The 218,733-nt window shown below is 61.2% G+C and carries 188 protein-coding genes, 1 tRNA gene, 3 pseudogenes and 1 riboswitch (1 of these 193 running past the window's edge); of the genes and pseudogenes, 84 read left to right on the forward strand and 108 right to left on the reverse strand.

Translation table 11 applies throughout. The annotated features are described in order from the left end of the window. Together J9885_RS05170 and J9885_RS05175 are read right to left on the reverse strand one after the other, a co-directional pair. Positions 1 to 107 carry the 5' end (the start) of a hypothetical protein gene (locus J9885_RS05170; RefSeq protein WP_210548318.1) on the reverse strand. Its footprint begins 193 nt before the window's first position, so only the first 107 of its 300 coding nucleotides appear in the window; its start codon is at positions 105 to 107; its stop codon lies off the left edge, out of view. Next, positions 104 to 958 (reverse strand): DMT family transporter, encoded by an 855-nt coding sequence (locus J9885_RS05175; protein WP_210548319.1) that lies wholly within the window; start codon positions 956 to 958, stop codon positions 104 to 106. Before J9885_RS05175 ends, J9885_RS05170 begins: the two co-directional genes overlap by 4 nt. 62 nt (positions 959 to 1,020) lie before the next feature. On the opposite strand from J9885_RS05175, the gene J9885_RS05180 reads away from it, so the two are divergent. Next, positions 1,021 to 1,671 carry a tellurite resistance TerB family protein gene (locus tag J9885_RS05180; RefSeq protein WP_210548320.1) on the forward strand — a complete coding sequence of 217 codons (651 nt, stop codon included), beginning with the start codon at positions 1,021 to 1,023 and terminating at the stop codon, positions 1,669 to 1,671. A gap of 181 nt (positions 1,672 to 1,852) precedes the next feature. Next, complete coding sequence (locus J9885_RS05185; RefSeq protein ID WP_210548321.1) at positions 1,853 to 2,311, forward strand: GNAT family N-acetyltransferase; 459 nt, start codon at positions 1,853 to 1,855, stop codon at positions 2,309 to 2,311. Between the two features lie 42 nt (positions 2,312 to 2,353). Here J9885_RS05185 and J9885_RS05190 read toward each other — a convergent pair whose 3' ends face one another. Continuing rightward, positions 2,354 to 3,793: a PLP-dependent aminotransferase family protein gene (locus J9885_RS05190; protein WP_210548322.1), complete on the reverse strand. Its 1,440-nt coding sequence runs from the start codon at positions 3,791 to 3,793 to the stop codon at positions 2,354 to 2,356. Positions 3,794 to 3,913: 120 nt separating this feature from the next. Here J9885_RS05190 and J9885_RS05195 point away from each other — a divergent pair, with 120 nt between their 5' ends. Genes J9885_RS05195 through J9885_RS05205 form a run of 3 tightly spaced genes read left to right on the forward strand, consistent with a single transcriptional unit; the run spans position 3,914 to position 6,748 of the window. After that, positions 3,914 to 5,485 (forward strand): cytochrome ubiquinol oxidase subunit I, encoded by a 1,572-nt coding sequence (locus J9885_RS05195; RefSeq protein ID WP_210548323.1) that lies wholly within the window; start codon positions 3,914 to 3,916, stop codon positions 5,483 to 5,485. Continuing rightward, the gene (cydB, locus tag J9885_RS05200; protein ID WP_210548324.1) at positions 5,485 to 6,612 is read left to right on the forward strand and encodes a cytochrome d ubiquinol oxidase subunit II; all 1,128 of its coding nucleotides are present in this window, start codon (positions 5,485 to 5,487) and stop codon (positions 6,610 to 6,612) included. The genes J9885_RS05195 and cydB overlap by 1 nt, the downstream gene beginning before the upstream one ends. A 22-nt stretch (positions 6,613 to 6,634) precedes the next feature. Continuing rightward, the gene (locus J9885_RS05205) at positions 6,635 to 6,748 is read left to right on the forward strand and encodes a CydX/CbdX family cytochrome bd oxidase small subunit (RefSeq protein ID WP_043761643.1); all 114 of its coding nucleotides are present in this window, start codon (positions 6,635 to 6,637) and stop codon (positions 6,746 to 6,748) included. 62 nt (positions 6,749 to 6,810) lie between these two features. Here J9885_RS05205 and J9885_RS05210 read toward each other — a convergent pair whose 3' ends face one another. The 5 genes from J9885_RS05210 to J9885_RS05230 all read right to left on the reverse strand — a co-directional run bounded on the left by J9885_RS05210 (position 6,811) and on the right by J9885_RS05230 (position 10,349). Then, positions 6,811 to 7,983, reverse strand: coding sequence for an MFS transporter (locus tag J9885_RS05210; RefSeq protein WP_210548325.1), 1,173 nt, complete (start codon positions 7,981 to 7,983; stop codon positions 6,811 to 6,813). A gap of 217 nt (positions 7,984 to 8,200) precedes the next feature. After that, positions 8,201 to 9,004, reverse strand: coding sequence for a 2,5-didehydrogluconate reductase DkgB (gene dkgB, locus J9885_RS05215; RefSeq protein WP_210548326.1), 804 nt, complete (start codon positions 9,002 to 9,004; stop codon positions 8,201 to 8,203). 81 nt (positions 9,005 to 9,085) lie between these two features. Beyond that, positions 9,086 to 9,376 carry a putative quinol monooxygenase gene (locus J9885_RS05220; protein ID WP_043761636.1) on the reverse strand — a complete coding sequence of 97 codons (291 nt, stop codon included), beginning with the start codon at positions 9,374 to 9,376 and terminating at the stop codon, positions 9,086 to 9,088. Positions 9,377 to 9,559: 183 nt separating this feature from the next. Next, on the reverse strand, positions 9,560 to 9,922 hold the full coding sequence (locus tag J9885_RS05225) for a VOC family protein (RefSeq protein ID WP_210548327.1): 363 nt from the start codon (positions 9,920 to 9,922) through the stop codon (positions 9,560 to 9,562). Positions 9,923 to 9,962: 40 nt separating this feature from the next. Then, on the reverse strand, positions 9,963 to 10,349 hold the full coding sequence (locus tag J9885_RS05230; protein ID WP_210548328.1) for a DUF6404 family protein: 387 nt from the start codon (positions 10,347 to 10,349) through the stop codon (positions 9,963 to 9,965). A 169-nt stretch (positions 10,350 to 10,518) separates the two neighbouring features. Between J9885_RS05230 and J9885_RS05235 the strand changes: the two genes are divergently transcribed. Next, a complete protein-coding gene (locus J9885_RS05235) occupies positions 10,519 to 11,421 on the forward strand; it encodes a LysR family transcriptional regulator (RefSeq protein ID WP_210548329.1) in 903 nt (300 codons plus the stop codon). Positions 11,422 to 11,599: 178 nt separating this feature from the next. Here J9885_RS05235 and glpK read toward each other — a convergent pair whose 3' ends face one another. Together glpK and J9885_RS05245 are read right to left on the reverse strand one after the other, a co-directional pair. Beyond that, positions 11,600 to 13,102 (reverse strand): glycerol kinase GlpK, encoded by a 1,503-nt coding sequence (gene glpK / locus J9885_RS05240; RefSeq protein WP_043761721.1) that lies wholly within the window; start codon positions 13,100 to 13,102, stop codon positions 11,600 to 11,602. Between the two features lie 43 nt (positions 13,103 to 13,145). After that, complete coding sequence (locus tag J9885_RS05245) at positions 13,146 to 13,994, reverse strand: MIP/aquaporin family protein (protein ID WP_210548330.1); 849 nt, start codon at positions 13,992 to 13,994, stop codon at positions 13,146 to 13,148. Between the two features lie 486 nt (positions 13,995 to 14,480). Here J9885_RS05245 and glpT point away from each other — a divergent pair, with 486 nt between their 5' ends. The 6 genes from glpT (at position 14,481) to tyrA (ending at position 22,450) form a co-directional block, all read left to right on the forward strand. Continuing rightward, positions 14,481 to 15,836, forward strand: coding sequence for a glycerol-3-phosphate transporter (gene glpT, locus J9885_RS05250; RefSeq protein WP_043761624.1), 1,356 nt, complete (start codon positions 14,481 to 14,483; stop codon positions 15,834 to 15,836). Between the two features lie 101 nt (positions 15,837 to 15,937). Then, on the forward strand, positions 15,938 to 16,696 hold the full coding sequence (locus tag J9885_RS05255) for a DeoR/GlpR family transcriptional regulator (RefSeq protein WP_210548331.1): 759 nt from the start codon (positions 15,938 to 15,940) through the stop codon (positions 16,694 to 16,696). 438 nt (positions 16,697 to 17,134) lie between these two features. Next, positions 17,135 to 18,622, forward strand: coding sequence for a glycerol-3-phosphate dehydrogenase (gene glpD / locus J9885_RS05260; RefSeq protein ID WP_210548332.1), 1,488 nt, complete (start codon positions 17,135 to 17,137; stop codon positions 18,620 to 18,622). A 102-nt stretch (positions 18,623 to 18,724) separates the two neighbouring features. Continuing rightward, a complete protein-coding gene (glpQ, locus tag J9885_RS05265) occupies positions 18,725 to 19,804 on the forward strand; it encodes a glycerophosphodiester phosphodiesterase (RefSeq protein ID WP_210548333.1) in 1,080 nt (359 codons plus the stop codon). 362 nt (positions 19,805 to 20,166) lie between these two features. Further along, positions 20,167 to 21,240: a 3-deoxy-7-phosphoheptulonate synthase gene (locus J9885_RS05270; protein ID WP_043761614.1), complete on the forward strand. Its 1,074-nt coding sequence runs from the start codon at positions 20,167 to 20,169 to the stop codon at positions 21,238 to 21,240. A gap of 70 nt (positions 21,241 to 21,310) precedes the next feature. Beyond that, entirely contained in the window at positions 21,311 to 22,450 is a 1,140-nt protein-coding gene (gene tyrA / locus J9885_RS05275; protein ID WP_210548334.1) for a bifunctional chorismate mutase/prephenate dehydrogenase, read from the forward strand. An 86-nt stretch (positions 22,451 to 22,536) separates the two neighbouring features. Here tyrA and hdfR read toward each other — a convergent pair whose 3' ends face one another. From hdfR to J9885_RS05325, 10 genes are all read right to left on the reverse strand, one after another. After that, positions 22,537 to 23,427 carry an HTH-type transcriptional regulator HdfR gene (gene hdfR / locus J9885_RS05280; protein WP_210548335.1) on the reverse strand — a complete coding sequence of 297 codons (891 nt, stop codon included), beginning with the start codon at positions 23,425 to 23,427 and terminating at the stop codon, positions 22,537 to 22,539. After that, on the reverse strand, positions 23,427 to 23,786 hold the full coding sequence (locus tag J9885_RS05285; RefSeq protein ID WP_167576842.1) for a DUF413 domain-containing protein: 360 nt from the start codon (positions 23,784 to 23,786) through the stop codon (positions 23,427 to 23,429). Before J9885_RS05285 ends, hdfR begins: the two co-directional genes overlap by 1 nt. A 293-nt stretch (positions 23,787 to 24,079) precedes the next feature. Next, positions 24,080 to 24,562, reverse strand: coding sequence for a serine protease inhibitor ecotin (gene eco / locus J9885_RS05290; protein WP_005328180.1), 483 nt, complete (start codon positions 24,560 to 24,562; stop codon positions 24,080 to 24,082). Between the two features lie 192 nt (positions 24,563 to 24,754). After that, a complete protein-coding gene (locus tag J9885_RS05295) occupies positions 24,755 to 25,312 on the reverse strand; it encodes a DUF1566 domain-containing protein (RefSeq protein WP_210548336.1) in 558 nt (185 codons plus the stop codon). Then, entirely contained in the window at positions 25,309 to 26,676 is a 1,368-nt protein-coding gene (locus tag J9885_RS05300) for a DUF1566 domain-containing protein (protein ID WP_210548337.1), read from the reverse strand. The genes J9885_RS05295 and J9885_RS05300 overlap by 4 nt, the downstream gene beginning before the upstream one ends. A gap of 36 nt (positions 26,677 to 26,712) precedes the next feature. Then, complete coding sequence (locus J9885_RS05305) at positions 26,713 to 29,139, reverse strand: proprotein convertase P-domain-containing protein (protein ID WP_210548338.1); 2,427 nt, start codon at positions 29,137 to 29,139, stop codon at positions 26,713 to 26,715. Between the two features lie 35 nt (positions 29,140 to 29,174). Next, positions 29,175 to 31,196 carry a prolyl oligopeptidase family serine peptidase gene (locus tag J9885_RS05310; protein WP_210548339.1) on the reverse strand — a complete coding sequence of 674 codons (2,022 nt, stop codon included), beginning with the start codon at positions 31,194 to 31,196 and terminating at the stop codon, positions 29,175 to 29,177. After that, positions 31,196 to 33,364 carry a TonB-dependent hemoglobin/transferrin/lactoferrin family receptor gene (locus J9885_RS05315; protein ID WP_210548340.1) on the reverse strand — a complete coding sequence of 723 codons (2,169 nt, stop codon included), beginning with the start codon at positions 33,362 to 33,364 and terminating at the stop codon, positions 31,196 to 31,198. Before J9885_RS05315 ends, J9885_RS05310 begins: the two co-directional genes overlap by 1 nt. Positions 33,365 to 33,622: 258 nt before the next feature. Next, a complete protein-coding gene (locus J9885_RS05320; RefSeq protein ID WP_210548341.1) occupies positions 33,623 to 35,470 on the reverse strand; it encodes a DUF3413 domain-containing protein in 1,848 nt (615 codons plus the stop codon). A 43-nt stretch (positions 35,471 to 35,513) separates the two neighbouring features. Further along, positions 35,514 to 35,741, reverse strand: coding sequence for a YejL family protein (locus J9885_RS05325; protein ID WP_210548342.1), 228 nt, complete (start codon positions 35,739 to 35,741; stop codon positions 35,514 to 35,516). 73 nt (positions 35,742 to 35,814) lie between these two features. Here J9885_RS05325 and yejK point away from each other — a divergent pair, with 73 nt between their 5' ends. The 5 genes from yejK (at position 35,815) to ugpC (ending at position 42,293) form a co-directional block, all read left to right on the forward strand. Further along, complete coding sequence (gene yejK / locus J9885_RS05330) at positions 35,815 to 36,876, forward strand: nucleoid-associated protein YejK (RefSeq protein ID WP_043761592.1); 1,062 nt, start codon at positions 35,815 to 35,817, stop codon at positions 36,874 to 36,876. A gap of 395 nt (positions 36,877 to 37,271) precedes the next feature. Next, the gene (malE, locus tag J9885_RS05335; RefSeq protein ID WP_043761590.1) at positions 37,272 to 38,453 is read left to right on the forward strand and encodes a maltose/maltodextrin ABC transporter substrate-binding protein MalE; all 1,182 of its coding nucleotides are present in this window, start codon (positions 37,272 to 37,274) and stop codon (positions 38,451 to 38,453) included. Positions 38,454 to 38,528: 75 nt separating this feature from the next. Further along, a complete protein-coding gene (gene malF, locus J9885_RS05340; RefSeq protein WP_134696568.1) occupies positions 38,529 to 40,184 on the forward strand; it encodes a maltose ABC transporter permease MalF in 1,656 nt (551 codons plus the stop codon). A 12-nt stretch (positions 40,185 to 40,196) separates the two neighbouring features. Continuing rightward, complete coding sequence (gene malG, locus J9885_RS05345) at positions 40,197 to 41,087, forward strand: maltose ABC transporter permease MalG (protein ID WP_043761586.1); 891 nt, start codon at positions 40,197 to 40,199, stop codon at positions 41,085 to 41,087. Positions 41,088 to 41,156: 69 nt separating this feature from the next. Beyond that, positions 41,157 to 42,293, forward strand: a complete 1,137-nt coding sequence (ugpC, locus tag J9885_RS05350) for a sn-glycerol-3-phosphate ABC transporter ATP-binding protein UgpC (protein ID WP_210548343.1) — start codon at positions 41,157 to 41,159, stop codon at positions 42,291 to 42,293. 111 nt (positions 42,294 to 42,404) lie between these two features. On the opposite strand, the gene J9885_RS05355 is transcribed toward ugpC, so the two are convergent. Beyond that, positions 42,405 to 43,799, reverse strand: coding sequence for a PLP-dependent aminotransferase family protein (locus tag J9885_RS05355; RefSeq protein WP_210548344.1), 1,395 nt, complete (start codon positions 43,797 to 43,799; stop codon positions 42,405 to 42,407). 111 nt (positions 43,800 to 43,910) lie between these two features. Between J9885_RS05355 and J9885_RS05360 the strand changes: the two genes are divergently transcribed. Continuing rightward, the gene (locus J9885_RS05360) at positions 43,911 to 44,672 is read left to right on the forward strand and encodes a transporter substrate-binding domain-containing protein (RefSeq protein ID WP_210548345.1); all 762 of its coding nucleotides are present in this window, start codon (positions 43,911 to 43,913) and stop codon (positions 44,670 to 44,672) included. 9 nt (positions 44,673 to 44,681) lie between these two features. Beyond that, positions 44,682 to 45,755, forward strand: a complete 1,074-nt coding sequence (locus tag J9885_RS05365; protein ID WP_210548346.1) for a succinylglutamate desuccinylase/aspartoacylase family protein — start codon at positions 44,682 to 44,684, stop codon at positions 45,753 to 45,755. Between the two features lie 66 nt (positions 45,756 to 45,821). On the opposite strand, the gene ppk2 is transcribed toward J9885_RS05365, so the two are convergent. Beyond that, on the reverse strand, positions 45,822 to 46,649 hold the full coding sequence (gene ppk2 / locus J9885_RS05370; protein WP_210548347.1) for a polyphosphate kinase 2: 828 nt from the start codon (positions 46,647 to 46,649) through the stop codon (positions 45,822 to 45,824). A 176-nt stretch (positions 46,650 to 46,825) separates the two neighbouring features. Here ppk2 and J9885_RS05375 point away from each other — a divergent pair, with 176 nt between their 5' ends. Continuing rightward, on the forward strand, positions 46,826 to 47,626 hold the full coding sequence (locus tag J9885_RS05375; RefSeq protein WP_210548348.1) for an alpha/beta fold hydrolase: 801 nt from the start codon (positions 46,826 to 46,828) through the stop codon (positions 47,624 to 47,626). An 81-nt stretch (positions 47,627 to 47,707) separates the two neighbouring features. Here J9885_RS05375 and J9885_RS05380 read toward each other — a convergent pair whose 3' ends face one another. The 3 genes from J9885_RS05380 to J9885_RS05390 form a co-directional block, all read right to left on the reverse strand. Next, positions 47,708 to 48,517 (reverse strand): MipA/OmpV family protein, encoded by an 810-nt coding sequence (locus J9885_RS05380; protein ID WP_210548349.1) that lies wholly within the window; start codon positions 48,515 to 48,517, stop codon positions 47,708 to 47,710. Between the two features lie 231 nt (positions 48,518 to 48,748). After that, positions 48,749 to 49,819: an AI-2E family transporter gene (locus tag J9885_RS05385; RefSeq protein WP_134696556.1), complete on the reverse strand. Its 1,071-nt coding sequence runs from the start codon at positions 49,817 to 49,819 to the stop codon at positions 48,749 to 48,751. Positions 49,820 to 49,840: 21 nt separating this feature from the next. Then, on the reverse strand, positions 49,841 to 50,077 hold the full coding sequence (locus J9885_RS05390) for a sulfurtransferase TusA family protein (RefSeq protein ID WP_043761567.1): 237 nt from the start codon (positions 50,075 to 50,077) through the stop codon (positions 49,841 to 49,843). A 127-nt stretch (positions 50,078 to 50,204) separates the two neighbouring features. Between J9885_RS05390 and J9885_RS05395 the strand changes: the two genes are divergently transcribed. Continuing rightward, complete coding sequence (locus tag J9885_RS05395) at positions 50,205 to 51,659, forward strand: M48 family metalloprotease (RefSeq protein WP_231557897.1); 1,455 nt, start codon at positions 50,205 to 50,207, stop codon at positions 51,657 to 51,659. Positions 51,660 to 51,731: 72 nt separating this feature from the next. Here the strand turns inward: J9885_RS05395 and J9885_RS05400 are convergent, their stop codons facing one another. Beyond that, positions 51,732 to 52,220: a TlpA disulfide reductase family protein gene (locus J9885_RS05400; protein WP_210548350.1), complete on the reverse strand. Its 489-nt coding sequence runs from the start codon at positions 52,218 to 52,220 to the stop codon at positions 51,732 to 51,734. 58 nt (positions 52,221 to 52,278) lie between these two features. On the opposite strand from J9885_RS05400, the gene arsC reads away from it, so the two are divergent. The 3 genes from arsC to J9885_RS05415 all read left to right on the forward strand — a co-directional run bounded on the left by arsC (position 52,279) and on the right by J9885_RS05415 (position 54,330). Continuing rightward, entirely contained in the window at positions 52,279 to 52,629 is a 351-nt protein-coding gene (arsC, locus tag J9885_RS05405; protein WP_043761564.1) for an arsenate reductase (glutaredoxin), read from the forward strand. Further along, a complete protein-coding gene (locus J9885_RS05410; RefSeq protein ID WP_134696550.1) occupies positions 52,626 to 53,000 on the forward strand; it encodes a DUF2069 domain-containing protein in 375 nt (124 codons plus the stop codon). The genes arsC and J9885_RS05410 overlap by 4 nt, the downstream gene beginning before the upstream one ends. 226 nt (positions 53,001 to 53,226) lie before the next feature. Next, on the forward strand, positions 53,227 to 54,330 hold the full coding sequence (locus J9885_RS05415; RefSeq protein WP_210548351.1) for a linear amide C-N hydrolase: 1,104 nt from the start codon (positions 53,227 to 53,229) through the stop codon (positions 54,328 to 54,330). Positions 54,331 to 54,369: 39 nt separating this feature from the next. Here the strand turns inward: J9885_RS05415 and J9885_RS05420 are convergent, their stop codons facing one another. Then, positions 54,370 to 54,969, reverse strand: coding sequence for an ACP phosphodiesterase (locus J9885_RS05420; RefSeq protein WP_210548352.1), 600 nt, complete (start codon positions 54,967 to 54,969; stop codon positions 54,370 to 54,372). Between the two features lie 405 nt (positions 54,970 to 55,374). Between J9885_RS05420 and J9885_RS05425 the strand changes: the two genes are divergently transcribed. Both J9885_RS05425 and iadA read left to right on the forward strand, forming a co-directional pair. Beyond that, complete coding sequence (locus J9885_RS05425; RefSeq protein ID WP_210548353.1) at positions 55,375 to 56,157, forward strand: ABC transporter substrate-binding protein; 783 nt, start codon at positions 55,375 to 55,377, stop codon at positions 56,155 to 56,157. A 58-nt stretch (positions 56,158 to 56,215) separates the two neighbouring features. After that, a complete protein-coding gene (gene iadA, locus J9885_RS05430; RefSeq protein WP_210548354.1) occupies positions 56,216 to 57,346 on the forward strand; it encodes a beta-aspartyl-peptidase in 1,131 nt (376 codons plus the stop codon). Between the two features lie 92 nt (positions 57,347 to 57,438). Here the strand turns inward: iadA and J9885_RS05435 are convergent, their stop codons facing one another. Continuing rightward, positions 57,439 to 58,341, reverse strand: coding sequence for a lysine exporter LysO family protein (locus J9885_RS05435; protein WP_210548355.1), 903 nt, complete (start codon positions 58,339 to 58,341; stop codon positions 57,439 to 57,441). A 532-nt stretch (positions 58,342 to 58,873) separates the two neighbouring features. Here J9885_RS05435 and J9885_RS05440 point away from each other — a divergent pair. From J9885_RS05440 to J9885_RS05455, 4 genes are all read left to right on the forward strand, one after another. After that, positions 58,874 to 59,644, forward strand: coding sequence for an ABC transporter ATP-binding protein (locus J9885_RS05440; RefSeq protein ID WP_043761558.1), 771 nt, complete (start codon positions 58,874 to 58,876; stop codon positions 59,642 to 59,644). A 64-nt stretch (positions 59,645 to 59,708) separates the two neighbouring features. Next, positions 59,709 to 60,482 carry an ABC transporter substrate-binding protein gene (locus tag J9885_RS05445; RefSeq protein WP_043808824.1) on the forward strand — a complete coding sequence of 258 codons (774 nt, stop codon included), beginning with the start codon at positions 59,709 to 59,711 and terminating at the stop codon, positions 60,480 to 60,482. Positions 60,483 to 60,591: 109 nt separating this feature from the next. Continuing rightward, the gene (locus J9885_RS05450) at positions 60,592 to 61,332 is read left to right on the forward strand and encodes an ABC transporter permease (protein ID WP_043761556.1); all 741 of its coding nucleotides are present in this window, start codon (positions 60,592 to 60,594) and stop codon (positions 61,330 to 61,332) included. Between the two features lie 3 nt (positions 61,333 to 61,335). Next, positions 61,336 to 62,028, forward strand: a complete 693-nt coding sequence (locus J9885_RS05455; RefSeq protein ID WP_043761554.1) for an ABC transporter permease — start codon at positions 61,336 to 61,338, stop codon at positions 62,026 to 62,028. Positions 62,029 to 62,090: 62 nt separating this feature from the next. Here J9885_RS05455 and J9885_RS05460 read toward each other — a convergent pair whose 3' ends face one another. From J9885_RS05460 to J9885_RS05545, 18 genes are all read right to left on the reverse strand, one after another. Further along, a complete protein-coding gene (locus tag J9885_RS05460) occupies positions 62,091 to 63,404 on the reverse strand; it encodes a capsular biosynthesis protein (RefSeq protein WP_210548356.1) in 1,314 nt (437 codons plus the stop codon). A gap of 7 nt (positions 63,405 to 63,411) precedes the next feature. Beyond that, complete coding sequence (locus J9885_RS05465; RefSeq protein ID WP_246876858.1) at positions 63,412 to 65,439, reverse strand: capsular polysaccharide biosynthesis protein; 2,028 nt, start codon at positions 65,437 to 65,439, stop codon at positions 63,412 to 63,414. Positions 65,440 to 65,546: 107 nt separating this feature from the next. Beyond that, the gene (gene rfbC, locus J9885_RS05470) at positions 65,547 to 66,098 is read right to left on the reverse strand and encodes a dTDP-4-dehydrorhamnose 3,5-epimerase (RefSeq protein ID WP_210548909.1); all 552 of its coding nucleotides are present in this window, start codon (positions 66,096 to 66,098) and stop codon (positions 65,547 to 65,549) included. Between the two features lie 49 nt (positions 66,099 to 66,147). After that, on the reverse strand, positions 66,148 to 67,020 hold the full coding sequence (rfbA, locus tag J9885_RS05475; protein ID WP_210548358.1) for a glucose-1-phosphate thymidylyltransferase RfbA: 873 nt from the start codon (positions 67,018 to 67,020) through the stop codon (positions 66,148 to 66,150). A gap of 123 nt (positions 67,021 to 67,143) precedes the next feature. After that, the gene (rfbD, locus tag J9885_RS05480; RefSeq protein WP_210548359.1) at positions 67,144 to 68,031 is read right to left on the reverse strand and encodes a dTDP-4-dehydrorhamnose reductase; all 888 of its coding nucleotides are present in this window, start codon (positions 68,029 to 68,031) and stop codon (positions 67,144 to 67,146) included. Beyond that, positions 68,031 to 69,116: a dTDP-glucose 4,6-dehydratase gene (gene rfbB / locus J9885_RS05485; protein ID WP_210548360.1), complete on the reverse strand. Its 1,086-nt coding sequence runs from the start codon at positions 69,114 to 69,116 to the stop codon at positions 68,031 to 68,033. Before rfbB ends, rfbD begins: the two co-directional genes overlap by 1 nt. A gap of 1 nt (position 69,117) precedes the next feature. After that, positions 69,118 to 70,032, reverse strand: a complete 915-nt coding sequence (gene galU / locus J9885_RS05490; protein WP_210548361.1) for a UTP--glucose-1-phosphate uridylyltransferase GalU — start codon at positions 70,030 to 70,032, stop codon at positions 69,118 to 69,120. A gap of 41 nt (positions 70,033 to 70,073) precedes the next feature. Further along, positions 70,074 to 71,102 (reverse strand): glycosyltransferase family 1 protein, encoded by a 1,029-nt coding sequence (locus tag J9885_RS05495; RefSeq protein WP_210548362.1) that lies wholly within the window; start codon positions 71,100 to 71,102, stop codon positions 70,074 to 70,076. Beyond that, entirely contained in the window at positions 71,090 to 73,105 is a 2,016-nt protein-coding gene (locus J9885_RS05500; protein ID WP_210548363.1) for a glycosyltransferase family 2 protein, read from the reverse strand. Before J9885_RS05500 ends, J9885_RS05495 begins: the two co-directional genes overlap by 13 nt. Positions 73,106 to 73,194: 89 nt before the next feature. Next, the gene (locus J9885_RS05505; protein WP_210548364.1) at positions 73,195 to 74,097 is read right to left on the reverse strand and encodes a glycosyltransferase family 2 protein; all 903 of its coding nucleotides are present in this window, start codon (positions 74,095 to 74,097) and stop codon (positions 73,195 to 73,197) included. An 85-nt stretch (positions 74,098 to 74,182) separates the two neighbouring features. After that, the gene (locus J9885_RS05510) at positions 74,183 to 75,349 is read right to left on the reverse strand and encodes a nucleotide sugar dehydrogenase (RefSeq protein ID WP_210548911.1); all 1,167 of its coding nucleotides are present in this window, start codon (positions 75,347 to 75,349) and stop codon (positions 74,183 to 74,185) included. A gap of 38 nt (positions 75,350 to 75,387) precedes the next feature. Further along, entirely contained in the window at positions 75,388 to 77,052 is a 1,665-nt protein-coding gene (locus J9885_RS05515) for a hypothetical protein (protein ID WP_210548365.1), read from the reverse strand. Beyond that, positions 77,052 to 79,877 (reverse strand): glycosyltransferase, encoded by a 2,826-nt coding sequence (locus J9885_RS05520; RefSeq protein WP_210548366.1) that lies wholly within the window; start codon positions 79,875 to 79,877, stop codon positions 77,052 to 77,054. Before J9885_RS05520 ends, J9885_RS05515 begins: the two co-directional genes overlap by 1 nt. A gap of 141 nt (positions 79,878 to 80,018) precedes the next feature. Next, positions 80,019 to 81,221, reverse strand: coding sequence for a sugar transporter (locus J9885_RS05525; protein ID WP_210548367.1), 1,203 nt, complete (start codon positions 81,219 to 81,221; stop codon positions 80,019 to 80,021). A 15-nt stretch (positions 81,222 to 81,236) separates the two neighbouring features. Continuing rightward, positions 81,237 to 81,887 carry an ABC transporter ATP-binding protein gene (locus tag J9885_RS05530; protein ID WP_210548368.1) on the reverse strand — a complete coding sequence of 217 codons (651 nt, stop codon included), beginning with the start codon at positions 81,885 to 81,887 and terminating at the stop codon, positions 81,237 to 81,239. Positions 81,888 to 81,898: 11 nt separating this feature from the next. Further along, positions 81,899 to 82,699 (reverse strand): ABC transporter permease, encoded by an 801-nt coding sequence (locus J9885_RS05535; RefSeq protein ID WP_210548369.1) that lies wholly within the window; start codon positions 82,697 to 82,699, stop codon positions 81,899 to 81,901. A gap of 63 nt (positions 82,700 to 82,762) precedes the next feature. Further along, positions 82,763 to 84,532 carry a polysaccharide biosynthesis/export family protein gene (locus tag J9885_RS05540; protein ID WP_210548913.1) on the reverse strand — a complete coding sequence of 590 codons (1,770 nt, stop codon included), beginning with the start codon at positions 84,530 to 84,532 and terminating at the stop codon, positions 82,763 to 82,765. Positions 84,533 to 84,558: 26 nt separating this feature from the next. Further along, the gene (locus J9885_RS05545; protein WP_210548370.1) at positions 84,559 to 84,933 is read right to left on the reverse strand and encodes a hypothetical protein; all 375 of its coding nucleotides are present in this window, start codon (positions 84,931 to 84,933) and stop codon (positions 84,559 to 84,561) included. A gap of 800 nt (positions 84,934 to 85,733) precedes the next feature. Between J9885_RS05545 and J9885_RS05550 the strand changes: the two genes are divergently transcribed. After that, positions 85,734 to 86,258: an acyloxyacyl hydrolase gene (locus J9885_RS05550; RefSeq protein ID WP_210548371.1), complete on the forward strand. Its 525-nt coding sequence runs from the start codon at positions 85,734 to 85,736 to the stop codon at positions 86,256 to 86,258. Positions 86,259 to 86,332: 74 nt separating this feature from the next. Here the strand turns inward: J9885_RS05550 and J9885_RS05555 are convergent, their stop codons facing one another. The 3 genes from J9885_RS05555 to J9885_RS05565 all read right to left on the reverse strand — a co-directional run bounded on the left by J9885_RS05555 (position 86,333) and on the right by J9885_RS05565 (position 90,929). Beyond that, a complete protein-coding gene (locus tag J9885_RS05555) occupies positions 86,333 to 86,974 on the reverse strand; it encodes an energy-coupling factor ABC transporter permease (protein ID WP_210548372.1) in 642 nt (213 codons plus the stop codon). A 97-nt stretch (positions 86,975 to 87,071) separates the two neighbouring features. Then, positions 87,072 to 87,914, reverse strand: a complete 843-nt coding sequence (pflA, locus tag J9885_RS05560; protein WP_081843780.1) for a pyruvate formate lyase 1-activating protein — start codon at positions 87,912 to 87,914, stop codon at positions 87,072 to 87,074. A gap of 75 nt (positions 87,915 to 87,989) precedes the next feature. Beyond that, positions 87,990 to 90,929 (reverse strand): EAL domain-containing protein, encoded by a 2,940-nt coding sequence (locus J9885_RS05565; protein ID WP_210548373.1) that lies wholly within the window; start codon positions 90,927 to 90,929, stop codon positions 87,990 to 87,992. A gap of 134 nt (positions 90,930 to 91,063) precedes the next feature. Between J9885_RS05565 and J9885_RS05570 the strand changes: the two genes are divergently transcribed. Then, positions 91,064 to 92,749: an FAD-dependent oxidoreductase gene (locus tag J9885_RS05570; RefSeq protein ID WP_210548374.1), complete on the forward strand. Its 1,686-nt coding sequence runs from the start codon at positions 91,064 to 91,066 to the stop codon at positions 92,747 to 92,749. A gap of 88 nt (positions 92,750 to 92,837) precedes the next feature. Here J9885_RS05570 and J9885_RS05575 read toward each other — a convergent pair whose 3' ends face one another. The 5 genes from J9885_RS05575 to J9885_RS05595 are packed head-to-tail and all read right to left on the reverse strand — an operon-like array spanning position 92,838 to position 97,960. Continuing rightward, positions 92,838 to 93,266, reverse strand: a complete 429-nt coding sequence (locus J9885_RS05575; RefSeq protein WP_210548375.1) for an ion channel — start codon at positions 93,264 to 93,266, stop codon at positions 92,838 to 92,840. A gap of 1 nt (position 93,267) precedes the next feature. Further along, positions 93,268 to 94,296 (reverse strand): DUF2955 domain-containing protein, encoded by a 1,029-nt coding sequence (locus J9885_RS05580; RefSeq protein WP_210548376.1) that lies wholly within the window; start codon positions 94,294 to 94,296, stop codon positions 93,268 to 93,270. A 23-nt stretch (positions 94,297 to 94,319) separates the two neighbouring features. Beyond that, complete coding sequence (locus J9885_RS05585) at positions 94,320 to 95,414, reverse strand: HlyD family secretion protein (RefSeq protein ID WP_210548377.1); 1,095 nt, start codon at positions 95,412 to 95,414, stop codon at positions 94,320 to 94,322. Continuing rightward, positions 95,407 to 96,918, reverse strand: a complete 1,512-nt coding sequence (locus J9885_RS05590; RefSeq protein ID WP_210548378.1) for an efflux transporter outer membrane subunit — start codon at positions 96,916 to 96,918, stop codon at positions 95,407 to 95,409. The genes J9885_RS05585 and J9885_RS05590 overlap by 8 nt, the downstream gene beginning before the upstream one ends. 4 nt (positions 96,919 to 96,922) lie before the next feature. Then, positions 96,923 to 97,960, reverse strand: coding sequence for an AI-2E family transporter (locus J9885_RS05595; protein WP_245155488.1), 1,038 nt, complete (start codon positions 97,958 to 97,960; stop codon positions 96,923 to 96,925). Between the two features lie 541 nt (positions 97,961 to 98,501). Between J9885_RS05595 and J9885_RS05600 the strand changes: the two genes are divergently transcribed. Together J9885_RS05600 and pbpC are read left to right on the forward strand one after the other, a co-directional pair. Further along, positions 98,502 to 103,358, forward strand: coding sequence for an alpha-2-macroglobulin (locus tag J9885_RS05600; RefSeq protein ID WP_246876797.1), 4,857 nt, complete (start codon positions 98,502 to 98,504; stop codon positions 103,356 to 103,358). 10 nt (positions 103,359 to 103,368) lie between these two features. Further along, positions 103,369 to 105,768, forward strand: a complete 2,400-nt coding sequence (gene pbpC, locus J9885_RS05605) for a penicillin-binding protein 1C (RefSeq protein ID WP_210548380.1) — start codon at positions 103,369 to 103,371, stop codon at positions 105,766 to 105,768. A gap of 93 nt (positions 105,769 to 105,861) precedes the next feature. On the opposite strand, the gene J9885_RS05610 is transcribed toward pbpC, so the two are convergent. Then, complete coding sequence (locus J9885_RS05610) at positions 105,862 to 106,821, reverse strand: hypothetical protein (protein ID WP_210548381.1); 960 nt, start codon at positions 106,819 to 106,821, stop codon at positions 105,862 to 105,864. Between the two features lie 164 nt (positions 106,822 to 106,985). On the opposite strand from J9885_RS05610, the gene thiI reads away from it, so the two are divergent. After that, positions 106,986 to 108,434, forward strand: coding sequence for a tRNA uracil 4-sulfurtransferase ThiI (thiI, locus tag J9885_RS05615; protein WP_210548382.1), 1,449 nt, complete (start codon positions 106,986 to 106,988; stop codon positions 108,432 to 108,434). A 68-nt stretch (positions 108,435 to 108,502) separates the two neighbouring features. On the opposite strand, the gene J9885_RS05620 is transcribed toward thiI, so the two are convergent. Both J9885_RS05620 and J9885_RS05625 read right to left on the reverse strand, forming a co-directional pair. After that, complete coding sequence (locus J9885_RS05620) at positions 108,503 to 108,895, reverse strand: hypothetical protein (protein ID WP_043761519.1); 393 nt, start codon at positions 108,893 to 108,895, stop codon at positions 108,503 to 108,505. A gap of 113 nt (positions 108,896 to 109,008) precedes the next feature. Beyond that, positions 109,009 to 109,641, reverse strand: a complete 633-nt coding sequence (locus J9885_RS05625) for a trimeric intracellular cation channel family protein (protein WP_210548383.1) — start codon at positions 109,639 to 109,641, stop codon at positions 109,009 to 109,011. On the opposite strand from J9885_RS05625, the gene J9885_RS05630 reads away from it, so the two are divergent. The 8 genes from J9885_RS05630 to J9885_RS05665 all read left to right on the forward strand — a co-directional run bounded on the left by J9885_RS05630 (position 109,640) and on the right by J9885_RS05665 (position 117,231). Beyond that, positions 109,640 to 110,026 carry a hypothetical protein gene (locus J9885_RS05630; RefSeq protein ID WP_210548384.1) on the forward strand — a complete coding sequence of 129 codons (387 nt, stop codon included), beginning with the start codon at positions 109,640 to 109,642 and terminating at the stop codon, positions 110,024 to 110,026. The genes J9885_RS05625 and J9885_RS05630 overlap by 2 nt on opposite strands. After that, complete coding sequence (locus tag J9885_RS05635; RefSeq protein WP_210548385.1) at positions 110,023 to 110,961, forward strand: flagellin; 939 nt, start codon at positions 110,023 to 110,025, stop codon at positions 110,959 to 110,961. The genes J9885_RS05630 and J9885_RS05635 overlap by 4 nt, the downstream gene beginning before the upstream one ends. 623 nt (positions 110,962 to 111,584) lie before the next feature. Further along, positions 111,585 to 112,520, forward strand: a complete 936-nt coding sequence (gene flaB / locus J9885_RS05640; protein ID WP_210548386.1) for a flagellin — start codon at positions 111,585 to 111,587, stop codon at positions 112,518 to 112,520. Between the two features lie 38 nt (positions 112,521 to 112,558). Then, entirely contained in the window at positions 112,559 to 112,975 is a 417-nt protein-coding gene (locus tag J9885_RS05645; protein WP_210548387.1) for a flagellar protein FlaG, read from the forward strand. Between the two features lie 30 nt (positions 112,976 to 113,005). Beyond that, entirely contained in the window at positions 113,006 to 114,394 is a 1,389-nt protein-coding gene (fliD, locus tag J9885_RS05650) for a flagellar filament capping protein FliD (protein ID WP_210548388.1), read from the forward strand. Positions 114,395 to 114,431: 37 nt separating this feature from the next. Further along, on the forward strand, positions 114,432 to 114,845 hold the full coding sequence (fliS, locus tag J9885_RS05655; protein ID WP_128343407.1) for a flagellar export chaperone FliS: 414 nt from the start codon (positions 114,432 to 114,434) through the stop codon (positions 114,843 to 114,845). Further along, positions 114,842 to 115,135 (forward strand): hypothetical protein, encoded by a 294-nt coding sequence (locus J9885_RS05660; protein ID WP_210548389.1) that lies wholly within the window; start codon positions 114,842 to 114,844, stop codon positions 115,133 to 115,135. The genes fliS and J9885_RS05660 overlap by 4 nt, the downstream gene beginning before the upstream one ends. 11 nt (positions 115,136 to 115,146) lie before the next feature. After that, the gene (locus J9885_RS05665; protein ID WP_210548390.1) at positions 115,147 to 117,231 is read left to right on the forward strand and encodes a 6-hydroxymethylpterin diphosphokinase MptE-like protein; all 2,085 of its coding nucleotides are present in this window, start codon (positions 115,147 to 115,149) and stop codon (positions 117,229 to 117,231) included. Between the two features lie 183 nt (positions 117,232 to 117,414). Here the strand turns inward: J9885_RS05665 and J9885_RS05670 are convergent. The 12 genes and pseudogenes from J9885_RS05670 to J9885_RS05725 form a co-directional block, all read right to left on the reverse strand. Further along, a pseudogene (locus J9885_RS05670) lies at positions 117,415 to 118,530 on the reverse strand (IS3 family transposase). A gap of 127 nt (positions 118,531 to 118,657) precedes the next feature. Next, positions 118,658 to 119,698: a pseudaminic acid synthase gene (pseI, locus tag J9885_RS05675; protein WP_210548391.1), complete on the reverse strand. Its 1,041-nt coding sequence runs from the start codon at positions 119,696 to 119,698 to the stop codon at positions 118,658 to 118,660. After that, entirely contained in the window at positions 119,695 to 120,258 is a 564-nt protein-coding gene (gene pseH, locus J9885_RS05680) for a UDP-4-amino-4,6-dideoxy-N-acetyl-beta-L-altrosamine N-acetyltransferase (RefSeq protein WP_210548392.1), read from the reverse strand. The genes pseI and pseH overlap by 4 nt, the downstream gene beginning before the upstream one ends. Then, entirely contained in the window at positions 120,240 to 121,184 is a 945-nt protein-coding gene (locus J9885_RS05685; RefSeq protein ID WP_210548393.1) for a hypothetical protein, read from the reverse strand. Before J9885_RS05685 ends, pseH begins: the two co-directional genes overlap by 19 nt. After that, positions 121,185 to 121,460, reverse strand: coding sequence for a hypothetical protein (locus J9885_RS05690; protein ID WP_210548394.1), 276 nt, complete (start codon positions 121,458 to 121,460; stop codon positions 121,185 to 121,187). Between the two features lie 113 nt (positions 121,461 to 121,573). Beyond that, positions 121,574 to 122,281, reverse strand: coding sequence for a pseudaminic acid cytidylyltransferase (pseF, locus tag J9885_RS05695; RefSeq protein ID WP_210548395.1), 708 nt, complete (start codon positions 122,279 to 122,281; stop codon positions 121,574 to 121,576). Between the two features lie 57 nt (positions 122,282 to 122,338). Further along, positions 122,339 to 123,484 (reverse strand): UDP-4-amino-4,6-dideoxy-N-acetyl-beta-L-altrosamine transaminase, encoded by a 1,146-nt coding sequence (gene pseC, locus J9885_RS05700; protein WP_210548396.1) that lies wholly within the window; start codon positions 123,482 to 123,484, stop codon positions 122,339 to 122,341. Continuing rightward, positions 123,481 to 124,485: a UDP-N-acetylglucosamine 4,6-dehydratase (inverting) gene (gene pseB / locus J9885_RS05705; RefSeq protein WP_210548397.1), complete on the reverse strand. Its 1,005-nt coding sequence runs from the start codon at positions 124,483 to 124,485 to the stop codon at positions 123,481 to 123,483. The genes pseC and pseB overlap by 4 nt, the downstream gene beginning before the upstream one ends. Positions 124,486 to 124,588: 103 nt before the next feature. Continuing rightward, positions 124,589 to 125,431, reverse strand: coding sequence for a cobalamin-binding protein (locus tag J9885_RS05710; RefSeq protein ID WP_210548398.1), 843 nt, complete (start codon positions 125,429 to 125,431; stop codon positions 124,589 to 124,591). Then, positions 125,424 to 126,323 (reverse strand): cobalamin biosynthesis protein, encoded by a 900-nt coding sequence (locus tag J9885_RS05715; RefSeq protein WP_210548915.1) that lies wholly within the window; start codon positions 126,321 to 126,323, stop codon positions 125,424 to 125,426. Before J9885_RS05715 ends, J9885_RS05710 begins: the two co-directional genes overlap by 8 nt. Positions 126,324 to 126,382: 59 nt before the next feature. Continuing rightward, positions 126,383 to 127,075: a 5'-methylthioadenosine/S-adenosylhomocysteine nucleosidase gene (gene mtnN, locus J9885_RS05720; protein WP_043156394.1), complete on the reverse strand. Its 693-nt coding sequence runs from the start codon at positions 127,073 to 127,075 to the stop codon at positions 126,383 to 126,385. Between the two features lie 229 nt (positions 127,076 to 127,304). After that, a complete protein-coding gene (locus J9885_RS05725; protein ID WP_210548399.1) occupies positions 127,305 to 128,234 on the reverse strand; it encodes a ZIP family metal transporter in 930 nt (309 codons plus the stop codon). A gap of 165 nt (positions 128,235 to 128,399) precedes the next feature. On the opposite strand from J9885_RS05725, the pseudogene J9885_RS05730 reads away from it, so the two are divergent. Then, positions 128,400 to 128,978: pseudogene (locus J9885_RS05730) on the forward strand (methyl-accepting chemotaxis protein); the annotation flags it as partial. A 73-nt stretch (positions 128,979 to 129,051) separates the two neighbouring features. Here J9885_RS05730 and gloA read toward each other — a convergent pair. The 8 genes from gloA to rsxA all read right to left on the reverse strand — a co-directional run bounded on the left by gloA (position 129,052) and on the right by rsxA (position 136,353). After that, complete coding sequence (gene gloA / locus J9885_RS05735; protein WP_210548400.1) at positions 129,052 to 129,465, reverse strand: lactoylglutathione lyase; 414 nt, start codon at positions 129,463 to 129,465, stop codon at positions 129,052 to 129,054. A 95-nt stretch (positions 129,466 to 129,560) separates the two neighbouring features. Next, positions 129,561 to 130,202 carry an endonuclease III gene (nth, locus tag J9885_RS05740; protein ID WP_043761462.1) on the reverse strand — a complete coding sequence of 214 codons (642 nt, stop codon included), beginning with the start codon at positions 130,200 to 130,202 and terminating at the stop codon, positions 129,561 to 129,563. A gap of 14 nt (positions 130,203 to 130,216) precedes the next feature. Further along, a complete protein-coding gene (locus J9885_RS05745) occupies positions 130,217 to 130,975 on the reverse strand; it encodes an electron transport complex subunit E (protein WP_210548401.1) in 759 nt (252 codons plus the stop codon). A gap of 16 nt (positions 130,976 to 130,991) precedes the next feature. Continuing rightward, the gene (rsxG, locus tag J9885_RS05750; protein ID WP_210548402.1) at positions 130,992 to 131,624 is read right to left on the reverse strand and encodes an electron transport complex subunit RsxG; all 633 of its coding nucleotides are present in this window, start codon (positions 131,622 to 131,624) and stop codon (positions 130,992 to 130,994) included. Positions 131,625 to 131,658: 34 nt separating this feature from the next. Next, complete coding sequence (gene rsxD, locus J9885_RS05755; protein ID WP_134696081.1) at positions 131,659 to 132,711, reverse strand: electron transport complex subunit RsxD; 1,053 nt, start codon at positions 132,709 to 132,711, stop codon at positions 131,659 to 131,661. 3 nt (positions 132,712 to 132,714) lie between these two features. Continuing rightward, entirely contained in the window at positions 132,715 to 135,186 is a 2,472-nt protein-coding gene (gene rsxC, locus J9885_RS05760) for an electron transport complex subunit RsxC (protein WP_210548403.1), read from the reverse strand. A gap of 14 nt (positions 135,187 to 135,200) precedes the next feature. After that, positions 135,201 to 135,767 carry an electron transport complex subunit RsxB gene (gene rsxB / locus J9885_RS05765; protein WP_043761413.1) on the reverse strand — a complete coding sequence of 189 codons (567 nt, stop codon included), beginning with the start codon at positions 135,765 to 135,767 and terminating at the stop codon, positions 135,201 to 135,203. A 4-nt stretch (positions 135,768 to 135,771) separates the two neighbouring features. Then, a complete protein-coding gene (gene rsxA / locus J9885_RS05770) occupies positions 135,772 to 136,353 on the reverse strand; it encodes an electron transport complex subunit RsxA (RefSeq protein ID WP_043761412.1) in 582 nt (193 codons plus the stop codon). Positions 136,354 to 136,464: 111 nt separating this feature from the next. Between rsxA and J9885_RS05775 the strand changes: the two genes are divergently transcribed. Both J9885_RS05775 and J9885_RS05780 read left to right on the forward strand, forming a co-directional pair. Then, positions 136,465 to 137,361 carry a DMT family transporter gene (locus J9885_RS05775; protein WP_134696079.1) on the forward strand — a complete coding sequence of 299 codons (897 nt, stop codon included), beginning with the start codon at positions 136,465 to 136,467 and terminating at the stop codon, positions 137,359 to 137,361. A gap of 57 nt (positions 137,362 to 137,418) precedes the next feature. Beyond that, entirely contained in the window at positions 137,419 to 137,616 is a 198-nt protein-coding gene (locus J9885_RS05780; protein WP_210548404.1) for a hypothetical protein, read from the forward strand. A gap of 81 nt (positions 137,617 to 137,697) precedes the next feature. Here the strand turns inward: J9885_RS05780 and J9885_RS20065 are convergent, their stop codons facing one another. The 3 genes and pseudogenes from J9885_RS20065 to J9885_RS05790 all read right to left on the reverse strand — a co-directional run bounded on the left by J9885_RS20065 (position 137,698) and on the right by J9885_RS05790 (position 139,779). Next, positions 137,698 to 138,231 carry a methyl-accepting chemotaxis protein gene (locus tag J9885_RS20065; RefSeq protein ID WP_269429548.1) on the reverse strand — a complete coding sequence of 178 codons (534 nt, stop codon included), beginning with the start codon at positions 138,229 to 138,231 and terminating at the stop codon, positions 137,698 to 137,700. Positions 138,232 to 138,237: 6 nt separating this feature from the next. Beyond that, positions 138,238 to 139,041: pseudogene (locus tag J9885_RS20070) on the reverse strand (PAS domain S-box protein); the annotation flags it as partial. A gap of 441 nt (positions 139,042 to 139,482) precedes the next feature. Further along, on the reverse strand, positions 139,483 to 139,779 hold the full coding sequence (locus tag J9885_RS05790) for a DUF4124 domain-containing protein (RefSeq protein WP_210548405.1): 297 nt from the start codon (positions 139,777 to 139,779) through the stop codon (positions 139,483 to 139,485). Between the two features lie 271 nt (positions 139,780 to 140,050). On the opposite strand from J9885_RS05790, the gene fabV reads away from it, so the two are divergent. Together fabV and J9885_RS05800 are read left to right on the forward strand one after the other, a co-directional pair. Beyond that, positions 140,051 to 141,244 carry an enoyl-ACP reductase FabV gene (gene fabV / locus J9885_RS05795; RefSeq protein WP_043761402.1) on the forward strand — a complete coding sequence of 398 codons (1,194 nt, stop codon included), beginning with the start codon at positions 140,051 to 140,053 and terminating at the stop codon, positions 141,242 to 141,244. 163 nt (positions 141,245 to 141,407) lie between these two features. Continuing rightward, the gene (locus tag J9885_RS05800; RefSeq protein ID WP_210548406.1) at positions 141,408 to 142,883 is read left to right on the forward strand and encodes a YfcC family protein; all 1,476 of its coding nucleotides are present in this window, start codon (positions 141,408 to 141,410) and stop codon (positions 142,881 to 142,883) included. Between the two features lie 61 nt (positions 142,884 to 142,944). Here J9885_RS05800 and J9885_RS05805 read toward each other — a convergent pair whose 3' ends face one another. Further along, on the reverse strand, positions 142,945 to 144,159 hold the full coding sequence (locus J9885_RS05805) for a pyridoxal phosphate-dependent aminotransferase (protein WP_201873008.1): 1,215 nt from the start codon (positions 144,157 to 144,159) through the stop codon (positions 142,945 to 142,947). A gap of 345 nt (positions 144,160 to 144,504) precedes the next feature. Between J9885_RS05805 and J9885_RS05810 the strand changes: the two genes are divergently transcribed. Next, the gene (locus tag J9885_RS05810) at positions 144,505 to 144,714 is read left to right on the forward strand and encodes a DUF1653 domain-containing protein (protein ID WP_202040974.1); all 210 of its coding nucleotides are present in this window, start codon (positions 144,505 to 144,507) and stop codon (positions 144,712 to 144,714) included. A 57-nt stretch (positions 144,715 to 144,771) separates the two neighbouring features. On the opposite strand, the gene J9885_RS05815 is transcribed toward J9885_RS05810, so the two are convergent. From J9885_RS05815 to J9885_RS05835, 5 genes are all read right to left on the reverse strand, one after another. After that, entirely contained in the window at positions 144,772 to 145,029 is a 258-nt protein-coding gene (locus J9885_RS05815; protein ID WP_043761394.1) for a GrxA family glutaredoxin, read from the reverse strand. A gap of 177 nt (positions 145,030 to 145,206) precedes the next feature. After that, positions 145,207 to 146,640, reverse strand: a complete 1,434-nt coding sequence (gene dacB / locus J9885_RS05820) for a D-alanyl-D-alanine carboxypeptidase/D-alanyl-D-alanine-endopeptidase (RefSeq protein ID WP_202040972.1) — start codon at positions 146,638 to 146,640, stop codon at positions 145,207 to 145,209. Positions 146,641 to 146,728: 88 nt separating this feature from the next. Beyond that, on the reverse strand, positions 146,729 to 148,489 hold the full coding sequence (locus J9885_RS05825; RefSeq protein WP_210548407.1) for a DEAD/DEAH box helicase: 1,761 nt from the start codon (positions 148,487 to 148,489) through the stop codon (positions 146,729 to 146,731). A 115-nt stretch (positions 148,490 to 148,604) separates the two neighbouring features. Beyond that, positions 148,605 to 149,642 (reverse strand): HlyD family secretion protein, encoded by a 1,038-nt coding sequence (locus J9885_RS05830; protein WP_043761388.1) that lies wholly within the window; start codon positions 149,640 to 149,642, stop codon positions 148,605 to 148,607. A gap of 10 nt (positions 149,643 to 149,652) precedes the next feature. Further along, entirely contained in the window at positions 149,653 to 149,985 is a 333-nt protein-coding gene (locus tag J9885_RS05835) for a DUF3302 domain-containing protein (protein WP_043761386.1), read from the reverse strand. A gap of 245 nt (positions 149,986 to 150,230) precedes the next feature. Between J9885_RS05835 and J9885_RS05840 the strand changes: the two genes are divergently transcribed. Then, positions 150,231 to 151,856, forward strand: a complete 1,626-nt coding sequence (locus J9885_RS05840; RefSeq protein WP_210548408.1) for a mechanosensitive ion channel domain-containing protein — start codon at positions 150,231 to 150,233, stop codon at positions 151,854 to 151,856. A 62-nt stretch (positions 151,857 to 151,918) separates the two neighbouring features. Here the strand turns inward: J9885_RS05840 and J9885_RS05845 are convergent, their stop codons facing one another. From J9885_RS05845 to adhE, 5 genes are all read right to left on the reverse strand, one after another. Then, positions 151,919 to 153,340 (reverse strand): carbon starvation protein A, encoded by a 1,422-nt coding sequence (locus J9885_RS05845; RefSeq protein WP_134696018.1) that lies wholly within the window; start codon positions 153,338 to 153,340, stop codon positions 151,919 to 151,921. Positions 153,341 to 153,480: 140 nt separating this feature from the next. Continuing rightward, positions 153,481 to 154,185, reverse strand: a complete 705-nt coding sequence (gene btsR, locus J9885_RS05850) for a two-component system response regulator BtsR (RefSeq protein ID WP_210548409.1) — start codon at positions 154,183 to 154,185, stop codon at positions 153,481 to 153,483. Further along, on the reverse strand, positions 154,182 to 155,873 hold the full coding sequence (locus J9885_RS05855) for a sensor histidine kinase (RefSeq protein ID WP_210548410.1): 1,692 nt from the start codon (positions 155,871 to 155,873) through the stop codon (positions 154,182 to 154,184). Before J9885_RS05855 ends, btsR begins: the two co-directional genes overlap by 4 nt. A gap of 353 nt (positions 155,874 to 156,226) precedes the next feature. Continuing rightward, positions 156,227 to 157,459, reverse strand: coding sequence for an HD-GYP domain-containing protein (locus J9885_RS05860; protein WP_210548411.1), 1,233 nt, complete (start codon positions 157,457 to 157,459; stop codon positions 156,227 to 156,229). Positions 157,460 to 157,569: 110 nt separating this feature from the next. After that, the gene (gene adhE / locus J9885_RS05865) at positions 157,570 to 160,245 is read right to left on the reverse strand and encodes a bifunctional acetaldehyde-CoA/alcohol dehydrogenase (RefSeq protein WP_210548412.1); all 2,676 of its coding nucleotides are present in this window, start codon (positions 160,243 to 160,245) and stop codon (positions 157,570 to 157,572) included. 839 nt (positions 160,246 to 161,084) lie between these two features. Here adhE and J9885_RS05870 point away from each other — a divergent pair. The 7 genes from J9885_RS05870 (at position 161,085) to J9885_RS05900 (ending at position 168,889) form a co-directional block, all read left to right on the forward strand. Next, a complete protein-coding gene (locus J9885_RS05870; protein ID WP_043761370.1) occupies positions 161,085 to 161,720 on the forward strand; it encodes a YchE family NAAT transporter in 636 nt (211 codons plus the stop codon). Between the two features lie 281 nt (positions 161,721 to 162,001). Further along, positions 162,002 to 163,621 carry an ABC transporter substrate-binding protein gene (locus J9885_RS05875; RefSeq protein WP_210548413.1) on the forward strand — a complete coding sequence of 540 codons (1,620 nt, stop codon included), beginning with the start codon at positions 162,002 to 162,004 and terminating at the stop codon, positions 163,619 to 163,621. 97 nt (positions 163,622 to 163,718) lie between these two features. After that, positions 163,719 to 164,639 carry an oligopeptide ABC transporter permease OppB gene (oppB, locus tag J9885_RS05880; protein WP_010674330.1) on the forward strand — a complete coding sequence of 307 codons (921 nt, stop codon included), beginning with the start codon at positions 163,719 to 163,721 and terminating at the stop codon, positions 164,637 to 164,639. Between the two features lie 14 nt (positions 164,640 to 164,653). Then, a complete protein-coding gene (gene oppC / locus J9885_RS05885; protein ID WP_010674331.1) occupies positions 164,654 to 165,565 on the forward strand; it encodes an oligopeptide ABC transporter permease OppC in 912 nt (303 codons plus the stop codon). 94 nt (positions 165,566 to 165,659) lie between these two features. Further along, positions 165,660 to 166,640 carry an ABC transporter ATP-binding protein gene (locus J9885_RS05890; RefSeq protein WP_042863654.1) on the forward strand — a complete coding sequence of 327 codons (981 nt, stop codon included), beginning with the start codon at positions 165,660 to 165,662 and terminating at the stop codon, positions 166,638 to 166,640. Further along, positions 166,641 to 167,636, forward strand: coding sequence for a murein tripeptide/oligopeptide ABC transporter ATP binding protein OppF (oppF, locus tag J9885_RS05895; RefSeq protein ID WP_043761358.1), 996 nt, complete (start codon positions 166,641 to 166,643; stop codon positions 167,634 to 167,636). A gap of 296 nt (positions 167,637 to 167,932) precedes the next feature. After that, positions 167,933 to 168,889 carry a TerC family protein gene (locus J9885_RS05900; protein ID WP_134696011.1) on the forward strand — a complete coding sequence of 319 codons (957 nt, stop codon included), beginning with the start codon at positions 167,933 to 167,935 and terminating at the stop codon, positions 168,887 to 168,889. A gap of 57 nt (positions 168,890 to 168,946) precedes the next feature. On the opposite strand, the gene alr is transcribed toward J9885_RS05900, so the two are convergent. Further along, complete coding sequence (gene alr, locus J9885_RS05905; protein WP_210548414.1) at positions 168,947 to 170,173, reverse strand: alanine racemase; 1,227 nt, start codon at positions 170,171 to 170,173, stop codon at positions 168,947 to 168,949. Positions 170,174 to 170,345: 172 nt separating this feature from the next. Between alr and J9885_RS05910 the strand changes: the two genes are divergently transcribed. Beyond that, positions 170,346 to 170,792: an isoprenylcysteine carboxylmethyltransferase family protein gene (locus J9885_RS05910; protein WP_210548415.1), complete on the forward strand. Its 447-nt coding sequence runs from the start codon at positions 170,346 to 170,348 to the stop codon at positions 170,790 to 170,792. An 87-nt stretch (positions 170,793 to 170,879) separates the two neighbouring features. Here the strand turns inward: J9885_RS05910 and J9885_RS05915 are convergent, their stop codons facing one another. The 4 genes from J9885_RS05915 to J9885_RS05930 all read right to left on the reverse strand — a co-directional run bounded on the left by J9885_RS05915 (position 170,880) and on the right by J9885_RS05930 (position 174,589). Beyond that, positions 170,880 to 172,139, reverse strand: a complete 1,260-nt coding sequence (locus J9885_RS05915) for a dicarboxylate/amino acid:cation symporter (RefSeq protein WP_210548416.1) — start codon at positions 172,137 to 172,139, stop codon at positions 170,880 to 170,882. 205 nt (positions 172,140 to 172,344) lie between these two features. Beyond that, a complete protein-coding gene (locus J9885_RS05920; protein ID WP_210548917.1) occupies positions 172,345 to 172,770 on the reverse strand; it encodes a hypothetical protein in 426 nt (141 codons plus the stop codon). A gap of 176 nt (positions 172,771 to 172,946) precedes the next feature. Next, a tRNA-Pro gene (locus tag J9885_RS05925) sits at positions 172,947 to 173,023 on the reverse strand. Between the two features lie 222 nt (positions 173,024 to 173,245). Next, positions 173,246 to 174,589 carry a dihydroorotase gene (locus J9885_RS05930; protein ID WP_134696008.1) on the reverse strand — a complete coding sequence of 448 codons (1,344 nt, stop codon included), beginning with the start codon at positions 174,587 to 174,589 and terminating at the stop codon, positions 173,246 to 173,248. 79 nt (positions 174,590 to 174,668) lie between these two features. Here J9885_RS05930 and J9885_RS05935 point away from each other — a divergent pair, with 79 nt between their 5' ends. Further along, entirely contained in the window at positions 174,669 to 175,544 is an 876-nt protein-coding gene (locus J9885_RS05935) for a 6-carboxytetrahydropterin synthase (protein WP_210548417.1), read from the forward strand. Between the two features lie 67 nt (positions 175,545 to 175,611). On the opposite strand, the gene J9885_RS05940 is transcribed toward J9885_RS05935, so the two are convergent. Beyond that, the gene (locus J9885_RS05940) at positions 175,612 to 177,624 is read right to left on the reverse strand and encodes a methyl-accepting chemotaxis protein (protein ID WP_210548418.1); all 2,013 of its coding nucleotides are present in this window, start codon (positions 177,622 to 177,624) and stop codon (positions 175,612 to 175,614) included. Positions 177,625 to 177,881: 257 nt separating this feature from the next. Between J9885_RS05940 and hinT the strand changes: the two genes are divergently transcribed. The 10 genes from hinT to J9885_RS05990 all read left to right on the forward strand — a co-directional run bounded on the left by hinT (position 177,882) and on the right by J9885_RS05990 (position 187,962). Then, positions 177,882 to 178,232, forward strand: a complete 351-nt coding sequence (gene hinT, locus J9885_RS05945; protein WP_210548419.1) for a purine nucleoside phosphoramidase — start codon at positions 177,882 to 177,884, stop codon at positions 178,230 to 178,232. Continuing rightward, entirely contained in the window at positions 178,232 to 179,656 is a 1,425-nt protein-coding gene (locus J9885_RS05950) for a hypothetical protein (protein WP_210548420.1), read from the forward strand. The genes hinT and J9885_RS05950 overlap by 1 nt, the downstream gene beginning before the upstream one ends. Before the next feature lie 69 nt (positions 179,657 to 179,725). Then, the gene (locus tag J9885_RS05955; protein ID WP_210548421.1) at positions 179,726 to 180,124 is read left to right on the forward strand and encodes a YcfL family protein; all 399 of its coding nucleotides are present in this window, start codon (positions 179,726 to 179,728) and stop codon (positions 180,122 to 180,124) included. Beyond that, a complete protein-coding gene (lpoB, locus tag J9885_RS05960; RefSeq protein ID WP_210548422.1) occupies positions 180,124 to 180,720 on the forward strand; it encodes a penicillin-binding protein activator LpoB in 597 nt (198 codons plus the stop codon). Before J9885_RS05955 ends, lpoB begins: the two co-directional genes overlap by 1 nt. Continuing rightward, entirely contained in the window at positions 180,710 to 181,570 is an 861-nt protein-coding gene (locus J9885_RS05965; RefSeq protein WP_246876798.1) for a phosphotransferase, read from the forward strand. The genes lpoB and J9885_RS05965 overlap by 11 nt, the downstream gene beginning before the upstream one ends. Positions 181,571 to 181,621: 51 nt before the next feature. Then, a complete protein-coding gene (locus J9885_RS05970; protein ID WP_210548424.1) occupies positions 181,622 to 182,482 on the forward strand; it encodes a DUF6279 family lipoprotein in 861 nt (286 codons plus the stop codon). Between the two features lie 109 nt (positions 182,483 to 182,591). Next, the gene (locus J9885_RS05975) at positions 182,592 to 183,068 is read left to right on the forward strand and encodes a hypothetical protein (RefSeq protein WP_210548425.1); all 477 of its coding nucleotides are present in this window, start codon (positions 182,592 to 182,594) and stop codon (positions 183,066 to 183,068) included. A 147-nt stretch (positions 183,069 to 183,215) separates the two neighbouring features. Further along, positions 183,216 to 185,018, forward strand: coding sequence for a protein translocase subunit SecD (gene secD / locus J9885_RS05980; RefSeq protein WP_210548426.1), 1,803 nt, complete (start codon positions 183,216 to 183,218; stop codon positions 185,016 to 185,018). Between the two features lie 109 nt (positions 185,019 to 185,127). After that, positions 185,128 to 186,042 carry a protein translocase subunit SecF gene (gene secF, locus J9885_RS05985; protein ID WP_210548427.1) on the forward strand — a complete coding sequence of 305 codons (915 nt, stop codon included), beginning with the start codon at positions 185,128 to 185,130 and terminating at the stop codon, positions 186,040 to 186,042. Between the two features lie 300 nt (positions 186,043 to 186,342). Then, positions 186,343 to 187,962 carry a methyl-accepting chemotaxis protein gene (locus J9885_RS05990; protein ID WP_210548428.1) on the forward strand — a complete coding sequence of 540 codons (1,620 nt, stop codon included), beginning with the start codon at positions 186,343 to 186,345 and terminating at the stop codon, positions 187,960 to 187,962. A gap of 49 nt (positions 187,963 to 188,011) precedes the next feature. On the opposite strand, the gene J9885_RS05995 is transcribed toward J9885_RS05990, so the two are convergent. Continuing rightward, positions 188,012 to 188,614 (reverse strand): DUF924 family protein, encoded by a 603-nt coding sequence (locus J9885_RS05995; RefSeq protein ID WP_210548429.1) that lies wholly within the window; start codon positions 188,612 to 188,614, stop codon positions 188,012 to 188,014. 191 nt (positions 188,615 to 188,805) lie between these two features. Between J9885_RS05995 and J9885_RS06000 the strand changes: the two genes are divergently transcribed. From J9885_RS06000 to J9885_RS06020, 5 genes are all read left to right on the forward strand, one after another. After that, entirely contained in the window at positions 188,806 to 189,720 is a 915-nt protein-coding gene (locus tag J9885_RS06000; protein WP_210548430.1) for a DUF808 domain-containing protein, read from the forward strand. 162 nt (positions 189,721 to 189,882) lie between these two features. Next, positions 189,883 to 191,661, forward strand: coding sequence for a M3 family oligoendopeptidase (locus J9885_RS06005; protein ID WP_210548431.1), 1,779 nt, complete (start codon positions 189,883 to 189,885; stop codon positions 191,659 to 191,661). A gap of 118 nt (positions 191,662 to 191,779) precedes the next feature. Then, on the forward strand, positions 191,780 to 193,588 hold the full coding sequence (locus J9885_RS06010) for a M3 family oligoendopeptidase (RefSeq protein ID WP_210548432.1): 1,809 nt from the start codon (positions 191,780 to 191,782) through the stop codon (positions 193,586 to 193,588). Between the two features lie 171 nt (positions 193,589 to 193,759). Then, the gene (gene ycfP / locus J9885_RS06015) at positions 193,760 to 194,299 is read left to right on the forward strand and encodes an alpha/beta hydrolase YcfP (protein ID WP_010674358.1); all 540 of its coding nucleotides are present in this window, start codon (positions 193,760 to 193,762) and stop codon (positions 194,297 to 194,299) included. A gap of 74 nt (positions 194,300 to 194,373) precedes the next feature. Beyond that, on the forward strand, positions 194,374 to 195,666 hold the full coding sequence (locus J9885_RS06020) for an NAD(P)/FAD-dependent oxidoreductase (RefSeq protein ID WP_043761317.1): 1,293 nt from the start codon (positions 194,374 to 194,376) through the stop codon (positions 195,664 to 195,666). Between the two features lie 88 nt (positions 195,667 to 195,754). Here the strand turns inward: J9885_RS06020 and J9885_RS06025 are convergent, their stop codons facing one another. Further along, complete coding sequence (locus J9885_RS06025) at positions 195,755 to 196,945, reverse strand: outer membrane protein transport protein (protein ID WP_210548433.1); 1,191 nt, start codon at positions 196,943 to 196,945, stop codon at positions 195,755 to 195,757. 254 nt (positions 196,946 to 197,199) lie between these two features. Between J9885_RS06025 and J9885_RS06030 the strand changes: the two genes are divergently transcribed. Both J9885_RS06030 and J9885_RS06035 read left to right on the forward strand, forming a co-directional pair. Beyond that, on the forward strand, positions 197,200 to 197,517 hold the full coding sequence (locus J9885_RS06030; RefSeq protein ID WP_043761315.1) for a heavy metal-binding domain-containing protein: 318 nt from the start codon (positions 197,200 to 197,202) through the stop codon (positions 197,515 to 197,517). Between the two features lie 232 nt (positions 197,518 to 197,749). Next, positions 197,750 to 198,763, forward strand: coding sequence for a S66 peptidase family protein (locus J9885_RS06035; RefSeq protein ID WP_210548434.1), 1,014 nt, complete (start codon positions 197,750 to 197,752; stop codon positions 198,761 to 198,763). 75 nt (positions 198,764 to 198,838) lie between these two features. Here the strand turns inward: J9885_RS06035 and J9885_RS06040 are convergent, their stop codons facing one another. Further along, complete coding sequence (locus J9885_RS06040) at positions 198,839 to 201,100, reverse strand: LTA synthase family protein (protein WP_210548435.1); 2,262 nt, start codon at positions 201,098 to 201,100, stop codon at positions 198,839 to 198,841. Positions 201,101 to 201,350: 250 nt separating this feature from the next. Here J9885_RS06040 and J9885_RS06045 point away from each other — a divergent pair, with 250 nt between their 5' ends. Then, entirely contained in the window at positions 201,351 to 202,433 is a 1,083-nt protein-coding gene (locus J9885_RS06045) for a hypothetical protein (protein ID WP_210548436.1), read from the forward strand. 71 nt (positions 202,434 to 202,504) lie between these two features. On the opposite strand, the gene lysC is transcribed toward J9885_RS06045, so the two are convergent. Both lysC and argA read right to left on the reverse strand, forming a co-directional pair. Beyond that, positions 202,505 to 203,857 carry a lysine-sensitive aspartokinase 3 gene (gene lysC / locus J9885_RS06050; RefSeq protein WP_210548437.1) on the reverse strand — a complete coding sequence of 451 codons (1,353 nt, stop codon included), beginning with the start codon at positions 203,855 to 203,857 and terminating at the stop codon, positions 202,505 to 202,507. Positions 203,858 to 203,943: 86 nt separating this feature from the next. Then, positions 203,944 to 204,166, reverse strand: a riboswitch (Lysine riboswitch). 111 nt (positions 204,167 to 204,277) lie between these two features. Then, positions 204,278 to 205,606, reverse strand: coding sequence for an amino-acid N-acetyltransferase (gene argA / locus J9885_RS06055; RefSeq protein WP_210548438.1), 1,329 nt, complete (start codon positions 205,604 to 205,606; stop codon positions 204,278 to 204,280). 253 nt (positions 205,607 to 205,859) lie between these two features. Here argA and msrA point away from each other — a divergent pair, with 253 nt between their 5' ends. Continuing rightward, positions 205,860 to 206,492, forward strand: a complete 633-nt coding sequence (gene msrA / locus J9885_RS06060) for a peptide-methionine (S)-S-oxide reductase MsrA (RefSeq protein WP_210548439.1) — start codon at positions 205,860 to 205,862, stop codon at positions 206,490 to 206,492. Positions 206,493 to 206,796: 304 nt separating this feature from the next. Here the strand turns inward: msrA and J9885_RS06065 are convergent, their stop codons facing one another. From J9885_RS06065 to J9885_RS06075, 3 genes are read right to left on the reverse strand one after another with little or no spacing between them, the layout of a single operon-like run. Further along, positions 206,797 to 207,132 carry a DUF3802 family protein gene (locus J9885_RS06065; RefSeq protein WP_043761304.1) on the reverse strand — a complete coding sequence of 112 codons (336 nt, stop codon included), beginning with the start codon at positions 207,130 to 207,132 and terminating at the stop codon, positions 206,797 to 206,799. 12 nt (positions 207,133 to 207,144) lie between these two features. After that, entirely contained in the window at positions 207,145 to 207,684 is a 540-nt protein-coding gene (locus tag J9885_RS06070) for a GNAT family N-acetyltransferase (protein ID WP_210548440.1), read from the reverse strand. Positions 207,685 to 207,688: 4 nt separating this feature from the next. Continuing rightward, positions 207,689 to 208,060 (reverse strand): MmcQ/YjbR family DNA-binding protein, encoded by a 372-nt coding sequence (locus tag J9885_RS06075; RefSeq protein ID WP_210548441.1) that lies wholly within the window; start codon positions 208,058 to 208,060, stop codon positions 207,689 to 207,691. Between the two features lie 107 nt (positions 208,061 to 208,167). Between J9885_RS06075 and J9885_RS06080 the strand changes: the two genes are divergently transcribed. Further along, a complete protein-coding gene (locus J9885_RS06080) occupies positions 208,168 to 208,965 on the forward strand; it encodes an alpha/beta fold hydrolase (RefSeq protein WP_210548442.1) in 798 nt (265 codons plus the stop codon). 24 nt (positions 208,966 to 208,989) lie between these two features. Here the strand turns inward: J9885_RS06080 and J9885_RS06085 are convergent, their stop codons facing one another. Continuing rightward, positions 208,990 to 209,967 carry a LysR family transcriptional regulator gene (locus J9885_RS06085; RefSeq protein ID WP_210548443.1) on the reverse strand — a complete coding sequence of 326 codons (978 nt, stop codon included), beginning with the start codon at positions 209,965 to 209,967 and terminating at the stop codon, positions 208,990 to 208,992. 63 nt (positions 209,968 to 210,030) lie between these two features. Between J9885_RS06085 and J9885_RS06090 the strand changes: the two genes are divergently transcribed. The 5 genes from J9885_RS06090 to J9885_RS06110 are packed head-to-tail and all read left to right on the forward strand — an operon-like array spanning position 210,031 to position 217,400. Next, the gene (locus J9885_RS06090; protein ID WP_210548444.1) at positions 210,031 to 211,728 is read left to right on the forward strand and encodes an L-lactate permease; all 1,698 of its coding nucleotides are present in this window, start codon (positions 210,031 to 210,033) and stop codon (positions 211,726 to 211,728) included. Between the two features lie 13 nt (positions 211,729 to 211,741). Continuing rightward, entirely contained in the window at positions 211,742 to 212,533 is a 792-nt protein-coding gene (locus J9885_RS06095; RefSeq protein ID WP_210548919.1) for a (Fe-S)-binding protein, read from the forward strand. Next, on the forward strand, positions 212,526 to 213,962 hold the full coding sequence (locus J9885_RS06100; protein ID WP_210548445.1) for a LutB/LldF family L-lactate oxidation iron-sulfur protein: 1,437 nt from the start codon (positions 212,526 to 212,528) through the stop codon (positions 213,960 to 213,962). The genes J9885_RS06095 and J9885_RS06100 overlap by 8 nt, the downstream gene beginning before the upstream one ends. Position 213,963: 1 nt before the next feature. Continuing rightward, a complete protein-coding gene (locus tag J9885_RS06105; RefSeq protein WP_210548446.1) occupies positions 213,964 to 214,608 on the forward strand; it encodes an LUD domain-containing protein in 645 nt (214 codons plus the stop codon). Next, entirely contained in the window at positions 214,608 to 217,400 is a 2,793-nt protein-coding gene (locus J9885_RS06110) for an FAD-binding and (Fe-S)-binding domain-containing protein (RefSeq protein WP_210548447.1), read from the forward strand. The genes J9885_RS06105 and J9885_RS06110 overlap by 1 nt, the downstream gene beginning before the upstream one ends. A gap of 77 nt (positions 217,401 to 217,477) precedes the next feature. Here J9885_RS06110 and J9885_RS06115 read toward each other — a convergent pair whose 3' ends face one another. Together J9885_RS06115 and J9885_RS06120 are read right to left on the reverse strand one after the other, a co-directional pair. Then, positions 217,478 to 218,038: a hypothetical protein gene (locus tag J9885_RS06115; RefSeq protein ID WP_210548448.1), complete on the reverse strand. Its 561-nt coding sequence runs from the start codon at positions 218,036 to 218,038 to the stop codon at positions 217,478 to 217,480. Then, positions 218,035 to 218,733 (reverse strand): hypothetical protein (locus tag J9885_RS06120; RefSeq protein ID WP_210548449.1); only part of this gene is annotated, 699 nt, incomplete at its 5' end. The genes J9885_RS06120 and J9885_RS06115, both read right to left, overlap by 4 nt.

Raw genomic sequence — 218,733 nt, forward strand, 5'->3', positions numbered from 1 at the left:
TTGAGGCAGGCGCGATCCAGTCCGGCCTGGTGGGTTTCCCTGTCCTGTTCGGCGGCGAGCAGGCCGCCCGACAGGCCGCAGGCGAGTAGCAGTATGACAATCTTCATGATGGTTTGTCTCCCGTTGGGGGGCGTCCCGCGATGACCAGGGCTATTCCCCCCAGGATGCCCAGCGATGACAGTGACAGCCGCCAGGACCAGGACTCATTCAGCAAGAGGAGGCCGGCCATGGCGGCGAGCAGTGGCACCAGCAGTTGTACGCTGGCGGCCAGGGTACGCCCCAGCTGGGGCAATACCCGATACCAGAGCGCATAGCCAAGGCCTGAGGCCAGCGCCCCCGAGGCCAGGGCGTAGCCGATGGCGGTCGGGCTGGCCTCGAGCCGGCCCAGCAGCAGGTAGATCAGGGCTGCAGGCAGGCTGGCCCGCAGGAAGTGGCCGGCGTTGGCGGCGAGGGCGTCGGCAAAGCGCGGTGCGCGCAGGGTATAGCAGGCCCAGGCGATGCCGGCGGCGATCATCAGGACGGCCCCCAGGGGGTCGGGGGCCGTGATGCCGGGCAGCAGCAGCAGGATCAACCCGGCGGCGGCGATGAGCATGCCTGTCCACTGGAGAGGAGGCAGTCGCTCCCCGCGCAGCAGGGGCGGGGCCAGCATGCTGAGCTGGACGGCGGCGAACAACAGCAGAGCTCCCGTGCCTGCGGTCAGGGTCAGGTAGGCAAAGGAGAAGGCTGCGCCATAGGTGACGAGGGCCAGGGCGCCGCCCCAGTCCCCTTGGCGGGGCGGTTGGGGGCGGCGGGCCGAGCAGAGCAGGATCAGCACCAGGGCGCCGCTGGTCAGGCGCAGCAGGGTGAACAGCGCCGGATCCATCTGCTCTTCAAACAGCGCCAGGCGGCAGAGCACCGAGTTGGCGGCGAAGGCCACCAGCGTCAGCAGGGTCAGGAAGAGCAGGCGTGGCAGTGGCATTTATTCACCTTGAGTTCAGTGGCCGCGCACCAGCATGAGGCAACATGCAACGAGGAGGGCCTATGAAACAAATACTTGATCAACTGCTGAGTAGCGGCAAGGGCTGGCTCAACGACGGTGGCGACACGCGCAAGGCCCAGATGAAGGGCATGGCCCAGGGCGGGCTGGCGGCCGGGGCCATGGCGCTGCTGCTTGGCAACAAGAAGATGCGCAAGTATGGCACCAAGGTAGCGGCGGTGGGCGGGGCGGCCGCCCTCGGCGGGCTCGCCTACAAACTCTATCAGGACTGGCAGGCCCAGCAGTCCACCCCGGCGCAGCCGACCCAGCCCCTCGGCACCCTGGAGGGCAACGCCCTGGATGCCCGCGCCAACCTGCTGGTGCGTGCCATGGTGGCGGCGGCCCGGGCCGACGGTCACATCGATGCCGCCGAGCGCCAGAAAATCCAGCAGTACCTGACCAAACAGGGTCAGGGGGACGCGGCCCGCTGGATTGACGGCGAGCTGTCCCGCCCGCTGGATCCCCAGGCACTGGCGCGGGAAGTGACCGACATGGAGCTGGCGACCGAGGTCTACCTCGCCTCCCTGCTCGCCATCGAGGTGGACCACTTCATGGAGCGCGGCTATCTGGACGAGCTGGCACGGGCCCTCAAGCTCGATGACAACCTCAAAGGCAGCATAGAGCGCCAGGTGGCCCAGCTGGAGGGGCCGGGTTGATCCCGGGTTAATCCATGGAATGTCGACAAGGCCCCGCTATGGGGTCTTGTCGTCTTCGGCCGCCCGCTGTCATGGGGCGCTCCTTCTCCCCGGGCAGGGGAGACTCTATGATGTTCACTTCAGACCAAAGGTGGCAGATGAGGCTGTCTCATCCCCCGGGCGCACAGGCAAGGAGCATTCGTTGGAAATACGCAAGGCAAGCGAGCTGGACATAGACGCCATCCTCGAGTTGAACCGGCAGATAGGGGAGATCCACTACGCGCAGGCGCCGCAGGTGTTCTGCGCGCCATCTCCCGAGGAGAGGGCCTTCCTGCTGGCCGCCATCACCGCCGAAGGACGCCTGTTTTGCGTTGCCGAGCAGGATGGGGCCGTGGCGGGCTTTCTGACCGCACGCATCGACATCAACGAGACCATTCCGTTTCTCAGCAAAGAGCCCATCTGCCGCATCGGCACTGTGGTGGTCGATGAGGGGCACCGCTCCCGGGGGATAGGCCGTGCGCTGATCGCCCATTGCGACCATTGGGCCAAGGCCCGAGGGGCGAGCCAGATCCGGCTGGAGGTGATGGCATTCAACGCGCGGGCCAGGGAGCTCTACGAATCCCTGGGGTTCACGCGCCAGTCCGAGATCTACGCCAGATAACCGCGCGTCAGCCAGATAACTCCGCAAGACGACAAGGCCCCGCTATGGGGCCTTGTCGTTTCTTGAGGGAATGGCGTCCAGCTGCTGCCGGATAAGCTCCGCCAGCCGGGTGAGGGCCGCCTCCAGCGGCTCGCTCCAGGGATGGGAGCTGTTGAGGCGCAGGCAGTGGTTATGCAGCCCCTGGCTGGAGAAGAGGGCCCCCGGCGCCAGTGAAAAACCGCTTGCCAGCGCCCGGGCGTGCAGGGCGCGGCTGTCGAGGCCGGGGTCAAACTCGAGCCAGAGAAAATAGCCGCCATCGGGGGAGGAGATGCTCACTTCCCCCGGCAGCAGGCGCAGCAGGGCCGCCCGCATCTGCTGCTGGCGCTGGGCCAGGGTGTGGCGCAGCCGGCGAAAATGGGCGTCCACTCCACCCTGGCGCAGCATGTCGGCCAGTGCGAGCTGGCTTGGCACATTGGTGGAGAGGGTCGACATCAGCTGCAACCGCTGGATGCGCTCGGCATGGGGCCCTGCCACCACCCAGCCGACCCGAAAGCCCGGCGCCAGGCACTTTGAAAAGGAGCTGCACAGCAGACTGTCCCCCCTCGTATCCCAGTACTTGATGGGCCTGGGCCGCTCGCGCCCGACATAGAGCTCGGCATAGACGTCGTCCTCCACCAGCGCCACCTCGCGCCGGTTGAGCAGCGCCATCAGCCCCTGCTTGTGCTCATCCGGCATGGTATGGCCGAGGGGATGCTGGACATTGCCCATCAGCCAGCACGCCTTGACGGGGCGCTCGGCGAGGGCCTCTTCCAGCAGGGCGAGATCGATGCCCACCCCCGGGATCACCGGGATCTCCACCGCGTTCAGCTTGAGCCGCTCGATGGCCTGCAGGGCACCGTAGAAGGTGGGGGATTCCACCACCACCCAGTCACCGGGCTCGGTCAGCACCTGCAGGCTGAGGGAGAGCGCCTCCATGGCACCTGTGGTGATGATGATCTCCCCGGGATCCACCGCCAGCCCCTCACCGGCGTAGCGCTGGGCGATGGCGCGGCGCAGCGCCTCGTTGCCGGGGGGCAGATCTGCCACCGTGCTGAAGGGGTCGAGCCGGCGCATGCTGCTGGCCAGCGCCCGGCCGAGCTGGGGGTGAGGGAACAGGGTGGGATCGGCCACCGCCATGCCGAGCGGCACCAGTTCCCGGGACTTGCTCGCCTGCAATACCTCGAACACCAGGTCGTTGATGTCCACCGAACCGCTGTAACTGGCCTGCAGGGGAGTGCTGATGCGCTGGGGGGAGGCGGCGGCCTTGACGTAGTAGCCGGACTGGGGCCGGGCCAGGATGAGGCCGCGGCTTTCGAGCAGCTGATAGGCCTGCAGCACCGTCATGGGGCTGAGGCCGTGGGTCTTGCAGCTCTGGCGGATGGAGGGGATGCGCTCCCCCGGTTGCCAGAGGCCGCTCTCTATCTGTTGTTGAAGCTGATCTGCCAGCTGGCCGTAGCGGGACATGGTGCGCTCAAACTGTTATAGGTATTTTTCAATATAACTGCATCTGTTATAGGTGTCATGGCACGTGATGTACTTAACGGGCGAAAACCTGTCCGTTAAATGCAACATAGAGAGTCATGCATGATAAGCCTGGATGATGTGGTCAGCCTCTCCCGAATGCAGTTCGGGGCGACGGCGATGTTCCACTTTCTGTTTGTGCCCCTCACCCTGGGGCTGTCCTGGATCCTGGTGATCGCCGAGTCGGCCTACGTGATGACCGGCAAGGTGATCTACAAGGACATCACCCGCTTCTGGGGCAAGCTGTTTGGCATCAACTTCGTGATGGGGGTGACCACCGGCATCACCCTGGAGTTCCAGTTCGGGACCAACTGGGCCTATTACTCCCACTACGTCGGCGACATCTTCGGCACGCCGCTGGCGGTGGAGGGGCTGATGGCCTTCTTCCTCGAGTCCACCCTGGTGGGTCTGTTCTTCTTCGGCTGGGACAAGCTCTCCCGGGGTCAGCACCTGCTGGTGACCATGCTGGTGGCGCTCGGCTCCAACCTCTCCGCCCTCTGGATCCTCATCGCCAACGGCTGGATGCAGAACCCGGTCGGCGCCGAGTTCAACCCCATGACCATGCGCATGGAGCTGGTGGACGTGGCCGCGGTGATCTTCAACCCGGTGGCCCAGGTCAAGTTCGTCCACACGGTGGCGGCGGGTTATGTGGCGGCCTCTCTGTTCGTGATGGGGGTGAGCAGCTGGTATCTGCTGCGCCGCATGGAGGTGCGCTTCGCCCTGCGATCCTTTGCCATCGCCTCGGGCTTCGGTCTGGCGGCCATTCTTTCGGTCATCGTGCTCGGTGACGAGTCGGGCTACCGCACCGGCGAGGTGCAGCAGGTGAAACTGGCCGCCATCGAGGCGGAATGGCACACCGAGCCGGCGCCCGCCTCCTTCACCCTGTTAGGCTTCCCGGATCAGGCCGCCGAGACCACCCATGCGGCCATCAAGATCCCTTATCTGATGGGCCTCATCGCCACCCGCTCCCTCGACGAGCAGGTGACGGGCTTAAAAGATCTGAAAGCGCTGCACGAGAAACGCATCCGCAGCGGCATGTTGGCCCACGAGGCGCTTGAAGCGATGCGGGCCGATGGCAGCAACCAGGCGGCGCGGGCCACCTTCGAGCGTCATCGCGCCGATCTGGGCTACGGTCTCTTGCTCACCCCCTATGCCAAGGAGATCGGCAAGGCGGACGAGACGGCCATCGCCCGGGCGGTCGATGACTCCATCCCCCAGGTGGCGCCGCTCTTCTGGAGCTTTCGCCTGATGGTGGGCATCGGCGTGGTGCTGCTGGCGCTCTTTGCCGCCGCCTTCCTGCAGCTGTGTCGGGGCAAGCTGGTGCAATCCCCGCGCCTGCTCAAGGCCTTGTTCTGGTCTATTCCGCTGCCCTGGATAGCCATCGAGGCGGGCTGGTTTGTGGCCGAGTTCGGTCGTCAGCCCTGGACCATCAGCGACGTGCTGCCGGTGTCGGCCTCGGTGTCGTTGCTGCAACCGGGCCAGCTCTGGTTCAGCCTCATCGCCATCTTCCTCATCTACACCAGCCTGCTGGTGGTGGAGCTGTTCTTGTTGCGCCATGTGATCCGCAAAGGGCCTGCCAGCCTGCAGACGGGTCGCTATCAAGGTGAAGTGTTGCAAAACGGGAGTCCTGCCTGATGGATTATGAAACCCTGAAATTGATCTGGTGGGGGCTGGTGCTCTTCATGCTCGTCGGCTTCGTGGTGATGGACGGCTTCGATCTCGGCGTGGCCATGCTGCTGCCAGTGGTGGCCAGGAACGACGAGGAGCGGCGGGTGCTGCTCAACAGCGTGGGGCCGGTGTGGGAGGGCAACCAGGTGTGGCTCATCGCCGGGGCCGGCGCCCTGTTCGCCGCCTGGCCCCTGGTCTATGCCGCCGCCTTCTCGGCGCTCTACGTCCCCTTCATGTTCCTGTTGTTCGGTCTCTTCCTGCGCCCGGTGGGCTTTGACTATCGCAGCAAGCTGGCGGACCCGGTCTGGCGCCGCTGGTGGGACCGCGCCCTGGTGGTGGGGGCCCTGCTGCCGACCCTGGTGTTTGGCGCCACCCTGGGCTTGTTGCTGCAGGGGCTGCCGTTTCGCTTCGATGCGGCCCTTCGCATCCACTATGGCGCCTTTGCGTTCCACTGGCCGCTGCTGTTGACCGCCATGGGGACGGCGCTGGCGCTGCTCTTGCTGCACGGTGCCAGCTTCCTGCAGTGCAAGACCCAAGGGGAGATCGCCCGGCGCAGTGCCCGTCACAGCCTCTGGCTCGGCCCCCTGGCGACCTTTCTTTTTGCCCTTGGTGGCGTCTGGCTTGGGGAGATGGCGGGGTATCGCATCACGGCCATCGGCGATCTCAACGGGGCCCTCACCCCGCTGATGAAAGAGGTGGTGGTGCTGCCTGCTGGCTGGCTTGGCAACTTCGCCGCCCACCCTGTGCTCTGGGCCGTGCCGGCCTCGGGTCTCTTGCTGCCCCTGGTGTGCGCCCTGGCAAGCGCCTCTGGCAGGCCGCGCCTGGCGATCACCGCGAGCGGCGGAGCCTGCGCCGCCATGATGCTGACCGTGGCCATCGCGCTCTTCCCCTTCGTGCTGCCCTCGTCCCTGGATCCGGCGAGCAGCCTGACCCTGTGGGACGGCACCTCGAGCGAGCGCACCCTCTTCATCATGCTGGGGATCGTCGCCGTGCTGATGCCGGTCAACATCGGCTATACCCTCTGGGTCTACCGGGTGGTGCGCGGCAAGGTGAGCACCGAGCAGGTGCGCCAGCACGGCCATAGCCTCTACTGACACGAACTTGGGAGCCTTCGATATGTGGTATTTCACCTGGATGCTGGGACTGGGCTTCGCCCTGCTGTGCGGCCTGGTCAACCTGCTCTGGCTGGAGGCCCGCTGGGCCGCCGATGAGGATCTCAAGGAGTCTTGAGCCCCGCCGCTGGATATGACAAAGGCCGACACCCAGTGTCGGCCTTTTTGTTGCGTTCTTTCCTAGATCGCAGGGGCTAGGCGGGTGGCCTGGCGTTCGCTCAGATGGGTCAGACCATAAGCCAAGAGCACGATGAGGGCGCCAATCCAGGGGGTGTGCATCAGGCCGAGGTGTTCCACCACCAGGCCGCCGACCACGGAGCCCAGGGCAATGCCGACGTTGAAGGCGGCGATGTTGAGGCCGGAGGCCACGTCTACCGCGTTCGGGGCATGGTGCTCCGCCTGTTTCACCACCAGCACCTGCAGACCGGGCACGTTGCCAAAGGCGAAGGCACCCCACACCAGCACGGTGAGTACCGCCAGCACCGGATGGGGCGCGGTGAAGGTGAGCACCAGCAGCACCATGGCGAGGCCGGCGAACAGCAGCTTCAGCGCGGGCAATGGGCCCATCTTGTCGGCCAGCTTGCCGCCCCAGATATTGCCGACGGCGACCGACACTCCGTACACCAGCAGAATGAGGCTCACGGCACCGGCACTGAAGCCACTCACCTGCTGCAGGATGGGGGCGAGGAAGGTAAAGGCCGTGAAGGCGCCGCCGTAACCGAGCGCCGTCTTGGCGTAGACCAGCAGCAGCGGCTTCTTGGTGAGCACGGAGAGCTGCTCGCGGAGGGTAGAGGCGGCCCCCTGGGGCAGGTTATTTGGGATCAGCAGCAGGCTGCCCACCATGGCGACGACCCCGAGCAGGCTCACCACCAGGAAGGTGTCGCGCCAGCCGAACTCCTGGCCAATCCAGGTACCGAGCGGCACGCCGGTCACCAGGGCCACGGTGAGGCCGCTGAACATGATGGCGATGGCGCTGGCCGCCTTCTCTTTGGCCACGAGACCCGTGGCGATGGTGCTGCCCACCGAGAAGAAGACCCCGTGGGCCAGCCCGGTGAGGATGCGGGCGACGATCAGGCTCTCGTAACCGGGGGCCTGCCAGGCGAGCAGGTTGCCGGCGGTGAAGAGCGCCATCAGCCCCACCAGCAGCCACTTGCGCGGCACCTTGCCGGTGAGTGCCGTGAGCACGGGGGCGCCGATGGCCACCCCCAGGGCATAGAGGCTGACCAGGAGGCCCGCCGAGGGGAGCGAGACATTGAGCTGCTCCGCGATGGTGGGGATGAGCCCCACGATCACGAATTCGGTGGTGCCGATAGCAAAGGCACTTAAGGTAAGGGCAAATAACGCCAGTGGCATAACAACTCCTTGGATGGTGACTCCCGGCGGGAGAATGGCGCCAGTATGCCGAGACAGTTTGTTGGCAAAAATGACGGCGATATCAAATGACTTTTGCCAAATCAGCATCAATCGCAACGGAGGGATAGGACGAATGATGCATGGCGCCAAATAAAAAAGCGGGAGGCCCAGTGCCTCCCGCTTGTCGTTATGTGTGGTGTTGCGTGTTCGCCCCGGATCAGTCCCAAGCCGGTGCAAAGTCCGGGTTGGCGCAGCGCTCGCCTCTGTCCAGGGTGGCGATGGCCGCCATCTCCTCGGAGCTGAGTTGTACCTTGAGGGCGGCCAGGTTGGCGGCCAGGTTCTCCCGCTTGGTGGAGCTCGGGATCACCGTCATGCCCTGGGCCAGCAGCCAGGCGAGCGACACCTGGGCCGCAGAGACGCCGTGGCGCTTGCCGATCTCCATCAGCAGCGGTTCGCTCAGCACCTTGCCATAGGCGAGCGGCATATAGGCGGTGATGGCGATGCCATGGGCCTGGCAGAACTCCACCACCTTGCGGTTTTGCAGCAGGGGGTGGATCTCCACCTGCTGGTGGGCGATGGCGCCCGGCCCCAGGATCTCGATGGCCTGTTCAAGCTGGGCCACGGTGAAGTTGGAAACTCCGATCTCCCGGGTCAGGCCCCGGGCCTTGGCCTCGGCCAGCTGCGCCAGATAGACCGCCATCGGCACCTCATCCTGGGGGGAGGGCCAGTGAATGAGCGCCAGATCCAGGTAGTCGGTGCCGAGTTTTTCGAGGCTCACCTCCAGGCTCGGGATCACCTTGCCCGGGCCGAACTCGCTGGTCCACACCTTGGTGGTCAGGTAGATATCCTGGCGGGGCACGCCGCTTTCGCTCATGAGCTGGCCCACTTCAGCCTCGTTGTCATAGATCTGGGCGGTGTCGATATGGCGATAGCCAAGTTCAAGGCCCTGGAGCAGGGAGTCGCGCAGGGGCTGATCTTTCAGGCGGAAGGTTCCAAGACCCAGGTTGGGCATCTTCATCATTCAATTCCTCAGGTTATTGTTTTTACGCTCAATCTTGTGCCGACCCGCCCCTAGGCGGACAGGGGGTGGGCCGCAGGGATATCAGACTCGCCGGTAGCGGCTCACGACCCGGTTGGCAAACCAGGGGGCGGCGAGGCTGGCGAAGGCGATAAAGTGGGGCTGCTGCTGGTGGGCGTCGAGGGCGGCCTCGCTCTCCCACTCCTCGTGCAGCATCCAGCCATGGGGGCTCTCCAGGCTCTGGTGCAGCTGGTAGCGAAGGCACCCCGGCTCTTGCAGGGTAGCGGCAATCAAGGGGTTCAAGGCAGCGCGAAACCGGTCGGCAAATTCGGGTTTGGCGTCAAGCCGGGCAATCACTGTGATGGGGGATGGCATCTGGACCTCCTTGCAATGTCGAAGGCCAGTATGCCCGCCCTAGACTGGGGGATACAGGGCAGCAGTTGCAAAACACTATTGGGATAAGCGCAGCAATCAGGGGGGCGACGCCAGCCAATGCAGGAAGGTGGCACGCTAAGTGAAGGTGACTTTAAGCCGGGGACAGCCGGGCTGCCCTCGTCATCAGATCTGGGCCGGCTCCGACCAGACGGCAAACTCGTTGCCGCTGGGCTCGACAAAGTGGAAACGGCGGCCACCGGGGAAGTCGAACAGGGGGCGGACTATGGTGCCGCCTGCATTGGTCACCTTGGCCTGGGTTGCCTCGATATCGGCGCTGTAAAACACCAGGAGAGCGCCGCCTTGCGCGCTCTGGTTGCACAGTTCGGCGCGATAGAAGCCGCCATCCAGCCCTTCTCCCTCGAAAGCGCAATAATCGGGGCCGTAGTCGGCGAACTGCCAGCCAAAGGCGGCGGTGAAGAAGGCCTGGGTGGCGGCGAGATCCCTGGCCGCAAACTCCACATAGTTCAGTTTTTCATGGGCTTTCATAAGGTACCGCTCCCTGCTGATAAGTGAGGCCGGGTGTCATCTATCTGGGCTGCCAGCGCTTTTGCGTGCGGATCGTGGAGTGGGGCAAGGCGTCCCAGGGGGTCAGCTTGAGCTGCTTGCGCCGAAACCAGAGCCAGGTCGCCATCAGCAGACCGACCCCTATGCCAAACAGCAGGCTCTGGCTCAGGGCAAACCCCAGGCTCACCTCATGCTGCCAACCGAAGAACCACATCAACACCCCCCAGATAGCGCCGATGGGCAGACCCAGAGCAAGGATGTTGACCAGAAAGCGCTCGTAGTGGGGCGGCCTGACGGTGAGTCCCGCCTGGCGCAGCAGCCAGATGATCGGCGGGTTGTAGTTGAGTTCCTGCACGCCCTTGTCGGCCAGCTCTCTATGGGCGGCGGCCAGCCTGTATTCGAATGTCATATGATCGTCCCTGTCATGGTGCGGCGCCATACGGTGCCATCAGGCAGCATTGTACAGACATGGGAGAAGATAAAACAGGCGGAGTGTCACGATACGAAGTGACGCCTGCCTTGCCAACTCCCGGCCATTGCGCCTATAAAGGCCCATCACTCTTGCCAGGATGACAGCAATGAAGACCCATTCCGATGAACTGACCCTGTTCGTGGCCGTGGTGGAGGCGGGCAGCTTTCGCCAGGCGGCGGAGAACCTCGGCATGGACAACTCGGTGGTGAGCCGGGGCATCAAGCGCCTCGAAGAAAAGCTCGCCACCGTGCTGCTCAATCGCACCACCCGCCGGGTCAGCCTGACGGAGGAGGGGAGCTGGTTCTATCAGCGGGCGGTGAAGATCCTGACCGAGATGAGCGAGGCGGAGGGGCTGCTGCTGATGCGTCGGGAGCAGCCGGAGGGCGTGCTGCGGGTCGATGCCGCCACCCCCTTCATCCTGCACCGGCTGGTGCCCATCATCGGGGAGTTTCGCCGCCGTTATCCGGGGATCGAGCTGCAACTGCACAGCTCGGAGGGCTTTATCAATCTGATGGAGCGGCGGGTGGACATGGCCATTCGCATCGGCGAGCTGACCGACTCTTCCCTGCGGGCCCTGCCGCTCGGGCGATCCAAGCTGCGGCTGCTGGCATCCCCGGCCTATCTGGAGGCGCGCGGCACCCCGCGCCAGCCGGCGGATCTGCTGACGGGCCACGAGCTGCTCGGTTTTTTGCACCCCGATCACCTGAACCACTGGCCGCTGCTGAGCACGGAGCAGGGGGACAGGTTCGCCATCACCCCGACCCTGCGGGCCAGCAGCGGCGAGACCCTGCGTCAGCTGGCGCTGTCGGGGCAGGGGATCGTCTGCCTGTCGGACTTCATGACGGGGGAGGACAGGGCGAGCGGCGCTCTGGTGGAGGTGCTGGCTCGCAGCAACAGCGGTGCCTCGCGCCCCATCAATGCGGTCTTCTATTCCGATGCCCAGCGGGACATCCGGCTGCGGGTCTGGCTCGACTTCCTGAAAGAGCAGCTCGGCGCTGAGGCGTTATAGAGGACATGCCGACAGTTCCAACCCCCTCCCGGCCTCCCCCTCCACGAGGGGGAGGGGTCATTTTCTCCCACCCCTTGGCAAGGGGAGGGAGCCTAGGGGGCTTGCGAGCGCCAATAAAAAGAGGCCGACATCGCTGTCGGCCTCTTCTGTTTTCATTTCAAGGATATCGGTGACCCGATCACTCCTCTTCTGCCCAGCGGCGTGAACGCTCGACCGCCTTCTTCCAGCCGTTGTAGCGCTTGGCGCGATCGTCGCGGTCCATCTGGGGGATGAATTCGCGGTCCACGCTGAACTTGTCTTCCAGCTCTTCCGAGCTCTTCCAGAAGCCGACGGCGAGGCCGGCCAGGAAGGCGGCGCCCATGGCGGTGGTCTCGATCCGGGTCGGACGCACCACAGGGGTGTGCATCATGTCGGCCTGGAACTGCATCAGGAAGTCGTTGGCCACGGCGCCGCCATCCACCTTCAGGGCCGCCAGCTTGATGCCGGAGTCCTGCTGCATCGCATCCAGCACGTCGCGGCTCTGGTAAGCGATGGATTCGAGCGCCGCACGGATGATGTGGTTGCGGTTGGCGCCCCGGGTCAGGCCGACCATGGTGCCGCGAGCATACGGATCCCAGTAGGGGGCGCCCAGGCCCACGAAGGCCGGCACCAGGTAGACGCCGTTGGTGTCGCCCACCTTGGAGGCGAAGTAGTCGGTGTCGCGGGCATCGTGGATGATCTTGAGCTCGTCACGCAGCCACTGGATGGTGGCGCCGCCCATAAACACGGCCCCTTCCAGGGCGTAGTTCACTTCCCCTTTCGGGCCGATGGCGACCGTGGTCAGCAGGCCGTTGCTGGAGCGAACCGGCTCGGTGCCGGTGTTCATCAGCATGAAGCAGCCGGTGCCGTAGGTGTTCTTGGCCATGCCTTTCTCGAAGCAGAGCTGGCCGAACAGGGCGGACTGCTGGTCACCGGCGATGCCGGCGATGGGGATGCGGGAGCCGCCGCCACGGGTGGTGTAGCCATAGACCTCGGAGGAGGGTTTGACTTGTGGCAGCATGGACATGGGGATACCCAGCTCGTCCAGCATGCGCTCATCCCACTTCAGGTCGCGGATGTTGTAGAGCATGGTGCGGGAGGCGTTGGTCGGGTCGGTGACGTGCACCTCGCCGTTGGTCATCTTCCACACCAGCCAGGTGTCGATAGTGCCGAACAGCAGCTCGCCGTTCATCGCCTTCTCGCGGGCCCCTTCCACGTTGTCCAGGATCCACTTCACCTTGGTGCCGGAGAAGTAGGCGTCCAGCACCAGGCCGGTGTTTTCACGCACGTACTCTTCCAGGCCGCGGGCCTTGAGCTCCTCGCAGATGGCGGCGGTGCGACGGCACTGCCAGACGATGGCGTTGTAGATGGGCTTGCCGGTGGCCTTCTCCCAGACAACGGTGGTTTCACGCTGGTTGGTGATGCCGATGGCGGCGATCTGCTCGCTGTGCAGGCCGCTCTTGGCCAGCACTTCGGTGAAGACGGAGGACTGGGTCGCCCAGATCTCCATGGGGTCGTGCTCAACCCAGCCCGCCTTCGGGTAGTGCTGGGTGAATTCGCGCTGGGAGGTCGCGACTATGTTGGCATCCTGATCGAAGACGATGGCACGGGAGGAGGTGGTACCTTGATCCAGCGCGACGACATATTTTTTATCAGCAGACATGATGTTCTCCACGTTCTTGTTTTCCACGTTGGGGGGACCGCTTTCAGGCGGCGGCCTCTTCTTTGTTAGACAGCTTGGCGGCTTCTTCGGTGGCGACGCGGTTGCCCGGGACGCAGGGAGCCAGCACTTTCACATAGAGGGCGGTACCGATCTGGGCGCCGACGATGGGGCCGAGGATGGGAACCCAGAAGTAGGGGTTGTCGCGACCACCGGTCAGGGCGACATCACCCCAGCCTGCGACGAAGGCGAACAGCTTGGGACCGAAATCACGGGCCGGATTCATGGCAAAGCCGGTCAAGGGGCCGAGGGAGGCACCGATCACCGCGATCAGGATACCGATCAGCAGGGCAGCGGCGAAGCCTTTGGGGGCGCCGTTGTTGTTGTCACCCAGCGCCATGATGCCCAGCATCAGTACGGCGGTGATCACCATCTCGACCGCAAAGGCCTGCATGTTGGAGAGCAGGGCATTGGGGTAGGTGGAGAAGATGCCGGCGGTGCCGAGGCTCTCGATGCTGCCGCGCACCACGTTGTGGGTCAGTTCCCACTGGGTGAACAGGTTGCTGTAGAGGGCATAGACCAGGGCGGCGGAGGCGAAGGCACCGGCGATCTGGGCGATGATGAAGGGCACCACCTTGCGCTTGTCGAAGCCGCAGAAGGTCATCAGGGCCAAGGTCACGGCAGGGTTGAGGTGGGCACCGGAGATGCCACCGGTCACATAGATGGCGATGGCGACGCCCAGGCCCCAGGTAATGGAAATTTCCCATTGCCCGAAGTTGGCGCCAGCCAGCACCAGGGCGGCCACGCAGCCGACGCCGAAGAAGATCAGCAGGCCGGTGCCGATGAACTCGGCGAGGCACTCGCCAAGCAGGGTATTGGGTCTTTGTATGCTCATAGTTGTTATTCCTTATATCCACCCACAGTAGGTTTGATGTTCCGTTTCGTTATCTTGCAGTCCCATTTATTGCGTCCGAAAACGTTTCTTCTTGTTGTTTGAGCCTGCGCAAACGTTATGCTCGTTTGCGCTCGTTCTTGGACGAGAGAGAAAATAAACCTTCTGTGCCAATTCACCAGATCCCCGCCACCGGAAATGTGGGCAAGATCCCATTCATTGCTAAGAAAATGTGACGAAAAGCAACTGACATCGCACCAAATACTACTTAGGGAGTAGTCAAGTCCCTTGATCGACGCGGGCTGGCACGCAATGAGCGATCACTCATTTAGTGATTTATTTTGTAATAAAACTGCAATAATTCCGTTCCCATCACAGATTAAATGCTCATATGTGAGCACAATTGGCTCGCTTGCGAATGGGGACTCATCTGATCGCAGCGTGACCGGGGCACCCTCTACGCCCATAACAACAACAAGGAAGCAGAACATGCTTAGTCTCTTCAAGCCTGCACCCCACATAGACAGGCTACCGGCAGACAAGATAGATCCCTTCTACAAGCGCCTGCGCTGGCAGGTGTTCTTCGGGATCTTCTTCGGCTATGCCGGTTACTATCTGGTACGGAAAAACTTCAGTCTGGCGATGCCCTATCTCATCGAGCAGGGCTTCTCCCGTGGCGATCTGGGTCTGGCCCTCTCCGGGGTTTCCATCGCCTACGGTCTCTCCAAGTTCCTGATGGGGAACGTGTCGGACAGATCCAACGCGCGCTACTTCCTCTCCGCCGGCCTGCTGCTCTCGGCCGGCATCATGTTCATGATGGGCACCATGCACTGGGCCACCTCCAGCATCGCCATCATGTTCGTGCTCCTGTTCCTGAACGGCTGGGTACAGGGCATGGGCTGGCCCCCCTGTGGTCGCACCATGGTGCACTGGTGGTCACAGAAGGAGCGGGGCGAAATCGTCTCGGTCTGGAACGTGGCCCACAATGTGGGTGGCGGCATGATAGGCCCGCTGTTCATCCTCGGCATGGGCTGGTTCAACGACTGGCGCAGCGCCTTCTATGTGCCGGCCGCCGCCGCTGCCGCCATCGCGGTGATCGCCTTCTTCGTGATGCGCGACACCCCGCAATCCGTCGGTCTGCCCCCCATCGAGGAGTACAAGAACGACTACCCGAAGGACTATGACGCCAGCCACGAGCAGGAGTTCTCCGCCAAGGAGATCTTCATGAAGTACGTGCTGCACAACAAGCTGCTCTGGTACATCGCCATCGCCAACGCCTTCGTCTACCTCATCCGTTACGGCGTGCTGGACTGGGCCCCGACCTACCTGAAAGAGGCCAAGGACTTCAGCGTGGATCACTCCTCCTGGGCCTACTTCCTCTATGAGTGGGCGGGCATCCCGGGCACCCTGCTGTGCGGCTGGATCTCGGACAAGATGTTCAAGGGCCGCCGCGCCCCGGCCGGCATCCTGTTCATGGTGCTGGTGACCCTGGCCGTGCTGGTCTACTGGTTCAACCCGGCGGGCAACCCGACCATCGACATGATGGCCCTGGTCGCCATCGGCTTCCTCATCTACGGTCCCGTCATGCTGATCGGCCTCTATGCCCTGGAGCTGGCGCCGAAGAAGGCGGCCGGTACCGCGGCAGGCTTCACCGGGCTGTTCGGTTACCTGGGGGGCGCCGTTGCCGCCAACGCCATGCTGGGCTACACCGTGGACCACTTCGGCTGGGACGGCGGCTTCATGGTCTTGACCGTCTCCTGCGTGCTTTCCATCGTGCTGCTGGCCATGACCCTCAAGCACGAGAACCTCTCGATCGCGCACAAGGCCGCTGCCGATAAGGCATAAAACGTGATCCTGCCCTTATCGATTGGAAAAGGGATCAGGTAAACTGCCAAGGGCCCCGCACCTGCCGGGGCCTTTTTTCGTCTCATCTGCGGAGTGCAAGCGTGAAGCAAACCCAACGACACCTGGAGATCCTGGACGTGCTGACCCGACAGGGTTTTGTCTCGACCGACGATCTGGTGACCCATTTTGACGTCAGCCCCCAGACCATTCGTCGTGATCTGAACGATCTCGCCGAGCAGAACAAGATCCGGCGTCATCACGGCGGGGCCTCCCTCCATTCGAGTACCGTCAACACCGCCTACAGCGCTCGCAAGGTGATGCAGCTCAAGGAGAAGGAGCGCATCGCCCGCGAGGTGGCCGCCAACATCCCGGACGGCTCGTCCCTCTTCATCGACATCGGCACCACCACGGAGGCCATCGCCCGCGCCCTGCTGGACCATCGGGATCTGCGCATCGTGACCAACAACCTCAACGTCGCCAGCATCCTGACCGCCAAGGATGATTTCACCGTCATCATCGCCGGCGGCGAGATCCGCAACCGGGATGGCGGCATCGTCGGGGAGGCGACCCGCGACTTCATCGGCCAGTTCCGCATGGACTATGGCGTCATCGGTATTTCGGGCATCGACAGCGACGGCTCCCTGCTCGATTTCGACTACCACGAGGTGAAGATCGCCCAGGCCATCATCGCCCACTCCCGTCAGGTATTCCTGGCCGCGGACCACACCAAGTTCGGCCGCAACGCCATGGTCAACCTCGGCAACCTCAGCCAGATCCACGCCCTGTTCACGGATCAGGAGCCGCCGGAGAAGCTGATGCGGCTGATGTCCCAGCACCAGATCGCCTGTCATATCTGCTGATTTTTCCACTGCTCTAGCATCAGGCCGCCCTGTGGCGGCCGCTTTTTCCTCCCCATTGCACGCCTCGCCGCCGTTTCACGGCTGACTGATGGCCGCTCGCGGCGCTGAACGCCCGATCCCCCCCGCGCACCGGCTCCCGCTACCAGGCCCGACTGACGGACTGCCGCTCATCGAGTTGCGGCTGCCACCCGCAGCGTTGAACGCTCCACTTTCCCCACGACTTCCCCCATGCACCGAGCCGCACGCCAGACCCCGGCTTCCCGTGGACCCGGCCCGGCACGGAGTTTCGTCACCGACTGGCAGCATTTTTAGCATTGCCAAAACAATCGCGATCACATTTCTCTCATGAAATGTTCGTTTAATGTTTTTTCATGCTCTAATATGAGCGAAATCAAACATTGCTGTCATAGCAAACACAAAATAAGAAAGTAGGTGAACATGAGCGAACATTATGATCTGGTCGTCGTCGGCGGCGGCATCAACGGGGTCGGCATTGCGGCAGATGCGGCGGGGCGGGGGCTGAAGGTGGCGCTGTTCGAGGCGAGCGATCTCGCCTCTGCCACCTCGTCCAACTCCAGCAAGCTGATCCACGGCGGCCTGCGCTACCTCGAACACTACGAATTCCGGCTGGTGAAAGAGGCGCTGGCGGAGCGGGAGGTGCTGCTCGGCATGGCGCCTCACATCGCCCGTCCCATGCGCTTTCGCCTGCCTCATCGCCCGCACCTGCGCCCGGCCTGGATGATCCGCGCCGGCCTCTTCCTCTATGACAACCTGGCCAAGCGCGACAAGCTCAAGGGGAGCTGCGGCGTGCGCTTCCTGCCGCAAGACGGCCTCAAGAACGGCATCAGCAAGGGGTTCGAATACTCGGACGCCTGGGTCGACGACGCCCGCCTGGTGGTGCTCAACGCCATGCTGGCCCGGGACAAGGGCGCCGAGGTACAGACCCGCACTCGCTGTGTGAAGGCGGTGCGCGGCTCCAAACATTGGACCCTGACGCTGGAGCGGGAAGGGGGGGAGCAGTTCACCGTCAGCTGCCGCGGTCTGGTCAATGCGGCCGGCCCCTGGGTCAAGACCTTCTATGACGAGAGCCTGCACGAGAAATCCCCGCGCGGTATTCGCCTCATCAAGGGGAGCCACATGATAGTGCCGCGCATCCACGAGCGCGAAGAGGCCTACATCCTGCAAAACGAGGACAACCGCATCGTCTTCGTCATCCCCTATCAGCAGGACTACTCCCTCATCGGCACCACGGACGTGGAGCACAAGGGGAGCCCGCGGGAGGCCAAGATCAGCGACGCCGAGATCGACTACCTGTGCAAGGTGGTCAACGCCCACTTCACCCGCCAGATCGCCCCCAAGGACGTGATCTGGACCTATGCCGGCGTGCGCCCCCTGTGCGATGACGAGTCCGACTCCCCCCAAGCGGTGACCCGGGACTACACCCTAGAACTGTCTGGCGAGTCCGACGGCGCGCCGCTGCTGTCGGTCTTTGGCGGCAAGCTCACCACCTACCGCAAGCTGGCCCAGGCCGCCTGCCACAAGCTCAAGCCCTGGTTCAGCCAGATGGGGGAGGACTGGACCGCCAGCTGCCGGCTGCCGGGGGGCGAGTTTGACTGCTCCACCACCGAGCTGGCCCGGGCCTACATGCTCGAATTCGAGTGGCTGGATGAGCGCAGCGCCCGCCGCATCGCCGAAGCCTACGGCAGCCATGCCCGGCTCTGGCTGAAGGAGGAGCTTGGCCAGCACTTCGGCGCCGGTCTGTACGAATCCGAGGTGCGCTACCTCATCGCGCGGGAGTGGGCCCACTCCCTGGAAGACATCCTGTGGCGCCGCAGCAAGCTGGGGCTGCGCCTCTCCGAGGCCGAGCAACAGCAGCTCGCCGCCTGGCTGGCGGAGCACCACAACGCCCTGCCCAAGGCCAGCTGATGAATGACGGCGGGCGGCCTTTGCCGCCCGCCGTAAAACTGCAATAAACCTCTGCTATAACAATCACCTACACCAAATAAAAAATAACAAAGAGAACCCTTGATGAAACAAACTCACCGTACCCTGGTGGCCCTTGGCCTCGGGATCGCCCTCGCATTGCCCGCACTTGCCGCCGATGAAGGCAAGATTGTCATCGCCCACCGTGGCGCCTCCGGTTACCTGCCCGAACACACCCTGGAGTCCAAGGCCATGGCCTACGCCATGGGGGTGGACTATCTGGAGCAGGATCTGGTGATGACCAAGGATGACCAGCTGGTGGTGATGCACGATCACTTCCTCGACGGCATCACCGACGTGGCCGAGCGCTTCCCCGGCCGGGCTCGCCCGGACGGCCGCTACTATGTGGTGGACTTCACCCTGGACGAGGTGCGCTCCCTGCGCATGACCGAGCCGTTCCAGCTGGTGGACGGCAAGCAGGTGCCCGTCTATCCCGCCCGCTTCCCGCTCTGGAAGTCCAGCTTCAAGATCCACACCTTCCAGGAAGAGATCGAGATGATCCAGGGGCTCAACAAGAGTACCGGCAAGAACATCGGCATCTACCCGGAGATCAAGGCCCCCTGGCTGTTCCGCCACGAAGGCAAGGACATCTCCAGGGCGGTGCTCAAGGTATTGAAGGAGTACGGCTACACCGGCAAGGACGACAAGGTCTACCTGCAGTGCTTCGATGCCGACGAGCTCAAGCGCATCAACAGCGAGCTGATGCCTGCCATGGGGATGGATCTCAAGCTGGTGCAGCTGATGGCCGAGACCGACTGGAACGAGACCATGGTCTACGACGCCAAGGGCAAGGCGACCCCCTATGACTACGACTGGATGTTCAAGCCGGGCGCCATGAAGACCATCGCCACCTACGCCGAGGGGATTGGTCCCTGGAAGCCCATGGTGGTGACCGAGCCGGGTACTCCTGGCAAGCCTGTCTTCACCAACATGGTGAAAGAGGCCCACGCAGTGGGCCTCAAGGTACACCCCTACACCTTCCGTCAGGACGAGGGGCAGATCCCGGCCTATGCGAAAGACTTCACCGACCTGCTCAACATCTTCCTCTACCAGGCGGATGTGGACGGGGTATTCAGCGATTTCCCCGACAAGGCGGTCGAGGTGATCAAGGCACACGGCAAATAATAAAAGAAGAGCAACACGGGAATACAAGCGGGGCCAGGTGCCCCGCTTTTTTATGCCCTGCCGTTGTCATGGGGGGCTCATCGGCAGGAGGTGCGGCCGTTGAGTGAGGCCTTGCTGCAGACGACTGGAAACAAATATTTACGAATCCTGGTTGAGAGAGGACTCCGGGACGCTATTTTCTGGCATTTGCGCGCGCCGTAGTGGTCATTTATCCATCTGTCGGTACATGCCGCCGCTGGTTTCACTTGATTGTTTGTTTTTCCTTGGTAAGGTGGGGGCGGTTGCGTAACAAAGCGCTGACTTGTGTAAACTAAAGTGTACGGTCGGTGCCCTTGGCTTAATACAGTAGAGAGAATGAGAAAATGCAAAGAGATCCCCTGAACAACATCCATATCCAGTCCGAACAAGTGATGATCACGCCTGCCCAGCTCAAGGAGAAACTGCCGATCTCCGATCGTGCGCTGGCATTCGTGCAAGGGGCCCGCAACACCATCGCCGACATCATCCACCGTCGCGATCACCGTCTGCTGGTGATCTGTGGTCCCTGCTCCATCCACGACATGGACGCCGCCAAAGAGTACGCAACCAGACTCAAAGCGCTGCATGATGCCTATCAGGACTCTCTCTACATTGTCATGCGGGTCTACTTTGAGAAGCCGCGCACCACGGTCGGCTGGAAGGGCTTTATCAACGACCCGAACCTGGACGGCACCTTCGATGTGGAGCTGGGGCTGCACCGGGCCCGCGAGCTGCTCTGCTGGCTCGCCGAGCTGGAGCTGCCCCTGGCTACCGAGGCGCTCGACCCCATCAGCCCCCAATACCTGGCGGAGCTCTTCTCCTGGTCGGCCATCGGTGCCCGCACCACCGAATCCCAGACCCACAGGGAGATGGCGTCCGGCCTCTCCATGCCGGTCGGCTTCAAGAACGGCACCGACGGCAACCTGGGTACCGCCATCAATGCGTTGCAGGCCGCCTCCAGCCCCCACGCCTTCATGGGGATCAACCAGCAGGGCCAGGTAGCGCTGCTGCAGACCCAGGGCAACCCGGATGGTCACGTGATCCTGCGCGGCGGCAAGCACCCGAACTACGATTCGGTCAATGTGTCGCTCGCGGAAGAGGCGCTGGAGAAAGCGGGCCTGCTGCCCGGCCTGGTGGTGGATTGCAGCCACGGCAACTCCAGCAAGGATCACCGTCTGCAGCCCAAGGTGGCTGACAACGTGATTCACCAGATCCAGGAGGGCAACCGCTCCATCATAGGGGTGATGCTCGAATCCAACCTGTTCGAGGGCAACCAGTCCAGCGAACAGCCCAAGTGCGACATGCGCTACGGTGTCTCCATCACCGATGCCTGCATCGACTGGGAGACCACGGACGCGCTGCTGGCCCGTTGCCACAGCCAGCTGGCGGCACCACTTTTGGCCAGAACATCGGCATAAGCCGTGGTATCTTGTGGCAACGTATTGATTCACAGGGCGCCGCCACGGGCGGCGCCGGCAGGGACTGGACATGGCTGAAGAGTTGAATGCCCTCAGGGACAAGATAGATGCGGTGGACAAGCAGCTGATCGATCTGCTGGCCGCCCGTCTCGCCCTGGTGGGAGAAGTGGGGGAGGTGAAGAGCCGGCACGGCCTGCCCATCTACGCGCCGGATCGGGAGGCGAGCATGCTGGCTCGCCGCCGCGCGGAGGCAGAAGCCCTGGGGGTGCCCGGGGACCTCATCGAAGACGTGCTGCGCCGTGTGATGCGCGAATCCTATATCCTGGAGTCCGCCAGCGACAAGGAGCACCACTTCAAGTGCATGAAGCCGGACCTTGGCAAGGTGGTGATCATCGGCGGTCAGGGCCAGCTCGGCCGCCTGTTTGGCAACCTGTTCAGTCTCTCGGGCTACCGGGTCGAGACCCTGGGTCAGGCCGACTGGCCGCGGGCTGACGAGATCCTGCGCGGTGCCGGGCTGGTGATGGTGGCCGTGCCCATCGACGTCACCTGCGAGGTGATCGACCGGCTCGGCAACCTGCCCGAGAACTGCCTGCTGGTGGACGTGACCAGCGTGAAGGCGGCGCCGCTCGAGCACATGCTGGCGGTCCACAAGGGCCCCGTGCTGGGGCTGCATCCCATGTTCGGGCCGGACGTGGCGAGCCTCGCCAAGCAGGTGATCGTCTGCTGTCAGGGGCGCGACGGGGAGGCCAGCCAGTGGCTGCTGGATCAGATGACCATCTGGGGCGCCCGCCTGCAGCAGGTGGAGGCCAGGGCACACGACGAGGCCATGACCTTCATCCAGGCGCTGCGCCACTTCGCCACCTTCGCCTACGGCTGGCACCTCTCCCGGGAGCAGGCCAACCTCGACCGCCTGCTTAACTTAAGCTCCCCCATCTACCGGCTGGAGCTGGCCATGGTGGGACGGCTGTTCGCCCAGGATCCCCACCTCTACGCCGACATCATTCTGTCGTCGCCGCAGAACCTCGCGATGATCCGCCGCTACTACCAGAACTTCGGCGAGGCGCTGGGGCTGCTGGAGCGGGGAGACAGGGAGGGCTTCATCGAGGCGTTCTCCCAGGTTTCCGGCTTCTTCGGGACGCGGGCGGACGAGTTCCTGCGGGAGAGCCGCACCTTGCTGGCTCAGGCCAACGATCGTCGTCATCACGGCTGAGGCCGTGCCGGATTCATGCAAAAGGGGCCTGTCGGCCCCTTTTTTCATGTGCGTTGCGTCGCACCCGGCAGGTGGCGCGGGATCTGTCAGAGTGGCGGGCTCTGTTCGGTGACGGGCAGGCGCAGATCGGCGTCATCCCAGCCAAGGGGCAGGGTGAGCAGCTGATCGATCAGCTCCCGGCGATCGGATTTCTCCAGATAGGCGAGGTAGAGCGGGCGGCTCAGTGCCTGGCCTCCCTCCACCAGGTGAAGCCGTCCCTGCTCCAGGAAGGGGCTCACCATGCGCCGCGGCAGATAGGCGGCGCCACCGTTGGCCAGCACGAACTGCAGCGCCATGCTGGCGGAGCTCGAATGCAGCACCGGAGTCTTCTGCAGGCTCTGCAGCCGGCTCGACGGCGGCTCGAAGCTGGTGCCCCAGTCGAGGTGGATGTGGGGCATCTGCATCAGGCTGTCGGCGCTCGCGGCCGGCTCCCTGCTCACTAGCTCGAACACCAGCTCGCCGATGGGGTGCAGGGCGATCTCGTCGATCTTGGTGGGCTCGGAGAGCAGGGCGAGATCGAGGGAGCGCTCCAGCAACTGGCGGCACAGGTGCTCGCGGGAGGCAGTCTCGAGCCGCACCGCGAGGCCGGGGGCCAGGGCATAGACGTGATTGAGCCAGTCGTTGAAATCGAGCTCCCAGAACACGGCGGGGGCACCGATGGCGAGCTGCTGGCTGAAACCGGGGGAGAGGGCCACGTCCTGCTTGGCACGGCCCAGGGTGTGCAGGATAGCGTCCGCGTAGGGCAGCAGACGTTCACCGGAGGCGGTCAGGCGGATGTTGTTGCGATGGCGGGCAAACAGACTGACCCTGAGTTGCTGCTCGAGCTGGCGGATCCGAAAGCTCACCGCCGACTGGGTCAGGTAGAGATTCTCAGCAGCCCGGCCAAAGTGCCGGGTCTTGCTGACCTCGATGAAAGTCCGAAGCAGCTCGGTATCCATTAATCGAGGGACTCGTCGCTGCCGCCACCGCCGCCGCCCTCATAGCTGCCACCTGCATCTTCATTGGCGCCGCCAGCGACGGTGCACAGACGGTGTACGCGCTTGGGACCAATCACCTTCAGGTACTTGAACCACACCTTGGCGTGGGGGTTGGTGCCGGCTGCGCCGGATTTGACCTGTTCGATAAAGGCACTTTCTACGTCATCGCGGGGAGCCTGGTTGCCCTGATAGAGCGCCAGCATCACGGTGCCGTATTTTTCCAGACTGTCCGCTTCGGCCACGGTGAATTCGCCACTGCGACGCAGGCCACGGGGAAAATGTTTGAAGTCGTTGAAACGCTTGTCTGATTCGAAGCTCATAGTGCTCTTGTTCTGGTTAGTTTGACCTTTGCGGGCAAGTATCATCAGGCCGTCGCAGAGTGCAAAATCAATTTTCTTACTATGTTAATAAATATCTTTTATCGAACGGGGTTTGTCCCATCCCGTACCGGAAATTTGCGGGGAGCAGCACAAAAAAGCCTGAAAAATAGTGGAGTTATGACACTTTTTGTACAGCGGAAAACGGCCATGACAGGGTCTGCAGGATAAAAATAAGGCGCCAAATGGCGCCTTATTTTGACTTCATGACGGAGCTGAACCTGAGAGTCGTGGACTCATTCAATCATGGCTGGCTGGGCCAGGTTGTCGGCGCGCCACAGGCGATAACGCACTTCATACTCCTGGGGCACATAGATGACGAACGGCAGCTTGGAGTTGTAGTTCACGAAGAAGCCCTGGCCATAGATCTGGACGAAGCTCTCTTTCTTCTGGCCGTCCGGGCAGGCCATCAGGGTGCTGACGGGGCCGGAGACCTGACCCAGGGTCAGGTAGTTGTAGCCCCAGCCCTTGACGCTGTGCTGTTCCAGGTTGCCGGCGAAGCGGGGCAGGTTGCAGTCGACCAGCATCTTCTTGCCCACTTGCAGCTCGACCATCATGTCGGCTTCGTTCTCGACTTCCGGCAGGCGGATCACGACACGTTCCTGGTTCACCTCGGCGGCAGGGAACATGCTGATATCAAATTTTTTCGGTTCGGCGGCGAAGGCATGGCCGCCCAAAAGCAAGGCGCCCAGCAGGCTAAAACGCAACACGGTTTTCATCTGTACCTCTTGGGATTGGTTCAACGCCGCTAGACTAACCGCTCTGCCGGTTTCGCGCCAGCGCTCAGGGGCGCAAAACCGGCCCTAACCGGCATGCAGTGACGCAATTTGATGCTTTTTTGGCGGCTCGGGTCACAACGGGCCTGGTGCCGCAATGCTGACGGGGGCCCAAGAGACCCCCGTCAGGCTACTTCATCTCACCAGCAAGACCTGTTTCGCCCAGGCGCCGGGGGCGCGCAGGGCAACGGAACCGCTGGTGATGTCGAGGTAGGCTACCGTCTTGTCTGCGGGGAAGGGGGTGGAAGACCAGAGATAGACGTAACCGTCGTTCACCTCCTTGCCGTCCCCGGCCATGGCGCGGGGGAAGATAGTCTCGTTCAATGCGGGCTTGTAGCAGGCGGACTCCAGCAGGCTGGCGAGCTCCTTGATGGTGGGCAGGCGCCAGTCGTTGTGGCCGCCGAAACCATGGAGCGCGTGACTCGGTTCGGTGCGGATCCGTTCGGCCGTCAGCAGGGCCTGTTGCCAGTAAAGCCGGGTGGGCTCGCCTTGGCAGCTCTGGTCGCGCCAGGTCTGGCCGAGCTGGCAACGCATCCAGGTGAGGCCTGTGCCCCTGTCGGTGACGGTGCCGTTGCCGTGATCGAGGAAGCGGGCAGTGGGGCTGGTGCGCGGCAGGGTGTCGTCGCAGATGGCGATGGCCTGGGCCAGGGGGCTGCCGAGGGTGAGCAGCAGGGTCAGAAGATACTTGTTCATCGGGTTACCTCGGCCACCAGTCGCAGTTGCAGACCGTTGGCATCGTCGCTGTTTTGAACTGTGGTGGGATAGTCGGTGCCGGCGTCGTCCCCAAGGAAGATGTGGGCGATGGCGCTCAGAGGGGCGCTCTCCAGCCGGCGGGACGGTGTCAGGGTCTGGCTCCAGTAGTAGCCGCTGAAGTCCTTGGTGGTGGTGCCGACATCGGGGAAGTAGCGCACATCCAGGGTGACGTGCTGGCCACCCTGGCGGGCGAGGGAGCCGTAGTGCTGCAGGCTCATCAGCTCACGGGCGTGGGGCAGGCGCCAGCTGGCGATGCCGCACAGCTGTTGGGCGTTGAGCCACTGACGGTACTGTTCCGTGGTGCAGATGGCCTCCCCCTCGGGGCAGGCGTAATCCCGCTCCTCCTGGGTCGGGTGGTAATAGCCGAACTCCCAGGCGAAGGTGCGGTGCAGATCCCGCGGACTGTCCGGATCCGCCAGCTTCTTCTCCCAGACGAGGCCGGTATTGAGATCCTCCACGCAGGCCCACTGAGCCGCGCTGTCCGGTAGGGGCCGACCCTGGTCGTCCAGCTTGCGATAGCGCAGCGGCGCCTGGCCAAGGCTGGCCTCCTGGCCCGGGTGATCGGCGGGTTCGTGTTCGAGCAGGTAGTCGACACCGTCGCTGTAGGTGGTGACGCCGCCTGCGGTGACCAACGCCCCGGGTTGCTGTTGCTGCAACACGGCGCCGAGCTCGGCCTGAAGGCTCAGCAACTCGGGGCTGGTGGCAAAATGCTGGCCGAGCGCGGGCAGCAGGGTGAGCAACCCCTGCCACACCTGGCGTTGACGTTCGTTGGCCGCGAGCCCGGGCAATACGGTGTCGTCATCGAGGACGGATAGGGCGAGCTCGCCGAGGGCCGCGTTGAAGTCCTCCAGCTGTGCCAGCGCCGCCAGATCCTGGCCTGGCCGGAGCGGTGCAAGAGGGAGCAGCAGCTCGGCCAGGGCCTGCGCCGGCGGCAGTCCGTCCGCGATGCGGGTCTGCAGCAGGGTGCTCAGGGGGCTGGGGGTGAGCGTCTGGTTGTCCTGGCGGGCAGCCGGGTGGCTTAAGGTCAGGGCGGCCGGCTCCGCCGGGAGGAACAGCAAGGGGCTGGTCAGCAGGGCTGGGCTGCCACCGCTCAGGGCGCGGGGGCCAGCGTTGCCGCTGACGGCGGGCTCCTCGGCCTCGCAGCGGTCGTTCTGATTCAGGTTCACGCACAGGGTGCCCGCAGCGGGCAGGTTGACCGTCAGGCGGTAGTCCGGCGCGGCCAGGGGGGCTTCGTCCGAACCGCCGCCACAGGCGCTGAGCAGGGGGGCCAGCAGGCAGGCGATCGGGATCATTCTCATGGTCATGGTGTGTCCTTGGAGGGGCCTTGGCCCCTCTCTTCCTTATATATGGGTAGAGCCGTGGCGGCGAAGGCGGCGCCAGAGGGCCAGCGGCAGCAGCCAGAGCAGGCTGAAAGTGCCGCCGCCGCTGCTGTCCGAGGTGTCGAAGTGGATGATGCCGTCGTCGGGCACGGGGACGGGCTCACCACATTGGGCGCCGATGCGCTGGCTGATGCTCCAGCCGTTGAGGTGGCCCCGGTGGCCCGGCTTGCTGTCTACTATCTCCAGGGTCCAGCGACCGGCCAGGGGTTCCCCTTCGAAGGCGCTGAAGGGTTGCAGGGGCAGCAGTTCGGTGGGGAAGACCCCCTTGAGCTGCGGCAGCGGGCTGTAGCCCTTGTCCCAGATCTGGACACGGGTCCCGGCGGGGGAGTTGAGCCAGATCTCCAGCTCGTCAAGCGCCTCGTGTTGCAGATCCAGGGTCAGTTGCAGCCTGTCGTTCACACGGGCGTCACGGCTCTCCAGCAGCAGGCTGGCTTCGCTCAGCCCCCGCACTTCGTCACTTGTGGCGTCGCTCAAGGTCAGCGGCTGACCGTTGGCCCGGTGGATGACGGGGGGGCCGATGGGCAGGGTCAGGGACTGTTGCCACTGGCGCTCGGTCGGGCTGGTGCCGCTCATGGCGAGGCTCACCGGCAGTGCCACCTCGTCGCCACAGGCGAGCGGGCTCTCGGCCAGCAGACGCAAAGTGGTGGTCATGGTGGCGCCGGCGGCCAGGGTTGCCGGTTGCCAAGCATAGGGATCGGCCTGCAGCCCGGTTGGCAGCTGGAGGGCCAGGGCGTTCAGGGTCACCGGGGCCTTGCCCGGGTTGCTGAGGCTCAGTTGCACCGACTGGCGCTGGCCGAGCTCGATGGCGCTGCCCTCGGCCAGGGCGACCTGGATGGGGGCCTGGAGCAGGCCGTGCTGGCGGAAAGCCTGCTCCAGCAGCCGGGCATAGTGGCGGGTCGGGTAGAGGCGGGCCGCGGTATCCACGGTGACGCGGGCCAGCTGCGGCATGCGGATGGCCGGGCCCAGGCCGAAGTGGGACTCGATGACGAGGCGGTCAAACTCGTCTCTGGCCTCGTCGCCGTGCGCGGCCACCGCCGCCAGCAGGGCCTGGAACAGCGGGGTGCCCCAGAGCTGATCCCCGTTGCTGCCGTTGATGGTGCGGTGGGCCGGGTAGGTATAGTCCGGGTGGTAGCGGGCGCGCAGATCGTCGAGCTGGCGCGGGGTGCGGTCGGTGAAGCGGGCATCCCAGTTGAACACCATGGCCGGCTCGAACTGGCGACCCGCCTCGCTGCGCTGGCGGTGGCTGGCGGCCAGGTAGTCGCTGAAGCCCTCGCCGATGGCGCCCCAGTCCCCCTCTTCCCCGAGATCCGGCAGTATGTGGTGCTGCACACCGTGGCCGAACTCGTGCCAGATGACCATGGGATCCTCGGCATCGGGCACGCCGCTGCGACCGAGCTCCAGCCTGCGCTCGAACGGGTCGTAGAGGGAGTTGTCCTGATAGCCGGCATCGGTGTCGATGTCGAGGGCACCGGGAATGAGCTCGCCAAAGCCCAGCCCCTTGAGGTGGCGCTGGGCGAGATCCAGGTGGTAGTAGGCGTTGATGTCGGCAAAGCCGCGGTCGTCCCGGGTCAGGCGAAACGCCTGTGCATTGTCGGCACTGTAGGGGGCAGACTCGGGGGCCATGGCGTCCACCACCCGGGCATTGGGGCCGCTCAGCACATAGTGCCCCTCTATCAGACTGACCGGCAGGGGCACCCGGTCCCGATAGGCGGCATCCGCCAACTGCAGGGATTCGTGCCAGACCAGGCTGGCGTCCTGCAACTGGGTGCGGGGGTCGGGGTCGAACACCCGGGCCTGGACGAGGTGATCCCCCGCATCAGGGGCCCGCAGGGCCTGGGTGGTCGCCTGATCCCCGAGGCGGCCGAGCTCGCGCTCGCCGTCGCAACTGGCAAACAGCTGCACCTGGCTGGCCTTGGCGTTGCCCGCCTGGTGTTCGCGCACCCGCTGGCGCAGGGCGGGCACCAGGGTGTCGCCGTCACGCCAGTACCAGGCCTCGACCGGGCCCAGGGTGTCGATCTCGCTGCCGCCGTCGCGCAGCTGGCCCAGCAGGGGCTCCAGATTGCCGCTGGCGTCACAGCCGGGTTCACTGCTCTGCAAGGGGCGCAGGTTGTGATAGAGGCGCCAGGGGCTGCCGGCCGTGTTGACGCTGACGGCGGCCTGGGTGGCGGCCACCGGCAGGTCGTTGACCTGCTGGCGGAAGCTGTGGTGGTGGCCGAGCAGACTGGCCCTGTCGTAGTCGGGGACCAGGCTCACGCCAAGACGCTGCTCGAGCCACTGCTGGGGCGTGGTGGAGAGGGGCGGTTCATCGACAAACTGCAGCTCGGCCGCCAGCAGCGGCTGGGAGAGCAGGGTAGCCGTCAGCCAGAGGGCCGGGGAGGACGGTTTCATGAGTGACTCCAAAACAGAAGAAGATAGGGCAGGCATCAGTGGTCGACGCCGGCCAGGGTGAGCAGGAAGGCATACTCCTGCGCCGCGCGCTGCTGGGCCGTTCGGGACGTGGCGAGGTGGCCGCCGTCAAGCTCGGTGCGCAGCAGATAGGGGCCTGGCCCCGTGCTGCGCTCCCGCAGACGGGCCACCCACTTGAGGGGCTCCCAATAGGGCACCTGACTGTCGTGCAGCCCGGCCGTCACATAGACGGGGGGATAGGGCGCCGCGTGCAGGTTGTCATAGGGGCTCAGGCGGCGCATGGCTTGATAGTCGGCGGCCACGGCCGGGTTGCCCCACTCGGCATACTCCTGGCGGGTGAGGGGGAGCTCGGGATCGCTCATGGTGCCGAGCAGATCGACGAAGGGCACCTGCAACACGGCCCCGGCGAAGCGGGTCGGTGCCTGGTTGAGGGCGGCCGCCACCAGCAGGCCGCCGGCACTGCCCCCCATGGCGAACAGCCGGGCGGGATCGATGGCGGGATCCCGGGCCAGGGCATCGGCCACCGCCAGGAAGTCGTCCACGCTCTGCTGCTTGTGCCGGCCGCGCCCCGCCCGATACCACTCGTCACCGAGCAGACCGCCGCCGCGCACGTGGGCAATGGCGTAGACGAAGCCGCGATCCAGCAGGCTCAGCACCTGGGGCTGGTAGTAGGGGCGCATGGGGGTACCGTAGGCGCCATAGCCATAGAGCAGCAGCGCCCTGGGCGCGTGGATCTCCTTGCGCCACACCAGGGAGACGGGCACCTTGACGCCGTCCTTGCCCGCTACCCAGCGCCGCTCGCTCTGATAGGGGGACTCTTCGGCGGGCCGGTCATCGGCCTGCCACTGGCCCGAGGCCAGATCCAGCCAGCGCTGGTGCGGTGCCTCGGCCATGCCCTGACGGCGGATGAGTACCCGCGCACCGGCCGGATCCTGGCTGCCCTGGATCCAGGCCGTACCGGCCCCCTCGGTCAGGGGAAGTTGGTGGGTGAGCTGGCCATCCCCATCCAGCACATCGAGCCAGTCGTCCCCATTGTGGCGATACTGCAGGACCGTGTAGTCGGCAAACAGGCGCCACTTCTCGAGATCCTTGCCCTCGCCTGACCAGAGCGGACGCCAGGGCCCGCTGGCCACCTCTCCCAGGCTGGCGGCCTGGTAGAGACCCATGGCGCCATCCCGGTTGCTCTTGAGCAGCACCCGCTCCCCCTGCGTATCCAGGTAGTACTCGAGCCCGCGCTGGCGCCCCTTGACGAGGCTCGCCTTGCCATCCTCCAGCAGGTACTGCTCCGCGCTGTCGTGGTTGTTGCTCTGCAGGATCAGGTGGCGCCGATCCGTGGTGCGATAGAGGCTGAGCAGCCAGGCGGCGTCGGCTTCCTCGTGTACCCGCGTCTCCCTGCCGCTCTGCCAGGCCCAGAGCTGCCAGGGACGCAGGGTGCGGGGCTCGTTGGCAATGGTGTAGAGGGTCTTGCCGTCCCGGCTCCAGAGCAGATCGGCGGCGCGGTGCTCCAGGGTTGCGACCGTCTCGCCGCTCGCCAGATCCAGCAGGGTGATGCGGTAGTTCCGATCTCCCCTGCGATCCTCGGCCAGGGCAAGCAGGTGCCCGTTCGGGTGCAGGGCCCAGGCGGCGAGCTCGTAGTAGCCCTCGGCATGCTGGCGGGCCGCCAGCCGTTGGCGGGGCTCAGCCTGTTCGCTGTTGCGCTGCCACAGGCTGCCGTCGGCTTCCATCCGCCACTGACTGCCGGCCTCGCTCAGCCACTCTTGTGGCATGGGCTCGCCGCGGGGGCGGGTCTGCCACTCCGCCTGCAGGGCCTGCGCCAGGGGGGCCTGGCTGGCGAGCTGTTGCTCGGTCCAGCGGTTCTGCTCCCCCAGCAGCGCCAGCAGGGCGGGATCCTGGCGACTGTCGTCGCGCCAGCCGCCGTAGGGGTCGAGACGGGCTATCTCACCCTTCATCATCAGGGGGCGTTCGGGGATCCGGGGGGCCGGCGCGGCCGTCGGTGCCGGGGTGGCCAGCAGGCTGGCCAGGATCAAGAGTGCCTGCATCATAACCCCACGAAGGTGTAGCGCAGGCTGGCACTCAGGGTGCGGCCGCTCTGGGTGAAGAGGGAGGCATCGGTGCCGGCTTCCAGCCCGGCCACATCCTGGTAGCGGGTGTAGCGGGAGTCGAACAGGTTATCGAGCTTGAGGTTGACCTTGAGGGCGTTGGTGACGAGCCAGTCTCCCGTCAGACCCAGGCTGAACCAGCCGGCGCTCTTGAGGCAATCCCCCTGGCGGCCGCTCAGGCTGTTGCCGCAGCTGGGCACCCGGCTCATGGCGGCGGCGTAGTCCGCCTGTACCCCGACGCTCCAGTCGCTGGCCTGGTAGCTCAGGCGGGTGTTGCCCTCCAGCGGGGTGAGGGTGCGCAGCGCCTCGCCCTGGCTGTCTTCCCCGTCGACCCAGCCGAGCTTGGTGGCCAGCTCCCAGGCCGGGGTGAGCCAGTAGCTGGCGGCCACCTCGGCCCCCCAGGTTTCGGCCTTGGCCACGTTGCGGTACTGGCGAAGGATGACGCCGTCGCTCAGGCGCAGCCCCACTTCGCGCCAGTCGATGAAGTTGTAGTAGCGGTTGTAGAAGAGGGCGGGCTTGATGCTCCACTCATCTCCTTCACCGCTCACCCCCCACTCGAAACTGTGGCTGGTCTCCTCCTTGAGGCCGGTGTTGGCGATGATCTCGAACGGTGGCAGGGCGAAGTAGTGGGGGATGTTGCCGTACACCTTGTCATAGGAGGGGGCGCGAAAGCCGTTGGCGTAGCTCAGCCAGCTTCGCCACTGCTCGTTGAAGCGGTAGCTGGTGGCCAGGCTCGGGGAGAGGTGCCAGCTGTGGTTCTCGCCATTGCTGCCATCGAGCGGCTTCAGCCACTGGTGATCCATGCGCAGGGTCGGGGTGAACTGCCATGGCCCCTGGGTCGCCACGTCGCCGAGCCAGACCCCGGCACGGTCGGTGCGGGCGCGGCTGAAGGGGGCGGACTGGGTGGGCTGGGGGATGCCGGCCTCCAGACTCAGCTTCTCCACCGGCCGTTCGTGGGTGGTGCGCTCCAGCTCGACGCCGTAGCTCAGCTTGTGGATCAGGTTGCCGGTGGCGAGATCCCGGCGCACGTCCAGCCCGGTGCCGATCCGCTCCTCGGTGAAGGTGGCGAGCTCACGCTCACTGCGATAGCGGGGGTAGCCGCTCAGCAGGTCGTTTTGCAGCAGGCTGCGCTTGTTGGCGGTGTTCTTCGAGTGGTTGCCATAGAGGCTCCAGGTGAATTGATCCGCGAGGGTGCTGTCCAGGTGGCTCGCCTCCCAGGCGAGCTTGCCCCCCTGGGTGCGCTGGCTGCCCTGTTCCTGGTACTGGCGCACCTTCCACTTGCCGTCGGGCTGGGGCACCTCGCGCGGGCCCTGATCCCGCTCGGCGTTGTCCTCGAAGTAGTCGAATTCCAGGCGCAGCTGGTGATGGTCGTTCAGCGGGAAGCGGGAGCTGGTGGAGGCACTGAGGCCGTCCAGATCCGCCGGGATGCGGCTCTCGTCGTAGTTGGCGGTCTCGTGCCCCTGCCAGCCGGAGAGGCGCAGCAGGTGTTCGCTCTCCCATAGCCTGGCGGCACCGGTGGCGCTCAGCTTCTGCTTGTCGCTGCCGCCATCCTGCAGCACCTTGCTGCTGAGGTAGGCATCCTGGCCCTGCAGGTAGTCTTCCGGTTGCTTGGTACTGATGACGATGGTGCCGCCGATGGCATCCGAACCATGGAGGGAGGAGCCGGCGCCCTTGGCCACCTCGATCTGCTTGACGTCGTCGAGGTCGAAACTGAAGCGGCCCACCTTGTCGTTGAGGTCGTCGGCGCCGAAGCCGTCGCTGACCCGGACCCCGTCCTTGATGATCAGCACCCGGTTGCCGCCCATGCCGCGCACTATGATGTTCTGCGGCCGTCCGGCTGAGCCGGTCACCGAGACGCCGGGCTCGTTCTTGAACACGTCGGTGAGTTCGGTGGCGACCTGGCGTTCCAGATCCTCCTCCGTGATGACGGTGATGGAGCCGGCGACATCGGACAGCTTCTGTTCGATGCGCTGTCCCTTGACCACTATGGTCTCGTGTTCCCGGAGTGCGGGCGGATGGCCGGCGAGATCTGTGCTGGCGGGATCGCTGGCGGCCAGTGCCGTACCGGACAGCAGCATGGGCCAGTAGTGAAGCAGTCGTGTTTTCATATTTGAGAATAATTATTATTTGAGCCTGAAGGGCGCGGATTATTGCAGAGAGACCCAAACAGATCAACGATTGATAATCATTATCATTTTGTTTTTATGGCATTGATCAAATTGAAGTTTTTTGATGAGTATCTCAGTAGTGAGGCGTGACTCGTTTGCGAATGGCACCGGAATAGGGGCGAGAGCGGGTGCCAGGGCGGGGAAGGGAGCAAGAAAAAGCCCGCCAAAGGGCGGGCTCTCGGGTCAGGCTGACGGCGCTCAGGGGGCGCGATAGAAACGGTTCAGCTCGTTCATCACCTGGATCAGGGTCCCCATGTCCGGGGTGCCGTGCTTGATGGGGCGATAGGTCTCGCTGTCCAGCAGCTCGAAGTCACCCTGCTTGTTGAACTGGGTGATGGTGTTGTCCTGATAGATGGCGAAGTCGTTCTGATCCCCGGCCAGCAGCCAGGTACGCGGACTGGCGTCGAACAGGCTGCGTCCCGTGCTGTAGTCGCGGGACGGGTTGCGCACCCCCAGCATGCCCTTCATCAGGGTCGGCACCAGATCCAGATGGCTGCTCGCCTGGGCCGGGGGCGGTGTCTCGGCGCCCGGCCAGGCCAGCACCATGGGCACCTGCACCTGATAGGTCGAGTAGTTGCTGCCATAGCCCCAGCTGTTGCTCTGGGTCTCGTTGAACTCCTGACCGTGGTTGGAGGTGATGACGACTATGGTCTGATCGTCGAGCCCCTGCTGCTGCAACCGGGTCACCATCTGCTCCAGCAGCTGGTCGGTGTAGAAGACCGCATTCTTGTAGCGATTCTCCAGCTTCGCCAGGTTCTCGGGGCGATAGGCGGTGGCCGGGTTGAACCGGGTCAGCTCGGGCTGGAAGGGCCCCTTGATGCTGGCCGGCACCTGATAGTCCCCCGGGCTCGAGAGATAGACCAGGGAGAACCAGGGTCTGTCCGTCGTGCGGGTGTCGAGCCACTGTTGCCAGTCGTCGATCAGCAGGCTGTCGTCGGTCTGGCGGGAGACGAAGACCTGTTTGCGCAGGCCGGCGAGCAGGCTCTGTTTGTACTGCTTGGCATCTTCGAGGGCGCCGAACAGGCCGAACTGGTAATCCTGGCGCAGCATCTCGTCGAACAGCACCGGCGGGCGCTTGTCGGCACGAATGTCACCGTAATAGTGGCCGGGCAGCCCGTAGAAGAGGCTGAACATCCCCATGGCTTCGTCGTTGCCGCCACTCATGTGGTTGCGGAAGTTGAAGTGCTGATCCGCATAGCGCTGCAGATTGGGCATGTTGATGTTGTTGAGCATGTCGGCCCGCAGGGAGTCGACCACCACCACCAGCAAGTTCTTGTGATCGCTCGGGGCGCTCACGCTGAGGGGGCGCAGCGGATAGAGGAGACGATGCTCCGCGCTGCCCTGATCCTCTGCCTTCTTCTCATACTGTTCGAGATCGAGCCAGCCATGCTTGGCCAGGAAGCTTCTGGCGGTCATGGGGTAGGAGAGGGGGAAGTTGGCGCGCTGCATGGTGATGGGCTGATACAGGGTGGCATCGGCCCAGCTGTTGACCAGGTGGGTGAGGATGAAGCAGACCAGCAGGGCCAGCCCCACCTGGTTGCCGTACTGGCGCCGCTTGCGCTTGTTGATCTTGCGCCACACATAGGCCGACAGCAGCAGCTGCAGCAGGAAGATGGCGGGCACGGCGACGAAGATGATGCTCCAGATAGAGCCCTCCTCGGTCTGCGCCTGATCCAGCAAGAGTTGCCATACCTGACCATTGAGGTGGAACTTGAACAGCTGGAACACCTGGGTGTCGATGAGCAGCAGCACCAGCGCCAGGGTGGCGATGATGGACGACACGAAGCGCAGGGGTTTCTCCCTTGGCAGGATGAAGCTCAGAGGGAAGATGGTCAGCAGATAGGTGACGAAGCTCAGAAACGAGAAGTGACCTATCCAGCTGATGATGAGATAGGTCACGCCGAGCGTGGTCGACGGCCAGCTGATGGAGCCCAGGTAGCGGGTCGCGATCAGCATGGCCAGGATGATGTTGAAGAAGGAGAACCAATGCCCCCAGGTGATCAGGCGAGAGACATTATCACGATAGGGGTTGCCGGTTTCGACCATAGTGATCCATCTGCTTGAAAAACATCAAAGAATGCGAAGAAACTCAGTGAGCATCGTGGCGATGATCCACCGAGGCGATGAGCGCCTGGACGAACTTCTCGGTGATCGCCTGGCGTTGGGCCGGAGCCATGCCGTTGATGATGTTGGTGGTCAGGTTGCCGAGCACCATCAGACTGAGATCCACCGGGGCCTTGTGTTTCTCCAGGGCGGTGATCAGGTCGTTCATCAGGGCGTCAAACTGCTCGTTATTGTACTTTGATACGATGGGCATAATCTTGGGTTCATCTCGGTTCAAAGCGCCTTATAATACTTCACCCTTTCGGCTAACACTATGGCTTTGTGACATGAGTCTCGATATCGACAAGATCATTCTTCACTCCCTGCGCCCCGGCCCCGATGGCCAGCCCCATGCCGATACCCGCAGTCAGACCCTGCCTGCCGACGAGGCGGTACAGGGGCTGATGGCCGAGCTGCATCGCATCTACAACGGCAAGGGCGGCAAGGGGTTCGGCTTCTTCGCCGACCCCGAGGCCGCCGTCGCCGAGCTGGCGGAGGGGGAAGACGCCCCCAAGCAGCCTTCCCCCGCTTTTCGCATCGCCCTGGAGCAGCTGCTGGCCGAGCAGAGCGAGTTCGTGCCCTTCTCTGTCAATCTGACCCAGATGCTGGTCAAGCAGCTGGTGGAGCATGCCCTCGACGAGCAGGGGGTGCTGCTCATCGCCAAGTACAACTACGTCGGGGTCGATTATCTGATGATTGCCCTGCTGGAGGGCAAGGAGAGCGTCACCGTCAGCGAGGCGCTGGAGCTGCGTCACATCCAGTATCTGGATATCGGCAAGCTCAATCTGGTGGCCCGCATCGATCTCACCGAGTGGAAGACCCAGGGCGATTCGCGTCGCTACATCACCTTCAGCAAGGGCCGGGTCGGCCGCAAGCTGGGGGACTTCTTCATGGATCTGCTGGGGGCCCGCGAGGGGATGGATGCCAAGATCCAGAACAAGGGCCTGCTGCAGGCGGTGGACGATTATTGCGACAGCCGCCAGCTCGAGCCCGCCGAGCGCAATGATTACAAGAAGCAGGTCTTCAAGTATTGCACCGAGCAGGCGAGCGCCGGCGAAGAGATCGAAATCAGGGAGCTTTCCGCCGAACTCGCGTCGAAAGAGGCGGGGGAAGGGGATCTCGATTTTTACAGCTTCATCGGTCAGGAGTACGAGCTGGAAGAGCGCTTCCCGGCGGACCGCTCCACCCTGCGCGGGCTGACCAAGTTCGTCGGCTCCGGTGGCGGGCTGACCCTGAGCTTCGAGCAGAAGCTGCTCAACAGCCGGATTTTCTACGATCCCCAGACCGACACCCTGACCATCAAGGGCGTGCCGCCCAACCTCAAGGATCAATTGCTGCGCCAGTCGTAATGTGATCCAGGCATCAAATTTTGCAAAAAGGCACCGGAGCGCCCTCCGGTGCCTTTTTATTTAAGGGGTGATGAAGTTGGAAACCGGTGCGGTACTTTTGCTAACACATAAATCAAAATAATGCGGATGAAAGGGTTTTCAATGTGATGAAATCCCTTTCATTGGTGTAAATATATTTCTTTTCGGTAATTTAATTTCCAAATCTTGGCAAAAATATGGGGGTAACTCTCGCTAAGTCGCTGAAATAAGAAAATGTTTTCATAACTTTCTGGAAGAAAATACGTAATTGCATTTCAAAAATGCGAGGCGTGTCATGTGAGGCGTTGACCGCTTGGGATAATATTCACCTTGCACACAATGCTCTTACAGCGCGGAACTAATACAAGGAAAGGCTCATGAAAAAGAAATTGCTGTCATCCCTGATCGGTCTGGCTACCCTGGGCGTGGCTTGCTCTGCCACTGCTGCGATTGACGAAGGTCAGCTGACCATCTGGATCAACGGTGACAAGGGCTACAACGGCCTGGCCGAAGTCGGCAAGAAATTCGAAGCCGAGACCGGCATCAAGGTGACCGTCGCTCACCCGGATCAGGTTGAAGTGAAATTCCAGCAAGCCGCCGCTACCGGCAACGGCCCGGACATCTTCTTCTGGGCTCACGACCGTTACGGTGAGTGGGTCAAGTCCGGTCTGCTGGTGCCCGTGACCCCGAACGCCGCCACCAAGGCCAAGTTCGAGCAGTTCGCCTGGGATGCCATGACCGTCGATGGCAAGACCTACGGTTACCCGGTCGCGGTTGAAGCCGTCAGCCTGATTTACAACAAGGATCTGTTGCCCAACCCGCCCAAGACCTTCGAAGAGATCGCCAAGATCGACGAAGAGCTGAAGAAAAATGGCAAGCGCGCCATCATGTGGGCCTATGACACCCCCTACTTCAGCTACCCCCTGGTGGCAGCCAACGGTGGCTACGCCTTCAAGAAGACCGCTACCGGCTATGACGTGAAAGACACCGGTGTGGCCAACGCAGGTGCCAAGGCCGGCGTAGGCTACATCTCCGAGATGATCAAGTCCGGTCACCTGGAGAAGGGCATCGACTACGGTGTCATGGATGCCAAGTTCAACAAGGGCGAAGTGGCCATGATGATCAACGGTCCCTGGGCTTGGAGCAACCTGGACAAGAGCGGCATCAAGTACGGCGTCGCGCCGCTGCCGACTCTGAAGGGTCAGCCGGCCAAGGCCTTCGTCGGCGTGCTCGGTGCCACCATCAACGCCGCCAGCCCGAACAAGGATCTGGCCATCGAGTTCCTCGAGAACTACCTGCTGACCGACGCCGGTCTGGCGCCGGTTAACGCCGACAAGCCGCTGGGCGCCGTGGCCCTGAAGTCCTTCCAGAAGACCCTGGAAGCGGACCCCAACATCAAGGCCACCATGCAGAACGCCCAGAATGGCGAACCGATGCCGTCCGTGCCCGAGATGAGCCGTTTCTGGTCTTCCTTCGAAACTGCCCTCAAGAACGTCACCTCTGGCCGTCAGAGCGTTGACGAAGCGCTGGATACCGCTGCCAAGCGTATCGTTCAGTAAGCACGCACTATCCGGGAGGCCGCAACGGCCTCCCACTCTCTCAAATCTCTCTTGGCGCAATAAAGGTTAATTGGCATGGAAGTAGTACCTGCTCTCGAATCCTATGCCGGTCCGAAGAAAGACAAGTACGTCTGGCTAAAGTGGACCATGGCGGCACTGATCGCAGTGCTTAATGGTTATGCGGCCGTGATGATGTATGCCAGCGGTGAGTGGGTGTTTGCCCTGCTCGATCTGGTGGTCGTCTCCGTCGGTCTCTATGTCTTCATGAACAAGAAGACCTATGCCCACCGCTATATTTTCCCCGGTGTGGCAGGCATGGTTGTTTTTATCATCTTCCCTCTTGCCTACACCATCGGCATCGCCTTCACCAACTATTCGGGGTCCAACCTGCTCTCCATCGAGCAGGCACGGGATTACCATCTTAAAAAAACCTACAAGGTGGCGGGCGGTGAATTCGATTTCACCCTCCTGGGTGGTGAGAACAATCAGTTTCAGCTTCTGCTGCAACAGGACGAGCAATCCTTTATCAGTCAACCTCTTACTCTGCTGAACAACAAGGCCCGTGAACTGGCTGTCCGTGAAGGGCGAGTCCATGACGAGCCCCAGGTGGTTCAGCTGCAACCTCTGGCTGGGGAGGCGACCGACAAGGCGGCACCCATCCGTGCCATCGTCGATCACCGCACTCACCTGAGCGCGCTGGATGTGGTGCTGCCCGAGGGCAACATCCACCTGACCCTGAGCAGCCTGCGCAAGTTCGCCGCCCAGAAGCCGCTCTATACCCAGCTGGTCGACGGCGTCGTGCTCAAGTCGGGCGTGATGATCAAGGACAGCAACCTGCTGCGTGACAACCAGAGCGGCGAGCTGATGCTGCCCAACGGTGACACCGGCTTCTACCAGTACATCGATGCAGAAGGCCACTTCGTCGGCAAGGGCGTTGCCCCCGGTTTCGTGGTGAGCGTGGGTTGGAAAAACTTCATGCGCATCATGACCGACCCGGGCATCCAGGGTCCCTTCATGCAGATCTTCGTCTGGACCGTGATCTTCTCCGCCTGCTCGGTGGCGTTCACCCTGGCGATCGGCATGGTGCTGGCCTGTCTGGTGCAGTGGGAACAGCTCAAGGGGCGCGGTTTCTACCGAGTCATGCTGATCCTGCCCTATGCCATTCCGGCATTCATCTCCATCCTGGTGTTCAAGGGCCTGTTCAACCAGAACTTCGGCGAGATCAACCTGTTCCTGGAGGCGGCGTTCGGCATCAAGCCTGACTGGTACACCAACCCCTTCCTGGCCAAGGTGATGATCCTCATCGTCAACACCTGGCTCGGCTACCCCTACATGATGATCCTCTGCATGGGCCTGCTCAAGGCCATCCCGGAAGATCTCTACGAGGCGTCCGCCATGGACGGGGCCGGTCCGGTACAGAACTTCTTCAAGATCACCGTACCGCTCCTGATGAAGCCGCTGACACCCCTGCTGATCGCATCCTTTGCCTTCAACTTCAACAACTTCGTACTTATCCAGCTGTTGACGAACGGGGCACCGGACATCATAGGGGCCACCACGCCGGCCGGGACCACCGACCTGCTGGTGAGCTACACCTACCGGATCGCGTTCCAGGGCTCGGGTGGTCAGGACTACGGTCTGGCCAGTGCCATCGCCACCGCCATCTTCCTCATCGTGGGTGCGCTGGCCTTGCTCAACCTGAAATTGTCCAAAGCCGACAAGCAACTGTAAGGAGGCTTCAACATGGCAATCGTACAACCCAAGTCTGTCAAATACCGGGTATGGGCAACCCACCTGGTGATGTGGGGCTTCCTGGCACTGATCATCTTCCCGCTGATCATGGTCATCGCCATCTCGTTCCGTAACGGCAACTTCTCGGTGGGGGAGATCATCCCCACCAATCCGACCCTGGATCACTGGAAGCTGGCACTCGGCATGTCCATCACCAATGCCGACGGCAGCGTCACGCCGCCGCCGTTCCCGGTGCTGACCTGGCTGTGGAACTCCATCAAGGTCGCGGGCATCACCGCCCTGATGATAGTGGTGCTCTCCACCACCTGTGCCTACGCCTTCGCCCGTCTGCGGTTCCGTGGCAAGTCCACCATCCTGCAGGGCATGCTGATCTTCCAGATGTTCCCGGCGGTGCTGGCCCTGGTGGCCATCTATGCCCTGTTCAACAAGATCGGTGACTACATCCCCTGGCTGGGTCTCAACACCCACGGCGGTCTGATCCTGGCCTACATGGGGGGCATCGCCCTGCACGTCTGGACCATCAAGGGCTACTTCGAGACCATCGACTCATCCCTCGAAGAGGCGGCGGCCATCGACGGTGCCACTCCATGGCAGGCGTTCCGGTTGATCCTGCTGCCCCTGTCGGTGCCCATCCTGGCGGTGGTGTTCATCCTGGCCTTCATCGGTTCCATCACCGAGGTGCCCATGGCCTCCATCCTGCTGCAGGATGTGAACAACCTGACTCTGGCGGTCGGTGCCCAGCAGTACCTCTATCCGCAGAACTACCTGTGGGGTGACTTCGCCGCGGCCGCCGTGCTGTCCGGCTTCCCCATCACGGTCGTCTTCCTGCTCGCCCAGCGCTGGCTGGTGGGCGGCCTCACCGCCGGTGGTGTGAAAGGTTAAGGTTCATGGCCGGGGGAGCCGACTCCCCCCGCCGTCACGATTTGCAAAGATTCAAGAGCGGAGCTCGACATGGCTGAAGTAGTACTCAACAACGTTCGCAAAAATTACGACCCGGCTGTCCACAAGGACACCCTGCGCAATATCAACCTGGCCATCAAGGAAGGGGAGTTCATCGTCTTCGTCGGCCCGTCCGGTTGCGGTAAGTCCACTTTGCTTCGGATGATCGCCGGCCTGGAAGACATCACCAGCGGCGAGCTGACCATAGGCGGGCGCTACATGAACGACGTGCCGCCGGTGGAGCGCAACGTGGGCATGGTGTTCCAGTCCTACGCCCTCTATCCGCACATGAACATCTACGAGAACATGGCCTTCGGCCTCAAGCTCAAGAAGATGGACAAGGAGAGCATCCACAAGCGGGTGATGCGCGCAGCTGAGATTCTGGGTCTCGAGCCCCTGCTGGACCGCAAGCCCAAGGCGCTCTCCGGCGGTCAACGCCAGCGGGTCGCCATCGGCCGCTCCATTGTGCAGCAGCCCCAGGTGTTCCTGTTTGACGAACCGCTGTCGAACCTCGACGCCGCCCTGCGGGTCAAGATGCGCATCGAGATCGCCAAGCTGCACAAGGAGCTCAACTCCACCATCATCTACGTGACCCACGACCAGGTGGAGGCCATGACCCTGGCCAACCGCATCGTGGTGCTGAGCCCCCTCAAGGGCGAGGCGGCCACCAACCTGGAACAGTTCGGCACCCCGCTCGAGCTCTATCACAACCCGGACAACAAGTTCGTGGCAGGCTTCATCGGCTCCCCCAAGATGAACTTCCTGGCGGGCGAGCTGGTGGAGATCGGCGAGCGGGAGTGTCTGGTCAAGCTGACCACGGGCGACAACGTGCGGGTGCGGGTCGATGCGCGCCGCAGCGCGGTCGGTGACAAGGTGGAGCTGGGTATTCGCCCGGAACACCTGGTGCCGCTGGGCCACGCCCATGCCGACAGCCGGGTGAGCGGCGTGGTACAGGTTGCCGAGCACCTGGGGGCGGAATCCTTCGTCTACATGGACGTGGGCGGCCACGACTTCACCGTCAAGGCGAGCTCCGACGTGGACGTGGCCACCGGTCAGGAGTACAGCGTCGGCATCCCGGCCGAGGCGTGCTACCTGTTCGATGCCAAGGAGCAGGCGTTCCCGCGCACGGCCAAATATATCCGCACCTGATCGGGATCAGGATGCCGGGGTTTTCCCTTCTTCACGTTCAATGCCTTTTGCCGGTCGCAAGACCGGCTTTTTATTGCCTGTCATCCAGGATGCCCATCGCGCGGTGCGCCATCATGCCCCCTCCTGTCGGCGGGCCCAGCCTTGCAGAAAGTCGAGCAGGGGCTGGTGGCTGTATGCCAGGTTGCACCTCAGCCAGGGCGTGGGCGGGGCATCGACCCTAAACTGGCTGCCCGGGGCCAGCAGCAGCCCCTCGGCCAATGCGGCCTCGCTCAGGGGCAGGGCATCCTGATGGGGTGCCGGCAGCCTGACCCAGGAGAAGAGCCCGCCCTGGGGAGGACAGAAACTCTGCCAGCGGATCCGCTCCAGCCCCTGTTGCCAGCGTTCTCCGGCCCGCAGCAGCCTATCCCGCAGTCGCTGCTGCTCTTTCGGGGTGTCGGGATCTTTAAGCATCCGCAGCACCAGGCGCTCCGCCAGCTCGGAGGAGGCGATGGCGTTCATCACCTTGTAGCGCAGCAGGCGGTCGGTACGCTCTGCACTTGCCAGCAGATAACCCACTCTCAGGCCCGGTGCCAGTGCCTTGGCAAAGCTGCCGATGTAGATGATGTGCTCCAGACCCGCCAGCGCCGCCAGGGTCGGGGTGGCGCTCTGGGTCAGGGCCGCGCTCACGTCGTCCTCGACGAGCAGGCAGTGGTGCTGCGCCGTGAGCTGCAAGACCCGGAACGCGGTGGCGGCCGAGTAGCTGGCGCCGGTGGGATTGTGCTGGCGCGGGTTGGTGAAGAAGGCCTTGGGCCGCGCCAGGTGCAGCTGCTCGGCCAGCGCGGTGCAATCGGGGCCCTGGGCCGTCCAGGGGATGCCGATCACCCTCATGCCGGCGTGTTGCAGCAGGGCGATGAGATTGCAGTAGCCCGGATCGTCCACCAGCACGGTGTCGCCAGCACGAAGTTCCGATTGCACCACCAGCGCCAGGGCCTGGCTGGCCCCCTGGGTCAGCAACACCCCCTGCGGATCCACCGGGATGCCGAGCGCCTCGTGGTGTTGCCAGAGGTGTTGGCGCAGCGGCTGCCAGCCCGCCGAGTGGCCGTAGGCGATGCCGCCGTCGGCCTCTCGCCCCTGCTGGCGCAGGGCGCGTTGCAGGATCTGGGTCGGGTACCACTGGCTGGGCAGCCAGCCACAGCCGGGCTGCACCACCTCGGGGCCCGGGGTGATCCTGTGGTCGGTCAGCCAGCGGGCATCGGGGACGGGGGGCGGTGCCATGGGCGGGGCCAGCGGCGTGCGGGCCACATAGTAGCCATCCCCCCGTCTGGCGAGGATCACCCCCTGCTGTACCAGCCGGCTGTAACTGTCGGCAACGGTGAAGGTGCTGATGCCAAGGGTGGTGGCGAGCTGGCGTACCGAGGGCAGGCGCTGGCCGGGCGCAAGCTGGTGCCCGGCGATGGCCTGCCGGATGGCGTGCATCACCTGCTGGATCAGGGAGCCTTGGGTCGGGTCGAGAGAGAGGGAGGGCATACTGTAGTGGCTCTTTGACCTGTACGGTTGGGGCGGTTGTTAATGGATTGTATATGTAACGTATAGGGCAAATGCAATAGTGTCGAGCCATCAACCCTGAGGAGTGACACCATGAAACGAGCCCTGTTATTACTCACCGGCCTGCTGTTTGCCCAGTCCGTTCTGGCCGCCCCTGTCCTTCGCATCGCGACCGACGGCACCTTCCCGCCCTACAGCACGGTCAATCCGGACGGTTCGCTGGCCGGGTTCGATGTCGATATCGCCAATGCGCTGTGCGCCGAGATGAAGGTGACCTGCGAGCTGAGACAGTACGACTTCGACGGCATGATAGCCGGGCTCAAGGCCAGAAAATTCGACATGATCGTCGCCTCCATGGCGATCACCGAGGAGCGCCTGCGCCAGATAGCCTTCAGCGACAAGTACCAGGGGGGTTACTCCCGTTTCATGGGGCCTCGGGAGACGACCCTGAGCGGTGAGCCCGCCGCCATGGTCGGCAAGCGGATCGGCGTACAGCTTGGCTCCATCCAGGAGAACTATGCCAAGGATGTCTATGGCAAGGCGGGGGCCGAGGTGCGCACCTATGGTTCGGCAGAGCAGGCCTGGCTGGATCTGATGGCGGGTCGGCTGGATGCCATCGTGGTGGAAGTCGGCGTCGGCATGGAGTTCAAGAAGCGGGAAGGGGCGGCCGGGTTCGACTTCTTCGGCCCCAGGATGAATGACCCCGCCTACTTCGGTACCGGCTCCGGCATCGCGGTGCGCAAGCAGGACGCCCGGTTGCTGGGGGAGGTCAACAAGGCGCTCGGTACCCTGCTGGCCAACGGCACCTACCAGCAGATCAACGACAAATACTTCGATTACGACCAGTACGAATAAGGGGGCGGAATGCACGAACTCAAGCTCCCCCTGCCCGGTGGCACGCCGGGCAGTCAACGGGTATTGCAGGCCTGGGAATTTGGCAGCCGTGGGCCCCTTGCCTATCTGCAGGCGGGTCTGCATGCCGACGAGTTGCCCGGGGTGCTGGCCCTGCATCACCTGCGCCGGCATCTGATGGCCCTGGAGCAGCAGGGAGCCCTGCTGGGACGCATCCGTCTGGTGCCCCAGGCCAATCCCATCGGTCTGTCCCAGTGGCACCTGGGGTTGCATCAGGGGCGCTTCCTGGCCGCCACCGGGCAGAACTTCAACCGGGGATATCCCCTGCTGGTGGCGAAGGGGGAGGCGATCCCGCCCCACCTGACGGCGCGGGAACTGCTGCTGGCCAGGCTGGCCGAACGGCGTCCCCGCAGCGAACTGGCGTGGCTGCAGCACACCCTGTTTGGCTGGGCGCTGGAGGCCGAGCTGGTGCTGGACATCCATTGCGACAGCGACGCCCTGCTGCACCTCTATGGCCACGCTCGCCAGCGCAGCCAGGTAGCGCGCCTCGGGGCCTGTCTCGGGGCCGAGGTAATGCTGCTCAGCGAGCAGGCGGGGGGCATGTCCTTCGATGATGCCCTGCTGCAGAACTGGTATGCCCTGATGGAGGGACCACAGGTGCCGGTCGCGGTGACGGTGGAGCTGAGGGGACAACAGGATGTGGCCGAACATCTGGCCGAACAGGATGCCCGGCGGCTGCTGGCCTGCCTGCAGGAGCGGGGCTGGATAGCCCCTGAGTTCAGCGCGCCTGTCGATCACTTCGCGGCGATCGAAGGCGTGGTGACACCCCTCTCGGCCGTGGAGGTGATCCCGGCACCGGCGGCGGGGATCCTGAGCTACGAGGTCGCACCCGGGGATCGGGTGCTGGCGGGGCAGCGGGTAGGCTGGCTGACGGATGCACAGACCGGGGAGCGCATTGCGCTCAGCGCACATCACGGTGGCCTCTGTTACGCCAGGGTGCTCAACCGGCTGGCCTGTGCCGGGGATGAGGTGATCTTCCTGGCCGGTGAGGTGCCCCACCGGGAAGGAGACTTGCTGAGTCTGTGAATCGCCGGCAGAGACATTGGGTCAGATTGGCTGGCCAGCCAGAGCGGCGGGCCAGGCCGGTGTTTCTCAGTGAGCGTCCTTGGTGTCGAACTCGGCGGTGACGTCCGGCACGAAGTGCTGGCTGGAGAGCGGCGGGCGCTCGTAGCCCTCGGTCTTGATGGGGGGCAGCTTGATGGGGTCGTAGTGGATCGCCTCGTAAGGCACCTTGCCCAGCAGGTGGGAGATGCAGTTGAGGCGGGCACGGCGCTTGTCGTCGGCTTCCACCACGAACCAGGGGCAATCCTCGGTGTCCGTGTAGGTGAACATGTCGTCCTTGGCGCGAGAGTATTCCACCCAGCGCGAGCGGGACTGCAGATCCATGGGGCTGAACTTCCAGCGCTTGATGGGGGTGTTGATCCGCTCCTTGAAGCGCTTCTCCTGCTCCTCGTCACTGACCGAGAACCAGTACTTGATGAGGGTGATGCCGGAGCGGGTCAGCATCCGCTCGAACTCGGGGCAGGCGCGCAGGAACTCGCGGTACTCCCCGTCGGTGCAAAAGCCCATCACCCGCTCGACTCCGGCCCGGTTGTACCAGGAGCGGTCGAACAGCACCATCTCCCCGGCGGCGGGCAGGTGGGCCACGTAGCGCTGGAAGTACCACTGGGTGCGCTCCCTGTCCGACGGCGCGGGCAGGGCGGTGACCCGGCAGACCCGGGGGTTGAGGGGCTCGGTGATCGCCTTGATGACGCCCCCCTTGCCAGCGGCGTCCCGCCCCTCAAACAACACCACGACTTTGAGCCCCTCCTGCTTGACCCACTCCTGCAACTTGACCAGCTCCTCCTGCAGGTGGCCGAGGTGATGCTCATAGGTCTTCTTGTCCAGACGGGGGCGTTTCTTGCTCTTTTCCTTGGCCATCTGCCTCTCCTTGATGAGTCCTCTTCTGAGTCACCCCAGCTTGCACCAGGCAGGCACCACTGCCAAGAGGGGCGTGATACACTGCCGCCCCGTCAGCCGCTGGCAACAGAAAACAGATGAAGCCATTGATGGTGAGTCGCACTGCCGTCTCATCACAGTTGGCAACAGGAGAAAACATGAAACAGTTTATGGAGATAGCGGGCCGCCGCATGGCCTATCTGGACGAGGGGCAGGGCCCGGTTCTGCTGTTTGGTCACAGCTACCTGTGGGACAGCGCCATGTGGGCGCCCCAGATCGAGGCTCTCAAGGGGCAGTACCGCTGCATCGTGCCCGAGCTCTGGGGGCACGGGGATTCCGATGCGCTGCCGCCCGGCCCCTGCACCCTGGCGACCCTGGCCCGGGATCATCTGGCGCTGCTCGACGGCCTCGGCATCCAGGAGTGCGTGCTGGTGGGGCTCTCCATCGGTGGCATGTGGGGCGTGGAGCTCGCGCGCATGGCGCCTGAGCGCCTCAAGGGCCTGGTGCTGATGGACAGCTTCGTCGGCCTCGAGCCCCAGATCACCTGCGAGCGCTACCTCGGCATGCTGGCCATGATCGAGCAGCTCGGCGCCGTGCCTGCGCCCATCGCCGAACAGGTGGCGCCGCTCTTCTTCGCCAATGCGCCGGACGCAGCTCTGATGGCCGATTTCAAGGCCCGCTTGGCGCAATGGCCTGCCGACAAGGTGGCGAGCCTGGTGGCGGTAGGGCGCAGCTTCGTGACCCGGGAGGATCGCATCGACTGGCTCGAAGAGATGACGCTGCCCGCGCTCGTGATGACGGGGTGCGAGGACAAGGCCAGGCCGGTGCTGGAGGGCTATCTGATGGCCGAAGTGCTGGGTTGCCCGTTCAGGGAGATCCCGGCCGCAGGCCACATCTCGACCCTGGAGAATCCCGCCTTCGTCAACACCGCGCTGGGGGCGTTTCTGGCCGGGCTGTGAGGGAGACGTCTTGCCGGATAGCAAAGAAGGGAGCCATGGGCTCCCTTCCTGTTGTTGATGCCTGCTGACGACAGTGCCGGCTTACCAGATATAACCGACCCCGACGCCTGCATAGAGTTCGCCATCGTGCTGGACGATGGGGCTGTTCGCGGTGTCGTTGTCGTACAGCTCGTAGTTGGCGGCAAACATGCCGATCCAGTGGGGGGTGAAGCGGTAGCTGGTGATGATGGCTGCCATGGGGGAGAAGGTGGTGCCGGTGTCCCACTCGGGACGCTGTGCCCTGGCTTCGTTCCCGGAGACGCCGCCGAAGTAGTAGTTCGCCATCTTGTCACTGCGGATCATCACCCCCATGCCGGGCATGATGAGCAGCTTGTCGCGAATGATGGGGAAGTCGGCCCACAGCAGCCACTCCTGGCCCTTGCTGGTGCCGGTCACGTCCGTGCTGAGGCGGGTGCTGAGCAGGGCGTAGGGGGTGATGAGGCTGGCACCGACGCCCCCCTCCAGCTCCCATTCGCGCTTCTCCATGCCGGCCAGCTCGGGAGCATCGTCGGGATCCAGGTTGCCGAAGCGGACCCGGCCAAAGCCGTAGGCGGCGAAGCTGTCATCCTTGTGGAAGTAGTAGCGAGCCCTGTCCCCGAGGAACATGAACTGATCGCCGAAGTAGACGGCACCGGGCAGGACCAGGGCGGTGTCATCCTGCCCCTGGTAGCGGGCATCCCCACCGATGACGGCGCCCCCCAGTACCAGCCCCTTGGGCACCGGGCTGGTCGGACTGTCCTGCACGAAGATGTCGAGGGAACCGAGATCGATCTCGGCCCGGACGGGGGATGAGAGCAGCAGTGCCAGAAGGGCACCAAGAGAGGCATGACGCAGGGCCGGGGCTGGGAGCATGGCAACATCCTTATTGGTCGCTGACCTGAACAGTGATGACTGAATATGGTGGCGTAGCCAGTTAAGCCGATTTTTGTTTTGGATTCAAACCGATAGAGCAAAAAGAGTACACTGCGCCCGGAGTGGTCGTCGTTCGGAGCTTTTTGGGCGGGCGTGGACGGCCTCCCCGCACGGGGATGGGCCACCACCAGCAAGGGGCGAAGTCCGGCCTCGCCCCTTGCCGTGGCGTCGTCAGGGGGCGGGGCGGGGGAGCTCTTCCCGCTTGGGCCAGGCGTTGAGCACCGCCTTGACCAGGGTCGCCAGGGGAATGGCGAAGAAGACCCCCCAGAAGCCCCACAGGCCGCCAAACACCAGGACGGCGATGATGATGGCCACCGGGTGCAGGTTGACCGCCTCGGAGAAGAGCAGGGGTACCAGCAGGTTGCCGTCCAGAGCCTGGATGACCAGATAGGCCACCATCAGCCAGGCGAAGTCGGGGGTCAGGCCCCACTGGAACAGGGCCACCATGGCGACGGGCACGGTCACCGCCACCGCCCCTATGTAGGGGATGAGCACGGAGAAACCGACCGCCACCGCCAGCAGCACGGAGTAGCGCAACCCCATCAGGGCGAAGGGGATATAGGTGGCCACACCGACGATGAGGATCTCGATCACCTTGCCGCGGATGTAGTTGATGATCTGGTCATTCATCTCCACCCAGACCCGGTTGACCAGGGTGCGGTTGCGGGGCAGGAAGCGGCGCAGACCGGCCATCAGCACCTGCTTGTCCTTGAGCATGAAGAAGACCATCAGGGGCACCAGGATGGCGTAGATAAGGATGGCCACCACGTTGATGAGGGAGCTCAAAGAGGCGCTCACCAGTTGTTCACCGCCGGTCAGGATGCGCTGGCGGATGTTGTCGATGATGGTCTCGACCAGGCTGACGTCGATGATCTCGGGGTATTTTTCCGGCAGGGTGCGCACATAGTCCTGGGCATGAGCCAGCATGGCGGGCGCCTCCTTGGCCAGGTTGACCCCCTGGCTCACCAGCGTCGGGATGAGCCCCAGCAGCAGTGTGGCCGTCACCGCGATGAACAGCAGCAGCACCAGGCTGGTGGCCAGGGTGCGGGAGAGACCGGTGCGTTGCAGGCGGCTGACCGGCCACTCCAGCAGATAGGCCATCACCAGCGCCACCAGAAGCGGTGCCAGCAGATCGCCAAACAGCCAGATGACGGCAAAGCAGAACACCAGCAGCAGGAAGAGGGTGACGGCGTCAGGGTCGGAAAAACGGGTCTGATACCAGCGCTTCAATACATCTAACATCGAGGCTTCCTTGAATGACGGTCAGGACGAGGGCGGCCTCATGGCAACCTCGAGCCGCAGGGAGAGACGGGTGGGGGACTCCTCCAGCGACTGGACGCTGTGGCCCTGGCGGCGCAGATAGGCAGGAATGTCTTGCCTTGAGCCGGGATCCGCCAGAAGAATGAGCAGAGACTGACCGGGCCGAGCCTGGCGCAACCAGAGCTTGAGCCGGATGAGCGGCTCGGGACAACGCCAGGGGGTCAGGTCGAGCTGTTCCATGAGATTTCCATCGCGTGGGTGGTCGTCATTATGGCCGTGATGGCAGGATGAAACAACGCTTGTGGGCCTTGAATGGCAAGGGTATTCTGCCGATGCCCGCTGGGGTCTGATTGGAGATAGAGATAACGTGGCACGTTTTTCCCCCCTGATAGCATCGCTTCCCCTGCTGGTCACCCTGATGGGCGCGACCTTCCATGCCCAGGGGAGCAACCAGTTGCCCGACATCGGTACCGCCGGCGTCGCCGCCCTCCCCATCGAGCAGGAGGTGCGCTATGGCAACGCCTTCATGCGCTTTGCCAGGGCCGGGCTGCCCATCATCGATGATCCCGTGCTGAACGAGTACATCGACGATCTGGGCCAGCGGTTGCTGACCAATGCCGACGGGGTGCGCTTCCCGTTCACCTTCTTCCTCATCAACGATCCCAGCATCAACGCGGCCGCCTTCCTCGGTGGCCGGGTCAAGGTGCACACCGGTCTCTTCCTCTACGCGGAGAGCGAGAGCGAGCTGGCCTCGGTGCTGGCCCACGAAATCACCCACGTGACCCAGCGCCACATTGCCCGCTACATGGAGGCGCAGGCGAGCAGCTCCGCCATGACCCTGGCCGGCCTGGTGGGCTCCATCGCGCTGGCGGTGATCAACCCCACCGCCGGCATCGCCGCCCTGCAGACCACGCTGGGCTTGTCGATGCAGTCGGCCATCAACTACACCCGGGACAACGAATACGAAGCGGATCGCATCGGCATGAAGACGCTGTATGACGCCGGGTTCGATCCCATGGGCATGGCCAACTTCTTCCAGAAGCTGGCGGCGGAGTACCGCTACGCCAGCAAGCCGCCGGAGATGCTGCTGACCCACCCCCTGCCCGAGACCCGGATCAGCGAGGCCCGCGCCCGTGCCGGCAGCTATGGCCGCCGCGCCCTGGCGCCGAGCCTGGACTTCTGGCTGGCCAAGGTGCGCATCCAGGTGCGCTACGGCACCGAGACCCCCCAGGGGCTGCTCACCTACTTCGACAGCCGACTGCAGAAGGGGGATTACCCTCTCAAGGACGCCGCCATCTATGGCAAGGCGCTGGCCCTGCTGCAGCTCAAGCGCACCGACGAGGCCGACGCCCTGATGCAGGAGCTGGCTGGCCGCCACCCGGAGGATCTCTTCGTGGTGGATGCCCTGACCGACATCGATCTCGCCAAGGGGCGCAGCGCCCAGGCCATCGCCAGGCTGGAACGCTTCCGTACCCGGATGCCGGACAACGAGGTGGTGGTGGTCAACCTCGGCAACGCCTATCTGGAAGGAGGCAACTACAAGAAGTCCATCGCCATTCTGGACCCCTATGCCCGGGAGCACGATGAGAACAGCCTGGCCTGGAGCCTGCTGTCGGATGCCTATCGCAAGGCGGGCAGGATGACGGATCTGCACATGGCGCGGGCGGAGACCCTCTCCCTGCGCGGGGACTACCAGGCGGCCATCGACGAGCTGATCGTGGCTCGCGGCACCACCACCGACAAGCTGACCCTGGCCCGCATCGAGGCGCGCATCACCCAGCTGGAGCGGGCCAAGAAGGATCTGGACAGCCTGAAGGGCTAATCGGCCCCGCACAGGAGCTGGCAAGACGGGGCGCACCGGCGAGGGGCGCCCCGTTTCGTTGTGGGTGTCCGCTTACGGCGCCGTGGAGGGGGCCAGGACCCGCGCCTTGAGGGCGGCCAGTTTGGCGTCATCGAGCTCTCCCACCAGGGTCTCCTGCAGGCGCCCCTCACGGTCGAGCAGGTAGCTGGTGGGCAGGGCCCCCGGTTTGGGGAAGGGGAGGCGGGCGCCCTCTTCGGGGATCATCAGGGGCACGGTTATCCCATGGCGCCGGCCCAGCTCGGTCAGTTCGGCGGGGGTGGCGGGATCATAGTGAATGGCGATCACCCCGATCCGCCCCTCCCGGTGCAGCGCCGCGAGCAGGGGCATCTCCCGCAGGCAGGGGGCGCACCAGGGGGCGAAGTAGTTGACCAGCAGCGGCTTGCCCTCGAACGCCGTCAGGCTGACCCGCTGGCCCGCACTGTCGGTGAAGTGTGGCGCTGGCGAGCAGGCCGTCAGCAGGGTTGCCACAATCAGCCAACAGATCCGTTTCATTTCCATAGCCTTCCCGCTTACCCTGCCCATCCGTTTCCCCTACAATAGCGCCATTTGTTGTCCCATCTTGCAATATCAGGGAGTTACCATGAGCGAGACCCAAATCTACCACAATCCGCGCTGCTCCAAGAGCCGCGAAACCCTGGCCCTGCTGGAACAGCAGGGGGTCGTCCCCGAGGTGGTGCTCTATCTGGAACAGGCGCCGAGCGAGGAGGCCATCCGCACCCTGCTGAGCCAGCTGGGTTTCAGCGACCCGCGCCAGCTGATGCGCACCAAGGAAGATCTCTACAAGGAGCTGGGACTGGCCGAGCAAGAGGGGGATGCCCTGATCACCGCCATGCACCAGCATCCCAAGCTCATCGAGCGCCCCATCGTCATCAAGAACGGTCAGGCCCGCATCGGTCGCCCGCCGGAGCAGGTGCTGGAGATCCTCAAGTGAGCACCCGCTTCGCCCGCCTGCTGACCCTGGTCGGCTTCTTCGGCCTGCTGGGCTGGGTCCTGCTGTGGCATCTTTGGCTCTCGCCCCACCCGGGTCTTGCCCCATGGCTGTTGCCGGTGATCTGGACGGTGCCGCTGCTCTTCCCCTTGAAGGGGATAGTGCAGGGCAACCCCTACACCCATGCCTGGGGCAACTTCGTGCTGATGCCCTACTTCCTCCATGCCCTGACGCTCATCACCACGGATGAGGGGGAACGCTGGCTCGCAGTGGTGGAGCTGGTTTTCACCACGCTCGCCTTCGTAGGCACCATCTATTACGCCCGGCTGCGGGGCCGGGAGCTGGGGCTGAGCATTCGCAAGAAGAAGGGCTGAGCCCGGCCCGCCCGCACTCTGGTCGCGGGCGGGACATGTCTGAAACCGTCGCAGCCCCTTCGGGGGGAGCAGTGCGGTGCCGGCCAGGTGCCGCCCGGTTCACTCCCCCTATCTATCTGATTAATTTGTAAATAACCCTCTTTGCCTGGGAGATGTCCGTTTTTCTTGGCGGCGCGGCCCGGCAGACAAATCGGTCTCCATCGAACACCTTTAATCCTAAAGGGGTATGCTTGGGTTTTCACCAGACTCGAGTGATTCATATGAAAATGCCGTTTTCCCCCTGTTCCAGAAGACCCTGTTGGCCCTGACCGTCTCCCTCTCCGTCAGCTCCCTGGCCGATGCCTGTACCCGCGCCGTCTATCAGGGGGAGGGCGCTTTGGTGGTGACCGGCCGGACCATGGACTGGCGCAGCGCCATGCCCACCAACCTCTGGGCTCTGCCCGGCGGCATCGAACGGGAGGGGGCGGCCGGTGCACGCTCCATGACGTGGACGGCGCGCTACGGCTCCGTGGTGGCGGCGGGCTTCGATGCGGGCACCGCCGACGGCATGAACGAGAAGGGGCTGGTGGCCAATCTGCTCTATCTGACCGAATCCCAGTACGTGACCCCGAGTGACAAGGATCCCCGCAAGACCCTCTCCATCTCCCTCTGGGCCCAGTATGCCCTGGACAACTTCGCCACCGTGGCGGAGGCGGTGGCGGCGCTCTCCAGGGACGAGTTCTATGTGGTGACCACCCTGACCCCGGATGGCAAGCCGGGCCAGCTGCACCTCTCCCTCTCGGATGCGAGCGGGGACTCCGCCATCTTCCAGTACGTGGGGGGCAAGCTGCAGATCTACCACGACCGCAGCTACCAGGTGATGACCAACTCGCCGACCTTTGAAAAGCAGCTCGCCCTCAACGACTACTGGGAGGAGATAGGCGGCCTCACCATGCTGCCCGGCACCAATCGCTCGGCGGATCGCTTCGCCCGTGCCTCCTTCTACATCAAGACCCTGCCGAGGACGGAGCAGGCCAACGAGGCGGTGGCCGGGGTGATGAGCGTGATGCGCAACGTCTCCGTGCCCATGGGGATCAGCACCCCGGATCAGCCCAACATCTCCACCACCCTGTGGCGCAGCGTGGCGGATCAGCAGCATCGGCGCTACTTCTTCGAGCTGACCCACCTCCCCAACACCTTCTGGGTGAGCATGGACAAGCTGGATCTTCGCCCGGGGGCACCGGTCAGGAAGCTGCCGCTGACCGAGCAGCAGCTCTATGCCGGCGAGACGGCGGACAAATTCGTCCCGGCCAAGGCGTTTACGTTCCTGCCGGCCAGCCCGAAGGCCTGAAGCCCCGCCCTCACGACAACGCCCCGCCAGGGGCGTTTTTCATGGCAGATCGCGGCGTGCGGCGATCTGCTCTTCGCAAAAGCGCATCAACTCGGGATAGAAGTGCAGGAAGCCGTGCTCCGCCTCGCGCCAGCGCGGTTCGTCCAGGGTCAGGAGCGCCTCCCCCAGGGGCAGGGGTCGCCGCAGGCGGCGGCCGATGCCGTCGAGGGCCGCCCCCACCCCTTCCCGATATTGGTAGGAGGCGAGCCAGTCCTGCTCGGCCATGCGCCGCAGGGCCATCGGCAGCCCCTGTGGCAGGCGGTGATGATCTTCGAGCAGCTGGGCATAGCTCTGCTGGAGGAAGCGGGGCAGGGGGGCGCCACTGAATTGCTGCCAATGCAGGGAGAGCCAGTGATCGTAGAGCATGTCCACCAGGATGCCGCCAAAACGGCGCCAGGGGGCCTCGAACCCGGCGACAGCCGCCCGGTGGCTGGGGTGGGCGTCGGTGAAGGCATCTATCTTGCGGTGCAGCCAGATCCCCTCGTCGAAGGGGGCAGGCAGGCCCGTGGGCAGCGGGCCCTTGATGAAGTCCCCCAGCAGGTTGCCGGTGAGGGAGCTCCGGGTATGGGCCGCCAGATGGAGATGGGCCAGAAAATTCATGGATGGGGCTCACGAGCAGGGTGTTGACGGGATGATCCGAGCCTAACGGATGCCGGCGGGATTGACCATGGGCAGGATTTTTCATCGCGCCCCCAGCGCTCCCTTGCGGGGAAAATTTGGGGCGTGTTAAGGTGCATGTCATCTTTGTCACAGGACGCGACAAATCACCATGATGCGCAATGCCAGAGGCTTTTTTCTGGCCTTCTACTTCAAGCCTTTCTATCTCTCCGAGTGGTTCGACGAATAAGTCGAGGCCCCGGAGCAGTTCATTGACGCCTGCCAATCGAATGATGCCCCTGGCGGCGTAATCCTGCTCATCTGCAATTTGCCGTTTTTTGGCCATCGCTTGCCCGCGCTTGCGATGCCTTGACCGCGCCTGTGCGCTTTCTATGTAATGGAGTACTCATGATGAAGACCACACTGACTCTGTCAGCCCTGTTTGCTGCCTGCCTGCTGACTACCCCCGTCACCGCCAAGGAGTGGAAGACCGTTCGTTTCGGCGTGGAGGGGGCCTACCCTCCCTTCTCCTGGACCGACGCGTCGGGGGAGATAAAAGGCTTCGACATCGATCTGGCCAACGCCCTGTGCCAGCAGATGGCCGTCGAGTGCGAGCTGGTGGCCCAGGATTGGGACGGCATGATCCCGGCGCTGCTGTCGCGCAAATACGACGGGATCATCGCCGCCATGTCGATCACCGACGAGCGGCGCAAGAAGGTCGACTTCACCGAGAAATACGCCCGCATCCCCAACCGCTTCGTGGCGGCCAGGGGCACCGAGCTGACGCTGACGCCGGAGGGCATGGCGGGCAAGCGCATCGGGGTGCAGCGTGCCACCACCCACGACAAGTATCTGACCGACAACTTTGGCTCCAGCGTCACCATAGTGCGCTATGGCAGTGCCGATGAGGCCTACCTCGATCTGAAGGCGGGCCGGGTGCTGGCCCTGCTGGCGGATGCCTCGGCCATCGATCAGGGGCTGCTCAGCAAGGAGGGAGGCGACAAGTTCGAGTACGTGGGGCCGGCCCTGACAGATCGTCAGTGGTTTGGCGACGGCATGGGGATCGCGGTGCGCAAGGGGGATCAGGATCTCAGGGCCAAGCTGAACGAGGCGATCAAGGCCCTGCGCGCCAACGGCAAGTATCAGGAGATCAACCAGAAGTACTTCAAGTACGATATCTATGGCGGTTGATGGGTAACAGGCAGAGGGAGCCTGCTCCCTCTTTTTTCATGCAGCAAGGAGATACCCCATGTTGACACTGATCGAGGGGGCCGAGGTCTTCAGTCCGGCCCCCCTCGGCCAGCAGGATCTGCTGGTGGCCGATGGTCGCATCGCCTGGATGGGAAAGGGGTTGACGGTGCCCGCTGACTGGCCGCTGGCCCGCGTCGACGGCCGTGGCCGCTACCTGGTTCCCGGGCTGGTGGACCCGCTCGCTCACATCACGGGGGGCGGAGGCGAAGGGGGCTTTGCCTTTCGTACCCCTGAGCTCGCGGCGAGCGAGGCCCTGCAAGCCGGGGTCACGACCCTGGTGGCGGCACTCGGCACCGACAGCCTGACCCGCACGCCGGCCCAGGTGCTCGGCAAGGTGCGGGAGTTTCGCGCCGCCGGGGTGAGCGCCTTCATGTACACCGGCTCCTACCACCTGCCGGTCAAGACCCTCACCGGCTCGGTGGAGTCGGACATCATGCTCATTCCCGAGGTGCTGGGGGTGGGGGAGGTGGCCATCAGCGACCACAGATCCAGCGCGCCGACCCATGACGAGCTGGCGCGGCTGGCGAGCGAGGCGCGGGTGGCCGGGCTGCTCGCGGGCAAGAGCGGGGTGAGCTTCTTCCATCTGGGGGATGGCCGGGGGGCGCTGGCGCCGCTGCGGGCTCTGCGGGACGGCACCGACATCCCGCTGCGCCAGCTCTACCCCACCCACTGCAACCGCAACCCCTGGCTCTTTGCCGAGGCCATCGACTGGGGGCGGGCCGGCGGCTGGGTCGATCTCACCGCCTCCAGCTTTCCCGATCTGCTGGACGATGGCGAGCAGCTGGCGGCGGATGCCCTGGTGGCGCTGCTGGCCGCCGGGGTACCCGCAGAGCGCATCAGCTTCAGCTCGGACGCCAATGCCAGCCTGCCACGTTTCGATGGTGAGGGGCGTCTCATCGAGCTGCGTTGCGGCCAGATAGGGAGCCTGTGGCAGCAATTCAGCCGGGCCTGTGCCCTCGGCGTGCCCCTTGCCAGTGCGCTGGCGGTGGTCACGGCCAACCCTGCCAGGGCGCTGGGGCTGATCGGCAAGGGGACCTTGGGAGTGGGGCAGGATGCGGATCTGCTGCTCATCGACCCCGAGATGCTCGCCATAGGGCGGGTGATGAGCGGCGGCCAGTGGCGAACCTGAGTGGCCGCACCAACCGGGTCTCTCCATTCCCGCTCACATGCAAAAAGCCCGGCACTGCTGCCGGGCTTTGTTTTTTGCTGTGCATGCCCCGGTCAGATGGCCAGGAACCCCAGGATCAGAATGGGGCCGAGCAGGCTCAAAATGAAGCCGGAGACGATGGCCACCGGCACCACCTGGATGCCGCCGGATTTCTGGATCACCGGCAGGGTGAAGTCCAGCGCCGTGGCCCCGCCGTAGCCGATGGCCGCGCTGGGGTGGCGACGCATCAGCACCGGGATGATGAGGATGGCGATGAGCTCGCGCCCCAGATCGTTGATGAAGGCGGCCGAGCCCAGCACGGGGCCCAGCTTGTCCGCCACCAGGATGCCGGAGAGCGAATACCAGCCGAAGCTGGAGCTCATGGCCAGCCCGTGGGCTAAGGGCATGCCCAGCAGTTGCGCGGCCAGCAGGCTGCCAAGCCAGCTGCTGAGGATGACGGTGGCGGCGATCTTCATGCCCCAGGGGTTGAGCAGGATCTGGCGCAGGTGCATGCCGGAGTTGCGCATCTGGATGCCGATGAGCAGCAGGAGCAGCATCAGGGCCCACTCGCTCAACTTGTCGATGGGCAGGGCGCGCAGGTCGACCAGCAGCCCCAGCAGAACGCCCCCCAGCACCACGAAGCAGAGCTGGAGGGATTCCCACAGCAGGTGCAGCTTGCTCGGCATCTTGCCGTCGATGGTCTCGTGGGTGGGGGGGGAGCGCCTGTCCAGCCACCAGAGGGCCAGCAGGTTGCACAGGGTAATGGCGGCCAGCATCACGCCGGCCACCTTGAAGATCACCGCCAGGTTGCTGCCCAGGTTCTCCACGTAGGCGAGCCCCAGCCCCATGAGAAACAGGATGAGATAGACCATCTTGCCCAGAGACTGGTTGACCAGCTTGATCAGCCGGGGGGAGGAGAGGGGAACCAGATAGCCGATCACGAGCGGCAGCAGGATCAGCAACACATTGAGCAACATTGGGGCCTCGGTCACAAAACTGGGAGAAACGGCACATTATCACGACTTGTTGCATCTGTGTCACATATCAGTGAGTTTACATACCCCGTGCGGGGCTTTTTTATCACATTGTTATGTTTTCTTGACGAACGAGGAGAGGGGCAGGAGACAGGCAAGGAGGGGACATCGCCAGTGAAATCAATTCCATCCCCATAAAATCACGCGCTAGCCCTGGCCGCTTTGGGTGAATAAAGTCGTTTTGAGTGACATCCTGGGGGAATGGTGGAATATTCTTGCTACCAGTGCGTTACGGGTATAAAAGGTCGGTGTGACAGGTCAGGTTGAAAACGAATTTTATGCAGACAAAGTGCTGAAAAATACCAAGCTGACCAATAAAAATACAGATAAAACACCAAATACCTCGGTTCTGTATTGTTTTTTAACTATCTGAATGATATTTTCGCTGAAGGTTGCCATCGGTTAACGTTTTGTTAAATGAACGATGGCGGTGTCACGCCGAAGCGGCGTCTAGGGACAGACAAGGTTGTAATGGATGAGCGACGTTGCCGCACTGGAAGTTCGTGATCTGCACAAGTACTTTGGCACCCACGAAGTGCTCAAGGGCATCGATATGACGGCCCACAAGGGGGATGTTATCTCCCTGATCGGCTCCTCGGGTTCGGGGAAGTCGACCTTTCTACGCTGTATCAATCTGCTGGAAACCCCTTCATCGGGTAGCGTCTCCCTGCACGGAGAACTGATCCGGATGAAGACCAGTCGTTCCGGCGAGCGGTTGCCGGAGGACATGCGCCAGGTGGAGCGCATCCGCAGCCGGCTGGCCATGGTGTTTCAAAGCTTCAATCTCTGGTCGCACATGACCATCATGCAGAACATCATCGAAGTGCCCATCCAGGTGCTCAAGGTGCCCCGTGCCGAGGCCATCGCCAAGGCGGAACACCTGCTCAACCGGGTTGGCCTGTGGGAGCGTCGCGACTACTACCCCGGTCACCTCTCCGGCGGCCAGCAGCAGCGGGCGGCCATCGCCCGTGCGCTTGCGGTGGATCCCGAGGTGATGCTGTTCGACGAGCCCACCTCGGCCCTCGACCCCGAGCTGGTGGGGGAGGTCCTCGGCCTGATGCGCGAGCTGGCGGAAGAGGGGCGCACCATGATGGTGGTGACCCACGAGATGTCGTTTGCCCGCGACGTGTCGAACAAGGTGATGTTCCTGCACCAGGGGCGGGTGGAGGAGGAGGGCAATCCCAAGGAGATCTTTGCCCATCCCAAGTCGGAGCGATTCAAACAATTCATCTCCTCCATCTATTGATGGACGGGAGTCAATTTCACAATCCGTACTTTCAACGATCGACGTGTTTATCAAGGAGAGATACATGAACAAGCTGATGCTGGCGACCGCCGTGATGACGGCCCTGTGTTCCGGTAGCCTGATGGCCAAGGAGTGGAAAGAGGTGCGTATCGGTGTGGAAGGGGCCTACCCCCCCTTCTCCTGGACCGAGCCGAGCGGCGAGGTGAAGGGTTTTGACATCGACATCGCCAACGCCCTGTGCGAAGAGATGAAGGTGAAGTGCACCCTGATCAAGCAGGATTGGGACGGCATCATCCCTGCGCTGCTGTCGCGCAAGTATGACGCCATCATCGCCACCATGGACATCACCGAAGAGCGCAAGAAGAAGGTGGACTTCACCCAGAAGTACCAGCACATTCCGGCCCGCTTCGCCGCCAAGAAGGGCACCGAAATCCAGCTGGACAAGGCCTTCATGGATGGCAAGACCATCGCCGTGCAGCGCGCCACCTCCATGGACACCTACATCACGGACAACTTCCCCAACGCCACCATCAAGCGTTACGGCACCGCTGACGAGGCCTACCTCGACCTGAAATCCGGCCGTGTCGACTATGTGATGGCCGACTCCGCCGCCATCAGCGACGGCCTGCTGAAGAAGGAAGGGGGCGATGCCTACGAGTTCATCGGCCCGAAACTGACCGATCCCAAGTGGTTTGGCGAGGGTGCCGGCATCGCGGTGCGCAAGGCTGACAAGGATCTGAAAGAGAAATTCAATGCCGCCATCCTGGCCCTGCGTGCCAACGGCAAGTACAAGGAAATCAACGACAAGTACTTCGACTTCGACGTATACGGCGAATAAGCCGCAAAACGTCAGGCGAACAACGACAGGTTGATCCCGTCAGTAGTCATCGGGCCCGTTGCCTTCCGCTGGGAGTGACGGGCCCGATTGCGATGGAGCTGCATTGCATATGTTTGATTTGAAAGGATACGAAACTTCCCTGCTGGAAGGGGCCTGGATCACCCTGGAGGTGGCGCTCGCCTCCCTGCTGCTGGCCCTGGTGCTCGGCATGCTGGGGGCCCTGGCCAAGCTCTCACCCTACAAGTGGGCGCGCGGCGTGGCGGCGGGCTATACCACCGTCATTCGCGGCATTCCCGACCTGGTGCTGATGATGTTGCTGTTCTTCGGCGGCCAGGTGCTCATCAACGGGGTCTGCACCTGGGTCAACGAGGCCTACAACAACTACCTGCTCGAGAGCAATCCGAACCAGGAGTGGGTCTCGCTGCTGCCGGATTACATCGACATCAGCCCGTTTGCGGCCGGGGTGGCCACCATCGGCTTCATCTTCGGCGCCTATATGACCGAGACCTTCCGCGGCGCCATCCTGGCGGTGGACAAGGGAGAACTCGAGGCCGCGCGCGCCTTCGGCATGCGGGCGAGCCAGGTGTTTGTGCGGATCCTCTTCCCCCAGATGATGCGCCACGCCCTGCCGGGCTTTGGCAACAACTGGCTGGTGCTGCTCAAGACCACGGCCCTGGTCTCCATCATCGGGCTCGATGACATGGTGCGCAAGGCGTCGCTGGCGGCGGGTTCGACCCAGCAGCCCTTCACCTTCTACATGGCGGTGGCGCTGATCTTCCTGATCTTCACCGCAGTCTCTACCTCGGCGCTCAAGTGGGCCGAGCGTCACTACGCGATCAAGACGAGGTAAGCCATGGACTTCTCGATCATTCTCACGGAGTGGCCCACCTATTGGGAGGGCTTCTACACCACCATCTGGCTGGTAGCGGCCTCCCTCATGCTGGGGCTCATGCTGGCGGTGCCCATGGGTATCCTGCGCAACAGCCGCAACTGGCTGATCAAGGGACCGATCTGGGCTTATATCTACTTCTTCCGCGGCACCCCGCTGCTGGTGCAGCTCTTCATCATCTACTACGGCGCCGCCCAGTGGGAGTGGCTGAAGAACAGCGCGGCCTGGTCCCTCTTCTCCGAGGCCTGGTTCTGCGCCCTGCTGGCGTTCACCCTCAACACCGGTGCCTACACCGCCGAGATAGTGCGGGGCGCCGTGATGAACATGCCCAAGGGGCAGATAGAGGCGGCCAGCGCCTTCGGCATGACCCGCTGGCAGACCCTCACCCGGATCATTCTGCCCAACTCGTTTCGCCGTGCGCTGCCCGCCTACAGCAACGAGGTGATCTTCATGCTGCAGGGCTCGGCGGTGGCGGGCATCATCACCATCGTCGACCTGACGGGCGCCGCGCGGATCATCAACTCCCGCTACTACAGCCCGTTCGAGGCCTTCCTGACCGCCGGCCTGCTCTACATGCTGCTTACCTTCGCCATCGTCTGGCTGTTCAAAAAGTGGGAGGCGCGCTGGCACGCCCACCTGCGCCCCCGCAGCGTGTGATGCACTAAGACAACAAAGCCCGCGATTGCGGGCTTTGTTGTCGGCTCAGAAGGGGGCTGGCATCACAGCATGCCAAGGGGCGCCAGCATCTCGTCTGCCATCAAACCAAACGAGCTCAGTATGCTGAGGGCGCCGAACAGTCCGGACGAGTTGAGGGAGTGCTTGCCCTGCTTGACCGGTATGCGCTGCTCATCGTGCTGCTGGATCTTCTGTGCCACGGCCATGGCCCCGATCTCCAGATGCCGATAGAAGCTGGCATTGATCTGGGTCAGGTGCAGCAGGGATTGACGCATTCGTTCGAAGGTCTTCTTGCAAACGGGATCTTGCTTGTGCCAAAACCCCTCAAGGGAGCCTCTTGTGGTCAGGCCAGGCAGATCATAGAGGGCCCGCCCCATGCAGAATGTCGGCACATGGTGCAACAGGGCGGAGAGGCCGACCGTGCTGTTGATGGTGATGACGCCCTTGAGCAGCGGATAGAGGGTGGGCAGTGGCAGTTCATAGCCATAGAACACCCGCCCTTCCAGCCCGAGCAGGGTGACCAGCCGGTTGATCTGGGACTGGTAGCTGACGTAACCACGGTCCATGGGGTGATGTTTGAACAGCAGCACATCTTCGCTGCGGGCATGCTCGGCAAACGAGTTCATCACCTGTGCCACCATCTCCTCGACACCGCTCAAATCCGAATGCTCGCGGATCTGGAAGTCCTCGGTGACCTGCAGGGGAACGAAGAAGATATGCCCCTTGTGTGCCGGCAAGGCTTTCAGCAGATGGCGGTCTGCCCAGCGGTAGCGCCACTTTACCAAGCCGCCGGCAACCCAGCCGCTGGCCTCCTGGTAAAGGCTCCAGGGTCTGTGATTGACGAAGTGGGGATAGCGCCAGCGAAACAGGCTCTTGTTGATGTGGTAGCGGCTGGCATACCAGGCTCGTCTGGCAAAGGTCTTGCCCACCTGCAACGGCGCCTGGTAGGGCTCAGGCCATTGCATCTCTGCCAGCTTGTCACGCTTGGCATAGAGTGGGCTGAAGGCGTTGACCCCCCCTTGCTCCAGCGTCACATAGTCGGGGCGCAGGTACCCCTCTTCCATGGCCCAGACGGCAATCTTTTTCTGCTTGCAGATGCGAATGGCCTGCAGATGGTAATAACGGCAGTCACCGTAGCAGACTAGGCTGTCGATACCGTTGCGCTTGATGAAGCGCCGAAAAAAGGTATTCCAGCTTTCCGGTTTGCCGGTAAAGCGCTCGTTATGGCCGACACAGGGCCAGCACTCATCCCCACCGTTGAAATGGATCTTGTACACCTGATGGCCGGCATCGCTCAGCTCCTGGCTCAGGGTCTGAAAGAAGGGGCCCAGCGGTCCTTGCAACAACAAAATCTTCATGTACGACTTATCTCATGAGCTGGGGGAGGGAAGGGCGCTGCCATAGGGTTTGGGCCAGGTAACTCAGCTTGAGCTGCCAACGTTGCCAGCGGCCAGCCTTTCGGGCCGATGAGTGGCCCTGCTGTGCCAGCTGGCGGATCAGCTGCTCCGGACTTATCCAGAGGCCAGTCTGCCAGTCGATATAGAGCGGATAGGCCACCAGGGTCAGATAGACCAGCGCGGCCAAAGGCAGGGTTCGTTGCCGACGAGCAGGAGGGTGGGCATCCGTGGTCAGGCCCCAGCCACTGTAGAAGGGTTGACCCCAGGTCGTGACCTTGACCCCTTGCACCAGCGCCTCGAATCCGCTCAGCGAGGTCATGGTATGCAGCTCGTCCACATGGGGATAGAGGCTGGTGAGGCCAATATCGAGTACTTGGCTGTCGACGCACTCCGCCAGGCAGGCTGCCGAGATGGCACCGGCCCGGTTGCCTGCCACCACATCCGGATGAGGTTTGTAGATGATATGGGCCTCGGGTTTGGCGGCCCGCACGGCCCACAGCAACTGCTCGTTGCTGTGAATGGTCGGACTGCCGGTCAGGATGGAGGCATCCCCGTCGACCTGGCCCACCACCAGCACCCGCGCGCGGCCATCGGTCGGCGGCGTGAACGGCTGTACTGTGCCCACATTGTATTTGCTGACGCCGTGTCGCTTGAGCAGCTCAAGCAGAGCCTGGCCTCGCATGACCTCCTGCTCGGTCAGTTGCTGGTAATTGAGCAGCTGCTCGAGCCCGCTTGGGGTGCGACAGTCAAAGTAGATCCCCACCGGATCGATGGAGAGGGAAGAGGGACGACACAGGTTGGAACCCAGCCCGCGAGAGCGGATAAAACCATCTTCCACCCGAATGGCCGAGGTGAAATCGGGATGACGGCTGCCCCAGACCAACACCTGCTCATCGCCGGTCAGCCGCTTGGGAGGCTTGCGAACAAAACGAAGCTCCTCGGCCAGGTGATGACAAAACGCCTGCATAAAGGCGCGCTTCCACAGCGAGAAGCCGACCAGATAGAGCCTACGCCAACGGGGAGCGGGCTTTTGCTGGCGGGCGATGATGGCGATCACCTCTTCCACTTCACAGCGCTGGCCCAATACCGGATCCAGATAGCGGGGATAGCAGATCAGCGTCGCCGCTACCAGTTGGGCCAGTGACACCTGAACGGTGCGGCGTTCACACTGCTTGCTGTCCTGGGTCAGACCCCAACCGGCATAAAACGGTATGCCGAAGCAGTAGACCGGCTTGCCCAGCAGCAGGCCTTCAAAGCCGAGCTGGGATGAGACGGTATAGACGGCATCCACCAGGCTCAGCAGGGCGTGGGGATGGCAATGGTCGGCCACTATCTCCACATCGCTTAGCTTCAGCCTGGCCAGCACGCCGCTCTTCTTGCCAAAGCGGGTATCCGGGTGAGTGCGCAGCAGCAGACGGGCATGGGGATGGTTGCGACGCGCCGCTTCCACCATGGCGATAAAATCGGCTTCGCTGGCCAGCGCGCCGGGGATGGAGAGATCACCGGCCACCTGATCGACCAGCAAGATTCTGGGTCTGGCATCTTGCAGCAGGCGTTGAGCCAGTGCCGCCGGCAGCCCTTTGACTTCGGCAACCGACGGGCTGCGGGGCCCGACGGCTGAGGCGGTATCGGGGCGGCTGGCATAACAGTTGTACTTGGTCACCCCAAGGCGCACCAGCTCGCCGATCAGTCGCTCGGCCCGCGCCAGCGTATCGGCATCGCAAGGGGTGGCGATCAGCTGTTCGAGCTGGCTGGGTTGGCGGGCATCGTAATAGATGCCCACCGGATCGGCGATAAGGGATACCGCCATCCCCCCCTTGGCAGGGTGGCCAATATAACCGATAAAACCATCTTCCAGTTGCCAATAGGGTAGGCCTAGCGTCTTTGCTTTCTGCTTTATCCGATAGGTATTGGCTTTTTGACCCCAGCCAACAATCACATCATTGTCAGCAAACGGCATGTTGTCGTGGAAGAGGTGTAACTGGCAGCCAAGCATAGGCTCAATATTTGCTTTTCTGGCCAGGATGCCTTTTGAACCTGTCAATAATTTCATGTTTGCTCTGCGCGGTAGAAAACTCCCCGTATCGGGACGGGGAGTTTGACTCAGATAAAGAGGTCTGCATCGAGTAATGACTTGGCAACGCTGTCTTTTGTGGACGTGATGATATCGCAATCCAATGCTGGCCATTCGATTGCAATGGACTCATCATTCCACTTGATACCTCGATCACTGCTGGGGGCATAATAATTGGTGGTCTTGTACAAGAACTCTGCAGTGTCAGTCAACGTAATAAAACCGTGGGCGAACCCTTCCGGGATCCACAATTGACGCTTGTTGTCGCCAGAAAGATGTACACCCACCCATTGGCCAAATGTCGGCGAGCTTTTTCTGATATCCACTGCAACATCGAACACCTCACCCGCGACGCAGCGCACCAGTTTACCCTGGGCGTGGGGAGGTAGTTGATAGTGCAAGCCGCGTAATACGCCTTTGGATGACTTGGAATGGTTATCTTGTACAAAGGTCACGCTACGGCCAATGGCTGCTTCAAATTGTTGATGGTTGAAACTCTCAAAGAAAAAACCTCGGTCATCACCGAACACTTTCGGCTCAAAAATCAACACATCGGGGATCTTGGTTTTAATCACGTTCATCATGAATACCTAGCAGAGAAATGGGGCTGATAGCCCCATGAAAGAATTATTACTTCAGCATTTTTAACAGGTACTGGCCATAGGCGTTCTTTTTCAACGGCTCAGCCAGTTTCATCACTTGCTCGGCAGTGATAAAGCCTTTATGGAAAGCAATTTCTTCAGGGCATGCCACTTTCAATCCCTGGCGATGTTCGATGGTCTGAATAAAGTTGCTCGCCTCAATCAGGCTTTCATGGGTGCCGGTATCGAGCCAGGCATAGCCACGGCCCATCATGGCCACCGACAGATTGCCCTGCTCAAGGTAGATGCGATTCACATCGGTAATTTCCAGCTCACCACGCGGAGATGGCTTCAGGCTCTTGGCTAGCTCGACCACGCTGTTGTCATAGAAGTAGAGGCCTGTCACCGCATAGTTGCTCTTGGGCTCCACCGGCTTCTCTTCCAGCGAAATGGCTGTACCCTGTTTATCAAATTCCACTACCCCATAGCGCTCAGGATCGTGTACGTGGTAGGCAAACACAGTGGCGCCATAAGGCTTGGCCGCGGCAGCCTCCAACTGTTTCTGCAGGTCGTGACCATAGAAGATGTTGTCGCCTAATACCAGGGCACAGGGGTCCGAACCAATAAATTCTTCACCCAGAATAAAGGCTTGTGCCAACCCGTCCGGGCTTGGCTGCACCTTGTATTGCAGATTCAGGCCCCACTGGCTGCCATCTCCCAGCAACTGCTCGAAGCGGGGGGTATCTTGTGGCGTACTGATGATCAAAATATCGCGGATCCCCGCCAGCATCAGGGTGCTCAGCGGGTAATAGATCATCGGTTTGTCATAGATGGGCAGCAACTGCTTGCTGACAGCCATGGTGACGGGATAGAGACGAGTGCCTGAGCCACCGGCCAGAATAATACCTTTACGTGTAGTCATAGTGCTTGATTTCTTATCTTTGAATTATGTAACCCAGCAAAGTGAGTGCGCTTAAATGGCACTCATTTTGCGTTTTATCCCTGTCGGAGCGTGGGACTGTATATTCACGCTATCTCTATTTTCTTATTTTCCGAGGATCTCGGTCAGCATCCGCTCGACACCGACAGTCCAGTCCGGCAGGTGCAGGTTAAAGGTGCGCTGGAACTTGGTGGTATCGAGTCGCGAGTTGTGGGGACGTTTGGCTGGCGTTGGAAACGCGCTGGTCGGCACCGCATTGAGTTGCGTGACTGCCAGTTCAACCCCTGCCTCTCTGGCTTTGGCAAACACCAGTTGCGCATAGTCAAACCAGGTCGTGGTGCCCGAGGCGATCAGATGGTAAAGCCCCGCCACCTCGGGTTTGTGTTGCGCCGTGCGGATCGCATGGGCCGTGCAGTCGGCCAGCAGTTCAGCACCGGTCGGAGCGCCGAATTGGTCATTGATGACCGACATTTCACTTCGCTCCTTGCCAAAGCGCAGCATGATTTTAGCGAAGTTGGCGCCACGGGCGGCATAGACCCAGCTAGTGCGGAAGATAAGGTGACGTGAGCACATGGCTGCAGCCAGTTCACCCGCCAGCTTGGTTTCGCCGTACACATTCAGCGGTGCGGTCGCATCGCTTTCGACCCAGGGACGCTCGCCACTGCCATCGAAGACGTAATCGGTAGAGTAGTGGACCAACCAGGCTCCCAACGCCTCGGCTTGTTTGGCTATCGCAGCCACGCTGGTGGCGTTGAGCAGCTCGGCAAACTCCCGCTCGCTTTCCGCCTTGTCGACGGCGGTATGGGCCGCAGCATTCACAATCACATCCGGCTTGAGCAGGCGCACCGTGTCGGCCACGCCGGCCGGGTTACTGAAATCGCCGCAATAATCAGTAGAGTCGAAGTCAACGGCGGTGATGCGCCCCAGTGGCGCTAGGGCGCGCTGTAGCTCCCAGCCTACCTGGCCATTTTTACCAAACAACAGGATATGCATCAGGCACGCTCCCCGTAGTTCTGCTCAATCCAGGATTGATAGGCCCCGCTTTTGACGTTGTTGACCCACTGCTGATTTTCCAGGTACCACAGCACGGTTTTGCGGATGCCGGATTCGAAGGTCTCTTGCGGCTGCCAATCCAACTCGGCGCTCATCTTGCTGGCATCGATGGCATAGCGGCGGTCATGCCCGGGACGGTCGGCCACATAGGTGATCTGATCACGATAGGAGCCGGCTTTTGGCACCATCTCATCGAGCAGATCGCAGATGGTGTGCACCACCTCCAGGTTCTGCTTCTCGTTGTGCCCACCGATGTTGTAGGTCTCACCCATCACCCCTGTCGTCACCACGGTATAGAGAGCGCGGGCATGATCTTCCACATAGAGCCAATCGCGGATCTGATCGCCTTTGCCATAGACAGGCAGCGGCTTACCATCCAGAGCATTCAGGATCACCAGCGGGATCAGCTTCTCGGGGAAGTGATAGGGGCCGTAGTTGTTGGAGCAGTTGGTGACCACGGTCGGCAGACCGTAGGTACGGCGCCAGGCGCGTACCAGATGGTCGCTCGATGCCTTGGAGGCAGAGTAGGGGCTGCTGGGTGCATAAGGAGTGGTCTCGGTAAAGAGCGGCAGCGTCTCGCCGGGGGTAACTTCATCGGGGTGGGGCAGGTCGCCATACACCTCGTCGGTGGAGATATGGTGGAAGCGGAACTCCGTCTTGCGCGCCTCGTCTAGGCTATTCCAATACGCACGAGCCGCTTCCAGCAACACATAGGTGCCGACGATATTGGTCTCGATAAAATCGGCAGGTCCGGTGATGGAGCGATCGACATGGCTCTCGGCCGCCAGGTGCATCACGGCATCGGGTTGGTGGGCGGCAAAGACCCGATCCAGCTCGGTGCGGTTGCAGATATCTACCTGCTCGAACGCATAGCGATCGCTGCCTGAGACCTCAGCCAGGGATTCCAGGTTGCCCGCGTAGGTCAGCTTGTCGAGATTGACTACTGAGTCTTGGGTATGTTGGATGATATGGCGAACAACCGCAGAACCGATAAAACCGGCACCGCCAGTCACAAGGATCTTCATTTTATGCACTTACCTTTTTGAACGATGTTGGGGTTAAGTTTTCGAGATAGTTGGTAACTGACTGTCCAATCTCATGATGTCGCATGGCATAGGCGATATTGGCCTTCATATAGCCCAACTTATTGCCGCAGTCGTGGGACAAACCAGTCATATGGAATGCATCGACAGTCTCTTGTTCGATCAACATGGCGATCGCATCTGTCAGCTGGATCTCATTACCGGCACCGGGGGCCGTTTTTTTGAGCAGAGGCCAGATATGGTTGCTCAATACATAGCGGCCGACCACGGCCAAATTGCTTGGTGCTTCATCAACGTCCGGTTTTTCAACCAGCCCGGTAATGGGAGCGGATTGACCAGGTTGCAGTTTGATCTGGTTGCAATCGGCAATACCATATTTGTCTGTATCGCTCAGAGGAACCGGCTCCACCATCACCTGACTCTGGCCGGTCAACTGGTAGCGCACCAACATGGCGGCCAGGTTTTCGGTGTGCTGGTCGGCTGTGTATTCATCCAGGATCACGTCGGGCAGCACCACAGCAAAGGGTTCATTGCCGATAACTGGGTAGGCACACAAGATGGCATGGCCCAATCCCTTGGCCTCCCCTTGGCGCACATGCATGATGGTCACATCTTTCGGGCAGATAGCCTGGATTTCATCAAGCAGCTTGCGTTTAACCCGGGCTTCAAGGGTAGCTTCCAGTTCAAATGAGGTATCGAAGTGGTTCTCAATGGCATTTTTGGAGGAGTGGGTCACCAAGACGATCTCCTTGATACCCGCAGCCACACATTCATTGACCACATACTGAATGAGTGGCTTGTCAACGATGGGGAGCATCTCTTTGGGAATGGCCTTGGTTGCAGGCAGCATACGAGTGCCCAGACCGGCGACAGGGATCACCGCCTTTCGAATAGTCATAGTTTTTTCCGGCATAATTAATATTATCTCGTGCAGTTTTATTATTGGTTTGCTAGTGAATAAGCATGCTTTTTTGCATTGCGAGCAAGCTCGCTACGTTTCGTCTCGGTGTTGACCAATACCGAGAGCGCCTTTATCCACTTCTGTGGGTCATTTTCAAGTAAAACCCCATTAACGTTTTGCTCGATAAAATCACTGTACGGGGAGCGATTGCTGTAGATCCCTACGGCACCCATTCTGACAAAGTCGTAGAATTTGACAGGCCCTCGTGCCAGGTTAAAACCTGAATCCAGCAAGGGGGCCAGCCCAATATCCAACCTGTGGGTTTTGGTATACGCCAGGTAGTTTTGCCAGGTCATTGGATGTAACACCGACACTCTGGGCAGATCGCGATAGAGCTTGTATATTTCATGCTCACCGAAAATTTCGAAGCTGGCTTGCGGGCAAAGTGCCAACACGCCCTCTATGATGTGTCGCAGCCAGTATTTTTCATCGCGGTGAGAGCTAGACCCATGGTAGGCAATTTTCACCGGCTGATGAGCGCCAAGCAGTAGAGAGGATGGTTTGGCTGGGATAATATCGGGATTAAGGTGAGCATATTTCCTGGCAAGATAAGGGGTCGATACCCAGATATCATCACAATGTTCAGTGATCCATCTGTGCTGGGCGGCGGAGCGTCGTATTATCTTGGTCCGGTACTCTTTTGGCAATGCCTTTAATGCAGATGGGTCAAATAGATCATCGTCCATAAAATAGACTACCCGAGATAGCTTATCGATATTTTCCTCAATCTCTTGTTGCCACTGTGGTGTGATAAAGCGAATGATCACCAAGGCAGTTCCCTCATCAAGCGAGAGGCTGGGGGAAGTTGATGTATCAATAAGCCGACAGAGGGTATCGGCAAAGCGGCTTCTGATCGCCTCTTCGAAATAAGCCAGGGTTGGAGAGAGTCCCTCATGCAGGATCAATAAAGAGCGGCACTCCACCAAAGAACCGTGCTGATTGCCATAGCTCTGCTTGCTTAATTTTGAATAGGGTTTGAATAATGCTTTTCTGATCAGTTCATCCATGGCAACCCCACATTGGGAGCATGACTTAACGAAAAATCGGGCCTGTCATAACTCAAATTTGGATTATAAGCAGGATCGTGTTTTAACCGATGTGCCCAGCGTTTCTTCATATAACGCAGCTCTTTTTGTGCACGAGCCAACTGCTGTGGTGTCACATCCTTGCCACGCGAGATCGATTCATGGTGATAGAGCTCGGCAAAAGGGGTCCATACAATTCTCCAACCCGCCTCGCCAACCCGCAGGCAATAATCCACATCGTTGAAGGCCACAGGCAGGTTGATTTCATCCAGCCCGCCAAGTTCCAGAAACAGTGAGCGATGGGTAAGCAAGCAGGCGGCGGTGACGGCAGAGAGCTCCTGTGCGCAGACGGCCCTGCGTTGATAGCCGGGAGCATCGGCGGTGAGACCGGCATGAAAGTGATCGGCGCAGCCACCGGGTCCAACGGCATCGCCCCCATGCTGCACCCGGCCATCGCCATAATAGAGTTTGGCGCCCACCACGCCGACGCCTGGGCGCAGCAGATGGGAGACCATCTCTTCCAGCCAGCTCGAACTCATGACTTCGGTGTCGTTATTGAGCAGGCAGATGAGCTCACCACTGGCCTGGTTCACGGCGGCATTGTTAATGGCCGAATAGTTGAAAGGGTGGTCATAAGGGATCACCCGTACCCCGTATTCCTGGGTGACATGAGCCAAATAGGTCAGGGTATCGACCTCATCGCTCTGGTTGTCCATCACCAGGATCTCCAGATTGGGATAGCGAGTCAGTTTCACCAGGCTATCAATACAAGGCTTGAGATGAGCCACCCCATTACGAGTGGGGATGATCACCGAGATGCGAGGCAACCGTGCTGGCAATGGCCAGTGCCAGCGGCAGATCCCGTGGGGAGCCGGGGAGATCGTCACGCCCGAAGGTACAACCTGGCTGGCTTTGGCAATGAGACCATGGTCATCCTCACTCTGGTTGGGTATATGCATCATCAGCACCGGAATATGTGCTATCTGTTCGGCATCCAACTGCCGGGCAAGTTGCAGCCACCTGTGATGGCAACTGACTCGATCGGCAGGCACGAGAGGTGCCTCTTGCCCTTGCCATAGCGAACACCAACCGATGTAGTTCTGGCCGTGCAGCAATGTTTCATTCCAATCCGGTTTGAAGTGGGGAGAGTGGCGTTTGCCACTGCTATCCAGCAGATCGTGATCCCCGTAGATCCATTTTACATCCGGAGTCAGTTGTAGCTGATGGGCGATCCAAAAGAGCGCAGCAGGTGCGATCTCTGCCCCAAGGGGGATGGCCCAATGCCAGGTTTTGGTAGTGTGCTCCGACTCAGGTCTGTCAACGCCTGGCTCCAGCAGGGTGATATGACTTGCCGGGTAGCAGAGCGCGTCGATACTGGCAAGGGTGCGCTGCCGAGCTGTGCCGCCTCCCTCACCCACCAGATGCAGACAGACATGGGGCAAGTTGTTCCAACGAGCCAGCAAACGCACGATCATCTGGTGATCACCCGGCTGCAAGGCATCGAAACTGGCCAGCCACTGTTCGTAGGCGTGCAGGGGCCTGTCATCACGCAATTTGCCAACCAGTTCATATGCCAGAGGGAGATTGGTTAACCACAGGTGCCAGGTTAACCCCAGTCGCCTGCGTTTTTGAGCATTGAGCCGACCGTAGAAGGGCCATACCCTGCGCAGGCGACGCCAGACGCTCTCTAGGGGGGAAGCCTGACGAGCCTGAGTTATCTCAACCTGGCAATCGGCCCCCTCACTGCTCGGCAACAGGGCAAGCTGACTGGCCCCCTTGGGGAGATAGATCAGCTCTTGCAAGGTACCACGGCGGGTGATTGGCAATGTCTGCTCGTGCCAGTGCCCCTGGCGACATTGCCAGCGCAGCAGGGTTTTCCCCCGAGGCATGCGGGCGTTCACTTTGCCCTGAATAAAGAGCCAGCCAGCTCGCAACGAAAAAGAGTCTGGCAGCACCAGGGGCTGCCAATGGCCATTGCTATGCATAACAAGTTTCACAATCTGGAGAGGAGGGGGCCCAGTCTGACCATTGGGGTAGCCAGCAGCGTGGGCAAGAGAAGCGCAATATGGCGATGTCAGCCCATCCAGTTCTTCATTTTGGTGCTGAGCCAGGAGCGGCCAGAGGGCTCTTCGTCGACGGGCAGGGCTGCCAGCCGCTCGCCAAGGGCTGCCATTTCCGCCTTTACCCTGGGGGCCAGGGCTGCGGCAAGCAGGCAGGTTTCATCATTGCGATCATGGGCCTTGAAATAGGCCTTGTGCTTCACCCGGTTCACGGTTGCCGCACTGCCCCGTAGGTGTTTGCCGAGCAGAAACTCCTCCAGCGACTTGACGGCATAGTGGTTGACGCGCACCCCGCTCCAAATCACTTCCGCACTGACCCCGTAACCATGCTGGGGATGTAGTACCAAGTCATGCCCCTGGGTATCGATATAGCGGCCATAACGCAGGTTGGCATAATGCGGGTTAAAGAAACGCTCCGTGCGCGTGGGTCTGACGATGCTCTTGAAGTTGTGATTGACATTGAAGGTTTGAGGGGCTCGTTTGGTAAAACGCTCAATGACCAACCCTTCGTTGGCAAAGGTTTCACCATTTGAGCCAAAATTTGACCAATTCAAGGCGACCGCGCTGACACTGTCATCTGCAAACCAGCCCTGCAGTGCTGGTATGAGTTGCTCTTGCTCCAAGGGAAGTAAAAATTCGTCTGCGTCTATAAATGCCAATAAATCAACATCACAGGGGCAAATGCGTAGAATCCTTTCATAGGCAGGGAGTTGCGGTTTTTGTGCGCCGATAGTGGGATGATCTAAAACAGTCAAAATTCCTAATTTTGATAAGTCGCCAAGTAACTCGCGTGTTCCATCATTACTGCCATTATCCGCGATGATAAAACCATGTACTCCCAGTACTCGATGATAGGCGATCCATTCCAATAATGAATTCAGTTCATTTTTGACAATTGCAGCGATAAATAATTTCAAAATAATTTCTCAGTCGAGATACACCAGAGAGACAGCCATGGTAAGCCAGGTAACGTGGGGTGGGATCTCCACCCCACGGGTGATGTTAATCAGAACCAAAGAGATCGCGTGTATAGACCTTGTTGGCCACATCTGCCAGTTCAGTGGCCATCCGGTTGCACAGGATGACATCGCTAATGGTCTTGAACTCTTCCAGATCATCAATGACTCGGGAGTGGAAGAAGGTTTCCTTCTTGAAGGTGGGCTCAAATATCACCACCTCGATCCCTTTGGCCTTGATCCGCTTCATGATCCCCTGGATGGCAGATGAGCGGAAATTATCTGAACCTGCTTTCATTACTAATCTATGAATGCCTACCACTCTGGGATGGCGGCGGATGACGCTGTCGGCAATAAAGTCTTTGCGGGTGGTATTGGCATCGACGATGGCGCGGATCAGGTTGTTGGGCACCCGGCTGTAGTTGGCCAGCAACTGCTTGGTATCCTTGGGCAGGCAGTAACCACCATAACCAAAGGAAGGGTTGTTGTAGTGGCTGCCGATGCGTGGATCCAGTCCAATCCCCTCGATGATCTGACGGCTGTCCAGACCATTGGACTGGGCATAGGTATCCAGCTCGTTGAAATAGGCCACCCGCATCGCCAGATAGGTGTTGGCAAAGAGCTTGATGGCCTCGGCCTCTGTGCTACCGGTCAGCAGCACGGGAACATCCTGCTTGATGGCTCCCTCTTGCAAGAGTTCGGCAAAGCGCTGGGCACGGTCGCTACACTCGCCCACCACAATGCGGGAAGGGTGCAGGTTGTCATAGAGCGCTTTGCCCTCGCGCAAGAACTCAGGGGAGAATATCAGGTTCTCGGTGCCCAGCTCACGGCGCATCCGTTTGGTAAAGCCTACAGGGACAGTGGACTTTATCACCATCAACGCACATGGATTGATAGCCATGACATCACGGATCACCATTTCGACCGAGCAGGTATTGAAGTTGTTGGTCTCGGGATCATAGTCTGTAGATGTTGCGATGATGACAATTTCAGCTGCTTTATAGGCATCATATTTATCCAAGGTAGCTTTCAGTTTAAGCTCCTTGGTAGACAGATATATATCTATTTCAGAATCAATAATGGGGGATTTTTTCTGATTGACTAGCATTACCTTATCAATGTCGATGTCAAATATCATGACATCATTGTTTTGCGCTAACATAACCGCATTTGCTAAACCAACATAGCCAATACCTACAACGGTTATAGGCAAGCTACTTTTTGAAGATATATTGGTCAGTAGCATTGGATTTATACCATGATAGCTCTAGAGATACGAAGATTGGTGTTCTTTAAAAATACTTCGAGAAACTCTGGTTCGTAAGCGTTATTGGCAGACTGTATGCTAAAGCCAGCAAGCTCATTAATGCCCTGGCTTTGCATATCCGCCCTTACAAATCGGTTGATGATCACCTTGGTACCCTTGATTTTATTGGATGCTGAGATGTCAATAAAGTTTGTTGGATGATTTCTGTCATACACCCAACCATAAATAACACCATCTACAATTCTTTCGACATAAAAATGAATGAATGGGGGGAGGATGGGGATGCCTGAGTTATTGATATGCTCATTAGCACTTTTTTCAACGGCATAAGCACGTGTGCTATTTATTAGTACGGGCTCATATACATTTAATGGAAGGCTAAATGCGCAATGCCCCCCCCTTTTTCCTGCAGTCTTCAAGTCACCACGGAATTTATCGCTCACAACCTGACAACGTGGGAATGCATTGCGTTCGAAATAAACATCCACGTTGGCTGCTTCTGTACTGTTCCGGTTAAGGCACCAGCCAAATAGCGTCTCCCCGTTATGTCTATCAAGATAACCCTCATTGGCCACCAGAGTGCGTCTCTCCTGAGGGTAAACGGCTACTGTCAACTCGTCATAAATTTTCTTTAATGAGACTATTTCTGACATTTCTAGATGTTCAATACCAAAGCTGTAAATACTGCTTTCTATCAAAGTTAACAAGTGCATGCGTTCATCGGGCTGTAACGCAATGTCAAAATAGCGCTTGGCAGAGCGATAGTGGAGGTGCTTCTCTAGAGCTAGCGCAAAGCATTTTTTTGCCATCGGTCTGTTTCGTATAATGTTGGATACAGCAACGCAATATAGTACAGTGTGGTGTAAATCATCGATGCTGTCGATATCAAGGGGAGTGCGACAGATCCCATCAGTATTTTCTGGTGCGAATAGATTGTGTAATAGAAAATACTGTTCTTGAGATAGATTGAATGATGGGAATGTACTTTCAATATGAGCCAGTGCCTTATCTTTATTTTCAATGAAAACACTTAAGTTCAACTTCCCCTTCAGTATCTCGGCTTGAGAGTGGCTACATCCCCATAGATGTCTGCACACAGAGTTTTTTGACTTTTTCAATTTCTCATGGGTTAATATATCGCTAATCATACTATCGCCATGAATTATAATTTTTTCGGTGTTTGAGCCTATAATTATTCGTTCCAGTCCTTTATATATATCAACGTGTTTCTGACGCTCTGGCTTTCCCAAAAATGATTCAGAATATAGTGGTATACTGGGGCCTAGAGCTATAATAGTTTTCACCTTTAGCATTGAGCCATAAAGGAGGGCTCCATAGCCCCCCATAGAACAACCAAGAGTGACTACCTGTATATCGTTGCCGGGTAACTCTTGTAATATTTTATTAAGGCTTGAAATGGTCTCATTCAGATTGGCGCCTAGGCCTTGAATGCCCTTGTGATAATAGTCATCACTGGTTGTGTTTAAATATATCTGATGATACTCATTATTTGAAAAGCTGCGGATATAGTTAAACTTCCCCTTGGGGGTGTTAAAACCAGAAAAACAGATGACACATAAGTTGCTATTGCTGACAATTTTTACTTTGCAGTAATCACCAATATTTTTTTCATTAATCAGTTGACTCATCATGTAACCTTAATATCATAATAATTTTTAATAATTGATGAGTATTGTACGCCAGTTGACCTTTGCTCTGCAACAGGGGTGGATAAGTAGGTGCTGATGGTATTAAAGATAGCTTCATAATCATCATTTAATGGAAGCTGTAATACAGATTTCATGTTGTCTGCGCGTTCAACAACCGCCCCTAATTTGAACGTGGCAATCGGTAAGCTGCTAGAAACGGCTTCGGTAAAGGTATAACTGAAGGTTTCTGGCCATATACTGGAGAGAAATATTATATCTAAAGCAGTTTCTCTGAAAAGATCATGAATATTGTTTCTATCATATTTCCCGGTGATAGTCACAAACTCAAATTGTTTGAAATGATCATCGTCACATGTATATCCAATGACAGTGAGTTTGGCTTTTATATTGTTTTCCTGGATATGCTTGGCAAGCCCCTTGATGACATCAATTCCTTTATGTGGGCCAATCGCACCAATAAATCCTATATTGATCTCTGCACCGGCCTCATGATCTACCATTGAGTTAACAAGAGTTTCTGGATGATATTTACACTCTATATTATTGATAGGTATGTATTTTTTTATTCTTAATTTTGTATCATTTGAAGGGGTGTAAACTTTACGGGCACTTGATAATTTAACTTTATGAAAAGCACGCCAATCTTTTACATTATATCCAATGTCTTCAATTTTTAATTTTGAAGAGGCGTGCACACCCAAACTTCTGATACAACGATTGCATTCATCAATAGTTGGATTGTCACAGAACTTGTCATGGTGGCTTACCATGTTTGCTCTGGGGCAAATCGTATAGTAGTCATGAAGCGTCACATCATATTGGCAATCAAGCATATTTGGGATATCCCAAACTTTTGTTGGGAACTGCAGCGTATGATGGTAATGAACATGCCATATGCCAAGATCCTTCATGAAACTAATGAAACGCTCCTCCTCATCGCCAATCTGATAGTCTGAAAAAATACCTATTTGTTCAAGAGACAAGCGCCACATCCCATTTTCGCGACATGTGAGCATTACCACTGGATGATCTTCATCGTTCAGTAGTCTTTCCATCTCATCAGTCGCTACTTTTGTTCCACCACCAATGACGAGGGAAATGAATAGAATTGGCTTCCCGTTATATCTAGAAAGTTCGGTCTTTATTATTTTTTCTGCAAGCTCCTGCCTTAATATTCTAACAGGGTCTTTCTTTACAAATTTTGAAACAAGCTCTGGATAGTCAGGATATATTCCATTAAGTTTTTCCAAGTTCTTAGCTATAAATTCAGATGCACTACTTGCAAAAGAAACTGAGCCTAAGTGATGGACGAAAGTCTTATTGGTTACGACATGTTTCCATCCAAGCTTGGATGCACGCAAAGAGAAATCATTCTCTTCTGCATATCCTTTTCCCCATTTCTGATGGTCAAAGTACCCCACATCATTGAGCACCTCTCGCTTAATGAACATGCAATAGCCATGTGCTGTCGGTAGCTCCTGAGCAGGTGACGTATTAGTTGAACATATAGATGCTAAGATATTTACGTCATAATTAATGGGTAGAGGATTATCTATACAGAATTCAGGGAAACTACAGATAGTAGCATTGTTCGATATAGGTGTAACCGTACCAATAATATTAGACCCATCCACTTTGTATGCTTCAGTTATAATCGCATCCAGCCATCCATCAGCAACGATAGTGTCTGAATTCAATAAGATGACATCATGCTCCTCGGCAATAATCATGCCCCTGTTGACTGTGCCAACAAAGCCTAAATTGACGTCGTTCTTATATATCTCTATACATTCATGGGTGTTGAAACATGCGAGTTCATGTTCCATTTCTTGATCTGGACTGCAGTCGTTAATCACTATCAATCTGTAGAGTGTATTATTAGTGGCGCGGATAACACTATTAATACAGTCTACAGTTTCCTGCACCCCTTTATAAACTGGGATAATAACTGCAACAGTATCACTTTTTTTATTGTTATGTATGTGAATATTGTTAACCATTGGGACATCACTATTGCTCCTACATTGGTCAATTAGCGCAGGAATGATTGAATGAACCACTTGGTGGTTTGATTTTGATATAGATGCATATTCCTCCTTGCGAAGAAAGGATTGGAGATTAGTTAGGCATCGAATTTTAGATGAAAACGAAGAGAATTTTGACAAGGGAGCCAATGTATACTCCTTATCATAATGTAATTCTACGCAGACATCACACTCATCGGAGTCAGATAGGTCAAAAGCGTTAACATAAAAACCATGCTTATAATTACTGATACCAATAGCAGAAAGATCACTTCTGATAAGATTTGCAGCTACAGGATAGCTCACGCCATTGATTATAACATCAAGGGAAAATGATATATCTTCATTGTTCTTATCTACAATCCAACCAGCACAAATACCATTTTCAAATATGTCTATTGAAAATACTACGTCGGGTACGGATAACTTTTTTGGTGAATTTTCAAGCTCATAATAACCAAGCTCTGACTTTACTGAAATTGAGCAATCATAGCCATGCTGCTTAACTATTTCTTGTAAGTTAAGGTGCTCTGAGAAGCCGGCAAATCCATTGTTGATTCCAGCTAGAGATAGGTCCTCTCGGTAAGTTCCACTAGTGAAATTTTTATACTTTGAATCATTCACATAAAGTGAGAGTGTTACTGGTGTGTGTTTATTCTTATCGACTGCCCATCCATGAATGAACTGACCATCAATAACATCAAAATGGCCTTTTATTTCATTTTCTTTTAAGGTAACCGCATTAAAGATGCTTTTTATTTTTTTTCCCGCCTTTTTCATTCTTCCCCGTACCATAAAATATACTAACCCTCTTATTTATGTTGTAAAAGCAGTGAGAAATAAATTCTTATTTAAAAGTGTCTTTGAATATTTAAGATTCATAAGTAAATAGTTAAGTCATTTTATATTCCATAAAATATTTTAGTCTTGATGTTCACGCAAGGTCGCAAGACCCATGACGATCAACCCATAAAAGAGAACCAGCAACACACTCACTGTGGCCAAGTTGTAGAGACGGCGGGGATATTCAGCATCCTGGGCCAGGCTCGGTTGACTGATGACTAGCAGGTGTTTGAGCTTGCGGTATGCCTCTATCCTGGCCTGCTCCAGACTGATAAGGCCCGTCTTGTAGAGATCCGCTGCCAGGGTAGCCTGGGTCTGCACATCCATATAACCTGCGGTGACTTCGTTCATGGCATCTTTATCCTGGCCGGTCAGCTTGGCACGCTCCTGCTCCAGTTGTCTGGTCAGGGCATCGACCCGGCTCTGTACCGAGACGACGGCGGGGGCGCTCTCCTTCATATAGCTGCGCAGTTGCTTGAGCTGCGCCTGCTGGCTTACCAGCTCGGCTTCAATTTGGCTGACGACTCCTAGACGAGCGCTACTGGTGGATTCCGGGCTGATCAACTGGTGGCTGTTCTGAAACGCGAGCACCTTGGCCTTTTCCTCTTGCAGCCGTTGATAGGCGCGATCGACCTCTTTTTCGACAAACATCAGCTGCTCCTTCGCAACCTGATGGCCGAGTTTGTTGATAAAGACTTCGGCCTCTTTAAGCATCAGGCTGACCACCTGCTGGCCATACTCGGGATCAAACGCCTGCAATTCGATGGTGAGCACGCCCGACAGTTCATCCAGGCGCAGCGTCAGGTGTTTGCGGTAGTATTCGATGAAGTCTTCCCTGCTGACATCCTGTGGCAGGCGGGAGAAATAGTCGGCCTGGTTGCTCTGGTAATGGGACTTGAGGCTGAGCTCTTTATCCAGCTTGGCCAGCAGATCCCAGGATTTCAGGTACTCCTGGATCAGCAGCACATCCTGGTGATTGCTGCCACCTAGTCCCAGCATAGAGAGAGCATCGGGCAGCATCTTGACCTGGTCCGCCTGCTTGATCATCAGCTCTGCCCGGCTTACATAGCGATCAGAGGCGATGACCCCCAGATAGAGGGCGGCGATGGCAAAACAGGCCAGCACCCAGAGAAAGCTGCCGAGCTTCAGACTCTGCTGCCAGGAGCGGTGGGCAATCTGAAAACCGCTGGAATCGATAAAGAACTGCTTGGGCTCGTTGCCGAGCTTGCGCAGTTTGCGCACGAGGCGGGATGGTTTTTCCGATCTGATAGGTTGAGTCATGTTGGCTGTTGCTTGTTATAGATTTTGGTAGATGCGGATGGCGTCATCGATATCGTCGAAGACTTCCAATGCGCTGTTGCGCAGCAAGATCCCCATGTCGCACTGTTGGCGCAGGTTTTTCATGTCGTGAGATACCATGATAAGGCTCGCTGTCTCGCGCTTTTGATTGAACGTATCCATGCATTTCTGCTTGAAGCGGGCATCCCCTACTGAGGTGATCTCATCGGTCAGATAGATATCAAAGTCAAAGGCCATGCTGACGGCGAAGGAGAACTTGGATTTCATGCCGCTAGAGTAGGTTTTGATCGGCAGTTCGAAGTGCTGGCCGATTTCGGAAAACTCCTTGACCCACTCCTCGACTTCCCGGGTATCGCGCACCCCGTGGATGCGGCAGACGAAACGGGTGTTTTCCCGTCCCGTCATGCTTCCTTGAAACCCACCGCTCAAGGCCAGCGGCCAGGAGACGCGACATTGACGAATCACCTTACCCTTGCTGGGCATATCCATGCCACCCAGCAGGCGCAGCAGGGTGGATTTACCCGCACCGTTGACGCCCAATATGCCGATATTGCGATCCTGTGGCAGCGCGAGGCTGACATCACGCAGCACATAGTTGCGGCCAAACTTGGTGGGGTAGTATTTGGAAACACTGTCAAGAATGATCATAGGGTTCCGCATTAGCTGGCGATGAGTCGACGGTGGCTCAGGCGATAGCTACTCATGGCAAAAGTCAGCAACAGCAAGGTAATTCCGGACAGATAGGTCCAACTGACATTGGGGCTGCTATACCCCGTGATCCAGCCACTGCGTATGAGCTCGAGGGCATGGACCAATGGGTTCCACAAAAACCAGTGTTGATACTGAGTAGGGATGCTAATCAAGGGGTACATCACGCAAGAGATAAACATCAGCGGCATCATCAGCAGACCGAGGAATTTGTCAGCCTCCTGAAATAGCGTGCTGATGATGCAGAACACGATGCCGAGAGAAAACGAGAACACCATCAACAGCAGATAGATGAGGATGACTTTCAAGGGATCCGCCGGAATGGCATCGAAACCAAACCAGAGCAGCCCCAGCACCAGGATGATGCCCACCATCATGCCTACCATCACCTCGAGGATAAAGCGGGCAACGAAGGTGGCGAAGGGGGTGACCTGACGGTAGCAGAACAGCCCCATATTGGCGCCGACCGCCGACTGCAGCTTGCTCACAACATTCTTGAAAAAGAGAAAAGGCAGATAGCCGGCGGTGATAAATAGAGGGGCCGGTACCCCCCCAAACCCGCTGTGGTTGCGAAGACCGAAGATCAGGCTGAAGGCGCTAATCATCAGGAGTGGGTCGATCAGAGCCCAGGCGTAACCCAGTCGGTAGCTGCCGAATCGGGTCTTCAGTTCTCGGATAAGCAAACCAAACGTCACATCGCGCAACACCTGCAAGGGCGTTCGAGGTGTTTGATTGAGAATGGGTTTATGCATGGAGTCATTTACCCTATGGCAGGCTCGCCGATTGACGAGCCTGCGTGGTTCGGTGTGGGCGATTTAGTTGATGGCTACGTTTGCCGCCACGGCGATCTGATAGATGATCTGGGTGATGTCTTTGACAGATTGCATGGTCTTACTGTCGACCTTGGGCAACACCATGATCTGATCTCCTGGCTGTACACTGCCCTGACCCTTGAACTCCACCAAACCATTGGCATGCACGACGGCGATGCGCTGATCATTGGCTCGTTCGGTAAACCCACCGGCCCAGGCAACATAGTCATCGAGGTCGGCATTGGGGTTGTAGACCACGGCCTGTGGCATCAGCACTTCACCGCCAACCTGAATGAGATCCGTCTTGTTGGGGATCACGATCTGGTCGCCCTGCTCCAGTTGAATGTTGGCGATGATGCCCTTGTCGGCGACCACGACCTTGCCAAGGGGCTGGATCTTGCGTGCCTTGTCCACAAACTGCATGACCAGCTCTGCTTCCTTGGCCCGGATGGTCGCTTCCCCATCCGAACTGGCCGGAGCGGTGAATACGCTGCGTTCCAGCCGGTTGAGAGACTCATCCAACATCTCTTTCTGCCTGATGGCAACACTCTTGCGCATCAGATAGATGGATTGGTAATCAGCCAGATCCGGGTTAATCGGAATGTGATTGAGCAGATCGTGCAGTTTGGTTTCTTTGCGTACGGTGAAGTAGGAGGGGCCCATATAACTGCCGCTGACCTGCACGTCGTAAACCTGTGCGTGCATATCATCGTTGAACAGGACCTTGTCGCCATCCTTGAGTTGCACCTGGGCAAAATCCTTGTAAGGCAGATAGATGGAGAAGGGGCCGCTTGAGCGATCACCGACCACCCCGACATGGCTCACCTTGGCGAGGGGAAGGGCATAATTGACCAGCTCGGATCCCAGCGTATTGTGCTGTTTCAACTCGAAGCGGAACGGATTGCGAACCTTGCCAGCCACATTGACCATGGGGCCTTGAGGCTCGACCAGGATGACGTCCTGGTCTTTCAGAGACAGCTTGGGCATGCGGCCTTTCTGCATGAACTCATACAGATCTAGCTGCTGTATGACCTGGTTCTGGCGCAAGATTTTGATTTTACGGTAGCTGCCGCGGTCTGAATCGATACCACCAGCCCGCTTGAGGAAGTAGAGCACGCTGTCGGAAGATTGCCCGGCATATTGACCCGGACGGATCACCGGGCCGGTGACGAATACACTCACCGGGGTGGTCGTCAGCAAATTGACATAGATATTGACGTTGTTGGTGAACACATCACCAATTTTGCTGGTGACCAAGTTATTGATTTGGCTGGCAGGGACATTCTTGACATTGATAGGGCCCACGTCGGGAATGAAAATATTGCCCTGATTGTCGACGGTCACGACGTTGGAGAAGTTGACAGCCCCCCAGATCCAGATATTGAGCTTGTCTCCGGGCGCAATCAGATAATTGTCATTCAAGCCATCGCTGCGCTCTGTTTCATATCCCCCGGCAAACAGATTGGCTCCATAGGGGGGAGGGAGTCCGGCTTCGGCCTGTGGCAGCAACTTCCGCACATCGGCTTCGCCGGGCAGTAACATGCCTTGCCGATTCTGCTGGGCAAAGCTACCGGTTGTGGCACTCGTGTTGGCTTGGCCGCTCAATGTGGATGAACCGCCGAGTTGAGGCCGATGGTTATCACTAGCCAGACCGGACAGGTTATAGCCAAACGATGTGCCATTTGATTGGGACAGATCCGGTGCGCTGGCCGCCATGGTGGTGCAAGAGGCACTGACGAAAAACAGGAAGGCACTCAGCTGACGAATGTTCATTTTCTTCAAAACATATCCCTTGATGTTTATTGGTCAGCCAACAGGTTGCCGACAGATGCCTGTTCCAGTTGGGGGAGCTGGTACCAAAGCTCGTCACGTTTGCATGCGGCACTTCTTTGTGAGTGGCCTTGATAGCTGTTAACCAACAGCTCGGCGCATTCCAGCCCCAAGGCGGACACGTAGCGCTGACCCAGGGTGAATGTGATGTTGTTTGTGCTGATGACAGCCCCTTGAGGCAGGGTATTGAGTGCTTGCTGCACATTTGCTGGCATGGCGGGTTGAGCGCTGGTCGCAGATGGATTGACAAGCGGGCGAGAGGCTTCGACCTGCTTTGGTTCATATGCGCAGCCAGCAATACACACAGCTAGCGATATCGCCAGAAACCGGGTTGCATAGTTCATGTGTCAATATTATCCATGGAGTCAAAATTGAGATGTGAGCGCGTCTCTGGTGTTGCTTTTTTGTTTCTTTGTCGTGATTACAATGTTGGCAAGAGGGTTGGCTTAACCGAAGCTGTACATAGTAATACGCTATATACAAAGAAAAAAGAGAAAAGCTACCGCACGGAAATGACATAGTTCCGGTCGTATGGGGGCAGCTTGGGGCTTGAAATTAAATGAGCATATAAAAACAGGCGGTTAGAAAAGCTCTGTTTGAATAGCATCTCTGCCGTGTAAGAGCTGAGCCCGCGTATATTGCGTCATTTCGAGACGCTCGTCATGTTTAAATTTATGCCGAGCGCATATTACAGATGGGTTGCGAATGAGTCAATGCTTGTTGTTCACTTATGGTAGTGACGATGTGATAATTTAATTCATTGTTATATATGTATATTTTCTATGCATAGGGATAACCTAAACAGGTCTGATGAGTATGTGTGGTGAAGTTTTAATCAGTCTAGAAGGGTTTTAAGAAGTATTTTTTGTAATGCCAATCATATGATGAGTGTTTTTTGTTGCATCAATGGCAATCACGTGCATGTCAGTGGAGAATTGATTCATTAAGTCTTACGTTGTGTATGTCATTAGTGAAATATCTCTTTCTATTATGCTTCCTGGTACATTCTGTAGACTAATTCCTCTTAAAAATCTTTATTTTTAGTTTTTGGTGTTGAGTTGACAGCCTTTCCCTTCACTGGCTATGCCTGATGTGTGCCCGTTTGACGCTTGAGCGACGGGGGTAGCAAGGTGAAGGAGGAGGCATGGACGCCAATTTTTACTCTATCGTTAGGCTTTTGCTCTCGCTTGGCATAAGTACAGCAGCCATTGCTAGTGACGAGGTTGTAGTTTTGCAGCTTGGAACACCTGCCGAAAGCGAGAAACTCGACATATTTACCGTCGATGTGAAATACCATCACATGTTCTGGCACTGGGGGGACTCAGGCTGCCAGTTGGGTTTGGGGGGGCGTGGCGGCCTGCTGGATGTGGGCCATGAGGCAGGGGCCAGGCTGGGAGCCGGGGCGCGCGCCGAATGTCTATGGGGCAATTGGGTCGTATGGATGCCGTTTGAAGTGCTCTGGCTCAGCAAGTATGAGTTTGGTCATAGAGGTAATGGCTTCAAGGATTATGGGGGGCCTGTCCAGCTATCGACAGGGTTGGGAGTGGGTTATGTCTTTCATAAGAGCTGGATGATTGGCTACCAATATGAGCACATGTCCAATGGCAAAATGTATGATGTCAATCCCTCGCTTGATAGTCATACCCTGCATATTGAGTACAGATTTTAGCCTGACAGGCCTCTAGGCATGGTGCGGTATGGCGGCAGTGATTAGTCCCCATGCCGCCAATATGAAGCCAGTTCTTAGCGCCCCAGATACTCCCGATCGAAGAAGGTATTGACCCAGTGGGGGCGGTAGACGGCGAGCAGGGTCATGGTCATGCCGTTGAGCAGGGCCTCGGGAAAGAGCAGCAGCGGCCAGATGGAGAGGTAGTCGGCACTGATGATATGCCAGGGGTAGGTGCCGCTCATCCCCATCAGCAGGGCGCTGGCGAGGATCTTGACCGAGATGCTGAGGGCCCCTCCGAGGAAGGCGGCCACGAACAGGTAGACGAAGAGGTGGCGGGGCAGCCAGGCCCAGGTCGCCAGAAACAGCAGCCAGCTGGTGGCCACCGGCAGGGCGACGCCGATCAGGGCCTGCCAGCCGATGTCCGCGAGTTCGGTGACATCGAAGGCTGAGAGGATCAGCAGGGTGAGGCAGGGGGCGAGCAGGGCGAGGCGCCAGCCCAGCAGCAGGGTCAGGCTGGTGAGGCCGAGAAAGTGGATCTCCAGCCCCTCGTGCAGCCCGGCCCGCAGGGTCCAGAGCGGTACCAGGACGATGGCGCTTCCCAGGCAGAGGTGCTGGTAGAGCGGGTTGGCGTGGAGGGTGCGCAGCAGGGAGGCGTTCAGGCTGAAGGCGAGCAGCACCAGCCAGAGCAGGAGGGCGGCGACTTGTCCTTCACTCATGACCTGTTCCCTCGGGTATAGCTGTCAGTGATGACGCCGTGGCGGGCGCCTGCGGCGCAATGCAAAGAGGCCGCCCTGTGCCGGGCGGCCTCCTGTCTCAATACTTCACGTTGGGGTGATACTTGCCGAGGATGCCCTGGATCCTGTCCATGGTCTCCTTGCTGGGGGGCTTGATGCCGACCAGATCGTAAGTGTCTCCCAGCACGTCCCACTTGTGTTTGCCGAGCTCGTGGTAGGGCAGCAGTTCCACCTTCTCGACGCACTCCCCCAGCTCGGCGATGAACTGGCCGAGCCCTTCGGCACTCTCGTCATCGTCGGACCAGGTGGGCACCACCACGTAGCGGATCCACATGGTCTGGCCGCGGGATGCCAGATAACGGGCAAATTCCAGGGTGTACTTGTTGCTGACGTGGGTAAGCGGAATGTGCTTCTCGTCGTTGATCTGCTTGATGTCGAGCAGCACCAGATCGGTGTTGTCGAGCACCCGATCGAGCAGCTCGTCGTAGTGACGCACGAAGCCGTTGGTGTCCAGGCAGGTGTGGATCCCTTGCGCCTTGCAGGCGGCGAACAGCTCGGCGATGAAGCCTTGCTGCAGCATGGCTTCTCCCCCGGAGGCGGTGACGCCGCCGCCCGAAGCATTCATGAAGTGGCGATAGCTGGTGAGGTCCTTCATCAGCTCGGGCACGGTGACCTCGCGGCCACCCTGGGTGTCCCAGGTGTCCCGGTTGTGGCAGTATTTGCAGCGCATCAGGCAGCCCTGCATGAAGACGATGAAGCGGATGCCGGGGCCGTCGACGGTGCCGCAGGTCTCGACGGAGTGGATCCGGCCAATGACGTCGGTGCTGCTGGTGTCGCTGGCTTCAACGGCGGCGATCTGCCGCGAGCCCTGGTCGGCAGGCCCCTTGGGTTCAACGGCAGGGATCCGGTTAATGACTGACATAGACGACTCCAATGGTTCGGACAAGGTTCGAGCGGTCGTTATTTTATGACAAAAAGCCCTATAAATCCTACATGTTTAGCCCGAGACGGCAGTACTCAGCAGGCTCTCCAGCGCCTTGACGGGGAGTGGCCGGCTGGTGAGGAAGCCTTGATAATGCTGGCACCCCAGAGTTTTGAGCACGGCCAGCTGTTCCTCTTCCTCTACCCCCTCCGCGGTGACGGTGAAGCGAAATACCCGGGCGAGATCCAGGATGGCCTTGACGATGGCCTTGTCCTGCTCGCTGTGCACCAGCGTCTGGATGAAGCTCCTATCCAGTTTGACCTCGTCGGCGGGCAGATCGCGCAGATAGGCGAGGGAAGAATAGCCTGTGCCGAAGTCGTCGATAGAGATGAGCAGGCCGATGGCCTTGAGCTGGCGGATCCTGGCGATGCTCTCCAGCCGGTTTTCCAGCACCACGGACTCGGTGATCTCCAGCAGCAGGCGCGACGGGGGCACGCCGGTGTCCCGCAGTATGTACTCCACCTGTTGCACGAAGCCGGCGGTGTGGAACTGGCGAGCGCTGACGTTGACCGACAGGTGAGGAATGATGAGGCCGTTGTTGAGCCAGTAGCTGTACTGGGCACAGGCGGTCTTTATCACCCAGTAGCCAATTTCCTGGATCAGGGTGGTCTCTTCTGCGATGGGGATGAACTCGCCGGGAGGGACCATGGTGCCGTCGGCCTTCTGCCAGCGCAGCAGGGCCTCCACCCCGGAGAGGCTGCCATTGTCGACCCTGTACTGGGGCTGGTAGTGCAGCACCAGCTCGTTGTTGCGCAGGGCATCGCGCAACTGGTTGTTGAGGGCCAGCTTGCTCTTCTCCCTCTCCGCCATGGCCTCGCTGAAGAAGATGTGGTTACCCTGGCCGGCTCGCTTGGCCATGTGCACCGCCGTATCGGCCTGCTGCATCAGGGCCAGATGATCCTTGTCGTCATCGCTGAACAGGCTGATCCCCACGGAGGCGCTGCAGTGCAGTTTGTGCTCGCCGATGTCGAAGGGGGCACGGAAGAGCCCCATCAGCTCCCGGGCGAAATGCTCCGCCAGGATCTTGGCGGTAACATAGCCCTGGCCGAGCGCCGTGAACAGCAGGGCAAACTCGTCCCCCGAGGTGCGGGCCAGCACCAGGTTTTCCTGGGGCAGGGACTTGAGGCGCACCACCACGGCCTGGAGCAGCAGGTCGCCGCTGGCATGGCCGAGGGAGTCGTTGATCGACTTGAAGTTGTCCAGATCCAGCAGCAGCAGGGCCCCCCACTGACCGTTCGGGACCTGCAGGGTGCGCTGCATGATGTCGTTCAGGCTGCGCCTGTTGTAGAGATCGCACAGGTCGTCGTAATAGGCGAGGCGCTCGATGTGGCGGGCCGCCTCCTTCTCCTGGGTGATGTCGTGGAAGCTGCAGACGAAGTGGCTGAACTCCTCTGCCTCATCCCTGACACCGCTCACCATGAGCCGCACCGGGAAGAGACGACCCTCCTTGTGCAGGCACTGTTCCTCTCCCAGCCAGTATCCCTGGCGGTTGACGGCGGTGATCACGTCTTCTTTCAGGCTGTCGCCATAGTAGGTGGGTCTCAGGGCCTCGATGTGCTGGCCTATCATCTCCTCGCCCGCGAAGCCAGTGATGCGGCTGAAGGAAGCGTTGACCTTGAGGATGATGCCACCGTGATCCATCACCAGCAGGCCATCGTGGGTGTTGAAGGCCACCTCGGCCAGGCGCAGGGCGTCATCGTTGACAAGGCGCCCTAGCTCGACGGCGGCCCGTTCACGCTGTTCGTAGAGGGCGTCGAGCAGGGGCATGGGGTCGGCCAGAGGCCCGCCAAGCAACAGGGTAAGCTGGCCCAGGGGGACACCGTTAGGGCCAGGCAGCGGAATGCCGAGGTAGGCCTTGGCATTGAGGGCCAGCAACTGGCTGGCCTGGGGATAGCGCAGGGCCAGATCTTCCACATAGAGGCTCTGGCCGTGCTGGAAGATCTCCTGGCCCGGGCCAAATTCCATGCGCATGGCCTTGAAAGTGGAAAAGCTGTCTCCGTCCAGCACGCAGCGCGGCATGAACCAGAGATCCTGGCCGCGGGGCTGGAACTCGCCGATCCAGCCGAGAGGGGCCCCACAGGCTTGCATGGCCCAGCGAAGCAGGGTGCGGCAGTAGTCATTGCCGGTCTTGCCAGCCAGGTCGGCGGGGGGCGCCATGGAGGGGGACTCCACCTCCACGGGTTCCGGTTGCCAGTGACCCAGTAACTGGGCGCACTGGCGCACCAGCTGCAGGGCCTCGTCGCCGATCAGGGTGCTCTCGGCATATTCGAGGCTGAGCACGCCGATGAGCTTCTCCTGCTCCAGCAGGGCACCGTCCAGGCGGGAGCAGACGTTGGCATCGGACAGGTAATAGTGCTGGCTCAGCATGGGCTGGTGGGCCGCCTCCGAGAAGCTCAGGGCGCCCCGGGTACGCAGGGCCCGGATATAGCGACTGTCGCCACGAATGGCGCCGAGGGACTCGACATCCAGGGTGAAGACGGGGGTCAGCTGTTCGCTGCCAAGAGACCCGTTGGCCTGGTAGTGCCAGAGGATCAGGCGATCTGCCCCCAGCGCTTCCTTGAGGCTCTCCAGCATGGCGGCGTACTGTTGCTGGCTGGCCATCTGGCTCAGGCGAGGCAGTTGCAGCGACAGGCTGGCCGCGCTCTCCTGGGACTGGGTCTGGAGGCAGATGAGCCAGAAGGCGTCCTGCTCGCGGGAGAGGGAGATGTGCCACTGCTGGGAGGCGAAGCGCAGCAGGAGCTTGCCCCCCTTGCCGCTGGCGAGCCGTTGCTCGATGGGCTGGCGCAGGGCATCAGGCAACTGGGCAGGCCAGGCACTGCGGGGCTCATCGAGCCAGTGAAGCGGCGTCTGCATCACATCGGTCAGGGCAACCAGCCGTTGACTACGGGTATCCAGGCGAAAGAACAGCGGGGCCTGGCTGGCGGTCGGAAGATGACTGAGTGCGGTAGACGACATGAACGGACACTATCCTGTTGAGCAATTGCCGGAGGCCAAGAATACTGCAAAACCGTGGCAAACAAAATTTCATTGAAGTCTAAATTAGAAAGATCTAATTTATTGTTCATTTCCTGTTGACTGGAGTCTTGCAGATGAAACGGATCCTGATCGTGGGCGGCGTGGCCGGGGGCGCATCGGCGGCGGCCAGAGCGCGGCGCTTGAATGAAGAGGCCGAGATAGTGGTGTTCGAGCGGGGGGAGTTCGTCAGCTTTGCCAACTGCGGCTTGCCCTATCACATCGGGGGGGACATTCCTGGCCGTGATGCTCTCTTGCTGCAGACACCGCAGAGCTTCAAGCGCCGCTTCAACGTCGATGTGCGGGTCTTCCACGAGGTCATCGAGATAGACAAGGCAGGCAAGACCCTGCTGGTGCGCAATTTGCAAAGCGGGGAGGTGCTTAGCGAACCCTATGATGCCCTGTTGCTGAGCCCCGGTGCGGCCCCCATTCGCCCGCCCTTCCCCGGCATCGACAGCCCGGGCGTGCATACCCTGCGCAACATCCCGGACATGGACCGCATCCTGGCGGCCCTTGAGCAGGGCAAGCCTCGCCACGTCACCGTGGTGGGGGGCGGTTTCATCGGCCTGGAGATGATGGAGGCCCTGCACCAGCGCAAGCTTGAAGTGACCCTTCTGGAGCTTTCCGATCAGGTGATGGCGCCGGTGGACAGAGAGATGGCCAACATGCTTCACGCCCGCATCCGCGAGGAGGGGGTGGATCTGCGCCTGCGTACCGGCCTCTCGGCCATCGAGAGCCTGGATGTGCTGGCGGACCCCGCCGCCGTGACCGCCGAACGACGGGGTGGGCTGCGTCTGACCCTGAGCGATGGCACCCATCTCGACACCGGTCTGCTGATCCTCGCCATCGGGGTCAAACCCGAGACCCTGCTCGCCGCCCAGGCCGGACTGGAGCTGGGCCCGCGGGGCGGCATCAAGGTGGATGCGGGCATGCGCACCTCGGATCCCTTCATCTATGCGGTGGGGGATGCGGTGGAGGAGACCGACTTCGTGACCGGAGAATCCGTGCTCATTCCCCTGGCGGGCCCGGCCAACCGTCAGGGCCGCATCGCCGCCGACAACATGCTGGGGCGACGCGAAACCTACAAGAAGACCCAGGGGACCGCCATCTGCAAGCTGTTCGATCTGGCGGTGGCGAGCACCGGCCTGAACGAGAAGCGGCTGGTGCAGCTGGGCTTGCCGTTCGAGAAGGCCTATGTCCACCCGGGCAGCCACGCCGGCTACTACCCCGGCGCCCACCCGGTCAGCCTCAAGCTGCTGTTTGCCCCGGATGGCAAGATTTACGGCGCCCAGGCCATCGGCAAGGACGGCGTCGACAAGCGCATCGACGTGCTGGCGGTGGCCCAGCGTGCCGGCCTCACCGTGTTCGATCTGCAGGATCTGGAGCTCACCTATGCACCGCCCTTTGGTTCGGCCAAGGACGTGATCAACATGGCGGGGTTCGTGGCGAGCAACCATCTGAAAGGAGATACCACCCTCTGCCACGCAGCCGAGGTGCAGGCCCGCCATCCTCATCAGATGGTGCTGGATGTGCGCAACACCCCGGAGCTCGACAAGCTGGGCCGCATCCCTGGGGCGATGCATATTCCGCTGGATGAGCTGCGCGGCCGCCTCGATGAGTTGCCCAGGGACAAGGAGCTGCTCATCAGCTGCCAGGTGGGGCTGCGCGGTCACGTGGCCTGCCGGGTGCTGAGCCAGCACGGCTTCAAGGTGAAGAACCTCTCCGGCGGCTTCAAGACCTGGCAGATGGCGATCGCCGAATAGGGGAGGGCCATCGCTGGCCGCTCTCAATGACAAGGGGGCCACTCGACAGAGCGGCCCCCTTGCTTTTCTTCTTCCAGGCGGGGGAGGGTCAGTGGCCTCTGTTCTTCAGCTGCTTGCCGATATGCTGCTGCAGCACGGTCAGCATGCAGGCGCCGGAGAGACCAACCATCAGGGCACCGTTGACGGCTTCCAGCGGGCCAAGCAGCTTCCACTTTTCACTCATGACGATGTCCCCATACCCCAGAGTGGCGAAGTTGACACCGGAGTGGTAGATGGCCTCGTGCAGGGTGCTGAACTCCCCAAGCCAGAGGAAAAGCGCCCCCCAGACCCCGATCTGTGTCAGGTTGCCCAGCATCACCAGAGTGATGATGCCAAACAGGGCCAGTATGCCGGCCAGGGCCCCTTCCTGCTCCTTGAAGTGTTTGATATAGAAGCGAACACACCAGACGGAGACCAGGGATTGCAGCAGCATGTTGACCAGGATCACCGGGATGCCGACCATAAAAATGAGGAACATGTCACTCTCCTAATTTGGCTTCTGCCAGGGGGCGGCCGACCGGCCACCACTGCTCCAGCAGCAAGATACACAACCAGCCGTAGCCGGCCACCAGCAGATAGAGGCCGCACCGCATGGCGGCCGCCATCCAGACATCCTTGCCGTTAGCGCTGTCCTCGATGGCCGGGCCAAACAGGATGAGCGCCGTGATCCAGGCGTTGCTCCAGAACGAGGGCGGGAAGCGGCTTGCCACCAGCGGAACCAGACGTCGCGCCACCCAGAGCGTCATCAGCACCAGCATCAGCACCAGCATCAACAGGGACGGCCAGAGGCTGAGCCCCATCCAGAGTGCGAGCGCCAGCAGGGCCCCCATCAGGGTGGAGAGCACCAGCTCCTGACCCGCCAGTCTGGCATTGAGGGAGGTGCTCTGCTGGGCCAGGGCCACCGTCTTCATGACGGCGGGGATGTAGAACGCCGGATTGCCGAGTGCCAGCAGCCAGACCGGCAGCACGATGGCCACGGCGCGCAGGGCGAGCCGCTCGGGATGCTCGGGGGGCTGGTGGGCGGTTTTTTTCTGGGAGGCCGCCACCGGCATGGGGGGAAAGAGTGCATGTGCCATGCGGTTGACCAGGACGCCCACCAGGATCCCCACACCCATCATCTGGGCGATGGCGATGGCCAGTCGCTGTTCGATGAGACCGGCTATCGGGATCACCGTGATGGCCATGGTGAGCAGCATGGCGGCGGCGCCTTTGCCAGCCATCCCCTGTTGCATCAGCAGATAAAGCATCAGGGCGACGAGCAAAACGCTGGCCAGGGCGTAGTGGGTCAGCAGGGGCACCAGCAGCACCCCGGAGACCATGATCCCCAGCAGCAGGAGTCCGCCCAAGGCCCCCTTCTTGAGGCCGATCGGCTCGCCGGGCTGGCACAGCACGACCCAGGCGATGATGACGCCGAGGTGGGGCATGGGCAGGCCCATGCCGTAACAGAGGCCTGCCGAGAGCCCGATGCCAGTGCCGATGCGCAGCACTGCCCGGTCGAGGTTATGCATGGGACGGCTCCACGTCATGGACCTCAATAGAGGAAGGAGAAGAGACTCATCAACCGGATGTAGAGCCCCCCCAGCCAGTGCATCACCCAGTTGCCGCCGGTGTAGACCAGCACGTCGGCCTGCCCGCCGACCCGCAGCGCGTCGACCGGGGGCTGATCGTCGGCCCGAAAGGCGATCTTGACCGGGAAACGCTGGGCCTGGCGCAGCCAGTCGCGGCTGTTGTCCACGGTGGGCAGGGTGCCGGCGGGCTGGCTCTTGCCGGTGCTGACCCCGTAGCCGATGCTGAGCACCTCTCCCTCGAACAGCTGGCCGGGCAGGCTGTCGAGCAAAATGGCAGCCTTGTCACCGGGCCGAATGTTGCCCAGGTTGTTCTCCGTCATGTCCACCGAGACCCAGACGTCGTGGATGGCGATCAGGGTCATGGCCGGGGAGCCGGCACCGATAAACTGGCCGGTGTCCGTGCGTAGGTCGGTGATGAGGCCGCGCCCCGGCGCTACCACGTGAGTGTTTTGGCGATCCAGCTCGGCCTTGTTGACCGCCGAGCGGGCACTGAGCAGCTGGGAGTTGTCCTCCCCGGTGGCGCCAGCCGCCTCGATGGCGCGCCGGACGTCGGCCTCGGCCGCCGCCACCTGGCTCTTCGCGGTCTCGCGGTTGGCCTGGGCCACCTCGAGGCGGCGCACCGAGATGGCCCCCGGATCTTCGCGATAGAGCCGCTCCTGGCGCTGGGCATCCTTGGCGGCGTTGTCATAGGCGGCGCGCATGGCCATCAGGGAGGCTTCCGCCGCCTTGACCCCTTCGGTGCTCGCCTTGACGCCGCTCAGGACCGTCTGATAGTCGGATCTCGCCTTGGCAAGAGCGATGTCATAGGGCTCGGGATCGATCTCGAACAGGGGGGTGCCGGCATCCACGTCCTGGTTGTCGCGTACATGGACCTTCTGGATCTGGCCGGAGACCTCGGCGGCGATGGGCACCACGAAGGCCTGCACGCGGGCCTGGGAGCTGTAGGGGGTGAGCCTGTCGGCCAGCAGATACCAGCCGAGCAGCAGCAGGATGATCCCCAGCAGCCCTAGGGTGGCCCGACGGCTGGACTGGCCGGGAGAGGTGGTGTTGTCAGTCATGGGCGCTTGCCTTCTGAGTCATGGGGCGGGCGGCGTCGAGCAGGGGAACCCAGTCGGCGCGCTTGCGCAGCTGGGCATCCACTTCGGAGGTGACCAGGGGGCGTTCGCGCCCCTGCTCCCAGCCGCCGCCCAGTGCCTTGTAGAGCGTGATGAGGTCGCGCATCCGGGCGCCCCGGCTGTTGACCAGCCGTTCCTGCTGGCTGAACAGGGCGCGCTGGGAGTCGAGCACGCGCTGGAAGTCCGCCATGCCCTCGCGATACTGGGTGTTGGCGATCTCGAGTGAGCGGCGGGCCGCCTCGCCGGTCTGGGTCAGCAGGGTGATCTCCTCCTGGCCGTTGGCATAGGCCACGGCGGCGTCGTCCACCTCGCGGGCCGCCTGGAGCACGCTGTCGCGATAACGTTCGTGAAGCTGCTGGAAGCGGGCATCCTGCACCAGGATCTGGTTGCCAAGACGCCCCTGATCGAACAGGTTCCAGCTCAGCGAGGGGCCAATCCCCCAGGAGTAGGTGCCGCTCTCACCGCCGGCGGCGTTGATCCCGAGGGTGCCGAGCAGGGTGATGGAGGGATAGAGATCGCTCTCGGCCACGCCGATCAGGGCCGACTGGGCGGCCAGCTGTCGCTCTGCCGCCCGCACGTCGGGACGACGGCGCAGCAGATCGGCGGGCATCTCGGCAACCAGCGCCAGCTCGCCCTTGGGAATGACGCCTGTGCCTTCCTGCATCTCGGGCAGGGGCCCGGGGGAGCGTGCGAGCAGAGCGGAGAGGGCATTCTGGCTTTGGCGCAGCGTGGTCGCGAGCTGGGGAATGCTGGAGAGGGTGCCCAGGTACTGAGTCTTGGCCTGCTGCACGTCCAGCTCGGCAGTGTTGCCGCTCTTGAACTGCCGCTCGGTGATCTGCAGGCTGCGCTCCTGGATGCGGGCGTTTTCGCGGGCGATGATGAGCCTGGCCTCCAGGGTGCGGATGCTCACGTAGAGCTGGGCCACCTGGGCTGCCATCAGCACCTGGACGTCATCATACTGGGCCAGGGTCGCAAAGTAGCTGGCGTCCGCCGCCTCGACCCCGCGCTGGAACTTGCCCCAGAAGTCGAGCTCCCAGCCGAGATTGAACCCGGCGCCGTAGCTGCTGCCCGCGCTGCTGTGGCCGTTGCGGCTCTGGCCGGCCTGCAGGAACTCTGCCGTGCCCACCGTCGCCTGGGGGCCCAGCAGACTCTCGGCGATGCCGAGCTGGGCCTGGGCCTCGAGGATGCGAAGCCCTGCAATCCGGACATCCGGGTTTTTTTGCAGCGCCTCCTGCACCAGGGCGCTGAGCACGGGATCGTGCAGCTTGTCCCACCACTGGCGGTAGTCGGCCGTGGTCGCCGCCTGCTGGCTTTCGCGGGCGCCCTGCCAGCTGCTTATCTCCTCGACCCGGGGGGTCTGATAGTCGGGACCAAGCAGGGTACAGGCGCTCAGCAACAGGCAAGACCCCCCGACAAGCAGGGGGCGAATGACGGGTCGTTCGGCCATGGGGTTATTTTTCCGGGTTGGCCAGACCGTCGTCGACCCAGGCCATGAAGATGAGATACCCGATGGAGAGCATGGTGGCGCCGATGAACATGCCGAGGATGCCATTGGTCGCCATGCCGCCCAGGGCGCCCAGTAGGACCACCGGCATGGGGGCATCGACACCGCGTCCCAGCAGCAGCGGCTTGAGCACGTTGTCGGCCATGCCGGCCACGAGCAGCAGCACGGTGTAGACGATGTTGAGCAGGGTGCCGTGATCCCCCGACATCCACATGTAGGCGATGACCGGCCCCGTGACCAGGAGGACGGGGACCTGGGCGATCCCCAGGATCAAGGCCAGCACGAACAGGACGCCGACCGCCGGGATCCCGGCGATGGACATGATGATGCCGGCCAGCAAGGCCTGGATGAAGGCCACCCCGATGACCCCCATGGCGACGGCCCGGATGGTGCTGGTGCACAGCTTGGTCAGCTCCAGCCCTTTCTTCTCATTGGTGATGCGCATGAAGATGCGATCGGCGCTGTTGGCGCCCGAGGCACCAAAGGCCATGATGATGCCGGCCACGATGAAGGAGAACACGAAGCCGAGCAGGTCGCCCCCCATGCTGGCCAGCAGGCCGAGGGCCCGCTTGGTGAGCTCGCCAATCTGCGGCTTGTAGCTGACGATGAAGCTGGACAGGTCCATCGACGCCTTGGTCCACAGGGCATGCAGCTTGGTGCCGATCAGCGGGATGTTGGCAATCTCGGCGGAGGGGGCCGGGATCACCAGGGTATCGTTGTTCACCTTGTCGACCAGGACGCTGACGCTGTCACCCAGGGAGCTGAACATGGCGACCGTGGGCACCACGAGCAACAGGATGCCCAGCAGTGTCAGCAGGGTGGAGGTCCGGCCCTGCTTTCCGCCCAGACGTGCGGCGAGACGCTGGTGGAGGGGGTAGAGGGTTACGGCCAGGATCAGGGCCCACAGCATCATGTTCATGAAGGGGGAGAAGACGGTGAAGCAGAAAGAGCCCAGCGCCAGGATCAGGCCAAACTTGATGAACATATCCAGGAATCTGGCAACCACTCTCTTTTCAACGACAGACAGATCGTTATTTTCCATTCTGGTATGACTCCAACAAGAACAAGGGATAGGGGCTCGGCCATAGGACGCCGGGTCAGAAAACATGGTTTTTACTGTAATAAATGAAACGCCTGTCTACCTCAAGAAGAGGCATTGACGTCATCTGCACGTTATTTCCGGTACAGATGTTTAATGTTTAAAAAATATTTAACTAATTGATATTGGTTAGATTGTTCAAAGATCCTGCTAGGGCAAATAATATGTAATGCCCTTGCGTAGTACAAGTGAACAATTGTTTCCAGTCTAGCCTGCGTTCAGAAAAGAGGAACAAGTTTGCATATATAAAATGAAATGCCAGAAGCCGAACCGGCCAGAGTGGGCACGATGAGTGCAGGGTGTGAAAAATGTGTGTTCATCCGGCTTGTATCCATGATCTGTCCGGGCATTTGGTGTTCACGGGATGGGGGTTTATCCTATTGGCTCCTGCGCTGCGCTGGTGGCGACTCAATTTGGGATGGAATCTATGCGCCCCCTCATACCCTGCCCTCACTCTCGTGTTCCTCGTCTCTCCTGGTGGCTGGTCGGATTGCTCGCCCTGCTGCTGACCGGCTGCGGCCAGGACAAGCCCGCAGACAAGGCATCGACCACGGACACGACCGCGCAGCCGGTCGACGGGGCGCCGAACGCCGTGGTACAGGCTAATGCCCGCCAGTATCGGGATGCCCCGGCGCTGGCGCTGGTCTTCTCCGGCCCCCTGACCCCCAAGGCAAGCTGGCAGAGCTGGCTCGGGGTCAGTGAAGGGGGCAAGCAGGTGCAGGGGGAGTGGATCCTCGCCGACGATGGCCGCACCCTCTATTTCCCGAACGTCCAGCCCGACAAGCGCTATGAGGTGAGCCTCAAGGCGGGGCTGGGCCCATCCTCCCAGAGCTGGACCCTCAAGACCCGGCCGCTGGAGGCGGGGGCCTCGTTTACCGCGAGCGGCATGGTATTGCCGCTGCGCGACGAGCTGCGTCTGCCCATCAGCGCGGTCAACGTGGATGAGGTCAATATCGACTTCTTCCGGGTTGATGCGGAATATCTGCCCCGTTTTCTGGCCGAGTATCGCCCCGGCGCCGGCATGGGCAACTGGGATCTCGAGCAGATCACCCAGCGGGCCAAGCGGGTGTTCAGCGGTCGCTATGGGCTGGCGCTCGATGCCAACCGGCGGGAGACCCGCCTCATCAACGTGAAGGAGCCGCAGCTGGCCGAGGCCGGCGTCTACTTTACGGTGATGTCGCCCCTTGGCAACTACGACTGGCGCAAGGAGACCACCTATTTCGCGGTGAGTGACATGGGCCTCAGTGCCCGCCGCTACCGGGATCAGCTGGAGGTGTTCGTGAGCTCCCTGGCGAGCGCCGATCCCCTCAAGGATGTGCAGCTCTCCCTGCTCGACGAGAAGGGCAACCGGCTGCAGGTGCAGCAGACTGACAACCGCGGTCACCGCCGCTTCGATCAGGTGCAGGGGGCCCGCCTGCTGCTGGCCGAGCAGGGCAACCATCTGGCGGTGCTGCGCCTCGACGGGGCGGCGCTCGATCTCTCCACCTTCGATCTCGGTACCCAGCCCTGGCAGGCCCAGCAGTTGTATCTCTTTAGCGGGCGTGACCTCTATCGCCCCGGCGAGCGGCTCGACAGCGAGATCCTGCTCAAGGGGCAGGATGGCCAGCTGCTGCCGGGGATGGCGGTGGAGCTGGAGGTGAAGCAGCCGGACGGCCAGCTGCTCGAGCAGAAACGGCTGCTGCCCGATAGCCTTGGCGCCGCCCACTACGGCCTGCGTCTGCCGGATGATGCGCCGCTTGGGCGCTGGACCATCAACCTCAAGACCGCCGCCGGTAGCCGCTTCGAGTGGCCTTTCTTGGTGGAGGAATTTCTGCCGGAGCGGCTCAAGCTACAGCTGGGCAAGGGGCCGGATGGGGAAGTGACGAGTCTGGACGCCGCCCTCACTCTGCCGCTGCAAGGGGACTATCTCTACGGTGCGCCAGCGAGCGCCACCAAGGCGAAGGCAGAGGTGAAGATCAGCCGCGCCACCATGCCCTTTACCCAGTGGCAGGAGTTCACGCTGGGTGACGTGCTGCTCGCCGAGCAGGCCAGGGATCTCGAGCCTCTCAATCTCACCCTAGATGCGCAGGGGCAGGGGACTTTTTCGCTGCAAGATGAACTAGATGGGGTGCGCGCCCTCGGGCCGCTGGAGGTGGCCTATCGGGTGTCGCTCTCCGAGCCCGGTGGCCGCGCCGTCAATCGTAGCCGCACCCAGTATGGCTGGCCCATGGGCAGCCAGTGGCCGGCCCTCAAGGCCGACTTCGTGGCGGATCGGGTAGAGGGGGGCAAGCCGCTCCCCTTCCAGATCCTCAACCTTGATGAGCAAGGCCAGCCGGTGGCGGGGGCGGTGAAGGTGCGCCTTATCAACGAGTACCGCGACTACTACTGGCACTACGCCGATGGGGAGGGGTGGAAGTACGAGTTCAACAGCCAGCCCTATCTGGAACAGGAGCAGACCCTGCAGTTAGATGGCAAGGGGCCGACCCCGCTCAGTTTGCCGCTGGCGGCGGGCTGGTATCGATTGGAGGTGGAGAATAGTCAGGGCCATCAATCCAGCCTGCGGGTGGAGATCGGCAGCTACGCCTGGGGCGGCGGTGGCGAGCAGGCGCGGCCCGACAAGATTGCCATCACCCTCGACAAGCGCGCCTATCAGGCGGGTGACAAGGCCAAGGTGACCCTGGTGGCCCCGCGCCCCGGCAAGGGGTTGCTGATGGTGGAAGATGGCGACGGCCTGCGCTGGTGGCAGCGTATTGAACTCAAGGGGGCCGGTGGCGATGCCAAGGATGCCCGCGGCGAGTTCGAGATCCCGGTCAGTCCCGAGTGGCAGCGCCATGACTTGCATATCTCGGCCCAGATCGCCGCGCCAGACAGCGCCTCCAAGCCGGTCAGTAGCCAGCAAGGGCAGAGTCTGCGCTCGGTTGGGCTGGTGCCGCTCACTCTGGATCGGGAAGCGCGCCGTCTGCCGCTCACCCTGAGCGCGCCTGATAAAGCGGTGCCGCTTACCCGACTGGAGGTGACCGCCACCTCCACCCCCAACAGTCAGGGCCGCGTGGTGCTGGCCGCGGTCGATCGGGGCGTGCTCAATATCAGCGACTACCAGCCGCTCGACCCGTTCGAGATCTTCTTTGGTCGCAAGCGCTTCTCCCAAGATTTGTTCGACAACTACGGGCAAGTGATCCCGCCGCAGGATGGCAAGCTGGCCCGCCTCAACTACGGCGGCGATCGGGCGCCGCTGAAAAAGGGTGGCGCGCTGGAGAGCCGGGTCCAGATCGCCGCGCTGTGGAGTGGCGAGGTGAGTTTTGATGAGCAGGGCAAGGCGGTGATCCCGCTCGAACTGCCCAACTTCAATGGCGAGCTGGCGCTGATGGCGCTGGCCTGGAACGAACAGCAAGTAGGTGAGGCCGAGCGCGCCGTCAAGGTGGTGGCTCCCCTGGTGGCCGAGATTGGCTGGCCGCGCTTTGGCGCCAGAGGGGATGAGACCCGGGCGCTGGTGCAGCTGCGCAACATGAGCGGCGAGGATCAGACCCTCTCCCTTGCCTGGACCCTCAACGGCGGGCTCAAGGCAAATGGCGAGCTGCCCGGCACTCTGTCCCTTAAAAATGGCGAAGAGCAGTGGCTGACCCTGCCGCTCACCGTGACCGGGGCGAGCGGCGTGGCGAGCCTGCAGTTGGCGGCCAGCGGCAAGGATTTTGCCATCAGCCGCGACTGGACTCTGCCGCTGCGCTCCCCCTGGCCGGCCGAGACTCGCCAGCGTCACCAGATGCTGGCCCCCGGCCAGCAGATGAGCTTTGCGCCAGCTGAGCTGGTCGGGCTGGATCGCGCCAATCTGCAGGGGCTGCTCAGCCTCTCCGGCACTCCCCCCTGGGATCCGGCAGGCCAGTGGCAGGCGCTGGCCGACTACCCCTACGCCTGTCTGGAGCAGACCTTGTCGCGGGCCTGGCCTTACTTGCTGACCACGGCGGATGAGCGGGCCACCTGGAGCAAACCCTCAGAGGGCAAGCAAGCAGCGAGCGAGGCGGATGTGCAACGCGCTCTGCTGCAGCGGCTGCAGCGGTTGCAACTGCCCAGCGGCGGCTTTGGCCTGTGGGATGGCCGCTCCGACGAGGAGCAGTGGCTCACCGCCTATGCCGCCGACTACCTGCTGGCGCGCAAGGAAGCGGGCGACGCAGTGCCGGAGGCAATGCTCAATCAGGCGCTGAACCGGTTGCAAAACTATCTCACCGACAGTCAGTACGGCGAGCGCTGGAGCAGTGCCCCCGAGCACAGCCGACTGGCCTATCAGGCCTACAGCGCCTATGTGCTGGCCCGGGTGGGCAAGGCGCCACTCGCTACCTTGCGGCTTATCTGGGAGCAGCAGGCCGATCACGCCCGCTCCGGTTTGCCGCTCTTGCACCTCTCGCTGGCTCTCTCGGCCATGGGGGATGAGCAGAACGCGGCCAAGGCCCTCAGCCGGGCGCAGACGATCGAGCGCGGTGATGACTATCTGGGGGATTACGGCTCGCCGCTACGCGATCAGGCCCTTGAGCTCTCCTTGCTGCGCCAGCACAAGCTGGCTGCGGAGCGCTGGCCGGCCATCAGTGCCAAGGTGGCCGCTACCCTGGCTCACCGTCAATGGCTCAGCACCCAGGAGCGGCTCGCCCTGCTGCGACTCGCCCGCGTCGATCCGGCCGTCGACTGGCAGGCCAGGGTGACTTCCTCTCTTGGCAGTGGATCCCTGAGCGGTTCGGCCCCGTTGCAGCTGGGGGCCCCCGAGGCGCTGGCGGCGAGTACCGTCACCAACGAGGGCAAGGGGTCCCTCTATGTGCAGCGCACCCTGATCGGCTACCCCGAGCAGGCGCCTGCGCGCGTCAGTCAGGGGATAAGCGTGACCCGCAGCTGGTTCAACAGCAATGGTCAGCGTTTTGATCCCGCCAAGGTGAAGGTGGGGGATCTGGTGGTTGTGCGGCTCAATGTCAGCAGCGAATCTGCGGTGCCCGATGCCCTGCTGGTGGAGATGGTGCCCGCTGGCTTTGAGCTGGAGAACCCGGCCCTTGGCAACAGCATCAAGCTCGAAGAGCTCTCCATCGAGGGGAAACCGGCGTGGCAGAGCGAGTGGAACGACTATCTCAAGCATCAGGAGTTTCGCGACGACCGCTACACGGCGGCGCTGGATCTGAGTGAGGGGAGCAACCAGCAGCTGGTCTACCTGATGCGGGCGGTGACGCCGGGTCGCTATCAGGTGCCGCCGACCCAGGTGGAGGATATGTACCGGCCCGAGCTCAGGGCCGTGGGCGAGGATATCCATGAGGTGATCATCTCTGAGTAGCTGGCGCTTGATGGGTCGCAGACGCCCTCTGGGCAACGACCCCTCCCTTGAGCGGGTTCGCCGGCTCACTTTCTGGCAGCGTGGCTGGCTGAAATTAGGTCGTAGTGGCCGCGCTGGCTGGCGCTGGCTTGGTCGCCTGCCACGCTGGCTGCATTTCTCGGTGCTGGGAGTTGTAGCACTGCTCCTGTCATTGCTGGCGCTGGATCGGATTTTCCCGCCGCCGCCGCTCGACCCGGCCTATGCGCGGGTGGTGCTCGATATGAAGGGGCGACCGCTGCGCGCCTTTGCCGATACCAGCGGCGTGTGGCGTTACCCCGTGACCCTGGAGCAAGTCTCCCCCCGCTATATCGAGGCGCTGCTGGGCTACGAGGATCGCCATTTCTGGCGTCATCCCGGGGTCAATCCGGTGGCCATGGTGCGCGGGGTCTGGCAGTGGCTGCGCTACGGGCGGGCCGTGTCGGGGGGCTCGACCCTCACCATGCAGGTGGCACGCCTCATCGAGCCCTACCACAGGAGCGTGCCCGGAAAGCTGCGCCAGATGGCCCGTGCGCTGCAGCTGGAGTGGCACTATGACAAGCGCACTCTGCTCACCGTCTACCTCAACCGGGCCCCGTTTGGCGGCAACCTGGAGGGGGTGCAGGCGGCAAGTTTTGCCTATCTCGGCAAGAGCGCCGCCAGGCTGACCCATGCAGAGGCGGCGCTCTTGGCTGTACTGCCGCAGGCCCCCAGCCGCAACCGGCCGGACCGGCATTCCGAGCGGGCTCGCGCGGCTCGCGACAAGGTGATGCAGCGGCTGGTGGCGCAGGGCGTCTGGCCCGAGCAGGTGTGGCTGGAGGGGCGCATCGAACCTGTGCTGGCTCGCGGTCACTTCACGCCAATGGAGGCGCCGCTCTTTGCTCGCCTCGCCGCCGACCATCAGGCCGGGGCGCTGGTGCACACCACCATCGACGGGGATCTGCAGCGCTGGCTGGAGGGGCGGGTGGCCAGCTATATCCGCCGCTTCCCCGAGCAGACCTCCGCCGCCCTGCTGCTGGTAGACAACAAAACCATGGCGGTGCGCGCCTATGTGGGCAGCGCCGAGTATGGCAATTTGCGCCGTCACGGTTACCTCGACATGGTGCAGGCGATCCGCTCCCCCGGCTCCACCCTCAAGCCCTTCATCTACGGTCTGGCCATGGACGAGGGACTGGTACACTCGGCTTCCCTTCTCTCCGATGCGCCAAGGCTCGGGTCTGATTATCGCCCCGCCAACTTTTCCGGTGCCTTTCAGGGACCGGTGACGCTCGCCCAGGCGCTGCAGCAATCCCTCAACGTACCGGCGGTGCAGGTGCTGGAGGCGTTTGGGCCGGACAAGCTGGTCAGTCGCCTCGACAACGCAGGGGTACGGCTGGCCCTCTCCGACAAGCCCAACCCGGCCATCGCGCTGGGGGCGGCGGGCATTCGGCTCGAGCAGTTGGTGGCGCTATACAGTGCGCTCACTCGGCAGGGGCAGGTGGCGATGCCGGTCTGGCTGGCAGGGCAGCAGGCGGTATCGCGCCCCTTGCTGAGCCCGGGGGCGGCCTGGATCATCTGGCAAATATTGAGCGCGCAGGGACGCGCGGATCAGCCCTTTGCCAGCGAGGCGACCGGCCGGGTCAATCGACTGGCCTGGAAGACCGGCACCAGCTACGGCTATCGCGACAGCTGGGCGATGGGGGTCTCCGGTCGCTGGACCATCGGCGTCTGGCTGGGGCGCCCCGACGGCACCCCCATGCCCGGTTTTTACGGCCAGAGCGCGGCGGTGCCGCTGCTGCTCTCCGTCTACTCGCGACTGGCTGACAACAGCCCTCTGCCGATGCAGCCCAACACGGTGAGTGAGGCCGAAGTTTGCTGGCCGCTGGGGCGCAGGGTGAGCGCGACCCTGCCTGAGACTTGTCTGCAGCGCCAGAGCGCCTGGTTGCTGGAAGGGCGCGATCCCCCCACCTTGCCGGATCCCATGGATTGGCCCTCGCCGCTGCGCCAGGTCGCACTGACTGCCGAAGGCAAGCCGACGCTGCCCCGATGCCCCGATGCGGTGCAATCCGCTTTTCGGGCGCTCTGGCCGCTGTCGCTGGAGCCGTGGCGCTCACCCGGTGAGCGGCGTCAGGCGTTGCTTGCCAGGGGCTGCGCGGGGGAAGGGCAGAGCGCCGAGTTGCAGGCCCCCATCCGCATCCTGGCGCTGGGGGAGGGCAATCTTATCCGCAGCGAGCGCTACCGATTGCAGCCCAGGGTGCTGGGCGGTGTCGGCAAGCCGGCCTGGTTTCTCAACGGCCAGCGGCTGCGCTGGGACGGGGATCAGGTGCTGAGCGAGGCGGGCCGCTACCAGCTGGTGGTGGTGGACGAGGCGGGCAACAGCGATCGCATCGAATTTCGGCTGGAAAACCCCTCCTGAGGCGCTCCAGGGCAAGCGCCAGAATATTGACGGCATCGGGAATGGCTCCGATGCCGTCAGCTGATTGTCGATTCCCCGGCAGGGGGCTGGGGGTCAGGGTTTGACCTGACCCAGCCGGGTGAAGAAGTGCTGACTCTTGCGCTGGTTGAAGTGGCTCTTCTTGATGGGGTGAAACACCAGGTTGCTGCCGGGGTGGCTCGCCTTGAGGCGGTGGATCATTGCCATGGCTGGTAAGCCTGTACTGACGAGCGTGGTGAGCGGCAGGCTGACCGTCTCGGGCCCCAGCAGCGGGTTGAGCCCCTGCTGGGCCTGCTCGAAGCGGGTCAGCACGGCGGGCTCGGCGTAGCCGCTGCCCAGCATGGCGAGCAGGGCGTCGAGGGCCTGATGAAACTCGGCCAGGCGCTGGCGAAAGCCGCTGCGGCTGCGCAGGGCAATAAGCTCTGCAAAGGGGATCTCGCTTAAGTTGGCGGGCACTCGCAGCGGGATCTCGAGATGGAAGCAATCCTGGCCGCCGCGATTGTGGTAGCGGGACTCGAGCAGATGGAGCAGCCGGTCCAGATAGTCGTGATCCGTGATGAGCGCCCCCTCATTGGCGAGTGCCCACTCGCGGGCGAGCCGCATGGAGAGCAGATTCGCGAAGCGCCGCGCCATCCTGATCCCCCCCTCGTCCCGGCTGGCAAAGCCGTGGGCGAGGCAAAACCCGTGCAACTGCTCAAGGCCGGCCTGGGCGGGGCAGAAGCAGTCGTGGTTGGCTGGCATGCGCCAGCGGGCGATGAGTTCTTTGTTGCCAAACACCTTGTGGCGGACGAAGTCGGGGGTGACCAGGCCGGCAATCTGACTCTCTATCTGGGGGGTGATGGCGGCAAAGAAGGCAGGCTCGGGCGGTTCGGCCAGCAGGTCGGTCTGTCGGCGCAGGGTCTCCAGCAGGGCGGTGAGACCGCTCTTTTCGCTCACGGTGAAGACGAAGGCGAGCCGTTCCAGGTAGAGCAGGGCAAACTTGAGCCAGAGGTCATCCCGCACTTCCATGCCGGGGTAGTAGATATGGGTTTTCATGGGTGTCGTGTTGCCGGGGCGCAGGTTGGGGAATATACGCAAGATGGCCAGGGTGCGGCAAACATTGCGTGGGGGAATGTGAGCAACCGCTCATCCAGTAGGCGCTGGTCACAAAGTTCTGATATAATTCGCGCCCTTAAATCAAGGTCACCCGAGTCATTACCATGAAGTTCATTATCAAGCTGTTCCCGGAAATCACCATCAAGAGCAAGTCGGTTCGCCAGCGTTTCATCAAGATACTGCAGGGCAACATCCGCAACGTCCTGCGACGCTTCGACGACGACGCCCGGGTGCGGATGGACTGGGACAAGCTGATCGTGAGCTCCCGCAATGACCAGTTCCGTGAACAGGCCATCGAAGCCCTGGCCTGTATTCCCGGCATTCAGGCCTTCCTCGAGGTGCAGGCGAGCAAGTTTACCGACCTGCACGACATCTTCGAGCAGGTGAAAGCCGTGTGGGGTGACCAGCTCGAGGGGAAAACCTTCTGCGTGCGCGCCAAGCGCCACGGCAAGCACGAGTTCTCGTCGCTCGAGATCGAACGCTATGTGGGTGGTGGCCTGAACCAGCACTGCGTGAGCAACGGCGTGCGCCTCAAGAGCCCGGACGTGAAGATCAACCTCGAGATCGACGGCGAAGAGCTGTTCATCGTCAGCGCCATCCATCAGGGGCTAAGCGGCATGCCCATCGCCACCCAGGAAGATGTGCTGAGCCTGCTCTCCGGCGGTTTTGACTCCGGCGTGGCCTCCTTCCAGTTCATCAAGCGCGGCTGCCGGGTGCACTACTGCTTCTTCAATCTGGGCGGCGCCGCTCACGAGATCGGCGTCAAGCAGGTGGCCTATCACCTGTGGAACCGTTTCGGCTCCTCCCACCGGGTGCGCTTCACCGCAGTAGACTTCGAGCCCGTGGTAGCCGAGATCCTCGAGAAGATCGACAACGGCCAGATGGGGGTGGTGCTTAAGCGGATGATGATGCGCGCCGCCGCCAAGGTGGCTGACGAGTTCCAGATCCCGGCCCTGGTGACCGGTGAGTGTGTGGGCCAGGTCTCCAGCCAGACCCTGACCAACCTGAACGTCATCGACCGGGTGACCGACAAGGTGATCCTGCGCCCCCTCATCACCTGGGACAAGCCGGACATCATCAGCGAAGCCCGCCGCATCGGCACCCTGGAGTTCGCCGAGACCATGCCGGAGTATTGCGGTGTCATCTCCAAGAAGCCGACCGTGAAGGCGGATCTGGCCCGCATCGAGGCGGAAGAGGCCAACTTCGACTTTGCCATTCTGGACAAGGTAGTGGCCGAGGCCCGTTACCTCGACATCCGTCGTATCGGTGAAGAGACTGCCGCCGAAGTGCAGGAAGTAGAAACCACAGCAGAGACCACCGACAACGAGGTGATCCTGGATATCCGCTCCATGGACGAACACGACGAGAAACCGCTGGTGGTTGAGGGGCATGAAGTGATCCATGTCCCCTTCTTCAAGCTGGCCACCGTCTTTGGCGATCTGCCCCAGGAGAAGACCTACCTGCTCTATTGCGACCGCGGCGTGATGAGCAAGCTGCAGGCGCTCTACCTCAAAGAGAAGGGCTTTGCCAACGTCAAGGTCTATCGCCCCTGATCCGGTGAACCTCCGCCCATAAAAAATCCGGCCATGTGCCGGATTTTTTTATTTCACTCGGGATGACGTCAGGGGCAGGGGACGGGCGTAAAGGTGGATTGCCCCTGGCAGCGCCAGCCCATTTCGGCCTGACGCATCTGCCACAGATTGTTGCTGCGAAACAGGGTCAGGATATAGAGGATGTCGCTCCTTTGGCCGTCGAGGGCCACCGAGAGCACCAGATCGTTGTCCAGCTGCTGGGCATGGATACGGGTAGGCACGTCTTCATGGCCGACGAACCGGCGAGCCACCTCACGATAGTCGTTGACCCAGCTTTGCTGGCTGCTGCTCGCCTGGCGGATCTGCTGGTTGAACTGCTGCACCGGGGTGGATGCCAGACGCCCGAACAGGGTCTGTGCCCCCGCATGAGCCGCCGCGACCGTCATCAGAACAAGCGTGGTAATGAGCCCAAGTTTTTGCATGAGAGAATGCATTGAGAGAGTCCGGATTGAAACGACTCCTGTATGACAACAGAAAAGCGGACTTGGTTCAATCTCGCCCCGGTCAGGGTGGGCGCTGGCCCCCCCTGACCGGTTCAGTTGCGCTGCAGCGAGAAGGTGGGCAGGGAGAGATGCCAGTAGATGGCCGCCACGCGCAGGCCGAATACCCCCAGCATGCTGATGAGCATGGCGCTCACCCTCTCCATTCCGACCTCCAGTGACAGGGTATAGAGGATGCCCCCGAGGATGCAGGCGGTGGCGTAGATCTCCTTTTGCAGCACCATGGGTACCTCCCGGGCCAGGACGTCCCGGATCATGCCACCCGCCACCCCTGTCATGGTCCCCATGAGGACGGCAATCAGCCCGGAGGTGCCAAAATTGAGCGCCTTCTGGGCACCAATGACCGTAAAGAGCGCCAGCCCGAAGGCATCGGCCACCGGCAACACATACCAGGGCATGCGGCGGGGCAACTTGACCATCCACATGCCGATGAGCGCTGTGGCGATCACTACCCAGATATAGAGGGTGTCGCGCACCCAGAACACCGGGGTCGCCCCCAGGATCATGTCGCGGATGGTGCCGCCGCCGATGGCGGTCACCGCGGCCAGCACCATGACACCGAAACCGTCCATCCTGAGCCGCCCGGCCACCAATACCCCCGAAAACGCGAATACCGCAGTACCAAACATGTCGCTGATGTAAACAATCTGCTCAACCAGAGTCTGCATGGAGAACAACTCACGTCCAATAGATGATGGGGCGGCGATTTTAGGGGCAAGCCGTGGGGATGAACAATGGAGGAGTGCAAAAGTGAGAGCCAGCGCCGGTTTCTGGATACGTGACCTGGATGGCCGCCTCGCCTTGTCTGGCGCGGGATCCGCCCCTTTGCCCATGGGCTGGGTGCGCACGGCGGGAAAAAATCCCGAATTTTTCCTCAAGGGTGTGGGATTGAGGCCGATATATAGGTTAGGCGGCGATTACTGCCATAAAGGCAGAAAAAAGAAATTAAAGTCTCACGAAAAGACGCCGTTAACTAAACATATCAGGCACAAAACAAAAGAAAGCCTGAGTGAATTAAAGATAAATTTTAATAGCTTAGGAGAAAAGTCATGAGTCTGTATATCAATACCAACGTTTCATCGCTCAACGCTCAGCGTAACATGATGAACAGCACAAAATCCCTGGATACCTCCTACACCCGTCTGGCCTCCGGCCTGCGCATCAACAGTGCCAAGGACGATGCGGCAGGTCTGCAGATTTCCAACCGTCTGACCTCCCAGATCAACGGTCTGGATCAGGGCAACCGAAACGCCAACGATGGCATCTCTGTTGCCCAGACTGCGGAGGGTGCCATGGATGAAATCACTTCTATGTTGCAACGTATGCGGACTCTCGCTCAGCAGTCTGCCAACGGCTCTAACAACAAGGATGATAGAGATGCTCTGCAGGCTGAATACAAGCAGCTCTCTACCGAGATCAATCGTGTTGCCAACGACACCACCTTTGGTGGACAGAAACTGCTGGCTGGGGACTATAACGGTACCTTCCAGGTGGGTGCAGATGCGGGTCAGACTATTTCCTTCAAGATGACCACCGCCTTTACCATGTCTGGTATTGCCGATGCGACGAAGGCTAATGCCAGCGTCACAGCGATTACAAGTACAAATTCAACGGGAGCAGATGCATGGGTTGTGGCTGTTTCAACAGCCAGTACATCAAAAGTGTCATGGGCTGCTATTGATGACATATCAGGCTCTACAGGTTCCAGCGCACAGATTGCAATGGCTAATTTGGATTTCATGATCCAGGCAGTGGACAGCAAACGTGCTGAACTTGGTGCTGTGCAAAACCGGTTCGATTCCACTATTCGCAACCAGTCCAATATCTCGGAGAACGTCAGTGCTGCTCGCTCGCGCATCCGTGACGCGGATTTCGCAACCGAGACCGCCAACATGACGAAACAGAACATTTTGCAACAGGCTGCCTCTAGCATCTTGTCCCAGGCCAACCAGCGCCCGCAGTCTGCGCTTTCCCTGCTGCAAGGCTAAGTTTGCAACGTCTGAGAAAAAAAAAAGGGCGGTTGTTCAGGCCGCCCTGGTAAACAAGATGGAACAATGGGGTGTTCGGAATTACGCCTTGTTCTATCGAAAGAGAAGTTCTCTTCTTGGTATACCCCTCGAGTGTTGTGCAGATCGTTCACTCTGTCATCCTCGAGGTTGTTCTCCTGAGCGTAAGCTCTTCTTTGGCCGACTTTGTCGGCCTTTTTTATGGGCGCCAGAAACCTGACAGCAAAAATAAAAGCATAATTCGTGCCAACTAATGTGACATCCTTGGGCTTTATGAAGGGGAACAATAGCACAGAGAAGAAGGGGTGGTGCTCACGGCTTCTACTGCCATTTCCGTCTCGAGCGGACAGTGCTTGCCACTTTGTTGAGCATTGCGGCAATAAATTTCCTAAAGCTTCCGATGGGGCTGCCGTTACAGAACATGAAGCAAATTGAGGGGTGTTCGGAAATCCAGCATTTGCGCAACTGCGGGTCCTATGTCCGTTCAAACAGAGGACCCGCCAGATGAGACAGACCGTTCAATCTGTCCATCTGAACGGTGGGAACCGCGTTGTCTATGACATCTGCAGGGCCCGCAGTTCCTTGTTCATCAGGAGATCATTTTTATGGCCATGTATATCAATACCAACACTTCATCACTGAACGCCCAGCGTAACTTGATGAACACCAACAAATCACTGGACACTTCCTACACCCGTCTGGCATCCGGCCTGCGCATTAACAGCGCCAAGGATGATGCAGCGGGTCTGCAAATCTCCAACCGTTTGACTTCCCAGATAAACGGTCTGGACCAAGGCAACCGTAACGCCAACGACGGTATCTCGGTCGCCCAGACTGCCGAGGGAGCTATGGATGAAGTCACCTCCATGTTGCAACGGATGCGAACCCTAGCGCAGCAATCTGCAAATAGTTCAAACAATGCTGATGATCGGGATGCGTTACAAGCGGAATACAAGCAACTGACCACAGAAATCAATCGCATCGCAGGCGATACCACTTTTGGGGGGCAGAAGTTACTGAGCGGCAAGTACGAGGGGTCTTTCCAAGTGGGGGCTGATGCCGGTCAGACCATCTCCTTCAAAATGACCACAGCTTTTACCATGTCCGGTATTGCCGATGCGACGAAGGCCAGTGCCAGCGTCACAGCGATTACAAGTACAAATTCAACGGGAGCAGATGCATGGGTTGTGGCTGTTTCAACAGCTAGTACATCAAAAGTGACATGGGCTGATATTGATGACATATCAGGTTCTACAGGTTCCAGCGCACAGCTGGCAATGGCTAATTTGGATTTCATGATCCAGGCAGTCGACAGCAAGCGAGCAGAATTGGGGGCGGTACAGAACCGCTTTGATTCAACCATTCGCAACCAGTCCAATATCTCTGAAAACCTGAGTGCAGCGCGCTCTCGTATCCGCGATGCGGACTTCGCGACCGAGACCGCCAACATGACCAAGCAGAATATCCTGCAACAGGCGGCTTCCAGCATCTTGGCGCAAGCCAACCAGCGGCCGCAGTCTGCACTGTCCTTGCTCGGTTAATGGGCCTTAGCAAGCACAATTGATATGGGAGAGAAAAGATGACAACTGAACTTGGAAACCTGTCATCTACCAGTGGTGCTTCCGTACAGCTAAGTGACAAGAGCGGCCAAGTGGCCGCTCAATCACTTTCTGGTGTAACGGAATACACACACAGGGGCGAGCAGCAAGACAAGCAAGAACAGGCCCAGTTGGTACAGCAGAGCGACGCTGACCTCAAAAAACAGGTACAGAACTTGCAGGAGTTTGTTCGAGAGCAAGGCTGGACCGTGAACTTCAGCATGGAAAAAGAGCTGGAGCAGGTAGTTATCAAGGTAGTGGATGCTGATACCAGAACGGTGATCCGTCAGATCCCCAGCGAAGAGCTCATTGCTATCAACAAGCGGATCCAGGCTTTGGTGCAAGGCGAGGCGGGGGCCAACCCAAGGGTTGGTTTGCTGTTTGACAGCGAAATATAAGCCGTTTACGACGAATGAGGAAGCTAGACAATGGCAACGATAACATCAGCAGGGGCTGGGTCTGGAATCGATTTGGAGAGTGTGATCTCTGCCAGCTTGAACGCCAGAAAGGCACAGCTCCAACAACCGATTACAACCAAAAAGACCAACGCCCAGATCACTCTTTCCGGGGTGGGCCAGTTGAAGTCTGCGATTGCTTCTTATGTCACGACCCTCAAAGAGATGGCAAAGACGGATGCATTCAACAAGCGCGCCATCAATATTACCCAGGACAAGGATGACCCCATCCTCAAGGTGGAGAGCAAGGCTGGTGCTTCCAATGGTCAGTACAACATAACTGTCAATAAGTTGGCGACGACCAGCAAGTTTGAAGGAACCTTTGACAGTTCGACCACTCCGCTGGCAACGGAAGACGGCACCCTCACCTTTACCGCTGGAGACAAGAAATTCAATGTAGAGGTGAAGGCTGGCGATTCCCTGCAAACAATTCGTAAGAAAATCAATAATAACGGTGACAATTTTGGTTTGACTGCCAACATCATTAATACTGCGGATGGCAAGGCCAAGCTGGTGATGGATTCAGGTGTGAGCGGTACCGGGAAAGATCTGCAAATTACGGGCAGCACCGCGGGCATGACCAGTTTTGCTTCTTCCCTAACCAAAACTCAGAGCGCCAGCAACGCCGAAATCACGGTTGATGGCAGCCCTCTCAGTAGTGATACCAATACGTTTGATGGCACCATCATGGGGTTGAAGGTGACTGTGCTGCGTGAATCGGATAAAGACACTGATGGGAATGTAAAGTCCAACAAGGTTGATGTCACCACGGATAAAGATGGCATCAAGTCAATGATCAAGAGTTTCATTGATGGCTACAACACCTTGGTCAGCAAGGCAGATGCGTTAGGCAAGCGTAACAGCATTGTTGCCGGTCAGAGCCAGGATGATGGAGGGGCCTTGGCTGGTGACTCAGTGACTCGGAGTGTCGTGAATCAGATGAGCAGTATTCTCATCGCCCCATCTGACAACTCGAATGTGTTTGATACCATTTTCCAGCTTGGGATAAAGATGGATAACAAGGGAGTGCTCTCTCTTGATAGTGAAAAATTTGATGAAGCATTGGATAAAAACTTCGAGCAGGTAGTTGCAATTTTTGGTGGCGAGAAAGGGGTTGCTGGCCAACTGGCCACCTCTTTGGAAGACTACTCCAAAACGGGTGGGTTGCTTGCTCAACGAGAAGACTCTCTCAATTCTGATTTGCGAACGCTGGCGCAAAAAGAGTCAGATGCCACGGCACAGCTGGTGAAATACGAGGCCAGTTTACGGGCTCGTTATGGTGGTCTGGATACTTTGCTTGCCAAAATGAACCAGTCGGCATCCTATCTAAGTCTTATTAATACCTCTAACTCATCATCCTGAGTTGTATTTTGGCGCTTCCGAGTGAGGAGGAAAAATCATGTATCGCAAAAATATCAAAGCTTACACAACCCAAAGTCTTCAAGCTGAGATGGCTGTGGCTGATCCTTATCGTGTTATTCAGTTGATGATGCAAGGCTGTATTGAACGTGTTGCTCAAGCGAAAGGGGCAATAGAGCGCAGGGATTTTGAAAATAAATCTATTGCAATTTCCAAAAGTATGGCATTGCTTAACGGTTTGCAGGACGCGTTGGATCTTTCATACGGTAAAGTACCTGAGGATTTGTTCTCACTTTACGATTATATGAAGCAACGCCTATTGGACTCTAGTCGTAATATGGACGTAGTACCGTTAGATGAAGTAAGTACACTAATGATTACAATTAAAAGTGGTTGGGATGCTATCCCAGAAAAAGAACGCAAACAGGCTTTGGAAAATAAGGCCACTATATGAGCAAGTACAGTCTCTTGTCTGCATTGAGTCATCAGCTTGAACAGGCCATCTTGGCTCAGGATATTGAGTTGGCTCATCAAATTGAAGATAAACGCCTTTGCATATTGAAAAGTATTATCGATGCCGGAAATATATCAGAGGGCATTGTTAGTGTAGCGGCTACAGAGTTAGAACGAGAAAGTAAATTGCGGTCATTAGTCGAAAGTGAAAAATATAAGCTTGAGCAACAAATTAAAAATCTCCTGTCCGCAGAAAAAGTAAGTAACATATATAAGGCAAACTCAAGGTAAGCAGGTTTAATATGGACTTCGAAAGCAAGATAAACTCTCTGGAAGTTGAACTAGGACGCCTGCGCGCTCAACAAGAACAAGAGCAAGCGATGCTGGAAGTGCTTCCGACTAGGTTTGAAATGAATATGGCCGCATTCGAAAAGTATGTTCCAACTATATATGAACAATTCAAGTCATATAATCCAGAGAGGGGGTTCAGTTTTTTTTGCGGTGAAAATGGCATTCCTAACTTGCGCTGGAATGATTCGAGCATGCCATTTTATGGTGACGATCCTTATCAAGAATGTAAAGATCAGATTGGACGAGTTTTAAACAGTCCAGGGTCTATTCAGACGATAGAGTTTTCAAAAGAAGATAATCCAATCGATTTTATTCATGTGGATTACATGAATAAAATGATGAAAGTTCGGGATGTTGCGTCTGAAAAACTGATGCCAATCAGCAAGGTCGGGACAGATATCCCCCTGATGCTTATGTTCGGAGTTGGACTAGGGTATCAATTATCTTACCTATATGAACAATGCAGTCCTAGAGTTCTCTTTGTTATTGAACCGAATTTCGATCTTTTTTATGCATCTTTATTTACATTTGACTGGCACACACTGCTTGAACATCTCAATGAAGTAGGGCTCAGTATTCATATTTTTCTTGGGCAAAAAAAAGATGAAGTAATACAAGATATTACTGCTGCCTCGGCAAAAGTAGGCTCCTATCTTTCAGCCGCAAGTGTTGGTTTCTGGCACTATAAAAGTGATGAGATAATGGACCTGATTGCTAGAACTAAGCAGGAGTTTTTCTTCTTGACAAGTGGGTGGGGCTTTTTTGATGACAATGTTATTGCCTTGTCACATTGCGTTGAGAATATAAGAAAAAATATTCCTTTTCTTGTCAAAGGAAAGTCGTTGGATGATAAATGGAGAAATACTCCAGTTTTTATAATTGGTAATGGGCCATCTCTTGACTTTGCTATAGATAAATTAAGAGCCTGTCAAAACCAAGTGATTTTACTAAGTTGTGGTAGCGCACTATCTTCACTATATAAGGCAGGTATAAAGCCTGATATTCATGTACAGGTTGAAAGAACTAAGATTATACCTGACTCACATTTATTATTAAAAGATGACCAATACTTAAAAGGAATAGTTTTTTTAAGTGTCGATGTCATCCATCCTGATTGTGCCAAACAATTTGATAGAATTGGTTTGGCTTTCAAGCCATTTGAGCCTGGCCTCTCTCTTATTAATATGCATTTTTCGGTTGCACGTACTAGAGACATTCTTAGTTCAGCTAATCCATTAGTAGGGAACACCGGCTTGGCAACTGCATGTCGTCTAGGTTTTAGAAACATATATTTATTTGGTGTTGATAATGGATATAAGAGCAATGCTCATCACCACTCTAAACTCAGCTTTTATTTTGATGATAAAGGTAATCCAAAAGAAAAATTATCTGTTCAGGTAAATAAAAAAAGCAATCATCTTGTGCCTGGTAATTTTGGTGGTGAAGTTGAAACAACAAATATGATGATAACGTCAAAAAACGTTATGGAAAATCTTATTAAGGCACATGCGGATGTCAATTTCTATAACTGTTCAGATGGCGCTAAAATAAGAGGGGCTGTGCCGAAAAAAATAGATGACGTCTCAGTTGGTGATGTTGAGTGTGATAAAAGCAGCCTATTAAATCACATTGCTAACGACATATACAAACCTATGAATATAGATATCGAACAATTGAATGGGAATTTTAATGTAGAGTTGTTTAATGACTTTATTGATTTGTTTACGCGAGACTGGAATAAATGCTTCTCGACTAGGGAAGACATTGTATCGAACATGATGCAGGTTCGTGATTACCTTCTTGCGATGAGAGTTCATGGTTATGAGCATATATATAGATGCTTGAGTGGTTCAATCAATTATTCATTTAGTGTCATACTTTCTACTCTGTATAGATTTGAAGCTTGTGATTACTTATACAAAACAATAAATGATATTATAAAAATCATGGTGGAATACTTCTCGGCTATGAAAGGTAAATATGTTTATGCGCTAAGTAGTGTTGATAGAAAAGAACATGGGCTATTTGAATGCTAACATTTAAAAGTACAAAGATTGTACAGATCTAGTTATCACCTGACACCGGCCTCAAACCGGTGTCTTGTTTACTCTGAATCGCCCCTACTTTCCTAGACACCTCAAGAGCCTCAAACTGAGGTCATTCAGGAGGTGTTATGAGCAAACAGCAATGTTACACGGAAGAATTCAAATTTGTAGTGGTCAACTAAATCCGGACACATAGTTAAGCCGCTTTTCGGCTTCTGCTGGCGCTATCCCATCATTGTGTTGATGTGGGCGCCGCCAGTTGTAGTAATCCATCAGGTAGTAACTGATATCCCGCTTTGCTTCCCGCAGGCTCATGTACCCCGTGGTCGGAAGCCATTCCGTCTTGAGGCTCCTGAACAGTCGCTCCATCGGCGCATTGTCCCAGCAGTTGCCGAAATGCCCGGCTGCTATATTGGCTGCCCTGGTCGGAGTGAAACAGCACACCGGATGGGCAACCCCGCTGCTGATAGGCCATCTCCAGTGCTCTGATTGCCAGCTCTGCATCAGGCTTGTCAGACATCGCCCAGCCCACGACTCGCCGGGTATGAAGGTCAAGCACCACTGCTAAGTAATGCCAACGACCACCCGCCCAGACGTAGGTGATATCGCCACACCACACCTGATTGGGTTGCGGAACATCAAATTCGCGGGCCAGCAGCTTCGGAATATCCGGTCGTTCAGAGCATGCAACCTTATAACGGTGTGCGCCCGGCTGTTTGGATGCCAGCCCAGCTTCCTTCATCAGGTTACGGACTTTGAATCGGCCAATCTGATACCCCAGCTCTCGCATCATCCACATCAAGGCGCGGCTGCCTGCGGAATCCCGGCTCTCTTTGAACAAACGGCGCAACTCGCTGCGTTGTTTCATCCGCTCACGGTTAATCGTCCGCTTGCGGGTTAAATAGTCGTAAAAACAGGAGGTGGGAACATCAAAAGCGCAGCAGACCAAGGTGATGGGGGCTTGCTCCCTTAATCGATCTATCAGCGCGTACGTGTGAACTCGTCCGCCATCAAGAGAGCAGTAGCCTTTTTTAGTATGTCCTTTTCGCGCTCGAGCCGGTTGATACGGGCTTCCAGCTCCTGGATTTTCTGCTGCTCCGGAGTCAGCGCTTTGCTGATTGGGGTAGTGCCACTGCGTTCGGATTGAAGCTGCTGAACCCAGCGGCGAAGTACGGTTTCACCGACATCCAGCGAACGGCTGGCTTCGGGGACTGAATACCCCTGGTCGACCACCAGGGATGCGGCTTCCAGTTTGAACTCGGCAGTAAATGAGCGACGCAATCTTGTCATTGAACACCTCAGATTATGGTGGCGACTCTACCACCTAAAATGGTGTCCGGGATGATTAGACCACTACAAAGATGTGTTTGCATGAGGCGCTAGGGCGCCTCATGCAACAGGTAATTAGGACAAAGCCTTAGGAAACCAATGACCAGGCCAGGGGCGTGCCGGCCTGAATATCCTGGCTGGCACGGCGCCCCAGCAGGGAGGGAAGATGAACCGGGGGCAACCCGTGGGCAGGCCGGATGGAGCGCACATTACGGGACGTGAAGGTATCCCCCGCTTTCATGTCCTCGCAGACGAAGAGGGAGCGGGCAAATTGCCGATTTCGCAGCGTCTTGTCGTTGAGTTGGTAGTTGACCACTCCCAGGGCGGCCTCGACTTGCCGGATCCCTTCGACCATATGGGTGAACTCGTCAGGTGTCATGGAAAAGGAGGCATCCGGTCCTCCCAGCGCACGATCCAGGATGAAGTGCTTCTCTATCACGCGGGCGCCCAGGGCGGCGGCGGCCATGGCGACAGCCTCTCCCAGGGTGTGGTCGGACAATCCCACCTGGACACCAAACGTCTGCCTCATATTGGGGATAGTGAGCAGGTTGGCCTCTTCCACCGGGGCGGGGTAGGAGGAGGTGCACTTGAGCAATGTGATGTCGTGATTGCCCACGCGGCGGCAGGCCTGCACGGCGACATCGATGTCGGCCAGGGTGGCGATGCCGGTCGAGATGATCATCGGCTTGCCCTTGCTGGCGGTGTACTCAATCAGAGGAATGTCGGTGATTTCAAACGAGGCGATCTTATAGAGAGGGACGTCGAGAGCCTCCAGAAAATCGACGGCACTGGGGTCGAAGGGAGTGGAGAAGAAGATGAGCCCCTCCTTGTGCGCTTCCGCCTGGATGGCGGCATGCCACTCCCAGGGGGTATAGGCCTCCTGGTAGAGCTTGTAGAGGGTGGTGCCATCCCAGAGGGTGCCCTGATTGATCTGGAAGTACTGATTGTCGCAGTCAAGGGTGATGGTGTCGGCCGTATAGGTCTGGATCTTGATGGCATCGGCCCCGCACGCCTTGGCCGCGCGCACTGTCGCGAGGGCCGTTGCCAGGTCATGGCCGTGATTGGCCGACAGCTCTGCAATGATGAAGCATCGATTCGGATTGATGACGTTAGCCATGGCTTGGGTCATGGATGTTTCCACTCCTGTTCAGTGATCCCCATGAGCACGAGATCGACATAATTGGTTGTCTGGGGGCGGCTGACGGCCTCTCGCCAGGCGCCTTCATGGCGAAAGCCGGCTCGCATATAGGCCTGGATGGCTCTTTCATTGTCGGCCGCGACCTCGAGCTTGAGGGTGTGAAGCTGGGCGACCTCGAAGGAGAGCCGATTGACGGTGGCCAGCAGGCGGGCGCCCAGCCCCTTGTCGGGGCGAAAGGGATTGCGATAGATCCCGAGCCAGCCCAGGCGGTTGTGCCAGTCGAGCCGATGCAGTGAGATGACACCGGCAGACCCTTTCTCGTCCAGGCAGAGATAGTTGACGTTGCGAGTGTCCTCAGACTGACGCGCCATGAAGGTGAGATGTGCCTCCAGGCTGATGTCACCACCACTGTTCATCCAGCGCGCAATATCAGGATGGTTTCGCATCTGCCAGACGGTGACTACTTGCTGCTCGTCCAGCATGGCGAAGGGGATGAGGTGGATCCCGGCTAGATTGAAGCGCTGCTGCAGCACTAGGCCTGGTTGAGCCATGCGAGTGCCTCCAGAGTGCCGTTACCTGCCATGAGTGCCTGCAATCTGTGCGCCCGTCTGGCACGCTCGTCCGATACCGCCAGCCTGGACAGCCCCAGCTCCAGGCGGGAGAGCAAGGCCGGATCATGCCACCATCCCCCAGAGAGAAAGGCATCAGGGCCGCACCAGCCCGCCAGCTGGTTGGCCTGGTTGTCGGCGACGCCGATCAGCATGCCAGGCAAGCCACAGCGGGCGAGCTCATAGGCCGCTTGCCCGGCTGCGCTGATGGCCAGATCGCAGTGACACATGAGATCCGCCATCTGGGTGGCGTCGAGGTTGTGATGTTGCTGGCATCCCCGCAGGCGGGGATCCGGTTCCCGGTTGACGACGTGCAACTCGGCATCCGGGGCGTGCTGGTGCAGCAAGGCCACCAGACTCGGCGTCAGGTCGCGGATGTCGGTTCCCCCCATGATGATCAGGATGCGCTCGATGCGCTCGGAGACTCGAGTGCGAGGAGGCACGGACCAGAACGGGGGGCGAAGGGGCTGCCAGCCCGGTCCCCACCGCCAGGTGGCGGAGCCGGATGGGGTGCCCGGGGCGCCGGGGCAGGCGTGGATCACCAGCCCCTGGGGGTAATCCAGCCGTTCGGTGTCATCGAGGTACATCACTCGCACAAATCCCGCTGTCATGCTCTGCAGCGTCTCCAGACTGGCCGAGTAGGAGTCGACGATGGCGACCGCCTGTTGCGGGGGGATGGATTGCTGCTGCCAGCGACCCCAGCTGACGGACTCCCCTTCGAGCAGGGTGCTGGCAAGCGCATCGCCGTCCACCACCCAGTGGACGGCGCCCCCCTGTTGTCGCCAGGCCTGCGCATAGGCGCTGCAGCGGCTGAGGTGACCGAGACCACGGGCCTTGTCCCCTTCACTGAAAATCCACAGTGGCAGCACTCAGCGCACCTTGAATACCGGCTGGATGGGTTCGCCGTCCAGAGCCTGATGGATGGCCTTGTCCGCGTCCAGGCGGATAAGCGCCGGCAGGACCTCGGCGTAGACGGCCAAGAGGGTCTGGACATCCTCTTCGCCGTGGGTAAGGTTCAGGTTGTGACTGCCGAGGCTGAGGATGCCCCGCTTGCACAGCTCCTGAATGAGATTGATTTTGAGCAGCCATCTCGGGGGGCTCAATCGCTGGAGTAGGGTATCGAGTCGACGTATTTTCTTAATCATGGAATGGGTCGTGAGATAGCTCACATAACTCAACCTGCAACTAGTCCTCTCTTCACGGTATATGTGCAAGGACAGAGTATTCTCCGATGTTGTAGGGAAAAAATAGAAAGTCATTATGCCATATTCTCCTGCTGGAGCAGTTGCCACAGCAGTTCAGCTCTGTGCCAATCAGCAGGGGTGTCAATATCTTGTACGCGATGGCTAGGTAGCAGTAATGGACTGGCATGAGGACCAAATAAGACTTGTTGCTTTAACCAAGCTTCTGGAGTACCCCAGTAGAATTGTCCCGCATCATGCAGCACTTGTGGCAGATCCTGGGATCGGATAGGGAAGCACTCAGGAAACAGCATCTCAACTCCTTGTCCGGATTGTATGAACCCACGGTAAGGAGAGTAATCAAAGGCGGTGGCACTGAAAACAAAGTCGTGGCCGCCCTTTTGAAGCATCGCCAGTCCCTTGAGCATGTCCTGTGCCTGGATGAAGGGCGCTGTGGCATATAGACAGCATACAGGACCGAGCTGCCATTCCTCTTCTCTTGCCCAGTTGATTGCGTGTGCAATTACTTCTTGGGTTCCCGCATGGTCATCGGCTAAATCAGGAGGGCGGATAAATGGTACGCTTGCACCGTACTGAAGAGCAACTTCTGCGATCAGTTCATCATCGGTTGAGACGATGATTTGATCAAAACAGCCCGCGTCCTGTGCAGCTCTAATTGAATGCACAATCATAGGAACACCAGCAAAAGGACGGATATTCTTACCCGGAATGCGTTTGCTTCCTCCCCGAGCAGGGATGATGGCCAGGGTCTGTGCTGTGGTCATAGGAGTTTCCATGTCATCGAGGTCGTGCTGTCGAGAGTGATACACAGTATTTTCTGACTAGCGGGCCAAGCGTTGTATAGCTTGGATTACATGGCTCTGCTCTTCGTCACTCAGAGTGAAATAGAGAGGCAAAGAGAGACAATGCTGATAATAATGCTCTGCTACCGGACATGATCCTGTTTTGTCTCCATATTGCTCACGATACCAAGGATGATGATACACAGGAATATAGTGAACCTGAGTGCCAATGCCGTCAGCCATCAATGAAGCCATGACTTCGCTGCGGTTCTTACCAATAGCTGCATAATCGATTTCTACCACATAGAGATGGAAACAAGAGGAGAGCCCCTCCATTTCCTGGGGAGTCTTAAGCCAGGGAAGTTCTGCCAGTACCTGATTATATTGCGCTACCAGGGTACGGCGGCGCGCCTTGAACAGGTCTAGGCGTTGCAACTGGCTTAAGCCCAGAGCCGCCTGCATGTCAGTCATGCGGTAATGCCAGCCTAGGGTCTGCATCTCGTGATACCAGGGCCCCGGTTGTTGGCTGACTAGAGCAGGATCTTTGGTAATGCCATGGCTGCGTAGCAGCAACATGCGCTGATACAAGGTAGGGTCATTCGTCATCACTGCCCCCCCTTCACCACAAGTAAGAGTTTTTACAGGGTGAAATGAGAAGATGGTGGCATCCGAATAGCGACAACTGCCAACCGGACTACCATCGGCGTAGCAGGAGCCAATCGCATGGGCCGCATCCTCGATGATTTTTAGACCATGTTGTTTGGCGATGAGGGAAAGAGCCGGCATGTCCGCAGGTTGACCTGCAAAATGAACAGGGCTGAGTAACCGAGTGGCTGAAGTTATACGGGCCGATACTGAGCTAGGGGACAGGTTATAGCTGACGGGATCTATATCGGCGAATACAGGCTTGATACCACAGTACGCCATGCTGTTTGCTGTGGCAGCAAAGGTATTGGGCGTGGTGATGCCCTCACTACCTTCGGGAAATCCCATAGCTGCAACCGCCAAGTGTAAGGCAGCAGTGCCACTCGCAGTTACCAGGCAATATCTAGCCCCTGTATAGGCACAGAGTGCCTGCTCGAATTCGGCGACTTTCGGGCCTTGAGTCAAGAAGTCGGAGGTTAGTACAGCAGTGACTGCAGCTATATCTGCCGCCGAAATGTCCTGCTTGCCATAAGGGATCATTCCGCCAATACCTCCTTGTTGAGTTGTTGCAACTCACTTTGGGACATGAAGACTGGGTTATTGAGAGAATTGTATTCAAATCCGATAGGCACGCTGTAACCCTGCTCTCCTGCAGCACTGATAGAAAAGTCATCGTTACGGTGATTGAAGGTGATGCTGGGGGCGATGACGTAGTAGTTGTCAAACTCATAGGTATGGTAGGAGTCGTCGGCCGGGCACATCACCTCGTGCAGCTTCTCTCCCGGGCGGATGCCGATGATCTCCTGGGGCAGGTCCGGCGCCATGGCGCTTGCCAGATCCGTGATGCGCACCGACGGGATCTTGGGAACGAACACTTCCCCCCCCTTCATGCGGGCGAAGTTGGTCAGCACGAACTCCACCCCCTGTGGCAGGGTGAGCCAGAAGCGGGTCATCTCGGCATGGGTGATGGGCAGGCTGCTGGCACCTTCCCGGATCAGTTTGTCGAAGAAGGGGACCACGGAGCCGCGAGAGCCGACCACGTTGCCGTAGCGTACCACCGAGAAGATGGTGGGATGTTTGCCCGCCATATTATTGGCGGCCACGAACAGCTTGTCGGAGCAGAGCTTGGTAGCGCCATAGAGGTTGACCGGATTGGCCGCCTTGTCGGTGGAGAGGGCGATCACCTTCTCGACGCCGTTGTTGAGGGCCGCCTTGATGACGTTTTCCGCGCCATGGATGTTGGTCTTGATGCACTCCATGGGGTTGTACTCGGCGGCTGGCACCTGCTTGAGGGCGGCGGCATGAACCACGAAGTCCACTCCGTGCATGGCCATGTCGAGGCGCTCGCCATCGCGCACGTCGCCGATGAAGTAGCGCATGCAGGGATGGTTGAAGCGCTGCTGCATCTCGAACTGCTTGAGTTCATCACGGGAATACACGATCAAACGGCTCGGCGTGTACTGGGAGAGAACCATCTCGATGAACTTCTTGCCAAAGGAGCCGGTACCCCCGGTGATCAGGATCGTTTTTCCGTTGAACATGTCATTGTCCCGTTATGGAGTGAGTGTCTGTCAGAGTGTGAAGCATATTCTATGCCATATCACTGGGGCGCCAAGGGCGACCCAAGCGCATTGCCATGATGGCTCAGGTGCCCGGTTGAGCGTTCTGGGCGATCGCTTCGCATATCTGCTCCACCGCGTTGAGGGCACGGGGGGTGAAGCGGTGCAGCTCGTCGGCGTTGATGAGGGCGAGGCGGCGGTGTTTGACCGCATCCAGCATGGGCCACTGCCGCCAGTGGTCCAGCACCTTGGGGTCCCGGCCGCCGGCCAGGATGAGCCCGGGGTTGGCCTTGATCACCTGCTCCAGCCCGACCTGGGGATAGGGTGTGGCCGCCTGAGCCATGATGTTGCGGGCCCCGCAGAGGCCGATGGCCTGGCCCGGCCAGGTCGAATCGTTGACGCTGGTGAGCGGCGGGTACCAGAGCTGGTAGAAGACGGCGACGGGCTTGGGCTCGCCATAGCGCATCGCCAGGGCGTTTAGCCTGGCGAGATAGGCGTCGGCCTGCTCGTCGGCCTGCTGGGAGACGCCGAGCAGGCGCCCGAGGCTGCGCATCTCGGTGGCCAGGGAGGCAAAGTCGGTGGGCTCCGAGTAGAAGACGGGGATACCGAGCTTCTCGACGGGGGCCAGCATGCGGGCCTGGGCCGAGCGCCAGGCCACCACCAGATCCGGTTTCAGGGCCAGCAGGGCCTCGAGGTTGATGCTGCGATAGTTGGCGACCCGCGGCAGGGGCGCCACCTCGGGGGGGAAGTCGGAGGAATCATCGGTGGCGACGATGCGATCCCCGGCACCGATGTCATACAGCAGCTCGGTCAGATGGGGGGTGAGGGTGATGATGCGCTGTGGCGCCGGGGGAGTCGCAGCCAGCAGGGGGGCGCTCACCAGGCAGAGCAGCAGGCAGAAGGCCCGCCAGTGCAAGGAATTATCCATGGTGCAGTACCAGCAGGGTCAGGAGCAGTGCCAGGGCCAGCCAGCCCCAGCCCGCCAGCAGCAGGCAGCGAAGCAGGCGCCGTGGCAAGGAGGCATCGGGTTCGCGGCCTTCCCCCAGCACCGGGAGGCGCACCAGCCGTCCCTGATAGTAGCGCGGCCCGCCGAGCCGGCTGCCCGTGGCCCGGGCCAGCAGGCTGAGCAGGCAACCCACGGCCGGATAGGGCCACTGGAGGGCCGGGCGCAGCGTGCTGCCAAGCTGGCGCAGCCGGGGCAGGCACAGAGGGAGCGCCAGCAACAGGGTCGCGGGGGCGCAGAGCCCCTGATAGAGCGCCGAAGCGGCACGGCCGAAGTGGACGAACGCCGCTTGCTTGGGGTTCCAAGCCTGGTTCATCAGCTGGGCGAGGCGCCAGAGCAGGGCCCCCTGTACGCCGGCCAGGGCAAAGCCCAGCAAGGGACCTGCCCACTGGCCCACGAGGCGCAGCGCGCAGGTCTCGCCGATCGCCTTGTTCAGCCCCATCACCGACAGCTTGCCCGTCTCCCGCTGGAGCCAGGGGGTCGCCTGCAGCCGCGCCACGACCAGGCTCTCCTGGGTCGCCAGGGACTGGTTCGCCTGGGCGAGTTCACGCAGGGGCCGGGATTCCAGCATCAGCAGCAGAAACAGGAGATCAAACAGGGGCTCCGACAGGGAGAGGTTGCGCACAGCCCAGAGCCCGGCGGCGCAGGGTACCCAGACCACCAGCAGGGCCAGCAGCCCAGCCTGGACCTGCTGGCGGGGCGTGCCGTCGGGGCGATACACCTTCTGGCCGAGGCGGGTCAGCAGGGGCACGGCGGCGCCAGGCCGAAAGCGGGCAGGCCAGGGCAGCACGGCTTCCAGCAGGGCGGCACCCACCATGATGGCCGCCGTCGTCGAGGCGAGGGCGGTCAGCTGGGCATCCCAGGCGGGGGCGTCAATCACAGCTTGCCGAGCAGCGCGATGATCACTTCGGCGGAGTGCTGGCCCGCCACCTCGATGAAGGCGTCGAAGGACTCTACCTGCTCCTTGCCTGCGATGTCGGACATGGCGCGCACCACCAGGTAGGGCACCTTGAACATGTGGCAGACCTGGCCGATGGCGGCCCCTTCCATCTCCACCGCCAGCATCTGCGGGAAGTCGGCGCGCGCCTTGGCGATGGCGTCCGGCTTGCACATGAACTGGTCACCGGTGCAGATGAGGCCGACTTTGGTCTGGTGCTTGCCCTGCTCGGCGATGCAGGTCTGGGCCAGGGCGATCAGTTTTTCATCGCAGGGGAAGGCGGCGGGCTGTTGGGCCATCTGGCCCATCTCGTAACCGAAGGCGGTCACGTCCACGTCGTGGAAGCGCATTTCGCTCGCGATGACCACGTCACCGATGTGCAGATCCTGGGCGAAGCCGCCGGCGGAGCCGGTGTTGATGACGCAGTCGGGGGCGAATTTCTCCAGCAGCAGGCTGGTGGCGACGCTGGCGGCGACCTTGCCGATGCCAGAGCGGGTCAGGATTACCTCTTTACCGGCCAGGCGGCCCTGGTAGAACTCGCAGCCGCCCAGTTGCAGGGTGGTGGGCTCGCTCAGCTGGCTGCGCAGCAGGGCTACTTCCTGCTCCATGGCGCCGATAATACCTACTTTCATCATCTACCTCGTCTCGATGGCCGCTGGGCCGGAAAAGTTGGCGGGGATGATAGCAAAACTTGGCGGTGGCGCCGAGCATTGCGAGGATGGATGGGGGCGTCAGGGATGGCGCTCGACCAGAGCCGCCAACTCGCCCTTTCCTGCCAGCCGTTGCAGCGGGCGGGTGAACAAGGCCAGCGGCGCGGGGAACGCTTCGTGGGAGAACACGGCGTGCACGGGGGCCGACCCGTTATCCCAGCGCGGTATCCAGCGTCATCATCAGGGCGAAGCCGACCATGAGGCCCAGAGTGGCGTGGGTCTGATGGCCATTGCGGTGGGTTTCGGGGATCACCTCGTGGGAGACCACGAACAGCATGGCGCCGGCGGCGAGCCCGAGCCCCACGGGGTAGGCGATGGCCATGCCGCTGGCGAGTCCCACCCCGAGCAGAGCACCGAGGGGTTCCAGCAGGCCGCTGGCGATGGCCACCAGCACGGCGACCGAAGGGCGGAAACCGGCGGCGCACATGGCGAGCGCCACCGCCAACCCTTCGGGAATGTCCTGCAGGGCGATGGCGGTGGTGAGCGGCAACCCCACCGTCATGTCCCCCTGGGAGAAACTGACGCCGATGGCCATGCCCTCCGGCAGGTTGTGCAGGGCGATGGCGAACACGAACAGCCAGACCCGGGCGCAGCTCTCGTGGCCGGGGCCGCAGGGGCCCGTCTTGTCGTGCTCGTGGGGGGTGAACTGATCCAGCCCCAGCATCAGCAGCACCCCGAGGGTCATGCCGATCACCACCACGGCGGCGGCGAGAAAGCCGTTGCCGGTGATCCCCTCGGCCGCCTCCAGGCCAGGCAGCAGCAGGGAGAAGGCGCTAGCGGCCAGCATCATGCCGGCCGCAAAGCCCAGCATGGCGTCTTCCACCCGCTGGGGGACGGCGCGCAGAAAGAGGGCTGGCAGGGCGCCCAGCGCCGTGGCGGCAAAACCGGCGGCACCGCCGAGGAGGCCATAGCGCATGCCCGCCGTGATCTCGCCGGTCGCCAGCAGGGTGAGGCTCTGCAGCAGGAGCAGCAGGACGGCAGCCAAGGCGAGCAGCAGCCCCAGGGCGATGAGGGGGCGGGCCTGGATCTGCTCGCGCAGTTGAACGGACCAGGAGGGACTGAGGGTTGATGCGTTGTCCATGGTGCCTCGGAATACGGTGATGGAGGAAGACGAGAGGGTCATTACATAACCTGGCCCCCCGTTTGTCCATGGCGTGGGGGCGATTGCGGCAATCGACTCAAGTTCGTTGGCAATGTGGTCGTCCTGTTGACGGGTACTCTGCGTCGAGCCGCCTCGACCGGGTGCGCCGAGGAGATGGAGCAGGCGGGCACCCTGGTGGCCGAGCTGGAGCGCGAGTCGGCCCAGATCAACCTGGTGGTGGACGTGATCCGCGGCATTGCCGATCAGACCAACCTGCTGGCGCTCAACGCCGCCATCGAGGCGGCCCGGGCCGGGGAGCAGGGCCGCGGCTTTGCGGTGGTGGCCGACGAGGTGCGCACCCTGGCGGGCCGCACCCAGGCCTCCACCGGCGAGATCGTCGCCATCATCGAGACCCTGCAATCCCGTGCCAACCAGGCGAAGACGGTGACCGGCCAGAGCTGCGAGATGATCCGCCAGTGCGTGAGCCAGAGCGAGCGGACCGGCACGGGGATCCAGCAGATCGAGGAGGCGGTCGCCCAGATTGCCGACATGGCGATCCAGATCGCGAGCGCCTGTGGCGAGCAGGATGCGGTCTCCGATGAGCTGGGCCGCAACGTGGCGCGGATCAATGACTCCTCCAACGAGGTGGCGACCGGGGCGGATCACACCGCCCGCGCCTGCCTGGAGCTGAGCCAGCTGGCGGCGGGGCTGCACCGGACCATGGGGCGTTTCCGTCTGGCCTGAGGCCAGATTCAGCAACGAAAACGGGGCCAATGGCCCCGTTTTTTTGTCTCATCGCCTGGGCGGCGGAGCGTCTTCAGACGCTGCTGCCAAGGCCGGCGCCGGCATCTTTCTTGGCGATCAGCTCAATCTTGTAGCCGTCCGGATCTTCGACGAAGGCGATGACGGTGGTGCCGCCCTTGACCGGGCCCGGCTCGCGGGTGATCTTGGCGCCGGCGGCGCGCAGGGCCTCGCAGGTGCCGTAGATGTCGTCCGCTTCCAGGGCGATGTGGCCGTAGGCCGACCCCAGGTCGTACTCGCTCACGCCCCAGTTGTAGGTGAGCTCGATGACGGCCTCATCCTTCTCGTCGCCGTAGCCGACGAAGGCCAGGGTGTACTTGTACTCGCTGTTCTCGCTCTTGCGCAGCAGTTTCATGCCCAGCACACGGGTGTAGAAGTCGATGGAACGTTGCAGATCGCCGACGCGCAACATGGTATGCAGAATTCTCATTGCTCAATTCTCCGGGTTGGTGATTGGTACTGCCTTGAATCCATGGCCCGAGGCCCGGGTCCGCAAATGTCTGCACGTCAGGCGCGCCTTGCGGATCAGCTCTCGGGATAGACCTTCTCTTTGTATTCGCACAAGTCTTCAATGATGCAGGAGCCACAGCGTGGCTTGCGGGCCAGGCAGGTGTAGCGCCCGTGCAGGATGAGCCAGTGGTGCACGTCCAGCTTGAACTCCGCCGGCACCACCTTGAGCAGCTTCTCCTCCACCAGATCCACGTTCTTGCCCACCGCGAAACCGGTGCGGTTCGATACCCGGAAGATGTGGGTGTCGACGGCGATGGTGGGCCAGCCGAAGGCGGTGTTGAGCACCACGTTGGCGGTCTTGCGGCCGACGCCCGGCAGGGCCTCGAGGGCCTCGCGGTTCTCCGGTACCTCGCCGCCATGGCGCTCCAGCAGGATGGTGCAGGTCTTGATGACGTTCTCGGCCTTGGTGTTGAACAGGCCGATGGTCTTGATGTACTCCTTCACCCCGTCCACCCCGAGGGCCAGCATGGCCTGCGGGGTGTTGGCCACGGCGTAGAGCTTGTCGGTGGCCTTGTTGACGCTCACGTCGGTGGCCTGGGCCGACAGCAGCACGGCGATGAGCAGCTCGAACGGCGTGGTGAAGTTGAGTTCGGTGGTGGGGTGCGGATTGTCGTCCCGCAGTCGCTCCAGGATCTGCCTGCGCTTCTGGTTGTTCATGACTCTCTCTTGTCTCAGAGCTGGGTGGCGCGGGCACCCGCGGCCGGCACGCTGCAGTGCGCCTTCTCGGTGCGCTGCTTGCGGCCCATCCAGTCGTTGATGGCATTCTTGCCGGCGATCATCAGGCCCAGGCCGATGAAACCGCCAGGGGGCAGGATCGCCAGCAACAGGCTGGCGTCGGCGTGGAACAGCTCGATGCGCAGGGACCTGGCCCAGTCCCCCAGCAGCAGCTCGGCACCGTCGAACAGGGTGCCCATGCCGATGATCTCGCGAAGCCCGCCCAGCACCAGCAGTACCAGGGTGAAACCCAGCCCCATCATGAAGCCGTCGATGGCGGCCAGCAGGGGCGGGTTCTTGGAGGCATAGGCCTCGGCCCGGCCGATGATGACGCAGTTGGTGACGATGAGGGCGATGAAGATGCCGAGCGCCTGATACAGGCCGTAGGTGTAGGCGTTCATCAAGAGCTGCACGCTGGTCACCAGGGCCGCGATGATCATCACGTAGACCGGGATACGGATGTCTTTCGGCACCCAGTTGCGCACCAGAGAGACGGCCAGGTTGGAGCAGACCAGCACTGCCATGGTGGCAAGGCCGAGTCCCAGCGCATTGGTGAAGGTGGAGGAGACCGCCAGGGTGGGGCAGAGCCCCAGCACCTGCACCAGGGAGGGGTTGTTCTTCCACAGCCCCTGCAGCATCAGCTCCCTGAGCTCTTCGCGGCGGCCCTGGCTCTCGCTGACCGGGCTCTGCCCGTCAATCACGTCGACTTGTTCCATTGCTTGTGCTCCGGCGTTAGGGGGTGGGGTCACAGGAGGGGGCATCCCGCAGCAGTTCGGGGTGCTCCTGTTGCAGCCTCAGCAGATTTTTCACCGCCTTGACCACAGCCCTGGGGGTGATGGTGGCCCCGGTGAAGGCATCGAACTCGCCGCCATCCTTCTTGACCGCCCAGGTGGCGTCGTTATCGGCGGTGAGGAACTTGCCGGCGAAGCTGTCTATCCAGTTGGACTTCTTCAGCTCGATCTTGTCCCCAAGGCCGGGAGTCTCCTTGTGGGCCAGCACCCGGACCGCGCTGACGGCGCCCTTGGCATCGGTGCCGACCACCAGACGAATGGCCCCACTGTAGCCGTCGGGGGCCACGGTTTCCAGTGCATAGCCGGTGTGCTCCCCCTTGAGGGTGGCGGTATAGAGCGGCATGGGCTGATCGCTGCCCAGGTAGGCCGGGCTTCTGACCAGCTTGCAGCTGGCTACCAGATCGTTGTCATAGCTGCCGGGCGGCAGCAGGGCCTCCAGGGTACGCAGCTTCTCCAGCTCCTGCTGGTGGGCGATGCGATCCCGGGTCAGCTCGTAGGTCAGCACCACCATGGCGGTACAACCGAGGGCGAACAGGGCCAGGGTCAGGCCGTTCTTGCGCATGCTCTTTAACATTGCATGGTTCCTGAGAGTGGGAGTGGCATCCGGATCATTTGCGGCGGGCCCCGTAGACCTTGGGCCGTGTCAGGCTGTCGATGAGGGGCACGCAGAGGTTGGCCAGCAGGACGGCGAAGGCGAAGGCATCCGGGTAGCCACCAAAGCGGCGGATGAGATAGACCAGCAGGCCGATGAGGGCACCATAGAACAGACGGCCTTTCGCCGTGGTGCTCGCACTCACCGGATCGGTGGCGATGAAGAAGGCGCCCAGCATGGTGGCCCCGCTGAACAGATGCAGCATGGGGGTGGCGGTGCTGTCCGGCGTGGCCAGATAGCCCAGGGTGGCACAGATCAGCAGGGAGCCCAGCACGGCGGCCGGGATGCGCCAGTTGATCACCTTCTGCTGCAGCAGGAAGAGGCCCCCCAGCAGGTAGCCGAGGTTGACCCAGCTCCAGCCGATGCCGCCCCAGCCCTCGAACACCTTGTTGGTCATCACCTCGCTGGCGGTCAGCCCCTGGGTCAGCCCGGTCTTCAGGGTATCGAGCGGCGTGGCCATGGTCAGGCCGTCAACCCCCTGCTTGAGTTGGGCCATGCTGTAGCCGTCCAGGCTGAAGCCGGTGAAGATGACGGAGGCCGCATCGCCGAAGCCGATGTCATAGGCGGCGATGCCGGAGGCGGGCAACCAGCTCGTCATCTGGACCGGGAAGGAGACCAGCAGCAGCACATAGGCCACCATGGCGGGGTTGAACAGATTCTGGCCGAGTCCGCCGTAGAGGTGCTTGGCGATGATGACGGCAAAGGCAGTGCCGATCACCAGCATCCACCAGGGCAGCAAGGGCGGCAGGGAGAGGCCGATCAGCACGGCGGTGAGCGCCGCACTGCCGTCCAGCAGGGCGGGCTTGATGGCCCGGCCACGCAGCCTGAGCACCAGCGCCTCGCAGCCCAGCGCGGTAACCAGCGCCAGCAGGATCTGGATCAGGGTGCCCCAGCCGAAGAACCAGGTCTGCGCCAGGAAACCGGGCAGGCAGGCCAGGATCACCAGCACCATCAGGGTCTGGGTCTGTTTGCGGTTGTGGGCAAAGGGCGCACTCGCGATATTGAACATGGGTCAGTGGCTCTTGTCGGTCGAAGAGGAAGGGGAGGACGCCGCGGCCTCGGCGGCCAGCTTCTTGGCCTTGGCACGGGCGATGGCGGCGGCGATGGCCGCCTTCTTGGGGTCGACCTCGGCGACGGATTCGGCCACGCGCGGGGCTGTCTCTGCGTTGTTTTCTGCCTCGCTCACCGCGCTGTCACCGGCGGCCTGGGCAGCTTTTTTGGCCTTGGCGCGGGCGATGGCGGCGGCGATGGCCGCCTTCTTGGGATCGACCTCTGCGGCGGGCTCTGCGTTGCTTTCAGCCTCGCTCACTGCGCCGTCACCGGCGGCCTGGGCGGCTTTCTTGGCCTTGGCGCGGGCGATGGCGGCGGCGATGGCCGCCTTCTTGGGGTCGACCTCGGCGACGGATTCGGCCACGTTCGGGGCTGTCTCTGCGTTGCTTTCGGCCTCGCTCAACGCGCCGTCACCGGCAGCCTGGGCGGCTTTCTTGGCCTTGGCGCGGGCGATGGCGGCGGCGATGGCCGCCTTCTTGGGGTCGACCTCGGCGACGGGTTCGGCCACGCGCGGGGCGGTCTCGGCGTTGTTTTCTGCCTCGCTCACCGCGCCGTCACCGGCGGCCTGGGCAGCTTTCTTGGCGTTGGCGCGTGCGAGGGCGGCGGCGATGGCCGCCTTCTTGGGATCGGCTTCGGCAGCGGGCTCGGTGAGCGGGGCCGGTGCTGCATTGCCATCAGGCTTGCTCACCGCGCCGTCAGACTGGGCAGCTTTCTTGGCCTTGGCGCGTGCGAGAGCCGCTGCGATGGCCGCCTTCTTGGGATCCACCTCGGCGGCGGGTTCTGCACTGGGGGCGGCAGCCTCATCGGCCGCCTTGGCGGCGCGGCGTGCCAGCGCCTCCTGCTTGCGAGCCTCGCGCGCCGCCGCCATGGCGGTGTTGTCCACCGGGGCCTCGGTAGTGGCGGTCTCCTGCTTGGCCTTGAGGCGGGCGAGGGCGGCGGCGACAGGATCTTCTCCCCCGGCCGCCGTCATGGCCTGACGGCGCTGGGCCGCAGCCTCGGCATGGCGCGCCTCGCGCGCCGCCTTGTCCCGCTCGAAGCGGGCCTGCTTAGCCTCGAAGCGCTGTTTGGCGCGCTCGGCCTTCTCGGCCTCGGCACGGGCTTCACGGATGTCGTCCTTGGCGATCTTGTAGTACTGCACCAGGGGGATCTCGCTCGGGCAGACCCAGGCGCAGGCCCCACACTCGATGCAGTCGAACAGGTTGAGCTTCTCGGCCTTGTCGTATTCCTTGACCCGGCTGTACCAGTAGAGCTCCTGGGGCAGCAGGGTGGCCGGGCAGGCGTCGGCGCAGGCGCTGCAGCGGATGCAGGCCTGCTCGGGGCCGGGGGGGGGCAGCTCGGCGCGGGTGGGGGAGAGCAGGCAGTTGGTGGCCTTGACCACGGGCACCATGGCGTGGGGCAGGGTGAAGCCCATCATGGGGCCCCCCATGATAACCCGCTGGTCCGCTTCCGGTTGCAGTTCGAAGCGCTGCAGGAGCCAGCGTACCGGTGTGCCGAGGCGCACCCAGGCATTGCCGGGCTTCTTGAAGGCGTCACCGGTGAGGGTGACGATGCGCTCGATGAGCGGCTCGCCGTCGATGATGGCGCGCTTGATGGCGAACACGGTGGCGACGTTGAGCACCATGATGCCCATGTCCACCGCGCGGCCGCCCTTGGCGACCTGGCGTCCGGTGAGCAGCTCTATGGTCTGCTTGGCACCGCCCGAGGGGTACTTGGTCGGCACCGACTTGACCAGCACATCGGCGTCGGTGGCATGCCGGGTCAGGGCCGCGATGGCCGCGGGCTTGTTGTCTTCCACCCCGATCAGGGTGAGCTTCGGCTTGAGCAGGTGCTTGAGCACCCGGATGCCGTCCATGATCTCGTCGGCATACTCCTGCATCAGCCTGTCGTCGGTGGTGATGTAGGGCTCGCACTCCAGGCCGTTGACGATCAGGATCTCGGTGAGCTGGCCGCGGCCGTCGAGCTTGCTGTGGGTCGGAAAGACGGCGCCGCCGAGGCCGGCGATCCCCGCCTGCTGGATGCGCTCCAGCAGCTCGCCCCGCTCCAGGTTCCAGTAGTCCGGTTGGGGTTTGCGCTCGCCCCAGGCATCTTCGCCGTCCGGGGTGAGGATGATGCAGAGATCATCGAGACCGGAGGGGTGCGCCACCGTGTGCTGCTCGATGGCGGTGATGGTGCCGGAGGTGGAGGCGTGCACCGGCACGATGCGCCCCTTGTCAAAGCGGGTGAGCGGCTGGCCTTTTTGTACCTTGTCTCCCACTTGTACCAGCAGTTCGCCGGCGGGACCCGCGTGCTGGCGCACCGGGATGATGAGCTGGGGAGGCAGGCCTGCGTCCACCACAGGGGTCAGGCTGGACTGGTGCTTGTTCTCGGGGGGATGAATGCCGCCGTGGAAATCCCAGAGGGTGCCGGCTTTGATGCGTTCGAGCAGATGCTGCATGGTTACTCCGCTGTTTATTCCACTATCTTGACCGGAATGGCGACCTTGGCCAGATCCCATTTCCAGTTGTCGACCGTGGTCGGCACCGGGATCATTTCAATACAGTCGGTCGGGCAGGGATCGACGCAGAGATCGCACCCCGTGCACTCGGCCGCGATGACGGTGTGCATCGCCTTGGTGGCGCCGAGGATGGCATCGACCGGGCAGGCCTGGATGCACTTGGTGCAACCGATGCACATGTCCTCGTGGATGAAGGCCACCTTCTTGACGGGGGTAGCCGCTTGCTCACCGCCGTCCAGGGGCTGGGGCTCGACCCCCATCAGATCCGCTATTTTGCGCATGGTGGCATCGCCACCGGGCACGCACTTGTTGATCTTGTCGCCGTTGGCCACCGCCTCCGCATAGGGCTTGCAGCCCGGGTAGCCGCACTGGCCGCACTGGGTCTGGGGCAGCAGGGCGTCGAGCTGATCGACGACGGGATCGGCCTGCACATGAAACTTGACGGCGGCAAAGCCGAGAATGATGCCGAAGGCCAGGGCCAGCAGGGCCAGCACCAGAATGGCAAAGAGTATGTGAGTCATAGCGCTATATCTTGATGAGGCCGGTAAAGCCCATGAAGGCCAGCGACATCAGGCCGGCGGTGACCATGGCGATGGAGACGCCGCGGAAGGGGGCCGGCACGTCGGCAGCCACCAGGCGCTCACGCATGGCGGCAAACAGGATCAGCACCAGGGAGAAGCCGCAGGCCGCCCCGAAACCGTAGATGATGCTCTGGATGAAGTTGTGGCGCTCGTTGATGCTGAGCAGCGCCACGCCGAGCACGGCGCAGTTGGTGGTGATGAGCGGCAGGAAGATGCCGAGCAGGCGATAGAGGGTCGGGCTGCTCTTGCGGATGACCATCTCGGTAAACTGCACCACCACGGCGATCACCAGGATGAAACCCAGGGTGCGCAGGTAGGCGATCTCTAGCGGGATCAGGATGTAGTGCTCCATCAGGTAGGAGCAGGCACTGGCAAGGGTCATCACGAAGGTGGTGGCCAGTCCCATGCCGATGGCGGTTTCCAGCTTGCCAGAGACGCCCATGAAGGGGCAAAGGCCGAGAAACTTCACCAGCACGAAGTTGTTGATCAGCACTGTGCCGATCAGTAAAAGCAGGTACTCAGTCATTGACGATGGGTTATCCGGTGTGAAGGCGGCCACATTATCTGATGTTAGGTGCCTTTAGACAACCGCAAGGCCGTATGGTTATTATTCGAATGCCCAATTCATGGAGGCATTGTGCGCCCTTTACCCATCCTGACGCTGACCCTGGCCATGCTGCTCTGGTCCAGCTCCTTTATCGCTCTCAAACATGTGCTGGAAGTCTGGTCCTTCGGCCAGGTGCTCTTCATGCGCATGCTGGTGGCCTCGGGCTGCTGGCTGCTCTGCTACCGCCAGCTCGGCCGGGTCCAGTACCAGAAGGGGGACTGGCGCTGGCTGGCCCTGATGGGCGCGCTGGAGCCCTGCCTCTACTTCCTGCTGGAGGTCAATGCCCTGCGCTACACCAGCGCCGGTCAGGCCGGCATGGTCTGCGCGCTCCTGCCCCTGATGGTGGCCCTGGTGGCCTTCGTGCTGCTCAAAGAGCGGGTGAGCCGCCGCCAGCTCCTGGGATTTGCCATCGCCATCTTCGGCATCGCCCTGCTGGGGCTGGGGGAGGGGGCTGACGAGTTTGCCCCCAATGCCCTGCTCGGCAACAGCCTGGAGATGGGGGCCATGCTCTGCGCCGCCACCTACTCTGTGGTGTTCAAGAAGCTCTCCAGCCGCTATGGCGTGATGACGCTGACGGCGCTGCAGGCCTTCGTCGGCACCCTCTTCTTTGCCCCCTTCGCCTTCAGTGCACCCTGGCCCGCGAGCTGGGCCTGGCAGGACATGGCGGTCATCGTCTTCCTCGGTGCCTTCGTGACGCTCGGGGCCTACCTGCTCTACAACTGGTCGGTGACCCAGGTGAAGGTGACCCTGGCGGCGGCCTATGTGAACCTCATTCCCGTCTTTACCCTGCTGCTCGCCTATCTGTTGCTGGGGGAAACCCTGACGCCGCTGCAATGGCTCGCCTGCGCCGCCGTGCTGGCCGGCATCGCCGTGGGTCAGCTGCCGTCCGGCAGGAAGCGGGCGGAGGCGGTCGCCACCGGGGGATGAGTCGCCGCCACTGGGCTACAGTCTGGACAGGGACCCCTGACGAGAAAGGAGCCAATGATGAGCGACATGCACTTGCTTGATGAAGCGCAGAGGCTGCTGAGCCACCACCCCTTTACCCTGGCCGATGCCCAGGCGCTGGAGGCGCTGGAAGAGGAGGCCGTGGGGGAGGAGGGGCTCTGCATCGCCGAGCTGTGGGAGACGGCCCTCGGCCAGGCCGACGAGGAGGCCAGACACTATCTCCTCGGGGATGGCTGAGCCGGTTTGCGGTTCTACGGATAGCACGCATAGCAATGACAACGGGGGGCCTGGCCCCCCGTTGTCATTGGCGGCTTTCGCTCAGATGGAGAGGCTCTTGACGGTGTCCGAGACCGAGTTGGCGTCCTCGATGATCTCCTTGATGACGTTGGCGATGATGTTGGCCTGATCCTGCCCGGCCACCGCCTTGTCGGAGACGACGGAGACGGTCTGGGTGATCTTGGAGGTGATCTCCGAGTTGTGCTTGATGACGGAGACTATCTCGTTGGTGGAGCTGGAGGTCCGCGCCGCCAGCTGCCTCACCTCGTCTGCCACCACCGCAAAGCCGCGGCCCTGCTCGCCGGCCCGGGCCGCCTCGATGGCGGCGTTGAGGGCCAGCAGGTTGGTCTGATCAGCGATGCCGCTGATGGTGGAGATGATGGACTCGATGCTTCGGGATTGCTGGTTGAGCTGCTCTATCTGCTTGCTGACCGTATTGACCGAGAGGTTGATGTGGGAGGAGGTTTCCAGCACCCGGTCGATCACCTCCCGCCCCTTGGCGGCGCTCGCGACTGTCTCGCTGGCAATGGCGCAGGCCTTGTGGGCCGCCTCCCGGGTGGAGATGGATTTTTCCACCCGCTCCGTGATGTCGCTGGCTAGCTTGATGATTTTGACCACCTTGCCCTCGTGGTTGAAGATGGGGTTGTAGGTGGCCTCCAGCCAGATTTTCTCTCCGCGGTGACCCAGGCGCATGAAGAGCCCGGACTTGATGTCCCCCGAGCCGAGATCGTGCCAGAAGTTGGGATTTTTCTGGTAGAACTCGGGATCGCAGAAGAGGCGATGATGCTTGCCGACCACCTCGTCCAGCCGGTAGCCGAAGCAGTTGAGGAAGTTCTGGTTGGCGGTGATGACGGTGCCATCGGGGTGGAAGTCGATGACCGCCAGTGACTTGTCGAGGGCCGCGAGCAGAGCCTGGGTGCGCTCCAGGGTGGATTGCTGCTGGGTAACGTCCGAGGCGACCTTGGCGATCCGCTCCACCTTGCCGTCGATGACGATGGGGAAATAGGTGGCTTCCAGCCAGATGGCCTTGCCCGATTTTGACTGGCGAATGAAGCGGCCATTGCGGGAGACGCCACCCCGCAGATCCTGCCACAGCCCTTCGTATTCGCGGGTCTTGACGTCTTCCGGGAAACAGAGCGTGCTGTGGTGCCTACCGATCACCTCTTCACGGGTGAATCCCACGATGTCCAGGAAGAGGTCGTTGACGAAGGTGACCATGCCCGCCGGGGTGAACTGGATGAAGGGCACCCGGGACTGGATGGCCTGCTCGAACGCTCCCAGTTCCACCATCCTCGCCGCTTGCTCGCTGACTTCCTTGCTTGCTTTTTGATTCCAGAACATAACGGAGCTCCTCCATGAGATCCTTGGGTATGTGACGACGGTCATTTGAGCTCATTAACAATAGCGGCAATTTTTGACAAAGCTGAACGGCCCGGCCATGAAACTTCGTTGTTTTTGCTGCTGAATTCCAGATTAATTAACCAATGCCCCCGCTTTTCATCAAAACCTCATTCGAGTGGTTATCAAACGGATCTTTTTTATGGCGCAGTCCATCTCATGCTGGCTGACACTTGGCCAGGCCGCATCAGGAGATGAATTTTCGCTGTGAAGGTGCCTTATGGGCCATCTTTACGTGGCGCAGCCGATAATGCGGTGTCTTGTGGGCCTGGGTAGACGAAGGGGCCTGACAGACAGAGTGGCAGGGAGGAGAAGGGCTGCCGCTCGTCTGTGTTCTGTGTGTTCAGCCGGATTCCCTCGGATGGGCCCTGCGGTGGGCGGGAGAGCGATGTCTGTGGCGGGGCTCGGGGCCCAGGTTGTTTTCCTCACCTACTTCTGAAGCTGGCCCGCCTGCCGCTCTTCCTCCTTCCTGGCGGCTTCCTGCTCGCGCTGCTTCAGGCTGTTGGCCAGGCTCTCCTCAATGTCCCGGGTCTGCTGGATGGCCTTCTCCACTTCTTCGGGGGGAGGGGTATAGATGTTGAGCGGCAGGGGTTTGGCGTCGCTGCTGCAGGGGATGTCGCTGAAGGTGATGCGGCCATTGCGGGAACATTGGTAGACGTCGGCCCGGGCAACGGGGGGGACGGTGATCACCAGGCAGACGAGAGAGATGACCAGGGTGCGTGACATAGGCTCCTCCTTGAATCCTCCCTTTGCACACTAGTACATGGCGTCGGGTCAGACAATGGCGCCCGTCCCTCGCAAGGCGAGCGGTCACGTCAGCGGCGTTCCCGCTAATCCGCACGGGGTCATCCCTTGTGCAGGGGGTAGCCAGTTGTCGTGCAAAACGGCGGATCTCGGCCTATTTTCCCCGCCGTTCAACACATCAGAGCACCATAGCGGGCCACAATGAGGTATCTTATGCCCCGATTTCATCCATTTAACGGATCCGAGACCCCATATGATCATCAAACCCAAGGTTCGCGGTTTTATCTGCACCACCACTCATCCGGTCGGTTGTGAAGCCAATGTTCGTCGCCAGATAGCTTATACAAAGGCCAAGGGCGCCATCGAGAATGGCCCCAAGAAGGTGCTGGTGATCGGCGCTTCCACCGGTTATGGCCTGGCCTCCCGCATTGCCGCCGCCTTCGGTAGCGGTGCCGCCACCATCGGCGTCTTCTTCGAAAAAGCGGGCAGCGAGACCAAGACGGCCACCGCCGGCTGGTACAACTCCGCTGCCTTCGACAAGGCCGCCAAAGAGGCGGGTCTCTACGCCAAGAGCGTCAATGGCGATGCCTTCTCCCACGAGTGCCGCGCCAAGGTGATCGAGCTTATCAAGCAGGATCTGGGGCAGATCGACCTGGTGGTCTACTCCCTGGCCTCCCCGGTGCGCAAGCTGCCGGATACCGGCGAAGTGGTGCGCTCCGCCCTGAAACCCATCGGCGAGGTCTACACCTCCACCGCCATCGATACCAACAAGGATCAGATCATCACCGCCACCGTCGAGCCGGCGAACGAGGAAGAGATCCAGAGCACCATCACCGTCATGGGCGGTCAGGACTGGGAGCTGTGGATGGCGGCCCTGCGCGATGCGGGCGTGCTGGCTGACGGCGCCAAGTCCGTGGCCTACTCCTACATCGGTACCGATCTGACCTGGCCCATCTACTGGCATGGCACCCTGGGCCGCGCCAAGGAAGATCTGGACCGCGCCGCCACCGCCATCCGTGGCGATCTGGCTGCCAAGGGCGGTACCGCCCATGTGGCCGTGCTGAAATCCGTGGTGACCCAGGCTTCCAGCGCCATTCCGGTGATGCCGCTCTACATCTCCATGGCCTTCAAGATCATGAAGGAGAAGGGCATTCACGAGGGCTGCATGGAGCAGGTGGATCGCATGATGCGCACCCGTCTGTACGGCGCGGATCTGGCGCTGGACGAGCAGGCCCGCATCCGCATGGATGACTGGGAACTGCGTGATGACGTGCAGCAGACCTGCCGCGATCTGTGGCCCTCCATCACCACCGAGAACCTTTCCGAACTGACCGACTACACCGGCTACAAGCAGGAGTTCCTGCGCCTGTTCGGTTTCGGTCTGGATGAGGTGGACTACGATGCGGACGTGAACCCGGACGTGCAGTTCGACGTGGTCGAGCTGTAAGCCGGTTGTCAGTGCAGACAGGGCCCCGCGGGGCCCTGTTTTTTTTGGCAAGCATTTCTCTGATGACAGAATTTTATTATCCGCGATCACCTTATTTCCATATCAAACCCGCTAGGCTTGCGCTGTCTGGATCACATGACGGCACTGCCGAGGTACGGAAGCTATGACCACTCCACACGACGCGCCCAAGAAGCGCCAACTCCCCACGGTTTACACCCTGCTCTTTCTCATCATCGCCCTGGTGGCGGCCCTCACCTGGGTGCTGCCGGCGGGCAAATACAACTATGTGACGGCCAAGACCCAGCAGCCGGTGGTGGCAGCGGCCGTGGCGGATTACAGCGGCGGCGAGCGCCTGCTGCCGGTGCCCGGCAGCTACACCGAGCTTCCCTCCCGGCCGCAGGGGGTGTTCGAGGTGCTCAAGGCCCCCATTCAGGGGTTCCACAAGGCGGCGGATGTGGCGCTCTTCGTGCTCATCATCGGCGGTTTTCTGGCGGTGACCATGCAGAGCGGGGCGCTCGATGCCGGGGTGGGGGCAATCGTGCGCACCTTCGCCGGGCGCGAGCGACTGCTCATCCCCGTGCTGATCGCCCTGTTTGCCCTCGGCGGCTCCACCTTCGGCATGGCGGAAGAGACGGTGGCCTTCTGGGCGCTCATCGTGCCTGTCATGATGGCGGCAGGCTTCGATCGCATGGTGGCGGCGGGCATCATCCTGCTCGGCTCCGGGGTCGGGGTGCTCGCCTCCACCGTCAACCCGTTCGCCACCGGCATCGCCTCCGGCTTTGCCGGCATCCCCATCGGCGAGGGGATTGGTCTCAGGGTCGTGCAGTGGCTGCTGCTTGTCATTTTCGCCTCCTGGTACGTGATGCGCTACGCCAAGCAGGTGCAGCAGGACAAGTCCCGTTCCGTGCTGGCGGACATCGTCTATGACGACGAGTTCTCCCAGATGAAGAGCAGCAACCACGCCTTCAGCGGCAGGCAGAAGCTCACCATGCTGGTCTTCTTCGGTACCTTCCTGCTGATGATCTATGCGGTGGTGCCCTGGTCGGATCTGGGTATCGACCTGCTGCCCACCCTGGGCTGGTGGTTCGACGAGCTCTCCACCCTCTTCTTCAGCGCCTCCATCCTTATCGCGCTCATCAACCGGATGCCCGAGTCCAACTATGTGGCGACCTTCCTGAACGGAGCGCGGGATCTTATCGGGGTGGCCCTGGTGGTGGCGGTGGCGCGTGGCATCTATGTGGTGATGGAGCACGGCGTCATCATCGACACCATCTTGCACTGGGCCGAGGGGCTGGTGAGCGGGCTGTCGTCATCGGTCTTCATCCTGATGGCCTATCTGGTGCACATCATCCTCAGCTTCTTCATCCCCTCCACCTCGGGGCTCGCGACCGTCTCCATGCCGCTGATGGGGCCGCTGGCGGACTTCTCCGGCATCTCCCGGGATCTGGTGATCACCGCCTACCAGTCCGCCTCCGGCTGGATCAACCTGTTTGCCCCCACCGCCGCCCACCTGGTTGCCGGGCTGGCGCTCGCCAGGATCCCCTACGACCGCTTCGTGCGCTGGGTCTTGCCCTTCATCATCGGGGTAGGGCTCATCACCATGGGGGTGCTGGTGGCCGGGGCCCTGCTGCACGGCTGATAGGACGTCATACGACAGGCAACAAAAAGGCTCCCGAAGGAGCCTTTTTCATGTTCAGAGCTTACTGCTTGTAGCCCTTGAGGAAGCGAGCGAGGCGGCCGATGGCCTCTTCGAGCTCCTCTTCCCGGGGCAGGAAGACCAGGCGGAAGTGATCCGGCGCCGGCCAGTTGAAGCCGGTGCCCTGCACCAGCAAGAGCTTCTCCTGCTGCAGCAGGTCGAACACCATCTTCTGGTCGTCGCGAATGTCGTACACCTTGGGGTCCAGGCGCGGGAACATGTAGAGCGCCCCCTTGGGCTTGACGCAGGAGACCCCCGGAATGTCGTTGAGCAGCTCCCACGCCTTGTCCCGCTGGCGACGCAGGCGGCCGCCCGGCAGGATCAGCTCGTTGATGCTCTGGTAGCCGCCCAGCGCAGTCTGGATGGCGTGCTGCATGGGCACGTTGGCACACAGGCGCATGGAGGCCAGCATCTCCAGCCCCTCGATGTAGCCCTTGGCACGGCCCTTTGGTCCGGTGATGACCATCCAGCCCTGGCGGAAGCCGCAGGCGCGGTAGGCCTTGGAGAGGCCGTTGAAGGTCACTACCATCACATCGTCACACAGGGTGCAGACGCTGGTGTGGGAGATGTCGTCGTAAAGGATCTTGTCGTAAATCTCGTCGGCGAAGATGATGAGGTTGTGCTGGCGGGCGATCTCGATCACCTCCAGCAAAAACTCGCTGCCGTAGACGGCGCCAGTCGGGTTGTTGGGGTTGATCAGCACCAGGCCGCGGGTGCGCGGGGTGATGCGGGCCCGGATGTCGTCGAGATCCGGGTACCAGTCGGCCCCTTCGTCGCAGCGGTAGTGCACCGCATGGCCACCGGAGAGGGTGACGGCCGCGGTCCAGAGCGGGTAGTCGGGGGAGGGGACCAGCATCTCGTCGCCGTTGTTGAGCAGCGCCTGCATCGCCATCACGATGAGCTCGCTCGCGCCGTTGCCGATGTAGATGTCGTCGATGTCGACCTTGCGCATCCCTTTTTGCTGGTAATACTGCATCACCGCCTTGCGGGCCGAGAAGAGCCCCTTGGAGTCGCAGTAGCCCTGGCTCTGGGGCATGTTGAGGATCACATCCTTGATGATCTCCTCCGGTGCTTCGAAGCCAAACGGTGCCGGATTGCCGATGTTGAGCTTGATGATGCGGTGCCCTTCGTCCTCGAGACGGCGGGCTTCTTTATGCACCGGGCCGCGGATGTCATAGCAGACATCGTCGAGCTTGTGCGACTTGTCGATGGTGAACATGTGAGCGTGATTCCTTCCCCGTGGGGCGCGTTGGCAGAAAAGCTGTTTTTAGTATCAAATTTCTCTGCCCCTATTCTTCACAGAATTGAATGCTAGAACAATCTAATTTATGGAATAAATCCCTGATATTTACCCCTAAAACAGGGTTGCCAACTTGTTAAATTCAGCAGGATCGTTTGCCCGTTTCCAAGAGACCAGTGAAAGATGAGGGGAGGGCGCACAAAGCCACGGGAGTGTATTGAAATATCCCGCCCATCTGGCACGATTGGCTGGGGTAAAAATCCGCTTTCACCCCGCCTGTCCGGCAGGTCGGGCTCCTTTCTCTTCCACCATCGAGGCTCTGTCATGCATGCACCCGCCACCGGTCGTTATCGTCATTTCAAGGGGGGTTACTACCAGGTGCTCGCCCTGGCCCAGCACACCGAGACCGGGGAGCAGCTGGTCGTCTACCAATCGGAGCAGGACGGCCAGGTCTATGCCCGCCCCGTGGCCATGTTCATGGAGTGGATTGAGCACCAGGGGGAGGTGGTGAGCCGTTTCACGCCGGTGGGGTAAGGCAGGCGTGCGGCATGAAAAAAGGCGCCCTGGGCGCCTTTTGCAATGGGGTTGGTCTTACAGACCCAGATTGGCTCGGGCATAGGCCTCGAAGTCGGTGCAGCCGCCGATGTGCTGCTCGTCCAGGAAGATCTGCGGCACCGTGGTTACGGGCTTGCCGGCTTTGGCAGCCAGATCGTCCTTGGTCAGCCCGGCGACGTTGATATCCACGTAGCGGAACTCGAAGTCATCGCGCTCCTCGGTCAGCTGCTCGGCAATCTGCTGGGCACGCACGCAATAGGGGCAACCCGGACGACCAAAAATCTCTACAAACATCTTTTCTCTCCGTTATACAAGCCGTTACACAAGCCGTTCACGCAGGCCATTAAGGCGAGGCTGGGCACAGCATAGCCTCGGCGCCGGGCCAGTCAAAGCTGAAAATTGCGATGCCCCTGTTCACCCTGTTCGATGGCACCCGGATCACCGGGCTCGTGGCAAGGCTACCCAGACTCTTTACTGCGCGGCGATCTGGATGGGCTGCTGCTGGTAGATGCTCTCCAGCACGCCCTTCTCGAAGACGGTCCAGGGCCAGGGCGCCTTGCTGGCGCGGTAGCGATCGTGGGTCGCCGGATCCTGGGACAGGCCGCGCTGGAACATCACGAACGCCTTGCGCTGGCCGCCGGCGGTGTCGATGAAGCCGGCGAGGTTCGAGGTGCCCGTGATGGTCCCCGTCTTGGCGTGCACCTTGTTCTTCATCATGGGGGCGGTGACGCTGCGGCGCCATGCCAGGGTACCGTCCACCTGGGAGCTCGGCAGCAGCTTGATGAAATCGAGCTCGGCGTCGTTCTTCTGGATGAAGGTCAGCACCGACAGCATCTGGCGGGCGCTGATGAGGTTGTGGGCGGAGAGGCCGGAGCCGTCGGCCAGGGTGGCGTTGCCAAGGTCAATGCCGTGCTTGGTCAGGATGGCGCGCACCGCCATGGTGCCACTGCGATAGCTCCCCGGCTTGTTGTAGTAATGGCGACCCACGGTTTTGAGGAAGGTGTCGGCGTAGAGGTTGTCGGACTTCTTCAACATCTTGGCGAGCATCACCGGCAGGGAGACGGAGTAGTGGGTGGCCAGGGTCTGGGCACCCACCGGGGCCTTGTGGGTGACGCGCAGCAGGCCGTCGTGGCGGATCCCGGCACGGTTCATGGCCCAGCGGATGTTGTCCCAACCCCAGGCTTCCACGTCGTGGATGGCGAAGCGCAGCCCTTGTGGCTCCTTGTTCGGGGTGATGCAGCCCTTGAGCTCGTAGAAGTTGCCCTTGGCCATGTCTACTTCCAGGGCGCAGAACTGGCGCGCCATGTCGCCATAGCTCATCACCTCGACGTTGTCGGCACCGATGCCGATGGGGACGCCGGTGGCGACATTGCCCACTGCGGGCTTGCCGATCTGGGTGGCGGTAACGGTGCCGTAGGCGCAGTTCTTGTCGATGATGACGGAGGAGACCGGGGCGGCGAAGCAGAGGGTCTGATCCCCCCAGGACCAGCCGTTGCCGCGCTCATAGCCGTTGTAGGCACCGGTGTTGACGTAGACGTTGCCCTTGATCTGGCTGACGCCGAGCTGCTTGAACAGGGCGACCAGATCCATCCGCGACAGGGTGGGGTCGCCGACGAAGTTGATCCAGATGTCACCGTTGATGGCATCCCCCTGCTTGGCGCCGGGCTGGGCCTGGAGGTCGGTGGCGAAGCGGAAGTCGGCGCCAAGCTCCAGGCGGGCGGCGAGCGCGGTCAGCACCTTCATGGTGGAGGCGGGCGCTATCATGTCATCCGCATTGCGGGAAAACTCGATGCCGTTGTTGCCCTGCACGATGACGGCATACTGGCCCCCCTTGGGCGGGGTCAGCGGGGTGGCCTGGGCCACCAGGGAAAAGAGAGCACAAAAACCAATCAACAGCCGCTGCATAGGATCCTCTAACTGAACGAAAGGGCGGCAATGCAATACCGCCCTGCTAATCAAACCGGGTGACTGCCTGATGTGGCCGGACGTGTGGTCAGGCCGGGGCGTTGGCAGTCCGGTAACGCCCCTCGTAATCGAATATTTTTTCCTTCACCTGCCAGAAACGGCCCGACTTGCGGGCGATGACGAAATCCGGGTGACGGAACTGGCCGCTGGCGGCCAGCACGCTCGCCAGGGTGGCAAATTCGGGCTCCAGCCCCGGGGCGGGCCAATGATGACGCACAAAGACCTGTTGAAACAAGCGCCGTGCGCCCGGCGAGTGGAAACCGAAGTACTCCGTCAGGGTGAGTCCGTCCTCGTCGTGATAGGTCACCTCCAGCCGCTCCCCCTGCTTGCCGCGCCCAGCCGCCAGGGTGAGACCGGCGCAGCGGATGACCATGCAGTCCTTGAGATTGAGCGCCTCCTTGAGCTTGTCGTCAGGATCCACCAGGAGGTGATCGCAGGATTGACAGCGGCGGGCTGCGATGTCGTTTTCGGCACCGCAGGCGGGACATATTTTGGCGCGAAAGCGATAGTCGCACTCCTCGCGATGGCCCTCGTCATCCTCGAACAGCCCCTGGCAGCGGCGGCCGTAGTGTTCAATCACCTTGCCGTCTTCGTCCGTCTTGCCCCAGAAGGTGTTGGCAAAGCCGCAGGCGGGGCAGGGCACCTGGACCGGCTCGGTGCCGGCGTGGGGTCTGGGTTCCCCCACCTCGGGGGCAAACAGGTTGAAGTTGTTGCCGGCGTAGTCCAGTACCAGGCAATCGGTCTTGCCAGGCGACAGGCGCAGGCCGCGCCCGACGATCTGCTGGTAGAGCGACACCGACTCTGTGGGTCTGAGCATCACGATAAGATCGACATGGGGGGCATCAAAGCCGGTGGTGAGCACCGCCACGTTGACCAGGAATTTGAGCTCGCGGGCCTTGAAGGCGCTGATGAGGGCGTCGCGCTCCGGACCCGGGGTTTCACCGGTGATCAGCGCCGCTTTTTCTCCTTGCGCGCCGAGCAGACCGTGAATTTCCCGGGCGTGCTCGACGGTGGCGGCGAAGATCATCACCCCCAGGCGTTCGGCGGCGTACTCCAGTACCTGATTGATGATGTGGGGGGTGACCCGCTCCTGGCGCCTGAGTTCGCCGTTGAGGTCCGCCTCGCTGAACAGGCCGTTCTCGCGCGGCACCAGCCGGCTGAAGTCGTAGTGGACGACGGGGGCATCGACGAGACGGGGCGGGGTCAGGTAGCCGTTTTTCACCATGAAGCGCAGGGGCAACTCGAACACGCAGTCGCCGAACAGCCGCTCCCCGTGGCTCTTCACCATGCCGTGGTAGTGACGCCGGTAAATCCAGCCCAGCCCCAGCCGGTAGGGAGTGGCGGTGAGGCCCAATATCTTGAGGGCCGGATTGGCGGCCTTGAGATGGTCGATCACCTGATGGTACTGGCTGTCATCATCGAGCGACACCCGATGGCACTCGTCGATGATAAGCAGGGAAAAGGCCCCGTCGAAGGCATCCAGATTGCGGGCTACCGACTGCACCGAGCCAAACACCACCTGGGCGCTGGCCTCCTTGCGGGACAGTCCGGCGGCGAAGATGTCGGCCTTGAGCCCCCAGGCCTCGTACTTGGCGTGGTTCTGCTCCACCAGCTCCTTGACGTGGGCCAGCACCAGCACCCGGCCGCGGGCTTTTCGCGCCAGCTCGGCGATCACCAGACTCTTGCCGGCCCCGGTGGGCAGCACGATGACGGCGGGATCCGGATGTTTGCGAAAGTGGCTGATGACGGCGTTGACGGCGTCGGTTTGATAGGGTCTTAGAACGAACATGGGGAGACTGGCTGCTGCAAGATGGCGCCATTATAGGGATTCGGTTTTTAAATGTCTGGCTTAAAAACAGAGGGCCGGCAAGCGCGGCCCTCGAAACAGGAGGTGGTAACGAAGCTTAGTGGAAGGGGAACAGGTAGTTGAGCCAGCTGCCCATGCGCATCAGGATCTTTCGCATGATGGCCACGTGATGGAAATGCTCGGTGTAGATGGCGGCCTGGCCGCTGGAGCCCGCGATCACCTGATACTTGGCCCACTCGGGGTCGGTGATCTCCAGGATGATCGGCAAACGGCCGGGCACCTGGGCCGTAGTCTGATCGATCAGGCCCGCCTGAGCCTGGACGTTGCCCGCTGCCATGGCGGGGATCACTTTCTTCACCCTGGCCTTGAAGATCCGGCCGGGGATGCCGTCCAGTACCACCTCGGCCTCATCCCCATCCTTGAGCCGCTGCATGCTGTTCTGCCAGAACCAGCCGACGTAGGAGTTGGCGTCTTCGTGGATGAAGGTCATTACGGGGCGGAACATGAAGGGGGCGGCAATCATGCCCGGGCGCAGCGCCAGCTGCACCACATGGCCATCGCTCGGAGCGTAGACCACGGTCTGCTCCAGATCGTACTTGGCGATGTTGAGCTGGGCTTTCAGGTCATCCAGCGTGGCCTTCTGCTGGTCGATCTGGGCGACGATGTCGTCCACGTTGGCCTGGGTCACGTCCAGATCACGCTGCTTGCCGATACCCCGTCGCATCAGTTCCTGGGCGCGATCCCGGTCCAGGCTGGCAGAGCGCAGCCGGGCATCGAGGGACTTGAGGTAGTCCTGGTTGGAGGAAAGCCTCGCCGTCAGGCTGGCGACCTTCTCCTGGAAGGGCTCGGCATCGATGCGAAACAGTACGTCCCCCTGTTTGACCAGCTGGTTGGGGGTGACCGGCACCTCGGTGACGCGTCCCTTCACCAGGGGTACGACGGGGGTGGAGACGTAGTAGTTGCGGGCCAGCTCCGAGTAGGGGTGGTTGTAGTTCATCAGCATGATGAGGGTGCCGATGAGGACGATCCCCCCCAGCACGGCCGTCGGGACGCTCCACTTGTTGAGCGGGATCTTGAAGATCTTGAAAACGCCTATGCAGAGGGCTGCATAGGTGAGGATCAGTAGCAGGTCCATGGGGAGTTACCTATTTATCGGTCTGTTCGAGCGTGTTCATGCGGGCCTGCAGTACGGCCAGTTCTTTCTTGAGTGCGGTGATCTCGTCTTCGTCGTTTTGCAGCCGCTGGTTGAACCCCCAGCCGCGATCGGGGCGGTAGACCGTGGCCCAGATCCAGAGGAAGGGCCAGAGCACATGCAGGGTGAACAGGCTGACCCAGCCTGCCACGTGAATGGCATCCTGGTGGGGGTGATTGCGGTGCTTGGCTATTTCATACGGAATATCGTGAATGACGATAACGCCATAGAAGATGACCAAGACGACAAACACCAATATTCCCAGGGCAATGTAGTCAAGTACCATCGGTTTCTCCCATCTCAAATCGCGAGGCCATATCCGGACACTCGCCTTCACAGTATCCAGCTCATGATGACAGTATATTGCCGTAGCGCAAGGACCCAAGCTTGGTGTTGAACTTGTGGTACAGGCCTGGTTAATCGCTTGACTATTTATCACACACCAGACATTTACTTCTATAAAATCAAACAGGAACGGGACTATATGGTCTCGCAGGGAAAATTGGGGGCAGGATGGAGAGGGGATGCAAAATGGGCCGCTGGTTGGCGCTGTTGCTGTTGTTCAATGTGTTGTCGGTGAGTCAGTCATGGGCCGCCGAGCCCAGGATGGAGCCGACCGAACAGGAGAAGGCCAGAACCCTGGTATTGCTCCACGAGCCCATCGTCATGTTGCAGGCGAAATTTGGCCGTCTGGACGGGGCGGCCCGGGTCCGTCTGGTCAAGGAGCGGCTCATGCAGATGAAGGCCTCCGATCTGGAGGAGCCGGTGACCCTGGTGAGCGCCAGGCGCTTTGGCCAGGATACGCGCGAGTTTCTGGTCAACGGCAAGCGGATCCTGGTGCTGGTGGAAGGGGATCTGGAAACCCTCGACGAACTGAGCCTGGATCAGGCGAGCGAGCTGGTGCGGGCACGGCTGGACAAGGTGCGCCTCAAGTACCTTGAACTGCATTCGACCCCCTATCTGCTCAAGGCCGGTGGCATGGCGCTGCTGGCCAGCCTGCTCTTCTTCGGTCTGACCTGGCTGCTGCAGCGGGGCCACAGACGGGTCAGACGCTGGCTCGCCAACCGTCTCCTGCAGCAGAAGGGGCTTATTCCACACCAGTGGCGCCAGGTGGCGGGAAACGTGGAGGCCCGATTGATAGGCCTCGTCACCCTGCTGGTGATCTTCATGCTCACCTATGGCTGGTTGACCTATGTGCTCGCCCTCTTCCCCCAGACCCGGGCCTGGAGCGAGCGCCTGGGGGACTCCCTGTTCGAACTGTGCGGCGACATGCTGGAGGGGATGATAGCGGCCATGCCGGGGCTGGTGACCGTGCTGCTCATCGTGCTTATCACCCGTTTCTTCATCCGGATGCTGGCCATCCTGTTCGATCGCATCGAACACGGCCAACTGCGGGTGCAGGGACTGCACGCGGAGACCATAGGAGCGACCCGGCGCCTGCTCTCCGTGGGGATCTGGCTGTTTGCCCTGACCGTGGCCTACCCCTACCTGCCCGGCGCCGACTCCGACGCCTTCAAGGGGATCAGCGTCTTCTTCGGTCTGATGGTGACCCTGGGGTCGGCGGGCATCATGAACCACGCCATGAGCGGCCTGGTGCTCATCTATTCCCGTGCGCTGCGACCCGGCGATCTGGTGCAGATCGGCGAGGTCGAGGGGATGGTGAGCGAGCTCAACGCCCTCTCCACCAAGCTGGTGACGCGCCAGGATCACGAGGTCACGCTGCCCAATGCGGTGGTGGTGGGGGGCAAGGTGGTCAACCTGACGCGGCTGGCTGGCGAGAAGGGGGTCGCACTCCTGACCAAGGTGACCATAGGTTACGATGCCCCCTGGCGCCAGGTACACGCCATGCTGGAGCTGGCCGCGCGGCGCTGCACCATGCTCAATCAGGCGGAGGCGCCCCTGGTGAGGCAGCTGAACCTGCAGGACTGGTATGTGGAGTACGAGCTGCAGGTGCGCATGAAGGCGGACCTGCTGCCCGCCGTGGTCCGGACGGAGCTGCATGGCCACATCCAGGATGTCTTCAACGAGTTCGGAGTGCAGATCATGTCCCCCAACTTCATTGCCCAGCCGGAGCAGGCGGTGCTGGTGGCAAGGGAGCACTGGTATCAGGCCCCCGCCGAGGCCCCCGACGCCCCGGTGACACCCGCCGGGAAGTGACCCCAAAAGAAAGAGGCCCGGCAGCAATGCCGGGCCTCTTGTCATGGAGAAAGGGTCAATCCTCAACTCTCCTTGGCTTCCCTCAGTTGCGAGGGTCTGAATTTCACCAGGAAGGCCAGGGTGATGAGGGCGGTGCCCACCAGGCCGATGATGGTGGAGACACCCATCTCCAGACCAAAGCCGATGGGGGCGTTGGCCAGGTAGGTGATCACCACGGCCGTCATGAAGATGGCGGGAATGGTGCACACCCAGTGCAGCTTGCCTTCCTTGATGAGGTAGGCGGCGGCGGCCCACAGCATGATGACGGCGGTGGTCTGGTTGGCCCAGCCGAAGTAGCGCCAGATCACCCCGAACTCGGCCTTGGAGATGATGAAACCAAGGATGAACATGGGGATGGCGATCAGCAGGCGCTTGGCCATGGGTTTCTGGGTCAGGTTCAGGAAGTCCGCCACGATGAGGCGGGCACTGCGAAACGCCGTGTCACCGGAGGTGATGGGCAGGATCACCACGCCCAGGATGGCCAGGATGCCGCCAACGGTGCCGAGCAGGCTGGTGGAGACCTCGTGTACCACGGCAGAGGGACCGCCGCTTGCCAGGGTGGCGTTGAGCGCTTCTGTGCTGTCGTAGAAGGAGAGACCCAGGGTGCACCAGATGAGGGCGATGATGCCTTCACCTATCATGGCGCCGTAGAAGATGAAGCGGCCGGAGCTTTCGTTCTGCATGCAGCGCGCCATCAGCGGGGACTGGGTAGCGTGGAAGCCGGAGACCGCGCCACAGGCGATGGTGATGAACAAGAGCGGCCAGAGCGGCAGGTCGGTCGGGTGCAGGTTGGAGAAGTCCATCCCGGTGTTGTAGAAGCCTTTGCCGGAGACGATGAGGCCGATGATGAGGCCGACCGACATGAAGACCAGCAGGGCGCCGAAAATGGGGTAGAAGCGGCCGATGATCTTGTCGATGGGGACTATGGTCGCGAGGATGTAGTAGGCGAAGATGGCCGCAATCCAGTAGACCAGATCGGTGGAGGTGAGGTTGGCGAGCAGGCCAGCCGGGCTCAGCACGAAGACCACGCCCACCAGCATCAAGAGCACCACGGCGAACAGGTTCATGAAGTGCTTGGCGGCGGTACCCAGGTGCTCACCGACCACGGTCGGCACCGAGGCGCCCTTGGCGCGCACCGACAGCATACCGGAGAAGTAGTCATGCACCGCACCGGCGAAGATGCAGCCGAACACGATCCAGAGCATGGCGACCGGGCCATAGAGGGCACCCAGGATGGGGCCGAAGATGGGGCCGACGCCGGCGATGTTGAGCAGTTGAACCAGATAGACTTTCTTGTCCGACATGGGGACATAGTCCACCCCGTCCGCCATGGTGATGGCGGGGGTCTTCAGCTCGGGTTTCGGGCCAAATATCCGTTCGATGAATTTGCCGTATAGGAAGTAGCCGGCTATCAGCAAGCCGACACAGAGGAAGAACCAGATCATTGTTACGCTCCTGCCTTGTTATTTTTTGGTGTGCGCGGCCAGTGTAGGTGGGTCTTTCTGTTAACGGCAGGTAAACGGGCTGAGCGGCGACATGGCGACCCGAGCGGTCGCCCGTTGTGATCTCGCGCACATCCCGGGGCTTATTCCAGCCCCAGCTCCTCCTTGAGCTCCTTGAGGTAGCGGCGGCTGACCGGCACCCGGGCCCCGCTCGGGGTGACTATCTCCGCCAGCTGGTTCTCCAGCAGCTGGATCTCGAAGATGGCGGCCGGCGCCACCAGATACTGGCGGTGGCAGCGCAGCAGCGGCGTCTTCTCCTCCAGGGACTTGAGGGTGAGCTGGGTGTGAAACAGCTCGCCCTGGCAGGCCACATGGACGCCGCCAAGATCCGAGAAAGCGTACTCCACCTGCGAGGTGGGCAGCAGCCGCACCCGGTTGTGCAGGTATCCGGGAATATGGCGGATGGTCGGGGCCAGGTTCCCGACCGGTTGCGGCGTGAGGTCCTGCCTGAGTCGCCCAAGCGTCTTGGCGAGGCGCGCCGGCTCCACCGGTTTTAGCAGGTAGTCGAAGGCGTTTTCCTCGAAGGCCTGGATGGCGTAATCGTCGAAGGCGGTAACAAAGACGATGCGGGGCAGGGGGTCCAGCATGGCGACCAGCTCCATGCCGCTCAGCTTGGGCATCTGGATGTCGAGAAACACCACGTCGGGTTTGAGTCGCTGGATCATGGGCAGCGCCTCGATAGCGTTGGCGGCCATGCCCAGGATCTCGATGTCGGGATCGCCGCCGAGCAGCTCGGCCAGCTCCTCGCGGGCATAGGGTTCATCATCGACGATCAGGGTGCGGATCATCTCGTCTCCTTGGAAGGGATAGGGGGCTGTCTGGGGAGGGTGAGGCAGACCCGGGTCCACTGCTCTGGCTCCCACTGCACATCGAGGCCAAAGCGCTCGCCGAAGGCGCTCTTGAGGCGCTTGTCCACCAGGCTCATGCCGAGGCCATCGCTCCGGGAGGCCGGATCCCAGGCGCCGGCGTTGTCCTCGACACAGAGGGTGACCCGGTCCGGCCCCTCCTCGGCAAAGAGGCGGATCCGCCCCTGGCCCAGCAGGGAACAGATGCCGTGCTTGATGGCATTCTCGATGAGGGGTTGCAGGGTGAAGCTCGGCAGTTGCAGGTCGGCCAGGTGGGGCGGGATCTCGTTGATGACGGCCAGCCGCTCGCCAAAGCGGGCCTGCTCAATCTCCAGGTAGGAGAGGCAGTGCTCCTGCTCCTCCCGCAGGGTGGCCATACCGTGCTGGCGCTTGAGATTGTTGCGAAAGAAGCGGGAGAGATGCAGCAACAGCTCTCGCGCCCTGCCCGGGTCGCGGCGGGTGATGGCGCTGATGGTATTGAGGGTGTTGAACAGGAAGTGGGGGTTGATCTGCGCCTGCACCAGCTTGAGCTCGGACTGCACCAGCAGGCGCTGCTGCTGCTCAAGCCGTCCGCTCAGCAGTTGCTGGGAGAGCAGGTTGGCGATCCCTTCTCCCAGGGTGTGGTTGATCTTGAGAAACAGCCGCTTCTTGGGTTCATACAGCTTGATGGTGCCGATCACCCCCTGATCCCCCTGCAGGGGGATCACCAGCACCGAGCCCAGCTCGCACTGGGGGGAGAGGCTGCAGCGATAGGGCTGGCTGTTGCCGTCGGCAAAGAGCACCTTGTTCTGGGCGATGGCCTGCAGGGTGATGGCGGAGGTGATGGGGGTACCCGGCTTGTGGTGATCCTCCCCGGTGCCGATGAAGGCGAGGATCTTGTCGGTATCCGTGATGGCGACCGCACCGACCCCGGTCTCCTCCTGCACTATCTGGGCGATGCGGGTGCTGGCCTCGGGGGTGAACCCCTGGCTCATGATGCCGACGGTACGGTTGGCGATGGTGAGGGCCTTGGCGGAGAAGACTCGGGAGAACTTCTCGTACATCCGCTGCTGGTCGCGGATCATGCTGATGAAGAGGGCCGCCCCGCAGGAGTTGGCCAGGATCATGGGGGTGGCGATGGTGCGCACCAGGAGCAGGGACTTGTCGAACGGGGTGGCGACCAGCAGGATGATCACCATCTGCATGATCTCGGCCACGAAGGTCGTGAAGAAGGCGACTCTGGGCTCGAAGAGGTCATTCACCTTGCCCGCCCGCATCAGCCGCCAGTGCACCAGACCCCCCAGGAGCCCCTCGCAGGTGGTGGAGATGGCGCAGGCCAGATCCGTAAAGCCTCCCAGTGTGTAGCGGTGCAGGCCACCGGTCAGGCCGACCAGAAAGCCGACCAGGGGGCCGCCCAGCAAACCGCCAAGCACGGCACCGACGGCACGGGTGTTGGCGATGGCCTCGTCGATGTCGAGGCCCACGTAGGTGCCGAGGATGCAGAAGCTGGAGAAGATGACGTATATCAGCACCTTGTGGGGCAGTCTGACGGAGTAGTTGGCCAGGGGGCGCAGCAGGGGGCTCTTGGAAAAGAGGTAGGCGATGACCAGGCTGACGCTCATCTGCTGGAGCAGGGAGAGGACTAACTGCATAAAAAACCTTCCTCAACAATCATGCTTGGTCTGTGCGCCGCCCTGGCACACTGTGAGCCAGATCTCGTCTTGACACGGGCCGGCGCCGGGTGGCGGGGGCAGTTTGCCAGAATTGAAAAATAAAACCATATAAAATCAGTATGTTAAATTGATATTTGTATAACCTGCCTGCGCTTGATATTGCTGAAGAGAGCATGAAGGTATCCGCAGGATACCCCACACGGAGGTGGCATGCTCCGCCCGACCCCTTGGTTGGGCGTTTTTTATTCAGCTTCAATGGCGGACGATTTTGAGGGGGATGGAGCAATTATTCAGGTTTGTCCAATGAGTTATCCCCAGCTTCTGGGGATAACTCAGAAGGCGAAATAGTAACAGACCCGCCGGCCCAGGCTGAAAAACGGCCGTTGTCCTTCATCCAGCTCTTCCGGCCTGAGGGTGGCTACTATGCTTCTCGCATCCTCCCGCAAGTCGATCATGGCCACCCCTTCCGGGCGCTGCCCCTTGATATAGGGCTGCACCTTGGGTTTGAGGGGCATGGTGGGTTCGGTCGACAGCACCAGGGCCACGGAGTCGTCGTCGAGGCGCACCAGGGAGCCGGGGGGATAGACCCCCAGCACCTTTATCAGCAACCTGACCAGATCCTGATCGAATTTCTTCTGGGACAGCTTGAAGAGCTGGCCGATGACCTGGCTCGGCCCCATCGGGTTGATGCCGTTGCGGGGGTGGAGCGATTCGTCGTAGTGATCCACCAGGCCGATGAGGCGGACGAGGGGAGGGATCTTGTCGCCACCGATGCCAAGAGGGAAGCCGCTGCCGTCGAGGCGCTCGTGGTGCAGGTGGGCCACCTCGCGGATCCTGTGTTCGAAGGCCTGCAGCTGATTGAGCATCTCAAGCCCGTACTGGGGGTGCATGTTGAGAAAATTCTGCTCCGCCTTGTTGAGATCCCCCCGTTTCTGGGTGATCTGGCTCGGGATCCTGAGTTCGCCGATGTCGTGCAGCAGGCCGGCCAGCCCCGCCTCCTCGATGTCGATCGGGGTCATGCCGAGTTCCCGCGCCATCAGCATGGCGATGAAGGCCACGCTCAGGCTGTGTTGCAGCAGGCTATCCGTGTGCTGGCTGCGGATGAGGTGCAACCCGAGTGGCCCCTGATGGCTGGCAAGACGGCTGGCGGTGCTGCGCACTAGCTGGGCGGTATTGGCGAGCCCCTCGTCAGGCTTGAGGTTGAGGGCGCCGAGCGCATCGCGCAAATCCGAGAGGGACTGGCCGAAGGCCTTGTCGGCGGTGCGCAGGGAGCGTCTGAACGCCTTCTCGTCAAAGCCGGGCTCAGTGGGGGGCGGTGTGTCCTGCGCGCTCTCCCGCTCGGGGGAGGGGGCCGGGTCGGCGCGCAACAGGGGTTCGACGGGCAGATCGCTCTTGTCGGGATCCACCATCAGCAGGGTGAGTTCGAGGTGTCGGATGATATCAAGCTGTTGCTGGTCGCGGATCTTGAAGGCATTGAACATAAAAGGGTGACTCGTCCATCCCGTGGGGAGATGGATGTAGTGGCCGACTCTCAACTGCTCGATGGAGGCCTGGATCAGCGCCATGGATTAGCTCTTCTGTCGAATTTGCCTATCAATAAGCTAGCAAAATTAAACAGATAGACAAATAAAAAAGCCCGCGCATCTGCGCGGGCTTTCATCATCCAGGGGACTTATCAGGCCTTGGATTTTTTCTTGGTGTCTACCTTGGCTTCGACTTTGGCTTCTACCTTGGTCGCCACCTGGGCTTCCTCGATGAAGGGACGGCCGTAGTAGGTGTCCATCAGGATGGCTTTCAGCTCGGTGATCAGCGGGTAGCGCGGGTTGGCGCCGGTGCACTGGTCATCGAAGGCTTCCAGGGCCAGCTGGTCAACCTTGGCCAGGAAGTCCGCCTCGTTCACGCCAGCTTCACGGATGGAGGCCGGAATGCCCAGAGTTGCCTTCAGCTCGTCCAGCCAGGCCAGCAGTTTCTCGATCTTGGCCGCGGTGCGGTCACCGGCAGCGGTCAGACCCAGATGGTCAGCCACTTCGGCGTAGCGACGACGAGCCTGCGGACGGTCGTACTGGGAGAACGCGGTCTGCTTGGTCGGGTTGTCGTTCGCGTTGTAGCGGATGACGTTGCTGATCAGCAGGGCGTTGGCCAGACCGTGGGGGATGTGGAACTCCGCACCCAGCTTGTGGGCCATGGAGTGGCACACGCCCAGGAAGGCGTTGGCAAACGCGATACCGGCGATGGTGGCAGCGTTGTGCACCTTCTCGCGAGCAATCGGGTCGTTGGCGCCGTTGATGTAGCTGGAGGGCAGGTAGTCCTTCAGCAGTTTCAGGGCTTGCAGCGCCTGGCCATCGGAGTACTCGTTCGCCAGCACGGAGACATAGGCTTCCATGGCGTGGGTCACGGCGTCGATACCACCAAAGGCGCACAGGGATTTCGGCATGCCCATGACCAGGTTGGCGTCCACGATGGCCATGTTCGGGGTCAGCTCGTAGTCGGCCAGCGGGTACTTCATGCCGGTGGCGTCGTCGGTCACGACCGCAAACGGGGTCACTTCAGAACCGGTACCGGACGTGGTGGTGATACAGACCAGTTCGGCCTTCACGCCCATTTTCGGGAACTTGTAGATACGCTTGCGGATGTCCATGAAGCGCATGGCCAGATCTTCGAACGCGGTGTCCGGATGCTCGTACATCACCCACATGATCTTGGCGGCATCCATCGGAGAACCACCGCCCAGGGCGACGATCACGTCCGGCTTGAAGGAGTTGGCCATTTCGGCGCCCTTGCGTACCACGGACAGGGTGGGGTCGGCTTCCACTTCGTAGAAGATCTCCACTTCCATGTTCAGCTTCTTGAGCAGACGGACCACTTCATCGGCGTAGCCGTTGTTGAACAGGAAGCGGTCGGTCACTACCAGTGCACGCTTCTTGCCTTCCAGGTCGCTCAGGGCGATAGGCAGGGAACCACGACGGAAGTAGATGGATTTCGGAAGTTTGTGCCACAGCATATTTTCTGCCCGTTTTGCGACTGTCTTCTTGTTGATCAAGTGCTTGGGACCGACGTTCTCGGAGATGGAGTTACCACTCCAGGAGCCGCAACCCAGGGTCAGGGACGGGGCCAGCGCGAAGTTGTACAGGTCACCGATACCACCCTGGGTGGAGGGGGTGTTGATGAGGATACGGGCAGTCTTCATCTTGTCGCCGAAGTACTTGATGCGGTCGGCGTTGCGATCCTGGTCGGTATACAGACCGGAGGTGTGGCCGATACCACCGATGTTGACCATGTCACAGGCCATCTCGACGGCTTCTTCGAAGTTCTTGGCACGGAACATACCCAGCGTCGGGGAGAGCTTCTCGTGAGCGAATTCGTCTTCTGCGCAGAGCTCCAGGCCTTCACCGATGAGGATCTTGGTGGTCGCGGGAACGGTGACACCGGCCATGGCGGCGATCTTGGTGGCAGGCTGGCCCACGATGTCGGCGTTCAGGGCGCCGTTGATCAGCAGCACTTTACGCACCTTGTCGGCCTCTTCCTTGGAGAGGATATAGCCGGCGTGGGTCGCGAAACGCTCCTTGACCTGGTTATAGATGGAGTCAACCACGATGACCGCCTGCTCGGAGGCACAAACCACGCCGTTGTCGAAGGTCTTGGACATCAGGATGGAGGCGACGGCACGCTTCACGTCGGCAGTCTCGTCGATGACGATGGGCACGTTGCCCGCACCCACGCCGATGGCGGGTTTGCCGGAGGAGTAGGCGGCCTTCACCATGCCCGGGCCACCGGTGGCCAGGATCAGGTTGATGTCGTCGTGACGCATCAGGGCGTTGGAGAGTTCGACGGAGGGTTGGTCAATCCAGCCGATGATGTCTTTCGGGGCACCGGCGGCAATGGCTGCATCCAGTACCAGCTTGGCAGCGGTATTGGTGGAGTTCTTGGCACGGGGGTGCGGGGAGAAGATGATGGCGTTACGGGTCTTCAGGGAGATAAGAGCCTTGAAGATCGCGGTGGAAGTCGGGTTGGTGGTCGGTACGATACCGCAGATGATGCCTACCGGTTCGGCGATGGTGATGGTGCCCATCTCGTCGTCCTGGCTCAGGATGCCGCAGGTCTTTTCGTCTTTGTAGGCGTTATAGATGTATTCGGAGGCGAAGTGGTTCTTGATAACCTTGTCTTCGATGATACCCATACCGGATTCGGCCACGGCCATCTGGGCCAGAGGGATACGGGCGTTGCTGGCGGCGAGGGCGGCGGCACGGAAAACCTTGTCTACCTGCTCTTGCGAGAAGCTGGCGAATTGACGCTGCGCTTCTTTGACGCGGGCAACCAGTGCATCCAGTTCAGCCAAATTGGTTACTGCCATGTTTATCTCCTGATGATTTGAAAACTGTTTAGTAAGACCTTGGCAATGCCCGGCAATTATAGCCGCCCTGTCAAGGAGAGAATCACCACAACGGGGTATTTACATGTCTTAGTAAACTGTTTTCTGACTCGATTATAGGGCCGGGATGTGTCAGAAAAAATTGATCTGGATCATATGTAACAAAAGAACAAAAGAAATTTTGTTTCAGCCACCCGGCAGGCCGAATGTTGCTAACCTGTTGCCTGAAACCCGGCACGGGTCGCCGGCGGTGCAAGGGGCATGGCACCTGAATTCAGCGTTGTTTCCCCCAGGGCCCCCGAGGGGAGGCGATCCGGCAGGGGAGGGGCTTGGCGGTGGCTTTCTCCAGCCAGTTGGCGAGGGTTTCATTTTTGTTGAGCCAGTGGCTTGTTGCTTTTATCCAGTCACGGCGCTGGCGCGGCAGAATTCGGGGCGGGAGCGATGGCTCGTTGCCGACGATGGCAGAGAAGATGGGGATACGTGCAGCCCGAATGAGTGGGCACGACAGGTGTTGCTCGTCGCTGTGGGTTCAGGGAAAAGCGTCATTACGCCACCAACAGGGTGGTTTGTTGATGGTGAATATTGAACTGAGATGGTCTTGCAGAATTAAATGTCGATGCGTTTGATCATATTGTTAACCATCACTGACGCGGATTAACAACTCGAAATGTTGAATTTTGTCGATACATTAGAGGAACTAACTGAAAAGCCCCGAAAAGGGTGAGATTATTTGATTGGTGAAGGGAAAAATCATGGTGTAAATTTACGCGCAATTGGATGGGGATGACCCCTGTGGCCCGGTTTGGTTCTGGATGGCGCCTATGGCAGCAATAGACTTCTCTTTATACCTGAAATTTTTCGTCGGCCTGTTTGCGATCATCAACCCGCTGGGGTTGTTGCCGGTCTTCGTGAGCCTGACCGGTCACATGCAGCCGGATGAGCGCAGGAAGACCAATACCACCGCCCATATTGCCGTGATGATCATCCTGATTGTTTCCATGTGCATGGGGCAGCTGATCCTCGATAGCTTCGGCATCTCGCTGGCGTCGTTTCGTATCGCCGGGGGCTCGCTGATCACCCTGATCGCCTGGTCCATGCTGCAGGGCAAGCTGGGGGAGGTGAAGCACAACAAGCAGGAGAAGGGTGAACTGGCTGCGCGCGAATCCATCGCCGTGGTGCCCCTGGCACTGCCCCTGATGGCCGGACCCGGCGCCATCTCTTCTTCCATCGTCTATGCCAGCCAGAAGACCCTGCCCCAGATGGCCGGCATGTTCCTGGTGGTGGTGGCCTTTGCCTGTTGCTCCTGGCTCATCTTCCGCGCCGCCCCCCTGCTGTTCAAGCTGATGGGCAACACCGGTATCAACGTGGTCACCCGTATCATGGGTCTTATCATGATGTCGCTCGGCATCGAGATCATCGTCGCGGGCATCAAGGGGGTCTTCCCCGGTCTGGTGTGAGCCAGCTCTATGTTTTGTCGTAGCCGGTCCTCGTGACCGGCTTTTTATTGTTTCTTTTTTGTTGGTCATTTCCTAGAATCGACCGTCCCTGTATAGAAACTGACCTGCTCGCCATATTTAATTGCTGAATAAATGGTTTGAAGTTGTTTTTTTGACCATGAAAGTACCCTGGTGCTGATGATATCTATTGCATTATCAGATTTGTCAGGGAATTATGCGGGCAGCGAGGTTTTTATCTCGTGGATAACAAATGCATGGAATGTTCTTGTTGGAGTATGGAAATGACTCATAGAAAAACAATTATTAATACCCTTTTATTGACCGCACTCTTTGGTGGCGCCACTCTGGCTCACGCCGCCGATGTCCCCGCCGGCACCAAGCTCGCCTCCGAGCAGACCCTGGTGAAAGGCAATGGTTCCGAACCCGCAACCCTGGATCCGCACAAGACCGAAGGTACGGTAGAATCCAACATCCTGCGCGACCTGTTCGAAGGTCTCGTCACCTCCGGCCCCAAGGGTGAGACCCTGCCCGGCGTCGCCGAGTCCTGGGAAACCAAGGACAACAAACACTACGTGTTCCACCTGCGCAAGGATGCCAAGTGGTCCAACGGGGATCCCGTCACCGCCCACGATTTCGAATTTGCCTTCAAGCGCGCGGTGGATCCCAAAACGGCTTCTCCGTACTCCTGGTACATGGAGATCCCGACCATCGTCAACGCCACCGACATCATCGCGGGCAAGAAGCCGTCCGACACCCTGGGTGTGAAGGCGGTGGACGATCACACCTTCGAGGTGCAGCTGGAGAAGGCGGTGCCTTACTTCGTCAGCATGCTCTCCCACACCACCACTTACCCGGTACCGAAGAAGGTGATCGAGAAGTTCGGTGACAAGTGGACCCAACCCGGCAACATGGTTTCCAACGGCGCCTATGTGCTGAAGGACTGGGTGGTCAACGAGCGCGTCGACGTGGAGCGCAACCCCAACTACTGGAACAACGCCAAGACCGTCATCGAGAAGGTGACCTACCTGCCGATCCAGTCCACCAACGCCGAGCTGAACCGCTACCTGGCCGGTGAAGTGGATCTGACCTACAACATGCCCATCGAGCGCTTCAAGCAGATGAAGAAAGAGCTGCCCAAGGAAGTGCAGGTGAGCGGCTATGTGGGTACCTACTACTACCAGTACAACTTCAAGCACAAGCCGTTTGATGACGTGCGCGTGCGTACCGCGCTCTCCTATGCCATCGACCGCAACGTGATCGCCGACAAGGTGATGGGCAAGGGCGAGACCCCGGGTTATACCCTGGTCCCCGACTTCGTGGACGGCTTCAAGCCGGTAGCCCCGGCCTGGTCCAAGCTGAGCCAGGCAGAGCGTGATGCCAAGGCGAAAGAGCTGCTGACCGAAGCCGGTTATGGCCCGGGCAAGCCGCTCAAGTTCGAGCTGCTCTACAACACCGACGACAACCACAAGAAGGTGGCCGTGGCCGTCGCCTCCATGTGGAAGAAGCTGGGCGTGGAAGTGAGCCTGGTGAACCAGGAGTGGAAGACCTACCTGGAGACCAAGAAGCAGGGTAACTTCGACGTGGGTCGTGCCGGCTGGATCGCCGACTACAACGAAGCCTCCTCCATGCTGGATCTGATGCAGACCACTCACGGCAACAACGATGGCAAGTACTCCAACACGGCGTTCGACAAGCTGATGAGCGAGTCCCGCAACCAGGTGGATGCCGAGGCGCGCAACAACCTCTATGTCCAGGCCGAAGAGATCCTGGCCAAGGACATGCCGATCGCCCCCATCTATCAGTACGTGACCTCCCGCATGGTCAAGCCCTACGTGGGCGGCTACCCGGCCAACCCGCTGGACAACATCTACAGCAAAGACATGTACATCATTGCTCACTGAGTAAAGAAACAAGTCGCATAACAAGCAGGGCCCGCCGGACGGCGGGCCTTTATTACAACCGCGACCCTTTGGAAGCAGTACAGGACAGGAAATGTCTATGTTGAAATTCATCCTTAAACGTCTACTGGAAGCGATCCCGACTCTGCTGGTCTTGATCACCGTCTCCTTCTTCATGATGCGCTTCGCCCCGGGGAACCCCTTCACCAGCGAACGCGCCCTGCCGCCGGAAGTCCTGGCCAACATCGAGGCCAAATATGGCCTGGACAAGCCCATCGGCATGCAATACCTCACCTATCTGGGCAACCTGGTCCAGGGGGATCTGGGGCCCTCCTTCAAGTACAAGGACTTCACCGTCAATGATCTGGTGAGCCAGGCCCTGCCGGTTTCCGCCAAGATAGGCTCGGTCGCCTTCCTGCTGGCGGTGACCCTGGGGGTCACCTTCGGCACCATTGCGGCCTTGAAACAGAACACCCTCATCGACTATCTGCTGATGTCGTCGGCCATGGCCGGGGTGGTGATACCCGGCTTCGTGCTGGCGCCCTTGCTGGTGCTCTTCTTCAGCATCTACCTCGGCTGGTTCCCGGCGGGGGGCTGGCAGGGGGGCGGGGCCCAGTTCATGGTGCTGCCGGTGTTCGGCATGATGATGTACTACATCTCGGCCATCTCCCGCATCATGCGGGGCAGCATGATCGAGACCATGAACTCCAACTTCATCCGTACCGCCCGTGCCAAGGGGCTGCCCCTGCGCCACATCATCCTGAAACACGCGCTGCGCCCGGCCATGCTGCCGGTGGTCTCCTACCTGGGGCCGGCGTTCGTCGGCATCATCACCGGCTCCGTGGTCATCGAGACCATCTTCGGTCTGCCGGGGATCGGCCAGCTGTTCGTGAACGGTGCGCTGAACCGTGATTACTCCATGGTGCTCGGCCTGACCATTCTGGTCGGGGCGCTGACCATCACCTTTAACGCCGTGGTCGATATCCTCTATGCCGTCATCGACCCCAAGATCCGTTATTAAGCCGGGAGTACATCATGGTAGTCACAACTGAAAAGCGCGAAGCCGTCGAGGCGTTCGCCCAGAAAGTGGAAGTGGTGGAAGGACGCTCCCTGTGGAAGGATGCCCGTCGCCGTTTCCTGCGCAACAAGGCGGCGCTCACCAGCCTCATCATCCTGACCATCATCGGTCTGGCGGTGATCGTGGGGCCGCACCTGTCCCAGTACACCTTCGACGATCCGGACTGGGGCGCCATGCAGAGCGCCCCCGACATGGAGACCGGCCACTGGTTCGGCACCGACAGCCTGGGGCGCGATCTGTTCGTGCGCACCCTGCTCGGCGGTCGCATCTCGCTGATGGTCGGCATCATGGGAGCCCTGGTGGCCGTGATCATCGGCACCTTGTATGGTGCGGCCTCCGGCTTCATCGGCGGTCGGGTCGACAGCCTGATGATGCGGGTGCTGGAGATCCTCAACGCCTTCCCCTTCATGTTCTTCGTGATCATGCTGGTGACCTTCTTCGGTCGCAATCTGGCCCTCATCTTCCTCGCCATCGGCGCGGTGAGCTGGCTCGACATGGCGCGGATCGTCCGCGGCCAGACCCTGAGTCTCAAGAGCAAGGAGTTCATCGAGGCGGCCCACGTCTGCGGCGTCTCCAAGTGGAAGATCATCACCCGCCACATAGTGCCGAACGTGCTCGGCATCGTCGCTGTCTACGCCACCCTGCTGGTGCCGGGCATGATCATGTTCGAATCCTTCCTGAGCTTCCTGGGGCTCGGGGTACAAGAGCCCATGACTAGCTGGGGCGCCCTGCTGGATGAAGGCTCCAAGTCGATGGAAGTGGCCATCTGGCAACTCCTGTTCCCCGCCGGTTTCATGGTGGTGACCCTGTTCTGCTTCAACTTCCTCGGGGATGGTCTGCGTGATGCCCTCGATCCCAAGGATCGATAAGACGCAAGCAATGCCGTAGGACCCGTCCGCTGGACACACAGCGCCAGCGGGATGGGCAGGCCTGCCTCACGACAGATCGATAAGGAGTGTTTATATGAAATTACTGGATGTGAAAGATCTGCGGGTCGAGTTCAAGACCCCGGACGGCAACGTGGTGGCCGTGAACGACCTCAACTTCTCCCTCTCCGCTGGCGAAACCCTCGGGATCGTCGGGGAGTCCGGCTCCGGCAAGTCCCAGACCGCCTTTGCCATCATGGGGCTGCTCGCCAAGAACGGCGTCATTACGGGGTCGGCCAAGTTCCAGGGTGAGGAGATCCTGAACCTGCCGGAGTCCAAGCTCAACCGTATCCGCTCCGAGAAGATCGCCATGATCTTCCAGGATCCCATGACCTCCCTGAACCCCTACATGAAGGTGAAGGATCAGCTGATGGAAGTGCTGATGCTGCACAAGGGGATGACCAAGGCCGCCGCCTTCGAGGAGTCGGTGCGCATGCTGGACGCGGTGAAGATCCCCGAGTCGCGCAAGCGGATGAACATGTATCCCCACGAGTTCTCCGGCGGCATGCGCCAGCGGGTGATGATCGCCATGGCGCTCCTGTGCCGCCCGCAGCTGCTCATCGCCGACGAGCCGACCACGGCTCTGGACGTGACGGTGCAGGCCCAGATCATGACCCTGATGAACGAGCTCAAGCGCGAGTTCAACACCGCCATCATCATGATCACCCACGACTTGGGCGTGGTGGCCGGCATCTGCGACAAGGTGCTGGTGATGTACGCCGGCCGTACCATGGAGTACGGCAAGGTGAACGACATCTTCTATCGGCCGAGCCACCCCTACACCGAGGGTCTGCTGCGCGCCATTCCCCGTCTCGACACCGAAGGGGAAGTGCTGCCCACCATCCCGGGCAATCCGCCCAACCTGCTGCGTCTGCCCACCGGTTGCCCCTTCCAGGAGCGCTGCCACCGGGTACACGAGATTTGCGGCCAGCAGTCCCCCATCCTCACCCCGTTCAATGACGGGCGGGAGCGGGCCTGCCACTGGGTGTCGGATGCCATCATCAAGGGAGTGAACTAAATGGGTACTGACAAGAAACTGCTGCTGGAAGTGTCCGACCTCAAGGTTCACTTCCAAATCAAGAGTGACAAGGCCTGGCCCTGGGCCAAGCCCTCCGCCCTGAAGGCGGTGGACGGGGTGACCCTGCGCCTCTATGAAGGGGAAACCCTGGGGGTGGTGGGGGAGTCCGGCTGCGGCAAGTCCACCTTCGCCCGTGCCCTCATCGGCCTGGTGCCGGCCACCGACGGCAAGGTGGTGTGGCTCGGGCAGGATCTGACCAAGCTCGAACAGGGGGCGCTGCGGGAGAAGCGCAAGGAGATCCAGATGATCTTCCAGGACCCGCTGGCGTCGCTCAACCCGCGCATGACCATAGGCGACATCATCGCCGAGCCCCTCATCACCTTCTACCCGGCTCTGGGCAAGGAGGAGGTGAAGGAGAAGGTGCGCACCATGATGACCAAGGTGGGCCTGTTGCCGAACCTGGTGAACCGCTACCCCCACGAGTTCTCCGGCGGTCAGTGTCAGCGCATCGGCATCGCCCGGGCGCTCATCCTGGAACCCAAGATGATCATCTGCGACGAGCCGGTCTCGGCGCTGGATGTGTCCATCCAGGCCCAGGTGGTGAACCTGCTGAAATCCCTGCAAAAGGAGATGGGGCTCTCCCTCATCTTCATCGCCCACGACCTCTCCGTGGTGAAGCACATCTCGGATCGGGTGCTGGTGATGTACCTGGGCAACGCGGTGGAGCTCGGCACCGGCAAGGAGATCTTCGCGAACCCCTTGCACCCCTATACCAAGGCGCTGATGTCGGCAGTGCCCATCCCGGATCCGGACGTGGAGCGCAGCAAGACCATCCAGATCCTGGAAGGGGATCTGCCGTCCCCCATGAACCCGCCGTCCGGTTGCGTATTCCGTACCCGTTGTCCGGTGGCCGGCCCCGAATGTGCCAAGACCCGGCCCATGCTGGAGGGGAACTTCGATCACGCGGTCTCCTGCCTCAAGGTGGATCCGCTCTGACGAGAGCCTGAGAACGAGGGCGCCCGTGTGGCGCCCTTTTTTATTTTTACTCGGGGAGAAGATGCCTCTTGGCGTTACCTTTCGGGGCTGTTACTATCCGCCGCAACAAGGGGAGTAACTTCTCGCCGGTTTGTCGTCATTACGGTGCACACCTTTTCCTGCAGTGCACCCGGCAGCCGGGCAGTCGATGCAAATCGGCTGTAAGTGAGACCTTGCCGAGAGGCAAGGTGTATCTGCTCCAGACGCAAACCCACCGCCTCCCGGCCGTGGGTTTTGTCGTTTTGGGAGAAAGGAAAATGGGTGAATGGTGGATGTGGGCCGGTTTCTTCAGCATAGTGCTGGTCCTGTTGTGGATTGATATCCGCTTTGTCGGTGGCGGCAAGGCGCACAAGGTTTCGCTGAAAGAGGCGGGGATCTGGTCCCTCATCTGGGTCAGTGTGGCACTCCTGTTCAACCTGGCCATCTGGCTCTGGCTGGATCACAGCGCCGGGCGCGAAATAGCCAACGAGAAGGGACTGGAGTTCCTCACCGGCTACCTCATCGAGAAGGCGCTGGCGGTGGACAACGTCTTCGTCTGGCTGATGCTGTTCGGTTACTTTGCCATTCCCGCCGAGCTGCAGCGCCGGGTGCTGCTCTACGGGGTACTGGGTGCCATCGTCATGCGTGCCGGCATGGTGTTCGCGGGCAGCTGGCTCATCGAGCAGTTCCACTGGATCCTCTACCTGTTCGGCGCCTTCCTGCTGCTGACCGGTGCCAAGATGCTGTGGGCGGCCGACAAGGAGCCGGATCTCGAGAACAACGCCCTGCTCGGCTGGATGCGTCGCCGCTTCAAGGTGACCGAGACCCTGGAGGGGGAGAACTTCTTCGTCTGGCGTGACGGTGTGCGCTACGCGACCCCGCTGCTGCTCATTCTGGTGCTGGTGGAGGTGAGCGATCTCATCTTCGCGGTGGACAGCATCCCGGCCATCTTCGCGGTGACCACGGATCCCTTCATCGTGCTGACCTCCAACATCTTCGCCATCATGGGGCTGCGCGCCATGTACTTCCTGCTGGCCGGTGTGGCCGAGCGCTTCGCCCTGCTCAAATACGGCCTGGCGCTGATCCTGATGTTCATCGGGGTCAAGATGCTGCTGCTGGATGTGTTCAAGATCCCGACCGGCATCGCACTCGGAGTAGTAGCATTGATCCTGCTGGCCTCCATGGGGCTGAGCCTCTGGGTGACCCGCAAGAAAGACGATGTGAAAGCGGCGTGATTGCCAACCTACTGAAAAGGGCTCCCCAGGGAGCCCTTTTTCATATCAGCGATTTGCTTAGCGCTTGATCTTCTTGGGGTTGGTGTAACCCCAGACGGTGTACATGTCCGCCAGCAGGGCGCCGTTGTACTCCTCCAGATCAGACTGTTTCACCTCGGCATCCCCCTGGCGGCCGAACAGGACCACCTCGTCACCGGGTTTGATCCCCTTGATGTCGGTCACGTCCACCATGGTGGTGTTCATGGAGGTCTTGCCCACGACAGGAGCCTTCTGACCATGGATCAGCACATAGGCCTTGTTGCTCATGGCGCGGCGGTAGCCGTCGGAGTAACCCATCGGCAGGTTGGCGAGCAGGGAGTCGCGCTTGAGGGTGAAGGTACGGTCATAACCGACGGTGTTGCCCGCCGGGTAGTGGTTGACGGAGGCGACCTGGGTCTTGAACGCCATCACCTTCTTGTACTCGGTGTAGGAGGGGATGGTGTCGCCATAGATGATGCCGCCCGGGCGCACCATGTCAAAGTAGGCTTCCGGCACTTCCAGGGTGGCGAAGGAGTTGGCGGCGTGGATGGTGAGCTTGCTGCGATCCAGCTTGCCGGCGTCGATCAGCCACTGGTAGTCCAGCTTGAACTGGGCCAGCCCCATCTTGACGTCCTCTTTCTCTTCCACCGGGAAGTGGGTCATGATGCCGACCGGGGTGATCCCCTTGAGCTTGATCATGGCCAGGGCGTCTTCCTTGGCATCGGCCTGGCGCAGGTCGATGCCGTTGCGGCTCATGCCGGCGGAGTTCAGACCGATGTGCACCGGAATGTTGGTGTTGTGGCGCTGGGCGATGTCGGCGATCCCCTGGGCACTGGCCAGGCTGCCGACCAGCTCTTCCATCTTGTAGGGCAGGGCCTGCTCAACTTCATCCGGGGTGGCGGCGCGCACCCGCATCAGACGACCCTCGAAGCCCTTCTCGCGGGCCACGCGGGCCTCTTCGTTGCTGGCGATGCCGATGCAGGGGATGCCTGCCTTGACCACGGAGGGCACCAGCAGATCGATGCCGTGACCGTAGGCGTCGGCCTTCATGATGGCGCAGATCTGCGGGCCCTTGTCACCCAGGCGATTTTTCAGGGTCTGGATGTTGTGCTCGAAGGCGCCGAGATCCACTTCCAGCCAGGCGTTGGTGGCGGTCTGCTCCTGACCGTTGCGGTGGTCGTTCGCGAGCGGCAGATAGGGGGCGGCAACCGCCTGGCCGGCCAGCAGACCGAAGATCAGGGTCGCGAGCAGCGTTTTCTTGTGCATGGGATGTTACCTTCTTATTGTCTCAGTTGAGGTGCGCCCTGTGTGGGCGCGTGTGTCTGCATCTTGGGAATTTATTCGTATGTGGATGATATTTATCCATTTTTTCCAAGATGTCAGCGTTGGGAGTGTAACTTAACGGCGCCATTCGTGGCACGGGGAACGGGAAGAAAATATGCGTTTAGCGGTGCGGATCCCACCTTTGCTGTTGTTTGTGGTCATCGTGCTCGTCATGTGGCTGGGACGGGGGGAGGCGAGGGGGGCGCCGCTCCTGCTCGTGCCTGCCGCAGTGCTGTGGGTGGCGGGAGGTCTGCTGGGGGGCGGGGCACTCCTGCGTTTCAGGCGCCAGGGCACCACTGTGCATCCCCTGCGCCTGGATGAGAGCCGGGTGCTGGTGACGGAGGGCGTCTATCGTGTCAGCCGCAATCCCATGTACCTGGGCCTGCTCTGCTGGACGATGGCGCTGGCCTGTTATCTGGGCGGGCTGGCCGTCTGGCTCGGTCCGCTGCTGTTGTGGGGCTGGCTCAGCCGCTTTCAGATAGTGCCGGAAGAGCAGGCGCTGCAAAGGCGCTTTGGCGAGGCATATGCAAACTACTGCCGCCGGGTGCGGCGCTGGTGCTGAACCGCTCTCCCGCGTGCAGAGCCAGGCGATGGAGATAAAAAACGGCCCGCAGATGCGGGCCGTTTTGATGAGGTGGCGATGAAGGGATCACGCCTTGGCGGTATCCACCTCGCCAAGCGGCGCGGTTTCACCCAGGCTGTCCTCGCTCTTGGCGACCACGCTCGCGGCGATGGCGTTGCCCAGCACGTTGGTGGCGGAGCGACCCATGTCGAGGAAGTGATCGATGCCGAGCAGCAGCAGGATGCCCGCTTCCGGGATCTGGAACTGGTTGAGGGTGGCGGCAATCACCACCAGGGAGGCGCGCGGCACGCCGGCCATCCCCTTGGAGGTGACCATCAGCAGCAGCAGCATGGTGATCTGCTGGGCCATGGAGAGCTCGATGCCGTAGGCCTGGGCGATGAACATCACCGCGAAGGTGCAGTACATCATGGAGCCATCCAGGTTGAAGGAGTAGCCCATGGGCAGCACGAAGCTGGCGATGCGCTTGTCACAACCGAACTTCTCCAGCCTGTCCAGGGTCTTGGGATAGGCGGCCTCGGAGCTGGCGGTGGAGAAGGCCAGCAGGATGGGCTCGCGGATCAGGGTTAGCAGGCTCAGGATACGGCGGCGGATGAAGAGGCTGCCCATGGCGATAAGCAGCAGCCAGAGGCAAGCCAGCGCCAGGTAGAACTGGGCCATGAAGGTGCCATAGGTGGCGAGGATGCCGAGCCCCTCCTTGGCGACCATGGCGGCGATGGCGCCAAATACCGCGAAGGGGGCGAAGTTCATCACGTAGCCGGTCACCTTCAGCATGATCTCGGCACCGCTGGCCATCAGCATGACCACCGGTTTGGCGGCATCCCCCAGGGCGGCGGCGGCCAGCCCGAAGAAGAGGGAGAACACCACGATCTGCAGGATCTCGTTGGTGGCCATGGCCTCGACCACGCTCTTGGGGATGGCGTGGGTGATGAAGTCCTTGAGAGAGATGGCGGTTGCCGTCACGCCCGAGCTGGCGGAGTCATCGGGCAGGGAGAGGGAGAGCCCCACCCCAGGTTGCATCAGGTGGACCATCACCAGCCCCAGGGTCAGGGACATCAGGGAGGCGAGCATGAACCAGCCCAGGGTCTTGACGCCGATGCGGCCCACGGTGCGGGTGTCCCCCATCTTGGCGATACCGACCACCAGGGTGGTGAACACCAGGGGGGCGATGATCATCTTGATGAGCCGCAGGAAGATGTCGGTCAGCAGGGTGATGTCGCTGGCAAAGCCGGCGGCCTGAGCGGGGGCCAGCAGGCGATAACCCTGCCCCGTAACAATGCCAAGCAACATCGCGATGAGGATGGCAACGGTTAATTTATTCATTTTCATGGGGGGTGTCCCAGTCTCGATATGTGCAGTGCCTGTGCGGGTGGGCAGGGTGCCACCTCAGTCCTTTTTTGTGAGCCGGGCCGTGGAATTCAGACAGCCGGTGTGCTGGAGCATGCCTAATCGCGGAGGGGAAATCCAGTGGCTTATTGCAGAACTTTATGTGGTTATTGGTGAAATGAGATGTAAATACTGTTAATTAATTATATTAATCACTGTTTATTTTGATTTTATAGAGATAAATCGCTTCCAGGCTCTGGTCGTTCAACCGGTGAGGCTCCAGGGTAAAGATGAGCAGCGCCGACGTGCGATGCTCCACGTGCATCTCCTCCATGAAGGTATCGGGTTCGTACTCATCAAAGCCGAAACGGGGGCGTTCTGGCCTCACCCTGACCGCATCCCGCGACAGGGTCAGCTCCTGTACATGCACCCAGGGGAAACCCCGGGCCAGCGCCATCTCTCCGGCCCGCTTGAGCACGTATTTGCGGGCGGTTTCCCTGTCCACCAGCTCGTTGCCGACAAACTCCAGCTGCCACTTCTCCGGCCCGAGCCGGGTCTGGGAGAAGCCGGTCTGGCCGTTCCAGAAGGACTTCTCGCTGTCATAGGCGGTGGCGCAGCCCGCGAGTTGCCCCATCAGCAGGCAGCACAGGGCGAGGGTGGGCAGGGTATGACGGGGAGGCGACATGATGCGGACCGGTTGGCGAACGGGATTCCACTACAGCACAAAGGGGGAGGTCAGACAATCGCGGGGCGAGGGCAGCCCATAAAAGAAAAGGCCTTGTCGTTTGACAAGGCCTTTCTCGGGGAATTTGGTCGGTGTGAGAGGATTCGAACCTCCGACCCTCTACACCCCATGCAGATGCGCTACCTGGCTGCGCTACACACCGACGGAGTCAGCTCGGCTGACGGGGGCTGAGTTTATGGAGATGGGCAGGCCCTGTCAACAGGGGAAATACAGGGTTGCGATCGTTTGCCTGCTTTGCGAGCAAATGGCGCTCAAAGTACCGCCGCGTGTGGGAAATTTGACCTGGTGATGCCTGTTTTCAGGTGTTTCTGGCGACCATGAAAATGGCCGCCCGGAGGCGGCCATGTTTACCCGTGGTGACGGTTCAGCGGTTGAAGGTCAAGCGCTTGCCCAGCACCTTGTCGGTGACCTGACCGTTCTGCCAGGCGATCTGGCCATTGACCAGGGTCATGTCGATGGTGCTCTGGAAGCGGTAGCCGTTGAACGGGGACCAGCCGCACAGGTAGAGCAGGTTGCTGTCGGTGACCACGTAGGGCTTGCCCAGATCCAGCAGCACCAGGTCGGCGAAGTAGCCTTCCCGGATGTAGCCGCGATCCTGCACCTGGAAGCGCTCGGCCACCGCGTGGGAGGTCTTCTTGACGATGGTCTCCAGGCTGAAGACGCCGTTGTGGTAGAGCTCCAGCAGCGCCTGCAGGGAGTGTTGTACCAGGGGCACGCCGGACGGCGCCTTGAAGTAGCTGTTCTGCTTCTCTTCCCAGGTGTGGGGGGCGTGGTCGGTGGCGATGATGTCGAGCACGTCGTTGCGCACCGCATCCAGCAGGGCGTGCTGGTCGGCGGCGCTCTTCACCGCCGGGTTGCACTTGATCTGGCTGCCCAGGGTGTCGTAGTCCGCCTCGTTGAAGAACAGATGGTGGACGCACACCTCGGCGGTGATGTTCTTGTCCTTGAGATCCTTCAGGTCCGGGGTGGCGGTAAAGAGCGACAGCTCTTTCGCCGTGGTCAGGTGCAGCACGTGCAGCTTGGCGCCGTACTGCTTGGCCAGGGAGACCGCCATGCTGGAGGACTTGTAGCAGGCGTCGGCGCTGCGGATGCGGCCGTGCTCGCGCATCGGCACATCCTCGCCCCACTTGGCACGGGCTTCGTCTTCCAGCACCTTGATGCTGGGGGTGTCCTCGCAGTGGGTGACGATCATCACCGGGCTCTCGCGGAAGATGGCCGCCAGGGTCTCCTGGTTGTCCACCAGCATGTTGCCGGTGGAGGCCCCCATGAAGATCTTGATGCCGCAGGACTGCTTGGGATCGAGCTTCTTGATCTCTTCCAGGTTGTCGTTGGTGGCACCGAGGTAGAAGCTGTAGTTGGCGGCGGCGGAGTTGGCGGCTATCTGGTATTTGGCTTCGAGGGCGTCGATGGTGGTGGTCTGGGGATTGACGTTGGGCATTTCCATGAAGCTGGTGGTGCCACCGGCCACGGCGGCCCGGGATTCACTGGCGATGGTTCCCTTGTGGGTCAGGCCGGGCTCCCGGAAATGGACCTGATCGTCGATCATCCCGGGGATGAGGTGACGGCCGGTCGCATCGATCACCACGGCATCGGGGGCGCTGATGTCCGGGGCGATACGGGCGATCCGCTCCCCCTCGATCAACACGTCGGAGGCATAGATGCGGCCTTCGTTGACCAGGGTGGCATTCTTGATAAGCAATTTGTTCATGGGGGGTTCCAGTTCCTTTGCCGATAATCCGGGGTCATAATATCGCAAACTGCACTTTCTCTGTAGCAAGGCCTGAGTAATGAAGTTATTTGTTAGAGATTTGACTGTGATCGATTCCAGCTATCTGTGTGAACGCCGCGGTATGGTGGGCGAGAGCTGGCTGGTGGACATCGAGATGAGCGGCGAGCTCAACGAGATGAGCATGCTGCTGGACTTCGGCCGGGTGAAGAAGCTCATCAAGTCCATCATCGATGAAGAGGTGGATCACAAGCTGCTGGTGCCGGCCGAGAGCCCCCTGGTGCATATCCACCCACTGGACAACGACGAGTGCACCGTGGATCTGCTGCGTCCGGGCCGCTCCATCCACCTGCGCTGTCCGAGCCAGGGCTTCGCCTTCATTCCCGCGCCCCAGGTGGACAAGGAGTCCATCACCCGTTATCTGCTGGCGGTGCTGGCCAAGCGGCTGCCGGGCAACATCAAGGATTTGACCCTGACGTTGCGCCAGGAGCGCATCGACGGTGCCTTCTACCACTACAGCCACGGCCTCAAGAAGCACGACGGCAACTGCCAGCGCATCGCCCACGGCCACCGCTCCCCCATCGAGATCCTAGTGGATGGCGAGCGTGACGAGGAGCTGGAGCTGAACTGGGCCGAGCGCTGGGCCGATATCTACCTCGGCACCGAAGAGGACAGGGTGGCCCTGTCCGAACTGACGCTGAGCGAGCAGGCCAGGGCCCATCTGGGTGAGCACCACCAGGGCTTCAAGTATGTGGCGCCCCAGGGGCTGTTCCAGCTCGCCATGCCGGCGGCAGAGGTGGAGATGATCGACACCGACACCACCATAGAGCTGCTGGCCCACTACATCGCCCGCGAGGTGAAGAAGCAGGTAGGGGACAAGTTCGTCAAGATTGTGGCCTATGAAGGGGTCGGCAAGGGCGCCATCGCCTACGCCTGATCCCACGCCCTCCAGGTAATAAAAAGGCCCCGCTGATGCGGGGCCTTGTCGTTTGGGCTCAGGACCATCAGGCGCTGAGGCGGAAGCGCTGGACCAGCCCTTCCTGCTGCTCGGCCAGGGTGTCGAGCTGCTGGCTGGTCTCGGCGACCCGCTCTATCCCCTGGTAGTTGAGGTCCGAGATGTCGGAGATGCGGTTGAGGTTGGTGGCGATGTCCGCGCTGGTGGCCTGCTGCTGCTCGGCGGCGGAGGCTATCTGGCTCGACATGTCGCTGATGAGCACGACGATGCCCTGCACCTCCTCCATGGCATTGTTGGCCTGGGAGCTCTGATCCACGCAGCTGTCCATCTCGCGTGAGCACTCCTGCATCACGTTGACCGCCCGGGCGACCCCCTGCTGCAGGTTCTCGATCATGGTCTGGATTTCGCTGGTGGACTGGGCGGTGCGACCGGCGAGGTTGCGCACCTCGTCCGCCACCACCGCAAAGCCGCGACCTTGCTCGCCGGCTCGGGCCGCCTCGATGGCGGCGTTGAGGGCCAGCAGGTTGGTCTGCTCGGCGATGCCACGGATGACGTCGAGGATGTTGCCAATCTGGCCGCTCATGGCGCTCACATCGCCGATCACCTTGCCGGTCTGTTGCAGCTTGCCCGCCAGCTGGTGGGTGGTGGTGATGTTGCCGGCCATCACCTTGCGGCCCATCTCGGAGGCCTTCTCCACGTCCATCACCCGCTCCAGGGTCTGGTTGGCGGCCTGGGCCACCTCCCGCACCGAGGCCTCCATCTGGGTCATGGCGGCGGCGACCGAGGCGGTCTCCTGGCGCTGTTTCTCCAGATCCGCCCGCACTGATTCCGTGGTGTGGCGGTTGTCGTGGGCGGCGCTGTTGAGCTGGTTGGAGGCCTGGGAGAGCTGCCTGAGCACATCCCCCATCTGCTGGATCAGCAGGTTGATCTGGCCGCCGATCTGGCCAAACTCGTTCTGGCTCTTGAAGCCGACCCGCTGGGTCATGTCGCCCTGGGTCACTTCGGTCAGCACCCGCAGCAGCTCTTTAAGGGGGACGCGGATGGCCTTGCCCAGGGTGAAGGCCACCAGGATGGCGACGACGATGGCGATGACGATGCTGATCCCCTGAGTCAGGGTGCTCTGGGTCTGTACCCGGTCGGAGGCCTTGATGCTGGCGTTCATCAACTGCTGGCTCTGGGCCGTGATCCCTTCGAGCTTGTTCTGGATACCGAGGATGAGCTGGCTCGCCTCCTTGCTCCGTTCCCGCATGGCCTGCTGCTGTTTCATCAGGGCCAGGTACTGGGAAAGCACACCGTCGTTGCCCGTGGTATCGCGCACGAAGCCATGGACGTAGTGGCCCATGTTGTTGTCGAAGTCCTTGAGCTCCCCCTGAAGATCCTTGATGGTGCTGTTGAACCCCTCGATCTGCATCTTGTTGCGCTTGAGCGCCCCCTCGATGGGGGCGGGGATGCTCTGGTTCAGGGCATCCATGGTGGAGAGCTCGATGGCGGAGAGCTTGGTGGTCAGGGTCTCGGAGAGCATCTTGATGAAGCTGTCGTCCACGGTGACCATCATGTCGCCGAGGTTCTTCTTGAACTGGGGCAGGCTGACCTGGAACTGGCCCTTGGCCAGATTGACCTTGTGCAGTCGGGTGAGCAGGGCCTCGTGTTCGCCGGGCAGGGTCTGGGTGAGTTGCAGGTAGTCATCCACCAGTTTGCCGAGGGCCTGCATGTCACCCTGCAGCTGGGGATGGGGCGCCAGCTGCTGCTTGAGGCTGGCCAGCATCTTGTCCACCTGTCCCTTGGCCTGCTGCAGTTCCGCCACCTCTTCCGGCAGACGCTTGATATCCTGTTCGGTCAGCACGTCGGTGAGCCACTTGTTGGCGCTGAGGAGGCTGATCTGGGTCTGGCTGCTGGCAAGCACCAGGGGCATGGACTCCTGGGTCACCTGATGGAGGGCGCTGCCGAGTTCGTTCTGGCCGCGAAAGGTCAGTACCGCGCTGGCGACCATGACGGCGACCAGGATGGCAAAGCCCAGATAGACTCTCTGTAAAATCGAGAGGTCTGACATAGTTTGTTTCATTATTGTCCCGCTGTCTGTGCAAAAGTCCCTTGCCTGAGTACCCCGTCCCTTTGATACCCTGCATGCCCCGAAGGGGATGTCGCCCAGGTACGCGGGACGTCATCCTCGCTATCGGTATTCTTCACAATAACTGAAGGGATTGGGACAACGGCTGTGTCAAATGTCGGCTTGTGTCACACTTGGCGGGCCAAGGCGGCATATTTGGGAGCCGCTTGAGTTTTGTGTTGAATTTTCTTTTTCCTATAAAGGAGTTACCCATGGCGCAAGAAACCATTTTCAGCAAAATCATCCGCAAAGAGATCCCCGCCGACATCCTTTATCAAGACGAGCTGGTGACCGCCTTTCGCGACATCCAGCCCAAGGCCAAGACCCATATCCTGATCGTGCCCAACGTGCTGATCCCCACCGTCAACGACGTGGAGCCCGATCACGAGCTGGCGCTCGGCCGCATGTTCACCGTGGCCCGCAAGCTGGCGGCGGATGCCGGGATCGCCGAGGACGGCTACCGCCTCATCATGAACTGCAACCGCCACGGCGGGCAGGAGGTCTACCACATCCACCTGCACCTGGTCGGTGGCCAGCCCCTGGGACCCCTGCTCAGCCTGTGATGCCTTCGCCTCTTCGACTGGCCGGCCCGCTGCTGGCCAGTCTTCTGCTGGGGGGCTGTGCCTCCTTCTGGCAGGACATGTTCGTCTCCTATTCCGATCAGATGGCTCCCCTGCGCAACCAGTTGCTGCTGGGCCATGCCGCCGAGGCCCTGCCCGAGGTGCGCGAGTCGACCCCGGGGGACGACACCTATGTGCTGGACCAGCTGGAGAAAGGGCGCATCGCCTGGCTGGCGGGGCAGGACGGCGCCAGCAAGCAGGCCCTGACCGCCGCCGACAGCCGGCTCACCTGGGAGGACAATCAGGCCGAATACCGCCTGAGCCGGGGGCTGGCCCAGGCGGGGAGCCTGATGACCAACGATCAGACCATGGCCTACCGGGCGCCGGACTACGAGCGCACCATGCTGCACCACTATCTGGCCCTGGGTTACCTGCAGCGGGGAGATGCCGGCGGCGCCCTGGTGGAGGTGCGCCGGGCCAACCAGGTGCAGGAGCGGGCACTCGCCCGCCGGGCCGACGAGGTGCGCAAGGCCGCGCAGGAGGGGACGCAGGACGACACCGACGGGGAGATGCGCCAACGGATGTCGCGGTCGGCTCCCGAGCTGGATCGCCTGATCGGCAAGGTGAAGAACGGTTTTCAGAACGCCTACACCTTCTATTTCTCCGGCGTGCTCTACGAGGCGGCCGGGGATCTCAACGACGCCTGGGTCGACTATCAGCGCGGCTACCAGATAGCGCCGGACAACAGGAGCCTGCAGGATGCCCTGCTGCGCCTGGCCAGGCTTCGCGGCTCCCCCGAGGAGATCAAGGAGACCGAGCAGAAGATCGGCCGCAAGGCACCGCAGCCGGTCAAGGATCAGGGCCAGCTGGTGGTGCTGTTTGAAGATGGGCTGATCCCGGCGCGGCGGGAGTTCTTCCTGCCGCTGCCCCTCTCCACCTCGGGCGGCGATTTTCGTACCTTTACCGTGGCGGTGCCCTATTACGACAACCGGGCCAGCGCCAGCGGCCCGCTCGCGGTCACCCTGGGCACGCGGGTGGAGCAGACCAGCGAACTGGTCAGACTGGAGGCGCTGGCCGCCAAGGATCTGCAGGAGCGGTTGCCGGGTATGCTGACCCGCCAGGCCCTCAGGCTGGTGGCCAAGGAGCAATTGAGACGCAGCGCCGCCAAGGAGGGGGGCGATGTGGGCAACATCCTGGTGGGGATCTTCAACACCCTCTCGGAGCGGGCGGATACCCGCAGCTGGTTGACGCTGCCTGCCCAGGCGTCGAGCTGGCAGGGGATGGTCCCTGCGGGGCCGGTCAGCCTGACCCTGGGGGCGGGCAGCGCCATGCGTACCCTGCCGCTCACCGTCCACGGCGGGCGCACCACGCTGGTGTGGGTGCAGCGTCTGGGGAGTGGTCTCACGACCCGGGTGATGCCACTGTGAGGGCGTCCGGGCAATGGCAATCCACATGAACGACCGGTTCGGCCCCAGGCCGCCGGTGAGGAGAACAAGATGAAAGCACAAGGGTTGGCCCAGGGCCTGGTTCTGCTGCTGGCTGGCTGCGCCACCAATACCTCAGGCGTGGCGCTCTATGGCGCGGCAGGCGCCGCGGCGGTGGCGGAGCAGCACCAGAACGTCAACGTCACCCTGACCGAGCTGAGCCGCCGTCAGCAGAACGGCCTGCTGCAGGTCAATGTGGCGGCCGCCAGCACCCAGCGCGGCGACAACAAGCTGCAGTATCTCTTCTACTGGTATGACGATGCGGGGCAGGAGCTGGCCAGCGATGGCCGTGGCTGGACGCCCCTCAAGCTGCACGGCTACCAGACCCGCACCCTGTCTGCCCTGGCGCCGAGCCCGGCCGCCCGGGGTTACCGGATTTACGTTCGCGAAGTGATGGAGGAATCCTACTGATGAAAATGAATCATGCCCTGCTGATCCTGACCTCTGCCCTGCTGCTCGGGGGCTGCTCCAGCACCACCGTCAGCTATGGCGATCCCACCGAGACCGAGACGGTCACCGTGGATTACGGCTCCAGCGACCTGCAGGCCATCGCCGACAAGATGGCGGACTCCCTGCTCGCCTCGCCGGCCACCAGCGAGATCACTGCGGGCGGTCGTCCCGTGATGTACATGGATTCCATCCGTAACAAGACCTCGGAGCACATCGACACCGAGGCCATCACCGACACCCTGCGCACCAAGCTGCTGCGTGCCGGCAAGTTCCGCTTCGTCGACATGAGCAAGGTGGCGGCGGTCAAGCAGCAGCTCGACTACCAGCAGAGCAGCGGCATGGTGGATCCCGCCACCATGGTGCGCCTGGGCAAGCAGACCGGCGCCCGCTACATGGTCTATGGCAACCTCGCCAGCATCGTCAAGGACAACGGCAAGGTGAAGGATGTCTACTACCAGATGACCATGAACCTGATGGATCTGGAGAATGGCGAGCTCTTGTGGGCCGACCAGAAAGAGATCCGCAAGCAGGCCAAGAAGTCCACCTTTGGCTGGTGACCACGTAGCGCGCCAGGGGGCGCTGACGGATCTGGCGCTGCTCGCCAGTCTGCCAGCCCCCTGGTGCAACGGACGGCTGACGCCGCTTGGCCGCGGCCTGACCAACGGCAACTATCGACTCAGCCTCCCCTCGGGGCAGTGCGCCTTCCTGCGATGTGGCCACCCGGATCCGGTGCGCCTAGGCATCGACCGGGCCACCGAATGGCAGCTCTATCGGGGGGCCGTGGAGCAGGGGCTGGCACTGCCCTGCCATCACGGCGATCCCGCCAGCGGCCTGATGCTGCTGGCGTGGTGCGACGAGCCGAACTGGGCCGAGCAGGCGCCGCCGCCCGCCGAGCAGCCCCGCCTGCTGGCGGAGGTGCTGGCGCGGCTGCATCGCCTGCCGGTGCCGACCGTGGTGATGGCGGTGCGGGCCCACAGCGCCGGGTATCGCGACCGCCTGGCGCGAGTGCCCGGCTGGCTGCCTGCGCTGGAGCGGGGGCTGCTCGCGAGCCGGGAGCCCACCGATTGCTGGCTCCCTTGCCATCACGATCTCAATCCGGCTAACTTGTTGGGATCGCGTCCCTGGGTCATCGACTGGGAGTATGGCGCCGCCGGTCATCCGGGCTTCGAGGTCGCCAGCATCCAGCGTACCCATGGCTGGAGCGAAGAGCAGCGGCGTCAGTTGGAGAGCTGCTATCTTGAAGGCGTGGGAGCGCATAAGCTGCTCAATGACAAAGGATTTCAGGCCGACGCCTTCCTGCCATGGGTCGATTACATCGGCCTGTTGTGGGCGCTGCTGATGGCCGAGCAACAACCGGGGCCCGAGTATCAGGCCCTGATCGACACGAACCGCCAGCGCCTGGAGTGAATCCGGGCAAGGGTGTGAGAGACGCTTGTATTCAATGAATGGGAGGCATGCATGGTGACCACATTCTCATGGCGTCAACCTCGTAGCTGGAGCCTGTTGCTGCTCTGCCTGCTGCTGACGGGTTGCGCCACCCGGGTGATCTATTACTGGCTCGACTCGGCCATCGTCTGGCAACTGGACGACTACTTCTCCCTGAACCGCAGCCAGAAGACGTTGCTGGACAAGGAGGTGAAGGGATTGATGGCCTGGCACCGGCAGCACGAGCTGCCCCTCTATGCCCGGGATCTCGACGCCCTGGCCAAGGCGGTGGCCAGCCCCATGACGCCGGCCCAGGTGACCGAGCACCTGGACAGAACCCAGGCGAGCCTGACACGCACCCTGGAGAACGCAATTCCCCGTACGGTGCGCCTCGCCAGTACCCTGACCGACGCCCAGGTGGCGCACTTCATGACCGACAGGGTGAAGCGCCAGCAGGAGCGTCAGCACGACTTTGCCACCCAGTCGAAGGCCGAGATGATGAAGGGCTTTCGGGAGAAGATGAACGAACGCCTGGTGTTCTGGATAGGCAAGGTGAAGCCCGCCCAGCAACCCCTGATCAACCAGTGGGCGGAGTGGCAATACGAGATGATGGCCCCCTGGCTCGATTTCCAGGAGGCCTGGACCAGGGAGCTCGACCGGCTGATGAAGCAGCGCCAGAGCCCGAATTTCGGCCAGGAGCTGACCCGTCTGCTGCAGCAGGGGGATGGCCTGATGGATGGCCGTTTCACCGGCTACACGGACAAGTCCCGCCAGCGCACCATCCAGTGGCTCAGCGATTTGAGCCAGTCCATGGATCTCTCCCAGCGGGCCCATCTCTATACCCTGCTCAAGGACTATGCCGATGACTTCGAGGAGATGACCCGAGGCCGCTGAGGGGAGGGCACCGGGCAACGCCAGGGCGGCGACCGACGGGGTCGCCGCCCTTGTTCTTGTGGGGGCGGCTGTGGTAGCTTGCCCTTTCTATTTTTCGGGAATTAACTATTTGAGCCTGCTGGACAAAGTGAAACTTGCGGCGATGGCCCTGCTCATCGCGCTCACTCTGTTGCTCTGCGCCGTCCAGGTGGAGGGGCTCAGGCTGCCCGTTTCCCAGGCCTCCCAGGGCCAGCTCGTCGATGCCCGGCCGGCCTCTGCCCAGAGTGCAGATCTGCACGCCATCCCGGGCCATGGCGCCAGCCAGGGGGACGACGGGGCCGTCAAGTTCATCGGTGCCCACCAGAATCACCTGCTGCGCCTCGAGCACTCCCTGAACCGCGATCACCAGCCCGGCAGCGTGGTCTACGAGCTGGTGATGAGCTGGTCCCAGCAGGCCATCCTGCTGCTGCTGTGCGGCCTCTTGCTTTACGCCGCCCTCGGCTACCCGAGGAGCAGCTTCCTCGACCACTTTGCCACCATTCACCGGCGCCGCCTGCAGCGCCGGCACCTGCAGTACCGCTTCACCCAGGGCCTGCAGCCCGCCTGATCCCGATGGGGTCAGATAGCCAACTGTTGCCTCATCCTCTCTTTGTGGCCGCTCACGTCCCGTGAACGGCCAGGCTGCCTTGTTTCATTTTTTCGCACGGAGCGGCGTCGCGTCGCCCCTTGCCATCGCCTGACAGAGGCCGATTTCATGAGAAGAAAGAGTCATACCATCATGAACCGCATGAGCCTGTGGCAGTACGCCCTGCTGCTGCTGATGCTGGTCACCTTCGCGTTTTATTCCCTGCCCACCTTCTTCGGTGAGCAGCCCTCCTTGGGCCTCCATGGCCAGACCCGGCTGACGCAGGCGCAGCAGCGCCTGCTGGAGGAGAACCGGATCGCCCCCCAGAAGCTGGTTGCCCAGAAAGAGCGGGTGGAGCTGGTGTTCGCCACCCAGGGGGAGCAGCAACTGGCCAAGCAGTTGCTGGAGCAACAGGGGGTGGACAGCGCCGCCCTGACCCTGGAGTTTCACTCCAACGCCCCGACCTGGATCAGCCGGCTCGGCGCCGACCCCATCAAGCTCGGCCTGGACCTGCGCGGTGGCTCCCAGCTGCTGATCGGGGTGGACGTGGATTTTGTCATCGATACCCAGACCAAGAACCTGGTGGACACCCTGCGCACCCGCTTTCGCGAGGCGAACCTGCGCGGGGCCAGCGTGACCCGCACGGCGCAAGAAGCCGTGGCGATCACCCTGCCCGAGGTGGCGGAGCAGGAGCGCTGGCTCTCCATCATCAAGGAGAGCGCAGGCACCCGTCAGGATCAGTGGACGCTGGCCCGAGCCGGCAATGCATTGACCCTGGTGCTGAGCGAATCTGAGCGCACCCTGCTGGTCAACAACGCCGTGACCCAGAACCTGTCGATCCTCAAAAAACGGATCAACGAGCTCGGCATCGTTGAGGCCTCGGTCCAGCGCCAGGGGCAGGACGGCATCCGCATCGAGCTGCCGGGGGTGCACAACCCCAGGCAGGCGAAGGAGGTGATCGGCGCCACCGCGTCGCTCGCCTTCTACGAGGCCAAGGCGGACAGCCGCTTCTTCATGGCAGATCGCAGCGGCCAGGCGGTGGGCCTCGCCCGCCAGCCGGTGCTGACCGGCGAGCACATCGTCGATGCCCGCGCCAACATGGGGGAGATGGGCCAGCCCCAGGTCAACATCGTGCTCGACACCCTGGGGGGGAGCAAGATGAACCAGTTCAGCCGCCAGCACGTGGGCAAGCCCATGGCCACCGTCTTCACCGAGTACAAGACCAATACCGAGGGGCGGCTGCGCGCCCGCAGCGAGGTGATCAACGTCGCCACCATCCAGACCGCCCTGGGCAACCAGTTCCGTATCACCGGCATCGGCAGTCTGCCGGAGGCTCAGGAGCTCGCCATGCTGCTGCGGGCCGGCGCTCTCACCGCGCCCCTCAAGATCCTGGAGGAGCGCTCCATAGGCCCGACACTGGGTCTGCAGAACATCGAGGCGGGCTTCACCGCCCTGGCGTTCGGCATGGCGGGCATGATGCTGTTCATGATGGCCTGGTATCGCAAGTTCGGCTGGGTCGCCATCACGGCGCTGGTCGCCAACCTCTTGATGCAGGTGGGCATGCTGGCGGTGCTGCCGGGGGCCGTACTGACCCTGCCCGGCATCGCCGGTCTGGTGCTCACTGTGGGCATGGCGGTGGATACCCATGTGCTGATTTTTGAGCGGATCAAGGATCGCCTGCGGGAGGGGGGGAGCCTCGCCAATGCCATCGACTTTGGCTACCGCTCCGCCTTCAGCACCATCTTCGACGCCAACATCACGACGCTCATCTGCGCCGTGGTGCTCTATGCCATCGGCTCCGGGCCGCTGCAGGGCTTCTCCATCACCCTGATCCTGGGGCTCATCTCCAGCATGGTGACCGGCATCTGGGGCACCCGCGCCATCATCAATCCCCTGTGGGGCAACAGCCGCGCCAGGCTGCTGAGGGTATGACCATGACCCGACTTCATCACCATGACGCCGCGCCTGTGAGCCCATCTGGCCTGCGCGCCGACCGCTTCCTGCCGGGAAGCCTGAACCACCTGACGTCGAGGGAAGAACAATGCTGAGAATGATCCTTGCCATGGGGCTGACCCGTTGGCGCTATATCGGTCTGTGGACCTCCGTGCTGCTGACCCTGGCCTGCGTGGCCGTGCTGGCCACCAAGGGGCTCGCCCTCGGCCTCGACTTCACCGGCGGCATTTTGCTGGAGTTTCGCATCCAGACCCTGAAGGAGGCCCATGAGCTCAACGCCCTGCTGACGGCACCCCTCGCGGGGGCCGTGGAGCTGCACGGCGCCGGCGTACCCGGAGAGTGGCTCATCAAGCTGCCCCCCCACGAGCTACCCTGGGCGGCGGAGGATCTGGCCACCATGCTGGGGCAGCAGCTGGCCCTGCCGGTGGAGCTCTTGCGCACCACCATAGTCGGGCCCCAGGTGGGCGCCGAGCTGTTCCAGCAGGGGATGCTGGCGGTGCTGGTGGCCTCCCTGGCCATCTCCGCCTACCTGGCGGTGCGCTTCGAGTGGCGTCAGGCCATCGGCATCCTGGTGTCCGTGCTGCACGACGGCCTGGTGGCGATCGGGCTTCTCGCGCTCTTTGACATCGAGTTCGACCTCAACGTCATCGCCGGCCTGATGGCGGTGATCGGCTACTCCCTCAACGACAGCATCGTCATCTCGGACCGGCTGCGGGACCTGCTGGGGTCGCGCACCCGCATGGGGATCCACGAGTGCTCGGACGTGGCCATCAAGGCCACCTTCAGCCGCACCATGATCACCTCGGGCACCACCCTCTTCACCGTGGGGGCCCTGCTCCTGTTCGGCGGCGATGCCCTCTACGGTTTCTCCTTCACCCTGTTCGCCGGCATCCTGGTGGGCACCCTCTCCTCCATCACGGTGGCCTCCACCGTGCAGGAGCTGCTGGGGCTCTCGCCCCAGGCTTACCAGAAAAAAGAAGAGGAGCTGGCAGAGGCGGCGTGACCGCCATCGACCGCCGCCAAACTACGGGCCGGCCGGGTGATCCCGAGCGGAGATGAATAGCGAGAAGGAAGACGACAGTCTTCCTTCTTTTTTATTGGCCGGCGCTGGCGTAGTCGAGTCTTTGTTGCATTCACATTCAGCCAGCGAGGCTATTTTCGGGCTTTGATCTGACAATTGGCTGTGGGGAATAGCGAGTGCTGGCAGCAGTGACAGATGTGCAAGCCAGAGCATATTTACGGGCCATCTGGAGGTTGCCCATCGTCTACACTGCAATGGAGTTTATTAATGGAGTATGCCTTTATGAACATTGCTCGCCGGCTTCAACTCATTGCCCTGCTGGTTATGCTGGCCCTGGCGTTTCTCAGTTGGTTCAGCATCAATCGACTCTCTGCTGCCAATAACGACCTCGGTTATGTCACCGACAATACGGTGCCCAGCATCTCCCTCATCAAACAGGTACAAGCCGATTTTTACGAGTTGCATGCCTTGATCCAGACCCATGTGCTCAATACCGACAGCAGCAAGATGAATCAGATTGAGACGGGCATTGCAGACCTTCGTACTGAAATCAGCGCTCTCTTGCAAAAATATGAAGCCGATATGCTCTCCAACGAAGAGGACCGGCAACTGACGACGGATGATCAGCGCATCATTGAGCAATATTATCAGGAGATAGAAAAGGTCCTGATATTGTCTCGCGATAATAAAAACACCGAGGCCAGAGACATTATCGCCAATAATGTCATGCCACTGTTCGAGCAGTTTTCCAAGGCCATAGATAAACATGTTCACTTCAATGTCAAATTGGGTGAGGCAGTGAAACAGCAGGGTGAAAAGAACTACGACAATAGCCTCCAGACCATGCTGTTTATTTCTGTAGGTACCGGAATATTGACCCTGGTGCTGTTTATCTGGTTGTTCAGACAGGTCGCCAATCCACTGCGGTTGGCGATGGCGACACTATTCGATATTCAGCACAATTTGAACTTTACTTTGCGGGCCAAGGTGGCCCAGCAAGATGAAATCGGTTTGACACTCTCGGCCGTCAACCGTCTGCTGGACACCTTGCAGCAAACCTTTACCGAGTTTTCAGTGGGCAGTCTGCAGATAAAGAGCACTGCCGAGTCGCTCTCCCAGGCTGCCCATCACCTTGCCTCGTCGGCGAGCCAGGCCAACGATGCCACCAGTCTCATTGCCGCCGGGGTGGAGGAGATGACGGTGAGCATCACGGATATTTCCCAGCGAACCCAGGAGGCCAGTCGCATCACCAATGAATCCGGCAAGCTCGCCAGCGATGGGGGGACCACGATAGACAGAACGGTGAAAGCCATCAACGAGATCGCAGAGGCCATTCGTCAGGCTTCCAGCGAAGTGTCGGCATTGGGCGATGGCATTTCCCGCATTGGTGGCGTGGTGAACGTGATAAGCGATGTGGCGGGGCAGACCAATTTGCTGGCGTTGAATGCGGCCATTGAAGCCGCGCGAGCGGGTGAACAGGGTCGAGGTTTTGCCGTGGTGGCTGACGAGGTGCGTAAACTGGCGGAGCGGACGGCCCAATCGACCAGGGAGATCTCGGAGACGGTGGAGGCCATTCAACAGGGCTCCCAGCTCACGGTGACCAAGATGGTTCAGGTGGAGGAGAAAGTGGCGCAGGGGGTGGCCATGGCCACTGAAAGCGGGGAGATCATTACCCAGATCCGCCAGGCCTCCCATCGCGTCATGGATCAGGTCGGTGAGATCACTATCGCGATTCGCGAGCAGAGCTCGGCGGCGGAGTCCATTGCCCATCAGGTGGAGCAGATCGCCCAGGTGGTCCAGCAGACCAGCAGCACGGCGGAAGAGACATCGGCTGCGGCGGAAGAGTTGAATGTGACCACCGAGAATATTCACCAGCAGATCTCTCGTTATCGCATCCAGTGATCACGATGGGTGCTAGCTCCCCGCCACTTGGCGGGGATTTTTTTATGGGTCAGAAACCTGAACCCGGTTGCAGCAGGAAGGCGGCCTCTTCTTCTGTGCTCGCGCGGCCCAGGATGGCGTTGCGGTGGGGGAAGCGACCGAAGCGCTCGATGATCACCTGATGGCGGCGGGCGAAATCGGCGAAGCCCGCGAAGGTGGACTGGGCAGGGCCTGCCGCCTCCTCATCGGCCAGCGCCTCGAACAGGGCCACGCTTCTGGCCTGCTGCTCCCGGGACTCTGCATGCTCCAGGGGCAGGTAGAAGAAGACCCGGGCCAGCGGCGATAGACCCTTGTCCACCCCGAGCGACAACCCCTTGAGGCAGAGCTCCCGTGCCCTGGCATCCTGGGCAAAGGCGGCCGGGGTGCCGCGGTGGAGGTTGCGCGGCAGCTGGTCGAGCAGCAGGATGAGTGCCAGGCGACCGGCGGGGTTGTCCGCCCAGTGGGCGAGCTCGCCCGCCGCTGCCGCCTTGGCCAGCTCGCCGAAGCGGCTCGTCAGCAGGGCGTCGGTGTCGCTGCTCTTGCCCCACCAGAGGGGGGCTTGGCGCGTGGCACGGGTGACGTCGTCGGCGTCGTCACCAAACCAGAGGTCGAGCAGAGGTTGCCAGGGTTGCATGGAGACTCCTTGGGCCTGGGGCCTTGAGGTGAAACAGGGTCCGGGGACCCTGTCATGGGGGCTGCCGAAATGGCGGCTTCTCGTTACACTGTGCCATCTTTTCCCGAAATAGGGAGCCCCCTCTGGCTGGCACCGCCCCCCGGTGTCTGGTGGCCGGTGGGGGCCTACCGCAGCAAGAAGGAATTTCTGATATGGCCGGAACCAGTCTGTTGGCCCTGCTCGACGATATTGCCACCGTACTCGATGACGTGGCGCTGATGACCAAGGTGGCGGCGAAGAAGACCGCCGGGGTGCTGGGGGACGATCTCGCCCTCAACGCGGAGCAGGTGAGCGGAGTGCGCGCGGAGCGGGAGCTGCCCGTGGTGTGGGCGGTGGCCAAGGGGTCGCTGCGCAACAAGCTCATCCTAGTGCCGGCCGCCATTGCCATCAGCGCTCTGGTGCCCTGGCTCATCACCCCGCTCCTGATGTTGGGGGGTGCCTACCTCTGTTTCGAGGGGGCCGAGAAGCTGGCCCACAAGTTTCTGCCTCACGAGGAGGAGAGCATCGCCACGGTGGAGGCGATCCCCGACGATCTGGCGGCCTATGAGCGCCAAAAGGTGAAGGGAGCCATTCGTACCGACTTCATCCTGTCGGCGGAGATCATCGTCATTGCCCTCGGCACGGTACAGGGCTCCAGCCTGGGCCTGCAGATCGCCGTGGTGGCGGGCATCGCCCTGCTGATGACCGTCGGGGTCTACGGCCTGGTGGGGCTCATCGTCAAGCTTGACGACATCGGCCTGCACCTGCTGCAAAAGCCCGATGGCGGCGCACTGCGCCGGGCAGTGGGGCAGGGGTTGCTGGTGACGGCGCCCAGGCTGATGCACCTGCTGGCGCTGGTCGGCACCATCGCCATGTTCATGGTGGGGGGTGGCATCCTGGTGCACGGCTGGCCCTTTGCTCACCACCTTATCGAGGGGGCCGGTGCGGCTGTGGCCACCCTGCCCGCCATGGGCGCCGTCCTCGCCGTGGTGACGCCCACCCTGCTCAACGCCCTGGTCGGGGTGGTGGCGGGTCTGGTGCTGGTGCTGGTCATGACACTAGTGGGCAAACTCCAGCCCGCCAAGTAGGCGCCCCCCACCGACAGGGGCCGTCGCGCCCGTCCTCCTTGTGACACCGGTTGCCTCGAATGGGGGCTAGGCAAGTGCCTGGCCCCCTTCGTACTATCCGGGCTGACACCCGCCCAAAGAGGCAGGGTCAGCCCATATGGATGCAAACAGACAAGGACAACCATGAACCCACCCGTTTGGCGAGATGATCACATCTATGCCGCCCCCGACGATCCGGCCATCGACGCCGCCTTCCAGCAAGCCGCCCACGCCCTGAACGAGCTCGACGCCCTGCTGGCCACCCTGCCTGACACCCAGGATCCCAACGCCCTGCGCCACCTGTTGCGGGCCATTCGCCGCCAGGCCAACGGGGTGAAGAGGCTGGCCTGGAACTGCCAGGTCTACGGTTACAACCGCCTGAGCCGGGATGGTCGCGACGAGCCGGCCCGGGCGCTGCTCTCTCGCGGCCAGCAGTTGCAGGCGACCCTGGCCCAGCGCAGCAAGCCGGTGGCCCTGTTCTGGGTGCGTGCCCCCGAATCTCTGGTGCGCACCCTGCTGCAGGATCCCGAGCTGTTCGAGCTCGCCTACCTCATCCACCACGACAGAAAGCAGCAGGCTCAGTGGCTGTCGCTCGAGAGCGAGCAGCTCATCGAGGGACTGGCGGTGGACGGCCTGCAGGGGTGGGGGGATCTCTATGACAACCTGGTGGGGCGCCTGCTGCCGGTGGTGGAAGGGGTGCCCATGGGGCTGGCCCAGGCGGACAACCTGCTCGCCCACCCGGACCGGGCGCGGCGTGCCAGCGCCTGGCACGCCATTCAGGCCGCCTGGGAGGCGGAGCAGGAGACGGTGGCCGCCATCCTCAACGCCATCAACGGCTGGCGCAACGAGCTCGTCCGTCAGCGCGGCAGGGGACGCAGGCAGGATGCCCTCGATGTCTCCTGCCATCAGGGCCACCTCACGCGTACCACCCTGGAAACCCTGATGACGGCGGCCGGGGAGCACAAGGTGCTGGGGCGCCGCGCCCTGCGGGCCATGGCCTGCGCCCGGCAGATCAGCGACTTCGCCCCCTGGGATCTCTATGCCCCGGCGCCGCTGGCCACGTCTAGCACGCTCGGTTTCGATCAGGCGCTGACTCTGGTGGTGGAGGCCTTCGCGGCCTTCGATCCCGAGATGGGGGCCTTCGCCCGCATGATGGCCGACAAGGGGTGGATCGATGCTGCCCCGAGCGAGCACAGGCGAAGTGGCGCCTACAGCACCGAGTATGCCGACCCGCCGGAGCCACGGATCTTCCTCACCTTCGAGGGGACCCTGGACAACGTCATCACGCTCGCCCACGAACTCGGCCACGCCTGGCACAGCTGGCTGTTGCGAGACCTGCCCCTGGAGCAGCGGGACTACCCCAAGACGCTGGCGGAGACCGCCTCCCTCTTCGCCGAGACCCTGGTGCGCGACGCCCTGCTGGCGGCCACCGACAAGGTGGAGCAACGTCGGGCCATCGCCTGGCTGGACGGGGAGCGCGCCGCGAGCATGCTGCTCGACATCCCCGCCCGCTTCACCTTCGAACGAGCCCTGGTGGCGGCCCGGGATCAGGGTTATGTGGGGGCGGGCCAGCTGCGGGAGATGATGAAATCGGCGCAGCAGCAGTGGTATGGTGACGCCCTCAGCCAGCATGACGAGCTGTTCTGGGCCAGCAAGGGCCACTTCTCCATCGCCGAGCTCGGGTTCTACAACTACCCCTATCTGTTTGGCTACCTCTTCAGCCTGGGGCTCTATGCCCAGCAGGCGCGGGCCGGGCGCGAATTTGTGCCCGCCTATCGCGCGCTGCTCACCGACACCGGTCGCATGAGCGCCGAGGATCTGGTGGAGAAACACCTGGGGGTCGATATCCGCGAACCCGGGTTCTGGCAGGAGAGCCTGCATTATGTGGAAGAGGCGGTGGTTCGTCTCGAGCGGCTGGTGTAGCACCGGCCTTTCTCTGTGTTGACGGGGCGTGGCGGTCAGGCCGCCCGACCCTGTTTCGTGGCCCCGGGGCCACCCTGTTTCACGGCGGGCCGGGCCCGTCTTTGACAATGAGCGTGCGATGCAACAACGAGTCTATCCACAGCAGTGGCAAAATGAGCATATCTACCCCTCCCTCGACAGCAGCGTCCTGGAGGCGGACATGAGCCTGGCCCGCGCCAGCCTGACGGAGTTGAGCGGTTTCATGGCGGGGCTGGCCGGGGTGCAGGGGAGCCCGCAGGCCCTGCAGGATTTTCTGCGAGAGGTGCGCCTGCGCGCCCGGCGTATCCGCGAGATCGGCTGGAATATCGCCGTGCTGGCAGCCTGCCGTGGCAGCCAGGATGCCCGCGACGTGCTGGCCAAGCAGCTGGCCTCTCGGGCCCGGGCCCTCAACGCCGATCTCTTTAAGGCTCTGGCGCCGGTGGAAGACCTGATGCTGGGGTTGCCCGAGGCCGCATTCGAGCAGCTGATGGCCGATCCCCTGCTCGGGGAGGAGGCGTATCGCCTGCGCCACGAGCGCCGGCTGCAGGATCAGCGCCTGCCGGTGGCGGCGGAGCAGCTGGTGATCGGCCTTGGCACCGATGGCCTGCACGCCTGGGGCAACCTCTACAACGATCTGGTGGGCAAGATCCGGTTGGTGATCGACGGCCGCGAGATGGGGCTGGCGGAGGCGAGCAACCTGCTCTCCAGCCCGCTGCGGGCCCTGCGCCGGGAGGCGTTCGATGCCATCAGCGCCGGCTGGGAGGGGGAGCAGGAGACGGTGGCCGCCATCCTGAACGCCCTCAACGGCTGGCGCCTGGAGCTTTCGCGCCAGCGCGGCAAGATCCGGACCCTGGATGCCCTGGACCTCTCCTGCCATCAGAGCCACATCGAGCGCGCCACCCTGGATACCCTGATGCAGGAGACCTGGCAGGCCCGGGGACTCGGTCAGCGAGCGCTGGCCCTGATGGCCGGCAAGCTCGGCATCGACGATCTCGGGCCCGAGGATCTGTTCGCGCCGCCCCCGGTGGCTGACAGCCGGGCCATCCCGTTCGAGGAGGCCATCGCCATCATCGCCGAGGCGTTCACCCGCTTCGATCCCGAGATGGGCGAGTTTGCCCGCATGATGGCCGAAAGAGGATGGATCGATGCGGCGCCCACCCCGAACCGGCGCACCGGGGCCTACTGCACCAAGTTTGCCGAGCCGGTGGAGCCGCGGGTCTTCATCACCTACGCGGGCACCATGGACAACGTCATCACGCTCGCCCACGAGCTCGGCCACGCCTGGCACAACTGGCTCATCCGGGATCTGCCCATGAGCCAGCGCAGCTACCCCATGACGCTCGCGGAGACCGCCTCCATCTTCGCCGAGACCCTGGTGCGCAGCGCCCTGTTCGAGCAGGCGCAGAGCCCCGAGGAGCGCATGGCCATCGCCTGGGCCGACGCGGACGGCGCCGCCACCTTCCTGGTCAATATCCCGGCCCGCTTCGACTTCGAGCAGGCCCTGGTGGCCGCGCGCGCGCAGGGTTATGTGTCGCCATCCCGCCTCAAGGTGCTCACCGACGAGGCCTGGGGACGCTGGTACGAGGGGAGCCTCTGCCGCTACCACCCCATGTTCTGGGCGGCCAAGGCGCACTTCTCCATCGCGGGCTTCGGTTTTTACAACTACCCCTATCTGTTCGGCTACCTGTTCAGCCTCGGGGTCTACCAGCAGCTGATGAGCCGCCAGGAGGCGGGAGAGGCAAACGTAGCCGGGGCTTACCGCGCCCTGCTGCGGGACACCGGCCGCATGAGCGCCGAGGATCTGGTCGAGAAACACCTGGGTCAGGACATTCGCGAGCCCGCCTTCTGGCAGGGGAGTCTGGCCCTGGTGGGCGCGGCGGTGGCGCGCTTCGAGCGCAGCCTGGGGTAAGCACGGCGGTCCGTGGTAGGCGTCCCCTGCCATGGACTGCCCGTGATGCATGCCGGGGATCTGCCTGCATCGGGCGTGATCCAAAGCAAGAAAGTCATATGTTTTGGTGGCGCAAGGTCCTGTCGCTGGGGTAGTTTCGATGGAACCGACACAGTTTTTGAGGTCTTGTCCATGATCATCTATCTGCATGGCTTTGATGCCACCAGCCCCGGCAATCATGAGAAAGTGCTGCAGTTGCAGTTTATCGATGATGATGTGCGCTTCGTGCACTACAGCACGGTTCACCCCCGCCACGACATGAGCCACCTGCTCAAGGAGGTGAAGAAGCAGCTGGACATGAGCACGGACCCCAAGCCCCTTATCTGCGGCGTGGGACTCGGCGGCTACTGGAGCGAGCGGATCGGCTTCCTGTGCGGCATCAAGCAGGTGATCTTCAACCCCAACCTGCATCCGGAAGAGAACATGCAGGGCAAGATAGACAGGCCGGAAGAGTACGAAGACATCGGCACCAAGTGTGTAACCGAATTTCGTAATAAAAATTCAGGAAACTGCCTGTGCATCCTTTCCGTTCAGGATGAAATCCGCGATAATCGGGACACTGAACGTGAATTGAAGAACTATTACGACATCGTATGGGATGAGCGCGAGACCCATAAGTTCAAGAACATCTCGCACCATCTGCAACGGATGAAGGCCTTCAAGGAAGCCTGAGCCATCACGTCGACCGATTTCGTTTTAGGGAGCCAATGGCTCCCTTTCGTTTTGAGGAACCAAGGAAAATCATCATGATGAATATTGTCGTTGTAGGCGGTGGCGCCGGCGGTCTCGAACTTGCGACCAGCCTGGGCCGCAAGCTGGGCAAGAAGAACAAGGCCAGGATCACCCTGGTGGATCGCAACCGCACCCACCTGTGGAAACCCCTGCTGCACGAAGTGGCCACCGGCTCCATGGATGCGGGCATCGACGCCCTGAGCTACCAGTCCCACGCCAAGAACCACGGCTTCGAATTCCAGCTCGGCAGCCTGACCGACATCAAACGCGACGAGAAGCGCATCGTGCTGGCCCCCATCCACGACGACAGTGGCGCCCTGGTGGTCAACGAGCGGGAAGTCCCTTACGACATCCTGGTGATGGCCATCGGCTCCGTCTCCAACGACTTCAACACCAAGGGCATCAAGGATCACTGCATCTTCCTGGACAGCCCCTCCCAGGCGCACCGCTTCTACAACAGCATGATGAACCGCTTCCTGCAGTTCGCCACCGAATACCAGCCCGGTGACAAGGTGAAGATCGCCATCGTGGGTGGCGGCGCCACCGGCGTCGAGCTCTCCGCCGAGCTCTACAACGCGGTGGAGCAGCTCTACGCCTATGGCTTCAAGAACCTCACCACCGACAGCCTCAAGGTGACCCTGGTGGAAGCGGGCCCCCGCATCCTGCCAGCCCTGCCGGAGCGCATCAGCGGCTCCGCCCACCAGGAACTGGTCAAGCTGGGCGTGGACGTGCGTACCGCCACCATGATCACCGAAGCGACTGCCGAGGGTCTGCACACCAAGGATGGGGAGCTCATCGAAGCGGACCTCATGGTGTGGGCCGCGGGCATCAAGGCGCCGGACTTCATGAAGGAGATCGCGGGCCTCGAGACTAACCGCATCAACCAGCTGGTGGTGCACGAGACCCTGCAGACCACCCGTGACGAGAACATCTTCGTCATCGGTGACTGCGCCGCCTGCCCGCAGCCGGACGGCAAGTTCGTGCCGCCGCGCGCCCAGTCCGCCCACCAGATGGCGACCCAGGCGTTCAAGAACATCCTGGCCAAGATGAACGGCGGCGAGATGAAGCCCTACCGCTATCACGATCACGGCTCCCTGGTCTCCTTGAGCCGCTTCTCCACCGTGGGCAGCCTGATGGGCAACCTGATGCGTGGCTCCATGATGGTGGAAGGCTACATCGCCCGCATCGTCTACATCAGCCTGTATCGGATGCACCAGGTGGCCCTGCACGGCTACATCAAGACCGGCCTGATCATGCTGGTGGGCCGCATCAACCGGGTGCTGCGCCCGAGCATGAAGCTGCACTGAGCCGCGAGCGGCCTGGGACAAGAAGAAAGAGGGAGGCGTTATGCCTCCCTCTTGCTATTGGCGCCCTGCCGGAACGGGCTGGGCGGGGTCAGAATGTCTTGCTGTAGTTGACCGCGAAGAAGTAGAACCGCCCGTCGTCATAGCGGCCGGAGAGATCGTTGCCCTGCACATAGGAATCCTCCTGGGTGAGGTACTCCATAGAGGCCCCTATGCTCTCCTGGGCACTGAGGGCATACCTGGCCCCGACCCCGAGGCGGATGGCGGCGCCGCTCGGGATGGTGAGGGTGGTGTCATCCTGATCCTCATAGACGCTGGTGTCATAGGCGACGCCGCCATTGAGCGTCCACTGGGACGTCAGTACGTGCTGCAGCCCCAGGGCGATGTGATAGGTATCCTGGAAGAGCGCCTTGTCCGCGGTGTCGCGGCCAAAGAGGGTGACGTGATTCTTGTTGTACTCGCTCCAGTCCTGCCAGCCCAGATTCCCCATGATGGCCCAGTCGGGGGCGAACTCGTGGTAGCCGCTCAGCATCACCTGCTGCGGGGTGTTGACCATGCCGGAGAGGGGCAGCTCGGTCGAGACGTCGGGCAGGTTGGGTCGCTGCAGGGTAACCCGGGTCTGGACGTCGAAGTGATACTTGACCCGACTGCTGTAGGCGAGGCCAAAGCGGGTGCGCTGGTCGAGTTCATAGAGGATCCCGAACTTGCCATTGAGCGCCCAGTCGGTGTCATCCAGCTTCTGCTCCCCGGAACCCGTCTCGCGCTTGAGGGCGAACAGGCCGTAGTTGATGCCCATGGCCGCCCCCAGGGACCAGTGATCATCGATGCGGTAGGCGACGCCAGGCTGCATCGTCAGGGCCATCAGGGTGGCCTCCTTCACCAGCTGTTGTCCCTCCCAGCCCCCGAAGTCGAGCCCCATGCCGTAGTTGCCATAGGTGGCCAAGCCCAGCGTCCAGCGGTCGTCGAGCTGCTGGCTGTAGTAGAGGGAGGCGGAGGGGAACCAGCCCACCACGGTGTCGACATCATCGTAGGCAGGGTCATCGAGATCGTAGGGGACGTCCCCGTAGAGGAGCTGCCCCCCCATGGTAAGGTGGCGCCCCTGCAGGTGGCTCAGGCCCGCCGGGTTCATGAACTGCACGGTGGCATCCTGTGCCCTCGCGGCCATGCCCGCAGAGGCAAGGCCGACATCGTCCGTTCCCGTCTCATACAGATAGAGGCCGCCAGCCTGGCTGGCGGTCGTCACGACCATGCCAAGTGGCAACAGCCACAGGGGTCGTCTCATCCTGAATTTTTTTGCATCGTTCTTGTTCATCTGTGTCGTACTCCCTGTGTGACCATGGCGTGGTGACATGGATAGAAAAAATGCGTGACATGGGATTATAGGTACTCTTTTGAACGCTGAATCAAGCACTTGTTTCCAAATTTGCCCATTATGGGGGAGGCAGGGTGGGGGGGAGGACTTATCCCGGCGCGCCACCCCTGCTAGCATGCAGTTCAATGCGCCCCGTGCGTGCCGATGAAACCACAGGAGATCCCATGATTCTTTCCACCACCCCCGCCCTCGAGGGCAAGCCCATTCGCGAGTATCGCGGCATCGTCGTGGGCGAGGCCATCCTCGGCGCCAACGTGTTCAAGGACCTGTTCGCCGGCATTCGCGACATCATCGGCGGGCGCTCCGGCGCCTATGAGAAGGAGCTGGCCCGGGCCCGTGAAATCGCCTTCGAGGAGCTCAAGGATCGTGCACGGGCCCTGGGGGCCAACGCCGTGGTCGGCATCGACCTCGACTACGAGGTGGTGGGGCAAAACGGCAGCATGCTGATGGTGAGCATCAGCGGCACCGCCGTGGTGGTATGACGGCGCCGCCGGCCAACCCGCAAAGCCGATCGGATGATCGGCTTTTTTGATGGTGGCGAGCCTCCGGGGGCTCCCTGTCTCGCGCTGGGAGCAAGGGGGCCTCGTCCAGCCCCGAGGGCGCCTGACATGGGGCGCTGTCCCTTGTTAGGAAGAAAGTATCTGGATTAGGATGAAACCCTATGCCGGGTCATGAGGATGCCGGCGACCAGATCATCAGGACCGATTGTCAGCCATGGACCTTCTCAAACCCGCCGGGCTCAAACCCGGTGACACCCTGGGCTTTTTCTCCCCTTCCAGTGCGGCCACTGCCTGGGCTCCCCATCGCTTTGCCCGTGCCAGGGCGTTTCTGGAAGGGCAGGGCTTCAGACTCAAGGCGGGGAGCCTCACCGGGCAGCGCGATCACTGGCGTTCCGGCGCCATCGCCGCGCGGGCCGAGGAACTCAACGCCCTCATCCGGGATCCCGAGGTGCGCGCCATCATGTCGGTGATTGGCGGCAGCAACTCGAACTCGCTGCTTCCTTATCTCGACTTCGAGGCGCTGCGACGGGATCCCAAGATCATCGTCGGTTACTCGGACGTGACGGCCCTGCTGCTTGGCATCCACGCCCGGACCGGGTTGGTTACCTTTTATGGTCCAGCCCTGGTGGCTTCCTTTGGCGAGCTCTCACCGCTGGTGGATGAAACCCTGGCCGGGTTTCGCCAGATCTGTCTGGCGGGGGGCGCGTCCTTGCCCCACACCTTGCCGACCCCGGCGCACTGGACTGACGAGCGGCTCGACTGGGAAAACCAGACCCGGGCCAAGCAGTGCCGGCCCAACCGGCTGATCTCTGTGGGAAGGGGTCGGGTACGGGGCCGGCTGATGGGCGGCAACCTCAACACAATGGCGGGGATCTGGGGCTCTCCCTATATGCCGCAGATCAAACAGGGGGACATTCTGCTGCTGGAAGACAGCCTCAAGTCGGCGGAGACGGTGGAGCGATCTTTTTCCCACCTCAAGCTGTGCGGCGTGTTCGAACGTATCGGGGGCCTTATTCTCGGCAAGCACGAGCTGTTCGACAGCCAGGGCAGTGGCAGACGACCGCTGGATATCCTGCTGGAGGTGGTGGGGACGCCGACCTTCCCCATCCTGGCGGAGTTTGACTGTGCCCATACCCACCCCATGCTGACCTTGCCACTTGGCATCGAGGCCGAGCTGGATCTCGATGCCCAGTGCCTCACCCTGTGCGAATCCTGGCTTGGTGACTGAGCCGCCAAGCCGCGCTTAATATGCAAAGAGGTCGCCTTGGCGACCTCTTTTTGTCTTTGTCTCAGTGAAAACGGATCAGGGCAGGGCATCGGCCCGGAAGCTGGCGCGGATCTGGGGCACCAGGGGGGAGGGGTCGAAGCCCTTCTCCTCCCCGAGCACGGGGTGGAGCAGGGGTTGATCCTGGATGGGGGCGAGGTCGCCCGCCAGCAGTTGCCTCGTGGCCTGACCCATCTGGTAGAGCTGGCGCACCGGGGCGAACTGCCGCTCGAGTGACAGGCTGCCATCGGCGCGGGTGAAGGCCATCATGGGGATCTGGTAGGCGGCGTCGCGGGGCGGCTTGGCGCCGTGAATACCCTTGCCCGCCGACATCAGGAAGGGTTGGTGATCGCCGAAGGCAACCACCAGATAGCGCTTGCCGGAGCTGTCCAGGGTCTTGAGCAGGCGCTCGAGGGAGGCCATGGCATCCACCACCCCGGTGTAGTAGGTGTTGAGCAGTTGCCGGTCGGCCGGGCTCTGATCCGGGCAGGCTCTGTCGATCTGCTGGGCCCGGTAGCGATCCCCGTCGAAGGGGCCGTGCCCCTGCATGGTAACGGCGTAGGCAAAGAGGGGGCCGTCGTCCTGGGCCGTGCGTTTTAGCAGGTGATCGATGAGGGCATCGTCGGAGATGTAGAGCCCCTTGTGCTCGAGGGTGGTGAAGCGGGTGTCGAACCAGCGCTCCTCATAGCCGAGCGCCGGAATCGCCTTGGCGCGGCCCCAGAACTTCTCCACATAGGGGTGGGCGAACAGGGTCTGGTAGCCGCTCTGCTTCGCGCTCTGGGCCAGGCCCGGCACCTTGTCAGAGAGGTAGTAGTAGGGCACCACCCCCTGCTTGAGCAGGCCCACGGGCAGGCCGGTGTTCATCTCGAACTCCGCCAGCACCGTCATGCCCCCCGTGGTGGGGGAGTGGATGGTCTTGTGCCACTGGGCGACCCCGGCGGGCAGGGCCAGGGTGGGGGCGGGGGCGCAGATCTTGCCCTGCCAGTCGAGCCAGAGGGATTCGTATTGCAGCACGATCACCAGATCGAAGCGGGGCGGCTCGCTCTGGGCCGGCTGGCTCAGCTCGGGGGTACGCTCGTTGATCTGCAGGGGGTAGCGGAAGACGTTGCCGCTTTGCAGCATCTCGTCCACCAGATTGAAGAGATAGAGTCCGGGGCCGGCACGGATGATGTCTCTGTGGTAGTTCACCGCCCTGTCCACGTAACGGATGTTGGCCCCCAGCAGCTTGTTGCTGGTCTGGGTCGCGAACACGCACAGGGCGAAGAAGGCTGCGGTGGCGGCGGCCGTGCGCAGGAGCCAGCGTGACAGGGCGAAACGCCAGCACAGGAACAGGAGCCCCAGCACGGCGAGCACCGGCAGAACGGGGTGCTGATCGAGCAGGATGTGGAGCAGGGCCATCAGGTTGCCGAGATCGTCTCCCCCGAGCGGCACCCCGTAGATGGCGATCTTCATGAAGTTGGCGAGCAGGCCTATGCCCGACAGGGCCGTGAACACCAGCCCCATGTAGAGGTTGAAGCCCGCCAGGGCGCAGAGGCTCCAGCCCAGCACCATGCTGCCCCAGGCGAGGTAGTAGTGCTCGGGACGAAAGCCCGACCAGAACAGGAATTCCCCCAGCTTGAACACCACGAAGCCGTGGAGCAGCACGAAAGTGAGGTTGCCGAGCAGCAGGCTGCCAAAGATCCGGGAGCGGTAGCTGCGGCGCAGTCGTGGCATCAGCACCCTGAGCACGGCGGCGCTGATCAGCAACACCAGCAGCAGGCTGGTCATCAGATAGGTCAGGTTGAACCCGCGCTCCGGCAGGGTCTGCAGGATCTGGCTGTACTCGGCGCTATCGGGCCGGTCGGTGAGCAGCAGGCCGATGCGCAGCTGGTAGCGGCTGTCCAGGGCATCGTCGGGGGCGCGCAGGGCGCTGTTGAGCTCCAGGGTGCAGCGGTTCTGGCGACACTTCTGGCGTTTCGCCACCGCCTGGCTCAGCTGATCGATGCGCACGCCCCTGTCGTTGAGCAGCTCGACCCGGACCTTGTCCCCCTCCTGCAGGGGCTTGAGCAGCTGCCACTGGCTGCGCACCACCAGATAGAGACCCCGGCTGTCGCTCTTGTAGAGCAGGCTGTAGCGGTTGAGGGTGGCCAGCGGCTGATCCGCCGGGCCCAGGATCAGGGGTTGCGCGCGCCCGAGCCAGCTGACGGGGCTGAGCACGGGGAGGGCGAGGGTCAGCAGCAGCAGGGTGCTCAGCACACCAAGCAGCAACCCGGCCAGGGGCCGGGAAGGGGAGGGGCTGCGACCGGAGACGAGGGCATTCATAAGGGCTCATCCTTGGAGCTGTCATGGCAGCAATGGCTGCCTCTATTTTGACCCGATGGTGCTGGGCTTGTTCCGCGATGTCAATTTAATGACAACGGGATGAATATTCCGTGAAGGTGAGACCTTGCAAATTGTGATCCCGATCCGGCAGGGGCACTCATTCTGTGATGAAAGCGTCATCATGATGCTTTGTCGCTGGTTTGCCGCCGTTGTGCTGTTTAGTCTCTCAACAACGGTTGGAGGTACATGTATGAATCCCAAGGTTGAGGCGCGTCAGGCCAGGTTGCTCCAGATGCTGGAGAGCAAGGAAGAGATCCGGATCGGGCGTGAGCGGGACTGTCCCCTGCCCCTGGCCCAGCTCATCAGGCTGACCGGGGATCACCCGGATGTGATCAAGTGCTATGGTCACGGACTGACCGCCGAGGTGTTTCACCTCAAGGTGGAGGGCCATCACTGGTGTCTGAAGCGGCGTAGAAAGGACTCCCTGGTGGCCAATGTGGACGGCAAGACCGCCTTTCTCACCGAGCTGGAGCGCCGCCGCGAGATAGAGAGCCTGCGGGAGCTGCACCCCACCATCCTCTCCAACGTGGTCTGCACCAGTTTCGGCTCCGCCCGGGCCGGGGTGCTGGTCTCTCCCTGGCTGAGGGGGGAGCCGGTGCGCCAGCTCTGCAAGCGCAATCTGGCGCAGATGCTGGCGGTGGAGGCAGAGCTGGCCCGCTGGGGCTGGTTTGACTGGGATCCGAGCCCGGGCAATCTGCTCGACGACGGCCAGCAGGTCTCGGTGTTCGACTTTGGCTACATGTGGCCCTTCGATCCCCTGCACGAGTTCAACTCCAACGGCCTGGCCGACCCCGAGTTTCATGTGCCCGAGCGGCTGGAGACCCGCACCCTGTCCGGGCTCTGGCTGGACGAGGCCGATCCCCTGCCGCTGTTTCGCCACTGGCGCGAGCTCTGCCTCGCCTGGGCCAGGGGGGAGCTGCAGTATCTGAACCGGGAGGGGGCGAGTGCCCCCGTGCTGGCCCGCATCCAGGGGCTGGTGGGGGAGTGGAGTGCGGCGCTCGCGAGCGACGAGGCGCTTGCCGCCAACTGGTGGCGGGACATGTACCGCAGCCACCGGCTCGACATCCTGGACGATCTGGGCGGCAAGAGCTGCACCCCGACGACACTGCGCCGCCTCGACTGGCTGGAGCAGGCGGTGCGGGATCACTTCCCGGCGCTTGCCGAGAACCTGGGGCCTGATGAGGCGGGGCTGGATCAGGCCGGCTTGCTGCTGCGGCTGGGGGCCCTGCGCGAGCAGATCCGGGCCAACCTGCTGCCGTCCTCGCGATCATAGGGCTGGCAATATGAAAGAGGGGCGCATCGGCGCCCCTCTTTTCATTTATCCCGTCACCCCGCAGGGCTGAGTCAGTCGAGCAGCTCCCGGTGGAGGCAGTTGACGATGTGGCCCGCTTCGCTCTCCTTCACCAGGAAGCAGAGGTTGTGGGCGCTGGCGCCGTAGCAGATCATCCGGATGTTGTGTTCGCGGATGGCGTCGAACACCTGGCTGCCGACCCCGGTCGCCTCGCTCATGCGGTTGCCGATGAGGGCCACCAGGGCGAAGCCGGTCTCCACCTCCACCTTGCACAGCTGGCCGAGCTCCGCCAGCACCTTGTCGTTGAGGATGGGCTCGCCGTTGCTCTGGCTGCCGGTGTGATCCAGGGTCAGGGACACGCTCACTTCGGAGGTGGTGATGAGATCCACCGAGATGCGGTGACGGGCCAGGATGCTGAACACCTCGGCCAGGAAGCCGTAAGCGTGGAACATGTTGAGGCTGTGCAGGGTCACCAGCACCTGCTGGCGGCGCAGGGCCACGGCCCGGAACAGCGGGGTGCTGCTGGTGGTGGCGCGGATCCAGGTGCCGCCGGCGGCAGGATCCTTGGCGGAGCCGACGAACACCGGGATGTCCTGGCGCAGGGCCGGCTGCAGGGTGGCCGGGTGCAGTACCTTGGCGCCGAAGGTGGCCATCTCGGCCGCCTCCACGAAGCTGATTTCGGGGATGGGGCGGGCCCGGGTGACGAGGCGGGGATCCGTGGTGTAGATGCCGGGGACGTCGGTCCAGATCTCGATGCTGCCTGCGTCCAGCGCCTCGGCGAGCAGGGCTGCGCTGTAGTCGGAGCCGCCACGGCCCAGGGTGGTGGTGCGGCCGTCGCCGTCGGCACCGATGAAGCCCTGGGTGATGACCAGGCTCTCCCCCAGAACCGGGCACAGCGCCTGCTGGCAGAGGGCGCGGGTGGCGGCCAGATCCACGGTCGCCTTGCCAAAACGGCTGTCGGTGCGCAGCAGCTGGCGCGCATCCTGCCACCGGGCCTTGACGCCGCGCTGGTGCAGGAGCTCGGTGAAGAGGCGGGTGGACATCAGCTCGCCGCAGGCGATGAGCCTGTCCGCGAGTTCGGCGTCGGTGTGCTGGCAGGCCTGACGGGCCATGGTGCGGATCTCGCCGAGCTGGGCGTGAATGAGGGCGCTCACCTCGGCCGGATTGCCAAGGGCGGCCAGGATGGCGTGCTGGATCCCGGCCAGCTTGTCGAGCTGGGCATCCTGTTCGGCTTCGTCCAGTTCACCCTGGGCCAGGCTCACCAGCAGGTTGGTGACGCCGGCGCTGGCGCTCAGCACCACCACCCGGGTCGCCGGATTGGCCAGCACCACGTCGGCGCAGTGGTTCATGGCCGCGGCATCGGCGACGCTGGTTCCGCCAAACTTGGCGACGTTGATCGGGTTCATTGCATACTCCTGTCTCAAGGTGAAAATCCGGTTTCATCGGGCAAAAGAGAGGAGGAGGCAAAAAATGGCAGGAATGGCGAAGGATCCCGGCCAGAAGCACTCCACCCGTGGTGCCCATCCCGCAAGGATCCTGGCTGGATGCCTGTGGGATGACCACTACCGATGACAACCCGGGGGATTCAGCCCCCGCAGCCGACGTGGCGGTGTCCAGTCACCCGCCCCATCTCGGCGCTGCTCCCCCTGACCCAAGTTCACCGGACGCTGGTGTCCTCCCTTGGGCTGCCTGGGCAGCGCTCCTCTTCTGGTGCCACCTTCTGGGAAGGTGGCGTGCATGTAGAAATACCCTGCACTGGATTGCACTGTCAATCGAGTTTGTAAAAAAGAACAAAATTGACGGCAACCAGACACAAGATCAACAAGTTACGAAATGGTCTTGGACAAAACCTTGGAGCGACGCTGCCAGTTGTAGAGCCGTTGGCGCGCCACCGGCAGATCCTCCACCTCCAGGGGATCGAAGCCCCGCTCCCGGAACCAGTGGATGGAGCGGGTGGTGAGCACGAACAGGCGGCGGATGCCGAGCCGCTTGGCCCGCTCGGCCACCTTGGCGATCAGGGTGTCACCCCGGTTGGAGTTGCGATACTCCGGGTGGATGGCGACGCAGGCCATCTCGGCCATGGCCTCCTCCATGAAGCAGTAGAGCGCGGCGCAGCCGATGATGAGGCCGTCGCGCTCTATGATGGTGAACTTGTCGATCTCCATCTCCAGCTGCTCCCGGGAGCGGCGCACCAGGATCCCTTCCTCCTCTAGGGGGCGGATGAGGTCGAGGATGCCGCCGATGTCTTCTATGGTGGCGGCCCGTGCCCGCTCGGCGCTTTCCCGCACGATCTGGGTGCCAAGCCCCTCCCGGCTGAAGAGCTCCTGCAGCATGGCGCCGTCATCCTGATAGCTCACCAGGTGGGAGCGGGGCACGCCGCCCCGGCAGGAGGCGATGGCCGCGCGCAGGTAACGGGCGGTGCCGGACATCTCCTCGCCCGCCTGCTCCAGCTCCACCAGCAGCTCCTCGGCCTGCTCGGGGAAGAGCTCGGAGATGGCCTCGCCGTGCCTGTCCATGACCCCCTGGGTGCTGCTGAAGCAGATGAGCTTGTCCGCTTTGAGATCCACCGCGACCCGGCGGGCCACCTCTTCGGAGCTCAGGTTGAAGCTCTCGCCGGTGACCGAGCAGCCGATGGGGGAGATGAGCACCAGGCCTTGCTGATCCAGCTGGCGGGTGATCCCCTCCACGTCGATGCGCCGCACCCGGCCGCTGTGGCAGAAATCGATGCCTTCATCCACCCCGAGAGGCTGGGCGGTGACGAAGTTGCCGCTCACCACGCTGATGCGCGCCCCCTGCATGGGGGTGTTGGCCAGCCCCATGGAGAGCTGGGCGGTGATGTCGTATTGCAGGCCGCCGCACACCTGCTTGATGATGGCGAAGCTCTCGTCGTCGGTGACCCGGACCCGTCTGTGGTACTGGGCCTGGATGCCGGCGCGGGCCAGGGCCTCGTCGTTTTGCGGGCGGGAGCCAAACACCAGCACCAGGCGAATGCCGAGGGTCTGCAGCAGGGCGATGTCGCTGACGATGTTGGCAAAATTGGGGTGGCAGATGGCTTCCCCCCCGATCATCAGCACGAAGGTGGCGCCCCGATGCACGTTGACATAGGGGGTGGACTGCCGAAAGGCATGGACCAGGCTGGGTTCGCGTTCACGCACGTGTTTCATTCCATAAAAAAGCAGCAATTTGCTCAATATATGAAAATAAATTCACAAATCAAGACTAAATATTGCCATGGCGTTTTTTCGCCGCGATTTTGACCAGGGGGCGGGAGAGGGGGGACCCGGCACCCTGGGCGGTGCTCCCGCCTGCAAGCTGGCGCCCTCGGTTGATCCGGGCTAAGAACCTGTTATCTTCGGTGTTCCTTTTCGTCAGCCGCATTGCGCGGGGTTTTATACAAGGACAGGGCATATGGAGCAGATTATTTCACCGGCAGACGCGCTGCCGGGACGTCGCGAGGCGATGGAAATTGGCCAGCAGCACGCGGTCAACGGTCACCCGACCCAGGGGCCCTGGCCCGAGGGGATGGAGCAGGCCTGGTTCGGCATGGGCTGTTTCTGGGGCGTGGAGCGCCTGTTCTGGCAGCAGCCCGGCGTCTACTCCACCGCGGCCGGTTACCAGGGGGGGCTGACCCCCAACCCCACCTACAAGGAGGTGTGCAGCGGGCTGACCGGTCACGCCGAGACGGTGCAGGTGGTGTTCGATCCCAAGGTCATCAGCTATGGGGATCTCGTCAAGCTGTTCTGGGAGCACCATGATCCGGCCCAGGGCATGCGCCAGGGGGGAGACATCGGCACCCAGTACCGCTCCGTCATCTTCTTCGGGGACGACGCCCAGGAGGCGATCGCCCAGCAGAGCCTGGCCGCCTACCAGCAGGCCATGACCGCGAGCGGTGACGGGCGCACCATCACTACCCGGGTCCTGCCACTGGCACCCTTCTACTACGCCGAGGATTATCACCAGCAATATCTGGAGAAGAACCCGGAAGGGTATTGCGGCCTGGGGGGCATCGGTGTCTGCCTGCCTCCCAGCCTCAATCGTTGAGGCGTGGTCATATTGAGGCGTGATAGTGCAACACGGGGGCCAGGGTGCCCCCGTGACATATTTTTGAAAGAAGTGTGAAAGAAAAAGGAAAAAAAGGTCCCTTTGCGGGGAACTAAACTGAACCCTGGCTGACCAACAGGTAGCTACCAAGGATGGAAGCCAAGACCAGACACTTTTTTGCTCAGATATTCATTACACCCACAAGCGCGATGAATTGACAATGCAAGCAGGGCTGCCCGATGAGGCGGCCCTTTTCATATCGGGTCATCTGGGGGGCCCGCCTCGGGGCGATAGCGGGAAGGGGCTAGCCTATGGTGCTGTCGAACAGGTTCTTGATGAGATCGATGAACTCCATCAGGAAGGTGTGCTGCTCCTGAGTGGGGGCGCGCAGCCAGACGGCGGAAAGCACCTCCTCCAGATCAGCCACCACGGCGTCGGCTTCCTGCATGATCATGAAGCGCACCTTGGGATCGAGCTGGGGATTCTGCTCGCAGATGGTCATCAGGTTCTCGGCCACCCGGCCGCTCACCAGATCCTCGATGGTCTGGGTACCGCTGCCCTGCTGCTGGCTCTCGAACAGACCCAGACTCTCTACCAGATACTCGACCAGCGCTATGTAGCCGTCGCTCTCTACCACCATGATGGCTGCCTTCTATCCATTGCCTTGAGGAAATGGTGCGTATTTTAGTGGCTGCCCCCCGCTTGGCAAGCGGCAGTAGAGGCGATGGCGGATAAAACGGACGCCGCCCCGCTCCACGGTTTCCAATCCGGCCAGCTCGAAGCCGTGGCGCAGGAAGAGGGCGAGGCTGAAGGCGCTCGCCTCCGTGGTCAGAAGAGACAACCCAAGCCGGACGGCGCCCTCAAGCACCGTCTCCAGCAGCTGGGTGCCGAGCCCCTGGCGCTGGTGATCCGCGCTCACGTAGAGCAGGCTGAGATGGCCGTCGTCGCTCAGGGTAGCAAAGCCGAGGGGGAGGGGGCCTGTCTGGGTGAGCTCTTCGATGACCCAGCCGTGATGCTCGCGCAGCTGGCTCACCAGCCCCGGATGATGGGCTCCCAGGGCCCATTGCTCTACCTGCTCCGGGCTGTAGTGTTCGGCCCCCAGGCGGCGCACCGACTGCTCGAACAGGGTCAGCAGCGCAGGAAGGTGCTGCTCGTTCAGGGGGACAATCCGCCTCTGTCGCGTCTGTGGCATCCCGCTACCCTGCCTGATCGGATGATGCCGGCGCCTGGGGTCGCCTGGCCCTGGGCAGACCCGCCACCACCCGCTCGTAGGAGTGGACTATCCAGCCCTGCCAGAGATCGTCCGGCAGGCTCTCCCTCAGGGTCACGGTGTTCCAGTGCTGCTTGTTCATGTGCCAGCCCGGTTTGACCTCGGGGTGGATCTCCCGCAGCAGCAGGGCGAGCTCGGGTTCGCACTTCAAGTTGATGGAGAGCGGCTCGGCCTGCCAGTCCACCAGGGCGAACATCTTGCCGGCGATGCGATAGACCAGGATCTCCGGGCCGAAGGGAGTGTCCTCGGTGGCGCCGGGCTGGCTGAGCAAAAATTCACGCAATTGCACGAGTGTCATGGAGGACTCCGCTCTGGTCCGATCATGGAGGAAGCATGTTCACCGGGGTGAGCCATCTGTTAATATGCGCGGCGAGTATACCCCCCATCACCCCGGGAGCCCATGAGATGTTGTACCACAAGACCTTTGAACTGGGTCCCGATCGGGATTGGGTGGTGTTCGTGCACGGCGCGGGCGGCAGCTCCTCCATCTGGTTCAAGCAGCTGCGCGCCTACCGGGAGCACTTCAACGTGCTGTTGCTGGACCTGCGCGGCCACGGCCAGTCGAACCAGCTGCAGCAGGTGGTGAAGGGCCATTACAGCTTCCGGGCGGTGACCGAGGACATCCTGCGTCTGCTGGATCACCTGCGCATCCCCCATGCCCACTTCGTCGGCATTTCGCTCGGCACCATCCTCATCCGCCACCTGGCGGAGCTCTGCCCGGAGCGGGTCAAGAGCATGGTGCTGGGCGGCGCCATCCTGCGCCTCGACATCCGCTCCCGGGTGCTGGTGCAGCTTGGTCGCCTCGGCCAGCACATCCTGCCCTACATGTGGCTCTACCGCCTGTTTGCCTTCATCATCATGCCGCGCCAGCGCCATCAGGAGTCCCGCAACCTCTTCGTGCGCGAGGCCCGAAAGCTCTGCCAGAAAGAGTTCAAGCGCTGGTTCCGTCTCGCCACCGAGGTAAATCCACTAATGCGCTACTTCCGCGAACGGGCCCTGCCCATTCCCACCCTCTATGTGATGGGGGAGGAGGATCACATGTTCCTCGCCCCGGTGCGCGAACAGGTGGCTCGCGATCCTTACAGCCGGCTCGAGATCATCGAGAAGTGCGGCCACGTCTGCAACGTGGAGCAGCCGGATCACTTCAACCGCCAATCCCTGGCGTTTCTCTCCCGTCAGGCGGGGACGCAGCCTGCCGCCTGACTCCAGGCGTTGCCGAGAGCCTGCTCACACGAAGTAGTGAGCGATGTCGAGGTAGCGCTGGCGGATGTGCTCGATGAGCAGCCTTATCTTGCGCGGCGGCTGGCGGGTGAAGGGGTAGACCGCGTAGATGCCGAGCTTCTTGCCCACCCGGTCCGGAAACAAATCCACCAGATCCCCGTTCATCAGGTCGTGATAGACGAGACAGCGCGGCACATAGACGATGCCGCGCCCCCCCAGCGCCGCCTTGCGCAGGGCCCCCGCGTTGTCGGTGCAAAAGCTCCCCGACACTGACAACAGATAGTCCCCCTGTTCCCCCTTGAAGGCCCACTCCGAGGCCCCCGTGCTCTGGTAGGCGTAGCGCAGGCAGTTGTGGGTGAGCAAGTCTGATGGCTCGCGCGGCGCCCCGAAGCGGCGCACGTAGGCGGGGGCGGCGCAGATCACCCACTGGGAATCGAGGATGTGGCGGGCAATCAGGCTCGAGTCATCCAGATAGCCGGTGCGAATGACCAGATCGAACCCCTCTTCCACCAGGTTGACGAAGCGGTTGTCCAGCGACATCTCCACCGTGAGCCCGGGGTGCTGCTGGCAAAAATCGGCCACGGCGTCGGCGAGCAGCAGCTCCCCCGAGATGGTGGGCACCGACATTCGCACGTGACCGCTCACCTTTTCACCAAATCCCGCCACCGCATCGAAGGCGTCCAGTGCGGCGGCCTTCACATTTTTGGCACCCTGATAGAGCTCCTTGCCCGCCTCGCTCAGGGTCAGCCGGCGGGTGGTGCGATAGAGCAGCTGCACCCCGAGCTCCTCTTCCAGGCGCCCGATCCGTTTGCTAACCACTGAATTTGTCAGGGAATTTTGTTCGGCCACCTTGCTGAAGGAGCCTGCCTCCACCACCTGGGCGAAGAGAATGAGGTCGTCGGTACTGGCCATATTTGTCGATTTTAGGAATGAATGTTGTTCATTATTTCCATATATCGCGAAAAAGGAACAGGGTAAGGTCACGTTCGCTTAACAAAACAACAACAAGGTGCGCCCGTCGCACGACCTCTGGACAAGGATGCAATGATGACAGACACCCTGTTGGCCCTGGTGGCCTTCTCGCCGATCGTGGTGGCCGCCGTGCTGCTGGTCGGCCTCAACTGGCCCGCCAAGCGCGCCATGCCCATCGCCTTTATCCTGACCGTATTCATCGCCCTCTGGGGCTGGCAGATGAGCCCGACCCGGGTGCTCGCCTCCAGCCTGCAGGGGCTCATCATCACGGTGACCGTGCTCTGGATAGTGTTCGGCGCCATCCTGATGCTCAATACCCTGAAACACACCGGTGCCATCACCGCGATCCGCGGCGGTTTCACCAATATCTCGCCGGACCGGCGCATCCAGGCCATCATCATCGCCTGGTGCTTCGGTGCCTTTATCGAGGGAGCCTCAGGGTTTGGCACCCCGGCGGCCATCGCCGCCCCCCTGCTGGTGGCCATCGGCTTCCCGGCGCTCGCCGCCGTGCTGCTCGGCATGATGATCCAGTCCACCCCGGTGTCGTTTGGTGCGGTGGGCACCCCCATCCTGGTGGGCATCAACAAGGGGCTGGATAACCAGGCCATCGGCCACACCCTGAGCGCCGGCGGCAGCAGCTGGGACATCTACCTGCAGCAGGTGACCACCAACGTGGCCCTCATCCACGCCACCGTCGGCACCCTGATGCCGGTGCTGATGGTAATGATGCTGACCCGCTTCTTTGGCCGCAACCGCAGCTGGACCGAGGGGCTCTCCATCCTGCCGTTCGCGATTTTCGCGGGGCTCGCCTTCACCGTGCCCTATGCCCTCACCGGCATGCTGCTCGGCCCCGAGTTCCCGTCCCTCATCGGCGGTCTGGTGGGGCTGGCCCTGGTGGTGACGGCGGCGCGCCACGGTTTTCTGGTGCCGAAGAACACCTGGGATTTCGCCCCCGAGCAGGAGTGGCCTGCCGAGTGGTTGGGATCCCTCAAGCTCGATCTCAAAGAGGCCGCCGGCCGCCCCATGTCCCTGCTGCTGGCCTGGCTCCCCTATGTGGCGCTGGCGCTCCTGCTGGTGGCCAGCCGGGTGAGCCCGGAGTTCAAGGCAAGCCTGTTGTCGGTGAGCCTCGCCTTCACGGATCTCCTGGGTGAGAAGGGCGTGAGCGCGTCGATTGAGCCGCTCTACCTGCCGGGGGGCCTGCTGGTGCTCTGCGCCCTGCTCGCCACCCTCATTCAGGCCCGCGCCCTGGCCCCCCTCGGCCGCGCCGTGAGCGAGTCGAGCCGCACCCTGATCGGCGCCGGCTTCGTGCTGATTTTCACCGTGCCCATGGTGCGCATCTTCATCAACTCCGGCGTCAACGGGGCGGATCTCGCCAGCATGCCGGTGACCACGGCGAACTTTGCCGCAGGGCTGGTGGGGGAGTTCTTCCCGGCGCTCAGCGCCACAATCGGCGCGCTGGGGGCCTTTATCGCCGGCTCCAACACGGTGTCGAACATGATGTTCAGCCAGTTCCAGTTCGAGGTGGCCCAGACCCTCGGCGTCTCCACCGCCGCCATGCTGGCGCTGCAAGCCGTGGGTGCGGCGGCCGGCAACATGATCGCCATCCACAACGTGGTGGCGGCCTCGGCCACCGTGGGGCTGCTCGGCCGTGAGGGGGCGACGCTGCGCAAGACCGCGCTGCCGACCCTCTACTACCTGCTGGCCACCGGCCTTATCGGGCTGGCGCTCATGTACAGCTTCCACGTCTCGGACGCACTGCTGCAGTTGAAGTAAAGGAGAGCAAGTGATGAAGGTAATGCGGGTCTATCCGGCCAAGCCGGCCGATGTCTATCTCTACGCCACCTGTCTGGTGGACCTGTTCGACCCGGTGGCGGGGCTCGATGCCATCGCCCTGATCGAGCGGGAAGGGATAAGGGTGCACTTTGTCGAGAAGCAGACCTGCTGCGGCCAGCCGGCCTACACCTCGGGTCACGAGGAGGAGGCGTGCAAGGTGGCGCAAAGCCAGATGGCGCTCTTCCCCGAGCCCTGGCCGGTGGTGGTGCTGTCGGGCTCCTGCGGCGGCATGATGCACCATCACTATGCTCGCCTCTTCCCGGACAGCTCCGAGGTGGCAGCGTTTTGCGAACGGGTGTTCGAGCTCACCGAGTTTCTGGCCCGGGTCTGCCGGGTACGCTGGCGCGCCGTGGGGGAGGCGAGCATCGTCATGCACACCTCCTGCTCGGCCCGGCGCGAGATGCAGGTGCACACCACGGCCCGCAGCCTGCTGGGGCAGCTCGAGGGCGTCACCTTGCACGAGCAGGCCTACGAGAGCGAGTGCTGCGGCTTTGGCGGCACCTTCTCGGTGCGCCACCCCCACATCAGCCAGGCCATGGTCGAAGACAAGACCCGCCACCTGCTGGCCACCGGCGCGGACACCCTGGTGAGCGCCGACTGGGGGTGCCTCCTGAACATCAAGGGATCCCTGGCCTATCAGGGCAAGACGCTCCCTGCCACCCATCTGGCGAGCTTCCTGCTCGCCCATAGCGAGCCGGTGGCTCAGAGCTTGCAAGCGCAAAAACAGGGGGCCCATCATGAGTGATCACGCCAAGTATTCGCCGCGCCGCTTCCATCCCCAGGCCGAGGCGGCCCTGGCCGACCCCGTGCTGCGCCAGAATTTTCGTGGCGCCATGGATTACCTGCGCGCCAAGCGGCGGGACGCCTTCGCCGACCCGCAGGAAGAAGCGGCGGTGCGCGATGCGGCCGAGCAGATCCGCCAGCGCTGCCTCTCGCGCCTGCCGGAACTCCTGGAGCAGCTCGAAGCCAACTGCGAGCGCAACGGCATCCGGGTGCACTGGGCCCAGACGCCGGCCGAGGCCAACGCCATCATCCTTCGCATCGCCCAGCAGCATGGGGTGAGTTCCATCGTCAAGGGCAAGTCCATGGTGAGCGAGGAGGTGGGGTTCAACCACGAGATGGCGCGCCACGGCATCCGATGCCTCGAGAGCGACATGGGGGAGTTTATCGTCCAGCTCGACGGTGACACCCCGTCCCACATCATCATGCCCGCCATCCACAAGAACAAGCAGGAGGTGAGCGATACCTTCGCAAGCAACCTGGAGGGCTTCACCCCCACCACGGACGTGGACGCCCTGATCCAGACCGGGCGGCGGGCCCTGCGCGAAGAGTTTCGCCGCGCTGGCATGGGGCTCTCCGGCGTCAACTTCGCGGTGGCCGAAACCGGCAGCCTGTGCCTCGTCGAGAACGAGGGCAACGGGCGCATGTGCACGACTGTGCCCAAGGTCCACGTGGCCATCACCGGCATCGAGAAGGTGGTGGAATATTTCAGCGACGTACCGCCGCTTTACAGCGCCCTGACCCGCTCGGCCACCGGCCAGGCCATCACCACCTACTTCAACGTCATCAGCGGCCCGCGCCGGGCAGGGGAGCTGGACGGCCCGGACGAGGTGCACCTGGTGCTGCTCGACAACGGCCGCAGCCAGGCTTACCGGGATGAGGAGCTGCGCAAGACCCTGCAGTGCATCCGCTGCGGCGCCTGCATGAACCACTGCCCGGTTTACACCCGCATCGGCGGTCACGCCTACGGCACCATCTACCCGGGCCCCATCGGCAAGATCATCTCCCCCCACCTGCTGGGGCTCGACAGCACCCAGGATCTGGTGACGGCGTCGAGCCTGTGCGGCGCCTGCGGCGAGGTGTGCCCGGTGCGCATCCCCATTCCCGACATGTTGCAGCGCCTGCGCCGGGAGGCCAAACACGACGCAGAGCCCGGTCACGAACCGCTGGCGGGGCAGGGGGCGGCCAGGAGCCGGCTCGAGACCCTGGCCATGCAGGGCTTTGCCTTTGCCGCCACCCATCCGCGCCTCTATCACGCCGCGACCGGTGTGGCCGGTCGCCTGCGGGGCTTGATGCCCAAACACCTGGGCCCCTGGACCCAGTGCCGCGAGGCCCCCAAACCCGCCCCCCAGAGCCTGCACGCCCTGCTGCGCCAGAAGAAGAAGGAGTCCTGAGATGTCGAGCAAAGAGGCTATCTTGAACCGCCTGCGCGGCGCCGCCACCCCCATTGCCCACGCCCCGCACGCCTGGCAGCCCTGGCGCGGGGTAGATGACAACGCGCGGCGCGAGCGTTTCCTTGGCATGATCACCGCCAGCCACGCCGAGATCCTCACCGTCAAGGAGGCAAACCTTGCCCGGGAGCTGACCGCCTGGCTGGATGAAGAAGGCATGACGCATCTGGCCTGTGGCCAGGGCGGCCGTTGGCAGGAGGCGGTCGCGGCCGCCTGCGCCGGGCGCTCTGTGTTGACCCCCTCTGGCGAGTTCGCGAGCTGGAAGGACGATCTGTTCGACGTCTGTCAGGCGGGCATCACCCACTGCGCGGGCGCCATCGCCGATACCGGCACGCTCGTGTTGCTGCCGGATGGCGGCGAGCCGCGCACTGTTTCGCTTGTGCCCCCCTGCCATATCGCGCTGCTGGCGGCTTCCACCATCTCCGACAACCTGGCGGGGCTGGTGGCGGCCGGGCGCTGGCAGCAGGCCATGCCCACCAATCTGCTGCTGGTCTCCGGCCCCTCCAAGACCGCCGACATCCAGCAGACCCTGGCCTACGGCGCCCATGGCCCGAGCCGCCTCTTGGTGGTGCTGGTGGAGGATTGCTGATGCGCTGGAATGAATTTGACGCCGCCGTGCTCTCGCGCATCCCGCCGGAGCGGCTGGTGAGCGACCCTGATCTTCGCCTGGCCCACGGCACGGACGCCAGCTTCTACCGCCTGGTGCCCGAGCGCATCGTGCGCCTCGACTCTTTGGATGAGGTGCGCTTCGTGCTAGGGGTATGCCGCGAATTGCACCTGCCGTGCACCTTTCGCGCCGCCGGCACCAGCCTCTCGGGCCAGGCCCTGAGCGATTCGGTGCTCATCACCCTGACCGACAGTTGGCGCGGTCACCGCATTCTGGACGAGGGTGCGCGCATTGCCCTGCAACCCGGGGTGATCGGCGCCGATGCCAACCGCTATCTGGCGCCTCTGGGGCGCAAGATTGGGCCGGATCCCGCCTCCATCAACGCCTGCAAGCTGGGCGGCATCGCCGCCAACAACGCAAGCGGCATGTGCTGCGGCACCGCCCACAACAGCTATCACACATTGCACGCCATGACCCTGCTGCTGGCTGATGGCTCCGTGCTGGAGAGCGGCGATCCCCACAGCCGCGCCGCCTTTGCGGCCAAACGCCCGGAGCTGCTCACGGGGCTTGCCGCCCTGCGCGCCGAGGTGCTGGCGAACGCCGAGCTTGCCGCCAAAATTCGCCACAAGTACCGGCTCAAGAACACCACGGGCTACGCCATCAATGCCCTGCTCGACCATGAGGACCCCGTCGATATCCTCACCCACCTGATGATCGGCTCGGAGGGGACCCTCGGCTTTATCGCCGAGGTGGTGCTCGACACTGTGCCGGAATACCCCCACAAGGCCTCGGCCCTGCTGGTGTTTCGGGACGCGGAGCAGGCGTGTCTGGCCACCTCATGCCTGAAAAGCGCGCCAGTGGCGGCGGTGGAGTTGATGGATGGGCGATCCCTTCGCTCGGTGGCGGGCAAGCCCGGCCTGCCGGACTTTATCAAGGTGCTGGACCTGGCTGCCTGCGCCTTGCTTGTGGAGGTGCATGGGGAATCGAAAGAGGAGCTGGTGGATCGCTGCGAGCAGGTGACGGCCATGGCTACCGAGTTCGTTCAGGTCGCCTCTGTACCTTTTACCAGCGACAGCGCCGGGCTCTGGGCCATTCGCAAGGGGCTCTTCCCGGCGGTGGGGGCGGTGCGCACCACCGGCACCACCGTCATCATCGAGGATGTCGCCTTTCCCATCGAGCGTCTGGCGGAGGGGGTGGCGGGGCTGCAGCAACTGTTCGACGAGTTTGAGTATCACGAGGCCATCATCTTTGGCCATGCCCTGGAGGGGAACCTGCACTTCGTCTTTACCCAGGGGTTCGAGGATCCGGCCCAGGTGGCCCGCTACGGCGCCTTTATGGATGCGGTGGCGGAGCTCGTCGCCGTGCGCTTTGGCGGGTCCCTCAAGGCCGAGCACGGTACCGGCCGCAACATGGCCCCCTATGTGGAACTGGAATGGGGGCCGGAGGGAATGGCGCTGATGCGCCGCATCAAGGCGCTGCTCGACCCCGATGGCCTGCTCAATCCCGGCGTCATCATCAACGACGACCCCAAGGCTCACCTGGCCCACCTCAAACCCATGCCGGCGAGCGATGCCATCGTCGATCCGTGCATCGAATGCGGCTTTTGCGAGGCGGTCTGCCCCTCGCGCACCCTGTCGCTCTCGCCGCGCCAGCGCATCGTGCTCTATCGCGAACTGGCCCGCCGCAATCGTGCCGATGAGCCCTCCAACCAGCTGGTCCGGCTGTTTGACTATCAGGGCATCGACACCTGCGCCGCGACCGGGCTCTGCGCCGATCGCTGCCCGGTGGGCATCAACACCGGCAGCCTTATCAAGAAGTTGCGCGCTGACAAGTACCGGCGCTTTGTGCCCATCGCCCGCTGGAGCGCCGATCACTTCGCCGGCGTCACCCGCACGGCCCGTGGGGCCCTCGGCCTCAAAGCCATTGCCGGCAAGGTGTTGGGAGACAAGGCGCTGGCAGGGTTGGTGAACGGGGTTCGCCGTCTGAGCGGCCAGTGCACGCCCGCCTGGCTGCCCACCCTGCCAGGGCCGAGCCGCTACCAGTGGCCACAAGGGGAGGGGGGCAATGACGAAGCGAGGGATCGCGCCGTGGTCTATCTGCCTTCCTGTGCCAGCCGGGTGTTCGGCCAGCAGGAGGAAGCCCCGTCACTGCCGGACGTGGTGCAATCCCTGCTCAAGAAGGCGGGTTGCCGGGTCATAGTGCCGCAAGGTATCGAGGGGCTCTGCTGCGGCATGCCCTATGACAGCAAGGGGATGAGTGAGGTAGCGGAAGCCAAGCGTACTGAGCTGGCCGAGGCCCTGTGGCAGGCAAGCGAGCAGGGGCGCTGGCCCGTGCTGCTCGACACCAGCCCCTGCGTGCAGCGGTTGCTGTCGGGGGCGCTCGGCAAGGACCTTCGGGTGTTTGAGCCCGCTACCTTTGTGCTGGAACACCTGCTGCCCCATCTTGAGCTGACTCCCATCGATGAGACAGTGATGCTCCATATCACCTGCAGCAGCCGGCGCATGGGGCTCGGCGATAAGATGCTGGCGGTGGCCCGCGCCTGTGCCCGGGAGGTGATAATCCCTGAGCATATCCAGTGCTGCGGCTTTGCCGGCGACAAGGGGCTGATGACCCCGGAGCTCAACGCCGCGGCGCTTGCCAGCCTGCCTGCCCAGGTGCCCAGGGATTGCCGTCAGGGATTCAGCAATAGCCGTACCTGCGAAATGGGGCTTAGCCAGCATGCCGGCATTCCCTATCACAGCATCCTCTATCTGGTGGATCAGGCGGCGAGATAAATACCCACCCCAGTAGAATATATTAGACTGGGGGAGTATTTGCATTTGAAAATAGTTTTTAACGAACACAATGCGATTTATTTGGCGGGTTTTATTGCAAAGTTTGAAGCCATTGCATCATCCTTCTCAGCATAAATACCAGTGTATAATAGAGTCGATGGTGTGAGGTGTTTATGGAAACGTAGATGGCAAAATTTTACACCAGGATAAATTTTTATTTCATTTTGAGATTGATTAGATATCTCGAATGTAATTGAAGATGGTTTATTCACTCCAAATGTAGCTGCTACATGACATGAACTGAAGTTAATATTCAGGCCAATTCTTGCGTAGCAAGATAACTGGTATAAATCCCCACAAATAGAGCTGTTTAATGATATCTTTTCTATAGAGGAACCAAGGACAAAGTCACCAGGTTTTAGAACTAGTCCATCATTATCCATTATCACCTCATCAAAAAACAACGAGGTATCTGTTGACTTAGTGTCAATCATAGAGCCTGATTTTTTCATTTTTAAAAGCTTACTATCGATCCTTAATAAATAGCTTGAAGGTCTCATGCATTCTTCAATGAAACCTGAAATAACAATGTGGTTTTTATCCAAGTGCTCAAGGATATCTTTGTTTGAAAAAATCATACAATTACCTCTGTGTAATTATCGGAACTACCAAAACCATAATTATCAACATTATGGTTGAAGTGAGAGAACATATCTGGATTTGTTATTATGGTTTTTATCGAGTTCTCCTTGATGATGTTTAATGCCTCGTCATCAATAATATAGTTGCCATTGTATGTATTTGCTTTTGATTTAATGTCATTTATTTTCCACTTGTTTATTTTCATAGGGACATCAAATCCAATGTGATAAGTTGGCGCTCCTTCTTTAAGATAGACAATCATGTCAGCCTTAATAAAATGAGCCGTATGTGCAGCAAGACTATCCGTTGACATAATATTAATGCAAGGCTTGATAAAATAACATGAGTGATTGGATGATTGAGCTTCATTGACCTTGTCTATATCAACCTCATGAGGGGAAACTTTAATTCCATTTTTAGCAAGACTACTAATCAATATAGTGTGCATCATACTTACAACATTGCAGCCAATTTGAGATGCTACTTCATCATGTGATGAGATTGAGTCGCATAAATCTGTATAAAGAAATGCACCCACACCGCCCGAAATGAGAAAAAAAGTACAGTCTTTATTTCTATTGATTATGTTTTTTAAGTCGCAGTATAATTCCGGGGTAATGTAGTGGTTTCGATAATCCCACCAAGATAGCTCTTGAGTTCCCGGTTTCTTTTTTATTCTTCCACCACCTGG

It is taken from the genome of Aeromonas sp. SrichE-2G, from assembly GCF_017939565.1.
GTDB classification, from domain to species: domain Bacteria; phylum Pseudomonadota; class Gammaproteobacteria; order Enterobacterales; family Aeromonadaceae; genus Aeromonas; species Aeromonas taiwanensis.

What these genes read in the sequence shown, in the direction of transcription:
- J9885_RS06095 (WP_210548919.1), top strand. Translation starts at nt 211,742, where the DNA reads ATGAAGGTAATGCGGGTCTATCCGGCCAAGCCGGCCGATGTCTATCTC.
- J9885_RS05825 (WP_210548407.1), bottom strand. Translation starts at nt 148,489, where the DNA reads ATGTTCGTTCTAAGACCCTATCAAACCGACGCCGTCAACGCCGTCATC.
- ycfP (WP_010674358.1), top strand. Translation starts at nt 193,760, where the DNA reads ATGATCATCTATCTGCATGGCTTTGATGCCACCAGCCCCGGCAATCAT.
- J9885_RS05310 (WP_210548339.1), bottom strand. Translation starts at nt 31,196, where the DNA reads ATGCAGGCACTCTTGATCCTGGCCAGCCTGCTGGCCACCCCGGCACCG.
- alr (WP_210548414.1), bottom strand. Translation starts at nt 170,173, where the DNA reads ATGCACAAGAAAACGCTGCTCGCGACCCTGATCTTCGGTCTGCTGGCC.
- J9885_RS05940 (WP_210548418.1), bottom strand. Translation starts at nt 177,624, where the DNA reads ATGAAACAAACTATGTCAGACCTCTCGATTTTACAGAGAGTCTATCTG.
- J9885_RS05725 (WP_210548399.1), bottom strand. Translation starts at nt 128,234, where the DNA reads ATGGACAACGCATCAACCCTCAGTCCCTCCTGGTCCGTTCAACTGCGC.
- J9885_RS05245 (WP_210548330.1), bottom strand. Translation starts at nt 13,994, where the DNA reads ATGAGCATACAAAGACCCAATACCCTGCTTGGCGAGTGCCTCGCCGAG.
- J9885_RS05570 (WP_210548374.1), top strand. Translation starts at nt 91,064, where the DNA reads ATGAAACGGATCCTGATCGTGGGCGGCGTGGCCGGGGGCGCATCGGCG.
- dkgB (WP_210548326.1), bottom strand. Translation starts at nt 9,004, where the DNA reads ATGATGAAGATGCCCAACCTGGGTCTTGGAACCTTCCGCCTGAAAGAT.
- J9885_RS05690 (WP_210548394.1), bottom strand. Translation starts at nt 121,460, where the DNA reads ATGATTAAGAAAATACGTCGACTCGATACCCTACTCCAGCGATTGAGC.
- J9885_RS05400 (WP_210548350.1), bottom strand. Translation starts at nt 52,220, where the DNA reads ATGGGCAGGGTAAGCGGGAAGGCTATGGAAATGAAACGGATCTGTTGG.
- J9885_RS05890 (WP_042863654.1), top strand. Translation starts at nt 165,660, where the DNA reads ATGAAATTACTGGATGTGAAAGATCTGCGGGTCGAGTTCAAGACCCCG.
- secF (WP_210548427.1), top strand. Translation starts at nt 185,128, where the DNA reads ATGCTGAGAATGATCCTTGCCATGGGGCTGACCCGTTGGCGCTATATC.
- iadA (WP_210548354.1), top strand. Translation starts at nt 56,216, where the DNA reads ATGTTGACACTGATCGAGGGGGCCGAGGTCTTCAGTCCGGCCCCCCTC.
- J9885_RS05600 (WP_246876797.1), top strand. Translation starts at nt 98,502, where the DNA reads ATGCGCCCCCTCATACCCTGCCCTCACTCTCGTGTTCCTCGTCTCTCC.
- J9885_RS05660 (WP_210548389.1), top strand. Translation starts at nt 114,842, where the DNA reads ATGAGCAAGTACAGTCTCTTGTCTGCATTGAGTCATCAGCTTGAACAG.
- J9885_RS05425 (WP_210548353.1), top strand. Translation starts at nt 55,375, where the DNA reads ATGATGAAGACCACACTGACTCTGTCAGCCCTGTTTGCTGCCTGCCTG.
- J9885_RS05535 (WP_210548369.1), bottom strand. Translation starts at nt 82,699, where the DNA reads ATGCATAAACCCATTCTCAATCAAACACCTCGAACGCCCTTGCAGGTG.
- J9885_RS05455 (WP_043761554.1), top strand. Translation starts at nt 61,336, where the DNA reads ATGGACTTCTCGATCATTCTCACGGAGTGGCCCACCTATTGGGAGGGC.
- J9885_RS05380 (WP_210548349.1), bottom strand. Translation starts at nt 48,517, where the DNA reads ATGCTCCCAGCCCCGGCCCTGCGTCATGCCTCTCTTGGTGCCCTTCTG.
- galU (WP_210548361.1), bottom strand. Translation starts at nt 70,032, where the DNA reads ATGACTATTCGAAAGGCGGTGATCCCTGTCGCCGGTCTGGGCACTCGT.
- rsxA (WP_043761412.1), bottom strand. Translation starts at nt 136,353, where the DNA reads ATGACTGAGTACCTGCTTTTACTGATCGGCACAGTGCTGATCAACAAC.
- eco (WP_005328180.1), bottom strand. Translation starts at nt 24,562, where the DNA reads ATGAAAACCGTGTTGCGTTTTAGCCTGCTGGGCGCCTTGCTTTTGGGC.
- J9885_RS06070 (WP_210548440.1), bottom strand. Translation starts at nt 207,684, where the DNA reads ATGCCACAGACGCGACAGAGGCGGATTGTCCCCCTGAACGAGCAGCAC.
- glpD (WP_210548332.1), top strand. Translation starts at nt 17,135, where the DNA reads ATGAGCGAACATTATGATCTGGTCGTCGTCGGCGGCGGCATCAACGGG.
- pseB (WP_210548397.1), bottom strand. Translation starts at nt 124,485, where the DNA reads ATGTTCAACGGAAAAACGATCCTGATCACCGGGGGTACCGGCTCCTTT.
- J9885_RS06100 (WP_210548445.1), top strand. Translation starts at nt 212,526, where the DNA reads ATGAGTGATCACGCCAAGTATTCGCCGCGCCGCTTCCATCCCCAGGCC.
- J9885_RS05830 (WP_043761388.1), bottom strand. Translation starts at nt 149,642, where the DNA reads ATGGACCTGCTACTGATCCTCACCTATGCAGCCCTCTGCATAGGCGTT.
- J9885_RS05375 (WP_210548348.1), top strand. Translation starts at nt 46,826, where the DNA reads ATGAAACAGTTTATGGAGATAGCGGGCCGCCGCATGGCCTATCTGGAC.
- J9885_RS05575 (WP_210548375.1), bottom strand. Translation starts at nt 93,266, where the DNA reads ATGTTCCTCATTTTTATGGTCGGCATCCCGGTGATCCTGGTCAACATG.
- J9885_RS05950 (WP_210548420.1), top strand. Translation starts at nt 178,232, where the DNA reads ATGCCTTCGCCTCTTCGACTGGCCGGCCCGCTGCTGGCCAGTCTTCTG.
- nth (WP_043761462.1), bottom strand. Translation starts at nt 130,202, where the DNA reads ATGAACAACCAGAAGCGCAGGCAGATCCTGGAGCGACTGCGGGACGAC.
- J9885_RS05635 (WP_210548385.1), top strand. Translation starts at nt 110,023, where the DNA reads ATGAGTCTGTATATCAATACCAACGTTTCATCGCTCAACGCTCAGCGT.
- J9885_RS06000 (WP_210548430.1), top strand. Translation starts at nt 188,806, where the DNA reads ATGGCCGGAACCAGTCTGTTGGCCCTGCTCGACGATATTGCCACCGTA.
- yejK (WP_043761592.1), top strand. Translation starts at nt 35,815, where the DNA reads ATGAGTCTCGATATCGACAAGATCATTCTTCACTCCCTGCGCCCCGGC.
- rsxD (WP_134696081.1), bottom strand. Translation starts at nt 132,711, where the DNA reads ATGTTCAATATCGCGAGTGCGCCCTTTGCCCACAACCGCAAACAGACC.
- rfbC (WP_210548909.1), bottom strand. Translation starts at nt 66,098, where the DNA reads ATGAACGTGATTAAAACCAAGATCCCCGATGTGTTGATTTTTGAGCCG.
- J9885_RS05835 (WP_043761386.1), bottom strand. Translation starts at nt 149,985, where the DNA reads ATGGTACTTGACTACATTGCCCTGGGAATATTGGTGTTTGTCGTCTTG.
- J9885_RS05270 (WP_043761614.1), top strand. Translation starts at nt 20,167, where the DNA reads ATGCAAAGAGATCCCCTGAACAACATCCATATCCAGTCCGAACAAGTG.
- J9885_RS05665 (WP_210548390.1), top strand. Translation starts at nt 115,147, where the DNA reads ATGGACTTCGAAAGCAAGATAAACTCTCTGGAAGTTGAACTAGGACGC.
- J9885_RS05935 (WP_210548417.1), top strand. Translation starts at nt 174,669, where the DNA reads ATGAAGTTATTTGTTAGAGATTTGACTGTGATCGATTCCAGCTATCTG.
- rfbB (WP_210548360.1), bottom strand. Translation starts at nt 69,116, where the DNA reads ATGAAGATCCTTGTGACTGGCGGTGCCGGTTTTATCGGTTCTGCGGTT.
- J9885_RS05780 (WP_210548404.1), top strand. Translation starts at nt 137,419, where the DNA reads ATGAGCGACATGCACTTGCTTGATGAAGCGCAGAGGCTGCTGAGCCAC.
- J9885_RS06075 (WP_210548441.1), bottom strand. Translation starts at nt 208,060, where the DNA reads ATGACACTCGTGCAATTGCGTGAATTTTTGCTCAGCCAGCCCGGCGCC.
- J9885_RS06105 (WP_210548446.1), top strand. Translation starts at nt 213,964, where the DNA reads ATGTCGAGCAAAGAGGCTATCTTGAACCGCCTGCGCGGCGCCGCCACC.
- J9885_RS05195 (WP_210548323.1), top strand. Translation starts at nt 3,914, where the DNA reads ATGATAAGCCTGGATGATGTGGTCAGCCTCTCCCGAATGCAGTTCGGG.
- fliS (WP_128343407.1), top strand. Translation starts at nt 114,432, where the DNA reads ATGTATCGCAAAAATATCAAAGCTTACACAACCCAAAGTCTTCAAGCT.
- dacB (WP_202040972.1), bottom strand. Translation starts at nt 146,640, where the DNA reads ATGCAGCGGCTGTTGATTGGTTTTTGTGCTCTCTTTTCCCTGGTGGCC.
- J9885_RS05385 (WP_134696556.1), bottom strand. Translation starts at nt 49,819, where the DNA reads ATGTTAGATGTATTGAAGCGCTGGTATCAGACCCGTTTTTCCGACCCT.
- lpoB (WP_210548422.1), top strand. Translation starts at nt 180,124, where the DNA reads ATGAAAATGAATCATGCCCTGCTGATCCTGACCTCTGCCCTGCTGCTC.
- J9885_RS06065 (WP_043761304.1), bottom strand. Translation starts at nt 207,132, where the DNA reads ATGGTGGTAGAGAGCGACGGCTACATAGCGCTGGTCGAGTATCTGGTA.
- J9885_RS05520 (WP_210548366.1), bottom strand. Translation starts at nt 79,877, where the DNA reads ATGAAAAAGGCGGGAAAAAAAATAAAAAGCATCTTTAATGCGGTTACC.
- J9885_RS05550 (WP_210548371.1), top strand. Translation starts at nt 85,734, where the DNA reads ATGGACGCCAATTTTTACTCTATCGTTAGGCTTTTGCTCTCGCTTGGC.
- ugpC (WP_210548343.1), top strand. Translation starts at nt 41,157, where the DNA reads ATGGCTGAAGTAGTACTCAACAACGTTCGCAAAAATTACGACCCGGCT.
- rsxC (WP_210548403.1), bottom strand. Translation starts at nt 135,186, where the DNA reads ATGCAGCATCTGCTCGAACGCATCAAAGCCGGCACCCTCTGGGATTTC.
- J9885_RS05465 (WP_246876858.1), bottom strand. Translation starts at nt 65,439, where the DNA reads ATGCTTGGCTGCCAGTTACACCTCTTCCACGACAACATGCCGTTTGCT.
- J9885_RS05450 (WP_043761556.1), top strand. Translation starts at nt 60,592, where the DNA reads ATGTTTGATTTGAAAGGATACGAAACTTCCCTGCTGGAAGGGGCCTGG.
- J9885_RS05180 (WP_210548320.1), top strand. Translation starts at nt 1,021, where the DNA reads ATGAAACAAATACTTGATCAACTGCTGAGTAGCGGCAAGGGCTGGCTC.
- J9885_RS05870 (WP_043761370.1), top strand. Translation starts at nt 161,085, where the DNA reads ATGGCAGCAATAGACTTCTCTTTATACCTGAAATTTTTCGTCGGCCTG.
- J9885_RS05175 (WP_210548319.1), bottom strand. Translation starts at nt 958, where the DNA reads ATGCCACTGCCACGCCTGCTCTTCCTGACCCTGCTGACGCTGGTGGCC.
- pseH (WP_210548392.1), bottom strand. Translation starts at nt 120,258, where the DNA reads ATGGCTCAACCAGGCCTAGTGCTGCAGCAGCGCTTCAATCTAGCCGGG.
- J9885_RS06090 (WP_210548444.1), top strand. Translation starts at nt 210,031, where the DNA reads ATGACAGACACCCTGTTGGCCCTGGTGGCCTTCTCGCCGATCGTGGTG.
- rsxB (WP_043761413.1), bottom strand. Translation starts at nt 135,767, where the DNA reads ATGACTCACATACTCTTTGCCATTCTGGTGCTGGCCCTGCTGGCCCTG.
- J9885_RS05590 (WP_210548378.1), bottom strand. Translation starts at nt 96,918, where the DNA reads ATGGCCGAACGACCCGTCATTCGCCCCCTGCTTGTCGGGGGGTCTTGC.
- J9885_RS05855 (WP_210548410.1), bottom strand. Translation starts at nt 155,873, where the DNA reads ATGCAGTTAGTCCTCTCCCTGCTCCAGCAGATGAGCGTCAGCCTGGTC.
- J9885_RS05790 (WP_210548405.1), bottom strand. Translation starts at nt 139,779, where the DNA reads ATGTCACGCACCCTGGTCATCTCTCTCGTCTGCCTGGTGATCACCGTC.
- J9885_RS05620 (WP_043761519.1), bottom strand. Translation starts at nt 108,895, where the DNA reads ATGCAAAAACTTGGGCTCATTACCACGCTTGTTCTGATGACGGTCGCG.
- glpQ (WP_210548333.1), top strand. Translation starts at nt 18,725, where the DNA reads ATGAAACAAACTCACCGTACCCTGGTGGCCCTTGGCCTCGGGATCGCC.
- J9885_RS05805 (WP_201873008.1), bottom strand. Translation starts at nt 144,159, where the DNA reads ATGTTCACCATCGACAAGTCGCACAAGCTCGACGATGTCTGCTATGAC.
- J9885_RS05555 (WP_210548372.1), bottom strand. Translation starts at nt 86,974, where the DNA reads ATGAGTGAAGGACAAGTCGCCGCCCTCCTGCTCTGGCTGGTGCTGCTC.
- J9885_RS05715 (WP_210548915.1), bottom strand. Translation starts at nt 126,323, where the DNA reads ATGGTGGGTGCCGCCCTGCTGGAAGCCGTGCTGCCCTGGCCTGCCCGC.
- J9885_RS05745 (WP_210548401.1), bottom strand. Translation starts at nt 130,975, where the DNA reads ATGGAACAAGTCGACGTGATTGACGGGCAGAGCCCGGTCAGCGAGAGC.
- J9885_RS05190 (WP_210548322.1), bottom strand. Translation starts at nt 3,793, where the DNA reads ATGTCCCGCTACGGCCAGCTGGCAGATCAGCTTCAACAACAGATAGAG.
- J9885_RS05315 (WP_210548340.1), bottom strand. Translation starts at nt 33,364, where the DNA reads ATGAAAACACGACTGCTTCACTACTGGCCCATGCTGCTGTCCGGTACG.
- J9885_RS06040 (WP_210548435.1), bottom strand. Translation starts at nt 201,100, where the DNA reads ATGAATGCCCTCGTCTCCGGTCGCAGCCCCTCCCCTTCCCGGCCCCTG.
- J9885_RS05545 (WP_210548370.1), bottom strand. Translation starts at nt 84,933, where the DNA reads ATGAACTATGCAACCCGGTTTCTGGCGATATCGCTAGCTGTGTGTATT.
- J9885_RS05900 (WP_134696011.1), top strand. Translation starts at nt 167,933, where the DNA reads ATGGGTGAATGGTGGATGTGGGCCGGTTTCTTCAGCATAGTGCTGGTC.
- J9885_RS06025 (WP_210548433.1), bottom strand. Translation starts at nt 196,945, where the DNA reads ATGAGACGACCCCTGTGGCTGTTGCCACTTGGCATGGTCGTGACGACC.
- fliD (WP_210548388.1), top strand. Translation starts at nt 113,006, where the DNA reads ATGGCAACGATAACATCAGCAGGGGCTGGGTCTGGAATCGATTTGGAG.
- J9885_RS05630 (WP_210548384.1), top strand. Translation starts at nt 109,640, where the DNA reads ATGGAGAACAACTCACGTCCAATAGATGATGGGGCGGCGATTTTAGGG.
- J9885_RS05710 (WP_210548398.1), bottom strand. Translation starts at nt 125,431, where the DNA reads ATGGATAATTCCTTGCACTGGCGGGCCTTCTGCCTGCTGCTCTGCCTG.
- adhE (WP_210548412.1), bottom strand. Translation starts at nt 160,245, where the DNA reads ATGGCAGTAACCAATTTGGCTGAACTGGATGCACTGGTTGCCCGCGTC.
- lysC (WP_210548437.1), bottom strand. Translation starts at nt 203,857, where the DNA reads ATGAACCCGATCAACGTCGCCAAGTTTGGCGGAACCAGCGTCGCCGAT.
- oppC (WP_010674331.1), top strand. Translation starts at nt 164,654, where the DNA reads ATGGTAGTCACAACTGAAAAGCGCGAAGCCGTCGAGGCGTTCGCCCAG.
- ppk2 (WP_210548347.1), bottom strand. Translation starts at nt 46,649, where the DNA reads ATGGCCAAGGAAAAGAGCAAGAAACGCCCCCGTCTGGACAAGAAGACC.
- J9885_RS06005 (WP_210548431.1), top strand. Translation starts at nt 189,883, where the DNA reads ATGAACCCACCCGTTTGGCGAGATGATCACATCTATGCCGCCCCCGAC.
- J9885_RS05930 (WP_134696008.1), bottom strand. Translation starts at nt 174,589, where the DNA reads ATGAACAAATTGCTTATCAAGAATGCCACCCTGGTCAACGAAGGCCGC.
- J9885_RS05815 (WP_043761394.1), bottom strand. Translation starts at nt 145,029, where the DNA reads ATGTTTGTAGAGATTTTTGGTCGTCCGGGTTGCCCCTATTGCGTGCGT.
- J9885_RS05910 (WP_210548415.1), top strand. Translation starts at nt 170,346, where the DNA reads ATGCGTTTAGCGGTGCGGATCCCACCTTTGCTGTTGTTTGTGGTCATC.
- rfbD (WP_210548359.1), bottom strand. Translation starts at nt 68,031, where the DNA reads ATGCATATCCTGTTGTTTGGTAAAAATGGCCAGGTAGGCTGGGAGCTA.
- J9885_RS05995 (WP_210548429.1), bottom strand. Translation starts at nt 188,614, where the DNA reads ATGCAACCCTGGCAACCTCTGCTCGACCTCTGGTTTGGTGACGACGCC.
- J9885_RS05970 (WP_210548424.1), top strand. Translation starts at nt 181,622, where the DNA reads ATGGTGACCACATTCTCATGGCGTCAACCTCGTAGCTGGAGCCTGTTG.
- J9885_RS05365 (WP_210548346.1), top strand. Translation starts at nt 44,682, where the DNA reads ATGCACGAACTCAAGCTCCCCCTGCCCGGTGGCACGCCGGGCAGTCAA.
- J9885_RS05840 (WP_210548408.1), top strand. Translation starts at nt 150,231, where the DNA reads ATGGGCCGCTGGTTGGCGCTGTTGCTGTTGTTCAATGTGTTGTCGGTG.
- J9885_RS05955 (WP_210548421.1), top strand. Translation starts at nt 179,726, where the DNA reads ATGAAAGCACAAGGGTTGGCCCAGGGCCTGGTTCTGCTGCTGGCTGGC.
- J9885_RS05220 (WP_043761636.1), bottom strand. Translation starts at nt 9,376, where the DNA reads ATGCCATCCCCCATCACAGTGATTGCCCGGCTTGACGCCAAACCCGAA.
- J9885_RS05540 (WP_210548913.1), bottom strand. Translation starts at nt 84,532, where the DNA reads ATGAACATTCGTCAGCTGAGTGCCTTCCTGTTTTTCGTCAGTGCCTCT.
- J9885_RS05530 (WP_210548368.1), bottom strand. Translation starts at nt 81,887, where the DNA reads ATGATCATTCTTGACAGTGTTTCCAAATACTACCCCACCAAGTTTGGC.
- J9885_RS05230 (WP_210548328.1), bottom strand. Translation starts at nt 10,349, where the DNA reads ATGACATTCGAATACAGGCTGGCCGCCGCCCATAGAGAGCTGGCCGAC.
- J9885_RS06115 (WP_210548448.1), bottom strand. Translation starts at nt 218,038, where the DNA reads ATGATTTTTTCAAACAAAGATATCCTTGAGCACTTGGATAAAAACCAC.
- J9885_RS05435 (WP_210548355.1), bottom strand. Translation starts at nt 58,341, where the DNA reads ATGTTGCTCAATGTGTTGCTGATCCTGCTGCCGCTCGTGATCGGCTAT.
- J9885_RS05920 (WP_210548917.1), bottom strand. Translation starts at nt 172,770, where the DNA reads ATGGGGCAACTCGCGGGCTGCGCCACCGCCTATGACAGCGAGAAGTCC.
- J9885_RS05325 (WP_210548342.1), bottom strand. Translation starts at nt 35,741, where the DNA reads ATGCCCATCGTATCAAAGTACAATAACGAGCAGTTTGACGCCCTGATG.
- arsC (WP_043761564.1), top strand. Translation starts at nt 52,279, where the DNA reads ATGAGCGAGACCCAAATCTACCACAATCCGCGCTGCTCCAAGAGCCGC.
- gloA (WP_210548400.1), bottom strand. Translation starts at nt 129,465, where the DNA reads ATGAGAATTCTGCATACCATGTTGCGCGTCGGCGATCTGCAACGTTCC.
- J9885_RS05565 (WP_210548373.1), bottom strand. Translation starts at nt 90,929, where the DNA reads ATGTCGTCTACCGCACTCAGTCATCTTCCGACCGCCAGCCAGGCCCCG.
- J9885_RS05800 (WP_210548406.1), top strand. Translation starts at nt 141,408, where the DNA reads ATGACCACTCCACACGACGCGCCCAAGAAGCGCCAACTCCCCACGGTT.
- J9885_RS05610 (WP_210548381.1), bottom strand. Translation starts at nt 106,821, where the DNA reads ATGAAAACCCATATCTACTACCCCGGCATGGAAGTGCGGGATGACCTC.
- J9885_RS05500 (WP_210548363.1), bottom strand. Translation starts at nt 73,105, where the DNA reads ATGCATAGCAATGGCCATTGGCAGCCCCTGGTGCTGCCAGACTCTTTT.
- malE (WP_043761590.1), top strand. Translation starts at nt 37,272, where the DNA reads ATGAAAAAGAAATTGCTGTCATCCCTGATCGGTCTGGCTACCCTGGGC.
- J9885_RS05645 (WP_210548387.1), top strand. Translation starts at nt 112,559, where the DNA reads ATGACAACTGAACTTGGAAACCTGTCATCTACCAGTGGTGCTTCCGTA.
- J9885_RS06030 (WP_043761315.1), top strand. Translation starts at nt 197,200, where the DNA reads ATGATTCTTTCCACCACCCCCGCCCTCGAGGGCAAGCCCATTCGCGAG.
- msrA (WP_210548439.1), top strand. Translation starts at nt 205,860, where the DNA reads ATGGAGCAGATTATTTCACCGGCAGACGCGCTGCCGGGACGTCGCGAG.
- J9885_RS06020 (WP_043761317.1), top strand. Translation starts at nt 194,374, where the DNA reads ATGATGAATATTGTCGTTGTAGGCGGTGGCGCCGGCGGTCTCGAACTT.
- J9885_RS05415 (WP_210548351.1), top strand. Translation starts at nt 53,227, where the DNA reads ATGCTTGGGTTTTCACCAGACTCGAGTGATTCATATGAAAATGCCGTT.
- J9885_RS05205 (WP_043761643.1), top strand. Translation starts at nt 6,635, where the DNA reads ATGTGGTATTTCACCTGGATGCTGGGACTGGGCTTCGCCCTGCTGTGC.
- J9885_RS05285 (WP_167576842.1), bottom strand. Translation starts at nt 23,786, where the DNA reads ATGAGCTTCGAATCAGACAAGCGTTTCAACGACTTCAAACATTTTCCC.
- J9885_RS05210 (WP_210548325.1), bottom strand. Translation starts at nt 7,983, where the DNA reads ATGCCACTGGCGTTATTTGCCCTTACCTTAAGTGCCTTTGCTATCGGC.
- J9885_RS05295 (WP_210548336.1), bottom strand. Translation starts at nt 25,312, where the DNA reads ATGAACAAGTATCTTCTGACCCTGCTGCTCACCCTCGGCAGCCCCCTG.
- oppF (WP_043761358.1), top strand. Translation starts at nt 166,641, where the DNA reads ATGGGTACTGACAAGAAACTGCTGCTGGAAGTGTCCGACCTCAAGGTT.
- J9885_RS05580 (WP_210548376.1), bottom strand. Translation starts at nt 94,296, where the DNA reads ATGCATAACCTCGACCGGGCAGTGCTGCGCATCGGCACTGGCATCGGG.
- flaB (WP_210548386.1), top strand. Translation starts at nt 111,585, where the DNA reads ATGGCCATGTATATCAATACCAACACTTCATCACTGAACGCCCAGCGT.
- J9885_RS05420 (WP_210548352.1), bottom strand. Translation starts at nt 54,969, where the DNA reads ATGAATTTTCTGGCCCATCTCCATCTGGCGGCCCATACCCGGAGCTCC.
- J9885_RS05810 (WP_202040974.1), top strand. Translation starts at nt 144,505, where the DNA reads ATGCATGCACCCGCCACCGGTCGTTATCGTCATTTCAAGGGGGGTTAC.
- J9885_RS06110 (WP_210548447.1), top strand. Translation starts at nt 214,608, where the DNA reads ATGCGCTGGAATGAATTTGACGCCGCCGTGCTCTCGCGCATCCCGCCG.
- malG (WP_043761586.1), top strand. Translation starts at nt 40,197, where the DNA reads ATGGCAATCGTACAACCCAAGTCTGTCAAATACCGGGTATGGGCAACC.
- J9885_RS05440 (WP_043761558.1), top strand. Translation starts at nt 58,874, where the DNA reads ATGAGCGACGTTGCCGCACTGGAAGTTCGTGATCTGCACAAGTACTTT.
- J9885_RS05845 (WP_134696018.1), bottom strand. Translation starts at nt 153,340, where the DNA reads ATGATCTGGTTCTTCCTCTGTGTCGGCTTGCTGATAGCCGGCTACTTC.
- J9885_RS05595 (WP_245155488.1), bottom strand. Translation starts at nt 97,960, where the DNA reads ATGTTCATCAAGTTTGGCCTGATCCTGGCGCTGGGCTCTTTCTGCTTC.
- J9885_RS05460 (WP_210548356.1), bottom strand. Translation starts at nt 63,404, where the DNA reads ATGAAGATTTTGTTGTTGCAAGGACCGCTGGGCCCCTTCTTTCAGACC.
- J9885_RS06080 (WP_210548442.1), top strand. Translation starts at nt 208,168, where the DNA reads ATGTTGTACCACAAGACCTTTGAACTGGGTCCCGATCGGGATTGGGTG.
- J9885_RS05860 (WP_210548411.1), bottom strand. Translation starts at nt 157,459, where the DNA reads ATGGCGCTGATCCAGGCCTCCATCGAGCAGTTGAGAGTCGGCCACTAC.
- J9885_RS05875 (WP_210548413.1), top strand. Translation starts at nt 162,002, where the DNA reads ATGACTCATAGAAAAACAATTATTAATACCCTTTTATTGACCGCACTC.
- J9885_RS05525 (WP_210548367.1), bottom strand. Translation starts at nt 81,221, where the DNA reads ATGACTCAACCTATCAGATCGGAAAAACCATCCCGCCTCGTGCGCAAA.
- mtnN (WP_043156394.1), bottom strand. Translation starts at nt 127,075, where the DNA reads ATGAAAGTAGGTATTATCGGCGCCATGGAGCAGGAAGTAGCCCTGCTG.
- J9885_RS05495 (WP_210548362.1), bottom strand. Translation starts at nt 71,102, where the DNA reads ATGGATGAACTGATCAGAAAAGCATTATTCAAACCCTATTCAAAATTA.
- hinT (WP_210548419.1), top strand. Translation starts at nt 177,882, where the DNA reads ATGGCGCAAGAAACCATTTTCAGCAAAATCATCCGCAAAGAGATCCCC.
- J9885_RS05300 (WP_210548337.1), bottom strand. Translation starts at nt 26,676, where the DNA reads ATGACCATGAGAATGATCCCGATCGCCTGCCTGCTGGCCCCCCTGCTC.
- J9885_RS05355 (WP_210548344.1), bottom strand. Translation starts at nt 43,799, where the DNA reads ATGCCCTCCCTCTCTCTCGACCCGACCCAAGGCTCCCTGATCCAGCAG.
- J9885_RS05990 (WP_210548428.1), top strand. Translation starts at nt 186,343, where the DNA reads ATGAACATTGCTCGCCGGCTTCAACTCATTGCCCTGCTGGTTATGCTG.
- pseF (WP_210548395.1), bottom strand. Translation starts at nt 122,281, where the DNA reads ATGACCACAGCACAGACCCTGGCCATCATCCCTGCTCGGGGAGGAAGC.
- J9885_RS06010 (WP_210548432.1), top strand. Translation starts at nt 191,780, where the DNA reads ATGCAACAACGAGTCTATCCACAGCAGTGGCAAAATGAGCATATCTAC.
- btsR (WP_210548409.1), bottom strand. Translation starts at nt 154,185, where the DNA reads ATGATCCGCACCCTGATCGTCGATGATGAACCCTATGCCCGCGAGGAG.
- J9885_RS05360 (WP_210548345.1), top strand. Translation starts at nt 43,911, where the DNA reads ATGAAACGAGCCCTGTTATTACTCACCGGCCTGCTGTTTGCCCAGTCC.
- secD (WP_210548426.1), top strand. Translation starts at nt 183,216, where the DNA reads ATGAGAAGAAAGAGTCATACCATCATGAACCGCATGAGCCTGTGGCAG.
- thiI (WP_210548382.1), top strand. Translation starts at nt 106,986, where the DNA reads ATGAAGTTCATTATCAAGCTGTTCCCGGAAATCACCATCAAGAGCAAG.
- pseC (WP_210548396.1), bottom strand. Translation starts at nt 123,484, where the DNA reads ATGATCCCTTATGGCAAGCAGGACATTTCGGCGGCAGATATAGCTGCA.
- cydB (WP_210548324.1), top strand. Translation starts at nt 5,485, where the DNA reads ATGGATTATGAAACCCTGAAATTGATCTGGTGGGGGCTGGTGCTCTTC.
- malF (WP_134696568.1), top strand. Translation starts at nt 38,529, where the DNA reads ATGGAAGTAGTACCTGCTCTCGAATCCTATGCCGGTCCGAAGAAAGAC.
- glpK (WP_043761721.1), bottom strand. Translation starts at nt 13,102, where the DNA reads ATGTCTGCTGATAAAAAATATGTCGTCGCGCTGGATCAAGGTACCACC.
- rsxG (WP_210548402.1), bottom strand. Translation starts at nt 131,624, where the DNA reads ATGTTAAAGAGCATGCGCAAGAACGGCCTGACCCTGGCCCTGTTCGCC.
- J9885_RS06035 (WP_210548434.1), top strand. Translation starts at nt 197,750, where the DNA reads ATGGACCTTCTCAAACCCGCCGGGCTCAAACCCGGTGACACCCTGGGC.
- J9885_RS05235 (WP_210548329.1), top strand. Translation starts at nt 10,519, where the DNA reads ATGAAGACCCATTCCGATGAACTGACCCTGTTCGTGGCCGTGGTGGAG.
- pflA (WP_081843780.1), bottom strand. Translation starts at nt 87,914, where the DNA reads ATGTCAGTCATTAACCGGATCCCTGCCGTTGAACCCAAGGGGCCTGCC.
- pseI (WP_210548391.1), bottom strand. Translation starts at nt 119,698, where the DNA reads ATGACCCAAGCCATGGCTAACGTCATCAATCCGAATCGATGCTTCATC.
- J9885_RS05915 (WP_210548416.1), bottom strand. Translation starts at nt 172,139, where the DNA reads ATGAAAATGAATAAATTAACCGTTGCCATCCTCATCGCGATGTTGCTT.
- oppB (WP_010674330.1), top strand. Translation starts at nt 163,719, where the DNA reads ATGTTGAAATTCATCCTTAAACGTCTACTGGAAGCGATCCCGACTCTG.
- J9885_RS05390 (WP_043761567.1), bottom strand. Translation starts at nt 50,077, where the DNA reads ATGGAACAGCTCGACCTGACCCCCTGGCGTTGTCCCGAGCCGCTCATC.
- pbpC (WP_210548380.1), top strand. Translation starts at nt 103,369, where the DNA reads ATGGGTCGCAGACGCCCTCTGGGCAACGACCCCTCCCTTGAGCGGGTT.
- glpT (WP_043761624.1), top strand. Translation starts at nt 14,481, where the DNA reads ATGCTTAGTCTCTTCAAGCCTGCACCCCACATAGACAGGCTACCGGCA.
- J9885_RS06045 (WP_210548436.1), top strand. Translation starts at nt 201,351, where the DNA reads ATGAATCCCAAGGTTGAGGCGCGTCAGGCCAGGTTGCTCCAGATGCTG.
- J9885_RS05225 (WP_210548327.1), bottom strand. Translation starts at nt 9,922, where the DNA reads ATGAAAGCCCATGAAAAACTGAACTATGTGGAGTTTGCGGCCAGGGAT.
- fabV (WP_043761402.1), top strand. Translation starts at nt 140,051, where the DNA reads ATGATCATCAAACCCAAGGTTCGCGGTTTTATCTGCACCACCACTCAT.
- J9885_RS05445 (WP_043808824.1), top strand. Translation starts at nt 59,709, where the DNA reads ATGAACAAGCTGATGCTGGCGACCGCCGTGATGACGGCCCTGTGTTCC.
- rfbA (WP_210548358.1), bottom strand. Translation starts at nt 67,020, where the DNA reads ATGACTACACGTAAAGGTATTATTCTGGCCGGTGGCTCAGGCACTCGT.
- hdfR (WP_210548335.1), bottom strand. Translation starts at nt 23,427, where the DNA reads ATGGATACCGAGCTGCTTCGGACTTTCATCGAGGTCAGCAAGACCCGG.
- J9885_RS05585 (WP_210548377.1), bottom strand. Translation starts at nt 95,414, where the DNA reads ATGACTGACAACACCACCTCTCCCGGCCAGTCCAGCCGTCGGGCCACC.
- J9885_RS05305 (WP_210548338.1), bottom strand. Translation starts at nt 29,139, where the DNA reads ATGAAACCGTCCTCCCCGGCCCTCTGGCTGACGGCTACCCTGCTCTCC.
- J9885_RS05515 (WP_210548365.1), bottom strand. Translation starts at nt 77,052, where the DNA reads ATGAGTCAACTGATTAATGAAAAAAATATTGGTGATTACTGCAAAGTA.
- tyrA (WP_210548334.1), top strand. Translation starts at nt 21,311, where the DNA reads ATGGCTGAAGAGTTGAATGCCCTCAGGGACAAGATAGATGCGGTGGAC.
- J9885_RS05625 (WP_210548383.1), bottom strand. Translation starts at nt 109,641, where the DNA reads ATGCAGACTCTGGTTGAGCAGATTGTTTACATCAGCGACATGTTTGGT.
- J9885_RS05320 (WP_210548341.1), bottom strand. Translation starts at nt 35,470, where the DNA reads ATGGTCGAAACCGGCAACCCCTATCGTGATAATGTCTCTCGCCTGATC.